Source organism: uncultured Ruegeria sp. (assembly GCF_947500045.1).
In the GTDB taxonomy this organism is placed as follows: Bacteria; Pseudomonadota; Alphaproteobacteria; order Rhodobacterales; family Rhodobacteraceae; genus Ruegeria.
Genome location: NZ_CANMQQ010000007.1, coordinates 57,119 through 231,231 on the forward strand (window position 1 = coordinate 57,119; position 174,113 = coordinate 231,231).

A 174,113-nucleotide genomic window follows, 5' to 3' on the forward strand; every position below is an offset into this window, starting at 1 on the left:
GAAACTGTCGACCAATTTACCGGGCTCCAGGCATATGCAGCCATGGGTTTGGCCTGATGGGATGACAAAGCTGTCGCCGGGACCAAACACTTGTTCGCGTTCACCAAGCGTGAATCGAAATCGCCCGCTTTCGACATAGGTCGCCTGAACATGCGGATGGCTGTGCAGGTCGCCAATAGCCCCAGCCGCCTGAAACCGGAAGGCGACAACCATGATTTCCGAATGATCAGATAGGACCTGCCGCGTGACATGTTCACCGGTCGAAACGATCGGGAAGTGGGACACAGGTTCTCTCCTTTTCTATTAAGAAAACAGCATACCACCGTTGAGATCAATATTCGCGCCCGTGATGAAAGCACTGTCCTCGCAGGCCAGGAATAAAACGAGATTCGCTGCATCATCCACATGACCTTGACGCTTAAGCGGGGCGTTGGCTTCAAAGCCTCGACGACCTGCATCAGGGGTGTGAACGTTGTGAAAATCAGTGTCGATCATACCAGGACAAAGCGCATTCACTCGGATGTCAGGGCCAACCTCCTTTGCCAATCCGCGCGTCATGGTCATGACCGCGCCTTTGGCCGTGGCATAGGCGACGGCGCCCGGCCCACCGCCATCACGCCCGGCTTGACTGGCGAGATTCACAATAGTCCCTGACGTCATCCTGGACAGGCAAGCCTGGGTCATCAGGAATGTACTGGTCAGGTTCAGGGTCATCACGGCGTCCCAATGCTCAACTGACATTTCCGCAATGGTTTTACGGGCGATCAGACCGCCAGCGTTGTTGACCAGAATGTCAACGCCGCCAAAGGTTTCGACAGTGCGGAAAACCAGCGCGTCAACATCCGCCTTCTTGTTCAGATCGCCCTGCAAGGCAATCGCTTTACCGCCATTGCCTTCGATTGCAGCGACGGTTTCCTCAGCGCCATTCGAGCTGGAAAAATAGTTAATCGCAACATTTGCGCCTTCAGAGGCGAGTTTGATCGCAACGGCGCGGCCAATATCGCGGCCTCCTCCGGTCACGATGGCGGTCTTACCTGCAAGTTTCATGTCGATCCTTCCTATTGCAAAGTGCGAGCTTCGCTTTTGTCATGGGTCTAGTTTGGCCGCCTTCGAATTGCGCTCAGAGCGCAACTGGAGACGCCACTAACGGAATGCCCCCGGCATAATTGTCTTTGGGAGCCACAGAATGATTTCGGGAAATGCTGCCAGCAGAATGAGAATGACCAGCATTGGGGCCAGGATAAGCACAACCTCTCGCAGGACTTGCACAACGTTTAGGCCGCCAATCGCAGCAGAGATTAGCAAGCACAAGCCGTAGGGCGGCGTCACCAGCCCGAAGGCAAGCGAGACGATACCAATGATTGCGAATGCGATTGGATCAACCCCGCCCGCCTGGGCCACAGGCATCAGAACCGTGCCAAGGATGATAATTGTCGGAATCGCGTCGATGAACAGGCCAAAAAGGAGAAACAGCAGCGCAATCAACAGTGCAGTCCCAAAAGCGCCGAACTCCCAAGCGGTCAAAACACTGACGATCAGGCGCGGCGCATCGTAGAATGACAGTAACCACCCGAATGCTGACGCAGTGCCGATTGCAAACAGCGAGATGGCTGCAAAGCGTGCCGTGTCATAGAGGATGAAGCCCAAGTCCTTGGGTGTGACCGTCCGATAGACAAACATGCCCAGGATCAGCGCATAACCAGCTGCGATGATTGCGCTTTCAGTTGGTGTGACAAGACCGCCTACGATCCCTCCAATCACAAAGACCGGCGTCAAAAGAGCAAGCGCGGCACCTTTCCAAGCGGCCCAGAACTCACCCCAATTCGGCGTCGCAGTCACCGGGTAATTGCGGGCTTTTGCGAAGCAGTAGACAGTAGCCATCAAGGCGAGGCCAATCATCAGGCCCGGAATCGCGCCACCCAAAAACAATGCGCCGACAGAGACCTGCATGACACCGCCCCAAACGATCATCAAAATCGACGGCGGGATGATGACCCCCATCACCGAAGAGCAGGCCGTGATAGCAACGGCAAACCGCGTGTCGTACCCCTCTTTCTGCATGGCTGGGATCAGGATTTTTCCAATACCCGCCGCATCTGCTGTGGAAGATCCGGAGATGCCTGCGAACAGCATCGATACAGCGACATTTACATGACCCAATCCGCCGGGCATCCAGCCGGTTAGCACACGGGCCAGTTCGATCAGCCGGTCGGTTACTTTGCCGGAATTCATCAGGTTGGCCGCCAGTAGAAAGAATGGAACGGCCAATAAGATGAAGGAGTTATAGGATTGGAACATCCGATCCAGTACGATGAACGGCGTCAACCGCAGCTCAAGCAACACAACCGGAAGGGTCGCCAAACCCAATGCGAATGCCACAGGGATGCGGATAAAAATCAGCACCAGAAAGCCAGCAATAAGCATCGTGGCGGCAGTTGCAGTATCGAGGATCATGTCTGGCTGCTCTCTCGGTTTAGATATTTCGCGATGGCTTCGGACAACCGGTAGCCTGACAGGAGAAACCAAAACCCTCCGGCAATCGGGACCGAGATGTGCGTAATCGCAAGATTTGCACGCATCATTACCGACCGCTGTTTGCCCCCAAATTCGGTGTATTCGATGCCGTAAAACAGGAAGAACGCCCCAAAAATCATGATGGCAACGTGAACGATGCCGTCTTGGAACAAACGTGGCAGCGGTCTCATTGCGTTGCGGGTAATCCGAACGTCGAAATGCGTGCCGTCCCAGACAGCAACAATCGACCCGATCATCACGATCCAGACGAACAGGAACGTCGCCAGTTCTTCGGTCCAAAGGTATGTTGGAATCAAACCGGTGTAGCGAGAGACAACTTGCATCGCGACAGGGATGGCTAGTGTGCCCATCATCACACCAAGCAATATACGAAGCCCAGCGCAGAACTTATCCAGATATTTTCCAAGCATGTTCCGCCCTACTCCGCAATGTGACGCGCCAAGCGCATCGGAAATTGTGCCGACAGGCGAGCTTGAAGACTCACCCGCCCGTCAGCCGGGAGATTACATTCCGCGAACGTTATTGAGCAGTTCTGTCGCGCCCAGCTCTTCAGCATAGGCGTCCTGGACCGGCTGAACCAATTCCAGCATTTTCTCGCGACCCTCGAACTCATGCACTTCGATCTGACCTGCGTCGATCATCGCCTGAAGTTTTTCGCCGTCCTGACCGCTCTCCAGCGCGCGACCAAATGCACCGGCTTCAGCACCAGCTTCCATGATGGCAGCTTGCAGGTCCGCAGGCAGTTCATCGAAGATTTTCGCTGACATCACAATTGGGCGCACAGTGATCGTGTGCTGGGTCAATGAAACATGCGGCGCGACTTCGTAGAACTTCAGATTCTGGATCGAGGCTGCTTCGTTTTCGAACCCGGCAATAACGCCTGTTTGGATTGCGTTATAGACTTCGTTGTATGCGATGGCAGAAGGCGCCGCACCAACGGCCGAGAATGTCTGCGCCTGAATCGGCGCCCCCATGACGCGCATGCGGTGCCCTGCAAGTTCGTCCATGTTTGTGATGGGCTCGGCAGAAGCTAGGTTCCTTACGCCTCCACCGTGATAACCCACAATCACAATGCCCGCGGCTTCGCGCAGATCATCCTCAAGAGGTTTCAGCGCATCCGATGAAAGTACCGCGTCCCAGTGTTCAAGATCACGGAACAGGAAAGGCATATCCATCAATGGAATGGACTCTGAAAACACGGCCATATTGGACGGGGCCAGAATCGTATAGTCAACCGCGACACCTTGATTGAGGTATGTGACGTAATCAGATTCCACCCCAAGTTCACCATTCAGGCGCAGATCAAACTCGACCTCTCCATCGTAGTTCTCAGCGACCAGGCGCTCAAACTCTCGCAGAGTCTTAGTAAAGGCGTGCTCTTCATCAAACATGCTCGCGCCGCGCAGTGTTACATCCGCCTGTGCGATTGAAACCCCGCTTAGCAAAACAGCCGTCGCAGCCATAGTCTTTAGTGAAAAATTGAACATTCTATCCTCCCAGATCAAGTTCAGGTCTTGTTTTCTCCCAGTCATCTCTGACCGGCGATCGTCTTCGAAGCCTTGCAAACGGCGATGCCAAACCAGTCTTCATCCAAATCTGGATGATCTGATGCCCTCCCGACTAGCACGATTGCTCCGACCTCGTTATGGGCACACACAACACGATAACTGGGATACTAGTCAACATATTATTTCATACAATGCATACATACTTTGCATTTTTCTTTTAAGAATAGTGAAAATATTGTCTTCTAGTATCCAATTTTGAACTATTATTTACCTCGTTGATCTGCCACAATGCTGTCAAACAGAGGTTGGAATACAAAAAATGGTAGCATTGGGAACCCTTGAGCGCACGACGAGTAGCGATGTCGTCTTTGACGAACTGTTTGGACAAATCACCCGGTTGGAACTGCTCCCAGGGACAAAGATATCCGAAACGGATGTCGCAAAGTCATTCGGGTTCTCACGTCAACCTGTGCGAGAGGCTTTTACACGACTAGCCAACCTCAATCTCCTATTGGTGCGACCGCAGCGCGCAACAGTTGTTCGACCATTCTCACGGCAGCTCATCGCGAACGCCCGCTTCGTCCGTGCTGCGGTTGAATTGGAAGTCGTTCGTGCTGCCGCGTTAGATCGCGACAAGTCGGTGGACGCAGCATTGAAAGCGAACCTTCGCAAACAGGCGGAAGCAATTTCAGCGGAAGATGTCAGCCTGTTTCATGATCTGGATTACCAGTTTCACAAATTACTTTGTGCCTCGGCCAAACAAGAATTTGCGTTTGAAATTATCGCCGAGAACAAAGCGCAGGTTGATCGCCTTTGTATGCTCGCGTTGACCAGCAAAAAAGCAATGGATGATTTGTATGTGGATCACCAAACTCTTTTAGAGGGCCTTTTTAATGGTGATGCAAAGGCGGCCGATCAAGTCCTTCGCACGCATCTTGAGCGTTTGACACCAACGATCCAGGCAATTTACACGACGCACAACGCCTACTTTGATGAATAGGTAGCTTCGTTGCGAGCCGCTCTTTTTTGTGCCTTACTACTCCGCTATTGTTGCAACCAAGTAGAAATGTCCCATTTGTCGCGAAACGGAAGTGCAGCCTGGCTGGTTGGAGACCTCAAACATCGGAGCCCTGGCTGACTGCGCGCTTCTCTTTCGCCACCTTCGCGAGCTTTGAATTCCAGCCGTTGTTGCGCCGACCTGTTGGAGTGTAGCGTGTGGCCTGGGTGTCGGCGCGGCGCTTCTTCGGTGGTGCCTTGTCCTGCTCTTGCTTGATGTGCTCCAGCACTGCGCTTAGTCGCTTGTTCCCGGTGATCGCCGCGTGGCTCACGCGTTGGTCTTTGTCGTAAGCAGAGTAGGGCAGTGGGACGCCCTTTGACCGGAATTCCAGCGTTCCATCCTGGAATTCGTAGCTGTCCACGTATTTGCCAACGAGGTCGCGCGTAAGGTTGTTCTCTTCAAGCGTGATCCGCTTGCGGTCGTAGCGCAGCACCAGATTGCGGTCGACATAGCGCTCGTCGCGCCAGCACAGGGTGTCCCGCAGACGGTTGGGCTCGACATTCAGCGCCCGATGCAGATTGTCTTGGCGCCGCGGCGATTTGGCGAACTTGGCGTTGTAGCGTTGCATGAACCCCAGGAGGAAAGCGTTTCCGGCTTCCATGTCCGAGATGTCGGCGAGACGCAGTTCCTTTACCAGCCGGTCCTGCAGCGTGCGGTTGGCGCGCTCGACGCGGCCCTTGGCCTGGCTGCTGTTGGCGCAGAGGATCTCGATGTTCAACTCATTCAGCGCGCGACCGAACTGGGTCATGCCATGGCCCGACTTCGCACCTTGCTGCGCTACCCGAAACACGGTGTGCTTGTCGGAATTGAAGGCAACAGGACGACCGTGATCGGCCAGGTAGCCTTCAAGCGCTTCGAAATAGCTGAAGGTGCTTTCCGACGTCACGAACCGCAGCTGCATCAATGTGCTGGTCGCGTCATCAATGAAGACAAGCAGCGTGCAGGGCGGCGCGCGATCTTCGAACCAGCGATGGTCAGATCGATGAGCTCACCATAGCAATCCCGGCGCAGGCGCGGCTGATGGAACACCTTACGTTGCTCCCGAGAGAGCCAAATTCCATCTGCTTGCATCATTTGCGCAGCGTCTCGCGCGACACTTTCAAATCATGATGTTACAACAGCATCTCAGCCGCCGGTGTCGGGCCGAAATCAGCGCATCGTTCTTTGACGAGTGCCAACGCAAACTCACGAACGGCCGGATCAATACGATTGTTGGATCTACGGTCGCGCGCTTTGTGACGAAGCGCAGCCGGGCCATCAATCTGGAAAACCTTGAGCAAACGGTGAACTTGCCTGCGGCTCAGGTTCAGAACATTTGCGGCGGAAACCACCGTCATACGGCCTTGGGAAACCTGGCTCAACACTTCAATACGATTAAGCTTGCGCTCGCTCATGACAACCAATCCCACCGTCACACTCCAATCCTGCCTGCTCGACAGGGAAGTGCGACACTTCTTGTCTTAGGCTGATCCTTGGCTCCCATGCGATAACGGAGCCGCTGACCGGCACCTCAAATATGCCGGATAGCGGCGGGGGACGGATCGGGACATTTCAGGTCGTGCAAGGACCGAAAAGCAGTGTGATCGCCCCCGTCTTTTCTATCGACCTGAACGGATACAGGGGCGCAAAGCCCGCATGACAAGACGAGGTGAGGAAAAGACAGATGAACGATACCATTGGGATCGACGTATCAAAAGACTGGCTTGATGCTTACAGCATGGCGCGTGCTGAACACAGGCGATTTGCCAATGATGGCAAGGGCCTGCGCGCGTTGCATAGATGGACAAAATCGACAGCACCGGTTTGGTCGTGCTTGAGGCATCCGGCGTGTACCACAGGCGACTGGAAAACAGCCTTTCCGGAGAGGCCGTTCCATATTCCAAAGTGAATCCACGGCAAGCCCGTAGATTTGCCGAAGTGACGGGGAAGATTGCCAAAACCGATAAAGTCGATGCGGCGGTATTGGCGAAGATGGGTGCCATCCTGGAGCTCGCACCGCAAACGCCCAAAGCCGAATATCTCAACACTCTCAGAGAGTTGATGACGGCTAGACGCGGGTTGATCAAGGATCGCGTCACGGTTCGCACGCGGGAGCAGACAACCACTCAGAAACTGCTGAAGCGCCATCTGAAAGAGCGACTGGCTCAGGTTGAGAAGCATCTCGAACAGATCGACCAGGCCATCTTGGATCTTGTTACCCAGGACGCTGAGCTGACCGCGCGGTTCGAAATACTGATAAGCATTCCCGGCATCTCAAAAGTCACCACCTTCTCGATGCTGATCGAGATGCCAGAACTCGGAGAGATGAGTGGGAAACAGGCCGCGTGCCTCGCCGGGCTTGCTCCGATCTCACGCCAATCGGGTGAAAGCAAGAACGGACGATGCAAGGACATCGGTCTCCAGGAGATTTGCAGAGGTTCGTGGCTACCTATTCAGCCGTTCGGAGTTGCTTCTGTGTCCCCGGACGCCGTCGTTCAGCCTTAACAATCCGATTTCACCGTCTCGAGGCATTTGACGCCTGGAATGCTGCTACTCGAGCTGCATGAATTTGATCATCAGCATTCTTTGGTGGACAGGAAGTTAACGTGTCAACACCGTCAGGGCACTGTTGAGAAACGTTGTTATGTAGGCTGTGGGTGCAGGCTCCTACTCCGCTTCTGGAGATACTATCCGACAACTCCATTGCGACTTCCAGTCCCAAGTACCTTCACTTCCAGCCAGTGGAACGCCAATGCGATCACACCCGCAACGAGAACATAGAAAACGGCTAACAGGATGAGCGGCTCGTAAACAATGAAAGTGTCGGAACGCACACGTGAAGACACTGCGTAGATGTCGACAACAGTGATGGTCGCAACCAGCGGGGTTGCCTTCAATTGCAGGATGGTTTCGCCACCCAGTGTCGGCAGAACGTTGCGGATCGCCTGCGGCAGCCAGATACGGCGGAACATGGTCAGCCGTGGCATTCCGAAGGACTTGGCGGCCTCTAGCTGGCCCTTGGCGACCCCCTTGAAGGCGCCGCGCATAACCTCGCCTTCGTAGCCGGCATAGGACAGTGTCAACGCGAGTACCGCATAGGGCCATGCCTGACGCAAATAGGGCCAGAGCTCTGACGAGCGTATCCATGGGAATTGCGGGAACAGCGATCCAAGCCCATAATACAATAACCAAAGCTGCAGCAGCAGCGGTGTGCCGCGGATGATGGTGCAAAATGTCTTTGCTGGGGCGGCAAGGTACCAGGGTCCGACCGCCTGTGCCAACCCGAGCGGTACCGCGAGCAGGAAACCGAGAACTATGGTAACGACCAATAACCAGATCGTCGTCCAAATGCCCTGAAGGGCGAGCGGTGCGTATTTCGGTATCCAGTCCCACTGAAGCGAGACGGCGCACCAGACAACGATACCGACGAATATCAGCATCATCACGATGCGATGTGGCTGCATCAGCGATCTGAAGTCGATCATCTGCTCCCTCCCTTCAGAGAGGGTTGGCCGCGACGGGCCCATTTCTCAATTCGTGCGAAGATACCACCCGAGCACAGCGTGACCATGAGATAAAGAAAACCCGCCGCCAGAAAGAAAGTGAAATAGGCGCGCGTACTGCTGGCAGCCTGCCGGGTTTCAAGCGTAAGTTCGTTGAAGCCCACGACCGCGAGCAGCGCGGTGTCCTTGGTGGCGATCAACCACAGATTGGCCAGACCGGGCACCGCGAAGCTCATCATTGCAGGGATTGTCACACGGCGCATGGTCATCAAGGCGGGCATCCCGTAAGATTTCGCCGCTTCGATCTGCCCGGGGGGGACCGCCTGAATGGCACCGCGCAGAATTTCGGTCGCGTAAGCGCCCTGAACGATTCCCAGCACCCATATGCCCGCAGCGACGCCGTTGATTTCGACCCGCCCACCACCCATGGCGGTGGAGATTTTGTTGATGATATCCGATCCCACGTAATACAGGATCAGGATCAGGACCAGTTCCGGCACGGCGCGGATCACGGTCGTATAGATGGCGAGAAGATCGCGCGTGACCTTCCCGCCATAGAGTTTTCCATAAGCTCCGAACAATCCAATCACGAGGCCGAGTGCATACGCGCCAAAGGCAATCTGCAGCGAGTGGGACAATCCGCGCAGCAGATTGCCCCCCCATCCCGGCGGCGAGAGCGACAGAAGCTCTGCGCTCTGCGCCAATCCAAGTGAGTCCAAAAGTCCGGTCACAGCAGCAGCTTAGTAGATGCTGGCCGAGAAGTAGTTCGAGGTGATCTTCTCGTGGGTACCATCGGCCAGAATTGCCGCGATGCCCTTGTTGAGCGCCGCAACCAGATCGTCCTGACCTTTGCGTACGCCAGCCCCGACACCCCGACCTAGAATGGCGGGGTCGTCCTTGACGGCACCTTTGATCTCACAGCACGCACCCGCATCCGAATTAACGAAATCGGCCATGGCGATGCTATCGGCCTGCGTGGCATCGATGCGTCCTGCAAATAGGTCCTGATTGGCCTCATCCTGAGTCTGATAGACCCGCAGCTCAGAATCCTTGAAGTATTCCTGCGCATAGGCCTGATGGATGGTAGAGGCCTGAATGCCTATGATTTTACCCGCTAGTGACTCGGGCGTCGCTTCGATATCCATCGACTTGTCAGCAACGATGACTGCGGGTGTGTTGTAGTAAGGATCGCTGAAATCAATGGTTTTCAAGCGCTCTTCGGTGATCGACATGGAAGCCATGATGGCGTCGATCTGCTGGCCGGTCAGCGACGGGATGATACCGTCCCAGGCCACCGGCGTGATAACACAGTCAAGTTCCGCAGCGGCACAGACAGCATTGATGACATCGATCTCCCAACCAACCCAGTTACCTGAGCTGTCCAGCGAAGCGAAGGGCGGATAAGGCTCGGCCGCGATGCCAATCTTGACCTCTTCGGCACTGGCGACACCAGCCGAAAGGATAGCAGCGGCAAGCCCGGACACGAGCAGTTTCTTGACGTTCATTATTGTTACTCCCTTTTGGTTTATTATGTTGTTTTTGCTGGATCAGGTGACCGAACTGAGGAACTGCTTCAATCGCTCTGATTTTGGGTTGCCGAAGACCTCGGCAGGTGGACCCTGCTCTTCAATGCGGCCTTCGAAGAGATAGACGACGTGGTTGGCGACTTCGCGCGCAAATTTCATTTCGTGGGTGACAAGCAGCATGGTGCGCCCTTCGGCAGCAAGATCACGAATTACGGTCAGAACTTCACCGACCAGTTCGGGATCAAGCGCCGAGGTGGGCTCATCAAAAAGCATCACAGAAGGATCTACGGCAAGCGCCCGGGCAATGGCCGCGCGCTGTTGCTGACCGCCTGAAAGATAGGCCGGATAGGTGTCGGCCTTGTCGCCGAGCCCCACCCTTTTCAGCAGTTCATGCGCCCGCGCGATTGCCTCTGCTTTTGGAACCTTGAGGACATGTACCGGCACTTCGATCACATTTTCCAAAAGCGTACGGTGGGTCCACAGATTGAACTGCTGGAAAACCATGGCAAGCCGGGTGCGGATGCGCTCGATCTGGCGGCGGTTGGAGGGGCTGCCATCGGTATGCATTTCAACCAGTTCACCGCCAATGGTGATCTTTCCAGAGCTTGGCGTTTCCAAAAAGTTGATACAGCGCAGCATGGTGGATTTGCCAGAACCTGACCCCCCGATGATGGCAACAACATCCCCCTTGTTAGCCGTCAGGGAGACACCTTTCAGAACCTCCAGCGTACCGAAGGATTTGTGCAGGTCCTCAACCTTTATCGCCTCAATGGACGCGGCTGCTTCGAGTGTGGGTGATACTGCTTTGGCTGTGTCCATATCCAAGAATCTTCTGATTTTCAGCTTGCAGTAAGCCCCGAATCTCGCAATTATGCAAGTGTATAATAACTTCTTGCTATGGATGACCTGGACGTGCAGGACGACAGCCGCAAATTCAAACGCGAGTCCGCTGAGTTTCGGCGCGAGGCGCTAATCCTGGCGACTTTGAACCTGATCGCCGTGATGGGCGTTCGGGGCGCCACGGTGCGTGAAATTGCGGCCCGCGCGAATGTGACCCAAGGGTTGATCCGTCACTATTTCTCGTCAAAAGAAGAGTTGGTTCAGGCTGCGTATGAGCATCACATGAATACGCTAACCGATCAGACAGCTGCTTCGTCAGGAATGGGCAACGCGGTATCTCGGCTGACCAATTTCGTTGACGCGTCGCTGCGACCACCAATCGTTGACCCAAGCGCCGTGGCCTTATGGGCCAGCTTCCTGAATAAGGTGCAGCATGATCCGAAAATGCAGCGCATCCACCAGCAAACCTATAACTATTTCCGGGATCACCTCGAGAAGTTGATCGTTGCCGCACTACAAGAAACCGGGCGATCGGTCGCAGCGTCGGAAGCAACGCAACTGGCGATCGCCTGCAACGCGGTGATCGACGGCCTTTGGCTGGAAGGAGGTGCGCTTCCGGATGCCTTTTCCGAAGGGCAACTGGCGCAGATCGGGTTGAATTCTGTCAGTGCCATCGTTGGGATTCCATTGACCAAAGAGGTGGAGCAGCCATGAAGACCACATCTGTGACTGAGCGTTTAGCGGGCCTAGGTGGTGCCAAATGGGGCGTACACCTAAAAGCACGCGACCTTATCAAAGCCGGTGCGGATATCGTCGAAATGACGATTGGAGAACCGGATGTGCCCGTGCCGGAGGCATTGATCGAAGCCACCGTAGGCTCATTGCGGGCACATCGGACAGGGTATTCCAATGGGCGCGGCGAAACTGGGCTGCTCGACGCGCTTGCTGCACGCTACTCAGGCTCTCGTGGGCGGGCTTTTGGGCCTGAGAACTTTCTATGCTTTCCTGGGACGCAAACCGCGCTGTTCGCAGCCGTAGCTGCGGTTGCAGAGGCCGGTGACGAAGTTCTGGTCGGTGATCCAATGTACGCAACTTATGAAGGTGTCGTGCGTGCATCTGGGGCAGAAATAGTGCCCGTACCGCTGCGGCCAGAGCACGGGTTTCGCCTGCAGGCCGAAGATATCGCTGCACGCATTACCCCGCGTAGTCGTGCCATTCTTCTGACAACTCCTCACAACCCGACGGGTGCGATCCTGACTGCCGCAGAAATTGCCGCGATTGGGCAACTCGCGATTGCGCATGATTTGTGGATCATTTCGGACGAGGTCTACGAGGAACTGATCTTTGACAGTGCGGGATTTGTTTCACCACTGGCAGACCCGGAACTGGCGGATCGTGTAATTGGGGTGTCCTCCATCTCGAAATCACATGCTGCCCCTGGGTTCCGGAGTGGTTGGTGTGTCGGATCCGCAGCTTTTTGCGAAGCGCTCCTGCCGTTTTCCGAGACGATGCTCTTCGGCAATCAGCCATTCATCGCGGACATGACGGAAAAGGCGATCCGCGACGGATCCGAGGTTGCCCCCGGAATGTCCGCCCGTTTCTCTGGGCGCGCCACCTTACTGGCCGATCGTCTAGAAGCGGAAACGGATCTGACCGTTCACCGGCCAGAGGCGGGAATGTTTGCGCTCATCAACGTCTCTGCCACTGGGATTGATGGCGAAGCTTATGCTTGGGACCTTCTGCAGTCCGGGGTGGCTGTCATGCCGGGATCCGCCTTTGGGGATAGCCTGAAGGACTGGGTGCGGGTCGCGCTGACAATCAGCGACACCGACTTTGCCACCGCGATCGATCGCATCATCGATCACGCCAACAGCAAATCACGCGAGGTTGCATGAGCGGAATGACAATCGGCGAAACTCTGGTTGCCAGGCTTCGCCAAAGGGATGTGACCTGCGTCTTCGGAATTCCGGGCGTTCACACGGTTGAGCTGTATCGTGGGCTTGCGTCCTCAGGAATTCGTCATGTTACGCCCAGGCACGAACAGGGTGCGGGCTTTATGGCCGATGGCTATGCGCGTGTGTCGGGCAAACCGGGTGTGGCCTTTGTGATCACCGGTCCCGGATTAACCAATACGCTGACGCCGATGGCACAGGCGCGTGCCGATTCAATACCAATGCTGGTGGTGTCAGGTGTCAACAAAACGGCATCGCTCGGCAAGGGCTTGGGGCATTTACATGAATTGCCAGACCAACTGGGGCTGGCCAGAACGGTTGCGCTGGAATCCGAGCAAATCTCCGACGCCAACGATCTGGACGCAGCCTTGGACCGCGTATTCCACCACCTCACCAACGGTCGACCCGGTCCGGTGCATATCGAGGTTCCGCTGGATATCGCAGCGGCTGAATATCAGAAAGCGCCGGTTGAGACCCCTGATCCTGAGCCCCCAGTCAATCCGGCACTAATCACACATGCCGCAAAACATCTGGCCGAAGCGAAGAGTGTCGTCATTCTGGCGGGCGGCGGCGCAAAACGCGCGGAGGCCGGACTGCAAGCTCTGGCCGAAGCGCTGGATGCCCCAGTGGTGCAAACTGTCAACGCACGCGGCCTGATGCATGGGCATCCTCTGACCGTTCCGGCCAGTCCCAGCCTAAGCGCCGTACGCTCGCTGATAGAAAGCGCCGATTGCGTACTGGCCTTGGGAACCGAGCTGGGGCCAACCGACTATGATATGTATGCCACCGGTCAACTTGCGGAAATGTCAGACCTGATACGGGTTGATCGGTGCAGCGATCAATTGGCGCGGCATGAAGCATCGATCACCATTGAAGGTGACGTTATCTTAGTTGTACCAGCGCTGTTCGAGGCTTTGCCGCAAGAGGCAAAGCAACGCGATGGCGCGGAACGTGCCCGTAAAACCCGCAACGCAGCTTGGGAGGAGATTGGTCCGGACTATCGCCATCAGGTAGAAATCTTGAATGCAATACGCTCTGCCACCCCAAAAGCGCTGATGGTCGGAGACTCCACCCAACCAATTTATGCCGGCAATCTTTTCTACGACCACGACCGGGCCGGAGGCTGGTTTAACGCTGCAACGGGATACGGCGCGCTTGGCTATGGCATACCCGCAGCGATCGGTGCATCGGTCGCCGATCCGTCAGCACGGGTGATCTGCATCGCTGGCGATGGGGGCGCGCAGTTTTCAATGCCTGAAATCATGGCGGCCGTGGATGAAAACCTTCCGGTCACATTCATAATCTGGAACAATCACGGGTATCGGGAAATTGCCACCTCGATGCAGGATGTAGGCGTGACTGTCATCGGATGTGACCCCACGCCCCCCGATTTTGCAGCTACTGCCAAGTCATTTGGCATTCCATTCACTTCGGTTCCAGCTGAACCACAAGCTGTCGCGCAGGCGTTGCGCGAAACAGACGCCCAAGATGGGCCGGTAATGATCGAAATCGCCGCGCCAAAATTCGAACCTCAGAAAGATTGAAACATGTCAGACCCAACTTTTGAGTTTTCCCGCGCAATTACCCGACGTCCGGCTCCGACTATAGTTGGCGGATTGCGTGCGGAAGATATCGGCAACCCGGATTTCGACGGGATGATGGCGGCACATAAGGCTTACGTGGCTGCACTGAAAAGCACCGGTGCTGAAGTGATCGAACTTGATCCCCTCGACGCGTTCCCTGACGCGCAGTTTGTCGAGGATACAGCCCTCTGCCTGCCTCAGGGTACAGTGCTGATGCGGCCAGGCGCACCTTCGCGAATGGGTGAAGTGGCCGAAATGGCCCCGACACTTCGCGCCTGCTACGACACAGTTCTGGAAATAAAAGGCCCCGGCCATATCGAGGGCGGAGACATCCTTGTAACCGGACGCGAAATTCTGGTGGGCCGATCGGATCGTACTGACGCTGAAGGTGTCGCCGAGCTGGCGAAAATCACCTCTGAGTGGGGTCACAAATTGCGCGAGGTCTTCACCCCCGAAGGCGTTTTGCACTTCAAGACAGATTGTTCTCTGATGGATGCCGAGACAATCCTTTCAACCAGACGGTTGGATGCATCGGGCTGCTTTGGTGGCTACCGGGTGTTGCATGTTGCTGATGGGGAAGAAGCGGCCGCCAATGCGATCCGTTTCAACAATCTGGTGCTTATGGCCGCTGGCTTCCCACGCACGGCGGAAATGCTGGATCTTGAAGGGTATGAGATTGTTGAGATCGACAACACTGACTGCGCAAAGCTGGATGGCGGAATGTCATGTCTTTCGCTAAGATTTTGAGGGATTTGTCGCTAACTTTTGGTCATTGGCGTTCTTGAGGTAAAAAACGTGTGAAATCGTCGTCATGAATTCCACTGACCAAACATTTATAGATCATGGGCTCTGTTGCAAACTTTTGAGCATGGTGAGCTGATTGAGCGATCGCATCGGTGTTAACCGGCTAGTTCGGCGAATTGTTTGAATGGACAGACTCCTGGCGTGAGTTGACCTTTCCTGATCATGTGCGCAGTTTCGATTCCAGCTAGAGTTGCTGATGCTGAATTGAAGGATTTGAAACCAAGCATCGGACGGGTTCGCCTTTTTATGAACCTGTGATCTTGTTCTACGATGTTATTGAGGTATTTTCGTCTGACCATCTCGATGGGAATGGGGCATCCAAAGCCTTTGAGCATTTTGTTGATGGCCTTCAGGCCCGCAGTATTGGCGCCGCTTTTGTCGATGACAATCTTCCGTGGTAACCCATTAACTTCCAGCATCCGGGCAAGGAATTTAGTGGCAGCTGGCTTGTTGCGCCGCTCAGATAACATGAAATCAAGTGTCTTTCCGTGTTTGTCGACGGCGCGGTATAGATAGACCCAAGCGCCTTTCACCTTGATGTATGTCTCGTCCATTCTCCAGGAGCAGTCGCATGGTACTTTGCGTCTACGCGCTGCTTCGGCAATGGCGCCAGAATATCGCGTTACCCATCGGTTCAACGTGGTGTGATCCACGAAAACACCTCGCTCTCCCATGATTTCTTCTAAGTCGCGATAGAAGACGCCGTATCGAACGTAGAAGAAGACCGCGAACAGGATCACATCCTTCGGATATTGCGCGCCTTTGAAGGAGATCATAAGCTGGCTTTCGACTTGATATGACCGGCAGTCATTCACGCGCTAATTCCGAAAGCGTCAATGTCAAAAGTTTGCAACAGAGCCCCCTTTATGTGCACGCTCTCGCGCTTCTCAGAAAGCGTTTGCACAGGTGCTGAAAACGAGCGCGACCAAAGAGTTCGTGGGCCGGAGTTTTCACACACCCTCCGGTCGAACCTGCCATTGCCAAATTTTAGTCTGGCTGTAATGCCCGCAAACCGTTTTTTTAGGCGTTGTAGTCAGTGGACTATTCAAAGTAGATAATTTTTCCTTAGCAGCGCCTTCTTTAACAGTATCGGTGATGTCATATAACTGTCCCAACATTGATACGCCACACTCACTGTGGAGCAACCGAAGCTCTGAGCAATTCCTGCGAGTATTCATGCTTGGGATTTCCCATCCGCAGAGTTTCGGAGGACATGACTTCCACAATCTCGCCGTTTCTCATGACAGCTAATTGGTCACACATATGCGCAATAACAGGAAGGTCATGGGATACCATCAGATACGTCAGTCCGTGTTTCGTGCGCAGGTCGGCGAGCAAATTCAGAACTTCGGCCTGAACGCTTACATCCAAGGCCGATGTGGGCTCATCCAATAGCAGGATATCTGGCTCACCGGCCAAGGCCCTTGCAATGGCGACGCGCTGACGCTGACCACCAGAGAGCTGGTGCGGATATCGGAACCGGAACCGTTGCCCAAGGCCGACATCATCCAACAGACCCGCCACACGTTTGTCGATATTGTCCAGTCCGTGCAAATGAAGAGTTTCGCTGAGCACCTGATCGACTGTGTGCCGCGGATGAAGCGAGGCGTAAGGATCCTGAAACACCATTTGCACCGTCCGGAAGAATGCGCGATCCCGTTTCGCTCCGGACAGCGCCTGACCTTCGACCTCGATGGTACCGGACCATTGCGGCGCAAGGCCCGTTATTGCGCGCAGGATGGTCGATTTTCCGGATCCGCTCTCTCCCACAAGACCAAAGCTCTCGCCCTGCATGACACTGAGGTTGGCACCTTTGACCGCATCAACGCGGTCATGTGCGTGGCCGAACCAGACGTCTAGGTCCTTGATTTCCAATGCCGTCATTTCAACCTCTGACACTTGGTGCCTTCGACCATGACGGGTCTCGGGTCAGGACACTAAGATGGGTGCGGGTATCATCAAGTCGGGGAAGGGAATTCAACAGCCCTTGGGTGTATGGGTGTTGGGCCTGGTGCAGCTTGTTCGCTTCGCAGACTTCGACAATCCGGCCTGAATACATGATGAGAACGCGGTCGCAGAACTCGGAAACGAGGTTCAGGTCGTGACTGATGAAGATCAGCCCCATGCCCCGTTCCTTGACCAACCCGTCCATGATGTTCAGAACCTGTCTCTGGACGCTGACATCCAGTGCTGAGGTCGGCTCATCCGCGATCAGTATCTTGGGATTGGGGATCAGCATCATCGCAATCATGATACGCTGTCCCATACCTCCGGAAACTTCATGAGGATACGTGCGCATCACCCTCGCAGCATCACGGATCGACACATTCTCCAGCATCTCGATAGCCATCTTCCGTGCACGAGACTTGGAGCCGGAGTTGTGTTGAAGATAGGCCTCCATAAGTTGCTCACCAACAGTGACTACCGGGTTCAGTGAGAATTTGGGGTCTTGCATGACCATGGAAATCTGCTTCCCCCGGACCTCGCGCATCTCGCGTTCGCTTAACTTCAGCAGATCGCGGCCTTCCAGATTGATGTGACCCGCCTCGACTATGCCGGGCTTGCGGATGAGCCGCAGGATCGCCCGGCCCGTCATTGACTTGCCAGAGCCGCTTTCACCGACAATACCCAACCGTTCGCGTCTCAGCGAGAACGATACGCCGCGTACAGCGTCGAACACGCCCTGACGGGTTGGGAAATGGACCCAAAGATCTTCGATGTCCAGCAAACTCATTGTCCGTCATCCTTCGGGTCCAGGGCGTCCCTCAGGCCGTCACCCAGCAGGTTGAAAGCCAGCGATACCGTAAAAATCGCGAGCCCCGGCACAGTGGCAACCCACCAGTGGTCCAGAATAAATCTGCGACCCTCTGATATCATCGCCCCCCATTCAGGACTAGGCGGTTGTGCGCCCAGACCGAGGAAACCCAAGCCAGCCGCCGCCAGAATAATCCCAGCCATATCCAGCGTGACACGCACGATCAGCGATGAAATGCAAAGTGGCCAGATATGGCGCGTGATGATGCGCAATGGCCCTGCACCTTGCAGGCGGATCGCGTTGATGTAGTCAGTCGACCGGATGGTCAGCGTTTCGGCCCGCGACATACGTGCATAGGGAGGCCAAGCCGTAAGCGAAATTGCAAGTACCGCATTTTCGATTCCGGCGCCAAGGGCTGCAACAAATGCCAGCGCCAGAACCAGACGTGGGAAAGCTAGGAAGATGTCCGTGATGCGCATCAGGACCACATCGGCCCAACCTCCTGCATACCCCGCAACAGTCCCCACCAAAAGACCCGCTACTGGCGCGATCAGAGCAACCAGAGCGACGATGTAGAGCGTGATACGTGCACCATAAATCAATCTGGACAGAATATCCCGCCCCAAACTGTCGGTGCCCAAAAGATGCCCCTCGGTCCCTATGGGCTGAAGACGGCTAGCAAGATCCTGAGAAAACGGATCATGCGGGGCCAGAACAGGGGCAAATACCGCGGTGAAAACAAGAAGTACCAGAATGGTCAAACCAACCATAGCCATGGAATTCGTTCGCAGTGTTAGCCAGCCCTTATACAGACTGGACAATCTGGCGTGACGGCGAGACGTAGGTGCGTCGGCCAGCAGCCATTGTCGCAAAGTCAAATCGCTCATTTCGACCTCGGATCAAAGAAACGGTAGAGAAGATCAGAGAATATATTCAGGCAGATAAAGATCAGCCCGACCACAACTGTTCCGCCCAGAACAGCGTTCATGTCTGCGCTCAGCAATGCCGTTGTGATGTAACTGCCGATGCCTGGCCAACTAAAGATGATCTCGGTCAGAACAGACCCTTCAAGCAGGTTGGCATAGCTCAGCGCGATAACCGTGATCAGTTGCACCCGGATATTCTTGAATGCATGGCGCCAGATCACTTGTCGTTCCGACAGGCCTTTGACCCGTGCGGTGATGACATATTCGGCCGAAAGCTGTTCCAGCATGAAGGAACGGGTCATCCGGCTGATATAGGCCAACGAGTAATAGCCGAGCAAAGCCGCCGGCAAGATGATATGGGTTAAAGCATTTCGGAAGACATCCCAGTCCTGAACGATAGCGCTGTCCAATAGGATCAAACCCGTACGAGTCGGGACAACATCTTCGTAGAAAATGTCCAACCGTCCGGGACCACCAACCCAACCAAGAACACCATAGAACACCAGCAGACCCATCAAGCCCAACCAGAAGATAGGCATCGAATAGCCGACAAGCGCGACAACCCGAGCGATCTGGTCAATCCACGAGCCACGCTTGACTGCGGCAATCACCCCTAACGGAACGCCGAGAAAAATGCCGATCAGAACACCCAGAGTGGCGAGTTCCAACGTGGCGGGGAAAACACGGGCGATATCTTCAGATACAGGCCGCGCATTCAGCAGTGAATTGCCAAAATCTCCGTGCAGGACATCCCACAGATAATACCAGAACTGAACCAGAAGCGGTTTATCGAGACCAAGCTGTTGGTAGACAGCATCATAGGTTGATTGCGACGCCCGTTCTCCAACGATGGCCAAAACCGGATCGATGGGCATCACGCGACCGATGATGAAGGTTACGAGCAACAAACCCAGCATCGTAATTGCAATGGTACCAAGAGTCTTCAGAATGCTCCTGATCCAATGGATGAGAGGCGCCGAACGGCGCCCCCCTGTTGGTCTTTCGGCCAGTGCCATTTATTTGGTCACCTGCCAGTATGACGCCGACGTAATCGCCTGACCGGTTGAGAAATCCGTCACATTGTCACGCATTGCCGATTGTTCGATTTGTTGGAACATTATGACAAAAGGCGATGTCTCACGGAAGTCTGCCTGAATTGTCTTATACATGTCAGCACGTTTTACTGTGTCGTTTTCTACAACGGCTGCGTTCGTCTTCTCCGTCAGACCATCAGTGTCCCAAGAATTCCGCCAGGCCAACAGACCGGTGGCATTGGCCTCATCTGAATTGTCCGGGTTGTACGCGAAGGTACCAGCGTTTGTCTGCGGGTCGGGGTAATCTGGTCCCCACGCCCCAAGATAAACGTCCAGCTCACGCGCGCGGTATCGCGCCAGAATCTGCTTTGCGGTCCCGACGGTGATGTTCATCTTGATGCCGACTTGTCCCAGCGCGTTTTGCATGGCCTGCGCGATTTCGATCCGCTCCTGCGCTTCACGCACACCGACTTCTATCTCAAGTCCGCTTACACCGGCCTCATCCAGCAATGATTTGGCTTTCTCGATATCAAAGTTAAACGGGGCCTCGTCGGATGCGCCCAGATATGTCTGAGGTAGAAAGTTCTGATGGATCGTGTACTGACCCTTCAGGAAGCTGTCGCGCATGCCCTCATAATCGATGAGATACTTAAACGCCTGCCGGACCTGAGGCTTGCTCAGTTCCGGGTGCTTCTGGTTCAGCGATACATACATCAGACGGCCTTTCAGCTCGTCTGCAATTTTGACCCCATCTACCGTTGAGGCCCCTGCCACATCTTCTGGGTTCAGATTGCGGGCAATGTCGATATCTCCGCGTTCCAGCAACAGACGCTGACTGGCGCTTTCTTGAACGTGGCGCACGACCACACGCTCCATTGACGGGGCGCCAAGATAGAAGTCAGGATTGGATTTCAGCGTTACGCTTTCATTCGGCTTCCAGCTGACCAGACTATAGGCACCCGATCCAGCCGTGTTGGTTTTGAGCCATTCATTGCCCAAATCGCCATCTTTATCGTGCTCCATCACTGTCTTTTTGTCGACGATCCCGCCAATTGTAGAGGTCAGGCAGTTCAGGACAAAGGATGTCGCATAAGGCTTGTCCGTGGTGATGGTCAGCGTATCGCCATCTGCAACGATCGTTTGCTCGATGTTTTCAGGTGTGAATCCAAACTGTGTTAGGATAAACGCCGGAGTTTTGTTCAGAATGATCGCGCGGCGCAGCGAAAATTGAACGTCCTCGGCGGTCACTGGGTTACCGGAGTGAAACGTCAGCCCGTCCCGGATCTTGAACGTGATGGACTTTCCGTCCTCTGACACGTCCCAGCTTTCGGCAATATCCGGCTGATATCCGGCATCCAAATCCAGCGGGTCAAAATTCACCAGTTTCTGATAAACATTCCTGCTGACATCGGACCCGGCAAATTCAAAGCTCTCGGCTGGGTCCAGTGTGGTGATGTCGTCAATGCGATTTGCGATAACCAGCATGTTTGGTGGCGTTTCTGCCATCGCGGAAGTCGAAGTCACGGCCAGCGCCATTCCAAGCGCCGCTCCGGCAAGCAATCTACTAAATGCGTTCATGTTGTCCTCTCTGTCACTATGTCTTTCATCGACGGTCACGCCCCCCAGGTCTTTTCGAGAACACGTAACCAATTTTCGTGGCAGAGCTTCTTGATGAGCTCTTCACCATAACCATGGCGCTCCATGGCATCTCGTAGTCGGGGCAGCATGGATACATCTGTCACATCCTCCGGCACCATTGCCCCGTCATAGTCCGACCCGAGCCCGACCCGATCCTCACCCAGTATACCAATCAGGTGATCAAGGTGCCTCAGAACCTGCGTCAAAGGCACGTCGGAAATCATCCGCCCATCTTCGCGTAGAAATGCAGTGGCAAAATTCAGGCCAACCATTCCGTCACTTTCAGCAATCGTGCGGAGTTGATCATCGGTCAGATTGCGGGCGTGCGGGCATATGGCATGGGCGTTGGAATGAGTTGCCACCAATGGAGCGTCAGAGTACCGCGCCACATCCCAAAAACCTTGTTCCGTAAGATGTGACAAGTCCAGCATGATGCCGAGCGCATTGCAGCGCTGCACAAGCCTGAGACCATGATCCGTTAACCCTCCGCCGGTATCGGGCGCTGACGGGAATTTAAGCGGCACCCCGTGGCCAAAAATGTTCGGTCGGCTCCACACCGGCCCAATCGACCGAAGTCCCGCGGCATAAAAAACATCTAGCGCATGCAGATCAGTGTCGATCGCCTCGGCACCCTCTATGTGAAAAATGGCGGCCATCCGGCCTTGCGCCATGCAATCCCGGATGTCAGCGACCGAACGAACCACCTGCAATGCGCCCAAACGCTCTAGTTCGAGCAGGATTGCGATCTGGCCCAACGCGGCAGGCAAGGCATCTTCGGCATCAATCTGATCAGGAAGCGACAGGTCGTAGCTTGGCTGGACCATCTTTTTCATCTTGGCGGCCAAATCCGTTGATGATGGAACCCAGACCGCGAAGAAACCTCCGCCAAATCCTCCACATCGGGCTTTGACCAGATCAATCGCACCATCACGTCCTGTAATGAAGCGACCAGCTTCTGACAAACCACCCGCCGAGGCAAGTTTCGACAATACGTCGTTATGCCCATCAAAGATCAGCGGAGACGTTTTCACCATTGCACCACATGCTTTAGTATCATTTCGATACACGCTAACAGACGGGTTCATCATAATTGCAAAAAATTTCAATGAGTTTTACTCATAGAGATAGACGGAATCATGAGGCCACATTGACATGGGAAAACCTCGCAGCTGGCATTCGCTTCCGGAATATCAAGCGTTGCGAGCACTCATGCAGGCCGGAACAACAGCGGCGGCGGCACGGCAACTTGGGCTTTCGCAATCTGCGGTCAGCCGTTCAATCGGAAATCTTGAATCACGGCTTGGAAAAATGCTCTTTGAACGGGACGCAGGCCGATTACGCCCAACTCAGGAGGCCGTTAGGCTCAACATGCGACTTGATCCCTTGTTCGAAGCTTTGGACCGGATCGATGGACCGGGTGAAGCTGTGCAAGAAACGCTGCGTCTGGTCGCGCCGCCCAGTTACGCGCATAGATATATTGTTTCCCTCATCGCAAGCTTTTTGAGGGCAAACCCAGGGTTTTTCGTCAATCTGGAAGTAACCACTTCTGAATTGGTTACACTGGGCATCCTAGAAAATCGCTTTGATCTGGCTGTAACCGGTGTTGAACAAAGCCGTGCGGGCATCAAACTCATACCATTTAGGGTATCTCCTGCGGTTTGTGTTATGCGACCAGATCATCCGCTGGCAACGCGCGGCACACTCATGCCTTCCGACCTTCATGAACAGGATCTGATCGCCTTGACATATCGCCATGGGCGACGCGGGCAGCTTGATCGGTTGTTGCACCAGGTTAGGGCTGAACCTAGGATTGTCGCAGAAGTTTCGACCTCTTTCGCTGCTGCTGACATGGCGCGAGAAGGTCTGGGCCTGGCGGTGATCAACCCCTTTCCGGTGTACATGTATCGATCCCCAGAACTGGCGTTTGTCCCGTTTGAATCCCCCATGCGATATCGAGGTCATTTTGTGGTTTCAGACCAGAGGCCCGTTCCAAGGATCGCCCGCGCCTTTATGCGGCATCTCCGGCTTAACACACCTCCTGACCCCTTTTCAGATCGTAGTTAGGATGCGTACAGACCCACCCAAATCCGGTTTTGTTTCCACGGTTGCCACTGCGGTACAGATCGACCATCCAGCGAAGCATTCGGGTTATTTTGGATGGAGGAAACGCGGACTTTGCTATCCTCGTGCCGAGCGCTACGATGCAACTACTTCAAGCAGTTCAATACGATTTCCAAACGGGTCGCTGATATAAATTCTCTTGATGTCGGGTAAGTCGATGTCAGTTCGAACGTCAACACCTGCAGCCTTAAGATGAACAACAGTGTTCTCCAGTGAACCTACTCTAAAGCCCGGGTGGGCTTTCAGTGCAGGTGCAAATGGTTCTTCCACTCCCAGATGAATACGCACATTCTGGCATTGAAACCAAACTCCTCCGCGACCGCGCAACGCTTTGGGTTTTTCAACTTCAGAAAAACCCAACACGCCACAATAGAAATTGCGTGCGTCACTTTCTCTGCCTTTTGGCATAGCAATTTGGATGTGATGCAGTTCTTCAATCATCTTGCCTAGCCCAGAGACTAAATCAATCCAACTAATGTAGTATGTCATTGCATACGTTAGTGCATTCCCAATCACAATTGGGTCGTTATAAACGGCCCGAAGGAGACATTCATCGAAAGTGCGGCCGCCGCAATGCGGCTTCACCAAACCGGCCTTTCGCTGCGCTCGCAAGATCGTTCGCCATGCGAATTCACAGATCGCGCAACAATCCTGCCGGTCCCAGCGTAGAACTCAGTTGCCACTCGCGAACCAAAGCTGACCTTGCGTATTCGCAAATCGAGCCGGAACGGGTTAAAAAAATCGTTTGGGTATTAAAAGTACAGCCAAGTATAGCCCTGGTCCGGATTTGTGCTTTGGACACCTCAAGCCGGGTTGCCTACTAGCTCTTTTTGATATCCGAAAAGTGCGGGCAACCCGCCCGTGTGCAATAAAACGACTTTCTCACCTGGTTTTATCTTTCCACGTTCGACCAGGTGCAGCAAACCGGCGAACGTTTTTGCAGAATAGACCGGGTCTAGAAAAACCCCTTCGGTTCGGGCCATTTTTTCCAATGCAGCGCATGTCTTGGCATTCACTTTGCCATAGCCTGGCGGCAAGGCTTCATCCCAAACATCAATCCTATCCTGTAGAAAACCGGCGTCGATTTCCAGCAAGTCCGCAAGATTCTGCAGAACGGTTTTCATTCGAGCCTTTTGCTGTTCGCGATCCCGGCGCACGCAAATCCCAAATACCGAAGCAACGCTTTCTTCCAGCGCCAATCCGGTTAGCAGACCGCCATGTGTCGCGCCGCTGCCTGACGGGACAACGACCGCATCGAAATCTGGCATCTGCTGGTACAATTCCTGCCCAGCGACGACATAACCCAGGGCTCCTAGGGGTGGATGATTCAGGCCAAGGTGAATGACGTAAGGTTTGCGACCTTGGGCTTTCAATTCGTCGGCGCGCGAATGCAATGCCGCGTCCGCTCCGGACTCGTCTTCACCCTCGGGGTAGCTCATTTGCTCGGCACCCAGGATTTGTGCCAGAAGTACATTCCCGGACACATAATATTCTGAGCCCATGTCCGGCACACGCTCTTCCAACTGAAGCACCGATTGCATGCCCAGTTTGGCCGCGGCGGATGCTGCAGATCGCACAAAATTGGACTGAACTGCGCCCGTGATCAGAATGGTATCAGCGCCCTTTTGCTGCGCATCTCCAAGATAAAATTCAAGCTGCCGTGTTTTGTTGCCACCAAAACTAAGCCCGGTCAGATCATCACGTTTTAGCCAGAGATCGATATCCAGCTCGGCCGATATGTTGTCCAGGCGCACCAAGGGTGTTGGGCCAGACATGAGTTGGGCACGTGGAAATCTGTGCAGATTGTCGTTTCGTATCATCGTGTGACCTTTGAGATTACGCTGTCATATAGGCGCGATGGAACAGAACACAGCAAGCGATCAGTGAAACCACGCGGATCGCTGCTATGACGACCGCCTGTGGCAGGTAGGGACCTGTCGCACGGCCAAGTAAACTGCCGATCAAGGTTATGGCGAGGAACCCCCATACTGACGACCCATACGAGATTGATTGTGCCCCGGACAGATTGTGCAACAAAAATGCGATGCCATATGCCACCAGCGCTATTGGTTGAACCAGCTTTGCCACCTCTTTGGCGGACCGACCCTTTGCAATCAAACCGAACACCATAAGTGGACCCGGGGTTGCCGCCCATACAGTTGCAAGTCCGGACAATCCGGTAACAGCTGAAAACCCGACGTTTCCAATTGAGCCACGCAAGGGGAGCAAGGTTGTAATCAAGCCGATTAACAACAGGCAGGCCGTCAGGGCGAGAACAAACGCCTCGCTCAAAAGGGGATAAACAATGCGGCCAGCAGCCACTCCAACGCAGCATCCAATGACCGCAGTGACGATTATCCGCCGATTGTTTTTCAGAACATGCCGGTCCGTTGCCACCGCTGACACAACGGTGTTTAGCAGAAGCAAAATGGGAACCGCCGTCGGCGTGCCAAGCATAATCATCATGGGTGGCCCCGCAATGATGCTAAATCCGATGCCAACCCCGACTTGCAGCATGGCGCCAACGCAAATAGCGGTCATCAGGATGTACAGTTCAGCGGGCACTCTAACTCCTATGGATCGGGGGATTGTTGCAGGGCCACAGGTACCTTGATTGACCAGCTGAGGTCTACTTCAATTCCAACCCACCTACGGCACGGCGCGGTCAGCGCTGCCAGGGCATCATTCCAGAGTAAGGTATCCGAGCGACTACAGAATGCGCCATATGCGTCAGTGTCGTAAGGTCAAAAATGGGAATCCGCAGTTCTTCCTGAAGGCGCGCGGCATATGGCGGCAGATCTGTACACTCCAATACCAATGACCGAATATCCGGAGCTTCAAGCATCAGACTGCGAGCGGCATCCAAGACCTCGGCCTCGATCAGATCAGTATCCATCCTCGTTCGTGTATTTCGCAAGATCACCTCGGCGAATTCTGATGTACCTTCCAAGCCCTTCACTGCCACAGGAACACCGGCTGCACCGACACCTTCAAAATGCCTGGGCGTCAGTGCCGATGCATCCGCAGTCAGCACGCCCACCGGTGCATTGGCCCCGGTCATGTGAAAGGCTAGCGGCACCTGGATCAGACTGGATGCAAAAACAGGAACGGAAACCGCTGCTGCCAGTTCCTTTTGATACAAGGCTAAAAAGCCACAACTGCCGGTGATGGCACGAACACCCTCAGCCTCAAGCCGCTTGGCTCCTTCAATGAAGGGGGTCAGCAATTCGGGCGTAGGATTGTTCAGCAAGGTCGGGACAGTCACGCCATCGATCATCTCATACAGGACCGGAAATGGCAGACTGGATGGGTTCTTGATATGGCCCGGCGGTTTTGGAAAATAACTTTCAAGGCACAGAACACCGATCGACGCGCCGCATATATTCTGACCGCCTTGGTAAATTGGCATTGTTATCAGACCCTTCTAACTTGAGTGTTCAAAACCTAGCCAACGAAAACGGCGCCATATCGACGTTCGGGCTGTGACCGGACACAAGATCCGCCACAAGCTCACCGGTTTTCGGGGCCATCATCAGCCCGTAATGTGAATGTCCGAACGCGGCATACAGCCCGTCTGAGCCGTTGATCAGCCCGATTGCGGGCAAACTGTCCGGAAATGATGGCCGTCGACCCATCCAGAATCGTGCCTCGCTTGTTTCGAGGTCTGGCAACATCGCCTTTGCCTGTTCGGTCAGGATTTCTTTCTTGCGCGGATCAGCGGGCGCATCGACGCTGCCAAATTCGGCCGTGCCAGCGACTCTCAGGCCGCCCAGCATCGAGCTTGCGACGACCTTTGCGTCCACATCCATGACCGAGTTGTTCAATTGGACTGAAGAGTTCGGGAATTCAACGTGGTAGCCGCGCTCGGCAACAAGGGGCACTGGCAGCCCAAACGGTTTCAGCAGGTCGGCGGACCACACCCCAGCAGCAAGTATAAGCCTGGGGGCGTGCAGCGTGTCCTGTGACGTTGTAATCTGCCAACTTCCATCTTGGGTCTGGATCAACTTGGAGACTTCGGTTTGTACGATCTCGGCCCCTTGCATGCCCGCTTTTTCCGCCAGGATTGCCCCGATGCGTCCTGGAGAGGTTACGCGTGCCTGACCTTTGATCACAACCGCGGCTTTGAATTCCTCTGACAGTGCAGGTTCCAGGCGGCGTAACTCGACACCATCGACAAGCACCAGATCACCTCCTTTTTCCTGGCGGATCAGATATCCAAGCCCATTCAGATCAGCCTGCTCCCGGTGGCGAAAGGCGTGAACATAGTAACTGTCTGTAATCAGGTCTTCGTGCCCGGTGCCTTGAAGGTGACGACGATACAGGTCGATAGACGGGCGACACAAAAGCTCCATCGCGTCCGAGATTTCGCGTACCGACCTTTCGCCGGAATTTCCCAAAAACCGCAGCCCCCAAGGTATCATTTTTGGCCAGAAACTGGCTCGGACCGAAAGCGCGCCTTTGGGGTCCAGCAGCATCTGCGGCAGTGATTTCCAAATGCCTGGCATCGCCTGAGGAATGATCGACCATGGTGAAACTACGCCCGCATTCCCGAATGAGGTTTCTTGCCCTGGCTCACCTCGATCGATCAGTCGAACCGGTATGCCGCGTTCCTGTAACGACAACGCGCAACAAATGCCGACGATCCCTGCGCCGATGATGGTGACTTGTTCGGTCATCCTCTCAGGCCGGGGTATGACTGCGGTTGCGCGCGATCAGTTGGGTGATGATCACCGGTGACGCCACGGCCAGCGCGATCAGGTCGGCGGTCAGGGATGGGGCTACAAAGATGATACCCGCGATGGCCATCAGAATGCGTGATGCGATATTCAGCGGGCTCAACCAATACCCAACCACAGCCGCCGACAGGGCAATGACCCCCGCGATGCAACTGGTCGCGGTATATGTGAACTCCCACAGGTTAAACCCGGTTGAGGATACGAACAGCAGCACCGGCGCATAGACAAAGGCCATGGGCGCGATCACTTTTCCCAAGCCGAGGGTAAAAGCAGATAGTCCTGTTCGGAATGGGTTTGAATTGGCAATGGCCGCTGCGGCATAGGCTGAAGTACAGACCGGTGGCGTAATCTCTGACACAACACCGTAGTAAAGCACGAACAGGTGACTGGCGATGGGTGGTACGCCCAACTGCGCCAGTGCGGGCTGCGCGACGGATACCAACATGATGTAGAGCGCAGTTGTAGGGATGCCCGCGCCCATCAGAATGCAAACGATGGCAATGAAAACCAGCGAGATGAACAATTGAAGATCTTCAATGGCAAAAAACTGGAAACTGCCAAGCGAAATCATATTGTACAGATCCGACGCCAGATTTCCCGCGCCTTGCGTCACCATGAAACCGATGCGAAACCCGATACCAGTTGTGTTGATAACTCCAACCACGATTCCCACGGCTGCGGCCGCCGCGCCAACGGCCAGCGAGTATTTAACGCCCAACTCGACCGCTTGCAGCATCTCGGGCACTTCGATGCGTTTCTGCGGGTTCAGCGTCGCGACGACTGTCAAACCGCACAGGATTGCCGTCATGGTCAGGTCAAAGCCACCGTCTGAGAATTTCCACAACACAAAGGCCAGAAACGCTGCTGCGTAAATCAGTGTCGGTGGGTGCTTCAGTCGCGACATGCCAGCGATCACGGCAAGCGAGATGCCACAAAAGGCCGACATGAAGGGCGTATATCCAGTGAACAAGACCACCAACAATCCGATCAGCGGCACTATATTGACCCAGCCTTCGGCCCAAACCGCCTTGAACTGAGGTAGCTGCTCTTTGGTCAGACCTTTCAAGTTCAGCTTGCGCGCCATCAGGTGCACCACGGCAAAGACGCCAACATAGTGCAGAAGGGCCGGAAAGATCGCTGCAATCACGATCGTGGTGTAGGGAACCTCGAGGAATTCGGCCATGATGAAGGCGGCTGCCCCCATGATTGGCGGCGTGATCTGTCCCCCAGCCGAAGATGCGGCCTCGACACCGCCCGCAAAGTGGCCGGGGTATCCTAGACGCTTCATGTTGGGAATTGTCAGCGCGCCGGTTGATACGGTGTTGGCCACCGAAGAACCTGAGATCGTGCCGAAGAAGGCCGAGGATACCACCGACACTTTTGCCGGACCGCCGGTATAACGGCCCGCCAAAATAGTTGCATTATCGATGAATAGCTGCCCCAACCCCGTGCGTTGCGCGATCACGCCAAACAGCACGAAATGGAACACGATGGTCGAAACAACCCAAAGGGTGACGCCGTAGATGCCTTCCTGCGGGAAATACATCGACGACACGAAGGTTTTAAAATTCACGCCGGGATGTTGCAGCAATCCGGGGAAGTACGGCCCAAGCAGGGCGTATGAAATAAAGACGCAGATGATTAGCGGCAACACCCAACCCAAAGTGCGGCGCGCGATGTCCAGCACCAGCAGGATGATGATCACGCCTAACACCACATCAAATGTGTTGGGGTTACCCATGCGGAACGTCTGTTCCTCGATACCCAGAAAAGGAATGCCGCGCCAGGCGACGCCAACATACAGCGCTGCGATGGTCCCCAGCACCATGAAGACCAAGTCGTATAGTGGGATGTTGCCTATGCGAAACCGGCTTACTTTAAGCGCATACAGGCTTTTGGCCCCGATAATCGGGATTGTCGCGTAGACCAGAATGAACAGCAGGGCCAGATAAATGCCCATGTGCCAGTGATCGGCAGGCAGGCCGAACCCGGCTGTGAAAAATTCGTAGAATGCAAAGATCAGGGCCACGACGCGCAGAACAATTCCGGTTGTCGGAGTTACCTGCCGGACGGCGGCGCCTTCGTCGAATTGTTCTTCGATTGCAGCCAGTTCCTCGGCTGTCAGCTCGTGGTCATCAAGCTTTTGTGTCTCGGACATGATGGCCCCCTGATTGCGCGTATTTTGAGTACCCGGTGCTCAGATCTGAGCACCGGACAATTAAGTTTCGTGAGATAGAATTACTGAAGAAGCCCGGCTTCTTTGTAGAACTTCTCGGCACCCGGATGTAGCGGAACACCCAGCGCCTCGACGCCGTCCAACGCCGTGTCCGGTGTGATCTGCTTGCCCTTAGCATGGCCGTTATCCAGCAGCTTGCGAGTGTTGTCATTCCACAGAGCTTTGGTCATCTGATAGACCAGATCATCGGACAGGTCCGAGGATACAACCAGCATCGCGCTTACTGCGGGGGTCTTCGTATCAGCGTCAATACCTTCATAGACACCGCCAGGGATCGCTGAAGGGATATAGGCCGGAATGATTTCATTGATCTTGGCCAGATCCTCATCGCTGAACGAGTGCAGGTTCATGCCTTTGGTCGAAGATAGTTGCACCATCGCAGCGACCGGCCAGCCAGCAGCATAGAAATAGGCGTCAAGCTGACCATCGGCCAGCCGCTCGGCGCTCTGGCTGTTGTTAAGTTCGGCTTCGTCCATGTTGTCACGATTGACACCCCAGGCATCAAGCATCTGCAAAACGGCTACCTGCGTGCCAGAACCAGCTTGCGCGATACCAACGCGTTTACCTTCCAGATCGCTCAGATCGTTGATCGTCGACCCGGCCGGCAGAACAAGGTGCAGGTCTTCGGGGAACAGGTTGGCCACGATGCGCAGCTTGGGATGCGGTTTGCCTTCGAATTTTCCTTCTCCCAGATACATCGAACGCGTGACGTCAGCTGCAGCAAGACCCGCCTCAAGCTCACCGTTTTCAACGGCCGCGTTGTTAAAGACCGACGCGGTGGTGGATTGCGCAATTGCGATCAGCCCCGGAACACCGCACTGGCCACCTTCTTCACACGGGCGTGAGCCCGGAGGCGCTGAGATACCATTGGCGATGGTGCCACCGATGGGGAAGTAGGTGCCGCCAGCACCACCGGTGCCGATACGGAAAAAGGTCGGATCCTGCGCCAGCGCAGGTGCAGCCAGCGCGCCCGCCAATGCTAGACCAGTCAAGCATTTTACAATTTTCATTGTTATCTCCCTTGTTGGAATTTCGGTTTCGGTTTTCCCAAACTTCGATCCTGCAAGCGTAGAGACAAATTACATAAATACAAATTTGTTATATTTCACTAAACTAAACTTTTACTTATACTTATACTTATGAACCTGACCCAGCTAACTGTATTTCGTGAGGTGATGGAGACCGGCTCCATCTCTCAAACAGCCAAGAAACTGAATCGAACGCAGCCTGCGATCAGTCTTGCGTTGAAAAACCTTGAAAAGTCTCTGGGCCTGATGCTGTTCGAACGTAATGGACGGCGTTTGGTGCCGGTTCCCGAAGCGCATTATCTATTGGCAGAAACGACAGGCATTCTTGACCGCCTCGCGTCGATCTCCAACACCATGGAAGGCCTCATCAAAGGGCATGCCGGAAGCTTGAATATTGCGACGATGCCTGGTCCATCTGCCTTTTTGTTCCCGCGTTTCATAAGCCAGTCAGTTGGCGAAAACCCCGAAATTCGCATAACACTTTCCACTCGCAGCTCACCTCAGATTATGGAGCTTGCGGGATCACAAAACATCGACTTCGGCTTTGCTGACTTCGAGCATTCAACCGGTAAAGAACCCCAATATTCCGCCGAGCTTATCCAGGCAGATTGCTTCTGTGCCCTTGATCGCGATCATCCGCTTTCATCGCGCCAGAGCTTGGCCTTATCGGACCTGGATGGAACGCCAATGGGCGGCCTGCATCCTTCCCACCCGTTTCAACGAAAAATCCGGCAGGAGTTTGAAATTGTTGCCGCTGAATACAACCCAACGGTAACTTGCCAGTACTTTCTGCCCTTAATCCCCTTTGTGAGTTCAGGACAATGTTGCAGCATCGTAGATCCGCTGACAGTTGCGACTGAGCGTGAGCTTAACTTCTCGAATGGCAAAGTGGTTTTCTTACCCTTCACGAAACCGCTCAGATATGAGTATGCCATCCTCGAACCAAACCACCGACCACCGTCCCAATTGGCATTACAGACCAAAGCGGGATGGAAGGCAGAAGTGTTGAGGATGTTGGATGGTGTGAAGGCAAACCCCCTTTCCTTTTGGATAGATGAAGCAGGGACAGATCATAATAGATCACTATAGACCTTACGATCTGAAAACCAATTTTTGTGTTTGGCTACTGCGTGACCAAAAGCCGGCATTCATGCATGTTGCAGCATCCGTTACTCTGGACTTGATGCTGACCTCGGTGCCGTTGCAGCAAAACGCCCTGCCCCGCAAAAACTGATATAAGGACGGCCCAAAGCTGCCGTTCATTGGGTCAGGCCACGTCGCGATGCAGCTTCACCGAACCAGACTTTCGCTGCGGGAGCAAAATCTGGCAACAGCCGAACTCACATTAAGCGGGACAAAACGCTATTTTGCCACCTATGCACGAAGGTCTGTTTACCTGATTTGTCGAGGTTCTTTTTCCACCCTAGATTGCTTTCAGGTATCGTTTAGAGTCCCCCCGGTGAACGCAGACAGTTTCTTAGATCAGCTTCGCATCATGGCAGCGCTCTAAGACGGCCCCGCAACAGACTAAATGCTGGAAGCACTTCGAGCCGCCCTCATAGAAGCATTTGCCGGGACGGGGCCTTGGAAGCTTCGATCACTACACGAAGGCTTCAATCCGTATGCGCAACAGACCCCTGACGCCGACCCACAGTGGCTCGACAATTCTGCCTTTTTTTTGTCCTTGTTGAAGAAAAGGGCATCAACATTGTTGATCAGGTTTTCTGGGCGCGTCAGTCTGTACGGGTGAACGTGAAGCACGGCGCTCAAAGCACGAACAGCGTGTTTTGTATGTTGTGGCGCAGGACCGAGGAGGAGGAAAACAAGCGTGAGACCGACGGCGAAATAGATGGTGATCCAAGCTTCAGTCATTGAGTTGTAGGGCAAAATCAAACAACAGAAGGATCCTACCAATTCTCGAAACTGGTCAGATGAGACGCCGAGACAAGGCTAACAGAGCGGCATGATGCCGGTTCCTGGCGTCAAGTTTACATACGACATTGCCTAAATGATAGTTAACCGTCGACACGGACAAAAAAATACGTTCAGCGATTTCTTCGCTGGTAAGTCCCTGTGATACCCAGATAAGGCACTCTCGTTCGCGAATTGTTAGCAAAGATGCCTGGAGTGTTTCCGGCTCCAATTTTGGCGTTAGATAGTCGCAAATCTGATAGGCTGCGACGTGAAGCTTGGACCCTTGGTCGTGGATCACGTCGCCCAAGGATTTTCTGCTTTTCCCTGTGAACGAAACAACACTAACTTGCCCGTCTATACCACGCACAGGAATCGAGAGACCGTAGTAGATGCCATAGTCACGACCTTCCCAGAACACCTGCCTTTGTTGTTTTGGAAAGGCGGAAAGAAACTGTTTGGTGCCCCAACAAAACGGGGATCGCGCGCGCTTGGCCAAGTGGCAGACTGGATCAACCTGATCGTATCTGCGGTTGCAGTATCGACTGATCCATTCAGGCTCGTAGTTCGCTTTGAAATCAATCGTGCCCGAGATCGGTTGCGTTTGCGAATTCTGGATCTGAACATAGCTGTAGTAGCTCAGGTCAAATTTTTTCAGAAAGTCGACGATTCCGGCCTCAAAACCTTCCCACATTTTGGGCCAAGGCGCATCGTAGTCGTTGATTTCACCAAGCTTCGGCATGGAAAGACTCACTACTATGGTCTGCCCCGGCAGACATCCCCCTACGTGAAAGTGTAGGGGTAAAGGTATCCATATTGCAAGATTTGCCAGTTGTGAACTTCCCGCCTCCGTCGCACCGTGATGCGTCAAACGAAAACAACTCAAAATGGGAGGGTAAGCGAATGGCGCAGAGCCAACTGCTTCGATCAACGGGTTTGGCGACCTGCTTCACTTTGATGACGCTGGGGGCTGCCTCGGCGGAAATAACAAAAATCGGTGTCCTGGCACCTTTGACCGGCGCGACCGCCTCGGATGGTGAGGAATTCATTCGCGGTGTGGAATGGGCGGTAGAAGAAGCGAATGCCAAGGGCGGTGTCGCGGGCTACACATTCGAAATCGAAGTGGCGGACGTCAAGGACCACTCTGCGGCCAACGTCTCCAGCGCGGTTGAGCGCCTGCTTGGGACCGACGGGGTCGAGGTGATCCTGACGGGCTACGCGTCTCTTTCTATGTTCGAGGTCGATCTGATGGCCGAAGAGAACATGCCCTACATTGCTGCAGGCCCCAGTCCGGGATTTGCCGCCATCGTCAGCCAGGACCCAGATGCATACAACTGTTGCTGGTCCTACACGGCGTCGTTCAAGGGCTATGAGACCGACGTTTTGCCAATGGTTCAAGAGCTTGCGGACGCCGGAAAGGTCAGCATCGACGGCAAAACCGTCGCGATCATCAGTTCGGACAACCCTTATTCCAAGACGATTTCCGAGGGGATGAAAATCAGTTTCTCCGAAGGTGGTTGGGATGTTGTTGTTGACGAATTGGTCCCGTTTGGCGAGGTGAGCGATTGGAAAGTGATCCTTGCAAAGGTGAACCAGGCGAACCCCGATCTGGTAATCAACACGGATTACATCCCCGGCAATTCGGCACTGTTCCTAAAACAGTTTCTGGAAAACCCGACCGATAGCCTGATGTTCCTGCAATATGCGCCATCGGTGCCGGAATTTGTCGAGCTGACCGGCGAACAGTCCAACGGTGTTCTCTACAACCTGATCAACGGACCGCTGGATTCCCCAAAATGGCCACGTGGAAAGGAACTGATGCAGCAGTATCGCGATAAGTTTGGTTTCGATTCCGGTGCTTACGGTGTCGGCCTCTATGAGATGACCAACATGTACTTCACTGCATTGGAGAAAGTGGGCGATCCGACCGATCACGACGGCATCGGTGTGGCCATTGGCGAAACCAAGGTCGCAACAGCCGCGGGCAATGTGGAGTTTGATCCTGAAACCCATGTAGCGCTGCAAAGCAATGACTACATCCCGGTGTCGTTCTGGCAGCTTTGGGATGGCGAGCGCGTCATGGTTGGCCCGGATATCTATGCCAATGGTGAATTCCGCCTGCCGCCCTGGATTTCTGAAAACTAAAAGCAGTGCGCCCCGCCACCTCTTTTGGTCCGGCGGGCGCAAACAGGATTTTCCAGACATGACAGAACCCATCCTATCCGTACGCGGCATGTCCAAGCGTTTTGGCGGTTTGCAAGCCGTTCAGGATGTGAGCTTTGATGTGACGTCGGGGCAAATTTTCGGGATCGCTGGCCCCAACGGCAGTGGCAAGAGCACGCTGTTCAATATCATTACGCGCGTCCCCTTCGGGGCTAACGCTGGATCAGTGACGCTCGAAGGGCGCGAGATGCACAGGTTGCGTGCCGATGCTATTGCTCTTGCCGGTATTGGGCGCACCTTTCAGCGTGAAAACGTCTTTTCCGCCCTCAGCGCGATAGACAATGTGCTGGTTGCTGTCGAAAGCCAGGCGCGGGCTTTGGGCTTTCCGCAGAAAGTCGCGCGGGCGGAAAAGATGCTCGACCTAGTCGGGTATCCGCCCACAATGCACAACATGTTGGCGGGCAATTTACCCGTTTATTACCGCAAGTTGTTGATGATCGCCTCCTCACTGGCACTAAAGCCACGTGTGCTGTTGATGGACGAACCGGCCTCCAGCCTGACCGGGCCCGAAATTGACAACATGAAAGAGGTGATCCTAGCCATACGCGGAGAGGGGATCGCGATTGTGCTCATCGAACATGTGCTCTCGCTGCTGATGGAGGTGTCAGACACGCTTCTGGTTCTCGATCAGGGGCAGGTCATTGCGCAGGGGCTGCCGGGTGATGTCATCAAAGACCCGGAGGTGGTCGAAGCCTATCTGGGGGGTGCATATGTCTGATCCCGCGCTTCAGGTCGAAAACCTTTCAGGCGGATATGATCCTGTGCAGATATTTCAGGACATTGATCTGGTTTTGCACAAAGGTGAGAGCATCGGCATTTTTGGCCCGAATGGTCACGGTAAGACCACGTTCCTGAAAACGCTGAGTGGCCTGATCGACCCATGGTCAGGCTCCATCCGATTTCACGGTGAGCTGATGAATCGCGTGGGCGAACGGGGCAGCCGCAAATGGCGCAACTTCAACTATGACGCGGTCACGCGCAGGCGTATGGACCCCAAGACCGTGGCGCGCGCCGGTTTGATCCACGTTCAGCAAGGCAACCTCTTGTTCCCCGAACTGACAGTTGGCGAAACGCTGTCAATCTCTTCCGGAGCGGCCAAAGGGCGAGAGGGTTGGAGCTTGGAACAGGTCCGCGGGCTATTCCCGTGCGTCGCAGAACGGGGCGATCACAAGATCCGATTCCTGTCTGGAGGAGAGCGGCAGATGGTCTCGGTTGCCGCTGGCTTGCTCTCAGCGCCGCGCCTGCTGATCCTTGATGAACCCACGCTTGGTCTGTCACCAAAAATCCGGCAGGAACTGTGCGATGCAATTCTGACAGTGCGAAAAACTGGAATGCCAATCATTCTGATTGATCAAGATGTTGGGTTTCTCGAACAGATCATCGACACGCTTTATCTGTTCGACCACGGGCGTATTTCAGGCCGCATGACCCATGCCGAAATGCCAGACCATGACGGGTTGATGGCGCTCTTGTTCGGGGAATATCACTGATGGATGCAGCAACACTTTCTTCAGTCCTGCAAGGTGGCATTGTCCTGGGTGCGCTCTATGCGCTGATGGCGACCGGGCTGTCGTTGGTCTGGACGACACTTGGCATTTTCAATTTCGCACATGGGGCGTTTATTGCGCTTGGGGCCTATATCGCCTGGCAGTTTTCAAGCGTGGATGCTTGGGGCTTGCCGCTCTTTCCGGCAATCCTGCTGACCTTGGCAGTGATGTTTGCCGTCGGCGCCTTGATGTATTTTTTGCTGGTCAAACCCTTCGAGCGGCGCGCGGATGTGGTCCTGATCTCGGTTATCACAACCTTGGCAGCGTCAGCCATTCTGGAAAATGGGCTGCTGTTGATCTGGGGGCCGCGGTCAAAGCAAATTCCGTCTCTGGGCAGCGGAGAGGTTGCCTTGGGCCAAATCAGCCTGGCCACAAGCGAGATTATCCTTCTGGCGCTGGTTCTGGCGATCTTGCTGGGGCTCGGACTATTTCTGCGCTATGCGCGACCCGGACGCATTATGCGGGCGGTATCGCAGAACCGCGAGGCGGCCGAGCTCCTGGGGTTGAACGTGCCGCTTTATTTCGCCATTGCCTTCGGCCTGTCGGCTGCGACGGCGGGCCTGGCTGGTGTATTCGTGGGCACAATCCGTTTCATGAACCCTGAGATGGGTACGGAGCCGCTTATGAAAGCTCTGATCGTGGTGATTTTTGGTGGGGTCGCGCGGTTCTCCAGCCCACTTTATGCCGCCTTTATCATCGGCATGCTGGAAGCGTTTTCAATCTACGTTTTGGGTCTCTACTGGGCACCCGCGGTGCTGTTTATAACCATGATTGTTGTGCTGCTGCTCAAGCCCGAAGGGTTGTTTGGCAACCATCAAAGGACGCTCTGATATGCGGTACGACCCCCCGCTTCACAAGACGCAAGGCCTTGTGCCCCTGCTGATCGCTCTGGCCGCGCTGATCGCTTATCCGTTTGTGTTCGAGGCTACCTATTTCCGGCATGTGATCATCCTGGCTTTTGTCTTTGCCATCGTTGCAACAAGCTGGGATCTGAGTCTGGGCTACGGTGGCCTATTTAACTTTGCCCATGTGGGCCTGTTTGCTGTCGGCATCTACACCTATTCCATTCTGGCGAAGACACTGGGGTTTTCGCCGTGGCTGTCGATCCTTGCGGGCGGCGGCACTGCCGCACTGGTTGCGCTACTGATCTCTCTTCCTGTGCTGCGGCTGGACGGCATTTACGTGATCCTTGTGACCATCGCGCTCAGCCAATTGATCTATTTTATTGTGATTTCGTGGTCTGATGTTACCGGCGGAACCTCGGGCATGGTGACGCTGCCGACCTTGAAAATCGGCGACTATCGTTTGTCCAAGGATGGGCGGATCGGATATTATTTTGTGGGGTTGGGATTGCTGGTGGCGAACCTGGCATTTCTGTATCTGCTCACACGCTCGCGCCTTGGCCGGGCCATTGTGGCGCTGCGGGACAACAAATACTACGCTATTGCCCGTGGCGTATCCGAGGCGCGAACGCGCGCGCTGACATTGATGGCAAGTGCCGTTTTCACCGGGATGGCCGGTGCATTTTACGCGGCCTACCTGCGGGTCGCTTCGCCGGATGCGTTTGGCATCGGGTTTTTGACGGTGTTGCTGTCGATCCTGCTGGTCGGCGGAACCGGCACTATCTGGGGGCCTGTAATTGCTGCCTTTGTCATTTCAGTGCTCTCCGAATGGCTAGCTGGCTTTGGTGCGTGGCAAAACATCATCATTGCTTCTGCCATTATTCTTGTTGTGGTGTTCTATCCCGGTGGTCTTTGGGCTGCGGTGCAAGAACTCCGTGAAGCCGTAGATGCGCTGCGCACATCCCTTTTGGCCCGCTGGCGTAGACGCGAGGTCCGGGCGCGGGAAGATCGTTTGAACGCTAAAGAACGCTTCATCGAAACACGGCATGGATTGATTGCCATCGCAGATACCGGTGACAAAGGGAAACCCGCGCTGTTGTTCCTGCATGGTAACTCTGCCTGTAAAGAAGCATTTTACAAACAATTCCACGCCTTTCGCGACATGTACCGCGTGATCTCCTTTGATTTTCCCGGGCATGGTGTGTCGTCGAATGGTGATCCGGAAACAGCCTACAACATTGCCGCCTATGCCGAGATTGCAGAGGCCGTTCTGGAGGACAGCAATGTGGCGGATGTCCGCGTAATTGGATGGTCGCTTGGCGGGTATGTGGGCCTTGAGCTGGCTGCGCGGGCGAATGTCGAGGTGCAGGCCTTGGCAATTGCCGGAACCCCGCCCCTCAATCAGGTACCGATTGATTTCGGACGGGGCTACAACCCTGACTCCCATCTTGTGCTGGCGAGTAAACAGTACTTTTCACGACAAGAGGCATCCGATTTTGGGAACAGCGCGACCGCACCGGTATCCGAAGACTCTGCCTTCCTCCATCGTAATTTGCGTCGAACCGACGGTCGGGCACGGCTGTATATGATTGGTAAGCTGGGCATCATCGACTGGCCAAGGCAGATGCGCATGCTCAGCCAAGGCAAATTTCCTTTCGCACTCTTGAGTGGAAGCGATGACCCGTTCCTGAACCACGATTACATCGCGCGTCTGCGCTATGGAAACCTGTGGCGGGGCATCCCCCAGGATATTCCGGGTGGCAAACATGCGCCGTTTTTCAACAAACCTGATGAATTCAACATGCGTCTTCTGGCTTTCCTGCATGATGCAGAGCGGGATCGCGGCGACGAGAAGGAAAACACCCGCGAAATTGACAGGGAGATAGATCGTGACCCAGGCTTGGGTCATTGAGCGGGCCCTGAGAGGCCCGCTCAGTGTTTAATCACACCATTGCAAAGATGCGGGCTGAGCCACCAGTGCCCCCCGCATGTTTTGGTGCGCCAATGACCAATGTGGCACCGGCTGCTGGCACGCGATCCAATCCCGCAATATTCTCGATCCCAAAACGCCCTGTCGGGAGCCAAGCGTAGTGGGTTGCGAAGTCAGCCGAGATGCCGTGGTCCAGCGACAGCGTGTCCACTGCAATGGAACGCGCACCTGTTTCTTCGATCAGCATCTGTGCGGCTTCGACATGGAAGCCCGGATAGTGCTGCGCTTCACCATCAAAGTTGCGGAAGCCATCCGTATCAACCTTGTTTGCCCAGCCGGAATGCATTGCCACACAAGCACCATCCGGGATGTCGCCATTGGTCGTGATCCACGCCCGGATGTCGCCCGGTGTCACACGCGTATCTGCATCGTCGGCAGCCCGGGCTGCGATATCGACCCCACAAAGCGGGGCGATTAGATTGGATACAGCGATTTCATCGACCGATGCTCCATCTTCGGAGAAATGCAACGGCGCGTCGATATGGGTGCCGGTATGTTCGTTCACCGTGATCTGGTTCAGATTGAAAATGTGTTCGGCGTAGTTGAACAATTGCTCGAATGAAAACTGCGGCTCGCCAAAGTATGTCGGGAAGTTGGGATGCAGCGTGTAGGTCATATCCTCAATGCTTCCGTGGCCCCGCGCTAATGCCGCAGGAGCCGTGGTTCCCGTCGCTGCCACGGCAACAGTCGATGCGGGTGCTGCTTTGAAAAAGTTCCGTCGCTACAACATCCTGTCTTTGACCGAGTTCATTACACAAATATCACACATAAGTTTCTCCTTGTCGGTTTGTTGGTGGCCTTTCCTGGCTCTTGGTTATTCTTCATTCATGTTTGGCAAAGTCGCCAGAATTTCTTGCGTATCCGCACCGAATTCAGGAGGTGGGTACCGGTAAGTCACGGGTGTCTTTGAAAATTTCAGCGGATTCCCGATCAGATCGACAGAGCCGCGTCGCGCAGATGGTGCGCGCATCTCGATTTTCAAGTCCCGCGCCTGCACCTGATCCGAGGCAAAGACCTGATCCAGCCTGTTGACCGGGCCTACCGGGATTTTGCTGGCTTCGAGTCCGTCCAGGATTGTATGAACAGGATGGGCTGCGATCAAGGGTTGGAGCAGGGCAATCAGCCGATCCCGGTTGGCCAGCCGCGCCGGATTGGTTGCAAAGTCTGGGTTCTTGGCCATCTCGGGTGCACCAAGCCAGGTAACAAAACGCTCAAATTGCGTGTCATTGCCAACAGCGATGATCACGTCGCCATCTGCGGCGGCAAAGACTTGATAAGGGGCGATGTTCGGGTGAGCATTGCCGCGCCTCTCGGGGACTTCGCCCGATGTCAGGTGATTGACCCCTTCATTGACGAGCCACGCGACCTGGGTGTCCACCAATGCCAGGTCGATATGCTGACCTTCGCCAGTGCAGTTGCGGTGCAGGAGTGCTGCGAGAATTCCTGTGGCCGCATACATGCCGCACATCACATCGGCAACGCCCACCCCTACTTTCATAGGTTCGCCATCGGTCGCACCTGTCAGGCTCATGATCCCGCCGTAACCTTGCGCCATCAGATCATAGCCCGGCTTCGCCGCATTGGGGCCGGTTTGACCAAAGCCAGAGATCGAACAATAGATCAGGCGCGGGTTGGATTGCAGGATTGTCTTGTGGTCGAGTCCATATTTGCGCAGTCCCCCCGGTTTGAAGTTCTCAACAAGGATATCCGAGTGCGCAGCCAATTGACGGAGTTGCGTCTGCCCGATGATCGAGGTGATGTCGATTGCTACGGATTTCTTGTTGCGATTGGCGGACATGAAATAGGCGCTTAGGTCCGTGTCCTGCCCGTCTTGGCCTTCGACAAAGGGTGGACCCCAACTGCGCGTGTCGTCGCCGCCTGTGGCCGGGTTTTCGATCTTGATAACCTCTGCGCCGAGGTCGCCTAGTAGCTGTGTCGCTGTTGGTCCGGCCAGAATGCGGCTGAGGTCCAGGACTTTTACGCCTGTAAGCGGTCCGGTCACGAGGCCTCCTTCAGGTCTGCGCAAGCTGCCGCAATGCGCGCACATGCCTCGCGTAAGTTCTCTTCAGATGCTGCTGTTGATATGCGCAGATGTGGTGAGAGGCCAAATGCCGCGCCTGGCACGGCAGAGACATAATGATCTTCCAAAAGGTGGGTGCAAAATTCGATATCAGACGTGATCACGCGCCCAGCCGGAGTCATTTTTCCGATCACGCCGCTGCAATCGGGATAGACATAGAACGCGCCTTCAGGACGAATGCAGCTGATACCCTGGGCGACGTTCAAGGCATCAACAACAATATCGCGTCGCTTTTGGAAGCTTGCCGAACGCGTTGCCAAGAAACCTGTCGGACCACTCAGCGCGGCAATACCTGCAGCCTGTGAGATCGAGCAGGCATGTGTCAGGCTCTGCCCCTGCACCACGTTCATCTGCTTGATGATCTGCGACGGCCCCGCCGCGTAGCCCAGGCGCCAGCCTGTCATGGCAAAAACCTTGGACACACCATTCACGATCAGCACCCGGTCTTTCAGATCAGGGGCGACATTGAGGATGGAGGCAAAGCGATGCCCGTTAAACATCAGATGTTCATAGATATCATCGCTCAGGATCGCGACATGGGGATGCGCGCGCAGGACTTTTGCCAGCCTTTCCAGATGCTCGGCGCTGTAGACACCGCCGGTTGGGTTGCTGGGTGAGTTCAACACGAGCCAACGAGTGTGCGGCGTGATCGCCTTCGCCAATTGCGCAGGCGAGATCAGGAACCGCTGACTTTGCGGGCAATCCACCACGACCGGGACGCCTTCGGCCATAGCAACAATATCGGGGTAAGAGGACCAGTAGGGTGCTGGTATAATCACCTCATCGCCGGGGCTGACGGTCGCCATCATAGCGTTGAAAATAATGCTCTTGCAGCCGCCGCCCACGGTGATGTCCGCCAGATCACAATCCAGATCATTCTCGCGTTTCAGCTTGGCGGCGATGGCCTCACGCATCGGCACGGTGCCGGGAACGATGGTATAGCGCGTCTCGTCGCGCTCGATCGCCTCAATCGCAGCTTGTTTGATGTGATCGGGCGTCGTGAAGTCAGGCTCACCGATGCCAAGTTCAATGACCGGATGCCCCTCGCTGGCCAATTGGCGTGCCTTCTGCACAAGGCCGAGGATCATCGAGGGACGAACATGCGCCAGACGTGCAGCGGGCTTATGATCAGGTGCCGTCATGCGTGGATTAGGGATTGCGCCTTGGCGGTGGCCCGGTCCGCGTTTGAGCTATCCCCCAGCCCTTTGAAGGCCCGCGCTACGGCGCGCCAATTCTGGGCCGAGGTGGGTTTCAGCGCAGTCCGCTCATTCGCCAGCGCCAGCGCCAAGTCAAAGCGGCGTGCGCGCAGTGCAGCTTCGAGCAGGGTCCAGCCGATGATATCACGTTGCGCAAAAGAACCGCCGAGACGGTGGGTCATGTAACGCACGGGCAAGAGCCGATCCACGCAGTCACCATAGTGCTCGTTCTTGAAATCCCGCATGGCCAGACAGAAGGGCATCCCGATCTCACGGCTCATGGCGACATTGGCGTCCGATGCGCTTTCCAAGTAGCGCTCATTGGCGGACAAAAGCTCATTTTGAGCGTCTACACGGTCGTCCGATACAAAGGTCAACATCGCATGGACGTCGTTGAAGGCATAAAGCGTGTCCTGCGCGGCGGGTTCCCACTTGTCGGCAAGATGTTTCCAGCGGTCGCCGGAGTCTTGTCCCACCAGGTTGATCCGCCATAGCAGGGCAGAGGCGTCCAGCTCTTCGTATTTATTGCCATCCTTTTGGCGTGAATCCAGATGGGTGTCGAAGATGTTATACACCTTGTCATATTGTTCGATATCAAGGTGATAAAGCGCCGTATGCCACCAAAGATGATTGGCAAAGTTAGACGTGCCCCATTTATTGGCACGCTCCTTCATAAAGCGCACACCACCCGTCTGACGCCCCCTCATCTCCATTACATGGGCAACGGCATGCACGGCATATGGATGATCGGGACGAATAGCCAAAGCCTGACGCGCCAATTGTTCGGCATGAGAAAAGTCACGGTTTTCCTCAAGCCCGAAGGCATAGAAGCCCAGTACGAATTCATACCCTGGAACGCTTTCATCCCAGAGTGTCGACGACCGCGCGACCACATCGCGTTGTCCTGCGATGTCGCCTAGTAGAACGTCCGCGTAGTGGACAAGCTCCATCGCGAGAAGGTCCCTGGGGTATTTGACGAGCACCGCTTCCCATTTCTGCACAGCACCGAAGAAATCACCATTCACCCAGGCCCTGACCGCCTCGTAGTGACCTATTTCTCGGTCATTCGCCGTTTTGAGCCGCTTCTCCGCCTCACCAAGTGATTTGACCATGAGGTCGTAAATACGAGTCTCCATGGATTGCGTCAGCCAACCCGCCTTGAAGAGCCAACCCATGATGAAATCTGGATGCTCGTTGAGAACCTTGTTTATCTCAGCTATCGCATCACCCCGAAAGGACAGCGACATGATGATTGCGCGTTCCAGGCCTTCAATGGCTTTTGTATCCGGGTAAGAGACCGGCACGCCACGACAGTCAGTGAAGCTTTTTTGCTTGGTTGCAGTGTTAGATGCGGCCATCATAGGCATTCCTTCCAATCACGGCTGAAATCAAGGTGAAGGTGTCGCGCTCAAACGCGGCTTTAATCGCAGTATTCAAGTCTTCGCGGGTGCGGACGGTTTCTCCGGCCCCGCCCATGGCGTGTGCAACAGCGGTGAAATCCGTGCCGGGGAATTCAACACCAAGATTTGGCATCTGATTGCCCCGTTGCTTGAGTTCTATGAGGCCAAGTTGTTCATCAACAAAGACCACAATCGGCAGACCCAGCTTATGGTCGCGGGCAGTCGCCAGCTCTCCAAGGAACATCTCAACCCCTGCATCACCTACAAAGCCAATCACAGGCCGTTCAGGCTCAGCCATCTTGCGCCCAATCGCGAGCGGAACCGCGCAGCCCATGGTGCAGAGCGCCGAGGATTGCATTAAGCCATGGGGTTCGTCGCATTTCCAGATATGGCTCATCACGATCCGGTGCGCGCCGCTATCTGCGGTGGCTGCTGTTCCGGGTGGGCAAGCCTTGCGGGCCTCATCCACGACGGCGGCGGGACCCCACTCCTCATCGCCCTGGAACGCGGTCGCCAAGGCAGATTTGAGATCAGCAATCTCCTTTGCACCCAATGGCGAGGCTGTGCCGATAGAAATCGCTTCGAGCGAGGCCGCAATGTTTCCAGTGAAATTCAGTGGGGCATTGTGCATATAGTGGGTGTCTGCTTCGGCCGAGATGTCGATCACACGCTGGTCAGGTGCGCAAAGGTCGCGCCAGCCAAGGCGCATCTCAATCGGATCGTAGCCCGCCAGGATCAGACAGTCAGAAGACTGCACCAGCGGCAGCAAAAGCTTGTCCGCCACCGGCGAGAGACCCGCGCCGCCTAAGGCCAGTGAATGCGCCTCGTCCAGAATGCCTTTGGCTTTGTATGTGGTGATTAGCGGTATGTTAAGGTCCCGGCAGAAGCCAGCGACCGCCTCGTTGCCCTTCTGGGTCAGCACGTCCACACCGGCCACCATCAGAGGGCGTTTTGCCTCGCTGAGCCAGCTTCGGGCTGTTTCCAAATCGCCGCCAGCCGGGGCCATTGTGGATTGTGGGGTGGCGCGGGGCTTGCGCCAAGCGTCAGAAACCTCGCGTTGCAGGTCAATCGGCACATCCAGCAGAACCGGGCCGGGGCGGCCTGTTGTGGCGATGGTGACGGCCTTATCGATCAGAATACCGGCAGTTCCCGGTTCCACCCGGAACGCAGCCTTGGTGACCGGCTCCAGAAACTTCACATGGTCAAAGACCTGATGGGTGTATGTGTGCGCCTCGACCGCCGAAACGCAGCCTGTCAGCACGATCATCGGCACCCGGTCCTGCCAGGCATTGGCAATTGCATTGGCCGCATTGGCAATGCCTGGTCCAATCGTGGCAAAAAGCACGCCCGGCGCTCCATTGGCGTGCCATGTACCTTCGGCCATGAATCCGCCGGAGTTTTCATGCTTGACCAGCGCGACCTTCAGTCCCACCCGGTCCAATGCATCCATCAGGGCCAGGACTTCTCCGCCGGGTATGCCAAAGGCATGGCGGCATCCTGCTTCATAGATTCTTTCAGCAATCACTTCTGAGGCCGTTTGACCCGTCTTCATATCGTCAAGCATTTACGTCTTTCGGGAGGTATCCACCGCGGGTCTGCGGGGTTTTCATATTTAAGGCTTTGCCCGCCACCAAATTGCGCAGCATCTGCGCCGTGCCGCCGCCGATGGTGAACATGCGTGCATCCCGCAGCATCCGTTCGACGGTGCAGTTCCGGGAATAACCGCGCGCGCCATGCAGTTGCAGCGCGTCATTGGTTACTTTCACAGCCATTTCTGAGGCAAAGACCTTGGCCTGAGCGGCCAGCATTGGATCGGGAAAGCCTGACCCCGTCGTCTCGGCACTTACGGCGGCGCGCCAGATCATCATGCGCGCAGCATCAATCTGCATCGACATATCCGCAACCATCCATTGCAAGCCCTGGAATTCGGCAATTGGCCTGCCGAATTGCTCGCGGGTTTTCACGAATTCCACCGCAGCATCATAAGCACCGCGCGCAATGCCAAGCGCCACAGTCGCTGCACCCACGCGCTGCGCGTTGTAGGCGTTCATCAGACCTGCAAAGCCACGCTCAATGCCTTCCGGCGGGGTGATGAGACGGTTAAGCGGCAGGCGCAAATTGCCCATTATTACTTGCGTTTCCGGAATGCCGCGCAGGCCCAGCGTTGGCTCGCGCTCCGCAATCACCAACCCGTCTTCTCCGAGATAAGCCACGAACCCACCGATGCCTTTGAACGCTCCATCCTCGATCACGCGGGCAAAAATCAGGTGCAGCTTTGACACCCCGCCACCCGTGATCCAGTGCTTTTTGCCGTTCAGAACCCAAGTGTCGCCGTCGCGCAAGGCGGTGCTGGTCATCTCGGTCGCGGCGCTCCCAGCATCGGGCTCGGTGATGCAGATGGCGGGCTTGTCTCCACCCAGGACATGATCCGCCGCGATGCGTTTCTGTTCATCCGTGCCATAGGCGATGATCGCGCCAACCGCGCCCATGTTGCCCTCAACCGCGATCCGCCCGGACACACCACAGCGCGCGGCCATTTCTTCGACCACCAAAGCCACGTCAAAATAGCTGTGACCGGGACCACCAAGCGCTTTGGGTACGCTCATGCCCATCAGCCCAGCCTTGGTCATCGCCTCTACAACAGGCCAAGGATAGGTCTCCGTTCGGTCTGTTTCAGCGGCGATGGGCGCGGAGACGTTTTCAGCAACGTGACGCGCACGCGCCTGAATGTCGCGCTGTCGGTCCGTCAGTTCGAACGAGGGGCCATTGGGATGTATTGCGTGATGAAGCATGGGTGCGCTCGCCTTGTTGATGCGAGCAGCTTAGCGCCGCAAATGAAATTTACGTTAGTTGCGATTTCTTGTTTTTTGCGTGAGAATTTCTCACGAAGATTGCAGCGCCGCGACGAAGGTATCAATCACGATATCGGCCCGACCATCTGAGTTCGTGAAGGCTCCAACTTCACGGGAAAAAGGTGGATCACCAAACGGCACAGTGCGCAGCCGGGTCGAAAAAGGCCGCCTTCCCTTGCAGATCGGGACGATGGATATGCCGAGGCCTTCACTCACAAGATTGGAAATGGCGTCGAGCGAGTCAATCTCCATGGCGCTTTTGACCTCGATGCCCTGCACGCTCAGCTCTTCCTCGATGCTTTGACCTGCCCAGGTTTTGCGATTGAACCAGATGAAAGGATGCTGGCGGAGCAAGTCCTGCCAGTTTTCGCCCTCAGCATGGGCCGGTGCCACAATGACGAATGGCTCGAACGCAATGCTATGCCACTCCAGACCGGGGATCTGGTTTTCGGGCTTCGTGCAAATTGCAACATCCAGATGACCCTCGGCGAGCCGTTGCGCCAGCGCAGCGGAACTCCCGTTCTTAACAGCGACTTGCAGCGCGGGATAGGTGGCCTGGATCGACTTGAGACCCGTTGGTAGAAAACTGGCAAGAGCCGTTGGAACGGACCCAATCGCCAAGTTGGATCGGACCATCTCGCCTCGCGCTACGCTTGCGGATGCTTCAAACAAAGCCAAAGTCTTCGTCGCATGTTCTGCCAGCGCCCGCCCCCGCGCCGTTGGAACCGGGGGCCGCTTGATGCGGTCAAATAACTGCACCCCCAACTCATCCTCCATCGCTTTGATCTGAAGGCTTACAGCAGAGGGAGAAAGCCCAATCACATCACCTGCCGCGGCAAATGATTTGTTTTCAATGACAGCCAAAAGCGTTTTGAGTTGGTTCATGTTCATTGCGATCAAATTGACCACACCCTTGCCCAGAATGCTAGACGGCTGGCTGAAATGGTTGTATCAGGCACAAACGGCCTGCGCACCGAAACCTCCAAAAACTTGTGCCATAAACTCTAGGAAACTCCACCTTTAACTCTGGAAAGTCTATGGCCGCACCCTTAGCAGCGGACATTGGCGCTTAGTGCAGCATAAGGTAGTTTGGGCTCCTAGCGGCCGAATGCGCGCGCGGCGACCGCACGTTCAGTCGGTTCTCGAGAACCGACCTTGCCTCTTGCTGGTACAATCGCGCATTCAGCACGGTGCTGATGACTGGGCGCGGAGGGAGGATCGGAGGGCACATCATGCCAAGAGTCCAACTTCCTGCAACCACCCCGAAACGCAGGGCCTGGAACAAGGGGCGGCTCATCGGTCAAAAACGGCCTTTGCTGCCAAAACAGGTCTGGGCGATCCGGGCAAGGCTCGAACTTGCGGGCTATCTACGCGATCTGGCTTTGTTCAACGTCGCCATCGACAGCAAGCTGCGTGGCTGTGATCTGGTCAAATTGACCGTATCTGACTTAGTGAAGGATGATCGCGTTCGGGAACGCGTTTCAGTGATCCAGAGCAAGACCAAGCGACCAGTCCAGTTCGAACTGACGGAAAACACTCGTGAAACCGTCTTGGCTTGGGTCAAATCGCCTGAGATGTTTGCGTGTCGGTTCATATTCCCCAGCCGGTTCCATGACCGCCCACATATCTCAACGCGACAGTACGGTCGGATTGTCCGCGATTGGGTGACGGCGATCGGGTTAGAGCCGAGTGGGTACGGCACGCATTCATTGCGCCGGACGAAGGCAGCGGAAATCTATCGAAAAACCGGCAATCTCCGCGCTGTTCAGCTGCTGCTTGGTCATACCAAGATCGACAGTACTGTTCGATACCTGGGCGTCGAACTCGAAGATGCTCTAAGCATCGCCGAGCGCATAGACATCTGACTTACCTTGGCAGGCGGCTCCGCCGTTCGCCATTTCGAAGCGGTTATTTGTCTTTCCTGCGGCGGAGGTCAGGAGTGAGCCCACTTTGCCGGATGGTGCGAAGTGTCTGAACGACTGCAATGTGTGTTACGTAGAAATGGCCACTACTTGCGGTAACCGTTTATGCCCGTTCACTGAAATGCTTGATCCAGTGCCGAAATCTATTCGATCGCTTCCGTAGCAACGCAGCTTTCAAGAATCCGATTATCGAAAACATCGACGAGACCGACATCACTCAGCCTGGGACCGGCATTGCAAACCAATGACGCACCGAACAAAGCCTTGAAGACAAGATATGGCGGCTGCCAATCAACCAAAGTGTCAAGTTTGGAACGAAGATCTGCGAATTCTTTCGCAACGTCTTCAAGGGGCTTTTGACTGATAAGGCCGGCAATTGGGAGCGGGAGTTTAGCGACGACCTTTCCTGCTGCTGCAACGGCGAGGCCGCCCTGCATGTTGCGCACAGCGTTAGCAGCCAAGGTCATATCTTCGGGATCTCGGCCAAAGACCGTTAGGTTATGGCTGTCATGAGAAACGGTAGTCGCAAAGGCACCTCTCCAAGTTCCCCAGTTTTCCAAGAATGCGACCCGTGTCGGTGTGCCACGACCATATCGATTGCAAACGGCCATACGGATCATGTCATCGGGGAGCAAGAGATTGCCATTCTTCACCTCGACATCTCGGGTGCCCCACTCCGGGAACCTAGGCTTGGAAAGCGTTGTTATACGGGCACTTCCGCCAATAGCGTGAATGTTGAAATCGGCCGCACTAAATTCTTGCGTTTGCACGGTGTTCGAAATGGTTGGTGACACGGAAATATCTTGAGGGGGCTCCAACAGGGCATTTGCTTGGGCTACCAGTTGACCGCTGGCGAAAACCTGCGTCGCAGAAACATCACGGAGATCGGACAAGAGCACAAAGTCGGCTATTTTTCCGGGGGCGACGAGGCCAAGATCAGGTCGCCCGACTCGGCTGGCCGCGTTTAGCGTTGCAGCACGGTAGGCCCATGCGGGAGGTATATCGTTGGCAATCAACATCCGGATGACATGGTTCAGCCCGCCCTTAGCAAACAGATCATCTGGGAAGACGTCGTCTGTGCACAACGTCACCGTTTGCGGCAGGTGTCCGAGAGCAATTAAAGCTTTGGCAAATTCTGGTATGAGATGCTCATGCGAGCCACGTAATTCGATGGTTAGCCCTGTCTCCAGTCTGGCAATGAGATCGGCGGCAGAAGTCAACTCGTGATCCGTCTCGACGCCAGCCGCAGCATAGGCGGCCAAATCGCCACCGACCAAGCCACGCCCGTGTCCGCACACACGTTTGCCGCTTGCTAGACCAGCTGCGACGATACCTTGCACACGCCGGTCGCCGTCCAGCAGCTGATGCATTGTCATCAGTTCCGCCGCGCCGTGGACGTCATCACGTGCCAGCAGCTTGGCGATCTGGCCTGGTCCGAAATCGCCCCCGCTGGTTTCAAAACCCGGTGCCGAAGGCACGCAGGTCGGCGCGAGCGGCAATAGACGTAAGGGCAGCCCCTTTGCCGCGCAGCAGGCGTAATCAACGCCCTCCATCCCCGCTACATTCGCCAGCTCATGAGGGTCCCAAAACGCGGTTGTCACTCCGCGTGGAACCACTGTCCGGGCGTACTCGGCCGGAGTTACCATCGAGCTTTCGACATGCAAATGCGTGTCAATGAATCCGGGTACAATGTAGGCACCCGCCGCATCCAACTGCTCGATAGCATCCCGTGTGGGGTCTGGCGCGTGAACACTGGCGATCAGTGAGTCGACAATACCAATATCAGCGGGCCTTTCGCGGCCAGTGACCATGTCGAGCATCATCGTATTCCGCACAAGCATGTCGAACGGTTGGAGACCGCGCGCTGCTTTTACGGCGTTGGCCCGAAGCATGGGATCATTCAGGTTTGCATCAGTCGTCATGAGCATGTTCCATTGTGAGTGCATTCAGACATATCTGCGCTACGTTTGTCGTTGTTCCTACAGCGAGGCGCGTTGTTCCGTTGTTAAATTGTGTAAACGTGGATTTCCCGTAAGTCTCATCCGGGGTCACAGAAACGGTCATAGAGCACTGCAGGAACTCGAACACCTGGGGTTTGCCAATGGCTAGTGCGGCGACGGGATCGTATATGAGCATTCTAGGTCGCGCTCTGCACAGCGCGATATCAAGGTATCCGCCCAGTAAATCGGATGTCAGCCCATCAGTTAGCGGCAGATCATCTGGCCCGAAATGCACCTTTCTGCAAAGCATAAGGTCAATCACATCCAGCGGTAGACCAGCTTGTGAAACAAGCGCCGCGGCCTCGGGGTCTGCGAGAGCATTGAATTCGGCTTGTGGCGAGTGGTTTCCTGGTCCACTGCTGCCGCCCATCCAGACAAGCCGGGTGATTTTTTGCGCTAGTTCCGGTGCCGCACGAACAAGGCCCGCTATGTTTGTCAGCGGGCCAATTGCCAAAATATCTCGCCGGTCATTTTCGCCTGCAGAACGAAGCCAGGTTTGTAGCCCCTCGGCAGCGTCGGGTAGATCTTGCATTGCCGTCACTTCAGGCAAATGCTGCCCCCGACTTAACATGCCACGCGGACCGAGAATGCGCTCAGCAGTTTCCCGCTCGCGCGCAAGGGGACGGTCTGCGCCTGCAAATAGCGAAGCGTCGAAGTCATAAGCTTGCTGCGCACCAAGCGCGTTGGCAATTACCTGAGGCAGTGGCGTATTTCCCGCCACTAATGAAATCCCAGCTACATACACGCCCAGATGCCGCAAAAGCAGCAAGGCCCAAAGATCGTCGAACCCAAAGTCAGTATCGACCCAAAGCTCACTCATGCGGCGAGTGGAAGTGCGGTGGATTGCGGAAGGTCAAAGTCGATGTTGTGGCCCAGCGGCACTTCTACAGTTTCAATCGGAGCATCCGCCTTGATCTGACCGAGCAGGCTATCAAGAACATATTCACGATGGCCACCCGCAAAGCTGCTAGATAGAACGCGACCGCTGAACGGACCCCGACCGACCTGTACACCACCCGGCCGCCATGCCAGCATAGGTGCCTCAGCCGCGAACCCCAGCGGCAATTGCCCCGTATCAGAGACCAAGTTTTCGCCCTCAACGCAGAAGATGTTTTCAAAGCCCATAAACTCTGCTGCGAAGGCCGTGGCCGGCTCTGCATAAAGTTGGCTTGGCGTGCCCAATTGTTCGATCTTACCGTCCTTCATCAGGACAATCCTATCCGCCATGGCCAAAGCTTCGGACTGATCATGTGTGACGAACACCATGGTAACGCCGGTGTCTTTTTGGACGCGCTGCAATTCTGAACGCATCTCTAGCCTTAATCTGGCGTCAAGATTTGAGAGAGGTTCATCGAGCAACAGAACTTTTGGGTCCATGACTAGCGACCGCGCCAATGCTACACGTTGCTGTTGACCGCCCGACATCTCGGCGGGCTTGCGCGCCTCAAACCCCATCAGGCCGACCGTTTCGATACCGGCTTCCGTCCGCGACCGGATCTCGGCCTCTGGCATTCTCTGCAACCGGAGGCCAAAGGCGACGTTCTCAAACGCACTAAGATGCGGGAACAGTGCATAGGATTGAAAAACCAGACCGATACCGCGTTTGTTTGCCGCTAGCCGGGTCACGTCCTGACCATCGATTTCGATCATTCCCGAGGCGGGTGTTAAAAGGCCAGCGATGGCGCGCATCGTGGTTGTTTTTCCGCATCCCGACGGCCCCAAAAGAGCTATCAGTTCGCCTTCGACAATGTCTAGGTCAAGGTTCGGAACGGCAACTGTGCTTCCATAGGAAAGCGTCAGATCGGACAAGGAGACAAATTTTTCAGACATAGCGAGAAAACCCCAATAGACGTTCGGCGACAAAGACGATGGAGAGAGACATGAAGGCTAGAAGTGCAGACAACGCTGCAACTGATGGATCGTAGGTGATTTCCATATAGGCCAACATGTCGATGGGCAGTGTTTTCACCCCGGGCCCAGAGAGGAACAGAGAAACGGGAACTTGGTTGAAACTGGTCACAAATCCCAGAATGAAGGCGGCCAGCACGCCGCCGCGAATGTTAGGCAGCACGACTTTGGTAAAGGCCTGCATCCGCGTGCATCCCAGCAATACCGCAGCTTCTTCCATATCGGCCCGCAAGTTGTTCAAGCTCGATGAAACCACCCTTACCGCATATGGCAAAACGAGGGCCGTATGCGCCATGAACAGCGCCATCGTTACAGTGAAATCAAGCGGTACGACCAGATAACGCAGTAGGGCGAGTCCGACGATGATGCCCGGTACAATGATGGGTGCGGCGACGACGGTTCGAATAGTCTCGGCACCGGGCAGGTCATATCGGTTCAACGCATAGGCGGCTGGGACGCCCAGTAGCAGGGCCGTCACGGTGCCGAAGATTGCAAGAAACAGCGACAACAAGAAGCTTTCGCGAAAGCTTTCGATGGTGAAGACCTTTAAATACCATTTGAGCGATAACCCATCAGGTGGAAAAGCCAGCGTTTCGCCTGCAGAGGCACCTGCGAATATGATTATGATGAAAGGCCCAATCAAGAAAGTCAGCGTCAGGCCAAGAATGGTAGATGTGGTAAGGTTTCGCATGTGCCTATTTCCTTGCCGTGGCGATGCGCTTCAGCAACAGGTTGGCTGAGAACGACATGACGATCAGGATCATCGCGATCACGCTGGCCGAAACGAAATCATTGGCCACATTCACCCGCTGATACAGCAATGTTTCTAGCATCAGCACTTTGGACCCACCCAAGATCGCAGGCGTGATGTAGGCCGTTAGTGCCCCGGTAAAGACAAGCGTTCCGCCGACGACAAGGCCCTCTTTGGTGAGGGGTAGAATGACTTTAAAAAATACCTGAAACCAGTTCGCGCCTAACACCCTTGCAGCAGGGATGACGTCGCGCGGGATGTTTTCCATCGCTGAGACAAGCGAGATAATCATTAGCGGCATAAAGAGTTGCAGCAGGCCAAGGAATACCGCCGTTTCGGTGAACAGCAGGCGTATGGGCGTATCTGAAAGGCCCAGCCCAACAATAGTGTCGTTTACGATACCGGTCCTTCCCAGAATGACGATCCAAGCATATGTGCGTGCAACAGGAGAGATCATCAGCGGCAAAACCACCAGCCCAAAGACACGGCCCCGCGCCGAAGCGGAAAGGTTAACGATACAAAAGGCCGCCGCATACCCAATGACCGCAGCCGTTCCCGCGACCAGAATCCCAAGCTTCAATGTGCGCAGAAAAACAGTACGGTTCAGCGGTTTGGCGAAAAAATCAATATAGCCCTGCAGCGTCCACCCATTGTCCGACTGAAACGCCTCTGACAAAAGGATTCCAACAGGTGCGATAAAGAGCAGTAGCGCAAAGATGGCGGCAGGCAAAGCAAGTGCTAGCCCTTCGCGGGTGTCGAAAAACATCAACTTGATCCGTTTTAAAAGGTCGATGCGCGGCGCGGCACAGCCGCCGCCCCGATCACTTTACTTGATGACTTCAGTGTTCCACTGTTCGACCCAGGTCTCGCGGTTGTTAATAATCTCTGCGGGGTCAAGAATGCTAAGCGAATTGATCAACTCTGCCCCATAAGTAAGATTGTCGGCGACGTCATCGCTGACTATTACTTCTGTGTTCGCTGGGCTGTCGATCAGCGCCTCGGCAACGCGGGTCTGCACTTCGGTCGACAACCAGTAATCCATGAACTGATAGGCGAGTTCTTCGTTGCCGTTGCCTTTGGTCATGATCATCACGTTCATGCCGCCGGCTTGACCCTCAGCAGGTTCGGCCCAAGCAAATGGTAACGGCGAACTTTTGAAACGGCTCCAGGCAAAACGACCGACCGGTGCGGCGATAACCTCTTCCTGGTTCATCAGCTGGGCAAGCTCGGAGGAACGGGAATAGAAGGTGACGATGTCATCGGCGTGCTCTCCGATGCTGGAGATGACGCTTGAATAGTCAGTGCTGTCATTGCCAGCGGCCTTTGCCAGCATCATCAATGTCAGCGGTCCCTGTGTGCCAGTGATATTTGGCAGCGAAACATTCCCAGCCAGTTTTTCGTTCAGCAGATCGGCCCAACTGTTTATTTCGACCAAGTCGGTCCGGTAGACGATCGAACTGGCGTAGAACGTGTAGCCAACGGCCCTATTGCCACCAATCGGATCTTGTGCAGCGGGATAGAGTTTTGCGTGGTTTGAAAGCTTGGACACATCAAGTGCCGCCACTAGGTCCTTGCGCGCCAAGCTAAGGGCGTCATGGGAGGAAATCACAGCCATGTCGATGATCGGGTCGTTGGCGTTGGCCTCGATTTTGGCCATACGCTCGACGCTGTTGCCGGTTTCGACAACCAGATCGCATCCGCAAATTTCTTCGAACGGATCATAGAGCGCTTCTTTGTAGGCATCTTGGGCAAAAGAATAGACTGAGATGGTCAGAGTTTTGTCTTGCGCGAAAGCGTTCGTAGCCAAGGCACAGGAAAGGACTGCGAGTGAGATTGTCGTTTTCATTGAGAGACCTCCAAGTTGGTAATTTGTTTTTGGTTTGCAGTTGAGTGTCTTGCTACAAGTTGCATGGGAACGGTAACGCGCGTGTCCGGCATGGGTTCGCCGCTGATCTTGCGTGAAAGCTGATCGATCGCGCGTTCAGCAATTTGGGCGACGTTTTGTGCGACGGTTGTGAGCATTGGGTGCATGGCAGTCGCTAAGGGCAAATCGTCGAATCCAGTCAGACTGACATCGCCCGGCACAGAAAGCCCGGCACGGGCCAAGTGCGAATGTACTGTGAGCGCCAAAAGATCCGAGGTGGTCATGACTGCCGTCGCGCCTTTGTGGATTGCCGGGATCAATCCCCCAAGACCTTCACCTTCGTTGCCCCAGAGCACTTGAATTTCCTCTGCGTTCTTCAATCCGGCAAGCATTCCGTCAATTCTGTCTCGCTGCACTTCAGACACTGGATCACCGCCGAATATCACCACGCTGCGATGCCCGAGACCGGCAATGTGTGTCGCGATCAAGTTGCCGCCACCGACATGATCCGCAGAGACCGTGTTATCCGGGTCCGAGGCGGTGTTGATTATGACCGTCGGAACTCGTTGAGGTCCGGGCGATGTGCCTTTCTGCGGCACAATCAACAAACCATCGACACCTCGATCAACAAGGCGATCTATAGCCTGGCTTTGCTCGTCGGAATTTCCGCGTGAATCTGCTATTAGAATGCCCAGGTGGCGGCTGTCGGCCACTAACGAAAGATGCTGCGCAATGCGTGGAAATAGCGGGTTAGTCAGATCGGGCATCACCAATCCCAGAATTCCAGTCCGGCCGCCGCGCAAGGCGCGACCTACAAGGCTGGGACGATAGCCCAATTCGTCGGCGCGCTTGCGAATGCGCTCCACCATATCCATGGAGACACGGCCTTTGCCAGTCAGAGCATTTGAAACAGTTGCGACCGATACGCCCATGTCCGTAGCAATTTGCTTGATGTTGGCCATGTGCTTCCCCGATTGGTAAAACGTTTAATCACGCAAAACTGTGTCTGTCAACAAGATTGATTAAACGATTAATCTCTGGCGTAGGTCATAATGCAACGAAAGCAGCCGTTGGTGCGCGTGCAGTTAATCACGGCAAGGTCCCGCAACCTGTAAATTCGCGGTTTCAGATTTGCTGCGGCCCGCACGAATGGCTGCAATCTCCGCTGTGTTTCGAATAGTGTTTTTACGTCGGTGCAACAATTTCCGTGCTGCGAGCGCGCGCAGCGAGAAATTGTAATGGCCGCTTCTCTAATTGGGCTTATAGGTCAAGCTCGTTTTCCTTTTTCGATTGGGGCGTTTGTTGCTCATCCGGGTCACGCTTCTCTTCGCAGTCTGGTTGATGCCGCGTGGGACATCGATGCACGCATGTGTCGGATTGGAAGTGGAGAGCCTCGCTTAGGGACGCGCTTCTCGTTGCGCAGCAGCCATATTCGGCTTCATCCACGAACCTCGTCCGGTAAGGACGACCCCGTTCGGTTTTGGTGTTGGGCGGTTCAGATCATGCTGTGCCCTCCACCTTCACCGGACGGAACTCGGTGCCATCTGCCCACATGCGGTGGAGCAGAACAGCCAGTTTGCGCGCAACAGCGACGACAGCGCGACGTCGGCCTTTGGTACGCATCAGACGCATCCCCCAGGATTTGATTTGAGACCCCGCCATGGTTCGCATCAGAAGTGCATTGGCCGCAGCGTACAGAGTTGCGCGAACATCTCGATCGCCAGCTCTGGATATGCGCCCCGGATTGTCGTGCTCACCCGACTGGTATCGTCGTGGCGTCAGGCCAAAGTGCGCAGCGACAGTGCGGGATCTTTTGAAGCGCGCAGGATCATCAATGGCGGCATTGAAGGTTAGCGCTGCTATCGGACCGACACCTGGCACTGTCATCATCCGCAAACAGACGTTGTCACTCCGGGCCGCGTGTTTGACCCGCCGATCCAGATCGAGGAACTGCCGATATAACTCGAGCCGGGCATCCAACAGCGGCAACATGGCGTGCGCCAAGACCTCGTCGGCTTCGATCAACGGCATCGAAACTACCATGCTGGACAGTTTTGGGCAGGCGAAGCCCGAAGATCTTCAAGAGGCCTCGAACCTCGTTCGCCAGATCGATTGTCTTGTTGAGCAAGGCTTTGCGACAACTCAACAGCGCGCGTGTGCCATGTGCCTCTCTGCTCTTCATGTGGACCGGGCTGAACCCGCCAGTTCGCAGGATATGAGCAATGCCGCGGGCGTCGTTCTTATCGGTCTTGTTCCGCATCGCCGACAAGGCGGCGCTAACCTGGCGAGCTTCCATGCAGACGACATCAAAGCCATTATTCGTAAGCCCATAGAACAAATGCTGGCTCATGGTGCCAGCCTCAAACCCGATCCTCGCAATCGGGTGAGCGAAGCTCTTCAGACACTGGGCGATTTCACCGACATCACAGGCCAGTTCGCGCTCAAAGGCAACGCCACCCCTCGCATCCACAATGCACAGCGCGCACGATCGCAGCGACACATCCAGTCCGGCAAAATACTCCATCGTCTTTCTCCCTTGTTCACAGACATCCTGTGTTCCTATCGAGAGCTCGACCTCAGATCAGGGTCAGCCCAATTACGCATGCTTAGGGCTCAAACCGGTCATCTGACGGATTCGGTTGGACATCGCGCCGATTCAGACGGCAGCAAGGTCAACTATGCGGACTTTGCGGTCGTTCGCGCTTTGAATGCAATTGCTCGTCATCCGAGAGCGTTCTAGGTTAATGGCGACCGATCAACACCAAAATTCGGACCACAAAATGCCCCACACGCTCGAAGTTCTTGACCAGTTCACCAACAGGGCGGAAATCGAAGCGTTGCTTCGTGAGTATCTCGACTGGGCCGTCCCGCTCTTCAATCAGCAAAACAACCTTGATGTCGATGTCAACGTGGCGCTCGCAGGCGCGCTTTCTGACCTTGCAATGTTTTTGCCGCCGGATGGATGCACGGTCTTGGCCCGAGATGCATTGGGAGTAGCAAACGCCGTTGGCTTTTCTCAGAAAATCCGCCCTGGAGCCGTCGAAGTCAAACGTCTCTTTGTACGTCCGGCCGCGCGCGGTGAAGGTCTTGGGCAAAGACTGATACTGAAACTGGTCGATGAAGCGCGCAAGGCCGGGCATTCTGAGATGTATCTCGACACTGCCGATTTCATGTCTTCTGCTCATACGCTCTATCGGTCGTTGGGCTTCCGCGAAATAGACGGGTATCCAGAAGCGGAGCATCAAAGGGACGTGTCTCCACACGTGATTTACATGGTGCTGGCACTCGATTGAGAAGTGTTTAAGATAAACCTTTTTCGATCCGTTTTGGGCTCGATTCTGACCTCGGTGCCATTGCAGCAAAGCCTCATGCCCCGCTAATAACTGACACGGGGAACGGCCCATTCCTACCGTTGGCCTCACCACTCGACGCTGCAGCGCAGCCTGCGCATTGCTGCCGTTCGTGCACCTTGCAGCATTGTCGAATAGCGGGTGACGGCAAACCACAACATAGCCGTCAAATTCTCTGGATACTCTGCCACAGTTAGGATCTTTCTTTCGGCCAATAATCCTGAAGCAAACCTATGGCTGTGCGCCCTGCTTCCAGCGCTCGGTCTGCCTCTTCTTCGGATTCCGTCAGACGAGCCAGGGTAATCGTGCCCATCAAGAGCGCCATCGCAGCTAAGCCCTGACCCGAACCGGTTTCCGACGTGTCCTGCAAAAGGGCCGCCATGCGATCTAACGCCTGTGCGCCCACTTGATGGGGCGCGCCCGTTGTGCGGGCAAGCTCTGTTCCCATCGCCGCCAACGGGCATCCGTTCCGACTATCTTGAGCGTGAGCTTGGGAAAGATACTTAGCTATGTAGCCTTGGCGCTCCTTCTTTCGCCCTTCGCTGGTTTCTTCGCGCTCCATGTCGGAAACCACATCGTCGACTGCGTGCCAGAAGGCTGTCGCGATCAAATCCTCTTTCGACTCGAAGTGCCGGTAGAAACCGCCATGTGTCATTCCGGCTGCCTTCATGACGTCAGCGACGCTGGTCGCTTCGACCCCGCGTTCGCGGAACAACTGCGCTGCAGCATCCAGTATCCTGTTGTGACTGCGCTGTTTCTCGGCTTCCGACATCCTCGGCATTTTCGCGCTCCCAGACGGGGTTGACATTTAAGATTACATGTATCATCTAAATTATAGATTGCAAGTATCATCTAAAGGAGCGTGCCCGTGCCTACCAAACCCAATATCCTTGTCACAAGTGCAAGCGGTAAGACCGGACTGCACGTTGCACATCAGCTCAGAGCCAAGGGTTACCCAGTCCGTGCGTTCATACGACAGAGAGATCATCGTTCTGACATGCTAGATCGCGCGGGCGCTGAATTATTCGTGGGCGACCAATATTCGCTGAGCGACATGCGCAAAGCCATGAAGGGCGTGCAACGGGCGTATCAATGCGCCCCGACGGCACCCAACGGGCTGCACTTCAACGCAGTCTTCACCGCTGCGGCTTACGAAGCAAAGGTTGAACATGTCGTTACACTTAGCCAATGGCTTTCGAGCGTAGATCACCCATCACTGTTTACACGCGAAGTTTACCTGGGCGACATCCTGATCGGCATGCGCCCCGAGATGTCCGTAACCACGGTGAATGTCGGCTGGTTTGCTGAAAACTACCTGATGGTACTGGACATGGCGGCCCATCTTGGGCAGTTCACGATGCCGCTCGGCGACGGCGACGTGAAGAAGAATGCCGCCCCCTCAAACGAAGACATTGCCCGCGTAGTTGTCGGTGCCTTGACGGATCCGGCACACCATGCAGGCAAGACATATCGTCCCACGGGCCCAACGCTGTTGTCACCCAACGAGATCGCTGAAGCAATGGGCCGCGCGCTGGGGCGGCGGGTACGTTATGTCGACATTTCCGAGCGTATGATGGTCAAGGCGCTGAAAGCCCTGCGCCCAGCAAACTATTCGGAAGCGGCAGTCACCCAGCTTGCAATCTATTCAGAAGAGTACAGGCGAGGCGCCTTCGCGGTGAACGCCCCAACCGAAGACGTGTTCCAAGTCAGCGGGCACGAACCTGAAGCCTTCGAAAGCATTGTACGGCGCAAGGTCGCTGATCAACCGGACTTGGCGCGCAGCCTGTCCCGCAGCATAGGCGCGATCGGCAGCTTTCTGAAGATCCTCACGACGCGCTCCTTCGATCTTGATCGCGCACAGATGCAGCGAGACTACGTTCAGCTTTCTTCCCCGTCGTATTGCCAAGACGATGCCGCGTGGGCGGAAAGTCACCAGCCCACCGCCAGAAAGACCGCACCGATGCGTGTCGCCTGACACTACGCAAGACGAAGGATTGTCCCCCAAGACGAAAGGACCTCTGAATGAACATTCAGGACGAACTCATCACTCGAAACCAAGAATTCGCGGCGGGCTTTGACAGTGCTAACCTGCCGATCCTGCCAAAGTTGCGAACGGTTGTTCTGACCTGCGGCGATGCCCGGGTCGATCCCGCGCACATCCTCGGGCTAGAGCTTGGTGATGCGGTTGTAATCCGAAACAATGGCGGACGGGTTACACGCGCCGCAATCGAAGAAATCGCCACCCTCGCCTTTCTGGTGAGCGTCATGACGGAGGGCCGCGAACAGGCGTTCAACGTAATCCTGATGCAGCACACACAATGTGGAGCCCAGCGGCTGTCCAATCCAGACCTTGAGGACGCGCTGCTGAAAAAGCTTGGGATAGATGTGTCCGATTACGCGATCACGGATCAGGAAAGCGACCTTTTCGCAGACATCAAGCGCCTAGCGGTAGCACCGGAGGTACCGGACGCGATCACCGTCTCAGCCTTGCTTTATGATGTCGCCACTGGAACAGCCCACGAGATTGCTCCGGCCGAATCATTGGGGGCGATCCGGGCCGAGGTGAGGGTATCGCAAACTGCGGTTCGAGGGTGAAGGTCTGCCTACCTCCAATTCACGTAAACAAACGCATATCGAAAGGACCGATCAGATGACGCCCACAGTGATATTCCTTCTTCAGTTCGCGATGAGTCTCTTTGTCTTTGCTCTGATCGCGGCGTGGTACGTTGCACCCTGGCTTGCACGGCTGTCGGCGGCGGCAGCGCTCTCAATCCTGCTGTTGCCACATGCTTTCCGACACATCGGAATGAGCTTCTTGGTACCAAATCTCAACAACGGAGGGTTGCCCGAGGCGTTCGCAACCAGCGCCAGCTATGGCGATTTACTCTCGGCGTTTCTGGCAATCGCCGCGCTTATCGCTTTGCGATGGGGATCAGTGGCCGCCCTTCCGTTGGTGTGGGGTTTCAACATCCTTGGTGCTGTAGATTTGGTGAACGCCTTGCGTCAAGCCGAGGCAATTAACTACTTTGGCCCCACTTGGTTCATTCCAACATTCTTTGTCCCGGTACTTTTGGTCACGCATGTGATGATCTTTGCACGGCTGTTGAAGGCAGAATGGCCCAAGACGGCGTCGGCATGACAGAACAAATGTGCTTCTCAGGCAGGCAGTGCTGCTGCCTGCCCCACTGAGTCTCACGGCCCACAGTCGGCATTAGATATCTCTCAGAGTTCACCCATCGGCTTTCCGAGAACTGCCGTTCGTTCAAAGCGCAGCAATTTCAATGAGCGGATGGCCGTGAGACGAACAAACCTGCCATCGTTGAGAAGCGCTGTTAAGCAAACTTGATTGCTTTCAGAGACCCGACTAACGTTTCTGCAACCATGTATTTCGCGATTTTTAGGACATGTAGATATAGATGACACTTGATGTACAAACCGCCCGCCGCATAGCTCTAGATCATTGCGCTGCTTGGACAAACCGGGCGCCCGGCGATGTCGCCAGAAGATATGCTGAACATACAATCATGATAATGAACGGTGGCGACCCAATGAAGAGCCGGACGGAGATTGGCGACATGGCGGCGGGATTTATGGCTGACTTCCCTGACCTCGTTCTTAACCTCGACACGGTTCTCGTCGCCGATCACCACATGGTCTATGCGTGGACTTTCGAAGGCCATCATAAAGAGACTGGTAACCATGTTCGTTTCTCGGGCTGGGAAGAGTGGGACTTAGACGACGACCTGAACGTCACCAATTCGCTCGGTTGGTATGATGGTGTGGATTATGAACGCCAAGTTGCGGAAACATGACCATATCCGGCGCCAATTCGCGCACTGTACGCACAGTCATTTACGGCAAGTCAGACCCAATTTGACTCTAGTCGGTGCTCTTTGTCGTCTACAACAGGTGAGCGGGCGGCCATCGGAACATGCTTTTCTCGTATTCGGTAATTGATTTTGAAAGCCACTGTATGAACAGTTTTGCCGCTGGCCGGACCGGACCAGACAGCGTGACAAGGTAATAGCCGATCCGTGGTATTGGATCATCAAACAGCGCCACGAGTTGTCCTGACTTCAACTCGTCAGAGACAAAGGCCGGTACTGTCGCCCCAATACCGTCACCTCGGCGGATGCCATCCAACAGCATGTTGCCCGGCATGCGGATCACTCTCCGTTCCGCTTCGGGCGGGATGCCGGTCTTTTCCAGCCACAGATCAAACTCGACCGACGCCTGTTCCTGAAGAAGTGTGAAATCAAGCAATTCTACAGGGTTTTTGAGCACCCTGTTTCCGATCAGTTCGCGGGACGCGACGACCGTCAGACAACCAGGTAGCAGCATCTGTGAGACAAGCCCTGGCCAGCGACCTGTTCCGTATCGTACGGCCATATCAATTCCGCCCGGCTTGAGATCGACAGCCTGGATCGTTGAATCGATCCTCAATTCGATATTGGGGAATTCGTCAATGAACGTCGACAGTCGCGGCATGAGGCACGCGCTTGAAAACATCGGAGTCGCGCTGACCACCAACGGTCGAACCGACTCTGCACTCGTCACCCTCTCGGTCACGGAGGCCATTTCAGCGAAGGCTTCAAGCAAGCCAGCCGACAGGAATTCGCCTTGCGATGTCAGAGAAATGCCGTGCCGGGTGCGAGTGATAAGCCGGGTGCCGAGTTGTTGTTCTAGCACTCGGATTTGCTGGCTGACTGCGGAATGGGTCACGTTCAGTGCCTCTGCCGCCCGGGTCAGATTTTGAAACTCGGCGGCGGCGGCGAAAGCTCTGAGAGATGTCAACGAGGGAAGCGTGCGCCATTCCATAAGTTAGACCATCTAACAATATAGAAAAATTTACAACTATGCCATCTCCCCCTGCCGGCGCATGCTGGTGCTGGAACTCATTGGCGGACACAGGAGGCTAAGATCATGAAACTTGCTGTATTGGGACTGGGCAACATGGGGTCAGCGCTGGCGCATTGCCTGCTCAAGTCAGGTCACGATGTCAGCGTTTGGAACCGCACGCCGGAAAAGGCAGAGGTTTTCGCTGAGGTTGGCGCCACCATCTGCTCCTCACCGAATGATGCCATCGCGGCGCCTGATTTTGTCATCATTTGTATCAAGAGCCACACGGAAACAGTTGAACTAGTCAACGGGCTGAGTGTTTCGCTAGAGGGTAAGACTATCTGCGACATGAGCACGGGCGATACCTCGGATGCCGATAGACTGGTCGCCATCCTAGAGAAACAGGGGGCTGGCTACATGCTTGGCATGATCAATGCCTACCCTTCTGGCATTGGCGGTGACGAAACCACAATCCTGACGGTCGGCAGTGCCGGAACCTGGGACCGTTATGGCAGCGTCATCGGAAACCTGGGTGGAAAGTCCGCCCATGTTGGAGAGAAGCCAGCGGCGCTTGCCGCGCTCTTCGCCGGCCTCTTCACGGTTCGGCAGGGGTTTATGTTCGGAATGATATACGGTGCACTTGTTTGTCAGAAAGCGGGCATCCCGATGCAAATTTATGCCGACCAACTTCCTGCCACGATCAAATTGGTCAAGGACTACCATGATCTCTTTGCCAGAACCGTTCCGACCGAGGATTACGACAATGCAGAAGCCTCTCTGAAGGTTTACGCGATGGCGCAAGAGGATGCGTTGAAGACCTATCTCTCACTTAATGCTCCGGCTGATTTTATTCAGTTGATACATGACCGCACTAAGGCGGCCTGGGATGACGGCCATGGCGACAAACAACTGACCTCGCTTGTTCAACATATGACCGATGCCTGATGCAACAGACTCAAGCGGCCCGTACCAGTCATTCATCGCGCCCATCACCGCCGCAGTGCAGTTTTCGTATTGCTGCCATTCGTGCATCGTGCTGCATTCCGCACCGATGTCGCATATGAGTGATCAAAGCTCTGGCCGAGAAGTTAACTTAAGCCAAGAAGCTTTCTTGATCGGTCCAACATGACATTCATAGCGCCGCCCTCTTCCAACGCGGATGCCCATAAGTACGGCGTCCTTTTCGTCTTTGCGGCAGGGGTTCTGTGGTCAACGGTTGGCCTTGGCATTCGTCTAATCGAAGATGCTGTAGTGTGGCAGATTCTGCTTTACCGGTCGATCAGCATGTCTCTGTTCCTGTACGTGCTTATTCGAATGCGTTCAGGTGAAAACCCATTTGTTCAGATCCGTCGCGTTGGCTCCCCAGTTGTTATCGCCGGGCTTGCACTGGTCGCGGCCTATTCTGGTGGGATCTACGCGATCCAGCACACCTCGGTTGCGAATGCCATGTTGCTCTTTGCGACAGCGCCGTTCATGGCTGCGGTACTCGGGTGGATTGTGTTGCGAGAACCCGTGCGCGCCGCAACTTGGGTAGCGATCGCCGTCGCAATCGGCGGGATCGCGATCATGGTCGCCGAAAATTTCGGCAGCGTTGCGCTGAAGGGGAGCCTTTCTGCCCTTGGCTCAGCGGCTGGGTTCGCCGTCTTCACCGTCGCGCTACGATGGGGACGAACGGGAGAAATGCTGCCAGCGGTTTTTCTTTCGGGTCTCTTCGCAATTGTCATAACGCTGGGGATTTGCCTGGGGCTTGGGCTTTCGGTCATTCTGAGCTCGAATGACGGCGGCATCGCGATGGGTATGGGAGTGTTCCAGGTCGGCGCAGGTCTGATCCTCTACACGCTGGGCTCGCGTAGCCTCCCTGCAGCAGAGCTCGCCCTGTTATCTCTGGCCGAAGTCCTGCTCGGCCCGCTTTGGGTCTGGCTGTTTCTGGGGGAAACGGCGAGCGTGAACACCTTAACCGGCGGAGTGGTTTTGCTCTTGGCTATCGCTGGGAATGCGGTTTTAGGTAAGCGCCTAAAGCCTCCGCCCATCACCGCTCCATAGTAATAGAAGCCCACGGCCCATACCTACGATCTATACCCCGCAATCAGCGCCGCGCTGCTAGTTGCTCAAACCGGACTTTCATCGAGACCGCAGCAATTTGGCTTTGCCAAAGTCAGATCGGCGGAGTTTTTGAACCTCTGTCTCGCGACATCTTCATGTCGCAAGATTGGTATACACGCACCTTACCCTACAATAGCCGTTGGCCATGATACGCGCTTTGAACGAAAACTGGGCCCTGTTTCTTGGAATGCTCATGCTGATGGTCGCCAATGGCCTACTGGCGACATTATTGACAATTCGCGGGGCGAGCCTGGGGTTTAGCGACTTTACGATTTCGGTCATGCAGGCCAGCTATCCGCTTGGGGCACTCGCAGGGACAGCATTGGCGCCGAGGTTGGTAGAAAACGTTGGACACATTCGGGCATTCTCCGCTCTTGCTTCATTGGTTTCCATCGCCGCGATTGTCCATTTGCTCACCAGCAATGCGATCAGTTGGAGCGTCATGCGTTTGTTGGGGGGATTTTGTTACCCAGGTCTGTATGTAATTACCGAGAGCTGGCTGAACGCAAAATCCGACAACAGCACACGTGCACAAGTGTTATCGCTCTACTTCATCATTCAACTTGCCGGGCCTGCACTGGGCACGGCGCTTGTAGGTTTTCCTGACCCCACAGGAAATCTGCTTTTTGGGGTTGTCTCAATATTGATCTCGCTTTCAATTGTGCCATTGCTTTTATCTGGCAACAAAGCGCCAGAATACACCGTCCCGGAACGTATGCCTGTTACCCGGTTGTACAAAGTGTCACCCATCGCCGTCATCGGCATAGTTCTGGTCAGTATCGGCGTCGCAGCATCGTATATCACGTTGCCACTCTACGCCTTGCAGCAGGGTTTTTCAGCCGCGCAAGCATCCGGGGCTCTGGTTGCAGCGTTGATCGCCGGTGCCATTGTTCAATACCCGGTGGGTTGGATTTCCGATCATACCGACAGACGCTATGTAATCATTGGGCTAGGAACAATCGCCGCGCTTGCAGGCCTCTGGATGGCGGTCGATACCTCGCCGTCACACATTGTCTATGGGTTTGTGCTGATCGCGATTGGCTTGTACCCCGCCTATTCGATCTTGACTGCACACGCGAATGATCAGCTGAAGCTTTCTCAGATCGTGCCAGCCAGTGGCACTATGGTGTTGCTGTTGAATATTGGTTTGCTTGCTGGAACCATGTTGGGACCAAACTCGATATCTCTGTTCGGTGGCCGAGGTTTACAGTTTCTTTTGGTCGGTATTGGCATTTCTGTTGCCTTGGTTGCCCTGATACGCCGCTTTCAAGTTGCTGCCCCCGTTGAAACCGGAGAAGTGCAGGTTGTGGGCATTATCGGTGCAGCCCAACCTGGAGTTTTGCAAGCTGAGACCTGGGTTCAGGAAGAAGATGCGAATGCCAGTGAAGAAGACCCTTAAGATAAAGACATTTGGGCTGCCAGCATTGTTCTGCAGGTCATAATTTCTACCAGTTCGACGCCTCGCAGGTTGGATTAGGTGGTGTCCACCTGGTAGAAAGTCGAGCCGCCCAACATGTATTCAAATATCCGGCAATCGCAAACACTACACCTGTGTCTTTTGCAAGTGTTTTACCGGACGTTGTCTATTGCCGACCCGTGATTTTGACCTTACCCACAACCTTAGCGCCGCTTTCAGTTTCCATCGCCTTGGCCACGACATCCGCCTGAACCTGTGAAGTCGATGCAAGCTTTAGATCATCGCAATTTAAGCGGCCCTTATGCTTACCTTCAACCGTGATCTTCTTTGCCGACAATGCCCCGTCAACCGACCCGCTCAACTGAACGGTGATCGTCTCAGCGCTGACATCGCCGACCACGCAGCCATTGATTTCGACACTTCCCCCGCTTGAACTGACATTACCTTCGATTGTCAGATCTTCTTCAATTATTGAGCTCGACACATTGAAATCCTCTGATTGAGATAATGGCGACCCTAGAATGGAAATTGGAATTTGAACACCTTCCCCAACGGAAATTTGAGCCGTGTGCAGGTGTACGATGCCACGTAGCGCGCTTGCCGAAACTGGGTGAGCAAAGCCCAAAGTAGTCGCCTGACTGGACCCAATTATGCTACGCTGCAGCCCGCTATTGCTGCCGTTCATACGCGACGCAGCATTCCGAAATGATCTATTCTGTTGTTGGGGCGAATCTAACCCTGATAAGTTTTCACATGGAGAGACGATTGAACTGCTTCGATCTCTGTTTCTTAACGTCATGTCCACACCCGAACTGGGTGGTATCAATTCGGTCTCAAACCTTCTATGGCTGCCTGAAACCAAGAGAGGACACCCAATGCCTAAATCCAAAAAGCCCAAGGCGAAGCGCCCGGGTGCAAACCCTGTCAAGAAGCCTGCTTGGCATCAAGCGCTCAACGGCACTGCCGGACGACATGGGGAGAGGCCAACCAAAACTGGCAAAAAGGCACAGAATAAATCGGCGTAGGCCGACTGCGATTTTGAAGTGACTTGGTGAGATAGCCGTATTGGGCATCTTGGCAACTGCGAAACAGGAGTTGCGCCCGTGGTAGAGCCAGAAACATTTGCGTTCCTTGCGGATCTCGGAATGAACAACCGCAAAGCCTGGATGGACCAGCACCGCGAAGAACGCGATGACGCCTTGCGCAATTTCGCTGGTATCGCAATGACACTGCACGACTATACTGATCGCTTTGATCCTTTCGTCGCTGAGGCCGGGATCAAACCGAAGCGAAGCTTCACCAAATTCTTTCAGGAACCACGAGACCGCATCGGGCGTGCTCTATACCGCTCGGACGTGGATGTTTTTACCAATGCTGGTGATCCCGAGGAAAGCTTCGGATACTATCTCCACATCGAGCCAGAAAATTGCTACGCAGGAGGTGCACTTTTTAAACCCTCCAAGGACGCGCTCGCCCGAATGTGGACGCGTATGATCGATGATCCGAGCGGCCTGACAGCCATCTTGGACGACCCTCAGTTTAAGAAGACATTCCCAGACGGAATTGTCACGCGAAAGGCGTTGAGTACTGTGCCGGAAGGCTTTGCAAGTAACGACCCCGCCGCGCCCTATCTGAAAATGGCTGGCCTGGGATGCCGCAAAGATTTGCCAGACGCTCTACTGCTTGACGACGAGGTAATCGATCTGCTGATTGAGATCTTCCGCGCCGCCCGCCCGCTGGTGCACTACTTCGATTGACTCTGCGCAGAAAGAATAATGCGCGCGGGGGTGTTTTCGTGGGATGACGCTTCATCCGTGAACACAGTCTGCGTTCTCGGCAATGCAAAACGCGTACTGCATGAAGCTAATTTGTAGTACTCTGAGTCCCAAATAGCCCGTTGATACGCAAAACCCCCGCTGCCATCGGACAACGGGGGTTGCTTTTCAGCGTCGAGGAATGATTACATCATCCTTCGCGTTCCAGCTTCTTACGTGCCAGCTTTCTGGCGCGGCGGATCGCTTCAGCTTTCTGGCGCGCGTTTTTCTCGGATGGCTTCTCGAAATGTTGCTTGAGCTTCATTTCACGGAAAACGCCTTCCTTCTGGAGCTTTTTCTTAAGAACCCGAAGGGCCTGATCAACATTGTTGTCGCGAACACTAACCTGCATGTGGTTTACACCACCTTTCTAGTCTGAAGTTTGCAAGGATTTGCAGGAATAGGCCAAATAGCAATCTTGTCCTGGATTGTACAGCATAACGGGTGCAGGTGGGGCCGGAGGCAATTGTCATGCACACAGCATCTGCCATTTAGGCTAGATGATATTGAATTCGCAGACGGCCCAAACCCGCCATTCACTTGTCCATTCGAGCGCTGCGGTGCGGCCCGTCAGAGCCGACTTTCGCTGCAAGCGCAAAATCAGGAACGCGACGAACTGGGAGTCCGCGGACGAAGCAGTCATTGAACTTCGGCTAGCCTCTCCGCTGCAAACTCGGCAAGGGGTCGGCCAAAACATGGGTGTGGCCATGTGAGCGGCTCTTTCAACCTGTCAAACGCAAACAGGACTGACTTTCAAGTTGCACAGGAATTTGGTGAAAATACGAGAGCGAGAAAATTCCGAGTTTTTCAACACTATCCGGGCCAATCCGCTATTCGCGGGCCAGTCGGTCAATGTCCGCCAAAAGGCGGCAACGTTTTTCTTTATTGGTGGAGAATGCGTTCCAGTGCCTCCTTCGCCTCGATAACGATTTCTCGCACAATATCTCCAGCGGGTTGAACTTTCCTAACCATTGAAACGCCTTGTCCTGCCCACATTGATATGGCTTCAACATCGCCCGTTAAATCCGCACTGGGCGTCTTGGATTGATATCGTAAAACATCGCCTTTCTTTTCAGAGAATGCCACAACGTCACCTTCTCCGGGTCTTTGGCCGCTTTTCGGGCGGCCTGCATTCTCCCACATTTGGGTTGTGCTGTTTTTCAAGACCCTATGAGGTGCATTGGGCCAGTCGATGTTGAACAAGTTGTCAAAATAGGCCGTGTCATTCTCAGACGCCGCTAAGAGGTGTGACAAGTAGTCTGTATGAACATACGCCTCAGAAGCTGCAAGAAATCTCGTCCCCACCCATACTGCCGAAGCACCGAGCGATAGCGCCGCCGCTAATCCACGCCCGTCTGCAATTCCACCGGCTGCCACGACCGGCACATGACCAACCGCATCAACAATCGCTGGAATGAGCGCCATGCTCCCAACGGTTCCACGGACGTGACCTCCGGCTTCCCATCCCTGAGCACAAATCGCATCAGCGCCAAGGTCTGCTACAGCCTTTGCATCAGCTGCATCACCAGCGGTGTAAATGACTTTGGCGCCTCCAGACTTGGCGTGGGCGAGCATATCCCCAGGCGCTTTCCAAAAAATAGAAATGACCTCGACGCCTTCCTCCAGGCATATGTCGAGATGCTCAATGCTCGGGAAATCCATGTTCAGGTTCACACCGAATGGCTTGTCAGTGAGTTGCTTTATGTTGCGCACCGATTTTCGAAGCTCGTCTGCGTCAACGTGCCAAAGAGGTGCCAAACCGAGCCCACCTGCATTGCTGACAGCCGCAACCAAGGCGTCGGAGACTACCCCGGCCATGGGAGCCAAAACCACTGGGTAGTCAATGCCAAATGTTCGGCAAAATTCCGTTCGCACAAGTTGTTCTCTCTGAATATAGGTGTTTGATTGCAGTATTGTTGTCGCTTCAGCGCTTTCTGAGGGTTTTGATAACGGCTGCAGTCTCCTGGCTTCCAAAACCAGCATCCTGCGCTCGCCTAACCCACTCACGCATCAGCGTCGGGAGTTCGCTGTTAATACCCATAGAAATAGCGTGATCGTACAATCCAGTAACTGCCTCTCCCGCGACATCGACTGAAGCTCCACCTCCCGAAATCTTGTCGAATGAACCTGCGTGGATCGTTTCGGTCAGCGGAATTGCTCTGTCCCCCGGCGGCAGTATTGAGGTGAACTGTGACACAGGGACTCCTTCAGCCTCGCATACCAATGCGCCGTGAATGCTCCCAAAGATAATACCAAGAAGGCGCGAGAGAAACGCAAGTTCCAAGGTCGCAGCAGAACGCACATTTGAACCCAGATAGCGCATGTCCCCAGCGAGTACATTGAGGTCGCCATCGCATTCAGAAAATGTGGTACTGTCCCCAGCGACCGCGATCCGCCCCGATGGCTTCCCAATATTATCAGGCCAACACATAATGGTACCATCAAGGTAGCCTGCGCCCCACTCATTGAATTGCGCTTTGCTGTCCTCGGATTCTTGCGGGGATGACGTGCCGAGCTGAACAATATTACGTCCGGCAACTGCTTTCGAGACTTTTGGAGTTTCAAAGAGAGCATTTGTCGTTGAGTAGTTGAGAAGGCAGATCACCGTCTTTGGACTTGCGGTAATGGCTTCACTCAGATCAGAGACACCCTGAGCGCCTCTTTCCTGCAACGGCATCATTTTGTCTGGCGAACGGTTCCAGACGGTCACGCTACGCCCCGCATCCATGAGCGCGGTTGCCAACGCCGACCCCATCGCTCCCAATCCCACCACCGTAATATCACTTTTCATAAATGACCCCCCAACATGGCATTCGGGTTTTAGAACCCAAGCAAGCGAACGATAACACGTATCATGAATGGTGGTTCTTATTCTGAAGCTCCGTTACAGGATCATCCTGGGCCTTGGGTTCCCGTAGGTTGGTAAAAAAGTGTCCCCCGCCATCCGCGCGATGCTGCGCAGTTCCTCTTCGCTGGCATGAGCACGGGACGCGATCTGAATGCCGTCGTTCAAAGTGGCATCAAAACGAGCGAGTTCGCGCGGTGTGCGCGTTCAGTTGAGTTCCCCCTCGTCTGAGAATCTATTCAGGCAACCCCACTGCACGAAGCCCATCCAGAATTGCGTCCCACCGCGTGGGGTCCTGAAAATGGAACCGGCGCACGCCACTAATCCGGAAGTCCGGATCGGACGCCAATAAGGCATCCCGCGCCCTTTCTCCTTGATCAGATAGACCAGCCTGACCAGCCGCGCTGGCAAGATACAATTGAGCGACTGGTAATCCCGGCGAGTTTTGCAGCGCTCGATTGGCGTTGGCGATGGCATTCTCGAAATCACCCATAATCAGATAGGTCTGGGCTAACGCTTGTGGGACACGGTGATATATCCGGTTCTTGGCCAGAGAAAACGAGCCCTTTTTGATAGACTTCAGCGCAAGCTCTGGTTGGCCCATCAAGTTCTGGATCCAGCCAAGTACCATATGCCCCTGGGCAAACTGCGGACTTATTTCGAACCCTCGTTCAACACACCGCACCGCTGCATCCAAATCTCCGGTAATACCGTAATGAAAAATCCCCCGGATCAGGTGCACGTAGTCGCTTTGGTCATTCAACGACACCGCCTTGCTCAACCCGGCGTCGGCCGCTTCGATATCCTCCGTGCGTATCGGACGGTAACCCCATACCAATTCGCCGATCAACGTGTTCGCCTTCATCCCAACGGCCATAAAATTGCGTGGCTGGACCGTCAGGATCCTGTCCAGCAGACGTCCCGCCGCCTCCCATTCTTCAGGCTGCGATCCCATCATGTAATGCCCTGCAAGGTTCAGCATTGCCTCAGGATCGTTTGTCTCTGTCTCAGCCGCGCGCTCAGCAATTCGTTGCAGAATCCCGTATCGGATGGTTGTCGCGATTTCCCCTGACAACAGATCTTCTGCCAAGAAGGGGTCGGAAAGATCACCGTTCATCCGCTGGGTCAGATAGGTTGCCGATGTACCCGTCTCGCGCAGCTTAAGGGTGGCGCGGACCTGATTGCCGGAGGCATGAAACACCGCCGTGGCGATATGGTCCGAGCCCGCCTCGAGTGCGATCAGATCCAACCCTGTAAGATTGGCAAGCGCCGCCTCTACCGTGTGATTGCAAGCTTCGGCCAGCATCTTGGCATCGTCATTGTTGCCAAGGGTTTCGAATGCGGCGAGGGCTATCGTTGGTTTTTTGGATGTAACCCCGATGGACGGCGTGGTGACACTGTTCAATGCACCGCCATGGTCGGGAGGCCAGACAAAGGCGCGGATCGGGCGCGAGATGTTCTTCAGCGTCAACTCGCCCACATCCGTGAACAGCCCGTCCATTACGCCAACGATCTGGTCACGGACGGCAGCGGAGATGCAGATCCCGCCGGTCGGGGCTGCGCCTTCTAAGCGAGCCGCGAGATTCACACCGTCGCCATAAATGTCGCCGTCATCGACAACCACGTCGCCCAGATGAACGCCCATGCGGTAACTGATCTGCCGATCTTGAGGCACGGATTCTTCCTCTGCCCGCATCGCTTCTTGTGCCGAAATCGCGAACCGCACCGCTTCCACCACGCTTGAAAACTCGGCCAGAAATCCATCGCCGGTCGACTTAATGATCTTACCCCCAGCCTGCTCGATGCCGGGGTCGAGCACGGATAGGCGCAGTTCTTTCTGACGCGCGAGCGTGGCTTCCTCGGCGGATTCCACAAGCAGCGAAAAGCCTACAATGTCGGCTGCCAAGATCGAAGTGAGTTTGCGTTTCACCCTTGGGCTCGCGGGTTCAATGGAATCCAACCGGTTTTGTCCGGTTCGGGCACAACGACCCCATCCCCACCAAACGATGTCGGAACCGTCTTCCACTTCGGCAGGCCATCGGCCATGTCGAAAACACGTTCGCCATAGAAGATGTGAAAGGTCGGCTCAAAGCTCAAATCGGATTCGGCCAGCGACATCGCGTAAACCGCGACGATGTCCTTACCAGGTTTGATATTCACCAATGCACCACCGCATTTACCGCAGGAAACACGATGGCTCTCATCATTCTTGTCCGATTGAACCGTCGGCCCTGACAATGAGACCTTGTCTGCCGACCAGAGACACCAAGCATTGACCGGCGCTGAATGCCACTTTCTACAAGAGTGGCAATGACAATAAGCCATGATCATCGGCTTACCGGTGGTAGAAACACTACATGCGCCGCAGTAGCAGATTCCTTGGTAGGTTTCAGAAACGCCGCTCATCATCTTTTTCCCAAATCGATCAAGGGCGCTCTTTGTAACACACTAGGGACACCCGACTTCCTCAATACATTTCTACACATACATCCCTATTGTGCTGCCCCAAAGTGGCTTCTTCATCTCCGCTGCTGAACTTCGAACGATATCCTGAAAGAGCCTTTGTCCGGTGTCCATCGCAATCACTCGATTTCGGGGTTTCAGCCAGTTTAATATGTCACCATGCCAAAGGTAGCGACAACAACCGAAGATCTTGCAACCCGGATCATTGCTGCATTTGACGGCCTTGATCCACCTGCTGATGGTGAACTTCTTCACCCCGAATGTATGGATGACGTGGATATTCTTGAATTCTACGGCGGGGTCAAATGGCACGAGATGACCGATCAAATGATCATATACAATTACGCTGCCCCCACGGCTTTCAGCGCCAAAGCCTTTCAGTACTACTTGCCCGCATATCTGATTTGGACGCTGCTAAATTCAGACAGCCGGGAATATGCCAGTGAAAGCATCCTACTTGCACTCGACCCCGGCACATCGAAAGAAATGCTGCATGAGTTCAGGAAGTCCAAGTTCAACCAATTGACGCCTGCACAGAAAGAGGCCGTGTTGAGGTTTCTGTACTTTTTCAGCGACCATCCTGATCTCGGTGAATTTGCGGAATCCGCTTTGGTCAATTACTGGATTGACCAGGGCGTGCGGTCGCCGGGTCGAAGATTTTTACGTATTTGATGTGGCTCTTCGCAACTCTGTTCGTCGTAACCGGTTTACCGTTGGCATGGACTGAGGATGAGCAATGGCAACGACTATGGGGGGATCCAGTGCGCTGTCACTTACCCTTTTTTGCTATATCGATTGCAGCGGATGGTTTGCTTAGAGGCCAGATAAGAATTCATTTTTCGATTATTCACTGCTCCAGCCAACCGCGTTTGTGCTTCAGCGCAATCGCATTGGTGTTCGCTGCCGGTACCGGTGCCATCATTGCTGCTATCTGGGCAGTTTTCTTTAAGGATTGGTAAGATTTGCCCAGCACGGTGTGACTTCAGAACCAATGGGCCGATTTAGACTGAATGAATACGACCATTGCGATTTCGTTGTTTCGTCAGTTTTCCAGGCTTTCGAACCAGTCGAGCGCCATCGTGCCACATTCTTTTGGGTTGCCGTGCCCACCGTCGTGCAAAAAGAGTTCAAGACTACCGTGTTCGCATTCCCACCGTTTGCGCCAAAGATTGGCCGTCACTTCGTTTTCTGTCGCGTTGTGTTGGCATTCGTTTCTTCGGCGCCACAACGCAAGACCCTCCCAGACATCGGCCTGGGTAATGGTGATATCGAACTCTTCATTGTGTATTGATCTGCCCTCAAGCGGCACAACCTTGTCAGCAAAACCGTGAGTATGAAGCATATGAACGGGGCCAAGACACTCCTCGGTCATGGGAAGCCAGAAGCCACCGGACGCAGGGGCATAGCCACGCGCCAGGTCAGGCGCGAGGCACGCAACTTCCCACACCATGGAACCACCTCGTGAGAACCCTGTCAGCAGCACCTGGTCCGGGTTTACGTCTGCACGGGTCACGAGATCCGCCAGCACGTCACGGAGAAACCTGACATCAGAGCGGGGATAGGTAATCCACCCATCCCTAACCGACCAGTCAGCAGGTTTTCCTTCCAGCCATGGCAATGCGGTCGGTGCCACAAACGCATAACCCCGCGCGGTGAATGCTTCGACGAACTGCTTGTTTTTAAGTACCTTTGCTCCGGACCCGCCATAACCATGCAAGTGCATCACGACCGGCCCGCCCCGCCATTCATCTGGTAGGGCGATGTGGTATTCACCGGTGTCTATTTTGCAGGGATTGGATACTTCGCCGCAATCAAGCGCAAAGGCCTGCCCCGAAATCAGAAACATGGACAATGCGATTGTTACCTTTTCGAGCATATCTGGGTCCCTCCCGATGTCTGACCGTACCATATTACGGAAAGGGCTTTTTTGAGACGGCGGTGGTGCAGAATTCAACTTTGCTGAGCAGCCTCACCTGACTGATCCAAAAAGATTGTTAGTGCATCAGCGGCTTTTACTCCATTGAGATGATGGTTTGAGTTGCTGGCGGACGATACACGAACTCACATTTCGCGGGACTAAGCGGACGTACGCCGCACTAAGGCAAGTGATCCCGGAAGGATTGAGACCTAGTTGCAAAAGCCACTTAAGACCAATTTAGTTCGAGACCAATCGAAACTGGACAGATACTAGATCCGCTGCCGTCTTAGTCCGGGATTTCCACGGTTCCGACAATATGAGTTCGCCTCAGGGGCAGCGCTTGGTATGCTGAGGCGATATCTGTTGTCGCTATGCCGCTGCCAGTCATTCCTTCGTAGCGCCCCGTCCCGGTGACGATTTCCCAAGTGTTTGCCTCGCCTTTTTCCCCGGCCTTCCATCGCATGATAAAAGTGTCATCACCTTCACCGAAAACGCATATTCCATTGATTGAGTTGGTGCCGTCTTCAAATCCAAATCCAGAACCCAAACATCTGGCAGGCCCATCATCCATTGGACCCTCAATTACTTCGAAACCACCCCGATTGTCTGTTAGGTGAAAAATGTGATCCCCAAGGTCAAAGTTCTCTTGATTTAGAGGGTAGACATTGTTGATTTCGATGCGTTGCTCGTCAGCACTGGCGGGAACACCGAGTGTCGCCAAAAGCAGGCTAATCCGTAGGACTCTCATCTGGTTCTCCAAAGAATGCCACTCATCTTAAGGGCCTTCAAAGCATTTACAATCAGCAATAACTCTGCGGACCCACCACTAATGTTGTACGGGGTTACGCGGTTCCAGCCAATTGATGGCGGACCAAATCGGGCATCGGCAAGGGCTTGATGACGCTGCGGTGCAGCCCGCAGAAAAAGAATTTCGCTGCGGTTGCCAGTTGCCCGGCCAGATGAGGTCATGCTCAGGGAAGACACCCTGTCGTCGCCCTAAGGTTCACAGGAGACCCAAGACAATATAGATTTCTATGAAGATTTGACAGCAATAGGCGTGGATCAGAATGGCGCGACAGTTCCCACTCGAAGGTGACAAGACCTTTCTGGTTTATGCTGGCACTGGCACAGACCTGATATTTAATCATGGGGTTGAGCTACCCGGTTTCGCGTCGTTTCCATTGCTGGAAGAACCTGACACCAGGGCAATACTGGCTGGTCAAATGCAGGCACTTGTCGATCTCGCCGGTGAAATGAGTGTCGGATGCATCCTTGATGCGCCCACATGGATGGCGAACGCCGACCGAGCAGGGCCCTTGGGGTACGATGCAGAACGGCTCGTTGAGGTGAACAAGGATGCGGTCAGTCTAGTCGAGGGCGTGCGCCAAGCTGCCACTCGCGATGATGTACTGGTGTCAGCATGTATCGGCCCGCGTTATGATCCTTACGCCAACATTCCGCCGGTACCCGTCGAAGATGCACGTCAATACCACGCCGCTCAAATGCACAGCCTGAAAGACACAAGTGTCGACCTGGTCACCGCTTATACATTCAACCGCCCAAGCGAGGCAGCGGGATGCATCCTCGCCGCCCGAGACGCTGATCTGCCGATCATCATGTCTCTGGTTGTTGAGACAGACGGGTGCCTGGCAGATGGAACCAAACTTGTGGACGGAATTGACCATATCGACGGGGCAACCGACGCAGCGGCGCTGTTTTTTATGGTCAACTGCGCTCATCCTACCCATTTCGCCGGAGCGCTTGGCAACCACCCACGACTTAGAGGCATGGTGGCGAACGCTTCGAGCTGCTCGCATGCGGAACTTGACGAAGCAGATGAACTGGACGAAGGCGATCCAATTGAGCTTGGTAAACAGATTGCCGCGATTGCGCAGCAGAATCCATCGATTCAAGTATTTGGAGGATGCTGCGGTACCGACATGCGCCACCTGAAATCGATGGCCGGCGAATTGGCGTAATCAACTTGGTACAATCTGAGCGATAACGCTGATATCTAAGGTGATACCGTGATTTTTTTCCGCAACTTGTTGGGAGGCGGCCCATTCCTGCCCATCACTGATTGGTCAATATGCTGCGCTTGAGCCCGCACAGCCGCCGTTCGCTGCGAACGCAGAGTTCGCGAAATGACAAATGCCGCCGCCGTCGCCACTGGTTGCAAATAGAACAATACGTAGGTTTATTCCCAACGCTTGTGAGCTGGCTATCCGGCGGAATTCGACCAATACATGTATGGGTTGTTGAATTGAAATCACTCGTCTGGTAGCACACGGAGTTGGAAACCCTGATACAGGAGAGATCAGATATGATGAATTGTCAGACTTCAATGCTTCGCGCGGTAGGCGCAGTAGCCCGTTAAAGCGGTCTGACAGGTTTCCGATCTGAAGGCCGCCTCGTGAGCGGCCTTTTTTGTGTTTTCCTCATGTGGCGGCTTTCCATCATTTCATGGAGAGAACAATGCCAAGCTTATCACTTTACATTCCAATCAGCCGGTCGCGTGGCCTCTTACTGCGGCTAGCGGCAATCTTCGCCCATCGACCCAGCGTGGAACGGCCTGTTCTGCGCGGAAGAGCCGAGTTGCCGGCTCACCTGAGAAAGGACGTCGGCCTTCCGCCGGAGGTTGAACACCCACCTCCCTCGCATTACCGGTTCCCCTTTTAACGAACCGACCAAGCAAGGGCATTAAGCTGCCCTTGCTCTTGACTATTACGCCGTGTGCGGAGTGATGCGTATCTTCATTCCGCGCGATAAATGAACCCTGTTGCATACAGTTCCTTTTGACGTGTGTTCAAGGCCGCCAGAGAGATCATTTCACACTCGTCCTGCAACTTGCGAAGACCAAGCCGGCTGGTCCGAAGAAAAGCTGGCCAAACTGGAAGAGGAAGTCCTGTCCATTCATGAACGGCTCAGGCCAAGTGTCGAAAGCGGCAGCGCCGTCGAGAACACCAGCATGTCCGATGTAAAAAACTGCCGTTGAAGTCGCATCGACCTACGAAGGTTTTCTGGAAAAGCCAGTCCTTCTTTTCAAACCCAATAAATTCCACTTCACGTCATGATGTTGCGTGTTTGCTTGCCGTGCCGGGTCGGCAAGACAACAGGATCAGGACCAGAAAGGACAGGTTTAGTACGACGTTGAAGGGCGCCCCTACCAAAATGGAGCCTGAACTGTCGACGCAAAACCAGGACCATGCCGTAATCTGAGCGGTCTTGGTCGCGGCCACCGCCGATACCGGGGCAACGTATGTTCCCAGCGCCCATTGCATTCCCCCCAAGCCGACCGTCAAGCCGCCGGTGATCACCAGCAGTAAAGGCGACGGAACCATCAGTTCCGCGGGAACATCGTGAATTGGCCAATACGCGATTTGCAGAAAGATATACGCAACGGGATGAAGAAACTGAAACGCGGCCAGCGCAAAAAGCGCCCCGGTTGCAATAAGAACACCGCCTGAAATTCGCATTGCTGATTGTTGTTGGGTCATGAGCTTCTCCTTTCGATATGCGCCCTTCATGCAGCTTGCGGCGGACGCAAATCAATTACCTCAGAGGTAAGTGAATTCTGTTCGGACCCTTGCTAAACTCAGGTCATGACACCCTATCCCGGCATGTTGAAAGAGTGGCGAAAGCGGCGCAGGATGAGCCAGCTGGACCTTGCGGTCGAAGCCGAGGTCAGTGCGCGCCATATCTCATTTCTTGAAACCGGGCGGTCCCGACCCAGCCCGGACATGATCCTTCACCTGTCCGAGGTCATGAACCTTCCGGTCGAAACCCGAAATCAGATGATGCGCGCCGAAGGATTCGCGCCGTGTTTTGCGGCAACACCGATTGATGACGCGGCGATGTCGCCCATTCGGGACGCGGTCGAATGGACTCTGCAGCAACATGCCCCTTACCCTGGAATGGTGTTGGACCGGCTCTGGACGGTTGTAATGCTCAACAGCGGTGCCCAAAAGCTGTTCAAGCCACTGGGGATCGGCGAGGGGCAAAGCCTGCTGGATCTGCTGACCAGCCCGTTGATGCCTGAGCTTGTCGAAAACTGGCCCGAGGTCGCGCATCACACGATGTTGCGGCTGCGCGCTGAAAGCGCCAACGCAGGCGGCATACCCGCACTGGACGCCGCAGCGCGCACGTTGTCGCAACAGGGGCACGCCCGAAGTGACGCGGTGATCGGGCCGACAATTTCTACGATCTACCGCTTTGGTGGTCAGCGGCTTTCCCTGTTTGGAACCATTGCGCAATTCAGCACGGTCACGGATGTCACGCTGGACGATTTGAAGATTGAGCTGTTTTTTCCGGCCGACGACCAAAGTGCCAAATTTCTGCGTGATCTTGCCCACGTGGCTGCCAATTAGATGGTGGTTTGACTAGAGCCCACCACGTCCCGGCGAACCCCGTTCATTCCTGACCTTGGAAGGGTTCCCGCCATTGCGGCCCAAACCTGCCGTTCACAGACCGGTCAAGATGCCGCGGTCGCAGCCCGCTTACCGGCCATTCACTGCGGGAGCAAAATCTCGAGGTCCACGAATGCTAAAGTCGCGGGACAAAGCGCCTTTTAGCTGCAATTGCGCCAATGGCCGATTTCCGAGATTGATTGGGTCGAAAGCCACGGCTCGTGAAAGCGTTGCTGTGTTTAAGCTTTGTCCCAGCAGCCCTATTGGACAGTTTCGGAAACGCGGTCCTGTCTAGGGGAGCGTCCGAATTTTCGGGCATATTCTCTTGAGAATTGAGCAGGGCTTTCATATCCGACCCCATAGGCAATCTCTGAGATCTTTGAGCCGGTGGTTTGCAGCTCATTTCGGGCATGAAGCAAGCGCAGGTCTTTCTGGTATTGCAGCGGCGAGGTTCCCGTGACGGCCTTGAACTGCTCAAAAAAGGCCGAACTGCTCATACCTACGCGCCCGGCAAGTTCTCCGACGACAAGGGGATTAGCCAGATCTGACCGGATTTCGTGCCACACCAGTTTTTGAAGTGTGCCGCCATGCTGCCCGATTAGCAGGCGGGCATGGATTTCGCGCGCCGTGATCGGCGCCAGCATGTGACGCGTCTCTTCGGTTTTGCACTGTTGAAAATACCGCAACAGGGCACTTTTCATGTCATCATCGGTTTCCGCGAGGCAGATCGAAAATGGATCAGTCGCTCGATGGGTGGATGACTGCGGCAGTGACGCGGCCAGGGTGCGCAAGAGATCCAGATCAAGGGGGAACACGAGCGCGACGTAGGGGAGTTCGGGTGTTGCCTCGGTAATACTTGAGACAACCGGCAGCGCGTTGCTGACGATCAGCGACTGCCCGGCCTGCACGGTGAGCGTTCTGGTACTGGTCCCGACCTCTTTGGCACCTTGCAGCACCGCGCAAAGTAGCGGGCGGTAGACATTTGATTCATGTTGGGTGGTCGCCGGATGGGTGAGAAAAACCGCCGCGCTTTCCTTATGCGTCAGGACACCCTGCGCGACGCCTGCGTGGTCAAGCAGCGCAAGAACATAGTCCAATAGGGTACAGGGTTCCAAGACTGCCTCCTGTCGTTGCCCACATCGCTAGCACAAAAGCAAAGTGAGTTATTACTGAAAACACGAATGTCTGGAGGATTGAGCAAGAAAATAGGAGAAAGTTGAAAGATGTGTCCTCTTTTGATGATTATCGTGTGTACATAAACTTGCGGAGCAAAATCATGAAAACCATTCTGATCACCGGGGCCTCATCCGGTATTGGCGCGGCAACCGCCCGGCATTTCCAGGCGAACGGTTGGAATGTCGTTGCCACGATGCGCAACCCCGCGGGCAACACAGATCTTGGGGCTTTGGACAACGTGCATCTGACCCAACTGGATGTGACGGATACGGGCTCAATTGCAACGGCCGTGGGCGCTGGCATCGAACGGTTTGGGCAGATTGATGTTTTGCTGAACAATGCGGGTTACGGGGCCTACGGTGCGTTAGAGGCCTTTTCGATGGACCGCATCCGGCGTCAGTTCGACACCAACGTGCTCGGGTTGATGGAAGTGACCAAAGCCGTTCTGCCTCATTTCCGTCAGAACCGGTCAGGCACGGTTATAAATATCTCGTCCATCGGAGGACAGATCACCTTTCCACTTGGCGCGCTCTATCATGGCACCAAGTTCGCAGTGGAAGGGCTTTCTGAGGCGCTGCATTACGAGTTAGAGCCGCTTGGCATTCGCGTCCGAATTGTCCAGCCTGGAATGATCCGGACCAACTTTGGCGGCAGCTCCTTTGATTTTGCGATGGATGAGAACCTGCCGGATTACGCACCAATGGCCGAAGCCATGGGGCGCCTGTTTGGCAAGCTGGCCGCAAACCCGTCTGAACCAGAAACGGTCGCGCAGGTCATTTGGGATGCGGCCAACGAGACCGGAAACCGCCTGCGTTTTCGCGCCGGGCCTGATGCCGAAGAACTGCTCGACGCCCGCAAACAACAGGATGACGAGACGTTCATTGGTAGTCTTAAGCAAAAGATGGCGCCCTGAAGAACCGTTGAGTCATTCATAGAAAAAGGGATGCTCCATGTACCGCAAAGCAATTGATAAAGGTGGCCTGGCCGTTGTAACCGGGGCCGCAAACGGTGTCGGTAAAGCTGCGGCCCAACGATTTACTCAGGACGGTCTGGGGGTTGTGCTGGTTGATCTGGCAGGTGAGGCCTTGGACAGAGCCGAGGCGGAATTGCGCGATCAGGCTGGGGCGTCCGCAATTGTTCAGGCGGTTCCAACGGATGTCACCGACGCCACTGCTGTGAACGCCTTGGCAGATCAAGCCTTTGCGCTCGGCGAGGTGGCTGTCCTGATGAACAATGCCGGTATCGCGGTGCCGTCCGGCAGCTGGGAAAACGCGGAAAACTGGCGCAAACTGTTAGAGGTCAACCTTTTTGGCGTCATGAATGGCGTGCATGCTTTCCTGCCGCGCATGATCAAGGTGGCGCGTCCGGCTGTGGTGATCAACACCGGGTCTAAACAGGGCATCACCACACCGCCCGGAAACCCCGCTTACAATACCAGCAAAGCTGCCGTGAAGGTCATGACTGAAATGCTGGCGCATGATTTGCGGCAGGCCGAAGCGGATATCACCGCCCATCTGTTTGTGCCGGGATTTACCTATACTGGTATGATTGAGAAATTCATGCCGGAAAAACCTGCCTCAGCTTGGACAAGTGAAGAGGCAATTGACTATCTGCTGAGGCACATGTCGGACGGGGATTTCTATATTCTTTGCCCCGACAATGATGTGTCAGAAGAGCGCGATCGCAAACGCGTTGAATGGGCCGTAGGCGATATCATCAACAATCGCCCGGCTCTTTCGCGCTGGCATCCCGACTATGTGGATGCCTTCGCGGCGCACGAGGCTTCGGAATAGCCGGTCCCAAAGAGCGGTCAAGCATAGAGCCAGTGAATCAGTTGACCAAACAACAAGGCTTACACCACTTCTAAATTCCTAACGGACGTTTATGCCAAGCGCAGCATTGGTCGAAATGGGCTCGTACCTGTCCTCGGATGCGACGCGGCATCGGCATGATCTTTTACGCCCGGCGATCCAACCACGGCCCAGAGCCGACCTTGGGCACCCTCTCCGTATGCTGCGATCGCAATTTACCTAGCTGCCGTTCGCTGCAGTGCGGCAAAGCCATTGATCAATATTGGCTTTCTAAGCGCAACAATGGCGCTTATGGCCGACTTAAGGCAATTTGCCACTCTGGGAGTTTTTGTCTCTGTCTGACTGACATAGCCAGAGAAAAACTCAATTCCTCTGCCCTTTGAAGAGATTTACCCGCTTGGCCGCTTGAGGCTGAACAGCTCTGTCACGCGCGCATAGTCCTGGTAGCCCAATCGTGCCAAGGGTTGGAACTTGGTAACATCGAAGATGCCATTGATCAGATATTTCTCGTTGAGGTGAATGCCTGTGACTTCACCAAAGGCTACGATATTGGAGCTGCCAGGCAGGTCGACGACCTTGGTCAGTTTACACTCCATACTCGCAGGGGCGTGGGCCACACGTGAACAGGGGATCGTTTCGCATTCGGTGCGTTCGAGCCCTGCGAGGTCAAATTCATCGATATTGCGGCTCGCCGACAATGAGGTCTTGTTCATCGCGTCGCGCATTTCGTGCCCGACTACGTTGACACAGAACACCTCGGTATCGATCACGTTTCCGATGGAGTCTTTACCGCGTTGGCGGTCCTCTTTGCCGGCCGTCGATGCAAACATGACCTGCGGAGGGGAATAAGAAACACCGTTAAAGAACGAATAGGGTGCGAGGTTTTCCAACCCATCGATCCCTCGAGTGGATATCCAGCCGATCGGTCTTGGTGTGATGAGCGCGTTGAAGGGATTGTGCGGCAGACCGTGGCCGTTTTGCGGTTCGTAAAACATGGGTCGACCCTTGGGGAGCGGAAGCCTCGCCTTTAAGAGGCTCCCGGTGATTAGACTGCTAAGGCAACTACGTCGGGGTTCATGCTGTAGGTGCCGATATGGGAGACTTTTGCTAGGACATGACCTTTCATGGCCGCCAGCGCGTCTGCCCCGGTAAAGGGTCCGTGTAGATCCAGCTGGTTGATGTCCAATGCATAGACAATAAAGTGGTAGTGGTGGATGATGCTGTCGTTCCAAGGCGGGCATGGGCCATCGTAGCCGCCGTATTTCCCGCCCATTTCATCATCGCCAGCAAACCAGTCTGTGTAGCTGTTGATCCCCGTTGTACCATAGGAACGCTGGCCTGCGGTTTTGCCTTTGGCCGTGACACCTAAACTGTCGGCACCTTCTGGAATCTCGGACACATTTGCAGGGATGTTCACCACGACCCAGTGATAGAAATCCACTCGTGGCAGATCGGCTGGAACTGTTTTTCCCTCTTGATTCACATCCTCTCCAGATGATGGAACATCTGGGTCATGGCAAGTGATGGCGAAGGACTTTGTGCCTTCAGGTGCGTTGCTCCACGCGATTGAAGGGTTTACGTTTCTCGACAATGCGAAGCGACCTTTGGTCGGAATTCGTCCAAAGGCGAACTTAGCGGGTATCGGTGAGCCATTGGCAAAGCTGTTGATTGTAATTTTCATGGGTGTTCTCCGTGAGGAAACGTCACGCCCCGGTGCCAACCCGAGGCGCAAGTGGCTAACGATTGTAGACGGCTGTGATGGTGGAAGAGGCCAGGCTGTTGGCGTTCACCATGAACCCGGCCAGTGCATTGCTGACGGAGTCGTCCAACTCCAAAGTGGTGCCGAGAGCATGGACAGTGAAGTTGTAGCGGTGCACCTCACCCGGCGGCGGGCAAGCACCGCCAAAGCCTTCTGCGCCATAGTCGTTAGTCAGTTCCACAGCACCTGCGGGGACCGCCGCACCGCTGGGCAGCTCATTTACATCCGCCGGAATGTTGAAAGCGAACCAGTGCCACCAGCCGGAGCCGGTTGGCGCGTCTGGATCATAGACAGTGACTGCGAAACTTTCGGTGCCCTCAGGCGCACCGGACCAGGTCAGTGTCGGGGCAATGTTGCGGCCTTCACAGCCGAAGCCCTGGAAAACCTGGGCTGCGTCAAGCTGGGTGCCTTCTGCAATATGGGGGCTGGTCAGTCGGAAGGTGTCCGCCACAACAGGGGACGTCAGACCACTTGCGACCCACAGAGTTGCAAGAAGAGATGTGCGTAGCATTGTTCAGTTCCTTTCCTGAACTTTCGTGTTGTCGATGGAACTAAATTAGACACCACGCAAAGACGCTACCTCCGGCAGCTACGCAACTAATGTCGAAATTCGATCAACCTTTCGCGGAACGGATGTCTTTTGGCCTAATCCCGAACCTATTTTGGAATGCGTCCGAAAAATGAGATGGCGTTTTGAAACCGCAATCCATTGCGATTGCAGAGATTTGGCTGTCTGTAGTTTGCAGCAGGCTCAACCCTCGTTCTAATCGCGTGTGCAATAGAATCTTTGCAAACCCCTGACCTGTTTTTGACAGCCATCGTCGCATGGTGGCTTCGCTCATCGCGAAATGGTTAGCGATTTCCGCCGCCATCCAAGGATGGCTAAGGTCCGTTTCGATCAAGCGGCGGACTTGACTGATTGGATCGTCTTCAACTTGTGTCGGCAGATTGAAACCCTGTGCGCGTAGCCAGAGTAAAGGCTCTAATAGTCGATGCTGTTTGATTATTTCCGGAAGCGAAGCGTTTTTCAGCGTATCGGTGATCAAGCTGAGGATATCAGATGGGTTGTGCTCTGAAGCTCTAACAATTTGGACGCCCCTTTCAGCCTGCGTTTTGGGCACATCAGAGAAAACGCCATCCACCAGATCGTGAGAAAAGCAGACTCCCAAAGCGCGGTAGGTTTCATTCATGACTGGCCGGTTTTCCATGGTGACCAAGGCGCCCGGTGGAAAGATCATCAAATCCCCTTCTTCGCCAAGCATTTCGCCTTGGGTCGGGTGCAGAACGTATTTGCTGCCGCGTTGAATAAAGAACAGGAAAGTCAGCCGAAAATAGAGTTCCGTAAACGTTGCTGTTGTCGCTTGAGTAATCGGATAGATGGATACCTGATGCGACACTTCTAAAGCTTCAGTTTTCGGTTCACGGTTCACGATTTGGTCTCGCTTGGAAATACGCTGCCCCACGAGGGAGCAGCGCAGAGAACTTCAGGCCACTTCTTGCAAGGACGCTTTCATACCGTTTGACAGCAAGGCACCACCGCCCGGCGCAACTTCAGTCAAATCCAAACGACGTAATATTTGGCGCGTCGTTGCAACGGCGGCTGACAGAGTTGGAAGGCCGGACGCACGTTCAATCATTTCGATTGATGGGAGCGATGGCATTTGGACGCAGGCAGATGCAACAATGGCATCGACACCGCGCGTATCAAGCTTGCGCCAAAGCTCCGCAGGAGCTGTTGGGTCTTGTGATGCAACTTTGAGGTTGTCCGGGATTTCCAGTGCAAGGAAGTCCTGTACCTCGATCCCCTCGTTCTCGATATAATCCACCACCATTTTCGTGAGTGGTTTCATATACGGGCAGATGATCGAAACCTTTTTGATCCCAATATCCTTCATTCCATCGATGAGCGCGCCCGCTGAGTTCAGGACAGGAGTCGGGCATCCATTGTCGACGGTCGCTTGATTGAGTTTGACTTCGGATCTTCGGTGATAGCCCAACCCCATGGACATAATCGCAACCAAACACGCATAGGCCTGCACTTCGACTGCCGCGTCAGACAATTCGACCGCACAACGCAAGCTGTCCGCGTCCATCGCTTCAAGTTCTTCCTTCACCACGCTTTTCATCCGCATTCGGGACGAATGGAACGTGAAACGATCGGGCAGGATCGTCTCCCGCGCTTTCAGAAGCGCCGGAATTTCCGTTTCCATTGTGACGTTAGAACTAGGAACAATCAGGCCAACGCGGCGGTACTTTGTAGCAAAAGACATGGTCTTTCCTTTCACGAGATAGGGTTAGAGCGCGGGGCCCATGACGGCTTCGGGCAACCAGGTTGCGATGCCCGGAAAGACGCAAAGTAAGATGATTGCGATCAACATGCAGGCAACGAAAGGGAGGGAACCGGTCAGGATCGTCTTCAACGAAATATCCGGGGCGATACCGTTGATGACATACAGATTCAGGCCAACGGGTGGAGAGATCAGCCCGATTTCCATGTTGATCGTCAGGATTACGGCAAACCAGATCGGATCAAAGCCAGCAGTCGTGATGATTGGCAACAAGATCGGAGCCGCCATCAGGATCACTGCGACCGGAGGAAGGAAGAAGCCCGCAATGATCAGGAAGATGTTCACTGCGATCATCAAGACCCAAGGGTTCACATCCAGCGTCCCGATCCAGGTCGCAATGCTTTGCGTGATGAAAAGGCTCGACAACATGTAAGAGAACACGCCAGCCGCTGCGATGATGAACAGGATCATCACGCTTTCCTTGGTGCTGTCCTGCAGGATCATCCAGATTTTGCGGATATCCCAAAGCTTGTAGATGACGATGGCCACGACGAGGCACAGGATCGCGCCAACTGCTGCCGTTTCCGACGGGGTCGCGACGCCGCCGTACATGGTGTAAAGAACGCCGATGATGATGGCGACGAACGGCACAACACGCGGCAGAACTTCGAACTTTTGTCTCCAGGAATAGCTGCGCGCGGTCAGCAGTGCGGTATCGCCGGATCGCCAGGTCGCGTAAAGCGACCAAACCATAAAGAGCCCCACCAAAAGCAGGCCAGGAAAGACACCTGCCAGGAACAGGCGACCAATCGAGGTCTCGGTAGCGATCCCGTAGACGATCATAGTAACCGAAGGCGGGATCAGGATGCCCAGCGTACCACCCGCCGCGATAGAACCCGTCGCGATCCCTTCCGGGTAGCCGCGTTTGCGCATTTCTGGAATGCCCATCTTACCAATCGCAGCGCATGTTGCGGGGCTCGAACCAGACATTGCAGCGAACAATGCGCAGGCACCCAGGTTCGAGACCACCAACCCGCCGGGGACGCGCGTGAGCCATCTTTCGAGTGCTTCATACAGGTCCGCGCCTGCTCGCGTTGATGCAATTGATGCCCCCATGATGATGAACATCGGGATCGAGAGAAGCGCAAAGCTATCGAGCTTTCCAAAGAAAATCTCCGGCATCAGTTCCAATGATCGAATGCCATCAAAGACCAACAAGAAACCAGCAGAGACGATCATCAAGCCTATGGCAACAGACACACCAGAGAAAAGAACAAGGATAGTGCACACGCCAACAAGGGCGCCAAGGATGAGGGGGTCCATCGTTATGCTTCCAGTCCAAACGGGGTTTCTGATTTTGTGATAAGGGCGACGAGGTCGGCAAAGAGTTGCAAAAGCAACAAACCGAAGCCGACAGGTAGCGACAGATACGGGATCCACAGCGGAACGGCTGTGACCGTGTCGGATGTCCAACCACGCTTGTAGGCAAAGTGCCAATACTCGTACCCGTAGAACAGAAGCACCGCCGTGATGATGATGGACAAACTGAGGGTCAGAACTGCAAGGCCAAACCGAGCACGCCCCCGCAGTGCCAATGGGATCAAATCAACATTGACGTGCCCCCGCTGATATTGAACGAATGGCAACCCGACCAAAGTTGCGGCGATGACGAGGTAGACGACGATCTCTGTTTGCCACACAGTCGATCCATTCAGGACAAATCGAACAAAGATCATCTGACAAGTCAGAACGACAGCTGTCAGGATCATTAAAGCAGAGCACCAACCGGCGGCGCTTGAAACTTTGTGGATAGATCGAACGATTTGATTGTCACTTGTCGTTCGAACAATTGCTGCAGGGGCGTGTCCGGACATGGCGGGCGTCCTTTGCTTTCGTGAAAAGGTTGTCCGAGGCGCATTGGCCCCGGACGCAACAGGGCTATTCGACGGCCAAAGCGAGATCCAAAAGCTGCTGACCGCCAGGAACTTCGGCAACAAAAGTGGCATATGACGTCTCTTGTGCGAGCGTTTGCCAATCTTGGAAGTCCTCAGCGGTCATTTCTGCGATTTCGACACCAGCTGCGCTGAAGACCTCAACCGATTTCGCGTCCTGAAGCTTCGCCTGCTCGAGGTAATACGCCTCTGCTTTCTCTGCTGCGGCGAGGAGTGCAGCCTGTTGCTCATCCGACAAGCTTTCAAACTTGGATTTGTTCATCAAAAGCGGCTGATACAGGAACCAAAGCGCGATGTCGGAGGCCGGCGTATAACACGCAACCTGCTCGAAAATCCGGTAGGACACAAACGAGGAAGATGATGTGTTTGCTGCATCCAAAACACCCGTCTGCATGGCCGAATAGATTTCTGACGAGGCCATCGATGTGATCGACGCACCAGCCCCCACCAACATCTGCTCAAAAGATTTTCCAGCGGCACGGGTTTGCAGTCCTTCGACATCGGATGGATTGGTGATGCACTTGTCTTTACCGACAAAGCCGCCCGCCAGATAACCATGCACGAGAACCATCACGTCATCTTCAGCCATCTTTTCTTCGAGCGCTTCCATGAAGGGAGACTGGCTCAAACGCGCAGCATGATTGTGGTTCTTTACGAGACCCGGCATCAAAGTGAGGTTGAATGACGGTTGTTGCCCACCTGCATAGGATAGCGGGAAAACCGTCATATCAAGCTGGCCCCGTGACAGTGGCCGATACTGTTCGCGTGGCTTAAAGAGCGATTTGGACGGGAAGATCTTGATCTCAAGATCCACATCCGCGGCGGCGACTTCATCAGCAACGATTTGAGCGACCTCATGTCTGACATCTGCGGTCGACCATTGGTGAGACAGACGCAGTTCTTCCGCCTGCGCGCTGACTGCCAAAAGCGCCAAACCCAGCGTGGTTGATCGTGCAAAGTTTTTCATCGTGATTCCTCCTTGTGGATTATTACATGGCTTATATGTATACATATAGCAACTAAAAAAATCCTGTTGATGCTTTTTTGTATGGAATTGGAATCCGGCGCACTGTATGAAAATGTTGGAAAGGAGCCGCCATGCCGCGTGCATCAGATAGGCTTATCGAGCAGATAAAAAATGAGATTTTCAGTGGGTTACTGAAACCTGGCGATCAATTGGAAGAAGCTGAACTGTCAAAAAGATTTGGCGTCAGCCGCACTCCAATACGTGAAGCGATTAGGTCAATGGTGGATGGCGGGTTTCTAGAAACGAGGCCTCGCAAAGGCGCTATGGTTCGAGTTTTAACTGCGAAAGAACTGAACGATTTGTTCGAAGTTGCCGCGGAATTGGAAGGGATGGCGGCGCGTTTAGCCAGTGAGTCTTTGACGCTTTCACACAAGAAGTCGATCCAAGAAGGCTTGCAACAATGCAAGGACGCAGCTGCGAAAGAAGACCCGACCGCCTACGCCGCTGCAAACCTCGTATTTCACGCAGCCATTCACCGAGCAGCCGGAAACGAATGGTTGATCGATCAACTGGAGCGACTTCAAGCTCGCATAAACGTCTACCGGCTGTTGCCATATGAAGTTGTCGGTCGGCTGGAAAAATCGGTCGAAGAGCATGAGCAGATTGCCGACGCGATCTTCAACAAGGATGGAGCAACTGCGAACACTTTGATGCGCGATCACATCATGCTGCAAGGCGCACGATTGCCAAGTTTGCTTAAAGCCTTGGAATAGTCACCTTCGATTTCGTTTTTCTCGTTTCTAGTCGGCAAGCGGCACGGCGACGCGGATAGTAGCGTCTTGGGGACACATTGCCAAAATCAGCGAAGGGCGGCTTATTTCTCTCTTTGGAGTTGTTTTTTCCTAAGCACTCTATTCGGTGTGATGCGCTTGTCACTGACCTAAGGGCCGACGCAGCATCTTATTCGCGCACTGATGTCGCTCTAGTTGAGACGCACTTGATCAAAAATTCGAAAACCATCAATGCATATTTAGAAAACCCCAAATTACCATTCCACGAAAGCGGGTATTTTTGAGCGATTGTGGGCACATGTTCGTTTCTGCGCCGCCGGCGGCCGCGGCGTCAGATTTCGTGGATAAGAGGAGGTGTCGCTCATCACACAAGGTACAACAGGAATGCCTCAATCTGTGTAGGCGCTTTTGGTGCGGCGGTTCCGAGACATTAGCTGTTTCTCGCCCACCAATTGAGCAAATTCTAAGGACACGTTGTACGATGGTTTAAAAACAACACCGTCGACCCTAGAGGCGATAGTGGTTGGTGGTTCAGCCCAAAGATTTTGAGCGATTTTTCTAGAAGTCCACGCGATCTCCGCCTTTCAAATCCAAGATCTCCCTGGCCTCATCGGGCGTTGCAACCTGACTACCTAGCTCTTCTACAATTCGTCGAATTTTAGCGACTTGCTGAGCATTGCTTTCGGCCAGCTTTCCGCGCGAGATAAACAAGCTGTCTTCTAGGCCAACGCGAATATTACCGCCCATCTGGCTTGCAGTTGTGGCAAGCGACATTTGTGCGCCGCCCGCTCCCAGAACCGACCAGCGGTAATCATCGCCGAATAGCCGATCTGCCGTGCGTTTCATGAAGATCAGGTTGTCGACCTCAGGTCCCATACCACCTAGGATTCCAAAGATGAACTGAATGAAAATAGGTGCTTTGAACAACCCGATAGCCGTGCAGAATTTCAGGTTATACAAGTGGCCGACATCGTAGCATTCATGTTCGAATTTGATGTCATGCGGCGCGAGCGTTTCTGCCACTTCGCGAATGTCCCGGAACGTATTGCGAAAGATGTTCTGGTCGGAGTTTGCGACATAGTCCTTCTCCCAATCAAACTTCCAATCTTCATCGCCATACCGGTTGGCCAATGGGTGAAACGAGAAGTTCATCGAACCCATATTCATCGAGCACATTTCGGGGCTGAAGGTTTTAGCCGGATTGATCCGGTCCTGAATGGAGAGAGTCAGCGATCCTCCGGTCGATAGGTTCACAACCGCGTCTGTCGCCTGTTTTATGCGCGGCAGGAATGGCGCGAAGTCATTAGGGTCGACCGATGGTGAGCCGTCCTCAGGGTTGCGCGCATGCAGGTGTAGGATCGACGCTCCTGCCTCGGCGGCGTCGATCGCCTGCCGTGCGATGTCGTCGTATGTGTACGGTAGCGCATCCGACATGGTGGGCGTGTGGATCGCCCCTGTTACGGCGCATGTGATAATCGTTTTTTTCTGACGGACCATTGGTTCAGTTTTCCTTGGATTGTCCGATGTGCTTAACGCGATAGCCCAGCGGGAAAAGTTGCAGTTCATAGCGGCTACGGATCACGCCCCAGATGCCTTTTGGCGCCTTGAGCATGACGACAATCGCAACGACGCCGAGAACAATAAGGTAAGTTGTTCCGAGGTCGGCCAGCGTTTCGCGCAGCGCAAAGAAGACGAGTGTGCCGATGATTGGCCCTTCGATGGTGCCGATACCGCCGATTACGACGATGAAGATGACGAAGGCGGTCCAGTCATTGACGCTGTACGCAGCATCCGGCGATATGCGTAGCTTTTGCAAAAAGATCAGAGCGCCGATCATTGCCGTAAACGCCGACGTGACAACGTACACGATGAACTTCGTGCGCCAGATATCGATGCCGAGGCTACCGGCTGCCAACTCGTTGTCGCGAATTGCCGTCAGCGCCAACCCTTGGCGCGAGCGCAGGAAGAGATACACGGCAGTCACCACCAGCACAGCTGCTCCGAGCGCCAGCCAATAACTAAGCGCCTCTCGCATCGCGCGCCCGGACGCCAGAGATTTGACGATGGCGACGGGTAGCGAAGATCCGGATCCCCCGCCAAGCGCTGAGATTTGCGCGAAACTCAACCGAAAGACTTCTGCGATAACCCAGGTGCCAATGGCAAAATATGCGCCCCTAAGCCTGAAGATCAGAACAGCAACCGGGATCGAGATCAAAGCCCCCAGCGCACCTGCGGCTGCGATTGCAACCAGTGGGTGCAAACCGCCCAGCATCGTAAGCGCAAAAAGCATATAGCCGCCGAAGCCAACATAGGCTTGCTGACCAACCGAGACGAGGCCGGCGTAGCCCGCCATGAGGTTCCAAAGGGTGGCAAGGGACAGATAGAGAAACAGCTCTCCCATCAAGCGCATGTCGGCGCGGCCTGCCCACCAGGGCGCTGCAATCAGAACAAGCAGAGCAATTGCGGTTAGGATCGCAGCAATTCTGGCAGCTTTTGATGATCGAGAAACAGAGTAGTCCTGCAGGTTCATCCGGAAACCCTCGGGAAGAGGCCGTTCGGACGAACGGCAAGAATGACAAGGAAAGCGATATGGCCGGCTAGCACTTGCCAGCCCGGATCAATCTTGGCTCCGATGGTTTGCGCGACGCCAAGGATAACACCGCCAATCAGCGTGCCCCAAAGATTGCCCAGGCCACCGATGATTACAGCCTCAAAGCCAAAGATAAGGCGGCCTCCGCCAATGGAAGGATCAAAGCTTGTCCGAATGCCGAGCAGGATACCGGCGATTGCTGTCACACCCAAGGCCAACGCCATCGCCAACCCAAAGATGTGCCGACGATTGAGACCCATAAGCTGTGCGATGTCTTGATTGTCGGAAACCGCTCGAAATGCGCGACCAAGTGCGGTGTGATAGAAAGTCCATTGCAGCCCCCAAATCACAGCGATCGCAATCCCGAAGGTCAGCAGCGGCAATTTCCCGAGGGTCGCACCGCCTATCGCGACGCTGGCTGTTTCCAGAGCACCGGCATTCAATGTTTGCGGGTCGGCTGTGTAGACCTCCAGCAACCCGTTCTGGATAATTACACTCAGCCCGAAGGTCACAAGCAGCGGTGGAAGGATATCGTCGCCCAGAGTTTGGTTCAGCAGGCCGCGTTGCAGGGCATACCCGATCAACGCCATAGCGGGCACCACGATCACCAGCGCGGCCATCGGGTGCATCCCCGTCGCGGTCGTTACCGTCAGCCCGAGATACGCGGCCAACACAATCAGATCGCCATGGGCAATATTGACAAGCCGCATGACCCCAAAGATCAGCGACAGACCGGCGGCAAACAACGCGTATAGCCCACCCAGCAAAGTTCCCTGCACGATAGCGTTCAGCCATTCCATATTATTCGATCCCGAAATACGCGCGCGAAATGTCTTCGCGCGAAACGGTGTCAGACGCGCTTTCCAGCGAAACGCGCCCCTCCTGTAGGCAATAGACCCGGCTCGAGACCGACAGTGCCTTGGTGATGTCCTGTTCGACGATGATCGCGCTCATGCCCTTGCCGATGATGCCGGGCAGCGCCTCATAGATGTCTTTGATGATGATCGGTGCCAGCCCCAGGCTAATTTCGTCGAACAGGATCAGATCTGGATTGGCCATCAATGCGCGCCCGATGGCGACCATCTGCTGCTGACCGCCTGAAAGCGATGTTGATGCCTGATCTTTGCGCTCTTCGAGGATCGGAAACAGATCATAGACAGCTTTCAGATCCCAAGGGCCTGAGCGACCAACTTGAGCCCCGATCATCAGGTTTTCTTTGACTGACAACGATGGGAATAACTGGCGACCTTCCGGAACCATGGCGAGGCCAAGTTCTGCAACCTCGTCCGCGCGAAGTCGGCTGATCTCCTGACCCCGGTAGTGAATCTGATCCGGTCCGTTCGTCAGCAGCCCTGTGATAGAACGCATTAGGGTCGTCTTGCCTGCGCCGTTCGCACCAATGATTGCAAGAACTTCGCCTTCGCCAACGTCCAGTTCGACATCGTACAGCGCTTGGAAGTCGCCATAGTGCGCGTTCAACCCGCGTGTCTGCAGAATTGGATCAGGCATCGGCTTCGATCCCCAGATAGATTTCTTTGACTTCAGTGCTTTCCATGATTGCCTGCGGCTCGCCCTCGGCGATCTTCTTTCCGAAGTCGATGACGATCAGACGATCCACGACGGCCAGCAGGGCGTGCACAACATGTTCGATCCAGATGATGGTGACTCCAGAGGCGTGGATGTCCTTGATGGTTTGGACCAGTGACTTGCACTCGGCTTCGGTCAAACCACCGGCAATCTCATCCAGCAACAGCAGTTTGGGCTTGGCGCAAAGCGCACGTGTTAGTTCCAGGCGTTTGCGCTCCAGCAAAGTCAGGCTACCGGCAAGAACGTTTGCCTTGGGCAGCAGTTCTGTTTGGTCCAGAACCTCCAGACAAAAGTTTTCGGCCTGGTGTCCATGCATGCCAGCTGATTGCGTGGCGGCGATCATCGCGTTTTCGAAAACAGTCATGCCCGAAAACGGCTGCGGGACCTGAAAAGAACGCGCGATGCCTGCATGGCTGCGCTTTGCCGCGCTCCATTTGGTGACGTTCTGCCCACTGAATTCTATCACCCCGGAATTGGACTTGAGCGTCCCAGTGATCAAGTTGAACATCGAGGTTTTGCCAGCGCCGTTGGGGCCTATTACCCCGAGTGCCTCGCCTTGCTGGACCTCATAGCTCATGGCATCGGCGACAGTGACTGCGCCAAATGCCTTGCTCAGGTCTTGGAGTCTCAAGATTGTCGTCATGTTTCTCTCGGATGGAGGGTTCGGCGCCAAGATCGGCGCCGAACGTCTGGTCAGCCCAGCAGTTTCATGTCTGCCGTGACCGGAACTTCGAGCGCGGTGCTGTTTGCAACGATTTGCAACTCATACCCATCGCCGGACTTCTGCCACTGACCGCCGACCAGCGGAGTTTTGCTGACGTTGTTCATCGGCCCATCACCCCAGTTCACCGGCCCGACAATTGTGTTCAGGTTGGTGGAGGTGATTGCCGAAATGATCGAAGAATGGTCTTCCAGATCATCCGCCCGCTTGATGACATCCGCGACGACCTCGAACAGCGCGTGTTTAAAGCCGAGCGGTTGCGTCCATGGACGGCCCGACGTTGCCGTGTAACCTTCTGCCAGATCTTTCGAAGAAATGCCTGTGAGTGAAGACGAGAACGGATGATGCGGTGACCACCAGACCTCGGTCGATAGCCCGTCACCACGGTCGCCCAGCGATTCAATGACCGATGGGAACAGAAGTGCCTTGCCAATGGTCACGACCTTCGGGTTGAACCCTTGCTGGGCGGCTTGGCTCCAGAACGTAGCGAAATCAGGTGGGATCATATTGCCAGTGACGATTTCGCATCCAGCAGCCTTGAACGCTGCGATCTGGTTTGAGAAATCGTCGGATAGTGGCTGATAGCGACCGGGATCTGTCAGCGTGTACCCGGCGGCAGCGAGCGGTTTAGGCATGCCCAGCTCCGCATCACCCCAAGCATTACCGTCGGCATCGTTGGGGAAAAGACCGCCAACAGTCTTGGTCACGCCAGTCTTGTCCCACATGTCGAGGAACGCTGCGATCACATCCTCAAGCCCCCAGAAGAAGTGATAGGTCGTCTCAAAACCCTCACCCGGAACACCATTGCGGCCAAAGAAATAGGGCTGCCAAGGGCAGTCGGTCGTGATGCAGGGAACTTCGTTGATCTCTGCCTGATCAGCAACAGGGTTCACCGTGTCCGGCGTTGAAGCGGCCACGATGATATCGACCTCATCGCCCAAGATCAGGTCAGCGGCGACCTCGGCTGCGCGGTTGGGGTTGGACTGGCTGTCTTTTGAAATGATCTCGACGTTCCAAGTCTTTCCATTGTTGTCCAACCCGGCCGAAAAGACCTGCTGTATGGCTTGAAGCACATACTCGTCGGCCTCAGCGAAACCGGCTAATGGACCGGTACGTGGACTGACATTGCCAATCCTTAGCGTCGGGTTTGCCGCATAAGCACGCGTTGCCCGGAGGATGGCCGGAGCAGCGATTGCCGCCGTAGCCCCGGCCATAAAACCGCGCCTTGTGGCCGTCTTAAAAGTCTTTGTCATTGCGTCCTCCCTTCACCGGCCTCCCGCCAGTGCTTGATTGATCTTACAAAATCTTCTCGAGATTTTTCAGATGTTTCGCGACACGTTGGCGAACCTGATCTGCTTCGCCCTCGGCCCATTTCCTGAAACCTTCGCCTGATTTCATGCCAAGCTTACCTGCATCGACAAGCGACTTGAGATAAGATGAAGGTCCCTTGTGCGCTTCGAGATCGTGCAGTACGTTTTCGTGGATATCGAGGGTCAGGTCGGTACCCACCAAATCCGCGTTTTCCAATGGACCGAGAACCGCCAATCGCCGCCCAAAGCTGGACTTGATCACAGTATCAACAGCTTCCGCGTCGCAAATACCGTTTTCCACCAGACTGACCGCTTCGCGCCACAACGCATGTTGAAGACGATTGCCAATAAAGCCGGGCACGTCCTTCTCGACCATCACCGGAGTTTTTCCAGCATCCTTCAACAGATCGAACATCGTCTGTGCAATCTCAGGGTCTGTCCATTCCGTCTTGATGACTTCGACCAACGGGATCATGTGTGGGGGGTTCCACCAATGTGTTCCGAGGGCCCGGTTTTTCAGCCGCAGCCCAGACATGATCTGAGTGATCGGCATGACCGATGTATTTGATGCGAGAATGCAGGTCTCTGGTGCGTGCGCTTCAATCTCAGCAAAAATCGTTTGCTTAAGCTCCAGTTTTTCGGGCGCGGCTTCGAATACAGCATCGGCATTTTGAACCGCACCTTCAGTCGTCGCGAAGATCTCAATCATCTTGAGAGTCTTTGTGATTGTAACCTCGTCGTCCCCCATCGCGGCCATGCTGGCGCGGATGCGGTCAGACACGCTGGCTCGTGCCTCCTCAAAGGGATCTGTGATGGCCACATACTGGCCTGCATTCGCCAAAGTCAGGGCAATACCATGACCCATCAGGCCTGCACCAATTACCGCTATTTGCTGCTTCTTGCGCACCATTCTTTATCCCGCCGTATATCCGCCGTCGGCATGAAGGATATGCCCGGTGTAAAAATCAGAGGCGCGTGAGGCGAGAAACAGGAGCGGACCGGCAAGGTCTTCAGGCTCACCCAGTCGTCCTTTGGGAACACGGGTCAGGAAGCCATCGCGCACTGCCTTCGCATCGTCGGTGTCTTCAAACATCCAAGCCGTCAAAGGTGAACGGAATACCGTCGGCGCGATCGCGTTGACGGTAATCCCTGTTGGACCCAGCTCACATCCCAAGGCTTTGGTTATCCCGTTCACGGCAGCCTTTGACGCGCAATACGCCGTGTAGCCAGCAGGGTGTCCAAGGATGCTGCGCGCAGAACTGACGAAAATGATCTTGCCATATTCGCTTTGCTTCATGTGTGCCGCCGCCGCGCGCGCCAAAAGCCAACTCTGGTTCACATTGGCGTCCATCACTGCGTCAAAGGTTTCCGGCGCCATGTCGTTGATCGGTGCAACTTTGTTCATGCCGGACGCGACAACGAGAATGTCAAGCTTACCAAAGTTGTTAACGGCTTCGTCGACCAATGCGCCACAGGACGCTTCATCAGTCGGGCGCATATTTATTGCAACTACGGTCGCACCAAGCGCCTCGCACTCTTTGGCAATCTCGTCGAGCGCGTCCTGATTGCCCGCAGCCAAAACCAGATTGCACCCGGCACCAGCAAGAACGCGCGCAGCAACCATGCCAAACGCGCCGGATGCTCCGGTGATCAGTGCGACGTTGTCTGTTACGTCAAACATCTTGAGTGGATCAGACATTCTTTTTGTCCTTAGTTTTCTCGTGGATATGGAATGACCACCAGCATTTTGCATATGTGGTTGGCGCGGTTCTCAATTTTGCGCACTTCGTCCGCTGCGATCGTGCAGCTGTCCATGGGTCCAAGAGTGGATTCGGCACCATCAACGATGACGGTCATTTCGCCTTCCAGAACGACGTAGACTTTCTCAAAAGGCGTAGAGTCCGGCCCTGCGCCACCGCCTGGTAGGAACTGGCTGAAGCCGATCCACTGATTTGCCGGCCCGCCTTTCTCAAACCCCTGCAGACGAAGCCCATGACACCCAAAATGGTTCGGTGCTTCGTAGGGTTGGGCGTCTTGAAAGCGCTTCAGATGCATGTCCGTCTCCGCTCAAGGTTATTGGCGGCCACCGGCGAACCGGCGACCGGTCCGTGAGTGTTCAGAAATTTTCGCCAGCTTCGATGCGGTAGGACTGGTTCTTGTCGATCATCGCAACCAATCGGATAATGCAGCCGTCGCCACGGTCCCAATTCCAAGGGAAGAACGCGAAGGTGCACCGCTTGCCGGTCACCGCATCCAAATCACCACCGACATTTTCAATTCCGAGAATACCCTTGGAGAACAGCATGTTGTGCACTGGCTCCCACTCGGGGAAATCAACCTCCCACGGTGTCCCGCCTGACCACTCAATATACTCTTTCTCAAGATGAGGCATGATCGGACCGTTTCGCTGCGGACCAATGGCAGTTGCCAGCGGGTGATCGTTCGCCTGGGTATCGTGGCCAACGACTTTAACACCTTTTTCGATCATCCACTCAGCAGCGGAAGGAACGAGACCCGGGCAGTAAGCAAAGTAGTCGCCATCTTCATACTGCTTGTGCCAGCCGGTGTTGATGATCAGTACGTCGCCTTTGCGGATGGCATGACCGCAGGCCTTTTCCAGATCATCTCCGGTGATTTGCTCCCATTTCTTTTTGGGTACGGAAACCACCAGCCCCGAGCCAAAAAAATGGGGAAGCGGGACCTCGTCGATAAACGGCGTTCCCTGAACAACATGCGCTGGCGCATCAATATGCGTAGTTACGTGCATCGTCGTGGTAATCGTCTGAGACAACACGCCGGACTTGGCCATATAGTGCTTTCGGTCGATCTGGACGTCCTTGAAATAGGGCCAGTTGGGGCACTGAAACCCGTATCTGTGGCTCAGGTTGTAAAACTCAAGCCCCATGTCATTGTCGGTGTTTGCCTGAAACTCAATGCCACGGATTTCGACCATTGGGCATATCTCCTCTGTTCGCCGGCACGCGGCGGTGTTCGCTTTTCAATTGTCTGGGTGGCCTCCCCACCTGTCCCGTATGATGATGCATACGCACCGCATTATGGTCAACTAAAAACTCACTATACGGTTGACTTGCACCGCATTGTGATACAACACTAAAAATCGCCAGGCATCTCGAGCCACGATGCCAAGACAGAATGGGGTAGGTTAAATGTCTGAAAAAGCGGATAAAGGTGGTATTCAGGTCATTTCCAGAGCGGCCTCGATTTTGCGTGTTCTAAAAGAAAACCAATCCGGAATGAGCTTGGGAAAAATCGCCGAGCGTGTTGACCTGCCCCGCTCTACGGTACAGAGAATCACAAGTGCACTTGCTGAAGAAAAACTTGTCATAGCAGATGCAAATGGAGGTGGCCTGAGGCTCGGCCCCGAACTAAGCGCTCTCGCAGGCGCCGCGCAGTACAGCATCGTCGAACACTGCCGACTGCTTTTGACGGAGCTGACCCAAAAGACCGGGGAAACCACAGACCTCGCTGTGATGCGTGGGATTGGTATGGTTTTTCTAGATCAAGTTCCGGGCGTTTACCGTTTGACTACGGTCTCGCAAGTAGGAGAGGTTTTTCCACTGACCACCACTGCAAACGGGAAAGCTTGTCTCGCTCAACTCGATGAACGAGATGCAACAAAGCTTATTCAGAACGAATGGGAACGGAATGGTATCCAAAGGAATTTGGATGAGTTCCTTTCCGAACTGGACAAGGTCCGCGAACATGGCCTTGCCTATGATTTGGATGAGCATTCTGCTGGTGTATCGGCGATCGGATTTTCTTTCGTCGACTGGGTCGGAGACCTGCACGCAATCTCAATTCCAGTGCCAACGACGCGATTTGCGCGACAAAGAACAACCATCGAAAAAGCGCTTCTTGAAACAGCCGCCAATATCCAACTGACATTTCGCTGAAGGTCCGCTTTCGTATTTCTTCACAGCTACTTGCTGCATCGGCAGCGAATGTCTGGTTTCCGCCGATTCTGTGGAAAAACAACGCGTTGCGAGTGCAGAAAGTGGTGCTCTGAACGGAGCGCAAGCGCCTTTCTGGTCAGGCTTTTTGTGTTTGCTGCGGTGCGGGAAAGATCTTCGCCAATTTGCGGAGGTTTTGGGCGGTCGCGGCGAGGAGGAATTCGTCATTGGCACCACATGGTCCGCGTAATCGGAGCCGTCCCAGGCCTAGGATGCGCTTGAGGTAGGCAAAGAGCATCTCAACTTTCTTTCTGAGCTTCATCGCAATCTGGTATTCTTCGGTTTTGGCCAGATCTCTGGCGACCTGGCGCGCATCTTCTTGCTCTTCGCGGGTGATCTTCCGTGCATCGGCATTCGGGCAGCATTTGGGCTTGGATGGACATACCTGGCAGACTTCTTTCAAGGCGCGATAGCGGGCTGTGCCCTTGCCCGCCGGCCCCCGGTTCGGGTCTGAGTAGTTCCTGCGGAACTGTTTAAGCGCGTGACCCTCTGGGCAGATATATTGGTCGTTCTCCGCATCCCAGTCGAAGTCTGTGCGCGTCCAGGTCCCGTCGGGGCGACCGGCCTTGTCGATCACAGGGATGTAGGGATCAATCTTGCGATCCACCAGCCAGCCGAGCATCGGGCCGGAGCCGTAGGCGGTATCGGCAATCATCCAGTCTGGGACCATGCCGAACTTGTCCCTTACGCGGTCCAGCATGGTTTTGGTGGATCCGACCTCGGCCTGCCTGATTGACCGGGTCGCCTCGACGTCGATGATCACGCCGTGATCCATGTTGATCAAATAATTGTCGGAATAGCTGAAAAACGCAGGACCTTTACGAGCAGCCGTCCACCGGCTGGCCGGATCGGAATGGGAGGTGAACTTTGGCTACACCTCGCTGGCCGCACCAAATACGGCCTCGTCCAGCGTGTCGAGATACTCACGCACGGCACGGGGCGCATCTGCCGGATCAATGGCCGACGCGTCCCAATCTTCCTTCGGCGTCGAGTTCTGTTTGTTGGCATCGACTGCCATGCGCTGGCCGCTGACCAGACCTTCCGCGATGCAGCGCGCGACGGTCATCTCAAACAGATGCCGCAGCAACTCGCTCTCGCGGAAACGCCCGTGCCGGTTCTTGGAAAACGTCGAATGATCGGGAACACGGTCGTTCAGATCCAGACGGCAAAACCAACGATATGCAAGGTTCAGATGTACCTCCTCGCAGAGCCGCCGCTCCGACCGGATGCCAAAACAGTAGCCCACCAGCAGCATGCGGATCAGCAACTCCGGATCGACCGATGGACGACCGGTGTGGCTGTAGAAAACCGCGAGATGGGCGCGGATGCCACCAAGATCGACAAAGCGATCAATCGACCGAAACAGGTGATCTTGAGGAATGTGGTCATCCAACGAGAACTCATAGAACAGCGACGATTGCGCTTCCTGTCTCGCTCCCAACATTGCTTAATCCTCCCCCAATTTGGAAGAATTGAATCAGCAGCTCATGCATCGATCAAGGAATAGTTTTTCAACAAAATACGCCCAACTCTGTCAGCATCAACCATCTGAGGACTGCTCCAATTTCAACCAATATCGCGTGTAGCGACGCTCCCCGGTTCGGGACAAGGCACCTCTTTCGACCAGTTCCTGCAGATCCCGGGTTGCAGTCGCTCTCGAGGTTCTGGTGATCGCCAGGTAATTTTCAGCGCTCAAACCACCTTTGAAACCGTCGGGCCCTTCTCGAAATATCCGCTCGATAACTTTGGCTTGCCGGTCATTTAACTGCGCGCGATGGCGATCATAGAAATGCGCCTTTGCAATAAAGAAACCGACACGTTCCAACGTCACCTGTTGCGCAGACAACACCGTTTCAGCGAACCACTCGAGCCAAGTCGTGACATCCAATGTCTTCTGATGGCGTTCTAGTTGGTCGTAGTAGAGCTTTCTCTCCCACTCGATAGTGAAAGCGAGTGCAATCAGGCTTGGCTGCCCGATATTCTGTGCCAGCGACTTCTCGGCCAAGGCTCGACTAAGACGACCGTTTCCATCCTCAAAGGGGTGTATGCTTTCAAAGTAGAGGTGGCTGAGGCCAGCGCGCGTCAATGCCGGAAGTGGGTGTTCAGAGTCGGGAGATGACTTGTTGAACCAATCAACAAAGCGGTCCATCTCACCTTGAATGCGCACAGACGGTGGCGCTTCGAAATGTACCGTTGGACGATCATAGCTGCCTGAAACGATTTGCATCGCGTCCTCATGCCGCCGGTAAGTCCCAATTGATTCCAGATTTCGATCATGGGACAGCAACATACTATGCCATCGGAATAGGGTCTCGTCCGTCAACACTTCAGCATAATTTGAATACACATCTACCATCATCTCAGCGACGCCGTGTTCCCGTGGCATTGCCGGATAGATGTCGGTTGACAATCCAAGCTGACGACGAAGAGAGGACTGGACGCTGCGCCGGTCCAGCATTTCGCCTTCAATGGCACTGGTTTTCATGGCCTCATCGCTAAGCAAGTCGATGCGGAGTTGTTCCCGCTCAGAGGGGCTGACATGAAGCACAGCACCTAGAATCTCACCGGAAGAGAGCAAGAACTTCTCCTCTAGGGGTGCGATCTTTGACGCGTCATACCGGAATTCCGGCCATTCAGGTATCTGCCAGTTCCAAGGCATGAGGCATAGAAACCTTTTCTATAACTCGAATATTAAGCCATTGTGAGCTATAGAAGTCAATTCTATGGCTCACACTCGTTGGATTAATGGAGTGAGCTAATAGAAATTCCCCGGTGGCGGTCTACAATCCCACCCTGCCCTTCATAATAAGCTTTAGTTGCGACGGGTGTCCCAGGTTTTGTCCAAGCTATCTTTCGTATTCAAACGCGTCTGGTTCGAGCTCTTCCCAAAACGCGAAGATCGCGGATGAATTCAAACCCGACCTCCACCCATGCGCACGAAAGTGTTCGCGATCCAGATCGTCAGTCAGACCGGATAGAAATAGCCTTTTGTCGGCGTCGCGCTGCGTTGGGTTTCGCCGCGAAACCAGCTCTTCGACGACGGCCAGTTTCCGCGCCCGTTCAGAGCGCTCTGCCGCACGGGCTTTATATGCCTGATCTTCGCGCGCCTGGGTCTCTTCCCGTTTCCGGACCGCTTCAAGTGTTTCGGGGCTGGGTTCAGCGGGTTCCGGTTTGTCTGGCATCCTGTAGTCTTCGCGCAATGCAGCAGACAGATACAGGTTGCTGTCGATGGCTTCGTTCCGTCATTGTTCCTCGTAACGCCCAAATACGCACGCTCGGGCCAGTTGGGCCCTGTTGCAGATTATGATTTCAGCTGGATGTGGTACGAGCTGGACCTGTCAGACCACCGAAAATGACAGATAGCCTGGACAATCGAGCCATTCTACGGAAGCAGCTTGCTTGGCAGCTTCCCTGAAGATACGCATCGAGCCATTCAAGTTTTACTCAGAACCAGGCAATCGAACTTTTCAGAAATGTAACTATGATCCTGGTCGTTGACGTGCCTGCCCTATTGCCCGCCCGCAATATTAACTTTGCCCACAATCTTCGCACCGCTTTCGGTTTCCATAGTGCGGGCCTCTACATCAGCCTGAACATGTGAGGTCGATGCAATCTTCAGATCGTCACATTTCAGACGACCTTGATGCTTGCCTTCCATAACGATCTTTTTTGCCGACAGTGCACCGTCAACCGACCCGCCAACCTGAACAGTGATTGTATCAGCGCTGATGTCACCAACCACACGGCCTTTGACTTCAACGCCGCCCGCACTTGAAACGACATTGCCTTCGATTGTCAGGTTTTCTTCTACTATTGAGTTGGTCACATTGAGATCCTCTGACTGAGATAGCGGCGACCCTAAGACGGAAGCTGGGATTTGGCCACCTGCGTCTAAGGTGACCTAATCCCGGGGCGAAGATTCGCCTTTAACCACAGGCAATACTACAGCACTGCTGTATTTGCATTTCCGGATGCTCTCTCTACTTGGCAAAGGCGCGCGCCAGAACCGAGCCCATACGCTGTGCGAATGCGGATGGGTCGATGGGGGCTTCACCTTCGACGATGCGGGCTTGATCCAGCAATAGATGGGCGGCGTCTTTCAGCAGGTCGTCATCGTTCACATTCTCTTGCGTGGCACGGTCTGCCAGTTTGGTAACAATCGCATGGCTGGGGTTCAGCTCAAGAACGCGCGGGGCGCCGTGCTGCAACTGCCCGTGGCGTTTTAACAGGCGCTCCAGATTGACATCCATGTCCCCGTCATCGGCTATGAGGCAAACTGGGCTGTCGGTCAGACGCTTCGAAGGGCGCACGTCTTTGACGGCTTCGCCCAGTTCGGCCTTAAACGCAGCGATCAGAGCAGAGAGATCAGCTTCTTCTGGTTTTTCTTCTTCCGATTGGGCTTCATCTGCCTTGATCTCGTCGAGATCTGCTGCCCCGCGGGTGATGGACCTAAATGGCTTGCCGTCGAATTCTGTGATGTGCTGCAACCAGAACTCATCCACGTGGTCGGACAGGAGCAGCACCTCGACCCCTTTGGCTTTGAAGCCCTCCAGATGTGGAGACTGGGCCAGTTTGGCCGGATCTTCGCCAGCGATGTAGAAGATCGCCTCTTGCCCCTCTTTCATACGGGCCACGTAATCGGCAAGGCTTGTCAAGTCACCGACAGCGGTGGAGGCGAAGCGGCAAATCTCGAGGATCCGATCGCGGAGCGCGGCATCTTCGACCAAGCCTTCCTTCAGCACTGCACCGAAATTGCCCCAGAATGTTGCGTACTCATCAGGTACCTTGGTGGCTTTTTTCTTCAGCTCACTCAGCACTTTTTTCGTGATCGAAGTCTTGATCTTCGTGAGTTGTGGGTCGGTCTGCAACAACTCTCGCGAGACGTTCAGAGACAGATCCTGGCTATCCACAACCCCGCGCAGAAAGCGTAGATACGCTGGTATCAGATCCTTCGTAGTCTCCGAAATGAAGACCCGGTTGACGTAGAGCTTCACATGGTTCTTGCGCTCGGGCTCAAAGAGATCGAAGGGCTGGGTGCTGGGCACAAAAAGCAGGCTCGTGTGATTGAGTGTGCCTTCGACCTTATTATGCATCACGTTCCACGGCGCATCAAAGGCGTGGGAGCAATGGCGGTAGAACTCGGTGTATTCCTCCTCCGAGATGTCCTTCGCAGGGCGGGTCCAAAGCGCTTCGGCTGAATTAAGCGTGTCTTCTCCAAGTTTGACCGGGAAGTTGATATGCTCGGAGTAGGTCTTGATGATGTGCCGAATACGGGCCTCTTCGGCAAACTCCTTGGCGTCTTTCTTGAGGTGCAACGTCACTGTAGTTCCGTTGGTCACGCGCTCGGTCGGCTCGATGGAGAACTCGCCCTTGCCGTCAGAAGACCAAAGCCAGGCCTCGCTCTCGCCTGCCTTGCGGGTCACGACATCAACCCGAGACGCCACCATGAAAGCTGAATAAAAGCCCACACCAAACTGGCCAATCAGGCCTGGCTTGGCTTTGTCGTCAGCCTTGAGCGCTTCAACGAAAGCACTGGTGCCGGATTTGGCAATGGTGCCAAGGGTTTCAAGCAGATCAGCGTGGTTCATGCCGATACCATTGTCCGAAATCGACAACGCCTTGGTCTTGGCATCAATCTCAAGCGTGATCGCAAAATCCTCGGATGGTGCAAGCGACGCGTCGGTCAGGGCTGCGTAGCGCAGCTTGTCATAGGCGTCGGATGCATTGGAGACGAGCTCGCGCAAAAACACCTCGCGGTTGGAATAGAGCGAACCTGCGACGATTTCCAAAAGCTGGCCCACTTCGGTCTGGAAGGAAAACGTTTCTTTCTCAAGAGTCTCCGTCATGGCTCGTAACTCCTATTAGCAATCGCGGCGCAAACTAATGATCTATCATGCCGGTTTCAACTAGCCCCAAGGGCCACCTCTCGAAGGTTGGGCGCTGCTTTTCAACCCTTTGGCACTACCAAGTGCCCGCAGCTTGGCGATGCGCTTTTCAATTGGCGGGTGTGTGGCAAAAAGGCTATCCACCGCCTGCATGTGAAGCGGGTTGACGATGAACATATGCGCCGTGGCCGGGTTACGTTCGGCAGCAATATTGTCGATCCGACCAGAGAGCTGGCCCAATCTGGCGAGCGCTGACACCAACCATTCGGGATTGCCGCAGATCGCGGCCCCCTCGGCATCTGCCTCATAATCACGCACCCGGCTGATCGCCATCTGCACATACCCGCAGCCAGGGGCGCAAGGATCATCATCGCGATAGTACCGACAATACCCAAAGGCCTGTCGCGCCCGCCGTCAAAGAAGATCGCGAAATTCGCCAGCATCGAGACCGCTCCGGCCAGGGTTGTGGTGATGGTCATCGTAAGCGTGTCGCGGTTTTTGATATGTGCCAGCTCATGAGCAACAACAGCAGCCACCTCTTCGCGGCTCATGTTGCTCAACAGGCCGCGTGTGACTGCGACTGCGGCATTCTCCGGATTGCGCCCAGTAGCAAATGCGTTGGACTGCTCGGTCTCCATGATGTAGAGCGCGGGCATAGGCATACCGGCTCTCCGGGCCATCATTTCGGTCATCTTCCACAGCTCCGGTGCCGAGCGCGCATCAACACGCCGCGCACCATGCATACGCAGGACGGCTTTGTCCGAATTCCAGTAGGAGAAGAAGTTCATCGCAAATGCGAGGCAGAGCGCGATGACAAGGCCCACCTCACCGCCCAGCATGAGCCCGATGACACCCACGAAAGCTGTCATCACGGCCATGAGAACAAACGTACGCACCATCAGACTTGGCCTCCAAAACCCATCGCCGCGCATATAGGATCTGCCTTTTGCGAGAACAATGACCTGGCACGGGAAGTAGCTGGATTGCGGGCAAAGCTGCAATTCGGAGAAACCAATTTGACTTCTCCTATCCCAAGCTGCGACCTTTGATGTTAGAACCGCAGAAGAAAAATATTGAACAGATGACTGACAATGAAGCTGGAATTTCATCACATTAACTTTGTGGCCGACGATGTCGATCGCATGCACGACTTTTACACAAGCGTGCTTGGTCTTGCTGACATCCCACAACAAAATTTCCTTCGCACTAAAGCAAACGAAGATATGGGCTATGACGGCAAAATCAGATTTGCGACCGAAGGTAGCATACAGATGCATCTTGCAGAACGGGACTTAGGTGTCGCGTTCAAAAACATGCATGCAATTAATCCGGTTGAACGAGGGCATATTGCCTTTCGTACCGATGACCTTGATGCCTTTCTCAGAAAGCTCGATGAACACGGCATTCCATACTCAGACTATGGAACGGCTTTCTCGAAAGAGTGGCACCAAGTGTTCTTTCACGACCCAGAAGGCAACGTGATTGAAGTTCATCAAAAAGTCTCCACCATGGGATAGGCAAATCGCTTGCGAAGCGAAGTTCCACTCGAGCATTTGTGGGCCCAAAGCGGACATTTCCAACTGAGCTTTACAGTCCCTGACGGGCAAAAATGCGAGTGCTCTTAAATCTTTGTTTGATGAGATCACTTAGCTAGCGCTTTGGATATGCGCTCAACTAAAGCCTTCTGAACAACGGCAAACCTTGGGGTTTGCGCGATTTCCTCTAACGTCGCGACCCATAGTGGAACCTCGATCTCAGGATTCACGTCCTGCGACCGTTTAAGGCGGGTATCCACGTCGCCAAAAAATGACGGCAGAAAGGTTTTACCAGCTCCCGAGGCCGCCATCTGCTGCAGCACCAGAAAACTGTCTGCTCCGTTCGTCATTTCGTCGGCGCTCACATTCGCTTTCAGCCATTTGGCAGGAAGTGAACGGCTTAACGCCCCATCAAGCCTCATCCAATTGCGATTTGGGAATCCGTCGTCGAAGACGCCGAAGGACAGCGTTCCTGCACGTTGCCCGACTAGCCCTTCCCCAAGCTTTATCGATGGGCGCACAGCAATGTCTGCTGTCAGTCTGGAAAGATCATGGTGGCTATTTTGGCTCAGCAGAGTCAAATTCAAGCCTGGGTAAAGAAGTGAGATTTCGTTCAAGATGCGAGGTAGAACAATCTGACAAAGACTATCGGTCGATGTAATGCGCACCTGCCCCATAGGAGACCGATTTGCTCCGACAACTGCCCGCTCAACCGACAGCACCGCTTCTTCAACGCTTTCCATGGCCGAAAAGACCGCACTGGCTTCAGGGAGAACGGAATATCCTGACGGGTTTTTCTGAAAAATCCGGCAACCATTGCGCTCTTCGAAAGCGGCCACTCTGCGCAAGACTGTGGCATGCGTAACGCCCAGGGCCACCGCCGCCGCGTTCAACGAACCGTATTTGCTTACTGCTAACGCGTACCGAATATCATCCCAGTTTTCATTGTTCATAAATTAACAGGTGACGACTAATAACAAACAATTACAAGTAAATTCGTTCAAGGTAACATTCGGGGTATTGAACAGGGAGACACACCATGATGCAGAAAATTTCGATCTTTGCGGCCAGTATTTTATCGGTGGCTGCAATTGGCACAGCCATCGCCCACGAAAGCGAAAACCCGGCTGTGAAAGCTCGAACCTCAATCATGCAACTCTATGCCTTCAATCTTGGTACACTTGGCGGCATGGCCAAAGGCGAGGTAGATTATGATGCCGAGGCCGCAACACGGGCTGCAAACAACCTTGTTGTACTAACGCAGATCGACCAATCCGCGATGTGGCCCGCGGGATCCGACAATGTATCCGATCCGTCCACCAGAGCGCTGCCTGCGATCTGGGAAAACTTCCCTGACGTTGGTGCGAAAGGGCAAGCCATGGCAGACGCAGCTGTTGCGATGCAGGCTGCGGCTGGCCAAGATGTTGATGCCCTGAAAGCGGCTATGGGCGATCTGGGTGGAAGCTGTTCAGCATGTCACAAAGCGTACAGAGCACCGAAAGACTAATTGGTAGATAGTTGTGAAGCGGTTTTTCCTTTTCACCGCTTTCGTTGCACTTTTAGTTGGGTTGGCCGGTTTGGTGCTGACCCGACCACAAAGAATGGATCAGTCTCAACTCGACGATCTGAACCCAGATCTCGCCAGAGGTGAAATCGTGTTCCACGCCGCAGGATGCGCATCCTGTCATTCAGCGCCGGATGCGGTTGGTGAGGAAAAGTTCATGCTCTCCGGTGGTCGCCGGTTCGAGACGGAATTCGGCACGTTCATTGCCCCCAACATTTCCAGTCACCCAGAAGTTGGTATTGGGTCCTGGTCTGCCCTTGATCTGGCCAATGCCCTGATCCACGGCACCGGACCCGAAGGGCAACACTATTTTCCTGCGTTTCCTTATACGTCTTATGCCAACATGTCAGTCGAAGACGTTGTTTCGCTTCGCGCATTCCTCGGCACGCTGCCAGCGGTCACGGCAGAAAGCAAAGCGCATGAGGTTGGTTTCCCTTTCAACATTCGACGCGGACTGGGCGGATGGAAGCTTTTGTTCATGTCGCCAGGCTGGGTAGTCGAAGGTGATCTGACCAACCAACAAAGGCAAGGCCGGTATCTGGTGGAGGCGTTGGGTCACTGCGCCGAATGCCATACGCCGCGAAATGGCTTAGGTGGTCTGAAACGAGACCTTTGGCTGACAGGTGCACCAAATCCAAACGGGAAAGGTCGCATCCCCGGCCTTACCTCAGGCCAGCTTGATTGGTCCGAGGCTGACATCGCCGAGTACCTGAAATCTGGTTTCACGCCGGATTATGACAGCGCAGGTGGTGAGATGGTGGACGTCATCGAGAACACATCACGCCTCACGGATAAGGACCGTTTGGCGATTGCCGCCTATCTCAAAGCTGTTCCTGTTTCATCGACGGGGCTTTCATCCGAATAACAGTCGATTGGCGCGATGCAGCGGGGACCAGATGCTGTCGCCGGTTGCCGGTAGGAAGCGGCAGGGCCTATTCCCTTTCTACCAAACACCTGTTTTACGTTTTGAAAACCGGAACTCAGCAGTCGCACGAGTTTCTGTTCATGATTGACTGAGGGTCGTGACCGAATGACACAAAAATTTGCTCTTTGGTCCATTCCGATTTCCATTGCGGTACTGGCCCTGAAACTGCTGGCCTGGTGGCTGACGGGTTCGGTGGCGTTGTTGTCAGACGCAATGGAATCAACTGTAAATGTCGTCGCGGCGCTGCTGGCGTATTTTGCGGTTCGGATTGCCAATATACCCCCTGACGAAAACCACCCCTTTGGTCACAAAAAAGCCGAGTATCTTTCCGCCGTCGCCGAGGGCGTACTGATTGTGCTGGCGGCGTTCTTGATCATCAGAGAAGCTGTGCTGGCGCTCCCGAACCCGCATCTTGAGGGTGCGCCACTTCTTGGAATCGTCGTAAATGTCATTGCAACTGGTGTGAATGGCGCATGGGCCTACCTATTGCTCAAAATCGGCAGGCGCGAGGGTTCGCCGGCATTGGAGGCAAGCGCCCGACACATTTTCACAGATGTCATGACTTCAGTTGGTGTCATCGCAGGGCTGATACTGGCGCTTGTCACCGGCTGGTTGATCCTCGACCCAATTCTGGCAATTCTTGTTGCGTTGAACATCTTGTGGGAGGGATGGAAAGTTATTCGGGCATCCGTCGATGGTCTGATGGATGTGACCCTTTCGGATCATGACTTGCAGATTGTTTCTAACGCAATCGAAGCAAATCTCGGCACAGCCTTAGAGTACCACGATCTCAAAGGGCGCAGATCCGCAAATGTCATCTTTGTCGAGTTTCACCTTGTTGTGGACGGCACAATGCCAGTCAGCGCGGCGCATGATATATGCAATGACATCGAGGAAGAATTGGATCGTTTGTATCCGGGTTCTGTCTTTGTCATTCACCTCGAACCTGATGACGAATTGAAGGGTGTCGGGGTTAAATGCCACTAAACTAGTCAATTAGCTCTACAAAACACTATCGGTTTGACTGATCTGTTTAAGACGTTCGGCTTGAAATTCGTCAGACCTAAGCCCGGTGTGGGAAAGCCGGACCAGAAGTAACCTGTCTTCAATGTCACGAAGCGTGATGATCAGAATTGGAGGCGAAAATGAAAATTCAAAGAAAGCTGGGTCAGCTTCTTAGTACTGCGGCGTTGGCTTCGTTGATTGCGGCGACACCTTATGTGCCAGCGTTTGATGCCGATGGTCGCCTACATTTTGAACCGTCATATGCCTTTGCCAAGAGCGGCAAGGGGAAAGACGGGGATGGTCGCGACGATGATCGGGATGATGATCGAGACGACGACAGAGATGATGACCGCGACGACAACTCGGGGTCGGGGAACAGCGGCCGTGGTGGTGACCGAGACGATGATCGTGATGACGATAGAGACGATGATCGCGACGACGACCAGGATGATGATCGTGACGACAATTCGGGATCAGGCAAAGGTGGTCGCGACGATGATGATAACGACGATGACGATGACGATGATGACTCTAAACGCTCCAATAGAGGCAGCGGAAAGAAGGATCGGTCTCAAGCAGGCGGCAAGCTGTCGGGTTCGGCTGGATTAACAAAGGTCGAAACAAACGCTAACGGCATTGAAGTGCGTTACGCCGACGGAACCAAGGAGGAGATTGAAAACGGACGGTATGAGAGAAAGAATGCTCAGAACCGAACTGTTGAGGAGCGCCCCGCGACCGGTGCGGACGTCTCAAGGCTTCGGTCATTGGCGAATGGTATCTCAATCGACAACGTGCGTTCTTCTGGGCAAGGCGGCACTGCTGGAAGTCGACCCACGAAAATCGAACGCCAGGGCAACAATATCGAAGTGAACTATGCCAATGGTTGGAAAGAAGAGATCGAGTTTGGGCGCTACGAGTTGAAAGACCCATACAACCGGACTGTTGTTGAAAGAAACGCAACGGCCTCTGATCGCCGGAGGTTAAAGTCGGTTGCCAACTGAACCGCAACTCCAGTGGATGATCCGTTGGCGGCTTCTCTCTGTGGAGGGCCGCCATCGTAGTCAAAGAGACTATAGGTAGTCTCCCTTATTCCAAACATCATGGGCAATGAGTGCTGCCTCTACCCGATTTCGCGCATGAAGCTTTGACAGGATTGCCGTCATGTAGTGCTTCACGGTTTTTTCCTGAAGGTCTAGCTCGTCGGCTATTTCACGATTACTCAGTCCTTTGGCCACACGTCTCAGTATTTCCTCCTCACGATGCGTAAGGTCATCGAGCATACTGCTGTTAACAGACATGCCGGTGTCAGCGTTGATTTGAAGCAATACCCGCGAGGCCAAGCCCGGAGAAACGAACCCTTCACCTGCGGCGATGCTGCGTAAGGAAGCGGTTAGTTCGCTCGCGGTTACTCCCTTCACAATGTACCCAACTGCGCCCGCCTCCAAGGCGTCCGCGACATCGCTGCTGTTCTCTGAGACTGTCAAGATTGCAATGAAGGGCGGATTTGCCATCGCTGCAATTTCACGTGTTGCGCTTATCCCGCCACCGGGCATCGAGAGGTCAAGAATGGCTATGTCCGGCTGATGCGTGCCGACCAGCGATACTGCCTCTTCAGCGCTGGACCCGGCAGCCAAAACTTCAAAACCATCAGCTTCATCCAGCGTGCGTTGCAAACCATCCCTGAATATCGGGTGATCATCAGCTATTACGACAGATGTAGTCATGATGTGCCTAACTTTCTGGGAAAGAGTGTCATAGAAACGGTGGTGCCCTCACCTGGTCTCGATGCGACTTCGAACCTGCCGCCAATACTCTCGACCCGATCCCGCAAGCCCATAAGCCCCTGGCCACCATCGTCTCGCAACGCGGTTTCTTCTGACCTGTCAAAACCAGGTCCGTCGTCTTTGACCTTTATAACTATGCGGTCGTTCTGCGCCTCAGAACTTACGGTGCACTTGGAAGCTGGAGCATATCTCGCGGCATTGGAAAGCGTCTCCTGAAGGAACCGAAAAACGCACAGCTTGTCGGACAATGACAACTCTGGGGCCTGGCTACCCAAAAGTGAAATATCCGGTCGCAACGGGCCGTGTTCGACGTGATCCTCTACGGCTCTCTTCACAACATCGACGAGTGACAAGCTGTCGATATCTGGCGCAGAAAGCCCTCGCGATATTGCACGAATTTCAGCCAGAGATTTTTGCAAAGACTGCTGAATTTCCTCTGCCTCTTTAGAACTTTCAGACTCTTTGGAAAACGCCGCCTCCAGTCTAAGGGCGGCGAGCGACAGGTATTGCGCAGGACCATCATGTAGCTCGGCACCGAGATTTTTGAGGAACCGATCTGTTTGCGTGGCATATCTTTCTGACGCATCTACTACACGCGACCGCAGCCGGGCATTCTGCTCGGCCATCCTCTCACTTTCTGTCAGGCGCTGTTTAAGAAGAGCCCCCTGTCGTCGAATAGTTTTGTTGCCAATCGCGACAATGGAATACAGAACAATAGTACTTGCCAGAAATGCGGAACCGACGACCAACCAACTTGTTCGCCTGGCCTTGGCTAAGTCTAACTCAAGCTGATCAGCTCTTTCGTAGAACTCTGCAACTGCGATGATTTCGCCGGACCAGAGTTCGCGGATGGGACTGTAAACTTCAAGTAGTGGTATCCCCAATGCCGCCTCGGCGGCGCTCTCGGCATGATCAAGCTCTTCGAAAGAGCCGGAGATATCACCGCTCCACGCCCGCCTTAAGTCACCCGTTGGATTGAAGCGGTTTCCAATGATTTCTGTATCCGAGGCATGTGCAATCACCCCGCCTTGCTTCCAGAATTTGTAGGAGACGATGCGGTCCCGCATTGGCTGCGTCATAAAAATCTCGTCCAGCGCTCGGCTCGCCTGCTCAGAAAGATGATCGCCATGTGCCAATTCCTGGCTGAGCGGGGACACTACGCTTTCCATATATAGCGCAGCAGAGTTTGCGGAGTTTTGCACAACTGCGTTCTGGATTCGATTTGACACCCAGACCCCGACTATTGCGGTAGCAGTGCCCATCACGAAAGTACTGGCCGCAAGAAACACTCGCGACAACGACCAATTTCCAATCGTCCGGTCAGTTATTTTCGCTCTCATCGTGAAATCGACTATGAACTACAATCTTTTATCGCACCACAGACCTTGGTCTGACGTGATTTGGCTAAATCTCAGACCCTGAGCTTCGATCCAGTGGTCAGAGTCAGATATCATCCATGGTTCTCAATCTTTGCAGCATCGGGCATTGAACGTTTCCGCTATCACAATTGGCCGTAAGCTCACTCAAGGCGTGCTCCAGGCGTCTGAGCTCACTAATCTTGCTTCGAACGCTGGCAATGTGTGCCTCGGCCAGTTCTTTCACTGACCGGCAGTCTTCGGCACTTCCTTCTGACAGCTCCCAAAGCGCCTTTGCGTCAGATAGAGGAAACCCCAGGTCGCGGCATTTCTTCAAAAACCGAAGTCTACCCACATCGTTTGCTGAATAGAGGCGACGATTGTTCAGAGCTCGTGCGGGTCTTGGTACGATACCTTCGCGTTCGTAATAGCGGATGGTTTCTATTCCGACCCCGGATTGCCGCGAGGCCTCACCTATCGCAATCATGTGAACCGCTCCCTCTTGATCCTGTAGTTGCTACAGGAGTTATACGCTCTGAATGCCGGTGCCTCAACACAATCAAATCGAGTACCTCGGGTGCGAAAGTTGAAGAAATATTTGAGCCTCAGCTACTTGGGATCGGTTTCCGCTCTGGGGGTTGCAACATGCTGTGTCCTTCCAATGGTCATGATGTTGCTAGGCTTGGGCGGCAGTTGGTTGGCGGTATTCGGAAGAATAGCGGCGGCAAGCTACTATGTTCTTGCCATCTCAACAGCGCTGGTCGCGGTTTCGTGGTTCGTAGCGCATCGAAACGGGACGTTGGCAAATCTAAAATGGTGGCTTGTTGGAAGCTCAGCGATCACCACGCTGGCATGGGTCATCGTGTTCAATGAGGCTCAAATCAACGATTATCTAATCATGCAGATGTGAGACAATGACAAAACAAACTGTGGTGCTGGATAGCACTTTGACCTGCCCTGAGTGCGGACACATTGAAACCGAAAAAATGCCAACCGACACGTGCCAGTGGTTTTATGAGTGCAAATCATGCAAGGCAGTCTTGAAGCCACTAGAAGGCGATTGCTGTGTCTTTTGTTCCTACGCAACTGTCCCATGTCCGCCAATTCAAGACGGCAGTTCGTGCTGCGGTTAGAGGCAATGCCATCTACTTAAGATCAATGTTCGTGACGGCACAGCTCATGGTCGGCGAGTGAAGCAAGCACGTAGCAGTGCTCTGAAACGCCATCTCCATTACAGCCTTTTGAGATCCGGTTCAGCTCTTTCTCAAGTGCGCGGAGCCTTTTGATTTTTGCTCGGACCTCCGAGAGCCGAGCGGTTGCTATGTCGGTTGCCGCTTTGCACGAGCGATCCGGATGGCCTTGTAAATCGATCAGTTCAGATATCGCCTCAAGCGAGAACCCAAGGTCACGCGCGTGCTTGATAAAACTAAGGCGTTCCATGCCCGCCGCATCGTATCGCCGCTGATTGCCTTCGGTGCGTTCTGGCGCACTGAGCAGCCCCATTTCCTCATAGTAACGAATGGTCGGAATCTTGACCTTTGTGCGCTTGGACAGGTCACCAATCGAAAACATCGAAGTACCTCTTGAACCTCTAGTCACTAGAGATACTACACTATACGAAAGACAGATTCAAAGAGACCTCCCTATGTCAGGATGTTGCGGACATGACGTCAAGTTCGATGGCGTTTCAGATGATTACAAAAGGCGATTGTGGATCGTCATTGCTCTTAATGCCACGATGTTCGTGGTCGAGATGACCGCTGGGCACTATGCGAAATCTCAGGCACTTCAGGCCGACGCACTCGACTTCTTGGGAGATGCCCTGACCTACGGTATTTCTTTGGCTGTCATTGGCGCTTCAATCCGTGCACGCACAAATGCTGCCTTGGCCAAAGGCCTCAGCCTCTTTCTGATGGGTTCATGTGTGTTCGGATCGATAGTTTATCGCGTGTTCTATGTCGGAGTTCCTGAGGCTGAAATCATGCGGGTGGTGGGGTTCCTTGCTCTGCTTACAAACCTAGCCAGCGTTCTTCTACTCGTCAGATACAAAGATGGAGACGCGAATGTCCGCTCTGTCTGTGTGGTTTCAACTGATCGCCGCAACACAAGTTTCAAATTTCTCTGCTGGTGTTTGGTATTGCAAGGTTTTTCGAGATCGCTCGTTAAGCTGGCGCGCAACGGCGCTGAGTTTGGCCTGGCTAAAGCCTGATATGTCAGTGCATTTGGGGAAGTATTGGCGAAGCAACCGGTTGGTATTTTCATTGCTACCGAGTTGCCAAGGTGACTGCGGATCACAAAAATAGACATTAATCTTTGTCGCCATGGTGAACGTCACGTGTCCTGCCATCTCAGAGCCACGGTCCCATGTCAGTGATCGGTACAGCTCTTTGGGCAACTTGCGGGCCTGCTTGATCAGGGCCGTGATAAACTTTGGGTGTCCTTGTTCTCGACTTTGGCCAACATCACAAACCGGGAATGGCGCTCCACGAGTGTGGCGATGTAGCTGTTGTTGGACCCCACGATCAGGTCGCCCTCCCAGTGCCCCGGCACGGCCCGATCCTCGACCTCTGGAGGGCGCTCGCTGATCGGGATCGCGTTCTTGATCTTGCGCAGTTTCAACCCTTTCTGAGTTGCGTGCCGTGACCGCCTGATGGCACGCGGGCTGCGCAAGCACTCCAGCAATTCCTTCTTTAGGACCCCACGGGTCTGCACATAAAGGCAGCGATAGATCGTCTCGTGGGACACGCGATGCTGCTCCTCGTCGGGATGTTTCCGCTTGAGCCAACCAGCAATCTGCTGCGGCGACCATTTCCGACGCAGCTTGCGTGCAATCAGGTGGCACAATGGATCATTGAACGAGAGTTTACATGATTTGGGACGCGTTGCGCAGTCCCAGGCCCGCTGATCCGAGCGCGCCGTGCGATAGGCCTGACGCCCACCATTTCTGCGAACCTCTCGGCTGATCGTTGAAGGCGACCGGTTCAGGCTCTTGGCGATAGACCGCAACGACCGCTCTGAAACCAAGCCGCGAGATATCTCCTCCCGCTCCGTCAGGCTCAAAGCAAATCGCGACCTCTTACGGCGGCGGGCCGGATCCCGCCAAACAGAGCCAAATGCGGAATGATCGAAGACGATGCACGATTGAAATGCCGTCCAATCGAGCTCATCGATTCTCCGCGCTGCCACCGATCCCACATCTCCGATTTCTGTTTGTCCGTGTAAAACGTCCGCGTCCGATAATTCATCTCTCACACTCCATCTTGCCAAAAAGAATAAAGTGTTGCGCTCACCCGTTGAAACCCGCCGCCCAAAGCGGACATTCGTAACAAGGCTTTGCAGTTCCGGCTTCGGACTATAAGCCGTCAGAGATTGATGGGAGGTGTCGACACACTGGTTAGCGTCGCCGTTGCAAACAGGATCAGGACAACAGCCAACATCTCCATTGAAATCGACCGCCGGAGAGCAATTTCCGCGCCACGCTTCTCAGCCCTGAGAGCAGGAACAAATCTCAGCTTGTTCAGCGCCGCGAGGCCAAGAAGGGCAGAAACGATCACGACTTTGACCAAAAGCCCCAATCCATAGGCCGTTCCGAACAAGGCGGCCACAGTGCCCGAAAGCAGCCACGCGAGCGCCGCGCCTGCAACAATCAGGACGGCAACTCCATAAGCAGCGACACTGCCAAAGTGGTGCAGTAGATCGGCCCTATTGGGAGTGAGCGCCGCTTTGCGCAAAGGCAGGAGAGCACCGACCCAAAACGCGGCAGCCAGCAGATGAAGAACCAGCAAGACAGCGAGAGCCGCTCTAGGCTCTCCGAGCGAGTGTCCCACCTGGGCAAATGAAATCGCGATGGCGAGGCTACCCGCCAAAGCGATCCACTGCCCGACGCGGGGAAGCAGGATTGCCAATATCGCGAGTTCACCCACTCCTCGCCAAATCGCGGCGGTGCCAAGCGGACTATCCCAAACAAAACCAAGCATCATTGGGTCCGTCGCGCCCTCAAAGCCCATCCCGGATATCCGCGCTGCTCTGATGCCGAAGCGTAAAGCCAGTACGGCGAGACCGACAATCGCAGCTCCGACCGCGAGGTGCCGTGCAAGGCGTAGAACAGACTCTTCAGCGCGCTTGTCAAAGAGGACCGTGAACAGGACGCCACCCATCGCCAGCAACACCAATCCGTAGCCAAGTGCTTTCGCCAAAATGGCCAAGACGACAACACCGTCAATGGGGGCCAGTCCAGTCATTTAGCGACTGTGAAAGAGAAGCTGCCCTGCATCGGGTGACCGTCGGAAGCCATACCGCGCCAGTCGAAGCGGTAGCTTCCGGGTGCAAGCTCTTCCAACGGCACAGCCCGGAATTCTGTAGCGGGGTCCATACCCGTTTCGCGGTCAATTTCGACGTCGCCATCTGGTGAGGTCAGCGTGACCGAGATGATGCGCATCGGATCATCGAACCGCATGGTAAGCTCCGGCACGTCCGTTACAGTCGCGCCGTCAGCCGGCGTCGTTTCTTCGGACTTGGAATGCGCGGCCGCAAGTATTGGAGCCATTGCTACGACCAAGCCGATAAGAGTTTGTTTGATCATCTGAGTTTTCCTCTATTCGGATTGGGCATTCAGCTCGTCGTGGTATTCACGAAGATCATTTGGCCAGGTTGACTTGATATAAGAAAGGACCGCTATGATTTCGTCATCGCTGAGCACACCTTCATAGACCGGCATACCGGTTGGGGGCGCATTTTCCATCAGTCCGGCCAGGCCAAATTTGGTCAAGGTGAAGAGCGTTTCATCATCGTGGTGCCACGTATGCCCTGTGGTGTCATGCGGTGGTGCTGGTAGCAAACCATCCTCGCCGCGTTTCCGCCAGTTTGGCTGTCCTTCAAGGTTCTCACCGTGGCAGGCAGCACATTGGTCCGCGTAAATATCTTGGCCAATGGCGACAAATTCCGCGTCATCAGGTGTTAAAAGACCGACCGCTTCAGAGGCTTGGGCCAGAACGAACGCTACGGAGAAACCGGCGAGCGCAAGCCCACCGATAACCAAGAGTGTTGTGCGCCCTACCATCAGGTGTCGAACGGCTGAGCTGTGCCCGCGCGGTAGTACACCGTTCCGGTCCCAGCCTCTCCCCCAAATGCGATGACGTCGTAGCGGGCGGACGGATTGTCGCCCATACCAGGAGAGCCCATTGGCATGCCAGGAACAGCTAGCCCTGTGATGTCAGGTCGATCCTTCAACACGGCTTCCAGTGCTTCGAACGGCACATGGCCTTCAAAGACATAACCATCGGCTTCAATGGTGTGACAGGATGCGAGGTTCAGCGGGATACCCCGCGCTGACTTCTGTGCCTCGGGGTCTGTCAGTTCCTCAACGGTGACGGCGTAGCCACGTGCGCGAGCCAAGTCGGCCCATGGGTGACAGCATCCGCAACCTGGTGAACTGAGCACGTGGATTGGGGTGCCTGCGCGGACGGGAAGAGCGGTCGCGATGAAAGCAGTTGCAGACAGTGTGGTGAATTGACGACGTGTGATCATGTCTGTCGGTCCTTTGATGTGAAATTTGAACGGAATGCGGGCGAGCGCCCGTTGCCATTCAGGCTTTCGGAGGACCGGTGGGGACGCCCAATGCGAGGCTCGAAAAAACGGAACCAGCGTGCGTCACACCACCTACTGAGATCACCAATGGAACAATTGGCGAAATCCCCGCCGTTGCGACAAAATCACCAAAACAGGATGTCGAACCCATGCCGCTAGTGGTGTCGCAACAATCCGCAGCAGCTTTCTCGGCATTAGCCAACGGATCGTCGTCCGCCATTTGAGCATGATGACCAGAATGATCCGATCCATGGGTCAAGCCATGCTTCACCGACGCTGCGGATGCGCCAGAGAATGCAACAACAAGAAGTATCGACAGGACCAAGCGAAACATACCAAATACCTACTGGGGGTATGTTGTTTTGACAAGTTACGAGGATGTTTCGCCATATATATCCTAGTTGCACCCATTTTGGGTGCGCCACATCTCTGGATCATGCCCGGCTGGAACAGTGGAACATGGATCACCTGAAATTCCGGTAAAACTGAATTTTGACTGACCTGCGTGATAGTCAGCAACGGCAAGGTCAGCAGGTGGGCGTTTAACCCAAGGTGTTTCCGGTGATGAAGGTGTACGAACTTTCGACCAGATCGATGACGACATCCAACTCTTCTGGTGTGGTCGGTGTATATATCATGACAAAGCCGCTCCACCCAGGACGTTGTTTGGCCCAAGGGTGAGCTACGGCCCAGCCGGCCTCAATTGCCCGTCGGGCCATTGCCGGGTGCAGCGAAGCGTGCAAACTGCCATCAGGATGCATATGCGCAAACTCAAACCCACCGACGATAGAGCTCGGTTGAGACAACAACATGTCGGGATCAAGCTGAAAGCCAATCGCGCCAGGTAGTGATATGCGTGTGGGGCCAAGTGTGACCCCTGGGAATTGCGCAACTCGCTCCAGCAAGAGCTGGGCCAATTCGGCATCAATTTCGACACCAATCTGAGTATGCGGTACGCCGCTTGTCGTTTCGGGACGGGGCGAGGTGCGCTCCGGCAAGGAGCGCTCTTGCGCGGACGCCATTGAGCACATCAATACCACTACCGTCACAGCAACCGCCAATGTTCTCAGGTGCACATTCATCGTGTTGACCATCTGCCAATCAAAAAGATTGAGTGCTGAGCGCAGTATCGGCGCCCTTGCACACATCATTCAGCCTTTAACGCTTCGATATTGATCAAGAGCTCTATTTCGTCGCTCACCGCTGGCGCAAATGCCCCAAGTCCGAATTCAGACCGCACGATAGTCGCCGTGGCAGCCAGCCCCAAGGTCGGCGTGCCCTCTTTTGGGCCAAACGGGTATGGCGCTGACTTGTTAAGCGTTGTTTCCAGAACAACAGGTTTGGTGTTACCATTCATGGTCAGGTCGCCAGAAATATTCGCGGTATTGTCCCCGGTCACTTCAATGCTGGTTGAAGTGAATGTGACCACGTCACCGTCGCTCGCGCTGAAGAAGTCTTCAGACATGAAGTGTTGCAGACGGGCATCCCAGCCCGTGATCATGGATTTTACTGGCATAGACACTGTGACAGACGACGCGGACGGGTCATCTTCGTTGAACTCTATCTCGCCGCTAAACCCTGAGAACATTCCATACGTTTCTGAGAACCCAATGTGGTCGTAGCTGAACAATACCTGGCTGTGTCCAGGATCCAGCTCGTAGGTGCCACTCTCGGACAATGCGGTTGTCGCGCTTATCAATAAGAGTACCGCCAGCGGGGTTGCTGCCAATTTGAACATTGATACGCTCCCGTTTTGACAAGACTAGTTTGCGGAATTGAGTATTGAGCTTTGGTTTTTACGTGGTCATACTTTTAGAACAAATTGCTCTATTCCGCAACAATATGTTCTATAGGAGGGCGTTTGAAAGAAGATCCTAGGCTGATCGCCACACGACAGACGGCGCTTGATGCGGCGCAAAAGATACTGATGGATGAGGGCGTGCTGCACGTAACTCATGGCGCGGTTTCAAAGGCAACAGGCATTTCGCGCAGCACACTTTACAGGCACTGGCCAGATGCGCGTAGTCTGCGTGATGCAGCATTTCGGCGCATCGCAACACCGCCGAACATACCGCCCAAAACCGATGGCCCGCTGCGATCTGACCTGCGCTGGTTACTCGGTGTACTGATGCGAGCCTTGAATGACACACCATGGGGCCAAATCGCGCCACAGGTGGTCGCTGCTGCGTCCAACGATGCAGAAGCGCGGTTGGTGATCACTGAATTTATGAAAGACAGGTTCGCAAGTGTTGAAGCAGTATTTGCAGCAGCAATAGGCCGCGGTGAGATCACCGCCGACGTTCCGGTTGAACAGCTTATAGAACTAGCAGTCGCGGTACCTTATTTCCGCAAGCTCATACGTCACGAGGCCCTGGACGAAGATTGGTTGGACAAACATGTCGATCTGCTTTGCAGTATCGCGAAAACCAATTCGGGACATAGGGGTTGATTCAGGCTGGGTGCTGAATAGGGCGGTAAAGAATTTTCCGAAAAGGTTGTTTTGAATCCGACCCTTCGCTGCGCCTCTTTTGAACTGGCGAGATGCGGACCAATCCCGACCTTGGGTTTCGCGCCTTCGCTGACGCAGCATTGGTTTGCGGTCGCAGCGCAATTGATTTTGCAGCGCGGCGTGGGGCGTCAATCCGGTCATTCGTGGGTGTCGATTCCGCTCGTACCAATACCGTATTTTCGCGGCAACCTGGATCAACCATCGAGACGCGGACAAAGTGCGCTTTCGCTGCGGCTGTGCGTATGTCTGCATTCAATCAGTGGACAAAAAAGAGCTTTGAAAACTCGCGCCTCCAGGATGCCACTTCAGAGGCCACTTTCTCGCCATCGAGCCCACGCTTAATCAGACTGGCCAGTTGCTCCGCATCTGCCGACGTCATGCCCCAGCGGACAAGTTCGGGCGTGCCGATTCGCAATCCGTTCATGTCGCCATCAACCGTCGCCGCTGGAAGACCAATCCCGCATGCAAGGAAGCCATTTGGGCGCAAACCCTTCGAGGCCGCTTGCCCGCCGCCATAGCGTTCGGCCAGAATTGCAAATTGGTGGGAATTGGTGAACCCGTGGCCATCCGCAAAGACAGGCACACCCTGCGCGTCCAGCGCTGTAGCCAAGGCCTGCGACATTGAAATCATTTCATTGGCATAGGCTGCACCAAAATCTCTCCAATCGAGCATGGTCACGGCCAATGCAGCGGTTTTCGCTGCGTCGAAATTGGCTGTCATGCCGGGAAAAGCAATCGCATCCAGGGCCCGCGCGATCTCGGCGTCATTTGACACAATCAATCCTCCTGCCGGACCGCCAAGGCTCTTGTAGGTGCTCATGGTCATGAAATGTGCACCTTCAGCCAACGGGTTCGACCAAGCGCGTCCGGCTATGATCCCGCATTGATGAGCAGCGTCGAACATAACCTTGGCACCAATCTCATCGGCAATCGCCCTCACTTCGGCCACCGGATGCTCAAAAAGATTCAGGCTTCCGCCGATCGTTATCAATTTGGGCCTCTCAGCCAGAGCCAAAATCCGAAGCCGTTCCAAATCAACAGTATACCCGTCCGCGTTGACCGGAGCCTCAATCGTTCGCAGTCCGTAAAGCCCAGCACAGCCCGCAACATGATGCGTGACATGGCCACCAATCGAAGCGGGTGGCGCAATGACCGTGTCCCCTGGCTTGCAGGTCGCCATGAACCCATAGAGGTTGGCAATCGCGCCGGACGGAACGCGAACTTCAGCATATTTGGCGTCGAATACGTCTGCGCACAGCTGCGCCGCGATCACCTCGATCTCCTCAATTGCTTCCAGCCCCATTTCGTATTTGTCGCCCGGATAGCCCAAAGACGGGCGTGACCCGATGCCGGAAGACAAAAGCGCTTCAGCCTTGGGGTTCATCACGTTTGTTGCCGGGTTGAGATTGAAGCACTCTTCTTCATGGATCACACGGTTCTGTTCAGCGAGTGCCTCAATCCGTTTCAATAAAACATCAGACCCAGCCGAAGTCGTCTTCCGTGCGATGTCTTGAACCAGTAATTCGCTTCTGCTGGGCACCCAGTCTCGTTCTGCAAGTGTCATTGGCCGTCCTCCTTTTCAGGATGTTGTGGCGGCGGAACCGTGACAGCGCAAATCAGATTTGCTATTTCTTGGCGTAGAAAAACTAAGGCTAGAGACATGAGTGTTGCGCCCAAACGCCCCAAAGGGCCTCCGTTGAATGCCATGCGCGCCTTTGAGGCTGCAGCGCGGCATGTCAGCTTTGCCGCTGCGGCAGACGAGTTGAACGTGACGCCCGGAGCGATTTCGCAGCATATCAAAACACTTGAAAGCTGGGCGGGCGCGCCGCTATTTCGCCGCAACGCTCAGGGCGTCGCGTTGACCAACGCGGGCGCTTCTTTGGAAGCAAGCTTCTCCTCCGCCTTCGACGGGCTGGCCGATGCCGCGCGCGCGTTACGCAATCTCAAGCCCAACGCGGACTTTCACATCGCAGCCTTGCCGTCCGTCGCTCAGCTGTGGTTGCCGAAGAAGTTGAGCAAGGTCAGGGCCCGGTTTCCTGAGATCAACTTTTCAGTCACTGCGATGGAGCACCCGCCAAGCCTGTCGCGGGAACTGTTCGACCTGGCTATTTTCATCGGCGTTCCCGACCAGGCAGACACTCAGATCCCCATCTGCGCTGATGAAATCATTCCGGTTTGCTCCCCAGCTCTTTTGGATCGAGTGGACACTCTCGATTCCATGACCTTGCTCCACGACCAGACATGGGCCGATGACTGGAGCATTTGGGCCAAGGCGACTGGCGTACCTCTGAGGGAGTTCCAAAACGGTCCCCATTTCTCGCTCTACAGTTTGGCGGTTGAGGAGGCGAAGGCGGGCGCTGGAGCTTTGATGGGGCACTTGTGTTTGGTCGAAGATGCACTAGTTAACAATGCACTCAAACCGGCAAGCGATCACTCTTGCAACACCGGTCGCTTCCTTTTTTGCCAGATACCAGAGTCCTCCAGGCAGAGGGCCGAAACCCACCAAGTCGTGTCTTTGCTTTCGTAAACCACCAGAAAGCCGTCATTCGCTCGTCGTGCAGCATCCGTCTCTTTGGGCTCGCTCCTGTCTTTCTCTGCGCTATTGATGAGCGGCTGGTCGCAGCCCAAACTTGCCGTTCAATTGTGACGCGCCGCTCTGAATGCTGCATGTGCGAGGATTTCCAACCATTCCAGCGAAAGCGGACCTTCAACCGGTCCCGAGTACTCTTGCTGATGCTGCAAGCTGCACCAGAGGCAGCGAAGCGCAGAAAGTAGACTTTGCAAAGTCGAGCGCACTGCCGTTCACAAACGCTAGAAAATCGAATTCGATGCCGCGTTACTCGGGCAGCCCTGCCGCGCGTAACCCATCTTGAAAGCGGCTTTGTCCAATTGGGTCAGTAATCTGAATAAAGCTCGTGGAAATGCTTGCATCAGGCATCCGCTCCAAGATTGCTGCCACCACCAATGCGGCCTTTTCGGCTTCTCCAAGTTGACCATAGGCGGCTGCACGCCACCACAGGTTCCCGATGAAACGCGGGTTCTTGGCGCGAGATATCTCTAGATGCTCCAGCGCTTCTTCATATCGACCTTGAAGGTAAATTGCTTGCCCCAACAACTGGTCCGCCAGCCAACTGTGAAATGGATTCAAGCGAACGGAAAGGCTAAGCAATTCTTCGGCCTCTGCTCCGCGACCCAGAAAGATCAATGCCAGTGCCGACCGGGTTAGCAGGTGCGGATGCGCCGGTTCGAGTTCCATCGCGCGCCTGAACTCTACAAGGGCACCTTCGTAGTCGCGCAGGTTCAGTAATGCTTGCGCCAAGACCTGGCGTGAATACCAATCGTTGGGTTCAAGGCGCACGACTTCCTTCCCAATTTCAAGCCCGTTCTCAAGCGCAATTTTTGGGTCTTTTGCGATACGAAAGTACCCGGTTTGTGTCTCGACGAAGCCCAACAGCGCTTTGGCTCGAACAAAGTTTGGATCTAAAGCGAGCGCTTCACTGGCCAAGGCGCGCGCTCTGCTGAACGAGGCGGGTGTGTTCACCCAACTTGCCTCGTCCGCGCGCGCCCACAACAAAAAGGCTTCTGGGTTCTCCGTAAAGCGGTGCCGGTCCTGCACGCGTTCAAGATCTTCGGAAAATTGCTGAGCCAATTCTGTCACAAGCGCATCCTGGAGTTCAAAGACGTCTTCGGATGCTCGTTCTATGCGGCCACTCCACATTATTCGCCCGGACAACGTATCGATCAGTTCGACGTCGACGCGCATTTGATCGCCTGATCGTCTCAGCGAACCGCGCACAACGTGAGCAACGCCCAATTCTTCTGCTACGGTCGCGGGGCTAGCGTTCTGGTCGCGGTATCGCTCTGTCGAACTGCTCGCAATCACGAACAGTCCGTTAACCTGTGCGAGAGTACGGGTCAAATCCTCACTCACCGCTTTTGCCAGCAGGGTGTCTTCTTCGGCACTGGTCAGTGTCTGAAAGGGAAGGACTGCAACGGATGGTTTGTCAGGAAGATCGAGTTGCATCCTTTCAAGTGCCGCTGCTTCCACCTCGCCGTGCCGCAAACGGTCCCAAGCGGTCAAGCCTAAGGTGAGCAGAGCCAACAAAACAAAACCTGCTGAAACTGGCTTCAATAAACGCCATTTGCTTGTGCCTAGTGCAGGAGGCCGAGAGTCTGTGCTGGACTCCACAACGTTAAAGACACGAACCGGTCGGGCGATATTTTTTACTTGGATTTCTCCAAGATCTTGCAGCGTGACATCCAGCTTGTCCCGGATTTGATCGCGTGCCGAGCGTGAGATTGCTATACCGCCGGGCTCGGCCAAGGCCTCAATCCTGGCAGCAACGTTGATACCATCTCCGTGAAGGTCATCCCCCTCGACTATGACGTCACCCAGATTAATTCCGATTCTGAACGTAAGCTCACTATGGTTGGAAAAGTTCTTTTGAATTGACGCTGCGCATTCGACGGCCTCGACGACAGAGGCAAACTCGGCCAGATAACCGTCCCCCATAGTTTTGAACAAACGTCCGCGATGCCGTTCGAGAGCAGGGGCTATGATTTCATCAAACGCTGCGTTCAAAAGCGCTCTTGTGCCGGTCTCGTCGTGCTCAATCAGCGAGGAATACCCGACTACGTCGGCCGCGAGTATCGCGGCAAGCCGACGCTCTACTCGGTCCTCAGTCATAAATGTCGCCCAATTCGGCCATACCTAATAATTGCCGAATATCGACTGGAATGCACGTCTATCCTTTAAGTTGCCTGCACAAAATTAAAACTGAGCTATGAACTCCGAAAAAACTATCTTTTGTTTCAATCAACTTGTTCGTCTTTGAGTTGAGACTGTGATTGTCAACACCCTTGCAGCGAACGATAGGCGTGACTTTCAATGTCCGGTTCGGGCTGGCTCTAGCCGGTCACGGTTGGCCAAGAGCAGTGTTGTGACGGGCAGGCAGGCGCTGCGATACCGCAAGGCGGCTGCGAGCCCTTTTTGCAAAGTTTACCGCAGCGTGGCGAAGGTCCGCTTCACCAAGTCAGGCTTCAGTATCTGATCCATGTTCGCGACCAGACTGCCGAACGAACAGTGCTTCTGGTTTGTCCAGCGCCATCTCCCAAGCGTCGGCACTCGAAGTGATGACCTCCTTGAACCCTTGCATGTTCTCAGGCTCGTCCGAGATCAAAACCCAACCACCGTCTGACACGCGACCAATCAATCGCTCCAGCACGATCAATCGATCTTTCTCAGAGAGCATGTGCAACGTACGGTCCAGAAGAAGCACATCGAATTCCCCATCGGGAACGAAAGTCCTGATGTCAGAAACGACGCCCTCAATGCTGAGGTTTTCGCGGTGTGCTGCTTCGTTCAAATCACGAATGCCATTAGGCGAGAGATCGACTCCGACAATTCGGTGCCCAAGTCGCCCGATAAATATTGCGTCGCGACCCTGGCCGCAGCCAATGTCCAATACACGCAGAGGATTCCCTGCATGTTGCTTGAAGAAATCGACAAAGAGTTGTGTTGGCTCCCCAAGTGCCTGAGGTGTCGATCCATAGAGTTTGTCGAAGTTGTACGGGATATACAGACCAAACATCTCTGTCGTCGCGTCTGACAAGTCTTCCACCAGCTCAAATCCGTTTTTTTGCAAAACCCTGGAGGACGCAGTATTGCCGTTTTCCACACCGCCAAATAATTGCACCGATTGGCCTTCGCCCTTGCACCAAGTGACCAGGCCCGCGATCAGCTCGGTCGCGTACCCCTTTCCCCAAGCCTCTTCAGAAAACAGATACCCTAAATGAACCGTTGTAAGGAATTCGGAGTCGACAAACTCGGCCAGGATCAAGAGGCCAAGCAATCTATCGCTGGCGCGATCACGAACCAGCATCACGTTGCATTCAGCGGCGCGTGATGTGATCCATTCGTCAATCGCTGGATGTGTCTCTGACATCTGCAATGGTTCAGGCAGGTGTCGTAAAACAAAGGGGGTTAAGACGTCCTTGAGTTCCTCAACTAGGGCGCTCCGTTGGTCGTTGCTGTTTATGGTCTCAGACCAACTCTCGGCCTGCATCCTTACGGTTTCAATTCTTTTGGCTTGTGTCATAGCATCTGCCTCGGTGTCTTGGATCGCAAAGTCTCGGAAAGTGTCTTGACAATGCGCACGCATAGGTTAGTTAGTTTAACTGACTATATAGGGTGCTTCTATGAAACTGGCAAGACTGATCGAACTGGCGCACAGACAAGGCCACAGACAATGGGCAAAAGCGGGCGGGCATCTGGGGATGACCCACAGCGAGTATGAGTATCTTCGCGCCATAAAAGATCAGGAAGCCAGGAAGACCGACAAGGATGATCACGGGCAACATCTTCAAGATGTTGTTGATGAGATGGGTGTCAGAAAAGCATCCGCCAGCGCAATGGTCTTGAAGCTTGAAGAACGCGGGTTGGTCGTGCGGTTCCCGTGTCAGTACGACGCTCGCGCCCAACACATTATGTTGACCGAACAGGGGCAGACGCTGTTGTATTCTGGGGAAGAAATCTACGAGGCCGCAGCGCAGGCACTGCTTGCAGAGTTATCGGAATATGACTTCAAAGCTCTAAAAGTCGCGATTGAACAGCAACGAAACTCGGCCTGACAGCCATTTGACCAGTAACGTAAGTCAGACTTACTAATTAAAATGATGGAAACACAATATGACATTCGAACTCGTACTCATGGCAACCGCTATCCACATTCTGATCTGGGAAAAGCTTCCGGAATGGGGAACATGGTTTAACACTTTCATAGCCGCATTACCGCGCCTTTTGAGTTCTCTCTATGAGCAATGGCACTGCCCATATTGTGCCGGATTCTGGATTGCGCTGGTGCTGCACGGTTTGACTGGGTTTTGGACAATCCCCGACCTCGCCTCACTGCCAGGTTACCTGGGTGTCACTGCAACGCCGGTCGGCTGGATCCTTGATGCACTTGCAACTGCGACCTTGGTATATGCTGCGATCATCGGCTTGAAGGCGATTGGCTTGCCCGCGATGAAAGCCCACATGATGAAAGAGGATTTCATGAAATCCGCCTTCAAGGGAGAAGATGTTCAAACGGACATTGGCGTAACCGCAGCGAATTAGTTCTTTGTCCGCACTGCCGCCTGTGACCGGGCAGGCACGCTGCAATTGCGGCGGATCGGGTCAAACGGCTGGCTTTGCAAAGTCTACTTTCTGCGCATCGCTGTAGTTGGGGCATCTCGCAGCATCGGTCAAAGTGGGCTCGCTGCTGACGTCGGTGCCGTTGCAGCAAAGCCCCCTGCCCCGCCAGTAGCTGATCACAAGGACGGCCCTTTACCGACATTCGACATTTATTCAGATTTTACTAGTCGACTTCCAGAAAGCCGCCATTCGTGCACAGAGCAGCATTTTCAGTTGCTGAGTGACAGCATTACCTTCAAAGTGCTGTTCGAAGAAGTAAAAACACAAACGGACTGGTGAACAAGAAGCCTCGTCAACGCTCTTGCAGCAATGCTCCACTTGATCAATGTATCAGCGGCTAGGTCAGCCTTCTGTCCCACCCAACTCAGACAGGAGTTCAAAGCCTCTGTAAGCTTCTTCAATGCAGACAAAACTAGTGATTTGTTCGGCTCCTCAGCCTCTGCTTGTCCGGCGATTTCATCGACCGTCGCCCAAATTATCGCATAGTTGTCTTGTATGGAAGAGGGAAGCTCGACTTCTTCGGGCGAATTGTTTCCGCTAATCCCTAGACGACTGCTGCAGAATACTGCGGCCCGGTCTTTGTATAGCTCAGATAATGACTGCCTTACAGAAAATAGAGCTTCATTTTTCTCTATCTCTCGAGCCACGTGTGCAGGCCCTGACTCCCAGTCTTGATCAGATAGCGTCGAAGCAATCAAACCGCTCAGTTCCCGTGGCATTGGCCTGCCATCGTAGATTGCCTTGAACCATCGTAGCCAAAAATCCCCATACACCTTTGTCAGAATTGAAAAAGTCATCAAGGTTCTCGCGTGGTCAGTTCCGCATTGAGCCCGAGGTGGCAGATGCAGATATCCGCGATCTCTCCCTTCTTGAAGAACCCATGGCTCACACTGTACCGGGCGCGCTGCAATTCAGGTGCGGTGAACAGCTCAATCGTCGCGTTGACATGCGCCAGATGGTGCCTCGTATGCTTTAATCTGAACCAGTCAGAGGGGGCTGCTCAGGTGGACAAGATATCGGGGCCGCTGTAATTGCTGTAGGGTATGCACTGGACTACCGTCGCTTCTCTGATGGTCGATATGTTCAGTTTGAAACACCCGCGGTGTTGTCACATAAACCATCGCAAGTTGTCAGCAGTCGCATTTGCAACTAGGCAGCTTTGATGAGGTTGCTTGGGATGTCCATTCCATCAGAACCATACTGTCTATTCCAACTTTCTGGTGGAATGCCGGACAATCAGTTCTGCCGGTAAAAGATACGGGTCGGGAACGGTCTGACTATCCAACCAACGGACTATCGATTTGGCGGCTACCTCTCCCATTCTTGCAACTGGCAGATGGACCGTCGTGATTGCAGGAAACGTGTAGGGTGAAGAAGGCAGATCATCGATTCCGATCAGCGATACTTCTTCAGGCACGTTTATTTGTTGCCTTTGCAATTCGAATAAAACCCCCATGGCCAAGACGTCGGAAAAGCACAGAATAGCGGTAAATGTTGTCTTAGTTCTCAGAAGGTTTTGTATTGCCGTGCTGCCGCCTTGAATCGAGATGTCAGTCTCGAACATTTGTAGTGAGTGCGCTAATTTGGCGGCCTTCAACCCCGATAGTCGCGCCTGAGTCCTATCGTTGTTCTTGACCGGTCCGTGAACCACGGCAATTTTTTGGTGACCTGATGCCAAAAGAAAATCGAGGGCAATTCGCGACGCGCTTGCGTTGTCGTAGCCGACAGTTGGCAAGTGATAATTCTCTTCAAAATACGAAGTGGCTATCACCGGAAGACGCGTTTGTTCCATCAGCTTGTCGAACTCCGGGCTGTGCGTGATACCGGAAACAATCAACGCTTCCACACCAATATCAACCAACCCTCTTGCTTTTTCAGTTTCAATCTCGGGATCGTTAGAGGTTGTTGCAACAACAAGCGACAAACCATGCATCGCCAAGTGTTTTTCAAGTGCTGCCAGAAATCTTGAAAAGATCGCGTTATCTAGTGTCGGAACCAAGGCGCCGATGACGCGTGTCCTGCCAGAATTGATCGCACGGGCGGCAGCACTGGGCACGAAATGCAACATATCGATCACCTCCTCTACGCGCAAACGTGTCTCTTCAGAAACAGCTTTTGGAGAATTCAGAACCCGTGAAACTGTCGCAACGGAAACACCGGCGACCTTTGCCACGTCACGAAGATTGGCCCGCTTCTTTTTCGGTCGGCTTTCCATCTCGCCTCTATGGTTTGAATACACTCTTCGTACTTTTCTAATACTTGACAGATGTAACTAGTTACATCAAGCTGTGTAACTAGTTACATTTGCGATTCATGGAAAACAATGTACACCGACACGATTCTTCACGAATTCAGCAACAACGGGCACGCTACACTCGCACGGTTGTTTGCCGGTTTTCAGAAACCGAGTCATGAACGGACCCTTGTATTGGCACCGCGGGAAGTCCAGAAGATCGCGATGCGCCCCGACGATCTTCTGTCCATTACCGGGGTCTGGTCCGAGGGTGAGTTACACGTTTCGGCGTTTGACTCCCGCGGAAAAGACGCGCTTTCGACCATAGGGCTTGCTGAGTCAGGACATTTGAATAGCAACGAGTCTGACTTGACCGAATTGGTCGGCTGGATCGCAGCGCAGGGCGGTGATTGCAACGCCTGCATTGCTGCCGCTCGCCTGCCAGCAAGTGATGATCAGTTTGTTCTAAGGGCCAGTAGCCCCATAACCTTATGGCTGTCGCGCGTTTCGAACCGTGACCAGTTGGTTAGTGGGTTTGGCGGTGGCTCGATCATAATTAAGCATCAGCCCTCTGGGAGAACCGGCCAGATACTGCCCGACCCGCTGGGGGATGTGCGCGATGAATTCACCGTTACGCGCGGCACGGGAATGTCTTACGAATTGAAGCAGGGTGAAATCCTCCAGATCATCGACGTCGAGGGGCAGCAATGCTCGGATTTTGTCGCCATACGCGCCGATCGGCTCGACAATGGTGAGGAGTGGTTGATCGACAGTACCGCAACCCGATCGATGGTGCGCCGCGCCTACCCGGGCCCCGGCATGCTCGACAAGTTCTTCGACAGCGAAATGCGCCCGCTTCTGAACGTTGTACAAGACACCTGCGGGCGGCACGATACTTATGGTCTGGCCTGCACAGCACGTGGATACGCGGAGCGCGGTTTCCCTGGGCATGTTAACTGTTCTGACAACATTTCCTATGCGCTTGATCCTTATGGCGTGAAGCGCCGTTCAGCATGGCCGGCGATCAACTTCTTTTGGAACACCTGGATTGACCCCAATACTCACGACCTTCTGGTAGATGAAAGTCGCTCTCGCCCTGGCGACTATATCGCCATGAAGGCTCTTGACGATCTTGTCTGTGTTTCGACCGCGTGCCCGGATGACATCGACCCTATCAACGGTTGGAACCCAACGGATGTGCACGTACGGATTTACCGGCCCGAGACACCCATTCGTCGCGCCGTTGCCTATCGCGAAAAGGAAGACGCACCAATGTCCCTCAGTCAGGAATCTGCCTTCCATGAACGGCTGGAACCATTGACCCAGCACTTTGCGCCAGCGCGGGATCTTTGGGCGCCGGTGAGCTTTCCATCGCGTGGGACACTGGGCGAGTATTGGGCGTGCCGTGAGGCTGTGACCCTGCAGGACATGAGCGGGCTGCGCAAATTCGATATCATCGGGCCTGATGCCGAGATGCTGTTGCAACTGGCGACGACGCGAAATGTTGCCAAACTGCCGGTCTGGCGCGGTTCTTACACGCTTATGTGCGACGAAACTGGTTCGATCATTGATGATGGCACCCTGTTCCGACTTGCGCATGACCTGTTCCGCTGGTGCTGTGGCACTGAAGAGAGCGGAAGGGCACTGCAAACATTGGCCGAGAAACACGGACTTCAGGTTCGCATCCACGCCATGCGCAACGCGTTACCAAATCTAGCGCTGCAAGGTCCGAAATCCCGCGACGTGCTGCGCAAGATTGTCTTCACACAGCCTAATGTGCCAACGCTGGATCAGCTGAAATGGTTCGGCTGTACCATTGGCCGATTGAACGATCGCGAGGGCGCGCCCTTTATGCTGTCCCGTTCCGGATACACCGGCGAACTGGGGTACGAGATATTCTGCTCCAAGGCCGATGCCGTGACCATCTGGGATGCTGTGATGGCCGCTGGAGAGGAATTCGGGATCACACCGATGGGGTCGGCTGCATTGGAGATCATCCGCATCGAAGCAGGACTTGCAGCGGCTGGCGCCGAATTCGCATCAGGTGTTGACGCCTATGAGGCCGGATTGGGGTTCGCCATTGATCTGGACAAGGCGGAGTTCATCGGCAAGGCCGCGCTCGAACGTAATCATGAGGCCCCTCGACGGGTGCTCAAGGGGTTACTGCTGGATTGCAACGATGTCCCGCTGCACGGCGCCGGGGTCTTTGCCAAAGAGAGGCAAGTGGGGGCGATCACCTCTGCCACGCGCTCTCCTTCGCTTGAGCGCGGCATCGCTATCGCGCTCCTGTCGGTCGAGCAATCGGAAAACGAAACCAGGCTGGAAATCGGGCAACTTGACGGGCGGATGAAACGCCTTGGTGCTATGGTCGCCGACATTCCATTCATAGACCCGCAGCGAAAGCGGGCGCGCGCTTAGCAAGAAACATCCAATCAACAGGAGTGAGAACATGAAACTAAAGATGAAATCATTGGCATTGTCAGCTGCAGTCAGCGTGTTTGCGCTGCCGGCCTTTGCGGCGGAAGAGGTCAAAATCGGCGTGCCGTCCTGGACCGGGGCGCAGGCGATAGCCTATTTGCTGGGCGCAGTCGTGGAGATGCGGATCGGCGGAACCGTGGAATATGTACCTGGCAACAACGCCACAATCTTCCAGGCGATGGATCAGGGTAAGGGCGACATTGATGTACACCCGGATGTCTGGCTGCCCAACCAGCAAAGCTTTACCCAGAAATATGTAGACGAAGCGGGCACCGTTACCCTTTCGTCGAACCCTTATGAAGGCAATCAGGGTTTCTGCGTCAGCAAGGATTTTGGTGAAGCCAACAACATCACTGACATCGCCGACCTGGGTCGCCCGGACGTGGCCGCTTTAATGGACAGTGACGGCAATGGCCGCGGTGAGATGTGGATTGGCGCGCCCGGCTGGGCTTCGGCCAATGTGAACGAGGTGAAGGTGCGCGACTACGGGTTGATGGATTTCATCGAGCCGATCCGAGCTGAGGAAAGCGTAAAAACAGCGCGCATCAAAGACAGTATCGCCAAGGGTGAGGGTTATGCGTTTTATTGCTATAAGCCCCACGCCGTGTGGTTCATGTTTGATGTTGAAATGCTGTCTGAGCCTGCGTTTGACCCTGAAAAATACGTGATGGTGCAGCCTTCGGACGATCCCGATTGGTTCGACAAGTCCATGGTCGCGACGAAAGATGCACTGAAAGATGTTCAGATCGCCTGGTCCAATTCGCTGGTGGATCGCTCGCCGGCGATTGCCGAGTTCTTCACCAATTTCCAGGTGACATCGGATGACGTTTCGAACTTTGCCTACGAGATCAGCGCCAATGGCCGTGATCCGGCCGAGGTTGCACGTGAGTGGGTTGAAGCTAACCCCGATCGCGTAGACGCCTGGCTGGGTCTCTGATCCAGCATTGTAATCCAAGTTGGCGCTGCATCTTCGGCGCCAACTTGAAACGGCGCAACCCTAGCAATAAACCTCCGGGGGACACATGGGCGACGATACCGTTATCAAAATCTCGAATGTCTGGAAGATCTTCGGTGCCAAACCCGAAATTGCCTTGCAGGCGATCAGGGATCGCGGCCTGACCAAGGCCGAGGTGCTGGCAGAGTTCAACTGCGTTGTAGGCGTCGCGGATGTCAGCCTGTCGGTCACCCGGGGCGAAATTTTCTGCATCATGGGCCTCTCGGGCAGCGGCAAATCCACGATGGTGCGCCACTTCAATCGCCTGCTGGAACCCACTGCTGGCAAAATTGAAATCGAAGGCACTGATGTGATGGCGCTGGGTCCGCAAGAGCTTCAGCAGTTTCGCAACCACAAGATCGGTATGGTATTTCAGAATTTCGCACTGATGCCGCATCGCTCGGTGCTGGACAATGTTGCGATGCCCCTGGAAATCCGGCAAGTCAGTAAGAATGAGCGCATGCGCCAGGCCGCGGCCATTCTCGATATTGTCGAGCTTGGCGCATGGGGGTCGAAATTTGCGCATGAACTGTCCGGCGGGATGCAACAGCGTGTCGGTCTGGCCCGCGCCCTGGCCGCCAACCCCGATGTTCTGTTGATGGATGAACCGTTTTCAGCGCTTGATCCGTTGATCCGGCGGCAGTTGCAGGATGAATTCATCCGACTGAGCAAAATCCTAAAGAAGACAACGATCTTCATCACCCATGACCTTGATGAAGCCGTCCGTATCGGCAATCGCATCGCCATTATGCGCGACGGTAAGGTAGTGCAGATCGGAACTGCTGAAGATATCGTGATGAACCCCGCTGATGATTATGTATCTGATTTTGTTGCGGGCATTTCGCGGCTCAAAGTGGTGCGCGCTCATGCGGTCATGCGGCCAATACCGGAACATGTCGCGGTCCATGGCCCGCTATCCGCTGACGCACCGCGCGTCAATGAAAGCGAAAACCTGAGCACGATGATTAATCTGGCGATCGACAATAGCAGCGCCATTTTGGTTGAGGATGCCGGCGTGGATGTCGGCGTGATCACCCGCGCCGATCTGTTGCGCACCGTGATCGAAGGGACAGAAGTATCATGAGCACCTCTGATGTGAACCCACTGGAAGACACCGAAAGCGAAGCAGCTCTGGCCTATGCGGAAGAGCGGCGCGAGAATATTCGGACATTTGTGCGCACCAACCCTGACTATTACATCCGAAACTTTGACAAGATTGGTGCATCGTCCCGCTTCACGCCAACCTTCAACCTGATGGCCGGGATCTTCGGCCCAGTCTGGTTCGGCGCGCGAGGACTGTGGACCTGGGCACTGCCCTTCCTGATCATTGAAACGCTGGCCTTTGTTCAGATTGCCCGGGGGCTGTTTGGAGATCTGGCCTCTGACGCCATGGCGCGGATCGCGTCGATTGAGGGCACGCTTGAGCTGCGCCGCAAACAACTGGAAGCAGCAATTGAAGCCAATTCCGACAAGATTGATGTCTATCGCCGAACGGTCGAGTCGCTGGAGGAAAACATCGGCGGTATTCGCGCCGAGGCCGAGGCAATGGCAGGACAAGGGCCGAGTATTGCCCTCACCGGCCTCGTCATATTGCTGATCGTCAAGGCGGTACAGGCTATCGTGGCCAACTGGGCTCTTGAGGCGCGGTTCTCAGACTGGTTGTCTGACCGGTCGGTTCGTTCGGCCTTGCCGGTTCAGGAGATTGTATTCAGCGCAATTTTCATGGCGCTGATCGTGACTGCCGCGATGATGCATTACTCCTTCCCCGGACGGTTTTCCCTGCTCAGCCATTTTCCGACGGATCCAAATATCCGCCTGACCGGTATCACCTGGGTGGAAGAGTTCATCGCATGGTGCGTTCGCAACAGCGAAGTGTTCTTCGATGTACTGACAATTGGCATCCGCGCGCTGCTGGATGCGCTTGAGGTCATCCTGGTGCAGACCCCGTGGATCGTGATCGCGAGCCTGATCGTCCTGTTGACCTGGCTAACAGCAGGCATCCGCACGGCCATCTATTCGAGTGCATTTCTGGCTTACATGGGCCTTCTTGGATTCTGGGAGGCGGCGATGACGACACTGGCCCTGCTTGGAACAGCGGCATGTCTGTCCATTGTAATCGGTATCCCCTTGGGCATGTTTGCGGCGCGACGTCCTCGATTCTATGCGTTTATCCAGCCTATCATGGACTTCATGCAAACTATGCCGGCCTTCGTCTTTATGGTTCCGGTGATCGCATTCTTTGGCGTCGGTAAACCGGCGGCGGTTATCGTCACGATGATCTTTGGCGGTACACCGGTGGTGCGCCTGACCGTGCTGGGCCTGCGTGGCGTTCCGGAATCCGTACGGGAGGCCGCCATCAGCTTTGGCGCCAACAAATGGTACCTGCTGACCAAGGTCGATCTGCCGCTTGCCGCACCGTCAATCCGGGCAGGGATCAACCAGACGATCATGTTGTCACTGGCCATGGTGGTCGTTGCTTCGCTGATCGGGGCAAAGGGCCTTGGTGAAGACGTTCTTGAAGCCTTGCAATACGCTAATGTGGGTCAAGGTATCCTTGCGGGCTTCTCGATCCTGTTCTGCGCAATGATCCTTGATCGGATCGTGCAGGGCGCCAGAAAATGACTCCGCTTGTCTTTGTCCATGGTTTCATGGGCGGCAGCATGCAGTGGAATTTACAGACGCCGCTGGCGAAAGACCGAAAGCTGATCACCATTGACCTGCCTGGCTTTGGCAAAAATGTGCACAAAGACGCGCTGCGCTCCATTCCAGAGTTCGCCGAATGGGTCCTTGCCGAAGTCGAGACCGAACAATTCGACCTGCTCGGTCATTCTATGGGCGGAATGATCGCCCAAGAGATGATCCAACTTGCACCGGATCGTGTGCGCAAACTTGTGCTATATGCAACGGGCGCAGAAGGTGTCATTCCTGAGCGGTTCGAACCCATTGAAACCTCTATCCAACGCGCCCATGCCGATGGGGCCAAATCAACTGCTCGCAGGATCTCCGCGACTTGGTTTTTAGACAGTGAAACAGCGCAGGAATTTCCAGCATGTGCCCAGATCGCGGAAGCTTGCTCATTGCAGGCAATCATTGCTGGGTTGGAGGCGATGCAAAATTGGTCCGGGCTTACTAATCTTGCAAAAATTGCATTGCCGACACTTGTGCTTTGGGGCGACCGGGACCGTACATATTCATGGTCCCAAACTGAAACCTTATGGCGCAACATACCTGATTGCCGACTCGCGGTGCTGCCTGCCTGTGCGCACGCGGTTCACCTAGAAAGCCCGATTCTGTTCAACCGGCTTGTCAGTGATTTTCTGGAAGCCGACTTATGAGATTTCGACGCTTGCAACGCCGAAAGTTTGTCAAGCAATTTCTGTTGAATACCTTAATGACGGGTTTGCCGCATTCCAACTCAAACAAAACAGCGTCGAAAACAAGCATGTCTCGGGGCTCTGTTGCAAACTTTTGAGCATGGTGAGCTGATTGAGCGATCGCATCGGTGTTAACCGGCTAGTTCGGCGAATTGTTTGAATGGACAGACTTCTGGCGTGAGTTGACCTTTCCTGATCATGTGCGCAGTTTCGATTCCAGCTAGAGTTGCTGATGCTGAATTGAAGGATTTGGAACCAAGCATCGGACGGGTTCGCCTTTTTATGAACCTGTGATCTTGTTCTACGATGTTATTGAGGTATTTTCGTCTGACCATCTCGATGGGAATGGGGCATCCAAAGCCTTTGAGCATTTTGTTGATGGCCTTCAGGCCCGCAGTATTGGCGCCGCTTTTGTCGATGACAATCTTCCGTGGTAACCCATTAACTTCCAGCATCCGGGCAAGGAATTTAGTGGCAGCTGGCTTGTTGCGCCGCTCAGATAACATGAAATCATGTGTCTTTCCGTGTTTGTCGACGGCGCGGTATAGATAGACCCAAGCGCCTTTCACCTTGATGTATGTCTCGTCCATTCTCCAGGAGCAGTCGCATGGTACTTTGCGTCTACGCGCTGCTTCGGCAATGGCGCCAGAATATCGCGTTACCCATCGGTTCAACGTGGTGTGATCCACGAAAACACCTCGCTCTCCCATGATTTCTTCAAGATCCCGATATGAGACACCGTAGCGGACGTAAAAGAACACTGCGAACAGGATTACATCCTTCGGATATTGCGCGCCTTTAAAGGAAATCATGAATTGGCTTTCGACTTGATATGACCGGCAGTCATTCACGCGCTAATTCCGAAAGCGTCAATGTCAAAAGTTTGCAACAGAGCCGTGTGGGTTTAAGTCGCTCAAATCCGCTTCGGCCACGCTTGATGAGATCAAGGTCGCCAACATGATCCGGAAACAGCAATTCTCTAGCGCAACGAGCTCGAGATTTCGGATGTTTGCTGAGATGACAGGATTAGTGCGTCCAGAACGACGCTGGCTCTGGTCTATCGAAAAGTTTGCGACACAACCCCGTATGGTGCTAGCGGATCCGGCCCAAAGCAAAACCACGTGCTTGAAGCACTTTATCACAAGCTGGTTTTCCCGATCCGGTCTCACGATCCTTATGCGATACCGTTCTTTATCCAAATCCATTTCCGCCGCCTCACAGCTCATACGCTTTACGCGTTAGCAGCCAGAGCCCGGTAGACTTCCGCCTTTGCTCATCAAGGCCCAGAGGATCTTCGCCATCCACTGCCCTCCCACACATGCATGCATATGAGAGAAGGATGTTTGCCAACGCCACGCGTACCAGCGGTGGCGGCTTGCGCTCGATTAGGGTGGTCAATGCCCGCTAAAGTTCATGACAGGTCCCTCAGGTTTCCAGCGCAAGAACCAGTGGGCCGGGCTCTTGCCCCACATCTGGCGTTAACAGTTGCCGCAATTCCGGCAGGACATCCCGTCGGCAAGATGGGGAACTTTCCAAATAATCGAGCAAATTCTTACATCTGCGAGGGGCCAGCCAGCCACAACAGTGATCCAGAAAGCGTTCACGCCGGACGATCTCATACCAGAACGTGCCAGCGAAGAATTCGGAAATGGAATCTCCGAAAACACACGAGCGCAGCGCGTGATGCATTTCGTTGGCGCAAGGTTCATTTGATATAGAAGCTAAGACACTTGATACACAATTCGCCGACAAAGCGTGAGCCGGAACCAAGTATGGCACCATCTGAACAAGCAACAACGGGCCGGTTTCCAACTCTTCAATATCCGCTGCAAACCAATCTGGATCCTGCCGTATTGCGATGAGAAACCCATGCTCCGCGAAGCGCGTGGCGATTTCAGCCCCACACTTCGCCAATTGAGCTAACAGTTCTTCGTTCCTGAGACCTTCCAGGGGTTCGAGCGCTTTGAAATATGCGGCCTTGTTGATCTGAAAGGCGTGATGATATGTAGCCATTCTAGATTAGGACCAGCCTACTGGCATGTGGCCGGATTGAGCGACGTCAGGTGTTCCTTGGCATAGTCGCTTACCGCTTTCTTTGCCGCGTCTGCATCGACATTTTCTGGATGATAGATACTCCAATGGTTGGGATCCTGGTCAGTTGATGTGTGTTTCGCCGTGTATCCTGGCAAACCGACGACGTTGCCTTCGTCGTCTACCGTGAAAGTAAAAGTGCAAGGTTTCTCGAGTATCGCTTCATCGGTCGTGGTGGACAAATCAGGATTAAACCGGAACTGGCTTGGTGACAGTTTGGCCTTCATCGTCTTACTGTTGGCATCGAGTCCGCGATACACGATCGTATCATCCAGCGGTCCCGCATCCTGAAAAAGACTGCAACCGGCGAAAATAAAAAACACGCCGATCAGCATAAATTGCGTAATTTTGTTCAATAAACTTTCGGACACAATTATTTCCTTTTTCTAATTTCTCTTGGGTTATTTGCGCTGTCGCCACTCCTCTAAGGTGGCAACAGCGTAAACACGAAGCGCGTACGAGAAAAACGTCGAAACATGAGGCGTTGCGCGAACCAGAACAGCATCGCTGAGGTCTGGCGGATTAAATGGTCGCGTAGATTGTTGGCCCCCACGTTCAGCCCTCGTTCTGGGTAAAACCAGAAAAACGGGAAGCCTACCCACCGATATTCTCAGGCGTTGCGCCATTGTTTCTCGCCCAGCGAATCTGAATTTCTTAGGTTGCCGACATGCGCGAAGTTGCCGCCAACTTCGTGCTTCCGGCCATGATTGTAACCGATTTGGACGAGAAAGCATGATCAACCTTGAACGAAACCTCGCTGTCGGTGGGCGTCCCAACCAGAGACACGGCTTGCGGCGAGGACCCTTCCACCTCTACACTTACATGTCCAGCGGGGTGGCCGCCCAGAAGGTGGCTTCCCTTGATACTGTAATTTTGCCCAACCGACAGATTGCCTGTCATCTTCGTATTGCCAGAATCAAAAACCCCGCTGATTTGGGGCGTGTTACTGGGCGCGGCAACCATAAAGGCAGTACCTGTCGTCACGATATTCTGCTTTGTGGTTTTCTGATGTGGCGCTGTGCCTGTCGTGATATGGGCCACGATGGTCGCCGGTGTCGCCTTTGACATTGGCTGTGTCGGCGTGAAGCCAACAACATTGGATTGCGGATTTGCCGCAGGAATGCTTTCGCCACCATCGAAATCGACCGTGAACTCAATTTTGGGGTCCGATTTCGGATCGATTCCGGTTACCTCGTTTAAGAAGGCACCCAGAATGAAATAGGGTTGATTTGGGGTAAGCGTTGTCGGCGCGGGGTTGCCAGCGGGGGTTTCAACAGCGGTCACGGTGGGTTTGCGTTCAACCAGGTCTTGTAAGAAGTCAACGAGTTCCAAGTATTCGAGGTCACTTTCCACTGACAACAGATCGCCAGCATATTTTCGAATAAATTTTGGCGTGACGAACATGTACGTGTCTTTATGCAAAAGCAAGTGCAGCGAGCTCGACTGCTCTTTGATACACGGGCCGAGCGTAAAGCTCTGGCTGGCGATCTTAGAGTCGACGTAGCATACCAGCGCGCTGACGACGGGCATGCCCATTAGGTATTCACAAACAAAAACAATAGTACCGACACGACCATCGCTCTTGTTGTTTTTCCCGCTGATTTGCAAACCCCGCTTGCCGATTGAAGACACCATCGCTTGCGCGAAGGCCATTTCCCCCGATCCAGTTGCCAGGCCGAGCAGACCTTCGATCAGCTCTTTGCTAACAGTGACGCCCCAGGAAGACATTTCGTGGGTTATGTCTTCTTCACTTACTTGGATGAATAACCCTGAGCCAGCCACGATCCCTTCGATGGCCTCGTAATCGTAAATCGAATAGAAACTGCCCGTCTTCGGATTAATCGTCGTAGACATGGCGCGGGTCATTGCTGCGAAGTAAACCGAAACTTCCGCGAATACGTCTCTGACTTCTTGCGAGATTTCTTCAGACCCAATCTCGGTCGAAGCCATCATGATGTTGCCGGTTTCGTTAAAAACGTATCTTTTTTCGGCTTGAAGATTGAATGGGTCAGGTTGCGGTTTTTGTAACTTTGTAGGTGCAATTGTGGGAGTCTTGGCCAAAACTATTCTCCAATTATATTTAATAAAATCAATTGTCTGTCAAAACAACAACGCAATTATATAAGTAAAGTACCAATTCAAATAATTATGAACAGGTACACGAACCAAGCTATTTAGACAAGTATTTCCCCGGTCACTTTAATGGAGGTACCAATCTGAACTCTTCAAAATGATATTGGAGTATGATGAGGGGCGGGTGCCGTTGGGCGGGAAATTGTTGCTTCGCTGCACGGCGAATGTTGCGAGAGTATTGTCGCAAACTTTCACTCAGCCAAAGAGTATCGTATCGACCAGACACAATTTCCCCGCTAGAACCGCAAACTGCGCCGAGCCATCGCCCTCCAGTTCGAACTGTTTCTTTCGGATCGTCTGAGCGACTTCGCTACCATAGAGCTTCGCTGGAGCCGAAGTGAAAGGTTTCAACCCAAGTATCAACTGTGCTCTTCGTCGGATGAAACAGGAATTTTGTTCCACGATGTCGTTGAGATACTTCCGACTTACCACCTCGATAGAGATCGGGCAACGGACTCCTTTCAGCACCTTGTTAACGGCCTGGACACCTGCGGTTTTGGCCACACATTTGTCTATGGCAACGTTCCTGGGAAGGCCGTTGACCTCCACCATTCGGGCGAAGAACCTCGTGGCGGTTGGCTTGTTTCGGCGACGTGTGGTTTCAGAAATGCCGTAGACATATCGCCTGACTCAGAGGTTCAGTATGGTGCGGTCAACTGATACACCGTGCTCGGCCATGATTTCTTCCAGATCCCGACATGGGACATCAAATCGAACATAGAATAATACTGCATCAGGATCACCTCTTTTGGATACTACGCACCATTGAAAGAAATCATGAACCAACCTTCAGCTGGATAATGCCATTCACCACACAGGCGCTAACGCCACAAAGATAAATGGTTAAAAATTTACAACAGGACCCAGTAGCCGACGCGTATCGCCAGCAAACGGTTGCATTGTTAAATCAATACAACCGTTTCAAGGAAAAAGTACCCCAGATCAACTTCGAGTTCGGGCCCGGCCTCTGTAGTGACCAAAACCGGGGTCGATCTGGGATCGCTCGTTCAGACGGGTGCGGAGGTTAGCCTCCGTTTGAATTCGCCAGCGGAGGCTGAGCAAAGTCATTTGCCTGGGGCGTAAGCTCCGCAGCCCCGGTGCCGGGCATAAGTTCGAACCCTAAATCGAACTGGTCCAATGTGGATGCCAGTTTTGCCACAAGGTCCGTGTTGCCTTCGGACTGTGCCGTGCCTTCCGCCAGCAATTCGGTCAGCTTACGCTCACCCGTCATGACCTTTTCCAGATCGGCCCGGTTCAAACTGATTGACAAATCTGCATTCGGGGCTGTTTGGTCGACGATGTGGGTCAATGTGGCATTGCTCATCTCGACCACGATGTTCTCATCCCGGTCCGGAATGGACAGGTTGATGACAAACTCCATATCTGCTGCTTTTGCGCTATTGACGCGAATGGCGATAAAATCCAACCACATCGAAGTTTCCATTGCCCGGATGGTGTCGGGACCTGTGGTTTCGATGGTGGCACCTTGCGGGATGCCATTGCGCAGCTCATAGGCGGCACCCAAGAACGAGTTGCGGACCGAGGGGCTTTCTTTCTGGTATCCGATCTGTTCGAACGCATCTGCCAGCAGATCCTTGGCTTGCTGGTTATCCGGTTCGGCATAGACCAGTTTGTTCAGAATTTCGGTTGTATGCAGGTACTGACCCGCGTTAAACAACGCCTGTCCTTTGGCCAGGATCGGTTCGGCACCCCCCATCATCTCGACAAACAGCGGCGCGCTGTCCTTTGGGGACAGGGGCGTCAAAGTGGTCGGATTGGCATCCCAATACCCCAAATACCGGTTAATGACCGCACGGCTGTTATGCTCGACCGAGCCATGGTAGCTGCGCGCTGCCCATTGCTGCTGCAGGCTTTCCGGCACCTCATAGACATTGTGGACCTCGTTGATGGTTACACCCTTGTTGGCCAGGTTCAACACGCCGTTGTTGAGGTTGGCATAGGTGTCACGTTGCGCACGCATCACTTCTTGAATGCGGTCATTGCCGAAGCGGGGCCAGGAATGAGAGGCGAACATCAAATCAGCGTCTTTCCCGAATTCATACAATGCGTCGTTGATATGCTTGGACCAGCTGAGCGCATCGCGCACCAGCGCGCCACGCAGGGTATAGATGTTGTGGATCGTGCCGGTGATGTTTTCCGCCGCCCAGAAGGCCTTGAGATCGGGGAAATAAGTGTTCATTTCAGCCGGTGCCTCAGTGCCGGGCGTGTTCTGGAAGATCATACGCACGCCGTCGATGGTGATCTCTTCATAGTCATCCGAGACGTAGCGGGTCGGCTCGATCAGGCCGGTGGTGCCAGCTGAGATATTCTTGCCGATCGACTGATCCACGTGGCCATGCGGATCGCGCGGCAGCAAAACACCGTATTGGAAGAACAGGCGGCGGTTCATCACGTTGCCGGCGTAGACGTTTTCCGACACGGCATGTTCCATAAATCCTTCGGGCGCGATGACCTCGACGCCATTGGCAACATCTTCATCGGTGATGACACCGCGGACACCGCCATAATGATCGGCGTGGGAATGGGAATAGATGACCGCTTTGACCGGCAGTTCTTCGACCGTATCGTTCAGCAGCTTCAACGCGGCTGCGGCGGTTTCCTTTGACGCCAGAGGGTCAAAGATGATCCAACCGCTGTCACCCCGGATGAACGAGATATTCGACAGGTCAAAGCCACGCACCTGATAGATCTTGCCTTCCAGGATCTCGTAGAGGCCGTAGTTCATGTTCAGAATTGCCTGCCGTTGCAGCGATGGATGGATCGAGTCAAAGACCTGACCGTCTTCGAGCAGGAAATCATAGCTGCCGATATCCCATGCGACCGTTCCGTCTTCGGTTTTGATCTGACGATAGTCAGGAACTGCAATCAGACCTTTGCGGCTTTCTTCAAAGTCACGCCGATCTTCAAACGGCAGAGCGTCACGCATCTGTTCCTGAAACTCGACAGTGAATTCCGATGGCATCTTGCCCTTGGGGTCAAAATGTTGCTGCGCAGCCCCAACACCCCCGGTCAGCATCAATAGTGCGGTGGTGAAAAGTAGTTTTTGTCGGCGTGCCATGATCAGACAGCTCCTGTCGAAGAGAATTCAATAATCGAAAGCGGCAAGGAACCGGCTACAAAACCAAATCACGAGGAAAAACCTGGTCGTTCACGTAGAACGGCATCTTTTCGAATACAAAGGCCGTTTCCTTGTCGCTCCGGCGCTTGCCTGCATGGCAAAGTGCTTGCCCGTGTTAGCGAAAGAAATACAGCAGAGAAGTGCGAACATGTTGCTACCTGCCGTTGATCCCCTGTATTACACCCGGAGTTGCGTGTTGATTGTTTGTTTTCTTTAGATTTTTTCGGAAGTGAGGTTCTTTGGGTGGACATATCGGAAAATGACATTCGGGCGCAGTTGCATCGTCTATTGACCCATCCCGACTTTGCAGCGACACCGCAACGCCGCGCCTTTCTGTCCTACATCGTTGAAGAGTATCTGTCCGGTCGCGCTGATCAGATCAAAGGTGTTTCCATCGCTATGTCTGTTTTTGACAGGGATGAGACATTTGATCAGCAAATCGACCCGATTGTCCGGCTTGAGGCACGACGCCTGAGACAGGACATAGATGGCTATTATGCCGGACCGGGCCGAGAAGATCCGCTTCGCCTGACTATTCCCAAGGGCGGGTACGCCCCAAGGTTCGAACGTGTTGCACCGCCTGAACAACCGGGTCCTTCACCCGAGGTCGCGCCACTGGGAATCCGCAACCCCCGACGAATTCCCGCGATCGGTCTCGGTGTTGCCGGGCTATTGGCACTATGCGCGTTGGTCTGGTTTGTGTTTGTTGGCTGGTGGACATCAAGCCTTTCAGCCTCTGAAGGAACATTACCGCAAGGCCCTGTCGTGGCTGTCCTTCCGTTTGACACACTAGGAGAAGGGCCGGGTTATTTTGCAGATGGACTGACCCAGCAGTTGACCAGTGAGTTGGCTCGATTTCGTGACATTTGGGTTCTTCCTTTGGGCAGTGGCCAGCGCTCGCCCCATGAGCGTACTGATCTGCAGGGCTTGAGAACAGAGTTCAATGCGAATTTTGCGCTTGAAGGAAGTGTTCTCGACAAGGGTGATACCATTGTGCTGTCAGCCCGCCTCATCGACCTCAAGAGCCAGCGATACGTTTGGGTGAATGACTATTCCACGGGCCGCGCCCCTAGCGATATCTACTCTGCCCAAGATAGAATAATCAGCGATGTAATCGGAAGATTGGCCGGAAAATACGGTGTCCTGACTCAGGATGCGATGAAAACTGCGACCAGAACGCCACCAAGTAACCGCGATGCCTATGATTGCGTGCTTAGCTATTACAGTTACCAGATCACAATCGATCATGGCCGTCATCCGGCAATCATGGGCTGCATTCAACGATCTCTGGAACAAAGCCCAGACTACGCCGAAGCATGGGCCGTGTTATCCAATCTATATCTTCAACAAATCCGCTTTGGTCTTGGCGGCGACCGCCAAGAGTTGATCGCCGCAGCCTCCGATGCGGCGCGGCGTGCCATTGAGATAGACCCGAACCTGGCGGTCGGACATTTGATGCTGGCCAATATGCGCTTTGTTCGCGGAGATTTTGATGGGTTTCGCAATGCCGGTCAGATTGCTGTTGACCTAAGCCCAAATGACAGTTCTGTTCTTGCGCACTACGGCATGAGGCTCGCCTTCAACGGTGATTGGGATGAAGGTCTCGCCATTGTGGATCGGGCCATCGCCTTGAACCCCGTACATCCGCATTGGTACCATTTCCCGCGTATCTTTTATGAATTTGATCAGGGAAATTACCAGCAGGCGCTCACGGTTCTGGACCAAATTGATATGCCAAACTTCCTTTGGACACACCTTTGGAGCGCGGCTTTGAATGCGGGTTTGGAACGCCAGCAAGAGGCCCGGTCCTCGCTGAATGAACTGTTTTTGCAACGACCCACATTTGCATCCGAAGCAAACAGCATTCTCTCAATCTGGCAACTGGGCGATCAGTTCGAACAGAAGCTTTTAGGCAGTCTTCACAAGGCCGGTCTCGAGATCGATAAATGAACAATTAGGTCCCAGCAGTTTGAGCTCAGAACGATGTTGCTCAGGATTTATTTGGAATGAGTGATCTTTAGGTGCGCGTGCGGGCTCGGTAGCAATTTTTGTCCCCACCTGTCAGGTCGTGCGTATTTTTGATAGCCCGTGCTCGGAAAAGACGAGAGCGGTCCGTGACGATTTCGTTCAGAGGCGCGCATTTTCCGAAAAGGGGTGATTTTGCACGCTGTTTTCTTTTATCTTCGATGCGGCGTGTCATATCGCGACCTTGACGAAGCCATGGCGGAAGGTGGTGTAACCGCGAAAAGCTTGCATCAAAGCACTTCGAAACTCAGCTTCGAGCACAAAGCGTAAAACGCAGTTTTTATCGTAGCGTCTGCTCTTGTTGAGGATTGGTAAAAAAGCACTGGTCGTCGCGTCATTTTGACAATTTGGGTGGACCGTTGGGACAATCAATGTAGTAACCCCAGCCTCCATTTTCGAGACGCCTTGCGACTTCTGTTGAGCTCCCCTGTGTTAGGATGTTCCCCTCAGCATCCTCAAACACCCAGTCAGCCAGGAGAAGGGCAGTATCGCCATTGATAAGTTCGCTGGATATATTTGATTTCAAAATCGGGCGCAGTGGGACAAACTCCTGGAATATCTTCCGTGCGCCGTCCAAACCAAGTGCGGGTGGCTCACCGGGTAGAAAATGTATCTGACACTCAGGGTGGAACATGGATAACACCCCCTCGAGGTCTCCGGTCTTCAGATAGGCCGCGACACAGGTTGCAATGTCTCTGGGCCGGTCGGCAATCTGCTTGGGGTTGGATGTCATGCGGGACTCCTAAAGTCATGAATAATTTGCAATTGTGTTCGGTGTATCTGGCTAGAAATCGAAAGACCCGGCTGCGCGCCCTTTTTCGGGTAGCCATGTTTCGTGGATATGAAGCCATTTGACGGGTGGCCCCATGTCTATCAACGCGCTGGTGATGCGCGCGTTATTAGATGGGTCCGAGTTTGACACACCAATTTGCCACTCCGTGTACGTCGCCAGAACTATCGTACCCACCTGCTGCCGTATTGCGACATCATGGATTTGGATTTTGAAGCCTGTGTTTGCACCATAGCTGTTTTCAAACATCGTTCTTAACGCGCCGCTGCCAACAACGTGGCCTTCTGGTGAAATGTACGTCACGCAGTCATCAAAGCGCGAGAGGAGACGAGATTCCAGCTGATCCCGCGCAATGTTGCCATTGAACCAGTCAGCAAAAAATTCATGGATATCAGTGATTTCATAACGAACGGTTTCAAGGACGCTCATGTCAAAACCGTCACGCCGCGTCACGCTGATCGTTATTGTCGATATCCAGCTGCATTTTCCAGGATCCATCTGGATGCCTTCGATAAATCAAGGCAATACGCCCTTGGCCGCTGCCGGTCTCACCTGAACTTTTATTCGAGACAGCAACCGTGAAACGGCCAACCAAAAGCGCCATATCGCCATAGACTTTCAAATGCTCGATATCGAAGGTAGAGCTAAAGGAATTGGCTTCGATGCGCGGTCCATATTTGTCCCGGATGGCCTGAATGCCAATCGTGGTTGGCTGATATTCATTGCATACAACCACTTCCGGGTCGCACGTTTTCTCCATCCGCTCCAAATCGCCGGAATCAAGGCCATCCAACCATTCGTTCAGGACTAATTTAATCGCTTCGATATCATCCATTGTTCTCTCCGGCACGGTGTCAAATTCTTCTTGTCAATTGGTTTATCTGGTCGATATCATAAGAAAAATACCGATATGTCTCACACAGCGTTAGAAATACCGATCAATGAAACGTAACCAACTCAGCGATGTATCGATCTTCGTGGAAGTCGCGCGCACAAATGGATTCCGGTCCGCGGCGGACAGCCTCAAGCTCAAACCAGCCTCGGTCAGCGACGCTGTACAGCGATTTGAAGACCGTCTTGGCATCCGTTTGATTGAACGCACCACTCGATCCGTCACCTTAACGTCAGCAGGCGAGCAGCTCTACCGCCGAAGCTTGCCTGCAATTACCGATCTTGAGGCGGCCGTGCGAGAACTCGACGCGCACAAGGATAGGGTTGCGGGCACGCTTCGCATTTCAGCTCCATATAGCGCTGGTGCATTTTTCCTCGACGATCTCGTTAGCCGGTATGCCACGCTTTACCCGGACGTGAGCGTCGAATTGATTTACGATGATACCAAGGTCGATTTGGCGGAAGCAAAGATTGATGTCGGAATACGATCAAACACCTTGTTGGAACCTCATACATATGCGCTTCCAATTGGCCCTGCTCTTCGGATGACCATCGTCGCCTCACAGGCGTATCTGGAGCAGCGCGGGGTTCCGACAAAACCAGAACACATCCTTGATCATGACGGTATCTGCTTTGCGTTCAACCGCAGTGGGTCACTGGCACCATGGATGTTTGAAAACGAGGATGGACCATTTTCCATCATGCCAAAACCACGCATGCTAGTGAATGATCTTCGCTCGCTTTTGTCATACACCAAAGCTGGCTTGGGCCTCGCCTATATTTATGAAAAGGTGGTCCAGGCCGACTTAGATAAGGGTAAGCTCATAGCTGTTTTACCCGGGCAGGTGTCCGCACTGCCGCGCTATTCGCTGAATTATCATAGCAAAAGACATATGCCGCGAAGACTTGTGGCATTTATCGATATGGCGAAATCGTCCAACACGACTGATAGCTGACTTTGCTCGATTGTGTGTAATGGGTGAAGATGTCCGCATCGTCGACGAAATCTCCACCGCCAGCGGACGTTCCTGATCCCCAAACAGTAACCTTATAGCCGCGATTGTGGATGCTGCGCTGTCTCCGAAGTCCTCTGTAAGCCCATTTCGACTGATGCGGCACCTTGCATGAACGGCCTCAAAAGTCGGTAAGTTGTCGTTCGTTGGTTGTGATGGCCCACCTCTTGGTATTTGTCGATCAAAGTACCGCTGAGTGTTTCTTAGCTTGGCATCCTAAGTGTCTAGCCGCACTCTGAGCAAATCGACGGCCTGATCGAAGATTCGCACATCTTCATCCGCACGCACGGCGAGATGTGCGCCTTCCAGCAGTGCCAAAATCGCGTATGCTTCGTGGCGAGGGTCTGATACACCCGCAATGGAATGATCGTTAAGTCCAGGCTCGAGCTTGGCTGCTAGCCAGCTTACCATCATGGCGCGAAAGGCGGTTACCCGCAAACCAACAGCAGTTTTCACTATCAGCTCCGAACCTTTGACCAATCTCAACCGCAAGGCCGTCCAACACATTTGAACTAATGGATCGGATGATGGTATCGACATCGTCTGGTTGACCCTTAATTGTTGATATAAAAGACAAATGACCTGACCTTAAAGATGTTTTCAGGCGGTATGAGTGCACCGTCTCTCTTTGTAGCAAAGTAAAAACCTCGTAAGTAATCATTTGCATCCTCGATTTCCGCTGACTGTCCCGCCCTTTTTGCTATCAGATTGGACCAGTTCACGAGCCGATAGTTAAATGTATTCGCGAGAGCATCAGGATCTAGCCAGTTGACATCGACGACGAATACAGGGGTATCTGCCCTAAACGCCGATGAAAGAATGATAAGGTCACCCATGTTTTCACCAGGAGCATCGATTATCGCTGCATCTAAAAAAATTGTCGCCGCATCTTCGTGGTTCCCAAGAGGGAGATACCGCATAGTCACGGACGTCGAGGTTACGGACTCCCGCTCGCCCATCTTGAAAGAAGACTTCCCGCCTGCGGGTGGTCCGATCAGAATTGCCTAGTGTGGCAGCTCGGCTCGAAAGACTCCCCCTAAGAATATCCGGGCCGTTCGGCCACTGAAATGATGTTCATCTGCCAATTTGTGAAAAACTATCATGTAGATCCAGCAGAAATATCCCGCTGACAACGTCAAAACAAATATCAAAGCTGCAGCCAACAATTCTACCCTTTCCCATGAGTTGGCGTGCGCTTGTTCAATCTAGCTATTTTCAACGGAAATGGCCGAATAAAACCCTGCAATCACTGCGAGCACCAGTGAAAAACAGAACCAGGCAAACCAGGAGTCACCACCACCCTTACTGAGGGATCCGACTATGTCACTTTGGGATGTCTGTCCTCTTAGTGAACTGTTGCGGGTGAAGGATCGCAGAGTCTCCATCAAATTCTGTAGAATTTTTGAGTCTTCGTCCGCTGCTCGCTCCGCAAAAAGCCTTATCACCCCTGAGAAAAAAGTGGTGAACAGAATTATTAGGGCGCCGCCATAATTATCGATATGGTGTTCTAACCCTTCAACCAAGCCAAAGTGATTGGTGCCGGGATATAGACTCCAATCCATCAGCAGAACCGTGGTTCCTAGAACAAAAAAAGCCATGGGCAATATGACCGCAATGCGTGTCATGTTTTTGTAAATTGCGAGGGTCCGGTTCCACCGATCTGGATCTTCATTCACTGAAAGAATCCAGAAGTACTGGGCAACCATGCGGCTAGCAACGAGTACCACAAGAACCAAAATAGTGATTGCTCCCATAGACATATCTGTCATCAATACAACCCCCCTAACCACTACACCTGCTTTGGCAGCCCAAACTCGAGCTGAAGTTAGTTACGTCCAAGAACTGCATTTCGATCTAGACCGTCATATTATGCCAAACTGTATGAACCCGTCTGAAAATACCTTCCAATGAGCGACCGTTAATCCGACTGCGTGAACATGATGATTGCCTGCGCGCTCCGTCGTAGATGCGACTGATCGAGTTGTAGGTACGCCATCAGTTGCAGTTGGTCGGATCTGCGCGGCAGGCCGCAAGCCGTTCGCGTTGCTTGATCAGATCGGCCTCAGCCTGCAATGCTTTTGCCTGGTCTGCAGCACTTGGGCCCTGCAAATCTCCGACTGTGGTATTCGCAAGGCTAATTGCGTCTGAAGTCCCTGATTCCGAAGCATATTTGAGGGTTGTCAGCGTTCCAGCATCCGAAAATGCTACCACAAACTCGTTCTTGCCGAACGCGGGAGTTTTAGGGAGTGGGATTTCGTATTCATTGCCTCTCAACGCCATCAGGACGGTTCCCTTCCATATCGGAGTAGTGGAAGTACCTGCCAGGATACGGGCTTTGACACGTGTCAGTTGCCTTGCTCGAATGGTTTCGTTGTTCTCTCCGGCTGGTGCTGTCACCGGGTGTTTGAGTTTTGCAAGATCTGACGGGTGAATATGCGCACGTAAATTACCCACGCTTTCAGTCGTTCTCTTGTTAAGTTCCTCCTCATACACCGCCGTCGCCCCCACCGGCTTCAGTTTTTGAGGTGCACTCAAGGGCACGGTCATCTGGGCGGAATACTGAAGTGTAAGTATTCCGTTTTTGTTCCCGTGCTTGACGATGTATTCACACAAGGTGATCTCTTTGACTGTCCCGTCCGGACTTTTCTCAAGAACTCCTACACCGACCGCCTTCACTCCCAGAGTTTTTGCGAAGCCCAAGGCAGATTCTACGATCTGGCGTGCAGTGCCCGTCTGCGTCGAATTGATCCCTTGCAGTCGGCCATCCTCAGAGAGCGTGACAGTTACGCTGGGATCAGTAAATGGCCCCTTAAGTTTCTTTAGGTCAAACTCCTGAAGAGAAGCCGGGTCAGCGAAATTCGAAATGACCGGGCTTACCGCATCAGTGATCTCGAGTTGACCACCTCCGCTGCACCGCAGTGCACGGGAGACATCCAGCCGAAGCGCGCTTTTTGTCAGGTAGTACTGTGACGATACATCAGGAATTTTGGCACATCCGGAAACGGCTATCAGAGTGCCGCTCAAGAGTCCTAGAAGCATGTTTGATGTCTTAAAAGACAAGCTAGGTCCAACTTCAGGCATGTCACAGTCCCCCTAATTCTGATTTGCGTTCATGCTGCACGCGAGCAAATTTTTCGCTTTCAATTCCACACAATTCTGGCGCGTCATTTTCGCCTCACAAACTACCATTAATAGGCACAACAAGGCTGGCGCCGCAGATTGCAGCCTTGGTCAACCCGTCAATTGCAAAGGTCTCTCGAAAATTGTGGCCGTTGCCACCTTGTCGATGCCGAAGGCGGATTTTTTACGAAAATTTTACGCTACGACGACAAGAATTCAGGACAAGCGTTGCGACAAGCTGTCTAGCCAGTCACCTAGAGGTGACAGGCGAAGGGCGGAGGCCGGGTAGGCCGGATCTGCCAACTGGTCGAAGGAAAAGTCGGGTTCCAGCTGCCTGAGATCCGAAATCACTTTGATTGCATCCAGTTCCCGGTCCGCATTGACCAACAATGCGGCGAGGTATCGTTTGGGGGGCGCGTAATTTGGTGCCATCCCAATAGTCGTTTCAGCAAGCTTGATAGCCTCGACGAATCGACCCGCAACGATTGCCGACTGACATGCCAGCATATTGATTTGGTACTTTTGCGGCCCGTGCCCCGAGATTTCCCGGGCATAAGTCGTGCACCGGAATGAGTCTTCTGCCTCGCCCAGATGCATTTTGGCGACTCCCCAAAAGGCCCAAGCCATTGGATTGATAGGTGAAATCTTCAGGCTCTGTTCAGCAAGTTCGCTGCCTGCGACATAATTTTTGAAGATTACGGACTGAACGTAGGATGCCAAAGCGAGCACCATGGAGTTGTCCGCTCCGCGCTCCAGTGCATGGGCAATGAGCGCCTGCGTTTCTTCCAGCACCGACTCGCGATCCGTCACGATGCGTTCTGCGAACTGAATTATCTTGAGATAGGCCCTCCAGGCCAGATAAATACCTCGGTTGTCGAGATCACTTGCCATGCTCAGCATGTCCTCGGATTCACGAAGGTCGCTGCCATTGAGCGTGAACATTTTTGCGACGGCCCTGAAGCAAAGTGCGGAAGAATGGGATTCCGAGCTCTTTGAGGGGCGAAGTTGACTGTAGCGGTCAATTGCAGCATCCACAGCATGGTTCATAAGCCGCCTCACTTCAACCGTGGCAATTTCGCTCAGTGAATCGGATCGCAGGACTCTGTGTCCAGTCCAGATAATCGAACCGGATTCTGCCGCCTCAAGACGAATTCGAACCCCGGAATGGCTGCCCTGTTTCATCGCATATGTGCGTAAAATGAACTCGAGCCGACCCGGATCGGATCCCATATCCGTTGCTTCGAGCATTTCGATGCTGCCGGCTTCGCCCAATCGCCGAATAACCGCGTCAGATACAAGAGCCGAAAAGAACCGAGCGTCCTTATCGCTTTCGTCCAGAACCGAAAACACTCTCGGTTTTGCGCTGTCTGGAATAATTGATCTCTCTGGCTGTTTTAGCACCGCATTTAACAGGGCCTGATCGGCTCGCCAGCTCTTAAACTCTGAATCGTTTACATTGAGGTCTTCCAGAAAACTCCCCTCGCCACCCGTTTCGACGGTGGCGCGTATCGATATCACCTGCTTATCAGTTTTTAGGAAATCCTTGTAAGGACCAAATGATTTGCGCAAAATCGAAAGACACTGGCGCAGACTGGCGGCGCCCAAGGCCTGGGTTTGTTGGCTCCAAAGTTTTTCTTGAAGCCATGATCGGCTTCTTGTGTTGTTCGGGGACAAGGCAAGTATAGCCAGAAGTGCTCGCCCTTTCTTGCTTGACGGAGTTCGGTCGCTACCATCTGGTCCGAGAACCCGAAAGCGCCCGCGAACATTGATCTTCAAACTTTGCTTCAACAATAAACCGCCTTGGTTGACCGAAAAAAGAATATCAAAAAAGCGTAAAAAACCAAATCTGATTATCGGCCGTCGTTGACTGTTAGGGCACCTCCCCACAGTCTTTGGGGAAAGCGGGAGGAGCCTCTATGTCTACACGATCTATCTTTCACGCAGATCATGCCGACCACGCAGATCATGCAGATCATGCCGACCATGCGGACATGATTCAGATATCCCGCGCGGCGCGAATGATTGAACAGATACGTGGCGATATTGCAGGAGAATGGGCCGAGCCCAATAAAATCCCTCAACTCGAATTCGCAGATGAGGACAATCTGGACCGATGGTCGCCTGTCGTCCGCGCCGAAATCCTGTCACACAGATTGAATAAAGATCTCAAATTCGGACTGGATGATCAAATTGTACGAATTTACACATCTCATCACTTTAAAATTCCCGAGTTGAACGATGTGCTTGCTTTGGCCGAGCGTTTCGGCGGTGCTGCCCTGAAGACCGGAGGTTCCACACTTAGGGCATCTGATTTCGGATTTTGCTTCGATGTGTCGGTCTTCGAAACGACGCGCCCCGATGAATCTGCCTTCGATGAACAGCTCGAACAAGTAGTCGCCGCACAGATGGTGCGCGACGGGCGTTCTTCCGAAATTCTTCGGCAGCGCCATGATATCATTTCTTTTTTTGCTGCTGTTTTTGGGCTTCACCCGAAACAACACACCTACTCAATTGAGCTGCTTGGAACATGTCTACGTGCACTTACGCCAGTAGTGATGGAAGCGAAACATTATCTGGCAAGCCGCCGTCCGGTCGAGTTGTCGGCGCAAATCCATCCGATTATCCAAACACCTGGCCACAGTAGCTTTCCCAGCGGCCACGCAACACAGGCCTACATGTTGGCAAACATTCTTGCGGAACTGACACAGGGTTACGAAGCCAATCTGTACGATGAGATACGCCCCTATCTGAGGCAAAGCTTCCAATTGGCTGCCCGGATCGCCTACAACCGGGTTATAGCGGGCGTTCACTTCCCGATCGACAACGGTTGTGGCGCTCTGCTCGGCAGTGTGATTGGCCAGCACTTCGTCGCTTCTTTCCAAGGCGAGGCCTTCGAGCATGCGCACAGGTTTCTACCTAAAGAGTTCGATGGGCGTTTCGACAGTGACGCCTTCAAAAGGGGGTGGACAGAAGCGAATGAACCGTTGCCACCCTATGTGGAACGTCTGGCGCCTTCCAGCTTGCCTTTGCCCAAAACGGAACCCGATAAGGAGCTAGGGTGGCTCTGGACCCAAGCGCGCGCCGAATGGGAGCTGTGAACACCAATGTCGGAGTGGAAACCATATGACACTATGATCGGGAACACGCCCTATTCGGATTGGCGCGTCGTTGCCGAGGTGGAAAAGTACATTCGAGGCGCAAATTTCGACTCTGAAAAGCTGGCTCGTGCAATTCGGCATATCGAAAACGGAGAAGGCTTTGCTGACAGGTTCCTGGAGCTTTTGGGCCAGTTGGATCAAGTCGCAGCATCCGCGCACTTTAGAACTGAACGCGTAGACGAAGGCTCCCGAATTGTCTACGCCGCCCCAAGCTTGAAGGCAGACAGGCTGTTTGAAGAAGCACAGGACCTTGATTTTGAACTTGGTCCGCTTGTGGACCGGTCAATCTTGCGAACAAATTTGACCGGAGAGGTTTACGAACCGTCATTTCCCAATTTGGATTGGGGACAAGATGACACAATTTGCGCCATCATTGACGACACAATCGGTTTCGCGAATGCGCGTTTTCGGAGGTCTGCAACCGAGACCCGAATTGAGGCCCTCTGGATTATGGACGGCACGAACGCGCACCCAGTCGTCCAACCGTTCGAAGTGTTTGGCGGGCTGGTGTTATTTCGTGACCAGATTAATGAACTTTTACGCAACCACTATTCAGATGGTGCTGTCAATGAGGCCGCATTATACGCCCATTTGGACAGTGAATTCGATGTGGGCCTGAACTTACTGTCAAGCGAGACGCATGGCACGCATGTCCTCGATCTGTTCGCCGGTGCTCCTATGGGCGAACCGCCCGGCAGGTCAGGGGAAAGACCCATCGTTGCAGTTGTACTTCCGCAATTAGCAGTTCGCGATAGCAGCGGAACCCATAGCGAGTTTTTTGTTCAGGAAGCAGTAGCCTGGATCAACAATGTCTCGAAACACTTTACGACTGCCGAGGACGAACAACTTAAATTGGTCACGAATTTCAGCTTCGGGCTTTTGGCTGGCCCCCACGATGGTGGCAGTCTTCTAGAAAGAAGCCTCGCTACGATACCTGCGCGCCCGAAGGCAGCTGCTGTGTTGCCAGCCGGAAACAGCCATGATTCCCGAACACATGCGGTGGCGGAGCTTAGCCCCAAAAAACCAAAATTTGGCATCGAGTTGGAAATCTCACCGCTGAACCGCCTTTCTACGTTCGTTGAAATCTGGCGCCCAAAGTGCGTGACCGAAAGCGATCCAAGGTTAACCTTGTCGTTCGATACACCCTGGGGAGGCTTTGAGGAAGCTGGCCCGAAATTCGGTCAGGGATTCGAATGGCGCCATGAAAATAAAGTGATGATGCGGACATATCATCTGTCCGTCCAGCGGTCTTGCGACGGGGCCGTTTCGAGGGAAGTGGCGATGTTCGCCATTCTTCCGACCACTGCCAACAATGAAGATCTGCCGTACGCGCCCGCAGGAAGTTGGACAGTCTCGCTTACCCTTAACAGCGCAGAACAGGAAACGGTTGACCTTTGGATTCAGCGCGGCGGAAGCGTGTTTGGCTATCCGACTCTTGGTCGCCAAAGCAGGTTTGTCGCAGGGCAGCCGGGTATTGAAGATCTGGGCACCTTGAATGCGCTTGCCACTGCGGATCAGGTGGTTTCGGTTGGTGGCTACGTAGGATCGGATCAATTTGGACCTGCATCTTATACAAGCGCGGGAAGCGCTAGGTTCTATCAGCTTTTACCTGATGCCTCGGCTCCTAGCGATCAAAGCTATTCTGTTCGCGGAGTAGTGGCCAGCGGCACCTTCTCTGGGTCATACGCAAGCCTGAGCGGGACGAGCGTTGCCGCGCCGCAGGTTTCCCGAATGCTGGCAAACTGCGATTTCGGGAACAGTGCTAAAGCGTTTGTTGAACAACAGGCCAGCCGCGATCCAACCAATGAACCATACCGGCTGGGCCACGGTCGATTGTTACGGCGCTAGCCGAGCACGTTCGGCTCCTGGAAACAAAAGTCGATAGTGGGCACTTGATTTCTTGCCACTGGCGCTCGGCTTCTTCGGTCTTTGAGGGCCGGCACAAACTTAGTCAGCCCCAAGGTCAAAAGCCTTGTTCACGTAGATTACCAATAACCAAAAAAGAAGGAGACTAACTATGACTAGTTTCAACGAACCAGGCGGATATCATTCGCCATCACCTGTTCCCACTGGCAATTACATCGTTCAAATGCGGTCCAATATGAAAACGTCGAGTGCGGCGAAAAAACTGCGTTCTCTAAGCACAATGGACGTCGCAGTATCTTCAGATTTTTCCGCTTCCGCTGATGGCCAATTCGAAATGCCACAGAGTGATACAATCATTCTTTTTGAAAAACTCAATATCGCTGTGATTAACTCGGGCAACGAGACACCAGCAACGGCTATGATTACCGCAATGGAAGCGGATGCCGATGTTAAACGAATGCGTCCCGAGTTCTACTTGTTCGCCAGCAACATGCTGGAAGATCGCTACGCGGCCTGGGTACGCGAAGGGTTGCATATTCTCGCAGAAGGCGCATTGGGCATTGGTCAACCAAATCCGATTGCGGTCGGAATTCGCCCAGCCTCCGAGAACAGCTCAACCTGGGGTATTCAAGCGGTGCGCGCAGATCAGTCGACCTACTCTGGGCGAGGGATAAAAATAGCCGTTCTAGATACAGGTTTCGATCTGACACATCCTGATTTTCAGGGGCGCAATGTTACTGCGCGTTCGTTTGTATCTGGTGAGACTGTACATGACGGAAACGGCCACGGGACGCATTGTATAGGCACAGCCGCTGGGCCCCGGGATGCCGAGGGCGAGCCACGCTATGGCGTTGCTTACGAGGCGGATATCTATGCCGGCAAAGTGCTGGGAAACAACGGGTCCGGGCGCGAAAGCGATATCTTCGCAGGAATGAACTGGGCGATTACGGAAGGCTGCGAGGTGATTTCCATGTCGCTGGGCCGACCGACCTCGGTTGGAGAGCCTTTCGATCCGATCTACGAGGATATCGGGCTGTCCGCCTTAGATGCAGGCTGCCTGATCATTGCAGCAGCAGGCAATGAAAGTCGCCGCCAATTCAATTTCGTCGCGCCTGTCGGCTCCCCTGCGAACGCACCCTCGATTATGGCGGTCGCCGCTGTTGACGAAAAGTTTCGCGTAGCGAATTTCTCGTGTGCGGGGATAAATTCGGGTGGTGGAGAGATCAATCTCTCAGCTCCGGGCGTCGAAATCCTGTCGTCTTATCCAATGCCACGGCGTCATGGTCGCAGCAACGGGACATCCATGGCATGCCCTCATGTTGCAGGTGTCGCCGCTCTACTAGCCCAGTCTGACACAAATCTGCGCGGAACCGCACTATGGGACGCACTGCGCCGTTCCGCAGTCGACATTAGTCTGCCGATCCGAGACGGTGGCGCTGGCCTCGTGCAGGCGCCGATTTCATCCTCCCCCGTTAACGCATAGCCTTGCAGTTCCTGTCTTGAAATTCTAACCCTGCCAAGCCACTTTGAAAGGCAGGGTTAGTCAAAGGATACAGGGACCTTGTCAGAGCGGAAAATCGTGGTGATGATCGATAGAGCAAAGCGCGACAAGATTGCCGACATTGTCGACGCTTTGACGCATGTCGGCATGACAGTCGAGCGTAAGCTTGACAGCATCGGATTGATAACCGGTCACGCCGATGGTCAATCAATTCCCGAGCTGGAGTGCGTCGATGGAGTCGCCTCGCTTCGTGATGAAGGCGTTATGTACGCAATCGGCAATCCTGAAGAGTAGCTATTACCTGAAATTCCTGCTGAGCCTAACTTCACTATTTGACCCGTTCCGACAACTCAGGCTCTGGGCTCATAGCCAATAAATAACAATGGCTACGACTGAAATCGGGAACATCTGGATGCCTTGGTTTTCTTACCGACTGGCCCAGAGCTACCGTCGACCACTAACCGAGATGCTGAGGTCGCAGCGCACATTGCCGACATTCATCGCACCCGCAAACTTTGAGGCTGCGCGAAATATAGATATGCGGACAAAGCTACCATTGTACTTGCTCCAACGAGTGTCAGCATTGCATTTACAATCGGATGTTACAGGTTCTTTCATCGGGTAGTTTCTGCAAACATGACTTCGACGTCGAGAGCTATAGAATTGGAATACAATGGACCGCAGAACCTTCACCAGTTTGTCCGCCGCAGCGCTTTTATGCGCTCCTCGCCAGATCTCAGCCCAACAACCGCAGCATGTCACGATTATTGGGGCCGGTAGCGCTGGAATGACAGCGGCCTATCACCTAACGAAAGCAGGCATACAAACTCAAATTCTAGAAGCGGCAAACGACTGGGGAGGCCGCGTCAAACGCCTGTCTGGCTTTGCTGATGTGCCCCTCGATCTAGGGGCAGAGTGGATACACGACGATCCAGGTGTTTTAGGACGCATCTTGGGACAAGGCGAAACCGACCTGGGGGTCAGGACAATCGACTATCGGCCCCAGACTTATCAATTCTGGCACAAAAATCAGCTGAACGACTTCAATGCGCTTCGGAACTTCTATCAAGAGGTCAAGTTTTACGACACAACTTGGTACGGATACTTCGAAAAATTTATCTTACCTGCTGTCAATGATAAGGTCGCCTTGGGTGCCGTGGTTACACAAGTTGCGGCGCAAGGAACCCATCTATCCGTTCGTCTCAGCGATGGTCGAACCCTTGAGACCGACAAGGTATTGGTCACGGTTCCGTTGTCGGTCCTTCAACGCGGACAGATCACGTTTTCAGATGAGCTCACGCCTCCGGACATGGCTGCACTTCAGGACATCGACTACGGTTCAGGTTTCAAAGCATTCCTGAGGTTCAATCAACGCTTCTATCCAGACATTTTATTTGAAGGCTCTCGCGCCAGCGTATTGGCCGACACATGGGCAGAAAAAATCTACTACGACGCAGCTTTTGGCAAACCAACCCGCCAGAATATATTGGGTCTGTTCTCTGTCTCAGAAGGGCCAACACGTCGGTCAGTTCTTGCTGATGACGCATTGATCAACGACATCCTTACTGAGTTAACAGAAATATTCGGCGAAGTCGTCAGGGACACGTATGTTGGAGGCGTGGTCCAGAATTGGAGCGCAGAGAGGTACATTCTGGGCAGTTACTCGATGGAGAATAACAGCGGCTATGATGTTGGTGATATCCTGAAACCTGTGGCAGGCAAGGTGTTCTTTGCTGGCGAAGCATTGGGAGGCGACGCGCAATCCACAGTTCATGGTGCAGCGTTTTCCGCGATCTCGGCCGTGGATAAAATGCTTGCATAGTTAGGGGCACCAATTGGCCAGAAAGCTATTTGTTTACAGTTTCCAATCCCATAAATGTAGTCATATGCGAGTATAGCGGACATTCGCGTATGGTGCAGAATTTGACGGATTGGACTCTGAGCCGAACTCAGGGATTGCGCAACATCTGGCTTGTCGGCCTGATTTTCATACACTCGGCACAATGCGCTTTTATCGGAGCGAAATTTGGTTAACCTCTCATCATGACGGCAAAAGATATCAAGTCGATGCAGCTCTACCCCCGGGCGGAGCGAATTCTAGTCGATCTGGCCCAATCGGGATTTCCTGCCCAGGATCCTGTACCGGTCGACATTCTCAACCGCTTTGATCAGCTGCATTACCACGGAACCGACGCGCTCGACGTCGCGATCAAGACTTGCGGAATTAAACCCGGGCAGAAGATCCTCGAGATCGGATCCGGGTGGGGTGGGTGTGCGCGTTATATCTCGCATGCCTCGGGTGCGCATGTGACAGCAGTAGAACTTCAGGCCGACTACCATGCGGTTGGCAAAGCACTCACTGCACGTTCAGGGCTTTCTGATCGGGTGACGCATGTCCACGCGGACTTTCTGAGCTGGTCTGCGCCACAAGGCGGCTTCGACCATGTGGTCAGTTGGCTTGCGCTCTTTCATATACCGAAACGCACGGCATATCAGTCGCGCATCGTGGCGGCTTTGAAGCCCGGCGGTACGCTCTTTGTTGAGGATCTTTACGAAATCGCGCCACCTCCCGAAGAAGAAGCAGACGACTTCAAAGCGCACCTGTTTCCAAACTCGCTCGCGCCTCTGTACAGGTACAAGTCATCGCTAAGAACTGCAGGGTTGGACCTGCTGAACTTGGAAGACATGACATCAAACTGGGCGTCCTTTACCGCTGACCGGCTGATTGCTTTTCGGAAAAACAGGCGAAGCTACGAAGCTGTGCACGGCGTGGGCGGATATAGGATCATTGAGACGTTCTACATCAAAATGGCTGGCTATTTTTCGCGCAGTCTGGTCGGCGGTCTGCGCCTTCACGCCCGGCGTCAGTGAAGGCAACGGCTCGAACAGAATAAAGTAACGCCTGCAGCCTGGCAGGTGTTGAAGTCGGCTCAAAGGAGACCTTCACCGATGCGTCAAGACTACTTCGCAACTGCTCAAAAGCGGACATTCAAGCATCTTGCGGTGTATTGAGCTTTCACTGGGCAGGTCAAGCCGTCGTGCAGAAAAATCTGAGCGGTGGATCCAAACAACTTGGTTCACACGTTTGCTTGTGTATCATGCAAAAGGACAGTTCCGCCGCGCAGAATTACATAGTCCTTGGCGGTACTTCTGCGGAGTGTTGTTAATGTCCGCCATCGATGATCTCTCTTGGCCGGAAGCCTACAAAGAGCTTCTGCCACTGATAACTGACCGCTGGTCGGTAAAAGGTGAAATTTACTTTCACCAACGGCTAAGTGCAGGCAAGTCTGGCGCTCTTGTCTATATTGTCGACATCACATGCGATGCCTTCAGTGGTCAGGCAATTCTCAAACTAGACGCGCTTCCGGATCCAGAATGGGAAGAAAAGACTGAAAATCAAAGACACCTAGAAGCGTTCGAAGCAATACCGGCGTTCGGATCCAAACATCTGGCACGCATCGTCAACTCGCTGGAACACCAAGGTAAGATCGCGATACTTTCAACGGTCGTGGCGCAAGGGCTGGAATACTCTCTTCCTTGGAACGATTGTGGTTACGAGCTGGCTTTGAACGTCCTCCAGCGGCTCTCGCGAAGCCTTCTTGACGATTGGAATTCTGACTACCAGATGGCAACGGGTATGCATTCACCCCGGGAATTGCTCTCTGAATGGCTCGGATACAGACTGGATCCTGAGGCAGGTCGATTACACCGGTTCCTTTCCGATGTTTGCGGTCATGATCCAAAGGAGCGTTGCCTCATGTTTGAAGGACATTGGTATCCTAACCCAATGGCCTTCGCGTATGACGAGAATTTGCCAAGCCGTTTAAGCATCCGAGCGGCTAAAGGTCGATTACATGGAGATCTTCACGGCTACAATGTGCTGGTACGATCACATCAAAGCAGTGATCCCGACTATTACCTGATCGATCTGGCGCTTTACCAAGACAAGCAGTTCCTTTTTTATGATCACGCGTATTTCGAGTTGGCATATCTGTTGGCAAGACGCGGAAACTGCGTACCAGCTCAGTGGGATGCCATCCTTGATGATCTCGGGCTCTTTCATTCAAAACACCACACGTTGGGGCTTTGGCAGGACGACGTTGGGATCGTAGAGTTCGTCAGAACTCTGCGGCGTGGAGCGATGAGCTGGGTTGAACGCCATGAAAGCCATCGGTTAAGTTTTATGGAAAGCCAATACTTGCTGGCCCGCGTCGCAGTGGGCCTGAATTTCGCTCATAAGCACCTCAGTGTCAGTGCACGCAGTCACGCATTCTTGTATGCAGCGCACAATCTCAAAGACTATATGACACTTAACAACGTTGATTGGCCGCGGCACGGGCCGGTGTTCCAATTTCCGGCAGCGCATGAACCTTTATCCGGTTCGCAAACTGAGCCCGAAACTCTTGCACCGAAGACTGAGCCGCCAGCCGAAAAAGATCGCTTGTTTGATCGAATGGTCACTCAGCTTCCGGCACCGCAAAAGCCCGTAATCGCAGTATTACCCTTCGACAACCTCAGTGGACAAAGCGAAAGCAATGGCTTTGTGGCTGGCATCAACCAAGAACTTGTTACCGAACTTGCAAAGGTGGACTGGCTGTCGGTGGTCTCGCCAACGTCCACCAAACTACTCAAGGATGCTTCTTTATCCGGTGAAGAAATCGCGCAACGCCTCGGGGCACATTATTTAGTAGAGGGCAGTGTGCGCTATGATGACCAGCGCGTTCGCGTCACTGCCCATTTGGTAGATACATCAACTGGGCATGATCTTTGGGCAGATCGCCTGGATCACAAAATTGAGGATGTCTTTTCCCTGCAAGAGGAAATCGCCGCGGCCGTCGTCGGGCATATCGACTGGGAACTGCGGTTCGACTTGCGAGAGCAAGCCCGTCTGAAACGTGGTGAGGTCAATGTATGGGATAAGGTTCAAAAAGCTCTGTGGCATCTGTTCAAGTTCACCGACGAAGATACTCAAAAGGCAAATGACATTTTAACCAAGACTATCGACATGACGCCGGACTATGCGCTTGCGCATGCCGTCATGGCAAATGCTGAGCTTCGAAAGCTGTTTTTCGTCCAGGTTGATGACCGCAAAGGGGCAAAGGTACGTGCACTCTTTCACGCAGAGCGCGCTGTTGCCCTGGATGAACACAGTAGTTTTGCCCATGCCTCTCTCGCCCGGGCTTATACACTTTACAACCGATACGATGCTGCGATCGCAGAGGCAGAACTTGCAGTCGGCCTCAACCCAAGCGCAGCAAACGCTCACCTGGTTCTTGGGTATACGCGGCTCGCAAATGGGCAGGCGAAACAGGCACTGGAACATATTGAGACGGCAACCCGGTTTGGACCGTCCGGGCCGTACTTCAAGGTCAAATTGTTATCAAAAGCCATGTGCCTCTACCTCCTTGATAATCTGGAACAAGCTGAAGATTGCGCGAGAACAACATTGGAAGGAAGATCAGTTGGCCCATTCGGGCACTATGTCTTGGCGGTAATTCTGATACGACAACACCGCGTAGAAGAGGCCCGGCAGATCGTTCGTCAGAGCAAAGAGATTCGCCCCGACATGACATGTTCGCGCGTCCGCCTGGCATTCGAAAATCTTCAGAATGGTGATCTAAATAAGTTTGTCCGTGATCTTCGGGAGGCTGGCTTGCCAGAATGATCTTCGTCTCTGGCTGTTTGTTCAGCGCGGCAACGTATTCCAATTCAAAACGCACGACCCAATTCGATGCCAAACCCTGCTCTCTATCAACACGTGTATCAGTGAGGCGGATGGTCCGTAGCGGTTGGTCGAAGGTGAAACCGGGTTGCTATGAGAACGCCGCCGATTATCAGCACGCCGCCGACGCCTTGATAGACCTGAAGGTCCATGCCCCTTAGGGCCACGGCTTCGACAGTAACGAGTATCGGCACGAGATATGCAAACAAGGAAGCCGTCGACGCACCAACTTCGTGTGTGCCGAAATTAAGCAGGTGCAGGTAGATGGCACCCATGCCAACTCCAATAAAGAGAATAGAGCCCCAGACCTGCCAAGAGTAGTCGAATGGCTGAAGTGTGCCTACTTCGTGAATCACAACAAACGGCAGCAGAACGACAATGCCAACAACGAAAATAACGAACAAGCCTTCATCAGGCTTAGGGTGAATGTTCCATTTCTTAAGAAGAACTAAGTAGAACCCACGGCAGGCATTGGAGGCGATCATCAACAGGAAGGCGAGATGCGGGTCGAAATTGATTAGGTTTGAGAAGTCACCGCGAAATGCAAAAACCAGTGCACCAACGAGGGCGATCACAACACCCAGATACTGAACAGGCTGCAATCGCTCACCGAGCAATAGTGCCGAGAACAAAATCGTCAGTAAGGGTACACTGGTGTAACCGGCCCCAAGATCTATGAGATCATTTGAGCGCAGCGCAGAATAAACAAACCAAGGTGTGGCGACCACGCCAATGCAGGCAAGGACTGTAATACGGAGCCAACTGCCCTTGAAATGCTGGAACGGGTGGCTCTGTCCCCTCAGAACAAGTGGCAACACAAATATTGTTGCAATCAGGCAGCGCCAAAATGTTAGTGCAACCGGATGAACTTCATTGACGGCCAGATTACCGAACAAGAAGTTCCCGGCACTGATCAACATTGCAAGTAACAACGCTCCATAAGCCAGCGCAGGTCTATTCACCTTCATGATTGCATCAGAGCATGACCGGCTTTTCAAACAAAGCAACAATCGATGTGGCACTGGTTCCGTTGCAAAGTTTGCGGTTGTTCAGAAACCCACTTTTTGTGTCGATGGGTTAGGCAGCCAGTTCTGCGAACTGTAGAAATGGACAGAGTCCAGGCGGGAATTGGCCTTTGCGGATCATATGCGCGACTTCGATACCTGCAAGAGTTGCAGAGGCAGATTCATAAAGACTTGAAGCCAAGCATCGGGCGGGTTCGTCTTTTGATAAACCTGTGATCTTGTTCCACGATGTTGTTTAGGTATTTCCGTCTGACCATCTCGATCGGGAGCGGGCAACCAAATCCTTTGAGCATCTTGTTTATGGCCTTGATACCAGCTGTGTTGGCGCCGCTTTATTCCGGCGGTTGGATAGCATGAAGTCCAGGGTCTTGCCGTGTTTGTCGATCGCGCGATAGAGATAAACCCATTCACCCTTCACTTTCACATATGTTTCATCCATACGCCATGAACGGTCGGCAGGACGCTTTTTGTACCGCGAAGCATCAGCTACAAGACCGGCGTATCGGCTCACCCAGCGGTTCAGCGTCGCATGATCCAGTACAACGCCTCGTTCCGCCATGATTTTTTCCAAATCCCGATACGACACACCGTATCGGACATAGAAGAAAGCAGCTTACAAGATCACTTCTTTTGGAAAGTGTGCACCCTTGAATTAGATCGTCACGGTTTGCTCCTTTAATTTGGAGCACGCGCTGCCAAATCGACGCATAATCTGACAGATGGGAACAGAGTTTCCGACAGAACCGGGTAGAACATTGCTCGCTCAACCCCCCATACCATCACAACAAAGCTTGCATATACGGCAACGGCGGCGCGAATGGCATCCCAGAAAAGAGCAAGTTGTTTGTGCAAAACAACACCAACAGGCAGACCAATAGCACTAATCATCACCTGTTCAACCAACCTCTACTCGTACATTGAGGGCCAACAAACTGTACCAAATGGGCAGAGCATCTGCTTCACTTCTGCCCAAAAACGGTGCGGTGTTCACTCAAATAAGTGATTGCGGGTAGACCGGCAGGACAGTGACCAGCACATTGCCGGTTGTGACCTTAGCAAAATGGCGGAACAGCGAGGCAATCAGGCCACAGCGATCCTTTGAAGCAAACGTACTATCAGGTATGAGAGGACCGTTGTCGGCTCATATCCGCGGGCAATTGAAGTTCGCACAAGCAAATGGATGCCCTTAGATGCAATCTCTCCGTTTCTTACTCACTTGTTTCGCATGCTTGTTTTCTGGCGGAACACTTGCTCAATCTTCCGATGGGTCTGTCGCCGCGCTTTCATTGGAACTCAACGCGATGGAAGACGTCGATGGGGCCTGTAGGATGACCTTCCTAGCAAACAACCAAACAGGATCGCCTATAGATGAGGCTGTTTTTGAGACGGTAATATTCGACTTGGATGGAAGCGTCCTAAAGCTTTCGCTTTTCGATTTTCGCGCCCTACCTTCAGATCGCCCCCGTGTGCGTCAGTTTGACCTGCCAGGGATGTCTTGCGCTTCTGTCGGACGCGCATTGATTAATGGCGCAAATTCGTGCGTGATAAACGGCTCTCAAAGCAGTGTCTGTGAATCGGCCCTGACGCTCGACAGTCGAATTGAAGTGGAGCTGCTTGGATGAGTGTTTTGTCGTCTCTTCGGGAAATACTGACCCTTGGCGGACCCGTTGTCGCAATCCTGATTTTTATGTCGATTCTTACAGTGGCGGTCAGTCTTTACAAACTGTGGCAGTTCGCAGCTTGCGGCGTGGGGCGGCACAAGATTCTGTCGCAAGCATTGCAAGCCTGGGATGTGGGCGATCGGGCAACTGCGCGCACGCTTGTCTCCCAAAGTAGTAGCTATCTCGCGCCACTTGTAGAGACAGCGATGGATGCGCCGGATTCGCCAGATATTGACGCTCGGTTGGATGCGGAAGCCGGGCTTGCATTAGCTGGGTTAGAACGTGGCTTCCGCCTATTGGACACAGTTGCCCAACTCGCACCACTGCTTGGGTTGTTCGGGACTGTTTTAGGAATGATTGATGCCTTCCAAAGCCTTCAGTCAGCCGGATCCTCTGTCGATCCATCATTACTGGCGGGGGGTATCTGGGTTGCCTTGGTGACAACCGCAGTGGGTCTTGCAGTGGCAATGCCAACTTCGATGGTGTTGTCGTGGTTTGAAAGCAGAACTGCGCGTGAGCGGGTCTTTGCGAACAAAGCGCTGCGCACAATTCTGGTTCCAAACCAATCCATTAGTCCCGCAGTGGGCACGAACGAGGTTCTGAACGCTGAACATGCGTAACACGGCACCCTTTGTCAGACGCCCCATGTCGATGACACCGCTGATCGATGTCATCTTTTTGCTTTTGCTGTTCTTTATGCTGTCCTCGACCTTTTCGAAGTTCGCGGAAATCGAGATCAGTAGTACGACCGCAGGATCAACGACATCGGACGAACCGGTTGAGCGGATATTTATCCAACTCGGCGCTGAACGTTTGAGCATGAACGGTGAGGCAGTAACGCTGGATGAGCTACCCGCCCGGATCGGTGTCGGGCAAGCTCTGATTAGTCTTGATGTCGACGCATCAGCCCAGCGGCTCGTGGATTTGCTTGTCAGGTTGCGTGGTCGCAATGGATTGACCGTGACGGTGTTGGAGTAAATCGATGATCCAATACGTTCGCCAAAGCCGCAAACGAGATTCGACCATTCCTTTGATCAACGTCGTATTTTTGATGCTGATCTTCTTTCTAATCGCGGGCACACTGGCGCCACCGCTTGATCCTGAGCTAAATCTCGTCGACACTTCTGAACTGGAAGGGCGTGACCCGCCCGATGCGCTTGTTTTGAATGAAAACGGCGTTCTGAGTTTTCGCGGTCTACAAACAGACCCTGGGTCTTTCATAGCTAGCCATGGAGAGAACCCTGTAAGAATTGTCCCGGATCGCAATGTTTCGGGCCGGAGGTTGATGGAAGTGACCGGCGCACTTCGGCGGCAAGGCGCGCCATCGGTGTTCCTCGTCACTGAGCAGGCTCTGGAATGATCCGGAGATCGGCCATCGTCGCTGGGTTGGCTGGCTTGCTTTCGCTGTTATTGCACTATCTGGGGATCAGCTTTCTTGGCCCCGGTTTACCGGAGCTGCGATCCGAGGGCGACTCGGTCAGTTTGTTAGAGCTTGGCAACTCATTCGAAGATTTCACCGAAGCCACCACCGATCCAGTGCAACCAGAACCTGCGGAGGCACCCGAGCCTCCAGCAGAGGATCTTACCGAACCCGAACGCGCAGAAATACCTATAAGCGAAACGCTTGTAGCCTCCCCTGATCCAAAGCGGGTATCTTCCCCTGACATTGGTGCGCCGGTTGCACCGCAAACAGATGTACAAGAAGAAACACCAACCGAACCTGTGACGGCTTCAGAAGCCGAAGTTGTTGAGAATGAGGATAGATCCGTAACACCGCCCAACTCTCCGCAATTGGATCAACTGGCGGCTTTACCACCAGCCGACAGCCCAGCAGGGCCAGTAACTCCGCTTGAGGATTCAGTGGTCGATCCAGAAATTCTAAACACCGTAGTTGAACCTAGTTCTGAGGTGTCAGATGGGGCATCAGAACAGGCTGTTGTTGTTTCAAAACGCCCTCGCCTCCCGAGCCAAAGACCCGCGGCAGAGCTTCAAAACACACTTGATGGTTTCAGAAATTTCGACAATCTGCGTAACCCCGAACAAGTCGTGGAGTCTCCGTTAAAGTTGTATAATAGAGAAGGACTAGACCCATTCAGGGCCGGTAACAGTCGAAACCAATCCACGGGTCGCGGCGTTGGGAATTCCAATACCACAAACTATGCCGGCCAGGTTTTGATCCACTTGAACCAAACACCAGTAGTCTATGTATCTGTCCGTGGATTCGCTCAGGTGTTCTTCGAAATCAACCCAGATGGTTCATTGGCCTGGGTCGACATCGTCGACAGTTCTGGTTCACCTGAAATCGAACGCGCGGCGAAAGACCAAGTCGTCCGCGCCGCTCCTTTTCCTCGCCCGCCAAGTGGATCAAGTCGCAAGTTATCGTTTTATTATCAGAACGGCTAATGACGAGATAAGCCCGTCATTCATTGATCTTCAAGTTCCGCGGCTAGCAATGAGAAAAAGGTTGAGCAATCGATCTGGAGATCGGTTGAAGTGTGATTTAGCTGTTTGTGACTAAGTCGAGGATGGGTGCATCCAGTGTAGCTGAACATTTGCCTGCATTGAGCTCAAAGCAGTCGTAAGCGGATGTGTTGCAAACTTTTGACTGTTGACGCTCATGAGTGCTTCGGATGAATGGCTATCGAAATTTTGAAGTCGAAAGTCCGTTGATGATCTTATTTAAAGGCGCGCAATATCCGAAGGATGTAATCCTGTTCGCAGTGTTCTTTTACGTCCGCTACGGTGTCTCATATCGGGATCTTGAAGAAATCATGGCAGAGCGCGGGATTTCAGTCGACCACACCACACTGAACCGGTGGGTCACACGATATTGCGCGCCTTTAAAGGAAATCATGAATTGGCTTTCGACTTGATATGACCGGCAGTCATTCACGCGCTAATTCCGAAAGCGTCAATGGTCAAAAGTTTGCAACAGAACCCCACCCTGTCAGGAGGCCAGCCACCAAGTCATTGCGATGATCGTAGTGTTTTCCATGAAACACTGACTATCGTCTGCGAGATTACTGGTCAATCAAATGGTAGAAGGGGCTCGAGGCTGACGGCCCTGAGCTGCCCTTGGCCAGTGCCTCAAGATGCTGCGACGCGGCCCGTCAAAGCCGCCATTCGCTGCAGCGGCGAGATAGGAGGCCTGTCAAACTCACAGATTGCAGACAAATGCAGCCGTTTGATCTACCGCTATTGGGCGGCTCGAAACATCGGAAACAGGGGTGG

Annotated in this window: 165 protein-coding genes and 8 pseudogenes (1 of these 173 cut by a window edge); 63 read left to right on the forward strand and 110 right to left on the reverse strand. The window is 54.1% G+C overall.

Annotated features, from left to right (window positions below; translation table 11 throughout):
• From Q1B46_RS13010 to Q1B46_RS13030, 5 genes are all read right to left on the reverse strand, one after another.
• Positions 1–285 carry the 5' portion of a cupin domain-containing protein gene (locus tag Q1B46_RS13010; protein WP_299948607.1) on the reverse strand. Its footprint begins 27 nt before the window's first position, so 285 of the gene's 312 nt are visible here — the first part of the coding sequence; it begins with the start codon at positions 283–285; its stop codon lies beyond the left edge, outside the window.
• Positions 286–303: 18 nt separating this feature from the next.
• Positions 304–1,047: a 3-oxoacyl-ACP reductase family protein gene (locus Q1B46_RS13015; RefSeq protein ID WP_299948609.1), complete on the reverse strand. Its 744-nt coding sequence runs from the start codon at positions 1,045–1,047 to the stop codon at positions 304–306.
• Positions 1,048–1,143: 96 nt separating this feature from the next.
• Entirely contained in the window at positions 1,144–2,454 is a 1,311-nt protein-coding gene (locus tag Q1B46_RS13020) for a TRAP transporter large permease (protein WP_299948611.1), read from the reverse strand.
• Positions 2,451–2,945 (reverse strand): TRAP transporter small permease subunit, encoded by a 495-nt coding sequence (locus Q1B46_RS13025; RefSeq protein ID WP_299948613.1) that lies wholly within the window; start codon positions 2,943–2,945, stop codon positions 2,451–2,453. The genes Q1B46_RS13020 and Q1B46_RS13025 overlap by 4 nt, the downstream gene beginning before the upstream one ends.
• Positions 2,946–3,038: 93 nt before the next feature.
• Positions 3,039–4,022, reverse strand: coding sequence for a TRAP transporter substrate-binding protein (locus tag Q1B46_RS13030; protein WP_299948615.1), 984 nt, complete (start codon positions 4,020–4,022; stop codon positions 3,039–3,041).
• A gap of 340 nt (positions 4,023–4,362) precedes the next feature.
• On the opposite strand from Q1B46_RS13030, the gene Q1B46_RS13035 reads away from it, so the two are divergent.
• Complete coding sequence (locus Q1B46_RS13035) at positions 4,363–5,043, forward strand: GntR family transcriptional regulator (protein WP_299948617.1); 681 nt, start codon at positions 4,363–4,365, stop codon at positions 5,041–5,043.
• Positions 5,044–5,158: 115 nt separating this feature from the next.
• Here Q1B46_RS13035 and Q1B46_RS13040 read toward each other — a convergent pair.
• Positions 5,159–6,509: pseudogene (locus Q1B46_RS13040) on the reverse strand (ISNCY family transposase).
• A 370-nt stretch (positions 6,510–6,879) separates the two neighbouring features.
• On the opposite strand from Q1B46_RS13040, the gene Q1B46_RS13045 reads away from it, so the two are divergent.
• Entirely contained in the window at positions 6,880–7,584 is a 705-nt protein-coding gene (locus tag Q1B46_RS13045; protein ID WP_299948619.1) for a transposase, read from the forward strand.
• Between the two features lie 182 nt (positions 7,585–7,766).
• On the opposite strand, the gene Q1B46_RS13050 is transcribed toward Q1B46_RS13045, so the two are convergent.
• From Q1B46_RS13050 to Q1B46_RS13065, 4 genes are read right to left on the reverse strand one after another with little or no spacing between them, the layout of a single operon-like run.
• Positions 7,767–8,564 carry an ABC transporter permease gene (locus Q1B46_RS13050; protein ID WP_299948621.1) on the reverse strand — a complete coding sequence of 266 codons (798 nt, stop codon included), beginning with the start codon at positions 8,562–8,564 and terminating at the stop codon, positions 7,767–7,769.
• The gene (locus tag Q1B46_RS13055) at positions 8,561–9,313 is read right to left on the reverse strand and encodes an ABC transporter permease (protein WP_299948623.1); all 753 of its coding nucleotides are present in this window, start codon (positions 9,311–9,313) and stop codon (positions 8,561–8,563) included. The genes Q1B46_RS13050 and Q1B46_RS13055 overlap by 4 nt, the downstream gene beginning before the upstream one ends.
• 9 nt (positions 9,314–9,322) lie before the next feature.
• Entirely contained in the window at positions 9,323–10,087 is a 765-nt protein-coding gene (locus tag Q1B46_RS13060) for a transporter substrate-binding domain-containing protein (RefSeq protein ID WP_299669927.1), read from the reverse strand.
• 42 nt (positions 10,088–10,129) lie between these two features.
• Positions 10,130–10,927 carry an ATP-binding cassette domain-containing protein gene (locus Q1B46_RS13065; RefSeq protein WP_299948626.1) on the reverse strand — a complete coding sequence of 266 codons (798 nt, stop codon included), beginning with the start codon at positions 10,925–10,927 and terminating at the stop codon, positions 10,130–10,132.
• A 78-nt stretch (positions 10,928–11,005) separates the two neighbouring features.
• Here Q1B46_RS13065 and Q1B46_RS13070 point away from each other — a divergent pair, with 78 nt between their 5' ends.
• From Q1B46_RS13070 to Q1B46_RS13085, 4 genes are read left to right on the forward strand one after another with little or no spacing between them, the layout of a single operon-like run.
• Positions 11,006–11,662, forward strand: a complete 657-nt coding sequence (locus tag Q1B46_RS13070) for a TetR family transcriptional regulator C-terminal domain-containing protein (protein WP_299948628.1) — start codon at positions 11,006–11,008, stop codon at positions 11,660–11,662.
• Complete coding sequence (locus Q1B46_RS13075) at positions 11,659–12,843, forward strand: pyridoxal phosphate-dependent aminotransferase (RefSeq protein ID WP_299948630.1); 1,185 nt, start codon at positions 11,659–11,661, stop codon at positions 12,841–12,843. Before Q1B46_RS13070 ends, Q1B46_RS13075 begins: the two co-directional genes overlap by 4 nt.
• Positions 12,840–14,444: a 5-guanidino-2-oxopentanoate decarboxylase gene (locus tag Q1B46_RS13080; protein WP_299948632.1), complete on the forward strand. Its 1,605-nt coding sequence runs from the start codon at positions 12,840–12,842 to the stop codon at positions 14,442–14,444. The genes Q1B46_RS13075 and Q1B46_RS13080 overlap by 4 nt, the downstream gene beginning before the upstream one ends.
• A 3-nt stretch (positions 14,445–14,447) precedes the next feature.
• The gene (locus Q1B46_RS13085; RefSeq protein ID WP_299948634.1) at positions 14,448–15,230 is read left to right on the forward strand and encodes an arginine deiminase family protein; all 783 of its coding nucleotides are present in this window, start codon (positions 14,448–14,450) and stop codon (positions 15,228–15,230) included.
• Positions 15,231–15,382: 152 nt separating this feature from the next.
• On the opposite strand, the gene Q1B46_RS13090 is transcribed toward Q1B46_RS13085, so the two are convergent.
• The 7 genes from Q1B46_RS13090 to Q1B46_RS13120 all read right to left on the reverse strand — a co-directional run bounded on the left by Q1B46_RS13090 (position 15,383) and on the right by Q1B46_RS13120 (position 22,674).
• Positions 15,383–16,063 (reverse strand): IS6 family transposase, encoded by a 681-nt coding sequence (locus Q1B46_RS13090; RefSeq protein WP_299948636.1) that lies wholly within the window; start codon positions 16,061–16,063, stop codon positions 15,383–15,385.
• Positions 16,064–16,418: 355 nt separating this feature from the next.
• On the reverse strand, positions 16,419–17,171 hold the full coding sequence (locus Q1B46_RS13095) for an ABC transporter ATP-binding protein (protein ID WP_299948638.1): 753 nt from the start codon (positions 17,169–17,171) through the stop codon (positions 16,419–16,421).
• 1 nt (position 17,172) lies between these two features.
• Positions 17,173–18,021, reverse strand: coding sequence for an ABC transporter ATP-binding protein (locus Q1B46_RS13100; protein WP_299948640.1), 849 nt, complete (start codon positions 18,019–18,021; stop codon positions 17,173–17,175).
• Positions 18,018–18,929 carry a nickel transporter permease gene (nikC, locus tag Q1B46_RS13105; protein WP_299669968.1) on the reverse strand — a complete coding sequence of 304 codons (912 nt, stop codon included), beginning with the start codon at positions 18,927–18,929 and terminating at the stop codon, positions 18,018–18,020. Before nikC ends, Q1B46_RS13100 begins: the two co-directional genes overlap by 4 nt.
• On the reverse strand, positions 18,926–19,918 hold the full coding sequence (locus Q1B46_RS13110; RefSeq protein WP_366871543.1) for an ABC transporter permease: 993 nt from the start codon (positions 19,916–19,918) through the stop codon (positions 18,926–18,928). The genes nikC and Q1B46_RS13110 overlap by 4 nt, the downstream gene beginning before the upstream one ends.
• Positions 19,919–19,984: 66 nt before the next feature.
• On the reverse strand, positions 19,985–21,580 hold the full coding sequence (locus Q1B46_RS13115) for an ABC transporter substrate-binding protein (RefSeq protein ID WP_299948644.1): 1,596 nt from the start codon (positions 21,578–21,580) through the stop codon (positions 19,985–19,987).
• Between the two features lie 35 nt (positions 21,581–21,615).
• Positions 21,616–22,674 (reverse strand): dipeptidase, encoded by a 1,059-nt coding sequence (locus Q1B46_RS13120; RefSeq protein ID WP_299948646.1) that lies wholly within the window; start codon positions 22,672–22,674, stop codon positions 21,616–21,618.
• Positions 22,675–22,792: 118 nt separating this feature from the next.
• On the opposite strand from Q1B46_RS13120, the gene Q1B46_RS13125 reads away from it, so the two are divergent.
• On the forward strand, positions 22,793–23,704 hold the full coding sequence (locus Q1B46_RS13125) for a LysR family transcriptional regulator (protein WP_299948648.1): 912 nt from the start codon (positions 22,793–22,795) through the stop codon (positions 23,702–23,704).
• A gap of 132 nt (positions 23,705–23,836) precedes the next feature.
• Here the strand turns inward: Q1B46_RS13125 and Q1B46_RS13130 are convergent, their stop codons facing one another.
• From Q1B46_RS13130 to Q1B46_RS13160, 7 genes are all read right to left on the reverse strand, one after another.
• Positions 23,837–24,202, reverse strand: a complete 366-nt coding sequence (locus Q1B46_RS13130) for a VOC family protein (protein WP_299948650.1) — start codon at positions 24,200–24,202, stop codon at positions 23,837–23,839.
• A gap of 362 nt (positions 24,203–24,564) precedes the next feature.
• The gene (locus Q1B46_RS13135; RefSeq protein WP_299948652.1) at positions 24,565–25,536 is read right to left on the reverse strand and encodes a D-cysteine desulfhydrase family protein; all 972 of its coding nucleotides are present in this window, start codon (positions 25,534–25,536) and stop codon (positions 24,565–24,567) included.
• A gap of 61 nt (positions 25,537–25,597) precedes the next feature.
• The gene (locus Q1B46_RS13140) at positions 25,598–26,326 is read right to left on the reverse strand and encodes a TSUP family transporter (protein WP_299948654.1); all 729 of its coding nucleotides are present in this window, start codon (positions 26,324–26,326) and stop codon (positions 25,598–25,600) included.
• Positions 26,327–26,426: 100 nt separating this feature from the next.
• Complete coding sequence (locus tag Q1B46_RS13145; RefSeq protein ID WP_299948656.1) at positions 26,427–27,170, reverse strand: aspartate/glutamate racemase family protein; 744 nt, start codon at positions 27,168–27,170, stop codon at positions 26,427–26,429.
• 28 nt (positions 27,171–27,198) lie between these two features.
• Positions 27,199–28,437, reverse strand: coding sequence for an FAD-binding oxidoreductase (locus Q1B46_RS13150; RefSeq protein WP_299948659.1), 1,239 nt, complete (start codon positions 28,435–28,437; stop codon positions 27,199–27,201).
• A 4-nt stretch (positions 28,438–28,441) separates the two neighbouring features.
• Entirely contained in the window at positions 28,442–30,655 is a 2,214-nt protein-coding gene (locus tag Q1B46_RS13155) for a TRAP transporter fused permease subunit (protein ID WP_299948661.1), read from the reverse strand.
• Positions 30,656–30,735: 80 nt separating this feature from the next.
• Positions 30,736–31,743, reverse strand: coding sequence for a TAXI family TRAP transporter solute-binding subunit (locus Q1B46_RS13160; RefSeq protein WP_299948663.1), 1,008 nt, complete (start codon positions 31,741–31,743; stop codon positions 30,736–30,738).
• A 129-nt stretch (positions 31,744–31,872) separates the two neighbouring features.
• Between Q1B46_RS13160 and Q1B46_RS13165 the strand changes: the two genes are divergently transcribed.
• Positions 31,873–32,850: a LysR family transcriptional regulator gene (locus Q1B46_RS13165; protein ID WP_299666661.1), complete on the forward strand. Its 978-nt coding sequence runs from the start codon at positions 31,873–31,875 to the stop codon at positions 32,848–32,850.
• Positions 32,851–33,688: 838 nt separating this feature from the next.
• On the opposite strand, the gene Q1B46_RS13170 is transcribed toward Q1B46_RS13165, so the two are convergent.
• Complete coding sequence (locus Q1B46_RS13170; RefSeq protein WP_299948665.1) at positions 33,689–34,414, reverse strand: autoinducer binding domain-containing protein; 726 nt, start codon at positions 34,412–34,414, stop codon at positions 33,689–33,691.
• 161 nt (positions 34,415–34,575) lie between these two features.
• Between Q1B46_RS13170 and Q1B46_RS13175 the strand changes: the two genes are divergently transcribed.
• Genes Q1B46_RS13175 through Q1B46_RS13195 form a run of 5 tightly spaced genes read left to right on the forward strand, consistent with a single transcriptional unit; the run spans position 34,576 to position 40,196 of the window.
• A complete protein-coding gene (locus Q1B46_RS13175) occupies positions 34,576–35,817 on the forward strand; it encodes an ABC transporter substrate-binding protein (protein WP_299948667.1) in 1,242 nt (413 codons plus the stop codon).
• A 58-nt stretch (positions 35,818–35,875) separates the two neighbouring features.
• Complete coding sequence (locus Q1B46_RS13180) at positions 35,876–36,613, forward strand: ATP-binding cassette domain-containing protein (RefSeq protein WP_299948669.1); 738 nt, start codon at positions 35,876–35,878, stop codon at positions 36,611–36,613.
• A complete protein-coding gene (locus Q1B46_RS13185; RefSeq protein ID WP_299948671.1) occupies positions 36,606–37,385 on the forward strand; it encodes an ATP-binding cassette domain-containing protein in 780 nt (259 codons plus the stop codon). The genes Q1B46_RS13180 and Q1B46_RS13185 overlap by 8 nt, the downstream gene beginning before the upstream one ends.
• Positions 37,385–38,272 carry a branched-chain amino acid ABC transporter permease gene (locus Q1B46_RS13190; protein WP_299948673.1) on the forward strand — a complete coding sequence of 296 codons (888 nt, stop codon included), beginning with the start codon at positions 37,385–37,387 and terminating at the stop codon, positions 38,270–38,272. Before Q1B46_RS13185 ends, Q1B46_RS13190 begins: the two co-directional genes overlap by 1 nt.
• A 1-nt stretch (position 38,273) precedes the next feature.
• Positions 38,274–40,196, forward strand: coding sequence for an alpha/beta fold hydrolase (locus Q1B46_RS13195; protein ID WP_299948675.1), 1,923 nt, complete (start codon positions 38,274–38,276; stop codon positions 40,194–40,196).
• A gap of 31 nt (positions 40,197–40,227) precedes the next feature.
• Here the strand turns inward: Q1B46_RS13195 and Q1B46_RS13200 are convergent, their stop codons facing one another.
• From Q1B46_RS13200 to Q1B46_RS13230, 7 genes are all read right to left on the reverse strand, one after another.
• A complete protein-coding gene (locus Q1B46_RS13200) occupies positions 40,228–40,890 on the reverse strand; it encodes a cyclase family protein (protein ID WP_299948678.1) in 663 nt (220 codons plus the stop codon).
• A 198-nt stretch (positions 40,891–41,088) separates the two neighbouring features.
• Positions 41,089–42,276: a CaiB/BaiF CoA-transferase family protein gene (locus Q1B46_RS13205; RefSeq protein WP_299948680.1), complete on the reverse strand. Its 1,188-nt coding sequence runs from the start codon at positions 42,274–42,276 to the stop codon at positions 41,089–41,091.
• The gene (locus Q1B46_RS13210) at positions 42,273–43,496 is read right to left on the reverse strand and encodes a pyridoxal phosphate-dependent aminotransferase (RefSeq protein ID WP_299948682.1); all 1,224 of its coding nucleotides are present in this window, start codon (positions 43,494–43,496) and stop codon (positions 42,273–42,275) included. Before Q1B46_RS13210 ends, Q1B46_RS13205 begins: the two co-directional genes overlap by 4 nt.
• Positions 43,493–44,908: a tetratricopeptide repeat protein gene (locus tag Q1B46_RS13215; RefSeq protein ID WP_299948684.1), complete on the reverse strand. Its 1,416-nt coding sequence runs from the start codon at positions 44,906–44,908 to the stop codon at positions 43,493–43,495. Before Q1B46_RS13215 ends, Q1B46_RS13210 begins: the two co-directional genes overlap by 4 nt.
• On the reverse strand, positions 44,895–46,514 hold the full coding sequence (locus tag Q1B46_RS13220; protein WP_299948686.1) for a thiamine pyrophosphate-binding protein: 1,620 nt from the start codon (positions 46,512–46,514) through the stop codon (positions 44,895–44,897). Before Q1B46_RS13220 ends, Q1B46_RS13215 begins: the two co-directional genes overlap by 14 nt.
• Positions 46,507–47,742 (reverse strand): 3-sulfinopropanoyl-CoA desulfinase, encoded by a 1,236-nt coding sequence (gene acdA, locus Q1B46_RS13225; RefSeq protein ID WP_299948688.1) that lies wholly within the window; start codon positions 47,740–47,742, stop codon positions 46,507–46,509. The genes Q1B46_RS13220 and acdA overlap by 8 nt, the downstream gene beginning before the upstream one ends.
• Before the next feature lie 90 nt (positions 47,743–47,832).
• Positions 47,833–48,687 (reverse strand): LysR family transcriptional regulator, encoded by an 855-nt coding sequence (locus tag Q1B46_RS13230; protein ID WP_299948690.1) that lies wholly within the window; start codon positions 48,685–48,687, stop codon positions 47,833–47,835.
• A gap of 347 nt (positions 48,688–49,034) precedes the next feature.
• Between Q1B46_RS13230 and Q1B46_RS13235 the strand changes: the two genes are divergently transcribed.
• Positions 49,035–49,667, forward strand: a complete 633-nt coding sequence (locus tag Q1B46_RS13235) for a tyrosine-type recombinase/integrase (RefSeq protein ID WP_299948692.1) — start codon at positions 49,035–49,037, stop codon at positions 49,665–49,667.
• Between the two features lie 200 nt (positions 49,668–49,867).
• On the opposite strand, the gene Q1B46_RS13240 is transcribed toward Q1B46_RS13235, so the two are convergent.
• From Q1B46_RS13240 to Q1B46_RS13280, 9 genes are all read right to left on the reverse strand, one after another.
• Positions 49,868–51,646 carry an adenine deaminase C-terminal domain-containing protein gene (locus Q1B46_RS13240; RefSeq protein WP_299948694.1) on the reverse strand — a complete coding sequence of 593 codons (1,779 nt, stop codon included), beginning with the start codon at positions 51,644–51,646 and terminating at the stop codon, positions 49,868–49,870.
• Complete coding sequence (locus Q1B46_RS13245; protein WP_299948696.1) at positions 51,636–52,544, reverse strand: nucleoside hydrolase; 909 nt, start codon at positions 52,542–52,544, stop codon at positions 51,636–51,638. Before Q1B46_RS13245 ends, Q1B46_RS13240 begins: the two co-directional genes overlap by 11 nt.
• Entirely contained in the window at positions 52,541–53,554 is a 1,014-nt protein-coding gene (locus tag Q1B46_RS13250) for an ABC transporter ATP-binding protein (RefSeq protein ID WP_299948698.1), read from the reverse strand. The genes Q1B46_RS13245 and Q1B46_RS13250 overlap by 4 nt, the downstream gene beginning before the upstream one ends.
• Positions 53,547–54,323 (reverse strand): ABC transporter permease, encoded by a 777-nt coding sequence (locus Q1B46_RS13255; protein ID WP_299948700.1) that lies wholly within the window; start codon positions 54,321–54,323, stop codon positions 53,547–53,549. Before Q1B46_RS13255 ends, Q1B46_RS13250 begins: the two co-directional genes overlap by 8 nt.
• Positions 54,324–54,327: 4 nt before the next feature.
• Complete coding sequence (locus tag Q1B46_RS13260; protein WP_299948702.1) at positions 54,328–55,149, reverse strand: ABC transporter permease; 822 nt, start codon at positions 55,147–55,149, stop codon at positions 54,328–54,330.
• 60 nt (positions 55,150–55,209) lie between these two features.
• Positions 55,210–56,229 (reverse strand): extracellular solute-binding protein, encoded by a 1,020-nt coding sequence (locus Q1B46_RS13265; protein WP_299948704.1) that lies wholly within the window; start codon positions 56,227–56,229, stop codon positions 55,210–55,212.
• On the reverse strand, positions 56,226–57,209 hold the full coding sequence (locus Q1B46_RS13270) for a LacI family DNA-binding transcriptional regulator (RefSeq protein WP_299948706.1): 984 nt from the start codon (positions 57,207–57,209) through the stop codon (positions 56,226–56,228). Before Q1B46_RS13270 ends, Q1B46_RS13265 begins: the two co-directional genes overlap by 4 nt.
• Positions 57,210–57,747: 538 nt before the next feature.
• Positions 57,748–58,272 carry a transposase gene (locus tag Q1B46_RS13275; RefSeq protein ID WP_299948917.1) on the reverse strand — a complete coding sequence of 175 codons (525 nt, stop codon included), beginning with the start codon at positions 58,270–58,272 and terminating at the stop codon, positions 57,748–57,750.
• Positions 58,154–58,771 carry a transposase gene (locus tag Q1B46_RS13280; protein ID WP_299948708.1) on the reverse strand — a complete coding sequence of 206 codons (618 nt, stop codon included), beginning with the start codon at positions 58,769–58,771 and terminating at the stop codon, positions 58,154–58,156. The genes Q1B46_RS13275 and Q1B46_RS13280 overlap by 119 nt, the downstream gene beginning before the upstream one ends.
• A gap of 256 nt (positions 58,772–59,027) precedes the next feature.
• On the opposite strand from Q1B46_RS13280, the gene Q1B46_RS13285 reads away from it, so the two are divergent.
• Positions 59,028–59,540 carry a GNAT family N-acetyltransferase gene (locus Q1B46_RS13285; RefSeq protein ID WP_299948710.1) on the forward strand — a complete coding sequence of 171 codons (513 nt, stop codon included), beginning with the start codon at positions 59,028–59,030 and terminating at the stop codon, positions 59,538–59,540.
• Between the two features lie 250 nt (positions 59,541–59,790).
• Here the strand turns inward: Q1B46_RS13285 and Q1B46_RS13290 are convergent, their stop codons facing one another.
• Positions 59,791–60,378 carry a TetR family transcriptional regulator gene (locus tag Q1B46_RS13290; protein ID WP_299948712.1) on the reverse strand — a complete coding sequence of 196 codons (588 nt, stop codon included), beginning with the start codon at positions 60,376–60,378 and terminating at the stop codon, positions 59,791–59,793.
• Between the two features lie 87 nt (positions 60,379–60,465).
• Between Q1B46_RS13290 and Q1B46_RS13295 the strand changes: the two genes are divergently transcribed.
• From Q1B46_RS13295 to Q1B46_RS13310, 4 genes are all read left to right on the forward strand, one after another.
• Positions 60,466–61,572, forward strand: coding sequence for an NmrA family NAD(P)-binding protein (locus tag Q1B46_RS13295; RefSeq protein ID WP_299948714.1), 1,107 nt, complete (start codon positions 60,466–60,468; stop codon positions 61,570–61,572).
• A 47-nt stretch (positions 61,573–61,619) separates the two neighbouring features.
• Positions 61,620–62,192: a carbonic anhydrase gene (locus Q1B46_RS13300; protein WP_299948716.1), complete on the forward strand. Its 573-nt coding sequence runs from the start codon at positions 61,620–61,622 to the stop codon at positions 62,190–62,192.
• Positions 62,193–62,247: 55 nt separating this feature from the next.
• On the forward strand, positions 62,248–62,736 hold the full coding sequence (locus tag Q1B46_RS13305) for a hypothetical protein (RefSeq protein WP_299948718.1): 489 nt from the start codon (positions 62,248–62,250) through the stop codon (positions 62,734–62,736).
• Between the two features lie 277 nt (positions 62,737–63,013).
• Positions 63,014–63,409 carry a nuclear transport factor 2 family protein gene (locus tag Q1B46_RS13310; RefSeq protein WP_299948720.1) on the forward strand — a complete coding sequence of 132 codons (396 nt, stop codon included), beginning with the start codon at positions 63,014–63,016 and terminating at the stop codon, positions 63,407–63,409.
• Between the two features lie 88 nt (positions 63,410–63,497).
• Here the strand turns inward: Q1B46_RS13310 and Q1B46_RS13315 are convergent, their stop codons facing one another.
• Positions 63,498–64,415 carry a LysR substrate-binding domain-containing protein gene (locus tag Q1B46_RS13315; RefSeq protein WP_299948723.1) on the reverse strand — a complete coding sequence of 306 codons (918 nt, stop codon included), beginning with the start codon at positions 64,413–64,415 and terminating at the stop codon, positions 63,498–63,500.
• A gap of 51 nt (positions 64,416–64,466) precedes the next feature.
• Between Q1B46_RS13315 and Q1B46_RS13320 the strand changes: the two genes are divergently transcribed.
• From Q1B46_RS13320 to Q1B46_RS13330, 3 genes are all read left to right on the forward strand, one after another.
• A complete protein-coding gene (locus tag Q1B46_RS13320; protein WP_299948919.1) occupies positions 64,467–65,381 on the forward strand; it encodes an NAD(P)-binding domain-containing protein in 915 nt (304 codons plus the stop codon).
• Between the two features lie 180 nt (positions 65,382–65,561).
• Entirely contained in the window at positions 65,562–66,479 is a 918-nt protein-coding gene (locus Q1B46_RS13325; RefSeq protein ID WP_299948725.1) for a DMT family transporter, read from the forward strand.
• Positions 66,480–66,684: 205 nt separating this feature from the next.
• Entirely contained in the window at positions 66,685–67,938 is a 1,254-nt protein-coding gene (locus Q1B46_RS13330) for an MFS transporter (protein ID WP_299948727.1), read from the forward strand.
• Positions 67,939–68,122: 184 nt separating this feature from the next.
• Here Q1B46_RS13330 and Q1B46_RS13335 read toward each other — a convergent pair whose 3' ends face one another.
• Positions 68,123–68,440: a polymer-forming cytoskeletal protein gene (locus Q1B46_RS13335; RefSeq protein WP_299666632.1), complete on the reverse strand. Its 318-nt coding sequence runs from the start codon at positions 68,438–68,440 to the stop codon at positions 68,123–68,125.
• A gap of 619 nt (positions 68,441–69,059) precedes the next feature.
• On the opposite strand from Q1B46_RS13335, the gene Q1B46_RS13340 reads away from it, so the two are divergent.
• The gene (locus Q1B46_RS13340; protein WP_299948730.1) at positions 69,060–69,713 is read left to right on the forward strand and encodes a DUF2461 family protein; all 654 of its coding nucleotides are present in this window, start codon (positions 69,060–69,062) and stop codon (positions 69,711–69,713) included.
• Positions 69,714–69,921: 208 nt separating this feature from the next.
• Here the strand turns inward: Q1B46_RS13340 and rpsU are convergent, their stop codons facing one another.
• From rpsU to Q1B46_RS13365, 5 genes are all read right to left on the reverse strand, one after another.
• The gene (gene rpsU / locus Q1B46_RS13345; RefSeq protein ID WP_040700433.1) at positions 69,922–70,122 is read right to left on the reverse strand and encodes a 30S ribosomal protein S21; all 201 of its coding nucleotides are present in this window, start codon (positions 70,120–70,122) and stop codon (positions 69,922–69,924) included.
• A 530-nt stretch (positions 70,123–70,652) separates the two neighbouring features.
• Positions 70,653–71,753, reverse strand: a complete 1,101-nt coding sequence (locus tag Q1B46_RS13350) for a nitronate monooxygenase (RefSeq protein ID WP_299948732.1) — start codon at positions 71,751–71,753, stop codon at positions 70,653–70,655.
• Positions 71,695–72,561 carry an NAD(P)-binding domain-containing protein gene (locus Q1B46_RS13355; RefSeq protein ID WP_299948734.1) on the reverse strand — a complete coding sequence of 289 codons (867 nt, stop codon included), beginning with the start codon at positions 72,559–72,561 and terminating at the stop codon, positions 71,695–71,697. Before Q1B46_RS13355 ends, Q1B46_RS13350 begins: the two co-directional genes overlap by 59 nt.
• Positions 72,562–72,850: 289 nt before the next feature.
• A complete protein-coding gene (locus tag Q1B46_RS13360; RefSeq protein ID WP_299948736.1) occupies positions 72,851–74,545 on the reverse strand; it encodes an adenylate/guanylate cyclase domain-containing protein in 1,695 nt (564 codons plus the stop codon).
• Positions 74,542–75,024: a GFA family protein gene (locus tag Q1B46_RS13365; protein ID WP_366871533.1), complete on the reverse strand. Its 483-nt coding sequence runs from the start codon at positions 75,022–75,024 to the stop codon at positions 74,542–74,544. Before Q1B46_RS13365 ends, Q1B46_RS13360 begins: the two co-directional genes overlap by 4 nt.
• A gap of 213 nt (positions 75,025–75,237) precedes the next feature.
• Between Q1B46_RS13365 and Q1B46_RS13370 the strand changes: the two genes are divergently transcribed.
• The gene (locus tag Q1B46_RS13370; RefSeq protein WP_299948738.1) at positions 75,238–75,750 is read left to right on the forward strand and encodes a DUF6714 family protein; all 513 of its coding nucleotides are present in this window, start codon (positions 75,238–75,240) and stop codon (positions 75,748–75,750) included.
• A 370-nt stretch (positions 75,751–76,120) separates the two neighbouring features.
• Here the strand turns inward: Q1B46_RS13370 and Q1B46_RS13375 are convergent, their stop codons facing one another.
• Positions 76,121–76,954, reverse strand: coding sequence for a polyhydroxybutyrate depolymerase (locus tag Q1B46_RS13375; protein ID WP_299948740.1), 834 nt, complete (start codon positions 76,952–76,954; stop codon positions 76,121–76,123).
• Positions 76,955–77,282: 328 nt separating this feature from the next.
• Entirely contained in the window at positions 77,283–77,717 is a 435-nt protein-coding gene (locus Q1B46_RS13380; RefSeq protein WP_282154233.1) for a hypothetical protein, read from the reverse strand.
• A gap of 346 nt (positions 77,718–78,063) precedes the next feature.
• On the opposite strand from Q1B46_RS13380, the gene Q1B46_RS13385 reads away from it, so the two are divergent.
• On the forward strand, positions 78,064–78,975 hold the full coding sequence (locus Q1B46_RS13385; protein ID WP_282154232.1) for a homocysteine S-methyltransferase family protein: 912 nt from the start codon (positions 78,064–78,066) through the stop codon (positions 78,973–78,975).
• 1,089 nt (positions 78,976–80,064) lie between these two features.
• Here Q1B46_RS13385 and Q1B46_RS13390 read toward each other — a convergent pair.
• A complete protein-coding gene (locus tag Q1B46_RS13390) occupies positions 80,065–80,493 on the reverse strand; it encodes a hypothetical protein (RefSeq protein ID WP_299948743.1) in 429 nt (142 codons plus the stop codon).
• A gap of 105 nt (positions 80,494–80,598) precedes the next feature.
• Here Q1B46_RS13390 and Q1B46_RS13395 point away from each other — a divergent pair, with 105 nt between their 5' ends.
• Entirely contained in the window at positions 80,599–81,363 is a 765-nt protein-coding gene (locus Q1B46_RS13395; RefSeq protein ID WP_299948745.1) for a helix-turn-helix transcriptional regulator, read from the forward strand.
• A 299-nt stretch (positions 81,364–81,662) separates the two neighbouring features.
• Here Q1B46_RS13395 and Q1B46_RS13400 read toward each other — a convergent pair whose 3' ends face one another.
• Positions 81,663–82,517 (reverse strand): AraC family transcriptional regulator, encoded by an 855-nt coding sequence (locus Q1B46_RS13400; protein WP_299948747.1) that lies wholly within the window; start codon positions 82,515–82,517, stop codon positions 81,663–81,665.
• Positions 82,518–82,678: 161 nt separating this feature from the next.
• On the opposite strand from Q1B46_RS13400, the gene Q1B46_RS13405 reads away from it, so the two are divergent.
• Complete coding sequence (locus tag Q1B46_RS13405; RefSeq protein ID WP_299665481.1) at positions 82,679–83,491, forward strand: SDR family oxidoreductase; 813 nt, start codon at positions 82,679–82,681, stop codon at positions 83,489–83,491.
• A gap of 37 nt (positions 83,492–83,528) precedes the next feature.
• A complete protein-coding gene (locus tag Q1B46_RS13410) occupies positions 83,529–84,371 on the forward strand; it encodes an SDR family NAD(P)-dependent oxidoreductase (RefSeq protein ID WP_299948750.1) in 843 nt (280 codons plus the stop codon).
• A gap of 407 nt (positions 84,372–84,778) precedes the next feature.
• On the opposite strand, the gene Q1B46_RS13415 is transcribed toward Q1B46_RS13410, so the two are convergent.
• The 8 genes from Q1B46_RS13415 to dctP all read right to left on the reverse strand — a co-directional run bounded on the left by Q1B46_RS13415 (position 84,779) and on the right by dctP (position 91,355).
• Positions 84,779–85,384, reverse strand: coding sequence for a flavin reductase family protein (locus Q1B46_RS13415; RefSeq protein ID WP_299948752.1), 606 nt, complete (start codon positions 85,382–85,384; stop codon positions 84,779–84,781).
• Between the two features lie 50 nt (positions 85,385–85,434).
• Entirely contained in the window at positions 85,435–86,070 is a 636-nt protein-coding gene (locus Q1B46_RS13420) for a YbhB/YbcL family Raf kinase inhibitor-like protein (RefSeq protein ID WP_299948754.1), read from the reverse strand.
• Between the two features lie 55 nt (positions 86,071–86,125).
• Positions 86,126–86,659 carry a YbhB/YbcL family Raf kinase inhibitor-like protein gene (locus tag Q1B46_RS13425; protein WP_299948756.1) on the reverse strand — a complete coding sequence of 178 codons (534 nt, stop codon included), beginning with the start codon at positions 86,657–86,659 and terminating at the stop codon, positions 86,126–86,128.
• Between the two features lie 103 nt (positions 86,660–86,762).
• Positions 86,763–87,578 (reverse strand): AraC family transcriptional regulator, encoded by an 816-nt coding sequence (locus Q1B46_RS13430; RefSeq protein WP_299948758.1) that lies wholly within the window; start codon positions 87,576–87,578, stop codon positions 86,763–86,765.
• A 54-nt stretch (positions 87,579–87,632) separates the two neighbouring features.
• The gene (locus tag Q1B46_RS13435) at positions 87,633–88,418 is read right to left on the reverse strand and encodes an Asp/Glu racemase (protein ID WP_299948760.1); all 786 of its coding nucleotides are present in this window, start codon (positions 88,416–88,418) and stop codon (positions 87,633–87,635) included.
• Between the two features lie 24 nt (positions 88,419–88,442).
• Positions 88,443–89,759 carry a TRAP transporter large permease gene (locus tag Q1B46_RS13440; protein WP_299948762.1) on the reverse strand — a complete coding sequence of 439 codons (1,317 nt, stop codon included), beginning with the start codon at positions 89,757–89,759 and terminating at the stop codon, positions 88,443–88,445.
• Between the two features lie 2 nt (positions 89,760–89,761).
• On the reverse strand, positions 89,762–90,310 hold the full coding sequence (locus Q1B46_RS13445; protein WP_299948764.1) for a TRAP transporter small permease: 549 nt from the start codon (positions 90,308–90,310) through the stop codon (positions 89,762–89,764).
• 64 nt (positions 90,311–90,374) lie between these two features.
• Positions 90,375–91,355 carry a TRAP transporter substrate-binding protein DctP gene (gene dctP / locus Q1B46_RS13450; RefSeq protein WP_299948922.1) on the reverse strand — a complete coding sequence of 327 codons (981 nt, stop codon included), beginning with the start codon at positions 91,353–91,355 and terminating at the stop codon, positions 90,375–90,377.
• Positions 91,356–91,486: 131 nt separating this feature from the next.
• On the opposite strand from dctP, the gene Q1B46_RS13455 reads away from it, so the two are divergent.
• Positions 91,487–92,128, forward strand: coding sequence for a GntR family transcriptional regulator (locus tag Q1B46_RS13455; protein ID WP_299948766.1), 642 nt, complete (start codon positions 91,487–91,489; stop codon positions 92,126–92,128).
• A 576-nt stretch (positions 92,129–92,704) separates the two neighbouring features.
• Here Q1B46_RS13455 and Q1B46_RS13460 read toward each other — a convergent pair.
• The 10 genes from Q1B46_RS13460 to Q1B46_RS13505 all read right to left on the reverse strand — a co-directional run bounded on the left by Q1B46_RS13460 (position 92,705) and on the right by Q1B46_RS13505 (position 101,307).
• On the reverse strand, positions 92,705–93,643 hold the full coding sequence (locus Q1B46_RS13460) for a 3-keto-5-aminohexanoate cleavage protein (RefSeq protein WP_299948768.1): 939 nt from the start codon (positions 93,641–93,643) through the stop codon (positions 92,705–92,707).
• A 4-nt stretch (positions 93,644–93,647) separates the two neighbouring features.
• Positions 93,648–94,676 (reverse strand): branched-chain amino acid ABC transporter permease, encoded by a 1,029-nt coding sequence (locus Q1B46_RS13465; protein ID WP_299948770.1) that lies wholly within the window; start codon positions 94,674–94,676, stop codon positions 93,648–93,650.
• Complete coding sequence (locus Q1B46_RS13470; RefSeq protein WP_299948772.1) at positions 94,673–95,536, reverse strand: branched-chain amino acid ABC transporter permease; 864 nt, start codon at positions 95,534–95,536, stop codon at positions 94,673–94,675. Before Q1B46_RS13470 ends, Q1B46_RS13465 begins: the two co-directional genes overlap by 4 nt.
• A 1-nt stretch (position 95,537) precedes the next feature.
• Complete coding sequence (locus tag Q1B46_RS13475) at positions 95,538–96,245, reverse strand: ABC transporter ATP-binding protein (protein WP_299948774.1); 708 nt, start codon at positions 96,243–96,245, stop codon at positions 95,538–95,540.
• Positions 96,238–96,966, reverse strand: a complete 729-nt coding sequence (locus Q1B46_RS13480; protein ID WP_299948776.1) for an ABC transporter ATP-binding protein — start codon at positions 96,964–96,966, stop codon at positions 96,238–96,240. The genes Q1B46_RS13475 and Q1B46_RS13480 overlap by 8 nt, the downstream gene beginning before the upstream one ends.
• Before the next feature lie 50 nt (positions 96,967–97,016).
• Positions 97,017–98,297 (reverse strand): ABC transporter substrate-binding protein, encoded by a 1,281-nt coding sequence (locus tag Q1B46_RS13485; RefSeq protein ID WP_299948778.1) that lies wholly within the window; start codon positions 98,295–98,297, stop codon positions 97,017–97,019.
• Positions 98,298–98,340: 43 nt separating this feature from the next.
• A complete protein-coding gene (locus tag Q1B46_RS13490) occupies positions 98,341–99,264 on the reverse strand; it encodes a 3-hydroxyacyl-CoA dehydrogenase NAD-binding domain-containing protein (RefSeq protein WP_299948780.1) in 924 nt (307 codons plus the stop codon).
• A 3-nt stretch (positions 99,265–99,267) separates the two neighbouring features.
• The gene (locus tag Q1B46_RS13495) at positions 99,268–100,053 is read right to left on the reverse strand and encodes an SDR family oxidoreductase (RefSeq protein WP_299948782.1); all 786 of its coding nucleotides are present in this window, start codon (positions 100,051–100,053) and stop codon (positions 99,268–99,270) included.
• Positions 100,054–100,064: 11 nt separating this feature from the next.
• Positions 100,065–100,409: a cupin domain-containing protein gene (locus Q1B46_RS13500; protein ID WP_299948784.1), complete on the reverse strand. Its 345-nt coding sequence runs from the start codon at positions 100,407–100,409 to the stop codon at positions 100,065–100,067.
• 61 nt (positions 100,410–100,470) lie between these two features.
• Positions 100,471–101,307 carry a cyclase family protein gene (locus tag Q1B46_RS13505; protein ID WP_299948786.1) on the reverse strand — a complete coding sequence of 279 codons (837 nt, stop codon included), beginning with the start codon at positions 101,305–101,307 and terminating at the stop codon, positions 100,471–100,473.
• Positions 101,308–101,521: 214 nt separating this feature from the next.
• Between Q1B46_RS13505 and Q1B46_RS13510 the strand changes: the two genes are divergently transcribed.
• Positions 101,522–102,268 (forward strand): IclR family transcriptional regulator, encoded by a 747-nt coding sequence (locus tag Q1B46_RS13510; protein ID WP_299948788.1) that lies wholly within the window; start codon positions 101,522–101,524, stop codon positions 102,266–102,268.
• Between the two features lie 136 nt (positions 102,269–102,404).
• Here Q1B46_RS13510 and Q1B46_RS13515 read toward each other — a convergent pair.
• The 6 genes and pseudogenes from Q1B46_RS13515 to htpX form a co-directional block, all read right to left on the reverse strand.
• Positions 102,405–103,769: pseudogene (locus Q1B46_RS13515) on the reverse strand (IS1182 family transposase).
• A gap of 96 nt (positions 103,770–103,865) precedes the next feature.
• Positions 103,866–104,984, reverse strand: a complete 1,119-nt coding sequence (locus Q1B46_RS13520; protein WP_299948790.1) for a Fic family protein — start codon at positions 104,982–104,984, stop codon at positions 103,866–103,868.
• Between the two features lie 187 nt (positions 104,985–105,171).
• Positions 105,172–105,507, reverse strand: a complete 336-nt coding sequence (locus Q1B46_RS13525; protein WP_366871536.1) for a hypothetical protein — start codon at positions 105,505–105,507, stop codon at positions 105,172–105,174.
• A gap of 326 nt (positions 105,508–105,833) precedes the next feature.
• Entirely contained in the window at positions 105,834–106,151 is a 318-nt protein-coding gene (locus tag Q1B46_RS13530) for a polymer-forming cytoskeletal protein (RefSeq protein WP_299948792.1), read from the reverse strand.
• A gap of 154 nt (positions 106,152–106,305) precedes the next feature.
• Positions 106,306–108,171: a molecular chaperone HtpG gene (gene htpG / locus Q1B46_RS13535; RefSeq protein ID WP_299948794.1), complete on the reverse strand. Its 1,866-nt coding sequence runs from the start codon at positions 108,169–108,171 to the stop codon at positions 106,306–106,308.
• A 60-nt stretch (positions 108,172–108,231) separates the two neighbouring features.
• Positions 108,232–109,109: pseudogene (gene htpX, locus Q1B46_RS13540) on the reverse strand (zinc metalloprotease HtpX).
• A 192-nt stretch (positions 109,110–109,301) separates the two neighbouring features.
• Here htpX and Q1B46_RS13545 point away from each other — a divergent pair.
• Positions 109,302–109,727, forward strand: a complete 426-nt coding sequence (locus Q1B46_RS13545; RefSeq protein ID WP_299948795.1) for a VOC family protein — start codon at positions 109,302–109,304, stop codon at positions 109,725–109,727.
• Between the two features lie 125 nt (positions 109,728–109,852).
• On the opposite strand, the gene Q1B46_RS13550 is transcribed toward Q1B46_RS13545, so the two are convergent.
• Complete coding sequence (locus Q1B46_RS13550; protein ID WP_299948797.1) at positions 109,853–110,698, reverse strand: LysR family transcriptional regulator; 846 nt, start codon at positions 110,696–110,698, stop codon at positions 109,853–109,855.
• Between the two features lie 86 nt (positions 110,699–110,784).
• On the opposite strand from Q1B46_RS13550, the gene Q1B46_RS13555 reads away from it, so the two are divergent.
• From Q1B46_RS13555 to Q1B46_RS13570, 4 genes are all read left to right on the forward strand, one after another.
• The gene (locus tag Q1B46_RS13555) at positions 110,785–111,252 is read left to right on the forward strand and encodes a cytochrome c (RefSeq protein ID WP_299948799.1); all 468 of its coding nucleotides are present in this window, start codon (positions 110,785–110,787) and stop codon (positions 111,250–111,252) included.
• Positions 111,253–111,346: 94 nt separating this feature from the next.
• Positions 111,347–112,174 carry a cytochrome c gene (locus Q1B46_RS13560; protein ID WP_299948801.1) on the forward strand — a complete coding sequence of 276 codons (828 nt, stop codon included), beginning with the start codon at positions 111,347–111,349 and terminating at the stop codon, positions 112,172–112,174.
• 165 nt (positions 112,175–112,339) lie between these two features.
• A complete protein-coding gene (locus Q1B46_RS13565) occupies positions 112,340–113,221 on the forward strand; it encodes a cation diffusion facilitator family transporter (protein WP_299948803.1) in 882 nt (293 codons plus the stop codon).
• 146 nt (positions 113,222–113,367) lie between these two features.
• Positions 113,368–114,240, forward strand: coding sequence for a hypothetical protein (locus Q1B46_RS13570; protein ID WP_299948805.1), 873 nt, complete (start codon positions 113,368–113,370; stop codon positions 114,238–114,240).
• A gap of 69 nt (positions 114,241–114,309) precedes the next feature.
• Here Q1B46_RS13570 and Q1B46_RS13575 read toward each other — a convergent pair whose 3' ends face one another.
• From Q1B46_RS13575 to Q1B46_RS13585, 3 genes are all read right to left on the reverse strand, one after another.
• A complete protein-coding gene (locus Q1B46_RS13575; RefSeq protein ID WP_299948807.1) occupies positions 114,310–114,963 on the reverse strand; it encodes a response regulator transcription factor in 654 nt (217 codons plus the stop codon).
• Positions 114,960–116,180, reverse strand: a complete 1,221-nt coding sequence (locus Q1B46_RS13580; RefSeq protein WP_299948809.1) for a sensor histidine kinase — start codon at positions 116,178–116,180, stop codon at positions 114,960–114,962. The genes Q1B46_RS13575 and Q1B46_RS13580 overlap by 4 nt, the downstream gene beginning before the upstream one ends.
• 286 nt (positions 116,181–116,466) lie before the next feature.
• On the reverse strand, positions 116,467–116,865 hold the full coding sequence (locus Q1B46_RS13585) for a MerR family transcriptional regulator (RefSeq protein WP_299669637.1): 399 nt from the start codon (positions 116,863–116,865) through the stop codon (positions 116,467–116,469).
• A gap of 90 nt (positions 116,866–116,955) precedes the next feature.
• On the opposite strand from Q1B46_RS13585, the gene Q1B46_RS13590 reads away from it, so the two are divergent.
• Both Q1B46_RS13590 and Q1B46_RS13595 read left to right on the forward strand, forming a co-directional pair.
• Entirely contained in the window at positions 116,956–117,288 is a 333-nt protein-coding gene (locus Q1B46_RS13590) for a hypothetical protein (protein WP_299948812.1), read from the forward strand.
• Positions 117,289–117,292: 4 nt separating this feature from the next.
• A complete protein-coding gene (locus tag Q1B46_RS13595) occupies positions 117,293–117,511 on the forward strand; it encodes a GDCCVxC domain-containing (seleno)protein (protein ID WP_299948814.1) in 219 nt (72 codons plus the stop codon).
• Positions 117,512–117,533: 22 nt separating this feature from the next.
• On the opposite strand, the gene Q1B46_RS13600 is transcribed toward Q1B46_RS13595, so the two are convergent.
• Positions 117,534–117,950 (reverse strand): helix-turn-helix domain-containing protein, encoded by a 417-nt coding sequence (locus Q1B46_RS13600; RefSeq protein ID WP_299948816.1) that lies wholly within the window; start codon positions 117,948–117,950, stop codon positions 117,534–117,536.
• Between the two features lie 73 nt (positions 117,951–118,023).
• Between Q1B46_RS13600 and Q1B46_RS13605 the strand changes: the two genes are divergently transcribed.
• Entirely contained in the window at positions 118,024–118,587 is a 564-nt protein-coding gene (locus Q1B46_RS13605) for a cation transporter (protein ID WP_299948818.1), read from the forward strand.
• On the opposite strand, the pseudogene Q1B46_RS13610 reads toward Q1B46_RS13605, so the two are convergent.
• The 8 genes and pseudogenes from Q1B46_RS13610 to Q1B46_RS13645 all read right to left on the reverse strand — a co-directional run.
• Positions 118,492–119,623: pseudogene (locus Q1B46_RS13610) on the reverse strand (IS30 family transposase); the annotation flags it as partial. The gene Q1B46_RS13605 and the pseudogene Q1B46_RS13610 overlap by 96 nt on opposite strands.
• Positions 119,624–119,740: 117 nt before the next feature.
• On the reverse strand, positions 119,741–120,619 hold the full coding sequence (locus Q1B46_RS13615; RefSeq protein WP_299948820.1) for a CopD family protein: 879 nt from the start codon (positions 120,617–120,619) through the stop codon (positions 119,741–119,743).
• A complete protein-coding gene (locus tag Q1B46_RS13620) occupies positions 120,616–120,960 on the reverse strand; it encodes a copper resistance CopC family protein (protein ID WP_260023800.1) in 345 nt (114 codons plus the stop codon). The genes Q1B46_RS13615 and Q1B46_RS13620 overlap by 4 nt, the downstream gene beginning before the upstream one ends.
• 12 nt (positions 120,961–120,972) lie before the next feature.
• Positions 120,973–121,437, reverse strand: a complete 465-nt coding sequence (locus Q1B46_RS13625; protein WP_299948826.1) for a cytochrome c — start codon at positions 121,435–121,437, stop codon at positions 120,973–120,975.
• Complete coding sequence (locus tag Q1B46_RS13630; protein ID WP_299948828.1) at positions 121,437–121,904, reverse strand: DUF411 domain-containing protein; 468 nt, start codon at positions 121,902–121,904, stop codon at positions 121,437–121,439. Before Q1B46_RS13630 ends, Q1B46_RS13625 begins: the two co-directional genes overlap by 1 nt.
• A gap of 58 nt (positions 121,905–121,962) precedes the next feature.
• Complete coding sequence (locus Q1B46_RS13635) at positions 121,963–122,298, reverse strand: hypothetical protein (RefSeq protein WP_299948830.1); 336 nt, start codon at positions 122,296–122,298, stop codon at positions 121,963–121,965.
• 208 nt (positions 122,299–122,506) lie between these two features.
• Positions 122,507–122,962 carry a luciferase family protein gene (locus Q1B46_RS13640; RefSeq protein WP_299948832.1) on the reverse strand — a complete coding sequence of 152 codons (456 nt, stop codon included), beginning with the start codon at positions 122,960–122,962 and terminating at the stop codon, positions 122,507–122,509.
• Positions 122,963–123,111: 149 nt separating this feature from the next.
• Positions 123,112–123,702 (reverse strand): YceI family protein, encoded by a 591-nt coding sequence (locus tag Q1B46_RS13645; RefSeq protein ID WP_299948834.1) that lies wholly within the window; start codon positions 123,700–123,702, stop codon positions 123,112–123,114.
• Positions 123,703–123,825: 123 nt separating this feature from the next.
• Here Q1B46_RS13645 and Q1B46_RS13650 point away from each other — a divergent pair, with 123 nt between their 5' ends.
• Positions 123,826–124,413: a TetR/AcrR family transcriptional regulator gene (locus Q1B46_RS13650; protein ID WP_299948836.1), complete on the forward strand. Its 588-nt coding sequence runs from the start codon at positions 123,826–123,828 to the stop codon at positions 124,411–124,413.
• A gap of 316 nt (positions 124,414–124,729) precedes the next feature.
• On the opposite strand, the gene Q1B46_RS13655 is transcribed toward Q1B46_RS13650, so the two are convergent.
• Positions 124,730–126,037: an aminotransferase class I/II-fold pyridoxal phosphate-dependent enzyme gene (locus Q1B46_RS13655; RefSeq protein WP_299948838.1), complete on the reverse strand. Its 1,308-nt coding sequence runs from the start codon at positions 126,035–126,037 to the stop codon at positions 124,730–124,732.
• A gap of 141 nt (positions 126,038–126,178) precedes the next feature.
• Between Q1B46_RS13655 and Q1B46_RS13660 the strand changes: the two genes are divergently transcribed.
• Complete coding sequence (locus Q1B46_RS13660) at positions 126,179–127,000, forward strand: LysR family transcriptional regulator (protein WP_299948924.1); 822 nt, start codon at positions 126,179–126,181, stop codon at positions 126,998–127,000.
• A 309-nt stretch (positions 127,001–127,309) separates the two neighbouring features.
• Here the strand turns inward: Q1B46_RS13660 and Q1B46_RS13665 are convergent, their stop codons facing one another.
• Together Q1B46_RS13665 and Q1B46_RS13670 are read right to left on the reverse strand one after the other, a co-directional pair.
• Positions 127,310–129,160: a tetratricopeptide repeat protein gene (locus tag Q1B46_RS13665; RefSeq protein WP_299948840.1), complete on the reverse strand. Its 1,851-nt coding sequence runs from the start codon at positions 129,158–129,160 to the stop codon at positions 127,310–127,312.
• A gap of 346 nt (positions 129,161–129,506) precedes the next feature.
• Positions 129,507–130,571: a bifunctional GNAT family N-acetyltransferase/class I SAM-dependent methyltransferase gene (locus Q1B46_RS13670; RefSeq protein WP_299948842.1), complete on the reverse strand. Its 1,065-nt coding sequence runs from the start codon at positions 130,569–130,571 to the stop codon at positions 129,507–129,509.
• A gap of 100 nt (positions 130,572–130,671) precedes the next feature.
• Between Q1B46_RS13670 and Q1B46_RS13675 the strand changes: the two genes are divergently transcribed.
• A complete protein-coding gene (locus tag Q1B46_RS13675) occupies positions 130,672–131,103 on the forward strand; it encodes a MarR family winged helix-turn-helix transcriptional regulator (RefSeq protein WP_085823802.1) in 432 nt (143 codons plus the stop codon).
• Between the two features lie 58 nt (positions 131,104–131,161).
• The gene (locus Q1B46_RS13680; RefSeq protein ID WP_299948847.1) at positions 131,162–131,590 is read left to right on the forward strand and encodes a hypothetical protein; all 429 of its coding nucleotides are present in this window, start codon (positions 131,162–131,164) and stop codon (positions 131,588–131,590) included.
• Positions 131,591–131,877: 287 nt separating this feature from the next.
• Here Q1B46_RS13680 and Q1B46_RS13685 read toward each other — a convergent pair whose 3' ends face one another.
• Together Q1B46_RS13685 and Q1B46_RS13690 are read right to left on the reverse strand one after the other, a co-directional pair.
• Positions 131,878–132,465 carry a hypothetical protein gene (locus Q1B46_RS13685; RefSeq protein WP_299948849.1) on the reverse strand — a complete coding sequence of 196 codons (588 nt, stop codon included), beginning with the start codon at positions 132,463–132,465 and terminating at the stop codon, positions 131,878–131,880.
• Positions 132,466–132,872: 407 nt separating this feature from the next.
• Entirely contained in the window at positions 132,873–133,883 is a 1,011-nt protein-coding gene (locus Q1B46_RS13690; protein ID WP_299948851.1) for a LacI family DNA-binding transcriptional regulator, read from the reverse strand.
• A 213-nt stretch (positions 133,884–134,096) separates the two neighbouring features.
• Here Q1B46_RS13690 and Q1B46_RS13695 point away from each other — a divergent pair, with 213 nt between their 5' ends.
• The 5 genes from Q1B46_RS13695 to Q1B46_RS13715 all read left to right on the forward strand — a co-directional run bounded on the left by Q1B46_RS13695 (position 134,097) and on the right by Q1B46_RS13715 (position 140,708).
• Positions 134,097–136,319, forward strand: a complete 2,223-nt coding sequence (locus Q1B46_RS13695) for an aminomethyltransferase family protein (protein WP_299948853.1) — start codon at positions 134,097–134,099, stop codon at positions 136,317–136,319.
• 31 nt (positions 136,320–136,350) lie between these two features.
• Positions 136,351–137,316, forward strand: coding sequence for a glycine betaine ABC transporter substrate-binding protein (locus tag Q1B46_RS13700; RefSeq protein ID WP_299948855.1), 966 nt, complete (start codon positions 136,351–136,353; stop codon positions 137,314–137,316).
• A gap of 85 nt (positions 137,317–137,401) precedes the next feature.
• Positions 137,402–138,457 carry a glycine betaine/L-proline ABC transporter ATP-binding protein gene (locus Q1B46_RS13705; RefSeq protein ID WP_299948857.1) on the forward strand — a complete coding sequence of 352 codons (1,056 nt, stop codon included), beginning with the start codon at positions 137,402–137,404 and terminating at the stop codon, positions 138,455–138,457.
• Complete coding sequence (locus Q1B46_RS13710) at positions 138,454–139,995, forward strand: ABC transporter permease subunit (RefSeq protein ID WP_299948859.1); 1,542 nt, start codon at positions 138,454–138,456, stop codon at positions 139,993–139,995. The genes Q1B46_RS13705 and Q1B46_RS13710 overlap by 4 nt, the downstream gene beginning before the upstream one ends.
• A complete protein-coding gene (locus Q1B46_RS13715) occupies positions 139,992–140,708 on the forward strand; it encodes an alpha/beta hydrolase (protein WP_299948861.1) in 717 nt (238 codons plus the stop codon). Before Q1B46_RS13710 ends, Q1B46_RS13715 begins: the two co-directional genes overlap by 4 nt.
• Before the next feature lie 170 nt (positions 140,709–140,878).
• On the opposite strand, the gene Q1B46_RS13720 is transcribed toward Q1B46_RS13715, so the two are convergent.
• The 5 genes and pseudogenes from Q1B46_RS13720 to Q1B46_RS13740 form a co-directional block, all read right to left on the reverse strand.
• Positions 140,879–141,559: an IS6 family transposase gene (locus tag Q1B46_RS13720; RefSeq protein ID WP_299948926.1), complete on the reverse strand. Its 681-nt coding sequence runs from the start codon at positions 141,557–141,559 to the stop codon at positions 140,879–140,881.
• A 1,218-nt stretch (positions 141,560–142,777) separates the two neighbouring features.
• Positions 142,778–143,209, reverse strand: a complete 432-nt coding sequence (locus Q1B46_RS13725; protein ID WP_299948863.1) for a hypothetical protein — start codon at positions 143,207–143,209, stop codon at positions 142,778–142,780.
• 283 nt (positions 143,210–143,492) lie between these two features.
• On the reverse strand, positions 143,493–144,899 hold the full coding sequence (locus Q1B46_RS13730; protein ID WP_299948865.1) for a hypothetical protein: 1,407 nt from the start codon (positions 144,897–144,899) through the stop codon (positions 143,493–143,495).
• A gap of 267 nt (positions 144,900–145,166) precedes the next feature.
• A pseudogene (locus tag Q1B46_RS13735) lies at positions 145,167–145,714 on the reverse strand (DDE-type integrase/transposase/recombinase).
• A gap of 281 nt (positions 145,715–145,995) precedes the next feature.
• The gene (locus tag Q1B46_RS13740; protein WP_299948867.1) at positions 145,996–148,050 is read right to left on the reverse strand and encodes an alkyl sulfatase dimerization domain-containing protein; all 2,055 of its coding nucleotides are present in this window, start codon (positions 148,048–148,050) and stop codon (positions 145,996–145,998) included.
• A gap of 303 nt (positions 148,051–148,353) precedes the next feature.
• Here Q1B46_RS13740 and Q1B46_RS13745 point away from each other — a divergent pair, with 303 nt between their 5' ends.
• Positions 148,354–150,060: a hypothetical protein gene (locus Q1B46_RS13745; protein ID WP_299948869.1), complete on the forward strand. Its 1,707-nt coding sequence runs from the start codon at positions 148,354–148,356 to the stop codon at positions 150,058–150,060.
• A gap of 164 nt (positions 150,061–150,224) precedes the next feature.
• Positions 150,225–150,351, forward strand: a pseudogene (locus Q1B46_RS13750) (IS6 family transposase); the annotation flags it as partial.
• A gap of 118 nt (positions 150,352–150,469) precedes the next feature.
• Here the strand turns inward: Q1B46_RS13750 and Q1B46_RS22195 are convergent.
• From Q1B46_RS22195 to Q1B46_RS13760, 3 genes are read right to left on the reverse strand one after another with little or no spacing between them, the layout of a single operon-like run.
• The gene (locus Q1B46_RS22195; RefSeq protein WP_366871541.1) at positions 150,470–150,868 is read right to left on the reverse strand and encodes a nuclear transport factor 2 family protein; all 399 of its coding nucleotides are present in this window, start codon (positions 150,866–150,868) and stop codon (positions 150,470–150,472) included.
• Between the two features lie 51 nt (positions 150,869–150,919).
• Positions 150,920–151,354, reverse strand: a complete 435-nt coding sequence (locus Q1B46_RS13755; RefSeq protein WP_299948871.1) for a hypothetical protein — start codon at positions 151,352–151,354, stop codon at positions 150,920–150,922.
• A gap of 10 nt (positions 151,355–151,364) precedes the next feature.
• Positions 151,365–151,760 (reverse strand): DUF4440 domain-containing protein, encoded by a 396-nt coding sequence (locus Q1B46_RS13760; RefSeq protein WP_299948873.1) that lies wholly within the window; start codon positions 151,758–151,760, stop codon positions 151,365–151,367.
• A gap of 106 nt (positions 151,761–151,866) precedes the next feature.
• On the opposite strand from Q1B46_RS13760, the gene Q1B46_RS13765 reads away from it, so the two are divergent.
• Positions 151,867–152,772 carry a LysR family transcriptional regulator gene (locus tag Q1B46_RS13765; RefSeq protein WP_299948875.1) on the forward strand — a complete coding sequence of 302 codons (906 nt, stop codon included), beginning with the start codon at positions 151,867–151,869 and terminating at the stop codon, positions 152,770–152,772.
• A gap of 273 nt (positions 152,773–153,045) precedes the next feature.
• Here the strand turns inward: Q1B46_RS13765 and Q1B46_RS13770 are convergent, their stop codons facing one another.
• From Q1B46_RS13770 to Q1B46_RS13785, 4 genes are all read right to left on the reverse strand, one after another.
• Positions 153,046–153,285, reverse strand: a complete 240-nt coding sequence (locus Q1B46_RS13770; RefSeq protein WP_299948877.1) for a hypothetical protein — start codon at positions 153,283–153,285, stop codon at positions 153,046–153,048.
• Between the two features lie 749 nt (positions 153,286–154,034).
• Positions 154,035–154,598, reverse strand: coding sequence for a hypothetical protein (locus Q1B46_RS13775; RefSeq protein WP_299948879.1), 564 nt, complete (start codon positions 154,596–154,598; stop codon positions 154,035–154,037).
• A gap of 226 nt (positions 154,599–154,824) precedes the next feature.
• Complete coding sequence (locus Q1B46_RS13780; RefSeq protein ID WP_299948881.1) at positions 154,825–155,910, reverse strand: hypothetical protein; 1,086 nt, start codon at positions 155,908–155,910, stop codon at positions 154,825–154,827.
• A 255-nt stretch (positions 155,911–156,165) separates the two neighbouring features.
• On the reverse strand, positions 156,166–157,737 hold the full coding sequence (locus tag Q1B46_RS13785; protein WP_299948883.1) for a hypothetical protein: 1,572 nt from the start codon (positions 157,735–157,737) through the stop codon (positions 156,166–156,168).
• Positions 157,738–157,967: 230 nt separating this feature from the next.
• Here Q1B46_RS13785 and Q1B46_RS13790 point away from each other — a divergent pair, with 230 nt between their 5' ends.
• From Q1B46_RS13790 to Q1B46_RS13820, 7 genes are all read left to right on the forward strand, one after another.
• Positions 157,968–159,047, forward strand: coding sequence for a phosphatase PAP2 family protein (locus Q1B46_RS13790; RefSeq protein ID WP_299948885.1), 1,080 nt, complete (start codon positions 157,968–157,970; stop codon positions 159,045–159,047).
• A gap of 552 nt (positions 159,048–159,599) precedes the next feature.
• Positions 159,600–160,955, forward strand: a complete 1,356-nt coding sequence (locus Q1B46_RS13795; RefSeq protein ID WP_299948887.1) for a S8 family serine peptidase — start codon at positions 159,600–159,602, stop codon at positions 160,953–160,955.
• A gap of 352 nt (positions 160,956–161,307) precedes the next feature.
• Entirely contained in the window at positions 161,308–162,456 is a 1,149-nt protein-coding gene (locus Q1B46_RS13800; RefSeq protein WP_299948889.1) for a S8 family serine peptidase, read from the forward strand.
• Between the two features lie 102 nt (positions 162,457–162,558).
• On the forward strand, positions 162,559–162,768 hold the full coding sequence (locus Q1B46_RS13805) for a hypothetical protein (protein ID WP_299948891.1): 210 nt from the start codon (positions 162,559–162,561) through the stop codon (positions 162,766–162,768).
• Positions 162,769–163,147: 379 nt separating this feature from the next.
• Positions 163,148–164,296, forward strand: a complete 1,149-nt coding sequence (locus Q1B46_RS13810) for an FAD-dependent oxidoreductase (protein ID WP_299948893.1) — start codon at positions 163,148–163,150, stop codon at positions 164,294–164,296.
• Positions 164,297–164,541: 245 nt separating this feature from the next.
• The gene (locus Q1B46_RS13815; RefSeq protein ID WP_299948895.1) at positions 164,542–165,345 is read left to right on the forward strand and encodes a cyclopropane-fatty-acyl-phospholipid synthase family protein; all 804 of its coding nucleotides are present in this window, start codon (positions 164,542–164,544) and stop codon (positions 165,343–165,345) included.
• A gap of 295 nt (positions 165,346–165,640) precedes the next feature.
• Entirely contained in the window at positions 165,641–168,139 is a 2,499-nt protein-coding gene (locus Q1B46_RS13820) for a tetratricopeptide repeat protein (protein ID WP_299948897.1), read from the forward strand.
• A gap of 98 nt (positions 168,140–168,237) precedes the next feature.
• Here the strand turns inward: Q1B46_RS13820 and Q1B46_RS13825 are convergent, their stop codons facing one another.
• The 3 genes and pseudogenes from Q1B46_RS13825 to Q1B46_RS13835 all read right to left on the reverse strand — a co-directional run bounded on the left by Q1B46_RS13825 (position 168,238) and on the right by Q1B46_RS13835 (position 170,124).
• The gene (locus Q1B46_RS13825) at positions 168,238–169,164 is read right to left on the reverse strand and encodes a DMT family transporter (protein WP_299948899.1); all 927 of its coding nucleotides are present in this window, start codon (positions 169,162–169,164) and stop codon (positions 168,238–168,240) included.
• A gap of 218 nt (positions 169,165–169,382) precedes the next feature.
• Positions 169,383–169,816: pseudogene (locus Q1B46_RS13830) on the reverse strand (IS6 family transposase); the annotation flags it as partial.
• Between the two features lie 80 nt (positions 169,817–169,896).
• Positions 169,897–170,124, reverse strand: coding sequence for a hypothetical protein (locus Q1B46_RS13835; RefSeq protein ID WP_299948901.1), 228 nt, complete (start codon positions 170,122–170,124; stop codon positions 169,897–169,899).
• A gap of 287 nt (positions 170,125–170,411) precedes the next feature.
• Here Q1B46_RS13835 and Q1B46_RS13840 point away from each other — a divergent pair, with 287 nt between their 5' ends.
• The 6 genes and pseudogenes from Q1B46_RS13840 to Q1B46_RS13865 form a co-directional block, all read left to right on the forward strand.
• Complete coding sequence (locus Q1B46_RS13840; protein ID WP_299948903.1) at positions 170,412–170,843, forward strand: hypothetical protein; 432 nt, start codon at positions 170,412–170,414, stop codon at positions 170,841–170,843.
• A complete protein-coding gene (locus Q1B46_RS13845; RefSeq protein ID WP_299948905.1) occupies positions 170,840–171,502 on the forward strand; it encodes a MotA/TolQ/ExbB proton channel family protein in 663 nt (220 codons plus the stop codon). Before Q1B46_RS13840 ends, Q1B46_RS13845 begins: the two co-directional genes overlap by 4 nt.
• On the forward strand, positions 171,495–171,860 hold the full coding sequence (locus tag Q1B46_RS13850; RefSeq protein WP_299948907.1) for a biopolymer transporter ExbD: 366 nt from the start codon (positions 171,495–171,497) through the stop codon (positions 171,858–171,860). The genes Q1B46_RS13845 and Q1B46_RS13850 overlap by 8 nt, the downstream gene beginning before the upstream one ends.
• 4 nt (positions 171,861–171,864) lie before the next feature.
• The gene (locus Q1B46_RS13855) at positions 171,865–172,242 is read left to right on the forward strand and encodes a biopolymer transporter ExbD (RefSeq protein WP_299948909.1); all 378 of its coding nucleotides are present in this window, start codon (positions 171,865–171,867) and stop codon (positions 172,240–172,242) included.
• On the forward strand, positions 172,239–173,285 hold the full coding sequence (locus Q1B46_RS13860; RefSeq protein WP_299948911.1) for a cell envelope integrity protein TolA: 1,047 nt from the start codon (positions 172,239–172,241) through the stop codon (positions 173,283–173,285). Before Q1B46_RS13855 ends, Q1B46_RS13860 begins: the two co-directional genes overlap by 4 nt.
• Positions 173,286–173,551: 266 nt before the next feature.
• Positions 173,552–173,713, forward strand: a pseudogene (locus Q1B46_RS13865) (IS6 family transposase); the annotation flags it as partial.
• Positions 173,714–174,113 lie beyond the last annotated feature (400 nt).

Excerpts from the sequence above, each read along its gene's own strand:
- Q1B46_RS13015 (WP_299948609.1), bottom strand. The coding sequence starts at position 1,047 with ATGAAACTTGCAGGTAAGACCGCCATCGTGACCGGAGGAGGCCGCGAT.
- Q1B46_RS13020 (WP_299948611.1), bottom strand. The coding sequence starts at position 2,454 with ATGATCCTCGATACTGCAACTGCCGCCACGATGCTTATTGCTGGCTTT.
- Q1B46_RS13025 (WP_299948613.1), bottom strand. The coding sequence starts at position 2,945 with ATGCTTGGAAAATATCTGGATAAGTTCTGCGCTGGGCTTCGTATATTG.
- Q1B46_RS13030 (WP_299948615.1), bottom strand. The coding sequence starts at position 4,022 with ATGTTCAATTTTTCACTAAAGACTATGGCTGCGACGGCTGTTTTGCTA.
- Q1B46_RS13035 (WP_299948617.1), top strand. The coding sequence starts at position 4,363 with ATGGTAGCATTGGGAACCCTTGAGCGCACGACGAGTAGCGATGTCGTC.
- Q1B46_RS13045 (WP_299948619.1), top strand. The coding sequence starts at position 6,880 with ATGGACAAAATCGACAGCACCGGTTTGGTCGTGCTTGAGGCATCCGGC.
- Q1B46_RS13050 (WP_299948621.1), bottom strand. The coding sequence starts at position 8,564 with ATGATCGACTTCAGATCGCTGATGCAGCCACATCGCATCGTGATGATG.
- Q1B46_RS13060 (WP_299669927.1), bottom strand. The coding sequence starts at position 10,087 with ATGAACGTCAAGAAACTGCTCGTGTCCGGGCTTGCCGCTGCTATCCTT.
- Q1B46_RS13065 (WP_299948626.1), bottom strand. The coding sequence starts at position 10,927 with ATGGACACAGCCAAAGCAGTATCACCCACACTCGAAGCAGCCGCGTCC.
- Q1B46_RS13070 (WP_299948628.1), top strand. The coding sequence starts at position 11,006 with ATGGATGACCTGGACGTGCAGGACGACAGCCGCAAATTCAAACGCGAG.
- Q1B46_RS13075 (WP_299948630.1), top strand. The coding sequence starts at position 11,659 with ATGAAGACCACATCTGTGACTGAGCGTTTAGCGGGCCTAGGTGGTGCC.
- Q1B46_RS13080 (WP_299948632.1), top strand. The coding sequence starts at position 12,840 with ATGAGCGGAATGACAATCGGCGAAACTCTGGTTGCCAGGCTTCGCCAA.
- Q1B46_RS13085 (WP_299948634.1), top strand. The coding sequence starts at position 14,448 with ATGTCAGACCCAACTTTTGAGTTTTCCCGCGCAATTACCCGACGTCCG.
- Q1B46_RS13090 (WP_299948636.1), bottom strand. The coding sequence starts at position 16,063 with ATGATCTCCTTCAAAGGCGCGCAATATCCGAAGGATGTGATCCTGTTC.
- Q1B46_RS13095 (WP_299948638.1), bottom strand. The coding sequence starts at position 17,171 with ATGACGGCATTGGAAATCAAGGACCTAGACGTCTGGTTCGGCCACGCA.
- Q1B46_RS13100 (WP_299948640.1), bottom strand. The coding sequence starts at position 18,021 with ATGAGTTTGCTGGACATCGAAGATCTTTGGGTCCATTTCCCAACCCGT.
- nikC (WP_299669968.1), bottom strand. The coding sequence starts at position 18,929 with ATGAGCGATTTGACTTTGCGACAATGGCTGCTGGCCGACGCACCTACG.
- Q1B46_RS13115 (WP_299948644.1), bottom strand. The coding sequence starts at position 21,580 with ATGAACGCATTTAGTAGATTGCTTGCCGGAGCGGCGCTTGGAATGGCG.
- Q1B46_RS13120 (WP_299948646.1), bottom strand. The coding sequence starts at position 22,674 with ATGGTGAAAACGTCTCCGCTGATCTTTGATGGGCATAACGACGTATTG.
- Q1B46_RS13125 (WP_299948648.1), top strand. The coding sequence starts at position 22,793 with ATGGGAAAACCTCGCAGCTGGCATTCGCTTCCGGAATATCAAGCGTTG.
- Q1B46_RS13130 (WP_299948650.1), bottom strand. The coding sequence starts at position 24,202 with ATGATTGAAGAACTGCATCACATCCAAATTGCTATGCCAAAAGGCAGA.
- Q1B46_RS13135 (WP_299948652.1), bottom strand. The coding sequence starts at position 25,536 with ATGTCTGGCCCAACACCCTTGGTGCGCCTGGACAACATATCGGCCGAG.
- Q1B46_RS13145 (WP_299948656.1), bottom strand. The coding sequence starts at position 27,170 with ATGCCAATTTACCAAGGCGGTCAGAATATATGCGGCGCGTCGATCGGT.
- Q1B46_RS13150 (WP_299948659.1), bottom strand. The coding sequence starts at position 28,437 with ATGACCGAACAAGTCACCATCATCGGCGCAGGGATCGTCGGCATTTGT.
- Q1B46_RS13155 (WP_299948661.1), bottom strand. The coding sequence starts at position 30,655 with ATGTCCGAGACACAAAAGCTTGATGACCACGAGCTGACAGCCGAGGAA.
- Q1B46_RS13160 (WP_299948663.1), bottom strand. The coding sequence starts at position 31,743 with ATGAAAATTGTAAAATGCTTGACTGGTCTAGCATTGGCGGGCGCGCTG.
- Q1B46_RS13165 (WP_299666661.1), top strand. The coding sequence starts at position 31,873 with ATGAACCTGACCCAGCTAACTGTATTTCGTGAGGTGATGGAGACCGGC.
- Q1B46_RS13170 (WP_299948665.1), bottom strand. The coding sequence starts at position 34,414 with ATGCCGAAGCTTGGTGAAATCAACGACTACGATGCGCCTTGGCCCAAA.
- Q1B46_RS13175 (WP_299948667.1), top strand. The coding sequence starts at position 34,576 with ATGGCGCAGAGCCAACTGCTTCGATCAACGGGTTTGGCGACCTGCTTC.
- Q1B46_RS13180 (WP_299948669.1), top strand. The coding sequence starts at position 35,876 with ATGACAGAACCCATCCTATCCGTACGCGGCATGTCCAAGCGTTTTGGC.
- Q1B46_RS13185 (WP_299948671.1), top strand. The coding sequence starts at position 36,606 with ATGTCTGATCCCGCGCTTCAGGTCGAAAACCTTTCAGGCGGATATGAT.
- Q1B46_RS13190 (WP_299948673.1), top strand. The coding sequence starts at position 37,385 with ATGGATGCAGCAACACTTTCTTCAGTCCTGCAAGGTGGCATTGTCCTG.
- Q1B46_RS13195 (WP_299948675.1), top strand. The coding sequence starts at position 38,274 with ATGCGGTACGACCCCCCGCTTCACAAGACGCAAGGCCTTGTGCCCCTG.
- Q1B46_RS13200 (WP_299948678.1), bottom strand. The coding sequence starts at position 40,890 with ATGACCTACACGCTGCATCCCAACTTCCCGACATACTTTGGCGAGCCG.
- Q1B46_RS13210 (WP_299948682.1), bottom strand. The coding sequence starts at position 43,496 with ATGACGGCACCTGATCATAAGCCCGCTGCACGTCTGGCGCATGTTCGT.
- Q1B46_RS13215 (WP_299948684.1), bottom strand. The coding sequence starts at position 44,908 with ATGGCCGCATCTAACACTGCAACCAAGCAAAAAAGCTTCACTGACTGT.
- Q1B46_RS13220 (WP_299948686.1), bottom strand. The coding sequence starts at position 46,514 with ATGCTTGACGATATGAAGACGGGTCAAACGGCCTCAGAAGTGATTGCT.
- acdA (WP_299948688.1), bottom strand. The coding sequence starts at position 47,742 with ATGCTTCATCACGCAATACATCCCAATGGCCCCTCGTTCGAACTGACG.
- Q1B46_RS13230 (WP_299948690.1), bottom strand. The coding sequence starts at position 48,687 with ATGAACCAACTCAAAACGCTTTTGGCTGTCATTGAAAACAAATCATTT.
- Q1B46_RS13235 (WP_299948692.1), top strand. The coding sequence starts at position 49,035 with ATGCCAAGAGTCCAACTTCCTGCAACCACCCCGAAACGCAGGGCCTGG.
- Q1B46_RS13240 (WP_299948694.1), bottom strand. The coding sequence starts at position 51,646 with ATGACGACTGATGCAAACCTGAATGATCCCATGCTTCGGGCCAACGCC.
- Q1B46_RS13245 (WP_299948696.1), bottom strand. The coding sequence starts at position 52,544 with ATGAGTGAGCTTTGGGTCGATACTGACTTTGGGTTCGACGATCTTTGG.
- Q1B46_RS13250 (WP_299948698.1), bottom strand. The coding sequence starts at position 53,554 with ATGTCTGAAAAATTTGTCTCCTTGTCCGATCTGACGCTTTCCTATGGA.
- Q1B46_RS13255 (WP_299948700.1), bottom strand. The coding sequence starts at position 54,323 with ATGCGAAACCTTACCACATCTACCATTCTTGGCCTGACGCTGACTTTC.
- Q1B46_RS13260 (WP_299948702.1), bottom strand. The coding sequence starts at position 55,149 with ATGTTTTTCGACACCCGCGAAGGGCTAGCACTTGCTTTGCCTGCCGCC.
- Q1B46_RS13265 (WP_299948704.1), bottom strand. The coding sequence starts at position 56,229 with ATGAAAACGACAATCTCACTCGCAGTCCTTTCCTGTGCCTTGGCTACG.
- Q1B46_RS13270 (WP_299948706.1), bottom strand. The coding sequence starts at position 57,209 with ATGGCCAACATCAAGCAAATTGCTACGGACATGGGCGTATCGGTCGCA.
- Q1B46_RS13280 (WP_299948708.1), bottom strand. The coding sequence starts at position 58,771 with ATGGAGTATTTTGCCGGACTGGATGTGTCGCTGCGATCGTGCGCGCTG.
- Q1B46_RS13285 (WP_299948710.1), top strand. The coding sequence starts at position 59,028 with ATGCCCCACACGCTCGAAGTTCTTGACCAGTTCACCAACAGGGCGGAA.
- Q1B46_RS13290 (WP_299948712.1), bottom strand. The coding sequence starts at position 60,378 with ATGCCGAGGATGTCGGAAGCCGAGAAACAGCGCAGTCACAACAGGATA.
- Q1B46_RS13300 (WP_299948716.1), top strand. The coding sequence starts at position 61,620 with ATGAACATTCAGGACGAACTCATCACTCGAAACCAAGAATTCGCGGCG.
- Q1B46_RS13305 (WP_299948718.1), top strand. The coding sequence starts at position 62,248 with ATGACGCCCACAGTGATATTCCTTCTTCAGTTCGCGATGAGTCTCTTT.
- Q1B46_RS13310 (WP_299948720.1), top strand. The coding sequence starts at position 63,014 with ATGACACTTGATGTACAAACCGCCCGCCGCATAGCTCTAGATCATTGC.
- Q1B46_RS13315 (WP_299948723.1), bottom strand. The coding sequence starts at position 64,415 with ATGGAATGGCGCACGCTTCCCTCGTTGACATCTCTCAGAGCTTTCGCC.
- Q1B46_RS13325 (WP_299948725.1), top strand. The coding sequence starts at position 65,562 with ATGACATTCATAGCGCCGCCCTCTTCCAACGCGGATGCCCATAAGTAC.
- Q1B46_RS13330 (WP_299948727.1), top strand. The coding sequence starts at position 66,685 with ATGATACGCGCTTTGAACGAAAACTGGGCCCTGTTTCTTGGAATGCTC.
- rpsU (WP_040700433.1), bottom strand. The coding sequence starts at position 70,122 with ATGCAGGTTAGTGTTCGCGACAACAATGTTGATCAGGCCCTTCGGGTT.
- Q1B46_RS13350 (WP_299948732.1), bottom strand. The coding sequence starts at position 71,753 with ATGCTGGTTTTGGAAGCCAGGAGACTGCAGCCGTTATCAAAACCCTCA.
- Q1B46_RS13355 (WP_299948734.1), bottom strand. The coding sequence starts at position 72,561 with ATGAAAAGTGATATTACGGTGGTGGGATTGGGAGCGATGGGGTCGGCG.
- Q1B46_RS13365 (WP_366871533.1), bottom strand. The coding sequence starts at position 75,024 with ATGATGAGCGGCGTTTCTGAAACCTACCAAGGAATCTGCTACTGCGGC.
- Q1B46_RS13370 (WP_299948738.1), top strand. The coding sequence starts at position 75,238 with ATGCCAAAGGTAGCGACAACAACCGAAGATCTTGCAACCCGGATCATT.
- Q1B46_RS13375 (WP_299948740.1), bottom strand. The coding sequence starts at position 76,954 with ATGCTCGAAAAGGTAACAATCGCATTGTCCATGTTTCTGATTTCGGGG.
- Q1B46_RS13385 (WP_282154232.1), top strand. The coding sequence starts at position 78,064 with ATGGCGCGACAGTTCCCACTCGAAGGTGACAAGACCTTTCTGGTTTAT.
- Q1B46_RS13390 (WP_299948743.1), bottom strand. The coding sequence starts at position 80,493 with ATGACCCAACAACAATCAGCAATGCGAATTTCAGGCGGTGTTCTTATT.
- Q1B46_RS13395 (WP_299948745.1), top strand. The coding sequence starts at position 80,599 with ATGACACCCTATCCCGGCATGTTGAAAGAGTGGCGAAAGCGGCGCAGG.
- Q1B46_RS13405 (WP_299665481.1), top strand. The coding sequence starts at position 82,679 with ATGAAAACCATTCTGATCACCGGGGCCTCATCCGGTATTGGCGCGGCA.
- Q1B46_RS13410 (WP_299948750.1), top strand. The coding sequence starts at position 83,529 with ATGTACCGCAAAGCAATTGATAAAGGTGGCCTGGCCGTTGTAACCGGG.
- Q1B46_RS13415 (WP_299948752.1), bottom strand. The coding sequence starts at position 85,384 with ATGTTTTACGAACCGCAAAACGGCCACGGTCTGCCGCACAATCCCTTC.
- Q1B46_RS13420 (WP_299948754.1), bottom strand. The coding sequence starts at position 86,070 with ATGAAAATTACAATCAACAGCTTTGCCAATGGCTCACCGATACCCGCT.
- Q1B46_RS13425 (WP_299948756.1), bottom strand. The coding sequence starts at position 86,659 with ATGCTACGCACATCTCTTCTTGCAACTCTGTGGGTCGCAAGTGGTCTG.
- Q1B46_RS13435 (WP_299948760.1), bottom strand. The coding sequence starts at position 88,418 with ATGTCTTTTGCTACAAAGTACCGCCGCGTTGGCCTGATTGTTCCTAGT.
- Q1B46_RS13440 (WP_299948762.1), bottom strand. The coding sequence starts at position 89,759 with ATGGACCCCCTCATCCTTGGCGCCCTTGTTGGCGTGTGCACTATCCTT.
- Q1B46_RS13445 (WP_299948764.1), bottom strand. The coding sequence starts at position 90,310 with ATGTCCGGACACGCCCCTGCAGCAATTGTTCGAACGACAAGTGACAAT.
- dctP (WP_299948922.1), bottom strand. The coding sequence starts at position 91,355 with ATGAAAAACTTTGCACGATCAACCACGCTGGGTTTGGCGCTTTTGGCA.
- Q1B46_RS13455 (WP_299948766.1), top strand. The coding sequence starts at position 91,487 with ATGCCGCGTGCATCAGATAGGCTTATCGAGCAGATAAAAAATGAGATT.
- Q1B46_RS13460 (WP_299948768.1), bottom strand. The coding sequence starts at position 93,643 with ATGGTCCGTCAGAAAAAAACGATTATCACATGCGCCGTAACAGGGGCG.
- Q1B46_RS13465 (WP_299948770.1), bottom strand. The coding sequence starts at position 94,676 with ATGAACCTGCAGGACTACTCTGTTTCTCGATCATCAAAAGCTGCCAGA.
- Q1B46_RS13470 (WP_299948772.1), bottom strand. The coding sequence starts at position 95,536 with ATGGAATGGCTGAACGCTATCGTGCAGGGAACTTTGCTGGGTGGGCTA.
- Q1B46_RS13475 (WP_299948774.1), bottom strand. The coding sequence starts at position 96,245 with ATGCCTGATCCAATTCTGCAGACACGCGGGTTGAACGCGCACTATGGC.
- Q1B46_RS13480 (WP_299948776.1), bottom strand. The coding sequence starts at position 96,966 with ATGACGACAATCTTGAGACTCCAAGACCTGAGCAAGGCATTTGGCGCA.
- Q1B46_RS13485 (WP_299948778.1), bottom strand. The coding sequence starts at position 98,297 with ATGACAAAGACTTTTAAGACGGCCACAAGGCGCGGTTTTATGGCCGGG.
- Q1B46_RS13490 (WP_299948780.1), bottom strand. The coding sequence starts at position 99,264 with ATGGTGCGCAAGAAGCAGCAAATAGCGGTAATTGGTGCAGGCCTGATG.
- Q1B46_RS13495 (WP_299948782.1), bottom strand. The coding sequence starts at position 100,053 with ATGTCTGATCCACTCAAGATGTTTGACGTAACAGACAACGTCGCACTG.
- Q1B46_RS13500 (WP_299948784.1), bottom strand. The coding sequence starts at position 100,409 with ATGCATCTGAAGCGCTTTCAAGACGCCCAACCCTACGAAGCACCGAAC.
- Q1B46_RS13505 (WP_299948786.1), bottom strand. The coding sequence starts at position 101,307 with ATGGTCGAAATCCGTGGCATTGAGTTTCAGGCAAACACCGACAATGAC.
- Q1B46_RS13510 (WP_299948788.1), top strand. The coding sequence starts at position 101,522 with ATGTCTGAAAAAGCGGATAAAGGTGGTATTCAGGTCATTTCCAGAGCG.
- Q1B46_RS13520 (WP_299948790.1), bottom strand. The coding sequence starts at position 104,984 with ATGCCTTGGAACTGGCAGATACCTGAATGGCCGGAATTCCGGTATGAC.
- Q1B46_RS13525 (WP_366871536.1), bottom strand. The coding sequence starts at position 105,507 with ATGCCAGACAAACCGGAACCCGCTGAACCCAGCCCCGAAACACTTGAA.
- htpG (WP_299948794.1), bottom strand. The coding sequence starts at position 108,171 with ATGACGGAGACTCTTGAGAAAGAAACGTTTTCCTTCCAGACCGAAGTG.
- Q1B46_RS13545 (WP_299948795.1), top strand. The coding sequence starts at position 109,302 with ATGAAGCTGGAATTTCATCACATTAACTTTGTGGCCGACGATGTCGAT.
- Q1B46_RS13550 (WP_299948797.1), bottom strand. The coding sequence starts at position 110,698 with ATGAACAATGAAAACTGGGATGATATTCGGTACGCGTTAGCAGTAAGC.
- Q1B46_RS13555 (WP_299948799.1), top strand. The coding sequence starts at position 110,785 with ATGATGCAGAAAATTTCGATCTTTGCGGCCAGTATTTTATCGGTGGCT.
- Q1B46_RS13560 (WP_299948801.1), top strand. The coding sequence starts at position 111,347 with ATGGATCAGTCTCAACTCGACGATCTGAACCCAGATCTCGCCAGAGGT.
- Q1B46_RS13565 (WP_299948803.1), top strand. The coding sequence starts at position 112,340 with ATGACACAAAAATTTGCTCTTTGGTCCATTCCGATTTCCATTGCGGTA.
- Q1B46_RS13575 (WP_299948807.1), bottom strand. The coding sequence starts at position 114,963 with ATGACTACATCTGTCGTAATAGCTGATGATCACCCGATATTCAGGGAT.
- Q1B46_RS13585 (WP_299669637.1), bottom strand. The coding sequence starts at position 116,865 with ATGATTGCGATAGGTGAGGCCTCGCGGCAATCCGGGGTCGGAATAGAA.
- Q1B46_RS13595 (WP_299948814.1), top strand. The coding sequence starts at position 117,293 with ATGACAAAACAAACTGTGGTGCTGGATAGCACTTTGACCTGCCCTGAG.
- Q1B46_RS13600 (WP_299948816.1), bottom strand. The coding sequence starts at position 117,950 with ATGTTTTCGATTGGTGACCTGTCCAAGCGCACAAAGGTCAAGATTCCG.
- Q1B46_RS13605 (WP_299948818.1), top strand. The coding sequence starts at position 118,024 with ATGTCAGGATGTTGCGGACATGACGTCAAGTTCGATGGCGTTTCAGAT.
- Q1B46_RS13615 (WP_299948820.1), bottom strand. The coding sequence starts at position 120,619 with ATGACTGGACTGGCCCCCATTGACGGTGTTGTCGTCTTGGCCATTTTG.
- Q1B46_RS13620 (WP_260023800.1), bottom strand. The coding sequence starts at position 120,960 with ATGATCAAACAAACTCTTATCGGCTTGGTCGTAGCAATGGCTCCAATA.
- Q1B46_RS13625 (WP_299948826.1), bottom strand. The coding sequence starts at position 121,437 with ATGGTAGGGCGCACAACACTCTTGGTTATCGGTGGGCTTGCGCTCGCC.
- Q1B46_RS13630 (WP_299948828.1), bottom strand. The coding sequence starts at position 121,904 with ATGATCACACGTCGTCAATTCACCACACTGTCTGCAACTGCTTTCATC.
- Q1B46_RS13635 (WP_299948830.1), bottom strand. The coding sequence starts at position 122,298 with ATGTTTCGCTTGGTCCTGTCGATACTTCTTGTTGTTGCATTCTCTGGC.
- Q1B46_RS13645 (WP_299948834.1), bottom strand. The coding sequence starts at position 123,702 with ATGTTCAAATTGGCAGCAACCCCGCTGGCGGTACTCTTATTGATAAGC.
- Q1B46_RS13655 (WP_299948838.1), bottom strand. The coding sequence starts at position 126,037 with ATGACACTTGCAGAACGAGACTGGGTGCCCAGCAGAAGCGAATTACTG.
- Q1B46_RS13660 (WP_299948924.1), top strand. The coding sequence starts at position 126,179 with ATGCGCGCCTTTGAGGCTGCAGCGCGGCATGTCAGCTTTGCCGCTGCG.
- Q1B46_RS13665 (WP_299948840.1), bottom strand. The coding sequence starts at position 129,160 with ATGACTGAGGACCGAGTAGAGCGTCGGCTTGCCGCGATACTCGCGGCC.
- Q1B46_RS13670 (WP_299948842.1), bottom strand. The coding sequence starts at position 130,571 with ATGACACAAGCCAAAAGAATTGAAACCGTAAGGATGCAGGCCGAGAGT.
- Q1B46_RS13675 (WP_085823802.1), top strand. The coding sequence starts at position 130,672 with ATGAAACTGGCAAGACTGATCGAACTGGCGCACAGACAAGGCCACAGA.
- Q1B46_RS13680 (WP_299948847.1), top strand. The coding sequence starts at position 131,162 with ATGACATTCGAACTCGTACTCATGGCAACCGCTATCCACATTCTGATC.
- Q1B46_RS13685 (WP_299948849.1), bottom strand. The coding sequence starts at position 132,465 with ATGACTTTTTCAATTCTGACAAAGGTGTATGGGGATTTTTGGCTACGA.
- Q1B46_RS13690 (WP_299948851.1), bottom strand. The coding sequence starts at position 133,883 with ATGGAAAGCCGACCGAAAAAGAAGCGGGCCAATCTTCGTGACGTGGCA.
- Q1B46_RS13700 (WP_299948855.1), top strand. The coding sequence starts at position 136,351 with ATGAAACTAAAGATGAAATCATTGGCATTGTCAGCTGCAGTCAGCGTG.
- Q1B46_RS13705 (WP_299948857.1), top strand. The coding sequence starts at position 137,402 with ATGGGCGACGATACCGTTATCAAAATCTCGAATGTCTGGAAGATCTTC.
- Q1B46_RS13710 (WP_299948859.1), top strand. The coding sequence starts at position 138,454 with ATGAGCACCTCTGATGTGAACCCACTGGAAGACACCGAAAGCGAAGCA.
- Q1B46_RS13715 (WP_299948861.1), top strand. The coding sequence starts at position 139,992 with ATGACTCCGCTTGTCTTTGTCCATGGTTTCATGGGCGGCAGCATGCAG.
- Q1B46_RS13720 (WP_299948926.1), bottom strand. The coding sequence starts at position 141,559 with ATGATTTCCTTTAAAGGCGCGCAATATCCGAAGGATGTAATCCTGTTC.
- Q1B46_RS13740 (WP_299948867.1), bottom strand. The coding sequence starts at position 148,050 with ATGGCACGCCGACAAAAACTACTTTTCACCACCGCACTATTGATGCTG.
- Q1B46_RS22195 (WP_366871541.1), bottom strand. The coding sequence starts at position 150,868 with ATGACATCCAACCCCAAGCAGATTGCCGACCGGCCCAGAGACATTGCA.
- Q1B46_RS13755 (WP_299948871.1), bottom strand. The coding sequence starts at position 151,354 with ATGAGCGTCCTTGAAACCGTTCGTTATGAAATCACTGATATCCATGAA.
- Q1B46_RS13760 (WP_299948873.1), bottom strand. The coding sequence starts at position 151,760 with ATGGATGATATCGAAGCGATTAAATTAGTCCTGAACGAATGGTTGGAT.
- Q1B46_RS13765 (WP_299948875.1), top strand. The coding sequence starts at position 151,867 with ATGAAACGTAACCAACTCAGCGATGTATCGATCTTCGTGGAAGTCGCG.
- Q1B46_RS13775 (WP_299948879.1), bottom strand. The coding sequence starts at position 154,598 with ATGACAGATATGTCTATGGGAGCAATCACTATTTTGGTTCTTGTGGTA.
- Q1B46_RS13780 (WP_299948881.1), bottom strand. The coding sequence starts at position 155,910 with ATGCCTGAAGTTGGACCTAGCTTGTCTTTTAAGACATCAAACATGCTT.
- Q1B46_RS13790 (WP_299948885.1), top strand. The coding sequence starts at position 157,968 with ATGATTGAACAGATACGTGGCGATATTGCAGGAGAATGGGCCGAGCCC.
- Q1B46_RS13800 (WP_299948889.1), top strand. The coding sequence starts at position 161,308 with ATGCCACAGAGTGATACAATCATTCTTTTTGAAAAACTCAATATCGCT.
- Q1B46_RS13805 (WP_299948891.1), top strand. The coding sequence starts at position 162,559 with ATGATCGATAGAGCAAAGCGCGACAAGATTGCCGACATTGTCGACGCT.
- Q1B46_RS13810 (WP_299948893.1), top strand. The coding sequence starts at position 163,148 with ATGGACCGCAGAACCTTCACCAGTTTGTCCGCCGCAGCGCTTTTATGC.
- Q1B46_RS13815 (WP_299948895.1), top strand. The coding sequence starts at position 164,542 with ATGCAGCTCTACCCCCGGGCGGAGCGAATTCTAGTCGATCTGGCCCAA.
- Q1B46_RS13820 (WP_299948897.1), top strand. The coding sequence starts at position 165,641 with ATGTCCGCCATCGATGATCTCTCTTGGCCGGAAGCCTACAAAGAGCTT.
- Q1B46_RS13825 (WP_299948899.1), bottom strand. The coding sequence starts at position 169,164 with ATGAAGGTGAATAGACCTGCGCTGGCTTATGGAGCGTTGTTACTTGCA.
- Q1B46_RS13840 (WP_299948903.1), top strand. The coding sequence starts at position 170,412 with ATGCAATCTCTCCGTTTCTTACTCACTTGTTTCGCATGCTTGTTTTCT.
- Q1B46_RS13845 (WP_299948905.1), top strand. The coding sequence starts at position 170,840 with ATGAGTGTTTTGTCGTCTCTTCGGGAAATACTGACCCTTGGCGGACCC.
- Q1B46_RS13850 (WP_299948907.1), top strand. The coding sequence starts at position 171,495 with ATGCGTAACACGGCACCCTTTGTCAGACGCCCCATGTCGATGACACCG.
- Q1B46_RS13855 (WP_299948909.1), top strand. The coding sequence starts at position 171,865 with ATGATCCAATACGTTCGCCAAAGCCGCAAACGAGATTCGACCATTCCT.
- Q1B46_RS13860 (WP_299948911.1), top strand. The coding sequence starts at position 172,239 with ATGATCCGGAGATCGGCCATCGTCGCTGGGTTGGCTGGCTTGCTTTCG.